The sequence below is a fragment of the Streptomyces sp. NPDC087844 genome, from assembly GCF_044742785.1.
In the GTDB taxonomy this organism is placed as follows: Bacteria; Actinomycetota; Actinomycetes; order Streptomycetales; family Streptomycetaceae; genus Streptomyces.
This window is the reverse complement of sequence record NZ_JBIUVD010000003.1, coordinates 349,891-580,576: the sequence shown is the minus strand read 5'-3', so window position 1 is coordinate 580,576 and position 230,686 is coordinate 349,891. Positions and strand designations below refer to the sequence as shown.

Annotated in this window: 197 protein-coding genes, 2 pseudogenes and 2 riboswitches (2 of these 201 running past the window's edge); of the genes and pseudogenes, 110 read left to right on the top strand and 89 right to left on the bottom strand. The window is 70.7% G+C overall.

Translation table 11 applies throughout. The features are described from left to right. Together npdG and ACIOKD_RS09445 are read left to right on the top strand one after the other, a co-directional pair. Positions 1–95 carry the final stretch of an NADPH-dependent F420 reductase gene (npdG, locus tag ACIOKD_RS09450; protein WP_402080460.1) on the top strand. The gene continues 622 nt to the left of window position 1, outside the view, so 95 of the gene's 717 nt are visible here — the last part of the coding sequence; the start codon falls outside the window, past its left edge; the stop codon is at positions 93–95. Positions 96–285: 190 nt separating this feature from the next. Beyond that, positions 286–480 carry a hypothetical protein gene (locus tag ACIOKD_RS09445; RefSeq protein WP_398288100.1) on the top strand — a complete coding sequence of 65 codons (195 nt, stop codon included), beginning with the start codon at positions 286–288 and terminating at the stop codon, positions 478–480. A gap of 12 nt (positions 481–492) precedes the next feature. On the opposite strand, the gene ACIOKD_RS09440 is transcribed toward ACIOKD_RS09445, so the two are convergent. Further along, positions 493–1,293, bottom strand: a complete 801-nt coding sequence (locus tag ACIOKD_RS09440) for a site-2 protease family protein (protein WP_402080458.1) — start codon at positions 1,291–1,293, stop codon at positions 493–495. A 192-nt stretch (positions 1,294–1,485) separates the two neighbouring features. Between ACIOKD_RS09440 and ACIOKD_RS09435 the strand changes: the two genes are divergently transcribed. Further along, on the top strand, positions 1,486–5,010 hold the full coding sequence (locus tag ACIOKD_RS09435; RefSeq protein ID WP_402080456.1) for an AfsR/SARP family transcriptional regulator: 3,525 nt from the start codon (positions 1,486–1,488) through the stop codon (positions 5,008–5,010). A gap of 10 nt (positions 5,011–5,020) precedes the next feature. On the opposite strand, the gene ACIOKD_RS09430 is transcribed toward ACIOKD_RS09435, so the two are convergent. From ACIOKD_RS09430 to panB, 3 genes are all read right to left on the bottom strand, one after another. Next, the gene (locus ACIOKD_RS09430; protein ID WP_402080453.1) at positions 5,021–5,851 is read right to left on the bottom strand and encodes an ABC transporter permease; all 831 of its coding nucleotides are present in this window, start codon (positions 5,849–5,851) and stop codon (positions 5,021–5,023) included. Next, positions 5,848–6,912, bottom strand: coding sequence for an ATP-binding cassette domain-containing protein (locus ACIOKD_RS09425; protein WP_402080450.1), 1,065 nt, complete (start codon positions 6,910–6,912; stop codon positions 5,848–5,850). Before ACIOKD_RS09425 ends, ACIOKD_RS09430 begins: the two co-directional genes overlap by 4 nt. Before the next feature lie 471 nt (positions 6,913–7,383). Beyond that, on the bottom strand, positions 7,384–8,250 hold the full coding sequence (gene panB, locus ACIOKD_RS09420; protein WP_398288095.1) for a 3-methyl-2-oxobutanoate hydroxymethyltransferase: 867 nt from the start codon (positions 8,248–8,250) through the stop codon (positions 7,384–7,386). A gap of 214 nt (positions 8,251–8,464) precedes the next feature. Here panB and ACIOKD_RS09415 point away from each other — a divergent pair, with 214 nt between their 5' ends. The 4 genes from ACIOKD_RS09415 to ACIOKD_RS09400 all read left to right on the top strand — a co-directional run bounded on the left by ACIOKD_RS09415 (position 8,465) and on the right by ACIOKD_RS09400 (position 13,434). Continuing rightward, the gene (locus tag ACIOKD_RS09415; RefSeq protein WP_402080447.1) at positions 8,465–10,039 is read left to right on the top strand and encodes an MFS transporter; all 1,575 of its coding nucleotides are present in this window, start codon (positions 8,465–8,467) and stop codon (positions 10,037–10,039) included. A 187-nt stretch (positions 10,040–10,226) separates the two neighbouring features. Beyond that, complete coding sequence (locus ACIOKD_RS09410; protein ID WP_402080444.1) at positions 10,227–10,856, top strand: TetR/AcrR family transcriptional regulator; 630 nt, start codon at positions 10,227–10,229, stop codon at positions 10,854–10,856. Positions 10,857–11,087: 231 nt separating this feature from the next. Beyond that, complete coding sequence (locus ACIOKD_RS09405; RefSeq protein ID WP_402080442.1) at positions 11,088–12,125, top strand: endonuclease/exonuclease/phosphatase family protein; 1,038 nt, start codon at positions 11,088–11,090, stop codon at positions 12,123–12,125. An 88-nt stretch (positions 12,126–12,213) separates the two neighbouring features. Further along, on the top strand, positions 12,214–13,434 hold the full coding sequence (locus ACIOKD_RS09400; RefSeq protein ID WP_402080440.1) for an MFS transporter: 1,221 nt from the start codon (positions 12,214–12,216) through the stop codon (positions 13,432–13,434). A gap of 211 nt (positions 13,435–13,645) precedes the next feature. On the opposite strand, the gene ACIOKD_RS09395 is transcribed toward ACIOKD_RS09400, so the two are convergent. Beyond that, entirely contained in the window at positions 13,646–15,400 is a 1,755-nt protein-coding gene (locus ACIOKD_RS09395) for an NAD+ synthase (RefSeq protein WP_402080437.1), read from the bottom strand. 202 nt (positions 15,401–15,602) lie between these two features. Here ACIOKD_RS09395 and ACIOKD_RS09390 point away from each other — a divergent pair, with 202 nt between their 5' ends. Together ACIOKD_RS09390 and ACIOKD_RS09385 are read left to right on the top strand one after the other, a co-directional pair. Next, positions 15,603–16,286, top strand: a complete 684-nt coding sequence (locus ACIOKD_RS09390) for a DUF998 domain-containing protein (protein WP_402080434.1) — start codon at positions 15,603–15,605, stop codon at positions 16,284–16,286. After that, positions 16,283–17,248: an alpha/beta fold hydrolase gene (locus ACIOKD_RS09385; RefSeq protein WP_402080432.1), complete on the top strand. Its 966-nt coding sequence runs from the start codon at positions 16,283–16,285 to the stop codon at positions 17,246–17,248. The genes ACIOKD_RS09390 and ACIOKD_RS09385 overlap by 4 nt, the downstream gene beginning before the upstream one ends. A 67-nt stretch (positions 17,249–17,315) precedes the next feature. On the opposite strand, the gene ACIOKD_RS09380 is transcribed toward ACIOKD_RS09385, so the two are convergent. Both ACIOKD_RS09380 and ACIOKD_RS09375 read right to left on the bottom strand, forming a co-directional pair. Then, positions 17,316–17,939, bottom strand: coding sequence for a DUF305 domain-containing protein (locus tag ACIOKD_RS09380; protein WP_402080429.1), 624 nt, complete (start codon positions 17,937–17,939; stop codon positions 17,316–17,318). 5 nt (positions 17,940–17,944) lie between these two features. Next, a complete protein-coding gene (locus ACIOKD_RS09375; RefSeq protein WP_402080427.1) occupies positions 17,945–18,613 on the bottom strand; it encodes a DUF3105 domain-containing protein in 669 nt (222 codons plus the stop codon). Between the two features lie 383 nt (positions 18,614–18,996). On the opposite strand from ACIOKD_RS09375, the gene ACIOKD_RS09370 reads away from it, so the two are divergent. From ACIOKD_RS09370 to ACIOKD_RS09360, 3 genes are all read left to right on the top strand, one after another. Continuing rightward, the gene (locus ACIOKD_RS09370; RefSeq protein WP_402080424.1) at positions 18,997–20,358 is read left to right on the top strand and encodes a glutamine synthetase family protein; all 1,362 of its coding nucleotides are present in this window, start codon (positions 18,997–18,999) and stop codon (positions 20,356–20,358) included. 182 nt (positions 20,359–20,540) lie between these two features. Next, positions 20,541–21,014: a carboxymuconolactone decarboxylase family protein gene (locus ACIOKD_RS09365; protein ID WP_402080421.1), complete on the top strand. Its 474-nt coding sequence runs from the start codon at positions 20,541–20,543 to the stop codon at positions 21,012–21,014. Positions 21,015–21,046: 32 nt separating this feature from the next. Beyond that, positions 21,047–22,003, top strand: coding sequence for an RNA polymerase sigma-70 factor (locus tag ACIOKD_RS09360; RefSeq protein ID WP_402080418.1), 957 nt, complete (start codon positions 21,047–21,049; stop codon positions 22,001–22,003). A 28-nt stretch (positions 22,004–22,031) separates the two neighbouring features. Here ACIOKD_RS09360 and ACIOKD_RS09355 read toward each other — a convergent pair whose 3' ends face one another. After that, complete coding sequence (locus ACIOKD_RS09355) at positions 22,032–22,538, bottom strand: ATP-binding protein (RefSeq protein WP_402080416.1); 507 nt, start codon at positions 22,536–22,538, stop codon at positions 22,032–22,034. A gap of 156 nt (positions 22,539–22,694) precedes the next feature. Here ACIOKD_RS09355 and ACIOKD_RS09350 point away from each other — a divergent pair, with 156 nt between their 5' ends. Then, positions 22,695–23,555: a Scr1 family TA system antitoxin-like transcriptional regulator gene (locus ACIOKD_RS09350; RefSeq protein ID WP_402080414.1), complete on the top strand. Its 861-nt coding sequence runs from the start codon at positions 22,695–22,697 to the stop codon at positions 23,553–23,555. Beyond that, complete coding sequence (locus tag ACIOKD_RS09345; RefSeq protein ID WP_402080412.1) at positions 23,552–23,797, top strand: DUF397 domain-containing protein; 246 nt, start codon at positions 23,552–23,554, stop codon at positions 23,795–23,797. The genes ACIOKD_RS09350 and ACIOKD_RS09345 overlap by 4 nt, the downstream gene beginning before the upstream one ends. 46 nt (positions 23,798–23,843) lie before the next feature. Here the strand turns inward: ACIOKD_RS09345 and ACIOKD_RS09340 are convergent, their stop codons facing one another. After that, positions 23,844–24,290, bottom strand: a complete 447-nt coding sequence (locus ACIOKD_RS09340; protein WP_402080410.1) for a VOC family protein — start codon at positions 24,288–24,290, stop codon at positions 23,844–23,846. Positions 24,291–24,703: 413 nt separating this feature from the next. On the opposite strand from ACIOKD_RS09340, the gene ACIOKD_RS09335 reads away from it, so the two are divergent. Further along, positions 24,704–27,712 (top strand): bifunctional [glutamine synthetase] adenylyltransferase/[glutamine synthetase]-adenylyl-L-tyrosine phosphorylase, encoded by a 3,009-nt coding sequence (locus tag ACIOKD_RS09335; RefSeq protein ID WP_402080705.1) that lies wholly within the window; start codon positions 24,704–24,706, stop codon positions 27,710–27,712. 33 nt (positions 27,713–27,745) lie between these two features. Here the strand turns inward: ACIOKD_RS09335 and ACIOKD_RS09330 are convergent, their stop codons facing one another. Together ACIOKD_RS09330 and ACIOKD_RS09325 are read right to left on the bottom strand one after the other, a co-directional pair. Continuing rightward, positions 27,746–28,609 (bottom strand): phosphatase PAP2 family protein, encoded by an 864-nt coding sequence (locus ACIOKD_RS09330; RefSeq protein ID WP_402080407.1) that lies wholly within the window; start codon positions 28,607–28,609, stop codon positions 27,746–27,748. A gap of 142 nt (positions 28,610–28,751) precedes the next feature. Further along, entirely contained in the window at positions 28,752–29,786 is a 1,035-nt protein-coding gene (locus ACIOKD_RS09325; RefSeq protein WP_402080405.1) for a LacI family DNA-binding transcriptional regulator, read from the bottom strand. Positions 29,787–30,283: 497 nt separating this feature from the next. On the opposite strand from ACIOKD_RS09325, the gene ACIOKD_RS09320 reads away from it, so the two are divergent. The 8 genes from ACIOKD_RS09320 to ACIOKD_RS09285 all read left to right on the top strand — a co-directional run bounded on the left by ACIOKD_RS09320 (position 30,284) and on the right by ACIOKD_RS09285 (position 44,597). Further along, positions 30,284–31,558, top strand: coding sequence for an extracellular solute-binding protein (locus tag ACIOKD_RS09320; RefSeq protein ID WP_402080403.1), 1,275 nt, complete (start codon positions 30,284–30,286; stop codon positions 31,556–31,558). Between the two features lie 153 nt (positions 31,559–31,711). Beyond that, positions 31,712–32,716 carry a carbohydrate ABC transporter permease gene (locus ACIOKD_RS09315; protein WP_402080401.1) on the top strand — a complete coding sequence of 335 codons (1,005 nt, stop codon included), beginning with the start codon at positions 31,712–31,714 and terminating at the stop codon, positions 32,714–32,716. A 13-nt stretch (positions 32,717–32,729) separates the two neighbouring features. Then, positions 32,730–33,611: a sugar ABC transporter permease gene (locus ACIOKD_RS09310; RefSeq protein ID WP_402080398.1), complete on the top strand. Its 882-nt coding sequence runs from the start codon at positions 32,730–32,732 to the stop codon at positions 33,609–33,611. A 64-nt stretch (positions 33,612–33,675) separates the two neighbouring features. Then, positions 33,676–35,361: a glycoside hydrolase family 13 protein gene (locus ACIOKD_RS09305; protein ID WP_402080395.1), complete on the top strand. Its 1,686-nt coding sequence runs from the start codon at positions 33,676–33,678 to the stop codon at positions 35,359–35,361. A 158-nt stretch (positions 35,362–35,519) separates the two neighbouring features. Then, the gene (locus tag ACIOKD_RS09300) at positions 35,520–36,902 is read left to right on the top strand and encodes an alpha-amylase family protein (RefSeq protein WP_402080392.1); all 1,383 of its coding nucleotides are present in this window, start codon (positions 35,520–35,522) and stop codon (positions 36,900–36,902) included. A gap of 220 nt (positions 36,903–37,122) precedes the next feature. Continuing rightward, on the top strand, positions 37,123–42,522 hold the full coding sequence (gene pulA / locus ACIOKD_RS09295) for a pullulanase-type alpha-1,6-glucosidase (RefSeq protein ID WP_402080389.1): 5,400 nt from the start codon (positions 37,123–37,125) through the stop codon (positions 42,520–42,522). A gap of 70 nt (positions 42,523–42,592) precedes the next feature. Then, positions 42,593–44,212, top strand: a complete 1,620-nt coding sequence (locus ACIOKD_RS09290; RefSeq protein WP_402080386.1) for a SpoIIE family protein phosphatase — start codon at positions 42,593–42,595, stop codon at positions 44,210–44,212. Positions 44,213–44,240: 28 nt separating this feature from the next. Beyond that, positions 44,241–44,597 (top strand): 5-carboxymethyl-2-hydroxymuconate Delta-isomerase, encoded by a 357-nt coding sequence (locus ACIOKD_RS09285; RefSeq protein ID WP_402080384.1) that lies wholly within the window; start codon positions 44,241–44,243, stop codon positions 44,595–44,597. 122 nt (positions 44,598–44,719) lie between these two features. On the opposite strand, the gene ACIOKD_RS09280 is transcribed toward ACIOKD_RS09285, so the two are convergent. The 3 genes from ACIOKD_RS09280 to ACIOKD_RS09270 all read right to left on the bottom strand — a co-directional run bounded on the left by ACIOKD_RS09280 (position 44,720) and on the right by ACIOKD_RS09270 (position 48,002). Then, positions 44,720–45,409: a TetR/AcrR family transcriptional regulator gene (locus ACIOKD_RS09280; RefSeq protein WP_402080381.1), complete on the bottom strand. Its 690-nt coding sequence runs from the start codon at positions 45,407–45,409 to the stop codon at positions 44,720–44,722. Between the two features lie 86 nt (positions 45,410–45,495). After that, entirely contained in the window at positions 45,496–47,451 is a 1,956-nt protein-coding gene (locus tag ACIOKD_RS09275) for a hypothetical protein (protein WP_402080378.1), read from the bottom strand. A gap of 74 nt (positions 47,452–47,525) precedes the next feature. Beyond that, a complete protein-coding gene (locus tag ACIOKD_RS09270) occupies positions 47,526–48,002 on the bottom strand; it encodes a tetratricopeptide repeat protein (protein ID WP_402080702.1) in 477 nt (158 codons plus the stop codon). A gap of 321 nt (positions 48,003–48,323) precedes the next feature. Here ACIOKD_RS09270 and ACIOKD_RS09265 point away from each other — a divergent pair, with 321 nt between their 5' ends. Beyond that, complete coding sequence (locus ACIOKD_RS09265; protein WP_402080374.1) at positions 48,324–48,779, top strand: hypothetical protein; 456 nt, start codon at positions 48,324–48,326, stop codon at positions 48,777–48,779. A 124-nt stretch (positions 48,780–48,903) separates the two neighbouring features. On the opposite strand, the gene ACIOKD_RS09260 is transcribed toward ACIOKD_RS09265, so the two are convergent. The 8 genes from ACIOKD_RS09260 to ACIOKD_RS09225 all read right to left on the bottom strand — a co-directional run bounded on the left by ACIOKD_RS09260 (position 48,904) and on the right by ACIOKD_RS09225 (position 57,550). Then, positions 48,904–50,457 carry a DUF1996 domain-containing protein gene (locus ACIOKD_RS09260; protein ID WP_402080371.1) on the bottom strand — a complete coding sequence of 518 codons (1,554 nt, stop codon included), beginning with the start codon at positions 50,455–50,457 and terminating at the stop codon, positions 48,904–48,906. Positions 50,458–50,727: 270 nt separating this feature from the next. Beyond that, positions 50,728–51,381 carry a LuxR C-terminal-related transcriptional regulator gene (locus tag ACIOKD_RS09255; RefSeq protein WP_402080368.1) on the bottom strand — a complete coding sequence of 218 codons (654 nt, stop codon included), beginning with the start codon at positions 51,379–51,381 and terminating at the stop codon, positions 50,728–50,730. Continuing rightward, positions 51,366–52,676, bottom strand: a complete 1,311-nt coding sequence (locus tag ACIOKD_RS09250) for a sensor histidine kinase (protein WP_402080365.1) — start codon at positions 52,674–52,676, stop codon at positions 51,366–51,368. The genes ACIOKD_RS09255 and ACIOKD_RS09250 overlap by 16 nt, the downstream gene beginning before the upstream one ends. 87 nt (positions 52,677–52,763) lie before the next feature. Then, the gene (locus ACIOKD_RS09245; protein ID WP_402080362.1) at positions 52,764–53,810 is read right to left on the bottom strand and encodes an NAD-dependent epimerase/dehydratase family protein; all 1,047 of its coding nucleotides are present in this window, start codon (positions 53,808–53,810) and stop codon (positions 52,764–52,766) included. Between the two features lie 78 nt (positions 53,811–53,888). Next, complete coding sequence (locus ACIOKD_RS09240) at positions 53,889–54,515, bottom strand: winged helix-turn-helix domain-containing protein (RefSeq protein ID WP_402080359.1); 627 nt, start codon at positions 54,513–54,515, stop codon at positions 53,889–53,891. A 427-nt stretch (positions 54,516–54,942) separates the two neighbouring features. Continuing rightward, a complete protein-coding gene (gene glnII, locus ACIOKD_RS09235; protein WP_402080356.1) occupies positions 54,943–55,971 on the bottom strand; it encodes a glutamine synthetase in 1,029 nt (342 codons plus the stop codon). 334 nt (positions 55,972–56,305) lie between these two features. Then, complete coding sequence (locus tag ACIOKD_RS09230) at positions 56,306–57,007, bottom strand: hypothetical protein (RefSeq protein ID WP_402080353.1); 702 nt, start codon at positions 57,005–57,007, stop codon at positions 56,306–56,308. A gap of 177 nt (positions 57,008–57,184) precedes the next feature. Further along, positions 57,185–57,550 (bottom strand): arsenate reductase family protein, encoded by a 366-nt coding sequence (locus tag ACIOKD_RS09225; RefSeq protein ID WP_402080351.1) that lies wholly within the window; start codon positions 57,548–57,550, stop codon positions 57,185–57,187. A gap of 165 nt (positions 57,551–57,715) precedes the next feature. On the opposite strand from ACIOKD_RS09225, the gene ACIOKD_RS09220 reads away from it, so the two are divergent. Next, positions 57,716–58,024, top strand: a complete 309-nt coding sequence (locus tag ACIOKD_RS09220; protein ID WP_402080348.1) for a hypothetical protein — start codon at positions 57,716–57,718, stop codon at positions 58,022–58,024. Between the two features lie 66 nt (positions 58,025–58,090). Here ACIOKD_RS09220 and ACIOKD_RS09215 read toward each other — a convergent pair. Next, a pseudogene (locus ACIOKD_RS09215) lies at positions 58,091–58,297 on the bottom strand (winged helix DNA-binding domain-containing protein); the annotation flags it as partial. Between the two features lie 278 nt (positions 58,298–58,575). Between ACIOKD_RS09215 and ACIOKD_RS09210 the strand changes: the two are divergent. After that, on the top strand, positions 58,576–58,857 hold the full coding sequence (locus ACIOKD_RS09210) for a hypothetical protein (protein WP_402080346.1): 282 nt from the start codon (positions 58,576–58,578) through the stop codon (positions 58,855–58,857). A gap of 124 nt (positions 58,858–58,981) precedes the next feature. On the opposite strand, the gene glnA is transcribed toward ACIOKD_RS09210, so the two are convergent. After that, positions 58,982–60,391: a type I glutamate--ammonia ligase gene (gene glnA, locus ACIOKD_RS09205; RefSeq protein WP_402080343.1), complete on the bottom strand. Its 1,410-nt coding sequence runs from the start codon at positions 60,389–60,391 to the stop codon at positions 58,982–58,984. A gap of 199 nt (positions 60,392–60,590) precedes the next feature. Here glnA and ACIOKD_RS09200 point away from each other — a divergent pair, with 199 nt between their 5' ends. Continuing rightward, entirely contained in the window at positions 60,591–61,058 is a 468-nt protein-coding gene (locus tag ACIOKD_RS09200) for an RDD family protein (protein ID WP_402080340.1), read from the top strand. 122 nt (positions 61,059–61,180) lie between these two features. Here the strand turns inward: ACIOKD_RS09200 and ACIOKD_RS09195 are convergent, their stop codons facing one another. From ACIOKD_RS09195 to lipB, 4 genes are all read right to left on the bottom strand, one after another. After that, entirely contained in the window at positions 61,181–61,879 is a 699-nt protein-coding gene (locus ACIOKD_RS09195; protein WP_402080337.1) for a DUF4191 domain-containing protein, read from the bottom strand. Positions 61,880–61,982: 103 nt separating this feature from the next. Further along, positions 61,983–62,183 (bottom strand): hypothetical protein, encoded by a 201-nt coding sequence (locus tag ACIOKD_RS09190; RefSeq protein ID WP_402080334.1) that lies wholly within the window; start codon positions 62,181–62,183, stop codon positions 61,983–61,985. A 289-nt stretch (positions 62,184–62,472) separates the two neighbouring features. Next, positions 62,473–63,438 (bottom strand): lipoyl synthase, encoded by a 966-nt coding sequence (gene lipA / locus ACIOKD_RS09185; RefSeq protein WP_398288041.1) that lies wholly within the window; start codon positions 63,436–63,438, stop codon positions 62,473–62,475. A gap of 375 nt (positions 63,439–63,813) precedes the next feature. Then, positions 63,814–64,611 carry a lipoyl(octanoyl) transferase LipB gene (gene lipB / locus ACIOKD_RS09180; protein ID WP_402080330.1) on the bottom strand — a complete coding sequence of 266 codons (798 nt, stop codon included), beginning with the start codon at positions 64,609–64,611 and terminating at the stop codon, positions 63,814–63,816. A 287-nt stretch (positions 64,612–64,898) separates the two neighbouring features. Here lipB and ACIOKD_RS09175 point away from each other — a divergent pair, with 287 nt between their 5' ends. Next, on the top strand, positions 64,899–66,380 hold the full coding sequence (locus tag ACIOKD_RS09175) for a regulator (protein WP_402080328.1): 1,482 nt from the start codon (positions 64,899–64,901) through the stop codon (positions 66,378–66,380). A 510-nt stretch (positions 66,381–66,890) separates the two neighbouring features. Here the strand turns inward: ACIOKD_RS09175 and ACIOKD_RS09170 are convergent. Together ACIOKD_RS09170 and ACIOKD_RS09165 are read right to left on the bottom strand one after the other, a co-directional pair. Next, complete coding sequence (locus ACIOKD_RS09170) at positions 66,891–68,264, bottom strand: NAD(P)/FAD-dependent oxidoreductase (protein ID WP_402080326.1); 1,374 nt, start codon at positions 68,262–68,264, stop codon at positions 66,891–66,893. 227 nt (positions 68,265–68,491) lie between these two features. Next, on the bottom strand, positions 68,492–69,391 hold the full coding sequence (locus tag ACIOKD_RS09165; protein WP_402080324.1) for a TIGR01777 family oxidoreductase: 900 nt from the start codon (positions 69,389–69,391) through the stop codon (positions 68,492–68,494). A 95-nt stretch (positions 69,392–69,486) separates the two neighbouring features. Between ACIOKD_RS09165 and ACIOKD_RS09160 the strand changes: the two genes are divergently transcribed. Next, entirely contained in the window at positions 69,487–69,975 is a 489-nt protein-coding gene (locus ACIOKD_RS09160; RefSeq protein WP_402080322.1) for a GNAT family N-acetyltransferase, read from the top strand. A gap of 34 nt (positions 69,976–70,009) precedes the next feature. Here the strand turns inward: ACIOKD_RS09160 and ACIOKD_RS09155 are convergent, their stop codons facing one another. Then, complete coding sequence (locus tag ACIOKD_RS09155) at positions 70,010–71,194, bottom strand: MarP family serine protease (RefSeq protein WP_402080320.1); 1,185 nt, start codon at positions 71,192–71,194, stop codon at positions 70,010–70,012. A gap of 277 nt (positions 71,195–71,471) precedes the next feature. Here ACIOKD_RS09155 and ACIOKD_RS09150 point away from each other — a divergent pair, with 277 nt between their 5' ends. Then, positions 71,472–72,233, top strand: coding sequence for a peptidoglycan recognition protein (locus tag ACIOKD_RS09150; protein WP_402080318.1), 762 nt, complete (start codon positions 71,472–71,474; stop codon positions 72,231–72,233). Between the two features lie 179 nt (positions 72,234–72,412). Beyond that, positions 72,413–72,733 (top strand): hypothetical protein, encoded by a 321-nt coding sequence (locus tag ACIOKD_RS09145; RefSeq protein ID WP_402080316.1) that lies wholly within the window; start codon positions 72,413–72,415, stop codon positions 72,731–72,733. On the opposite strand, the gene ACIOKD_RS09140 is transcribed toward ACIOKD_RS09145, so the two are convergent. Further along, positions 72,683–73,201, bottom strand: a complete 519-nt coding sequence (locus tag ACIOKD_RS09140) for a DUF4240 domain-containing protein (RefSeq protein ID WP_402080700.1) — start codon at positions 73,199–73,201, stop codon at positions 72,683–72,685. The genes ACIOKD_RS09145 and ACIOKD_RS09140 overlap by 51 nt on opposite strands. Before the next feature lie 133 nt (positions 73,202–73,334). On the opposite strand from ACIOKD_RS09140, the gene ACIOKD_RS09135 reads away from it, so the two are divergent. Beyond that, on the top strand, positions 73,335–74,312 hold the full coding sequence (locus tag ACIOKD_RS09135; protein WP_402080314.1) for an SDR family oxidoreductase: 978 nt from the start codon (positions 73,335–73,337) through the stop codon (positions 74,310–74,312). Positions 74,313–74,339: 27 nt separating this feature from the next. Here the strand turns inward: ACIOKD_RS09135 and ACIOKD_RS09130 are convergent, their stop codons facing one another. From ACIOKD_RS09130 to cobT, 9 genes are all read right to left on the bottom strand, one after another. Continuing rightward, on the bottom strand, positions 74,340–75,416 hold the full coding sequence (locus ACIOKD_RS09130; RefSeq protein ID WP_402080312.1) for a helix-turn-helix transcriptional regulator: 1,077 nt from the start codon (positions 75,414–75,416) through the stop codon (positions 74,340–74,342). Between the two features lie 523 nt (positions 75,417–75,939). After that, positions 75,940–78,654, bottom strand: coding sequence for a pyruvate dehydrogenase (acetyl-transferring), homodimeric type (gene aceE / locus ACIOKD_RS09125; protein WP_402080310.1), 2,715 nt, complete (start codon positions 78,652–78,654; stop codon positions 75,940–75,942). 399 nt (positions 78,655–79,053) lie between these two features. After that, a complete protein-coding gene (locus tag ACIOKD_RS09120; protein ID WP_402080308.1) occupies positions 79,054–79,695 on the bottom strand; it encodes a GntR family transcriptional regulator in 642 nt (213 codons plus the stop codon). A 481-nt stretch (positions 79,696–80,176) separates the two neighbouring features. Then, on the bottom strand, positions 80,177–82,015 hold the full coding sequence (sucB, locus tag ACIOKD_RS09115; RefSeq protein ID WP_402080306.1) for a 2-oxoglutarate dehydrogenase, E2 component, dihydrolipoamide succinyltransferase: 1,839 nt from the start codon (positions 82,013–82,015) through the stop codon (positions 80,177–80,179). A gap of 67 nt (positions 82,016–82,082) precedes the next feature. Then, on the bottom strand, positions 82,083–83,471 hold the full coding sequence (gene lpdA / locus ACIOKD_RS09110) for a dihydrolipoyl dehydrogenase (protein ID WP_107018272.1): 1,389 nt from the start codon (positions 83,469–83,471) through the stop codon (positions 82,083–82,085). Positions 83,472–83,769: 298 nt separating this feature from the next. Next, a complete protein-coding gene (locus ACIOKD_RS09105) occupies positions 83,770–85,311 on the bottom strand; it encodes a leucyl aminopeptidase (protein ID WP_402080303.1) in 1,542 nt (513 codons plus the stop codon). Positions 85,312–85,585: 274 nt separating this feature from the next. After that, entirely contained in the window at positions 85,586–86,407 is an 822-nt protein-coding gene (locus tag ACIOKD_RS09100) for an adenosylcobinamide-GDP ribazoletransferase (RefSeq protein ID WP_402080698.1), read from the bottom strand. Between the two features lie 699 nt (positions 86,408–87,106). After that, positions 87,107–89,047: a phosphatidylglycerol lysyltransferase domain-containing protein gene (locus ACIOKD_RS09095; RefSeq protein WP_402080301.1), complete on the bottom strand. Its 1,941-nt coding sequence runs from the start codon at positions 89,045–89,047 to the stop codon at positions 87,107–87,109. Positions 89,048–89,257: 210 nt separating this feature from the next. Then, entirely contained in the window at positions 89,258–90,370 is a 1,113-nt protein-coding gene (cobT, locus tag ACIOKD_RS09090) for a nicotinate-nucleotide--dimethylbenzimidazole phosphoribosyltransferase (protein ID WP_402080299.1), read from the bottom strand. Between the two features lie 211 nt (positions 90,371–90,581). Between cobT and ACIOKD_RS09085 the strand changes: the two genes are divergently transcribed. Beyond that, positions 90,582–91,754 (top strand): class I SAM-dependent methyltransferase, encoded by a 1,173-nt coding sequence (locus ACIOKD_RS09085; RefSeq protein WP_402080297.1) that lies wholly within the window; start codon positions 90,582–90,584, stop codon positions 91,752–91,754. A 46-nt stretch (positions 91,755–91,800) separates the two neighbouring features. Here the strand turns inward: ACIOKD_RS09085 and ACIOKD_RS09080 are convergent, their stop codons facing one another. After that, entirely contained in the window at positions 91,801–93,000 is a 1,200-nt protein-coding gene (locus ACIOKD_RS09080; RefSeq protein WP_402080295.1) for a bifunctional adenosylcobinamide kinase/adenosylcobinamide-phosphate guanylyltransferase, read from the bottom strand. A gap of 248 nt (positions 93,001–93,248) precedes the next feature. On the opposite strand from ACIOKD_RS09080, the gene ACIOKD_RS09075 reads away from it, so the two are divergent. After that, a complete protein-coding gene (locus ACIOKD_RS09075; protein WP_402080292.1) occupies positions 93,249–93,461 on the top strand; it encodes a hypothetical protein in 213 nt (70 codons plus the stop codon). 159 nt (positions 93,462–93,620) lie between these two features. Here ACIOKD_RS09075 and ACIOKD_RS09070 read toward each other — a convergent pair whose 3' ends face one another. Then, complete coding sequence (locus ACIOKD_RS09070; RefSeq protein WP_402080290.1) at positions 93,621–94,322, bottom strand: class I SAM-dependent methyltransferase; 702 nt, start codon at positions 94,320–94,322, stop codon at positions 93,621–93,623. An 83-nt stretch (positions 94,323–94,405) separates the two neighbouring features. After that, positions 94,406–95,032, bottom strand: a complete 627-nt coding sequence (locus tag ACIOKD_RS09065; RefSeq protein ID WP_402080288.1) for a DUF3043 domain-containing protein — start codon at positions 95,030–95,032, stop codon at positions 94,406–94,408. Positions 95,033–95,331: 299 nt separating this feature from the next. On the opposite strand from ACIOKD_RS09065, the gene ACIOKD_RS09060 reads away from it, so the two are divergent. The 5 genes from ACIOKD_RS09060 to ACIOKD_RS09040 all read left to right on the top strand — a co-directional run bounded on the left by ACIOKD_RS09060 (position 95,332) and on the right by ACIOKD_RS09040 (position 102,042). Beyond that, entirely contained in the window at positions 95,332–96,141 is an 810-nt protein-coding gene (locus ACIOKD_RS09060; protein WP_402080286.1) for a PspA/IM30 family protein, read from the top strand. A gap of 34 nt (positions 96,142–96,175) precedes the next feature. Continuing rightward, on the top strand, positions 96,176–96,454 hold the full coding sequence (locus tag ACIOKD_RS09055; protein WP_402080283.1) for a hypothetical protein: 279 nt from the start codon (positions 96,176–96,178) through the stop codon (positions 96,452–96,454). 282 nt (positions 96,455–96,736) lie between these two features. Beyond that, a complete protein-coding gene (locus ACIOKD_RS09050) occupies positions 96,737–98,050 on the top strand; it encodes a sensor histidine kinase (protein ID WP_402080280.1) in 1,314 nt (437 codons plus the stop codon). Next, positions 98,047–98,724, top strand: a complete 678-nt coding sequence (locus ACIOKD_RS09045; RefSeq protein ID WP_402080278.1) for a response regulator — start codon at positions 98,047–98,049, stop codon at positions 98,722–98,724. Before ACIOKD_RS09050 ends, ACIOKD_RS09045 begins: the two co-directional genes overlap by 4 nt. A 219-nt stretch (positions 98,725–98,943) precedes the next feature. Further along, positions 98,944–102,042 carry an efflux RND transporter permease subunit gene (locus ACIOKD_RS09040; RefSeq protein WP_402080275.1) on the top strand — a complete coding sequence of 1,033 codons (3,099 nt, stop codon included), beginning with the start codon at positions 98,944–98,946 and terminating at the stop codon, positions 102,040–102,042. Positions 102,043–102,117: 75 nt separating this feature from the next. Here ACIOKD_RS09040 and ACIOKD_RS09035 read toward each other — a convergent pair whose 3' ends face one another. Then, positions 102,118–102,321, bottom strand: coding sequence for a DUF397 domain-containing protein (locus ACIOKD_RS09035; protein ID WP_402080272.1), 204 nt, complete (start codon positions 102,319–102,321; stop codon positions 102,118–102,120). Then, a complete protein-coding gene (locus ACIOKD_RS09030) occupies positions 102,300–103,145 on the bottom strand; it encodes a helix-turn-helix domain-containing protein (RefSeq protein WP_402080270.1) in 846 nt (281 codons plus the stop codon). Before ACIOKD_RS09030 ends, ACIOKD_RS09035 begins: the two co-directional genes overlap by 22 nt. A gap of 158 nt (positions 103,146–103,303) precedes the next feature. On the opposite strand from ACIOKD_RS09030, the gene ACIOKD_RS09025 reads away from it, so the two are divergent. After that, positions 103,304–103,609 carry a hypothetical protein gene (locus ACIOKD_RS09025; protein ID WP_402080267.1) on the top strand — a complete coding sequence of 102 codons (306 nt, stop codon included), beginning with the start codon at positions 103,304–103,306 and terminating at the stop codon, positions 103,607–103,609. A 5-nt stretch (positions 103,610–103,614) separates the two neighbouring features. Here ACIOKD_RS09025 and ACIOKD_RS09020 read toward each other — a convergent pair whose 3' ends face one another. After that, entirely contained in the window at positions 103,615–103,803 is a 189-nt protein-coding gene (locus ACIOKD_RS09020) for a hypothetical protein (protein ID WP_402080265.1), read from the bottom strand. An 897-nt stretch (positions 103,804–104,700) separates the two neighbouring features. Here ACIOKD_RS09020 and ACIOKD_RS09015 point away from each other — a divergent pair. Then, complete coding sequence (locus tag ACIOKD_RS09015; RefSeq protein WP_402080263.1) at positions 104,701–105,243, top strand: hypothetical protein; 543 nt, start codon at positions 104,701–104,703, stop codon at positions 105,241–105,243. Between the two features lie 517 nt (positions 105,244–105,760). On the opposite strand, the gene ACIOKD_RS09010 is transcribed toward ACIOKD_RS09015, so the two are convergent. From ACIOKD_RS09010 to nadA, 3 genes are all read right to left on the bottom strand, one after another. Continuing rightward, positions 105,761–106,654 carry a hypothetical protein gene (locus ACIOKD_RS09010; RefSeq protein WP_402080261.1) on the bottom strand — a complete coding sequence of 298 codons (894 nt, stop codon included), beginning with the start codon at positions 106,652–106,654 and terminating at the stop codon, positions 105,761–105,763. A 326-nt stretch (positions 106,655–106,980) separates the two neighbouring features. Continuing rightward, positions 106,981–107,628, bottom strand: a complete 648-nt coding sequence (locus ACIOKD_RS09005) for an esterase/lipase family protein (protein WP_402080259.1) — start codon at positions 107,626–107,628, stop codon at positions 106,981–106,983. Positions 107,629–107,850: 222 nt separating this feature from the next. Next, positions 107,851–109,035: a quinolinate synthase NadA gene (nadA, locus tag ACIOKD_RS09000; protein WP_402080256.1), complete on the bottom strand. Its 1,185-nt coding sequence runs from the start codon at positions 109,033–109,035 to the stop codon at positions 107,851–107,853. Between the two features lie 339 nt (positions 109,036–109,374). On the opposite strand from nadA, the gene ACIOKD_RS08995 reads away from it, so the two are divergent. Beyond that, positions 109,375–109,731 (top strand): HesB/IscA family protein, encoded by a 357-nt coding sequence (locus tag ACIOKD_RS08995; RefSeq protein WP_398288012.1) that lies wholly within the window; start codon positions 109,375–109,377, stop codon positions 109,729–109,731. 150 nt (positions 109,732–109,881) lie between these two features. Here the strand turns inward: ACIOKD_RS08995 and ACIOKD_RS08990 are convergent, their stop codons facing one another. Together ACIOKD_RS08990 and ACIOKD_RS08985 are read right to left on the bottom strand one after the other, a co-directional pair. Next, a complete protein-coding gene (locus tag ACIOKD_RS08990) occupies positions 109,882–111,456 on the bottom strand; it encodes a hypothetical protein (protein ID WP_402080252.1) in 1,575 nt (524 codons plus the stop codon). A gap of 181 nt (positions 111,457–111,637) precedes the next feature. Further along, positions 111,638–111,883 (bottom strand): hypothetical protein, encoded by a 246-nt coding sequence (locus tag ACIOKD_RS08985; RefSeq protein WP_402080250.1) that lies wholly within the window; start codon positions 111,881–111,883, stop codon positions 111,638–111,640. A gap of 171 nt (positions 111,884–112,054) precedes the next feature. On the opposite strand from ACIOKD_RS08985, the gene ACIOKD_RS08980 reads away from it, so the two are divergent. After that, the gene (locus tag ACIOKD_RS08980; RefSeq protein WP_402080247.1) at positions 112,055–113,029 is read left to right on the top strand and encodes a carbohydrate kinase family protein; all 975 of its coding nucleotides are present in this window, start codon (positions 112,055–112,057) and stop codon (positions 113,027–113,029) included. A 239-nt stretch (positions 113,030–113,268) separates the two neighbouring features. On the opposite strand, the gene ACIOKD_RS08975 is transcribed toward ACIOKD_RS08980, so the two are convergent. Next, positions 113,269–114,663, bottom strand: coding sequence for a cysteine desulfurase/sulfurtransferase TusA family protein (locus ACIOKD_RS08975; RefSeq protein ID WP_402080244.1), 1,395 nt, complete (start codon positions 114,661–114,663; stop codon positions 113,269–113,271). A gap of 528 nt (positions 114,664–115,191) precedes the next feature. Between ACIOKD_RS08975 and coxB the strand changes: the two genes are divergently transcribed. The 4 genes from coxB to ACIOKD_RS08955 all read left to right on the top strand — a co-directional run bounded on the left by coxB (position 115,192) and on the right by ACIOKD_RS08955 (position 119,705). Next, positions 115,192–116,151 carry a cytochrome c oxidase subunit II gene (gene coxB / locus ACIOKD_RS08970; RefSeq protein ID WP_402080241.1) on the top strand — a complete coding sequence of 320 codons (960 nt, stop codon included), beginning with the start codon at positions 115,192–115,194 and terminating at the stop codon, positions 116,149–116,151. Next, positions 116,148–117,881 (top strand): cytochrome c oxidase subunit I, encoded by a 1,734-nt coding sequence (gene ctaD / locus ACIOKD_RS08965; RefSeq protein WP_402080238.1) that lies wholly within the window; start codon positions 116,148–116,150, stop codon positions 117,879–117,881. Before coxB ends, ctaD begins: the two co-directional genes overlap by 4 nt. Then, positions 117,878–118,276 carry a cytochrome c oxidase subunit 4 gene (locus ACIOKD_RS08960; RefSeq protein ID WP_402080235.1) on the top strand — a complete coding sequence of 133 codons (399 nt, stop codon included), beginning with the start codon at positions 117,878–117,880 and terminating at the stop codon, positions 118,274–118,276. The genes ctaD and ACIOKD_RS08960 overlap by 4 nt, the downstream gene beginning before the upstream one ends. A 130-nt stretch (positions 118,277–118,406) precedes the next feature. Next, entirely contained in the window at positions 118,407–119,705 is a 1,299-nt protein-coding gene (locus tag ACIOKD_RS08955) for an Ig-like domain-containing protein (protein WP_402080233.1), read from the top strand. Positions 119,706–119,889: 184 nt separating this feature from the next. Here the strand turns inward: ACIOKD_RS08955 and ACIOKD_RS08950 are convergent, their stop codons facing one another. Next, positions 119,890–120,291: a hypothetical protein gene (locus ACIOKD_RS08950; RefSeq protein WP_402080231.1), complete on the bottom strand. Its 402-nt coding sequence runs from the start codon at positions 120,289–120,291 to the stop codon at positions 119,890–119,892. 210 nt (positions 120,292–120,501) lie between these two features. On the opposite strand from ACIOKD_RS08950, the gene ACIOKD_RS08945 reads away from it, so the two are divergent. From ACIOKD_RS08945 to ACIOKD_RS08920, 6 genes are all read left to right on the top strand, one after another. Beyond that, complete coding sequence (locus ACIOKD_RS08945; RefSeq protein ID WP_107017430.1) at positions 120,502–121,122, top strand: heme-copper oxidase subunit III; 621 nt, start codon at positions 120,502–120,504, stop codon at positions 121,120–121,122. Between the two features lie 65 nt (positions 121,123–121,187). Continuing rightward, positions 121,188–121,997 carry a c-type cytochrome gene (locus ACIOKD_RS08940; RefSeq protein WP_402080228.1) on the top strand — a complete coding sequence of 270 codons (810 nt, stop codon included), beginning with the start codon at positions 121,188–121,190 and terminating at the stop codon, positions 121,995–121,997. Next, positions 121,994–123,061 carry a Rieske 2Fe-2S domain-containing protein gene (locus ACIOKD_RS08935; RefSeq protein ID WP_402080225.1) on the top strand — a complete coding sequence of 356 codons (1,068 nt, stop codon included), beginning with the start codon at positions 121,994–121,996 and terminating at the stop codon, positions 123,059–123,061. Before ACIOKD_RS08940 ends, ACIOKD_RS08935 begins: the two co-directional genes overlap by 4 nt. Beyond that, positions 123,058–124,716, top strand: a complete 1,659-nt coding sequence (locus ACIOKD_RS08930) for a cytochrome bc complex cytochrome b subunit (RefSeq protein WP_402080222.1) — start codon at positions 123,058–123,060, stop codon at positions 124,714–124,716. The genes ACIOKD_RS08935 and ACIOKD_RS08930 overlap by 4 nt, the downstream gene beginning before the upstream one ends. Before the next feature lie 130 nt (positions 124,717–124,846). Beyond that, positions 124,847–125,911 (top strand): anthranilate phosphoribosyltransferase, encoded by a 1,065-nt coding sequence (trpD, locus tag ACIOKD_RS08925; protein ID WP_402080219.1) that lies wholly within the window; start codon positions 124,847–124,849, stop codon positions 125,909–125,911. A 229-nt stretch (positions 125,912–126,140) separates the two neighbouring features. Further along, a riboswitch (SAM riboswitch) is annotated at positions 126,141–126,257 on the top strand. A gap of 180 nt (positions 126,258–126,437) precedes the next feature. Beyond that, positions 126,438–127,811: an aminotransferase class V-fold PLP-dependent enzyme gene (locus tag ACIOKD_RS08920; RefSeq protein ID WP_402080217.1), complete on the top strand. Its 1,374-nt coding sequence runs from the start codon at positions 126,438–126,440 to the stop codon at positions 127,809–127,811. 23 nt (positions 127,812–127,834) lie between these two features. On the opposite strand, the gene ACIOKD_RS08915 is transcribed toward ACIOKD_RS08920, so the two are convergent. Further along, a complete protein-coding gene (locus ACIOKD_RS08915) occupies positions 127,835–128,116 on the bottom strand; it encodes an Lrp/AsnC family transcriptional regulator (protein ID WP_107017436.1) in 282 nt (93 codons plus the stop codon). Next, on the bottom strand, positions 128,113–128,862 hold the full coding sequence (locus ACIOKD_RS08910) for a rhomboid family intramembrane serine protease (RefSeq protein ID WP_402080214.1): 750 nt from the start codon (positions 128,860–128,862) through the stop codon (positions 128,113–128,115). The genes ACIOKD_RS08915 and ACIOKD_RS08910 overlap by 4 nt, the downstream gene beginning before the upstream one ends. A 157-nt stretch (positions 128,863–129,019) precedes the next feature. Between ACIOKD_RS08910 and ACIOKD_RS08905 the strand changes: the two genes are divergently transcribed. The 6 genes from ACIOKD_RS08905 (at position 129,020) to ACIOKD_RS08880 (ending at position 134,973) form a co-directional block, all read left to right on the top strand. Continuing rightward, a complete protein-coding gene (locus ACIOKD_RS08905) occupies positions 129,020–129,259 on the top strand; it encodes a hypothetical protein (RefSeq protein WP_402080211.1) in 240 nt (79 codons plus the stop codon). A 35-nt stretch (positions 129,260–129,294) separates the two neighbouring features. After that, complete coding sequence (locus ACIOKD_RS08900) at positions 129,295–130,644, top strand: NYN domain-containing protein (RefSeq protein WP_402080208.1); 1,350 nt, start codon at positions 129,295–129,297, stop codon at positions 130,642–130,644. Between the two features lie 353 nt (positions 130,645–130,997). After that, positions 130,998–132,029, top strand: coding sequence for a C40 family peptidase (locus ACIOKD_RS08895; protein WP_402080205.1), 1,032 nt, complete (start codon positions 130,998–131,000; stop codon positions 132,027–132,029). 226 nt (positions 132,030–132,255) lie between these two features. Further along, positions 132,256–133,266: an NlpC/P60 family protein gene (locus tag ACIOKD_RS08890; RefSeq protein ID WP_402080203.1), complete on the top strand. Its 1,011-nt coding sequence runs from the start codon at positions 132,256–132,258 to the stop codon at positions 133,264–133,266. Positions 133,267–133,309: 43 nt separating this feature from the next. Further along, complete coding sequence (locus ACIOKD_RS08885) at positions 133,310–134,590, top strand: hypothetical protein (protein ID WP_402080201.1); 1,281 nt, start codon at positions 133,310–133,312, stop codon at positions 134,588–134,590. Positions 134,591–134,700: 110 nt separating this feature from the next. Next, the gene (locus ACIOKD_RS08880; protein WP_402080199.1) at positions 134,701–134,973 is read left to right on the top strand and encodes a DUF3253 domain-containing protein; all 273 of its coding nucleotides are present in this window, start codon (positions 134,701–134,703) and stop codon (positions 134,971–134,973) included. A 104-nt stretch (positions 134,974–135,077) separates the two neighbouring features. Here the strand turns inward: ACIOKD_RS08880 and ACIOKD_RS08875 are convergent, their stop codons facing one another. Continuing rightward, positions 135,078–136,034: a LysR family transcriptional regulator gene (locus ACIOKD_RS08875; RefSeq protein ID WP_402080197.1), complete on the bottom strand. Its 957-nt coding sequence runs from the start codon at positions 136,032–136,034 to the stop codon at positions 135,078–135,080. A gap of 164 nt (positions 136,035–136,198) precedes the next feature. Here ACIOKD_RS08875 and ACIOKD_RS08870 point away from each other — a divergent pair, with 164 nt between their 5' ends. Next, entirely contained in the window at positions 136,199–136,822 is a 624-nt protein-coding gene (locus ACIOKD_RS08870; protein WP_402080194.1) for an NAD(P)-dependent oxidoreductase, read from the top strand. Positions 136,823–136,891: 69 nt separating this feature from the next. Here the strand turns inward: ACIOKD_RS08870 and ACIOKD_RS08865 are convergent, their stop codons facing one another. Continuing rightward, positions 136,892–138,133 (bottom strand): glycosyltransferase 87 family protein, encoded by a 1,242-nt coding sequence (locus ACIOKD_RS08865; protein WP_402080191.1) that lies wholly within the window; start codon positions 138,131–138,133, stop codon positions 136,892–136,894. Positions 138,134–138,290: 157 nt separating this feature from the next. On the opposite strand from ACIOKD_RS08865, the gene ACIOKD_RS08860 reads away from it, so the two are divergent. Then, positions 138,291–139,433, top strand: a complete 1,143-nt coding sequence (locus ACIOKD_RS08860) for a glycosyltransferase family 4 protein (RefSeq protein WP_402080696.1) — start codon at positions 138,291–138,293, stop codon at positions 139,431–139,433. A 341-nt stretch (positions 139,434–139,774) separates the two neighbouring features. Here ACIOKD_RS08860 and ACIOKD_RS08855 read toward each other — a convergent pair whose 3' ends face one another. Then, positions 139,775–141,571, bottom strand: coding sequence for an AMP-dependent synthetase/ligase (locus ACIOKD_RS08855; RefSeq protein ID WP_402080189.1), 1,797 nt, complete (start codon positions 141,569–141,571; stop codon positions 139,775–139,777). A 297-nt stretch (positions 141,572–141,868) separates the two neighbouring features. Between ACIOKD_RS08855 and ACIOKD_RS08850 the strand changes: the two genes are divergently transcribed. The 6 genes and pseudogenes from ACIOKD_RS08850 to ACIOKD_RS08825 all read left to right on the top strand — a co-directional run bounded on the left by ACIOKD_RS08850 (position 141,869) and on the right by ACIOKD_RS08825 (position 147,306). Next, positions 141,869–142,717 carry a metallophosphoesterase gene (locus ACIOKD_RS08850; RefSeq protein ID WP_402080187.1) on the top strand — a complete coding sequence of 283 codons (849 nt, stop codon included), beginning with the start codon at positions 141,869–141,871 and terminating at the stop codon, positions 142,715–142,717. Between the two features lie 162 nt (positions 142,718–142,879). Continuing rightward, a pseudogene (locus ACIOKD_RS08845) lies at positions 142,880–143,314 on the top strand (SRPBCC family protein); the annotation flags it as partial. Positions 143,315–143,447: 133 nt separating this feature from the next. Next, positions 143,448–144,707: an ArsA family ATPase gene (locus ACIOKD_RS08840; RefSeq protein ID WP_402080184.1), complete on the top strand. Its 1,260-nt coding sequence runs from the start codon at positions 143,448–143,450 to the stop codon at positions 144,705–144,707. Positions 144,708–144,765: 58 nt separating this feature from the next. Further along, positions 144,766–145,290, top strand: a complete 525-nt coding sequence (locus tag ACIOKD_RS08835; RefSeq protein WP_402080181.1) for a DUF5304 domain-containing protein — start codon at positions 144,766–144,768, stop codon at positions 145,288–145,290. Positions 145,291–145,343: 53 nt separating this feature from the next. After that, positions 145,344–146,297, top strand: a complete 954-nt coding sequence (locus ACIOKD_RS08830) for an ROK family glucokinase (protein ID WP_402080178.1) — start codon at positions 145,344–145,346, stop codon at positions 146,295–146,297. A 232-nt stretch (positions 146,298–146,529) separates the two neighbouring features. Next, a complete protein-coding gene (locus ACIOKD_RS08825) occupies positions 146,530–147,306 on the top strand; it encodes an endonuclease/exonuclease/phosphatase family protein (protein WP_402080175.1) in 777 nt (258 codons plus the stop codon). A gap of 34 nt (positions 147,307–147,340) precedes the next feature. On the opposite strand, the gene ACIOKD_RS08820 is transcribed toward ACIOKD_RS08825, so the two are convergent. Next, a complete protein-coding gene (locus ACIOKD_RS08820; RefSeq protein ID WP_402080173.1) occupies positions 147,341–148,033 on the bottom strand; it encodes a hypothetical protein in 693 nt (230 codons plus the stop codon). Then, complete coding sequence (locus ACIOKD_RS08815; protein WP_402080170.1) at positions 148,026–148,835, bottom strand: alpha/beta hydrolase; 810 nt, start codon at positions 148,833–148,835, stop codon at positions 148,026–148,028. The genes ACIOKD_RS08820 and ACIOKD_RS08815 overlap by 8 nt, the downstream gene beginning before the upstream one ends. Before the next feature lie 173 nt (positions 148,836–149,008). Between ACIOKD_RS08815 and ACIOKD_RS08810 the strand changes: the two genes are divergently transcribed. From ACIOKD_RS08810 to ACIOKD_RS08795, 4 genes are all read left to right on the top strand, one after another. Continuing rightward, complete coding sequence (locus ACIOKD_RS08810) at positions 149,009–149,812, top strand: lysophospholipid acyltransferase family protein (protein WP_402080168.1); 804 nt, start codon at positions 149,009–149,011, stop codon at positions 149,810–149,812. 38 nt (positions 149,813–149,850) lie between these two features. Continuing rightward, positions 149,851–151,104, top strand: a complete 1,254-nt coding sequence (gene macS / locus ACIOKD_RS08805) for a MacS family sensor histidine kinase (RefSeq protein ID WP_402080165.1) — start codon at positions 149,851–149,853, stop codon at positions 151,102–151,104. 74 nt (positions 151,105–151,178) lie between these two features. Then, on the top strand, positions 151,179–151,826 hold the full coding sequence (locus tag ACIOKD_RS08800; RefSeq protein WP_402080694.1) for a response regulator: 648 nt from the start codon (positions 151,179–151,181) through the stop codon (positions 151,824–151,826). Positions 151,827–151,969: 143 nt separating this feature from the next. Beyond that, positions 151,970–152,998 carry a 6-phosphofructokinase gene (locus ACIOKD_RS08795; protein WP_402080162.1) on the top strand — a complete coding sequence of 343 codons (1,029 nt, stop codon included), beginning with the start codon at positions 151,970–151,972 and terminating at the stop codon, positions 152,996–152,998. A gap of 84 nt (positions 152,999–153,082) precedes the next feature. Here the strand turns inward: ACIOKD_RS08795 and ACIOKD_RS08790 are convergent, their stop codons facing one another. After that, positions 153,083–154,960 carry an anthranilate synthase family protein gene (locus ACIOKD_RS08790; RefSeq protein ID WP_402080160.1) on the bottom strand — a complete coding sequence of 626 codons (1,878 nt, stop codon included), beginning with the start codon at positions 154,958–154,960 and terminating at the stop codon, positions 153,083–153,085. Positions 154,961–155,094: 134 nt separating this feature from the next. After that, a complete protein-coding gene (locus ACIOKD_RS08785) occupies positions 155,095–155,157 on the bottom strand; it encodes a trp operon leader peptide (RefSeq protein WP_152776879.1) in 63 nt (20 codons plus the stop codon). Positions 155,158–155,297: 140 nt separating this feature from the next. On the opposite strand from ACIOKD_RS08785, the gene ACIOKD_RS08780 reads away from it, so the two are divergent. Together ACIOKD_RS08780 and ACIOKD_RS08775 are read left to right on the top strand one after the other, a co-directional pair. After that, positions 155,298–156,650 (top strand): class II 3-deoxy-7-phosphoheptulonate synthase, encoded by a 1,353-nt coding sequence (locus tag ACIOKD_RS08780; RefSeq protein ID WP_402080158.1) that lies wholly within the window; start codon positions 155,298–155,300, stop codon positions 156,648–156,650. Between the two features lie 171 nt (positions 156,651–156,821). Further along, entirely contained in the window at positions 156,822–157,067 is a 246-nt protein-coding gene (locus ACIOKD_RS08775) for a bacterioferritin-associated ferredoxin (protein ID WP_402080156.1), read from the top strand. A gap of 93 nt (positions 157,068–157,160) precedes the next feature. Here the strand turns inward: ACIOKD_RS08775 and bfr are convergent, their stop codons facing one another. After that, complete coding sequence (gene bfr / locus ACIOKD_RS08770; protein ID WP_402080154.1) at positions 157,161–157,640, bottom strand: bacterioferritin; 480 nt, start codon at positions 157,638–157,640, stop codon at positions 157,161–157,163. 182 nt (positions 157,641–157,822) lie between these two features. Here bfr and ACIOKD_RS08765 point away from each other — a divergent pair, with 182 nt between their 5' ends. Then, complete coding sequence (locus tag ACIOKD_RS08765; RefSeq protein ID WP_402080151.1) at positions 157,823–158,455, top strand: sulfite oxidase-like oxidoreductase; 633 nt, start codon at positions 157,823–157,825, stop codon at positions 158,453–158,455. 72 nt (positions 158,456–158,527) lie between these two features. On the opposite strand, the gene ACIOKD_RS08760 is transcribed toward ACIOKD_RS08765, so the two are convergent. From ACIOKD_RS08760 to thiO, 6 genes are all read right to left on the bottom strand, one after another. Continuing rightward, complete coding sequence (locus ACIOKD_RS08760) at positions 158,528–158,986, bottom strand: DUF4396 domain-containing protein (protein ID WP_402080148.1); 459 nt, start codon at positions 158,984–158,986, stop codon at positions 158,528–158,530. A gap of 130 nt (positions 158,987–159,116) precedes the next feature. Next, positions 159,117–159,986: a deoxyribonuclease IV gene (locus ACIOKD_RS08755; RefSeq protein ID WP_402080146.1), complete on the bottom strand. Its 870-nt coding sequence runs from the start codon at positions 159,984–159,986 to the stop codon at positions 159,117–159,119. Positions 159,987–160,111: 125 nt separating this feature from the next. Then, positions 160,112–162,034: a Stk1 family PASTA domain-containing Ser/Thr kinase gene (gene pknB / locus ACIOKD_RS08750; protein WP_402080143.1), complete on the bottom strand. Its 1,923-nt coding sequence runs from the start codon at positions 162,032–162,034 to the stop codon at positions 160,112–160,114. Between the two features lie 213 nt (positions 162,035–162,247). Next, complete coding sequence (locus ACIOKD_RS08745; RefSeq protein WP_402080141.1) at positions 162,248–163,042, bottom strand: thiazole synthase; 795 nt, start codon at positions 163,040–163,042, stop codon at positions 162,248–162,250. A 3-nt stretch (positions 163,043–163,045) separates the two neighbouring features. Continuing rightward, entirely contained in the window at positions 163,046–163,252 is a 207-nt protein-coding gene (gene thiS, locus ACIOKD_RS08740; RefSeq protein ID WP_387326554.1) for a sulfur carrier protein ThiS, read from the bottom strand. Next, entirely contained in the window at positions 163,249–164,505 is a 1,257-nt protein-coding gene (thiO, locus tag ACIOKD_RS08735) for a glycine oxidase ThiO (protein WP_402080138.1), read from the bottom strand. Before thiO ends, thiS begins: the two co-directional genes overlap by 4 nt. Beyond that, positions 164,503–164,616: riboswitch (TPP riboswitch) on the bottom strand. It overlaps the preceding gene by 3 nt. Positions 164,617–164,668: 52 nt before the next feature. Here thiO and ACIOKD_RS08730 point away from each other — a divergent pair. The 6 genes from ACIOKD_RS08730 (at position 164,669) to ACIOKD_RS08705 (ending at position 169,791) form a co-directional block, all read left to right on the top strand. Further along, positions 164,669–165,013, top strand: a complete 345-nt coding sequence (locus tag ACIOKD_RS08730; RefSeq protein WP_402080135.1) for a hypothetical protein — start codon at positions 164,669–164,671, stop codon at positions 165,011–165,013. Positions 165,014–165,092: 79 nt separating this feature from the next. Continuing rightward, positions 165,093–166,322: an NAD(P)/FAD-dependent oxidoreductase gene (locus ACIOKD_RS08725; protein ID WP_402080133.1), complete on the top strand. Its 1,230-nt coding sequence runs from the start codon at positions 165,093–165,095 to the stop codon at positions 166,320–166,322. Positions 166,323–166,469: 147 nt separating this feature from the next. Beyond that, positions 166,470–166,841, top strand: a complete 372-nt coding sequence (locus ACIOKD_RS08720) for an Rv2175c family DNA-binding protein (RefSeq protein ID WP_402080130.1) — start codon at positions 166,470–166,472, stop codon at positions 166,839–166,841. A gap of 125 nt (positions 166,842–166,966) precedes the next feature. Then, the gene (gene thiE / locus ACIOKD_RS08715) at positions 166,967–167,617 is read left to right on the top strand and encodes a thiamine phosphate synthase (RefSeq protein ID WP_402080127.1); all 651 of its coding nucleotides are present in this window, start codon (positions 166,967–166,969) and stop codon (positions 167,615–167,617) included. A gap of 170 nt (positions 167,618–167,787) precedes the next feature. Continuing rightward, positions 167,788–168,711, top strand: coding sequence for a methylenetetrahydrofolate reductase [NAD(P)H] (gene metF, locus ACIOKD_RS08710; protein ID WP_402080125.1), 924 nt, complete (start codon positions 167,788–167,790; stop codon positions 168,709–168,711). 57 nt (positions 168,712–168,768) lie between these two features. Next, positions 168,769–169,791 (top strand): hypothetical protein, encoded by a 1,023-nt coding sequence (locus ACIOKD_RS08705; RefSeq protein WP_402080122.1) that lies wholly within the window; start codon positions 168,769–168,771, stop codon positions 169,789–169,791. Between the two features lie 66 nt (positions 169,792–169,857). Here ACIOKD_RS08705 and ACIOKD_RS08700 read toward each other — a convergent pair whose 3' ends face one another. From ACIOKD_RS08700 to ACIOKD_RS08680, 5 genes are all read right to left on the bottom strand, one after another. Further along, positions 169,858–171,396, bottom strand: a complete 1,539-nt coding sequence (locus ACIOKD_RS08700) for a phytoene desaturase family protein (protein WP_402080120.1) — start codon at positions 171,394–171,396, stop codon at positions 169,858–169,860. Positions 171,397–171,456: 60 nt separating this feature from the next. Next, complete coding sequence (locus ACIOKD_RS08695) at positions 171,457–172,074, bottom strand: DUF4126 domain-containing protein (RefSeq protein WP_402080117.1); 618 nt, start codon at positions 172,072–172,074, stop codon at positions 171,457–171,459. A 439-nt stretch (positions 172,075–172,513) separates the two neighbouring features. After that, positions 172,514–173,155 carry a TetR/AcrR family transcriptional regulator gene (locus tag ACIOKD_RS08690; RefSeq protein ID WP_402080115.1) on the bottom strand — a complete coding sequence of 214 codons (642 nt, stop codon included), beginning with the start codon at positions 173,153–173,155 and terminating at the stop codon, positions 172,514–172,516. Positions 173,156–173,166: 11 nt separating this feature from the next. Continuing rightward, positions 173,167–175,266 carry a YhgE/Pip family protein gene (locus tag ACIOKD_RS08685; protein ID WP_402080113.1) on the bottom strand — a complete coding sequence of 700 codons (2,100 nt, stop codon included), beginning with the start codon at positions 175,264–175,266 and terminating at the stop codon, positions 173,167–173,169. Continuing rightward, positions 175,238–176,059 carry an ATP-binding cassette domain-containing protein gene (locus ACIOKD_RS08680; protein ID WP_402080110.1) on the bottom strand — a complete coding sequence of 274 codons (822 nt, stop codon included), beginning with the start codon at positions 176,057–176,059 and terminating at the stop codon, positions 175,238–175,240. Before ACIOKD_RS08680 ends, ACIOKD_RS08685 begins: the two co-directional genes overlap by 29 nt. A 187-nt stretch (positions 176,060–176,246) precedes the next feature. Here ACIOKD_RS08680 and ACIOKD_RS08675 point away from each other — a divergent pair, with 187 nt between their 5' ends. The 3 genes from ACIOKD_RS08675 (at position 176,247) to ACIOKD_RS08665 (ending at position 179,129) form a co-directional block, all read left to right on the top strand. Then, a complete protein-coding gene (locus tag ACIOKD_RS08675) occupies positions 176,247–176,843 on the top strand; it encodes an SAV_6107 family HEPN domain-containing protein (RefSeq protein WP_402080108.1) in 597 nt (198 codons plus the stop codon). A gap of 779 nt (positions 176,844–177,622) precedes the next feature. Then, positions 177,623–178,450 (top strand): class I SAM-dependent methyltransferase, encoded by an 828-nt coding sequence (locus ACIOKD_RS08670; RefSeq protein WP_402080105.1) that lies wholly within the window; start codon positions 177,623–177,625, stop codon positions 178,448–178,450. 274 nt (positions 178,451–178,724) lie between these two features. After that, positions 178,725–179,129 carry a DUF3040 domain-containing protein gene (locus ACIOKD_RS08665; protein ID WP_189779038.1) on the top strand — a complete coding sequence of 135 codons (405 nt, stop codon included), beginning with the start codon at positions 178,725–178,727 and terminating at the stop codon, positions 179,127–179,129. 458 nt (positions 179,130–179,587) lie between these two features. Here the strand turns inward: ACIOKD_RS08665 and ACIOKD_RS08660 are convergent, their stop codons facing one another. The 4 genes from ACIOKD_RS08660 to ACIOKD_RS08645 all read right to left on the bottom strand — a co-directional run bounded on the left by ACIOKD_RS08660 (position 179,588) and on the right by ACIOKD_RS08645 (position 185,225). Beyond that, complete coding sequence (locus ACIOKD_RS08660) at positions 179,588–182,086, bottom strand: DUF3488 and DUF4129 domain-containing transglutaminase family protein (RefSeq protein WP_402080101.1); 2,499 nt, start codon at positions 182,084–182,086, stop codon at positions 179,588–179,590. Further along, positions 182,083–183,435, bottom strand: coding sequence for a DUF58 domain-containing protein (locus ACIOKD_RS08655; RefSeq protein WP_402080098.1), 1,353 nt, complete (start codon positions 183,433–183,435; stop codon positions 182,083–182,085). Before ACIOKD_RS08655 ends, ACIOKD_RS08660 begins: the two co-directional genes overlap by 4 nt. Continuing rightward, positions 183,435–184,472 (bottom strand): AAA family ATPase, encoded by a 1,038-nt coding sequence (locus tag ACIOKD_RS08650; RefSeq protein ID WP_402080095.1) that lies wholly within the window; start codon positions 184,470–184,472, stop codon positions 183,435–183,437. The genes ACIOKD_RS08655 and ACIOKD_RS08650 overlap by 1 nt, the downstream gene beginning before the upstream one ends. Positions 184,473–184,676: 204 nt before the next feature. Beyond that, on the bottom strand, positions 184,677–185,225 hold the full coding sequence (locus ACIOKD_RS08645; RefSeq protein ID WP_402080093.1) for a beta-class carbonic anhydrase: 549 nt from the start codon (positions 185,223–185,225) through the stop codon (positions 184,677–184,679). Between the two features lie 462 nt (positions 185,226–185,687). Between ACIOKD_RS08645 and rsmH the strand changes: the two genes are divergently transcribed. The 16 genes from rsmH to ACIOKD_RS08565 all read left to right on the top strand — a co-directional run bounded on the left by rsmH (position 185,688) and on the right by ACIOKD_RS08565 (position 203,825). Continuing rightward, the gene (gene rsmH, locus ACIOKD_RS08640) at positions 185,688–186,689 is read left to right on the top strand and encodes a 16S rRNA (cytosine(1402)-N(4))-methyltransferase RsmH (RefSeq protein WP_402080090.1); all 1,002 of its coding nucleotides are present in this window, start codon (positions 185,688–185,690) and stop codon (positions 186,687–186,689) included. 96 nt (positions 186,690–186,785) lie between these two features. Continuing rightward, positions 186,786–187,325, top strand: a complete 540-nt coding sequence (locus tag ACIOKD_RS08635) for a septum formation initiator family protein (RefSeq protein WP_402080088.1) — start codon at positions 186,786–186,788, stop codon at positions 187,323–187,325. A 5-nt stretch (positions 187,326–187,330) separates the two neighbouring features. After that, positions 187,331–189,298, top strand: a complete 1,968-nt coding sequence (locus ACIOKD_RS08630) for a peptidoglycan D,D-transpeptidase FtsI family protein (protein WP_402080085.1) — start codon at positions 187,331–187,333, stop codon at positions 189,296–189,298. A gap of 148 nt (positions 189,299–189,446) precedes the next feature. Continuing rightward, the gene (locus ACIOKD_RS08625) at positions 189,447–191,123 is read left to right on the top strand and encodes a UDP-N-acetylmuramoyl-L-alanyl-D-glutamate--2,6-diaminopimelate ligase (RefSeq protein WP_402080083.1); all 1,677 of its coding nucleotides are present in this window, start codon (positions 189,447–189,449) and stop codon (positions 191,121–191,123) included. 4 nt (positions 191,124–191,127) lie between these two features. Then, complete coding sequence (murF, locus tag ACIOKD_RS08620; protein ID WP_402080080.1) at positions 191,128–192,531, top strand: UDP-N-acetylmuramoyl-tripeptide--D-alanyl-D-alanine ligase; 1,404 nt, start codon at positions 191,128–191,130, stop codon at positions 192,529–192,531. Further along, positions 192,528–193,601: a phospho-N-acetylmuramoyl-pentapeptide-transferase gene (gene mraY, locus ACIOKD_RS08615; protein WP_307541337.1), complete on the top strand. Its 1,074-nt coding sequence runs from the start codon at positions 192,528–192,530 to the stop codon at positions 193,599–193,601. Before murF ends, mraY begins: the two co-directional genes overlap by 4 nt. Continuing rightward, positions 193,583–195,040, top strand: coding sequence for a UDP-N-acetylmuramoyl-L-alanine--D-glutamate ligase (gene murD / locus ACIOKD_RS08610; protein ID WP_402080078.1), 1,458 nt, complete (start codon positions 193,583–193,585; stop codon positions 195,038–195,040). The genes mraY and murD overlap by 19 nt, the downstream gene beginning before the upstream one ends. 162 nt (positions 195,041–195,202) lie before the next feature. Beyond that, a complete protein-coding gene (gene ftsW, locus ACIOKD_RS08605) occupies positions 195,203–196,561 on the top strand; it encodes a putative lipid II flippase FtsW (protein ID WP_402080076.1) in 1,359 nt (452 codons plus the stop codon). Between the two features lie 6 nt (positions 196,562–196,567). Further along, entirely contained in the window at positions 196,568–197,656 is a 1,089-nt protein-coding gene (gene murG / locus ACIOKD_RS08600; RefSeq protein WP_402080074.1) for an undecaprenyldiphospho-muramoylpentapeptide beta-N-acetylglucosaminyltransferase, read from the top strand. Between the two features lie 23 nt (positions 197,657–197,679). After that, positions 197,680–198,483 (top strand): cell division protein FtsQ/DivIB, encoded by an 804-nt coding sequence (locus tag ACIOKD_RS08595; RefSeq protein ID WP_402080072.1) that lies wholly within the window; start codon positions 197,680–197,682, stop codon positions 198,481–198,483. Positions 198,484–198,758: 275 nt separating this feature from the next. Beyond that, positions 198,759–199,955, top strand: a complete 1,197-nt coding sequence (gene ftsZ / locus ACIOKD_RS08590) for a cell division protein FtsZ (RefSeq protein ID WP_107017489.1) — start codon at positions 198,759–198,761, stop codon at positions 199,953–199,955. Between the two features lie 26 nt (positions 199,956–199,981). Beyond that, positions 199,982–200,689, top strand: a complete 708-nt coding sequence (pgeF, locus tag ACIOKD_RS08585; protein ID WP_402080691.1) for a peptidoglycan editing factor PgeF — start codon at positions 199,982–199,984, stop codon at positions 200,687–200,689. A 6-nt stretch (positions 200,690–200,695) separates the two neighbouring features. Then, positions 200,696–201,430 (top strand): YggS family pyridoxal phosphate-dependent enzyme, encoded by a 735-nt coding sequence (locus tag ACIOKD_RS08580; protein WP_402080069.1) that lies wholly within the window; start codon positions 200,696–200,698, stop codon positions 201,428–201,430. Positions 201,431–201,557: 127 nt separating this feature from the next. Continuing rightward, the gene (sepF, locus tag ACIOKD_RS08575; RefSeq protein ID WP_387327388.1) at positions 201,558–202,199 is read left to right on the top strand and encodes a cell division protein SepF; all 642 of its coding nucleotides are present in this window, start codon (positions 201,558–201,560) and stop codon (positions 202,197–202,199) included. A gap of 50 nt (positions 202,200–202,249) precedes the next feature. Then, complete coding sequence (locus ACIOKD_RS08570) at positions 202,250–202,534, top strand: YggT family protein (protein WP_107017493.1); 285 nt, start codon at positions 202,250–202,252, stop codon at positions 202,532–202,534. Between the two features lie 55 nt (positions 202,535–202,589). After that, on the top strand, positions 202,590–203,825 hold the full coding sequence (locus ACIOKD_RS08565; RefSeq protein ID WP_402080066.1) for a DivIVA domain-containing protein: 1,236 nt from the start codon (positions 202,590–202,592) through the stop codon (positions 203,823–203,825). Between the two features lie 182 nt (positions 203,826–204,007). On the opposite strand, the gene ileS is transcribed toward ACIOKD_RS08565, so the two are convergent. Next, complete coding sequence (ileS, locus tag ACIOKD_RS08560; protein WP_402080064.1) at positions 204,008–207,181, bottom strand: isoleucine--tRNA ligase; 3,174 nt, start codon at positions 207,179–207,181, stop codon at positions 204,008–204,010. A gap of 611 nt (positions 207,182–207,792) precedes the next feature. Between ileS and ACIOKD_RS08555 the strand changes: the two genes are divergently transcribed. The 5 genes from ACIOKD_RS08555 to ACIOKD_RS08535 all read left to right on the top strand — a co-directional run bounded on the left by ACIOKD_RS08555 (position 207,793) and on the right by ACIOKD_RS08535 (position 212,833). Next, a complete protein-coding gene (locus tag ACIOKD_RS08555; protein WP_402080061.1) occupies positions 207,793–208,815 on the top strand; it encodes a TraR/DksA C4-type zinc finger protein in 1,023 nt (340 codons plus the stop codon). A gap of 114 nt (positions 208,816–208,929) precedes the next feature. Continuing rightward, entirely contained in the window at positions 208,930–209,535 is a 606-nt protein-coding gene (gene lspA, locus ACIOKD_RS08550) for a signal peptidase II (protein WP_402080059.1), read from the top strand. An 81-nt stretch (positions 209,536–209,616) separates the two neighbouring features. Next, the gene (locus ACIOKD_RS08545; protein WP_402080056.1) at positions 209,617–210,561 is read left to right on the top strand and encodes an RluA family pseudouridine synthase; all 945 of its coding nucleotides are present in this window, start codon (positions 209,617–209,619) and stop codon (positions 210,559–210,561) included. Further along, positions 210,558–211,040 (top strand): GNAT family N-acetyltransferase, encoded by a 483-nt coding sequence (locus ACIOKD_RS08540; RefSeq protein ID WP_402080054.1) that lies wholly within the window; start codon positions 210,558–210,560, stop codon positions 211,038–211,040. Before ACIOKD_RS08545 ends, ACIOKD_RS08540 begins: the two co-directional genes overlap by 4 nt. A gap of 206 nt (positions 211,041–211,246) precedes the next feature. Next, positions 211,247–212,833: a Na+/H+ antiporter gene (locus tag ACIOKD_RS08535; RefSeq protein ID WP_402080051.1), complete on the top strand. Its 1,587-nt coding sequence runs from the start codon at positions 211,247–211,249 to the stop codon at positions 212,831–212,833. 236 nt (positions 212,834–213,069) lie between these two features. On the opposite strand, the gene ACIOKD_RS08530 is transcribed toward ACIOKD_RS08535, so the two are convergent. Then, on the bottom strand, positions 213,070–214,200 hold the full coding sequence (locus ACIOKD_RS08530; protein WP_402080048.1) for a mechanosensitive ion channel family protein: 1,131 nt from the start codon (positions 214,198–214,200) through the stop codon (positions 213,070–213,072). Positions 214,201–214,297: 97 nt separating this feature from the next. Here ACIOKD_RS08530 and ACIOKD_RS08525 point away from each other — a divergent pair, with 97 nt between their 5' ends. Beyond that, positions 214,298–214,867, top strand: a complete 570-nt coding sequence (locus ACIOKD_RS08525) for a dienelactone hydrolase family protein (protein WP_402080046.1) — start codon at positions 214,298–214,300, stop codon at positions 214,865–214,867. A gap of 56 nt (positions 214,868–214,923) precedes the next feature. On the opposite strand, the gene ACIOKD_RS08520 is transcribed toward ACIOKD_RS08525, so the two are convergent. From ACIOKD_RS08520 to ACIOKD_RS08505, 4 genes are all read right to left on the bottom strand, one after another. Beyond that, on the bottom strand, positions 214,924–216,582 hold the full coding sequence (locus tag ACIOKD_RS08520) for an alkaline phosphatase D family protein (RefSeq protein WP_402080043.1): 1,659 nt from the start codon (positions 216,580–216,582) through the stop codon (positions 214,924–214,926). A 96-nt stretch (positions 216,583–216,678) separates the two neighbouring features. Continuing rightward, entirely contained in the window at positions 216,679–217,479 is an 801-nt protein-coding gene (locus ACIOKD_RS08515; RefSeq protein WP_402080041.1) for a DsbA family protein, read from the bottom strand. 42 nt (positions 217,480–217,521) lie between these two features. Next, positions 217,522–218,208: a hypothetical protein gene (locus ACIOKD_RS08510; RefSeq protein ID WP_402080039.1), complete on the bottom strand. Its 687-nt coding sequence runs from the start codon at positions 218,206–218,208 to the stop codon at positions 217,522–217,524. Positions 218,209–218,303: 95 nt separating this feature from the next. After that, entirely contained in the window at positions 218,304–219,632 is a 1,329-nt protein-coding gene (locus ACIOKD_RS08505; RefSeq protein ID WP_402080037.1) for a DUF2252 domain-containing protein, read from the bottom strand. A gap of 260 nt (positions 219,633–219,892) precedes the next feature. Between ACIOKD_RS08505 and dnaE the strand changes: the two genes are divergently transcribed. After that, positions 219,893–223,438: a DNA polymerase III subunit alpha gene (gene dnaE / locus ACIOKD_RS08500; RefSeq protein WP_402080035.1), complete on the top strand. Its 3,546-nt coding sequence runs from the start codon at positions 219,893–219,895 to the stop codon at positions 223,436–223,438. Between the two features lie 153 nt (positions 223,439–223,591). On the opposite strand, the gene ACIOKD_RS08495 is transcribed toward dnaE, so the two are convergent. After that, on the bottom strand, positions 223,592–223,771 hold the full coding sequence (locus tag ACIOKD_RS08495) for a hypothetical protein (protein ID WP_189769960.1): 180 nt from the start codon (positions 223,769–223,771) through the stop codon (positions 223,592–223,594). Between the two features lie 232 nt (positions 223,772–224,003). Between ACIOKD_RS08495 and ACIOKD_RS08490 the strand changes: the two genes are divergently transcribed. The 4 genes from ACIOKD_RS08490 to ACIOKD_RS08475 all read left to right on the top strand — a co-directional run bounded on the left by ACIOKD_RS08490 (position 224,004) and on the right by ACIOKD_RS08475 (position 228,375). Next, positions 224,004–225,275, top strand: coding sequence for an NYN domain-containing protein (locus tag ACIOKD_RS08490; protein ID WP_402080032.1), 1,272 nt, complete (start codon positions 224,004–224,006; stop codon positions 225,273–225,275). A 404-nt stretch (positions 225,276–225,679) separates the two neighbouring features. Beyond that, entirely contained in the window at positions 225,680–226,711 is a 1,032-nt protein-coding gene (locus ACIOKD_RS08485) for an ABC transporter ATP-binding protein (RefSeq protein ID WP_402080030.1), read from the top strand. Between the two features lie 130 nt (positions 226,712–226,841). Further along, positions 226,842–227,693, top strand: coding sequence for an ABC transporter permease (locus ACIOKD_RS08480; RefSeq protein WP_402080028.1), 852 nt, complete (start codon positions 226,842–226,844; stop codon positions 227,691–227,693). A 34-nt stretch (positions 227,694–227,727) separates the two neighbouring features. After that, a complete protein-coding gene (locus ACIOKD_RS08475) occupies positions 227,728–228,375 on the top strand; it encodes an AAA family ATPase (protein WP_402080026.1) in 648 nt (215 codons plus the stop codon). Between the two features lie 237 nt (positions 228,376–228,612). Here ACIOKD_RS08475 and ybaK read toward each other — a convergent pair whose 3' ends face one another. The 3 genes in view from ybaK to ACIOKD_RS08460 are tightly spaced (at most 11 nt apart) and all read right to left on the bottom strand, a layout consistent with a single transcriptional unit that may run on beyond the window. Next, positions 228,613–229,116 carry a Cys-tRNA(Pro) deacylase gene (gene ybaK / locus ACIOKD_RS08470; RefSeq protein WP_402080024.1) on the bottom strand — a complete coding sequence of 168 codons (504 nt, stop codon included), beginning with the start codon at positions 229,114–229,116 and terminating at the stop codon, positions 228,613–228,615. Between the two features lie 11 nt (positions 229,117–229,127). Continuing rightward, on the bottom strand, positions 229,128–229,868 hold the full coding sequence (locus ACIOKD_RS08465; protein WP_402080022.1) for an LON peptidase substrate-binding domain-containing protein: 741 nt from the start codon (positions 229,866–229,868) through the stop codon (positions 229,128–229,130). A gap of 11 nt (positions 229,869–229,879) precedes the next feature. Beyond that, positions 229,880–230,686: the 3' portion of a hypothetical protein gene (locus tag ACIOKD_RS08460; protein WP_402080020.1), read on the bottom strand. 237 nt of this gene lie beyond the right edge of the window; 807 of the gene's 1,044 nt are visible here — the last part of the coding sequence; its start codon lies off the right edge, out of view; the stop codon is at positions 229,880–229,882.

Below are 230,686 nucleotides of genomic sequence, written 5' to 3'. Positions count from 1 at the left end.
AAGTGGAGTCGCTGGTGGCGAACCTGATCTCGGTGAACCGCCGGTACAAGGCCCACGCGGGCCTGCGCCTCACCGACCTCCAGGACGGCCGCTGACCTCCGGGACGGCCGCTGACCTCCGGGACGGCCGCTGACCTCCGGGACGGCTGCTGACCTCCGGGACGGCCGGGCCGCGGGACCGCGTACGGGCGCGTTCCGGACGTGGGGGACACTGGAGCCGAGCAGTGTCCCCCTCCGGAGACCGGTCCCGCCGGGCTCCCGGAGTTCCCCGACAGGAGCAGACCCCATGTCCCGACTTGCCCTCTACGCCCTCGTCGTCTGCGTCCTCGCGACGGCGGCGGCGGTCGTCTCCTTCGTCCAGGGCAGCTGGCTCGGGATCGTGTGGGTGTTGCTCGCGGGCCTGTCGTCCAACATGACCTGGTACTACCTGCGCCGGGACCGGATGCGGCGCAGGGCGTCGGCGTCCTCCGTCACCGGCTGACGCGGCGGCCCGTCACTGGCCGACCGAGCAGTACTGGTCGGTCTCCGTCCAGAACCGGTAGAGGTTCTGCCCGCAGTACGTGCGGATCTCGTCGATGTCCAGCGTCCGCAGCAGCGCGTCGATCGCGTCGAAGAACTGGTTGTTCACCGCCGGGATCCACAGGATCGCGAAGACGAAGAGCAGGCCGAAGGGCGCGTACGGCTCCACCTGCCGGCGGATCTTGTGCGACAGCCAGGGCTCGATGACGCCGTAGCCGTCCAGGCCGGGGATCGGCAGGAAGTTCAGCAGCGCGGCCGTGACCTGCAGAAGCGCCAGGAACGCTAGGGCGAACTGGAAGTCGGCCGGTACGCCGTCCAGCGCGTCCAGCCAGAACGGGGCGGTGCAGACCACCGCGAACAGCACGTTCGTCAGCGGGCCCGCCGCCGAGATCAGGCTGTGCCTCCAGCGGCCCCGGATGCGGCTCCGCTCGATGAAGACCGCGCCACCCGGCAGACCGATGCCGCCCATGATGACGAAGAGGACCGGCAGCACGATGCTGAGCAGCGCGTGCGTGTACTTCAGCGGGTTCAGGGTCAGATAGCCCTTCGCGCCGATCGAGATGTCGCCGCTGTGCAGGGCGGTGCGCGCGTGCGCGTACTCGTGCAGACAGAGCGAGACGATCCACGCGGCCGTCACGAACAGGAAGACGGCGATGCCGGGCTGCTCGGCGAAGCCCGTCCAGGTGGCCCAGCCGGTCACCGCCGCGACGGCCACGATCCCGAGGAACACGGGGCTGATCCGGCCGTCACTGTGCCGGGTGGTGGCGGTGGTCATGGGGTGGGGCTCCCTGGAATGTTCGAACGGGCTGGGCGTGCCGGGTAGACCGTACCGGTGGTGTGGGGGGAACGTCCTAAGGAGGGTCGTAGGTTCCTGCGGCCCTTCACTCGCGTCCTCGGTCCGTTTTCGACCCTCCCCGGTTCATGCCGGTCCAAAATCCGGGGCGGGCCCGGGGCGCAGACAGGGACAATGGTCCGCGTGCGCTATCGCATCCTCGGCACCACCCAGGCACTCCGTCCCGACGGCACCCTCGTTCCGGTCGGCGGGGCGCGGCTGCGCGCCCTGCTGACGGTGCTCGCCCTGCGTCCCGGCCGGACCGTGTCCGTGTCCGTGCTGGTCGACGAGGTCTGGGGCGCCGACCCCCCGGCGGACGCCCCGGGCGCGCTGCAGGCCCTGGTGGGCCGGTTGCGCAGGGCGCTGGGCGCGGAAGCGATCGGCTCCGACGAGGGCGGCTACCGGCTGCGCGCGGCGGCCGACGACGTCGACCTGCACCGGTTCGAACGGCTCGCGGGCGAAGGTTCCCGCGCTTTGGCCGACGGCGACCCCGGCAAGGCGGCCGTCATCCTGGACGACGCCCTCGTCCTCTGGCAGGGTCCGGCCCTCGCCGACCTCCCGGACGGTACGGCCGAGTCGTCGCGCTGGGAGACCCGCCGGCTCGACGCCCGGCGCGTCCGTCTCGGGGCCGCCCTCGCTCTCGGCCACGCCGAACAGTCCCTGCCCGACCTCACCGCCCTCTGCGACACCCACCCCCTGGACGAACCCCTCCAGGTGCTGCGCCTGCGGGCCCTGCGCGACGCGGGCCGCGCGGCGGAGGCCCTGGCCGCCTACGAGTCCGTACGCCGCCTGCTGGCCGACCGCCTGGGCACGGACCCGGGCCCGGAACTGCGCTCCCTGCACACGGAACTCCTGACCGGCACCCCGGCCGGCCAAGGCCCAGGCACGCCCCGCGACGGCCACCACGCCGAGAACCACCACGCCGAGAACCACCACGCCGAGAACCACCACGCCGAGAACCACCACGGCGGGAACCACCGGGGCGAGAACCACCGGGGCGGTGGCACCGGTTCGGCCTTGTACGGCGACGGCTCCGAGTCAGACCGGTACGGAGGCGGCCCCGGTGTGGCGCCGGACCGTCGGGACGCCCGGCCCGTCCCGCGTGAGCGGCCCGTGCCGCCCGGGAATCTGCGGGCCCGGCTCACCTCCTTCGTCGGGCGGGACACCGATCTCGCCGCCATCCGCGGGGACCTCGCCGGGGCGCGGCTCGTCACGCTGCTCGGGCCGGGCGGCGCCGGGAAGACACGGCTGTCGCAGGAGGCGGCGGAGAGCGTCGCCCAGGACCTGCCCGACGGGGTGTGGCTGGCCGAACTCGCGCCCGTCGACGACCCTGCGGCCGTCCCCGAGGCCGTGCTCACCGCGGTCGGCGCGCGGGAGACCGTGCTGCGCGGCGCCGGGGCCGAGGAGATGCGCGTCGTCACCGACCGGCACGACGACCCGCTCCTGCGGCTCACCGAGCACTGCGCCAAACGCCGCATGCTGATAGTCCTCGACAACTGCGAACACGTCGTGGACGCCGCGGCCCGCCTCGTCGAGCAACTGCTCGAACGCTGCCCCGGACTGACCGTACTGGCCACGAGCCGCGAACCCCTCGGCGTACCGGGGGAGTTGCTGCGGCCCGTCGAGCCGCTGCCCGAGCCGTACGCGCTGAGGCTGCTCGCCGACCGGGGCGCCGCGGCCCGGCCCGGTTTCCGGATCGAGGACGATCCGGAGGCCGCCGCCGAGATCTGCCGGCGCCTGGACGGACTGCCGCTCGCCATCGAACTCGCCGCCGCCCGGCTGCGGATGCTCACCCCGCGCCAGATCGCCGACCGTCTCGACAACCGCTTCCGCCTGCTCACCTCCGGCAGCCGTACGGTCCTGCCGCGCCAGCAGACCCTGCGGGCCGTCGTCGACTGGTCCTGGGACCTGCTGGACGAGGACGAACGCGATGTGCTGCGGCGGCTGTCCGTCTTCGCCGGCGGCTGCGACCTGGCCGCCGCCGAGGCGGTCTGCGGGCCCGCCGCGCTGGAGGCGCTCGGCTCGCTCGTCGACAAGTCCCTCGTGGTGGCCGCCCCGTCGGGCAAGGGTTCCGGGGAGGGGGCAGCGACAAGCACGGGTCCGGGTGAGGGCGGGATGCGCTACCGGCTCCTGGAGACCGTCGCAGAGTACGCCGGACAGCGGCTCGACGCGTGCGGCGAGCGCCCCGCGACCGAGCGCGCCCACCTCACGTACTACCGCGAACTCGCCCGCACCACCGACCCGTTGCTGCGCGGCCCCGGCCAACGCGAGGCCATCGAACTGTTCCAGCTCGAAAGCGAGAACACGCGCGCCGCACTGCAGCGCGCCGTCGCCGCGAACGACGAGCAGGAGGCGCTCTGCCTCGTCCTCTCCCTCGCCTGGTACTGGCAGATCCGCGACCTGCGCCTGATCACCCGCAACTGGACGCGGGAGGTCATGGCGATGGGCCCCGACCCGTTCGCACCGCCCACCGAGCGAGCCGTCCCGCTGTACGAGTCCTGCATCGCCGACCCGCCACCCATGGGTCCTGACATCCTCGTCGAGGCCAGGCGAGGCGTCCATCTCCTCCATCTCGCCTGTATGGACCTGGAGTTGGACACCTGGCAGACACCGCAGGCGGAGGCCAAGCTGCGCGCCGTCACCGAGGCCTACGAGCCCGGCCTCCCGCAGGTCTGCCGCAACCCCGGCTACCTCTGGTTCTTCGCCGTGCTGCTGACCGGCGACATGGACCGGCTGCGCAGGGTCATCGACGCGAGCGTCGAGACCTGCCGGCGACTCGGCACCCGCTGGGAGCTGGCCGTCGCCCTGCAGATGCGCGCCAACATGCTCGCCAACCGCGCCGACTGGGCGGGCGACGCGGCCCGTGACGCCGACGAGTCGCTGGACCTCTTCGTCGGCCTCGAAGACGCCTGGGGCGCCGCCGAGGCGCTCTCCGCGCGGGGCGAGGCCCATGAGCGCAGGGGCGAGTACCAACTCGCCGCGACGGACTACGAGACGGCCATCGCCCACGCCGAACTTCTGGGCGCCCGCGCCCAGATGGCCATCCTCAGTACCCGCCTGGGCAGCGTGCTCATCGACGCGGGCGAGACCGGGCGGGGCGAGCGGCTGCTGCGCGAGGTCCTGGAACAGGGCGACGGAGCGCACAACGAAGCCATGCCCGGGGCCCGGCTCTTCCTCGCGATGTGGCTCGGCCGCACCGGCCGCGTCGCCGAGGCCCGAGCGCAGATGGAACGGCTGTGGGAGGACTTCCGTGCCGTCCGGTTCGTGGTCTTCGACGGGTTCGTCATGGGCGTGGAGGCCTGGCTGGACTCCCAGGACGGCCTGTACGACGAGGCGGTGGTGAAGGTGCGGGAAGCCCTGGAGCGGGCCAAGGACCCGCTGACCCAGATGATCGCGCCGCACATGTTCTCGGTGCATCTGGCCACCGCGTCCATCGCGCTCGCCGGGGCCGAGGGCGGCCGGCGCGCCGAGGACGCCGCCCGGTGTCTCGGCGCCGGCGACGCGCTCCTTCCGCCCGGACACTTCAGGGCCGTCGTGGAGCACGAGATCAGGGCACAGGCCGAGGCGGCGACGCGCGGGGTCCTCGACGACCGGGCGTACGAAACCGCGTACGCGCAGGGCGGCGGCCTCTCCTTCGAGGAGGCCGCCGCCCTGGTCTGAAACGAGACGGTCAGGTCTTGGTGCGGTACTTGTGGATGGCGACCGGGGCCATCACCACGGTGATGACGAGCGACCAGAGCAGCGTGATCATGACGTCGTGGGCGATCGGCCGACCGCCGTTCATCAGACCCCGGGCCGCGTCCGCGAGGGACGACAGCGGGTTGTAGTCGGTGAACGTCTGCAGCCAGCCCGGCATGGTGGACGGCGGCGAGAAGATCGAAGAACCGAACTGCAGGGGCATCAGCACGAGGAAACCCATTCCCTGGATGGCCTGGGCGTTCTTCATCACCACGCCCATGGTCAGAAAGATCCACATGATGGAGGAACCGAAGACCAGGGCCAGACCGATGGCGGCGAACAGACCGGGGACGTTCGACACGGACAGGCCGAGGAGGAAACCGACCCCGAGCAGAATCGCCGTGGCGAGCAGCAGGCGGCCGATCTCCACGGCGATCTTGGCGATCAGGACCGAGGCGCGGGAGATCGGCAGGGACCGGAAGCGGTCCATCACGCCCGTCTGGAAGTCCTGGTTGAAGCCGGTGCCCACACCCATGGCGATGTTCATGCCCATCATCGCCATCAGGCCCGGGACGACGTAGTTGACGTACTCGTCCTGGTTGCCCTTGCCGGCGATCGCGCCGCCGAAGACGAACACGAAGAGCAGCGTGAAGACGATCGGCATCAGGATGACGTCGAACATCGACTCCGGGTCCTGGCGGATCCACAGCACGTTGCGGCGGACCAGGGCGCTGATGTGCCGCAGATGGGCGCGTATGCCGACGTGCGGATCGTCGTCGGTGCCGAGCGCCGCGGGCGCGTCGATGACGGTGGCGGCGCTCATACGGCGGCCTCCTCGTAGGACTCGTGGGAGCGGTCGGCCGGGGTGTCCCGCGGGTCGCTCGGATCGGTCGGTTCGGTGGCCCGGTGGCCGGTGAGGGAGAGGAACACCTCGTCCAGGCTGGGCAGTTCGGTGCTGAGGCCGGCCAGGGTGATGCCCCGGGCGGTGAGCGCGCCGATCACGGCGGTCAGCTGCTCGTCGCTGAGGATCGGGACGAGGACCGTGCCGGTGGTGATGTCCACCGTGGCGCTGCCCGGGCCCGTGAGGCCGAACTCGTCGAGGGCCGCGGCCGTGGGGCGCAGCTCCAGCGGGTCGGCCGGGCGGATGCGCAGGGTGCGGCCGCCGACCTTCGCCTTCAGCTCGTCGATGCCGCCGTTGGCGATGACCCTGCCGCGGTCGATGACCGTGAGCTCGTTGGCGAGCTGCTCGGCCTCCTCCATGTACTGCGTGGTGAGCAGGACGGTGACACCGTCCCCCACCATCCGCCTGACCTCGCCCCACACCTCTTTACGCGTACGGGGGTCCAGGCCGGTCGTCGGCTCGTCCAGGAAGAGGACGGTCGGGCTGCCGATCATGGACGCGGCGAGGTCGAGGCGTCGCCGCATGCCGCCGGAGTACGTGCTCGCCGGGCGCTTGCCCGCTTCGGTGAGCGAGAAGCGCTCAAGGAGTTCGTCCGCGCGGGTGCGGGCGTCCTTGCGGGTCAGGTCGAGGAGCCGGCCGATCAGATAGAGGTTCTCGCGGCCGGAGAGCTTCTCGTCCACGGAGGCGTACTGGCCGGTGAGGCCTATGACCCGGCGCAGCCGGCGGGGCTGGCGCACGACGTCGAAGCCGGCGACCGTGGCCCGGCCGGAGTCGGGTATGAGGAGGGTGGAGAGGATGCGTACGAGGGTCGTCTTGCCGGCGCCGTTCGGGCCGAGCACGCCGCGGACCGTGCCCTCGCGCACGTCCAGGTCCACGCCGTCCAGTGCTTTGGTCTCGCCGTAGTGCTTGACCAGTCCCCGCACGCTGACGGCGTCGGGGCGTCCGTCGCCGTCCTGCCGGGGCTCGTTGTCGATTCGCGTCATGCCACCCAAGCTCCCACCCCCCACCGACAAACCACCGACATCCCACCGACAGGCTCCCCGGGGACACCGTCCAGTCCGCAACCCCGGTGGGGGCGGGCCGCGCGGTTCCCCGCGCCCCTGGAGACGAAAAGACTGCGCCGTTCCCCGCGCCCCTGGGGACGAAAAGACTGCGCCGTTCCCCGCGCCCCTGGGGACGAAAAGACTGCGCCGTTCCCCGCGCCCCTTAAAGCGAACAGATTGCGCCGTTCCCCGCGCCCCCTGGCACCTGGCACCTGGCACCGAGGGGGCTTGGGGGCGCGGGGAACTGCGCAATGGGGGTTCGGGGGCGGAGCCCCCATGTGGTGACGGGACGGGTAGGGGCGGCGGGGGCGAGAAAATCCGGCAGCCCGCCGACGGGGGAAATCGGCGGGCTGCCTCCGTGCCGCAGTGGACCAGTGGATCAGTGGACCAACGGGTCAGTGGACCAGCGGGTCAGTGGACGGAGTGCTCCTCCTGAGGGAACGTTCCGCCGACAACATCGTCGGCGAACGCCTTCGCCGCATCCCCCATGACCTGCCGCAAATCCGCATACTGCTTGACGAACCGCGGCATCTTGCCCCCCGTGAGCCCCAGCATGTCGGTCCACACAAGAACCTGCGCGTCGGTCTCGGCCCCGGCCCCGATCCCGACCGTCGGAATGTGCAGCACCCGCGTCACCTCGGCGGCCAGCTCCGCCGGCACAAGCTCCAGCACGACAGCGAACGCCCCCGCGTCCTGCACGGCCTTGGCGTCGCGCAGCAACTGCTGAGCGGCTTCCTCACCGCGCCCCTGCACCCGGTACCCCATGGAGTTCACGGACTGCGGAGTGAGCCCGATGTGCGCCATCACCGGAATCCCCGACTCCACGAGCAGCTCGATCTGCGCGTGCGAACGCTCGCCGCCCTCCAGCTTCACGGCCCCGACCCCGGCCTCCTTCACCAGCCGGGTGGCCGACCGCAGCGCCTGCACCGGTCCCTCCTGGTACGACCCGAACGGCAGGTCGCCCACGATGAGGGCGCGCGAGGTGCCCCGTACGACGGCGGCCGACAGCATGGTCATCTCGTCGAGGGTGACGGGCACGGTGGTCTCGTAGCCCAGGTGACAGTTGCCCGCCGAGTCGCCGACGAGCATGACCGGGATGCCGGCCTCGTCGAAGACGGACGCGGTCATCGCGTCGTACGCGGTGAGCATCGGCCACTTCTCGCCGCGCTCCTTGGCCACCGTGATGTCGCGGACAGTGATACGGCGTGTGCCCTTGCCTCCGTACAGCGCCCTGTTGCTGCTGTCGGTGGTGTTCTGGGCAGCCGAGAACTGCGTCATTGCAACGGCTCCTTCAGTCATCTCGAAGCGCCCTGACGGCGTCCCCGGATCCCCTCCATGGTGGCACCTCGTGCCACCGAACGGCTAGAGGGGTCACCGTGGCCCTCGTCTCCGCTTCACCAGGTTCCAAGCCCGTCTGAAAAGCTCGTAAGGTCTCGGTAAAGGATTCCGATACGAGACGGTCTCGTATCGAATATCCTCTAGCCTTTTCAGCATGACTACCCCTGCCGACACCGCGCCCCGGATACCGGAGGCCGTGCACCGACGACGTTGGGCGATCCTCGGCGTCCTGATGCTGAGCCTGCTGATCGTCGTTCTCGACAACTCGATCCTGAACGTGGCGATCAAGACCATCTCGACGCCCGCCCCGACCGGCCTGGGAGCCACCCAGAGCGAGCTGGAGTGGGCCATCAACTCCTACACCCTCGTCTTCGCCGGCCTGCTGTTCTCCGCCGGCATCCTCGGTGACCGGCTCGGCCGCAAGAAGGTGCTGCTCGGCGGCCTCCTCGTCTTCGGGATCGGCTCGGCGCTCGCCGCCTCCTCCGGGTCCCCGGTCGAGCTCATCTCGTTCCGCGCGGTGATGGGCCTCGGCGCCGCCTTCGTGATGCCGGCCACCCTCGCGGTCCTGATGAACGTCTTCGAGCGCGACGAGCAGCCGAAGGCGATCGGCATCTGGGCGGGCGGCGTCGGCCTGGCCATCGCCATCGGCCCGATCACCGGAGGCGTCCTGCTCGACCACTTCTGGTGGGGATCCGTCTTCCTGATCAACGTACCGATCGTGATCGTGGCACTCGGCCTGATGGTCTGGCTCGTCCCCGACTCCCGCGACCCGAAGCCCGGCCGCATCGACCCGGTGGGCGTGCTGCTGTCCGTCGTCGGACTCGTCCTGCTGGTGTACGGCATCATCAAGGGCGGTCAGCTCGCCGACTTCACGGACGCCAAGGTCCTCGCGACCATCGGCGCCGGACTCGTCGTACTCGTCGGCTTCGTCGTCCACGAGAAGCGCAGCGACCATCCGTCGATCGACATCGACTACTTCAGGAACAAGGTCTTCTCCGCGGCCATCTCCGCCATAGCGCTGGTGTTCTTCGCGCTGATGGGGGTCACCTTCTTCGCCGTCTTCTACACCCAGAGCGTGCGCGGCTACTCGCCCCTGCAGACCGGTCTGCTGATGCTGCCGCTGGCCGTCGCGCAGCTCGTCTTCGCGCCGCGTGCCCGGCTGGTCGTGGACCGGTTCGGCAACCGGGCCACCACGACCGCCGGCATGCTCACCATCGCCGCCATGCTCGCCGCGTTCGCCGCGCTGGAGGCGGACACGCCGATCTGGATCCTGGAGGTCATCTTCTTCCTGATGGGCGCGGGAATGGCGCACATCATGACGCCGACCAGCGTCGTGATCATGCAGGCCCTGCCCCGCGAGAAGGCGGGTTCGGCCTCCGCGCTCAGCAACACCTTCCGCCAGGTCGGCGGCGCCCTGGGCATCGCCGTACTCGGCTCGGTCCTCTCCGCCGCGTACCGCTCGGGCATCGAGGGCAAGCTGCCCCCGGCCGCCCGGCACGAGGCGGGCGAGTCCATCGAGGCGACCCTGGGCTTCGCGGCGAAGCTCGGCCCCAAGGGCGACGCCCTGATCGGCCCGGCCAACGACGCCTTCCTGCACGCGATGCACGTCACGGCCCTGTGCGGCGCGGGAGTCGCCGTGGTGGGCGCGGTGGTCGTCTACCTGTTCCTGCCCGGCCGCACCCCGGCCCAGGCGGACAAGGAGACGGACCTGGCAAGCGCCGATCACTGAAGCGCCCGTAAGGGGCGCGGGGAACCGCGCGGCCGGCCACGGAGCACCCGCACCCGAGTCACAACCGTTCGTCGGCCAGGGACAATCGACCCGAACGGCGAACGGCGAACGGCGAACGGCGAACGGCGAACGGCGACCCGACGGCGCGGCGCCAGGACAGCAGCATCCGAGAGAGCGGAGCGATCACGTGGGCGGCGCGGAGCGGGCGGCGGGCACGACAGGGCGGGGCGGGCCCGCCAGAGGCCGCCCCCGCAGCGAGGCGGTGGAGCGCTCGATCATCGAGGGCGTCATGCGCCTGCTGGAAGAGGGCGTTCCGCTCGCGGAGATCTCCATAGAGCGGGTCGCGCGCATCGCCGGGGTGGGCAAGGCCACCATCTACCGGCGCTGGAGCGGCCGCGAGGAGCTCTTCTGCGACGTGCTGCGCACCGCCGAACCGCCCGACCCGCGGCTGCCCGGCACGTCCATGCGCGACGACCTGATCGTCATACTCGAATCGCTGCGGCGGCGCGGTCTGGTCACGCGTTCGTCGGCGATCATGCACAACGTCTACGCGCAGATGAAGAGCAGCCCCAAGCTGTGGAAGGTCTACCACGCGGCCGTCATCGAACCGCGCCGGCTGATGACGCTCGACGTCCTGCGGCGCGGCCAGGCGAACGGCGAGTTCCGCGCGGACATCGACGTCGAACTGGCCAACGACCTCTTCGTGGGCCCCATGCTTCTCCGCGCGGTCATCCGCCCGGACGCGAGCCTTGAGGAGGGACTGTCCGAACGAATCGTCGACACGGTCCTTGCGGGACTGGGCCCCGCCGCTCGCTGAGCTCCGCGAGTTCCGCCCCCTCAACACCGGTACAGGCGTTGAACGCCGGTACCGGCAATGTGCGCGTTCCGTCACAGACCACTCCACCTGGCTCCCCGCCGGAACTCGCCGCGCCCCCTCGGTCGTCCTTGTGCCCGTACGGCCGCCGTGCGGCGGCGGGAAGGATCGCGATCATCCCCTAGGGTCTTAGGGCGCGGGGACGATCTGAACGGCAGTTGGTGAGGCGACGGTATGGCGCAGGCGTACATGACGGAGACGGGCAGCGGCGGCCAGGGATCCGACCGCAGAGGACCCCGGCTTCGCCGCCTGCTGACTTCGCTCCGTACCGACCGGGGCATCTGGCGGCGGGGGATCGTCCTGGCCGCGTTCGCCCTCGTACTCGCCCTGGTGATGGCCCTGCACGCGCAGATCCCGAACAGGATCGGCAACCTGGGCAGCCTCCTGGAGACCTTCCTGCCTTGGCTGGGGCTGGCCGTCCCGGTGCTGCTCGCCCTCGCGCTGTTCCGCAGGTCCGCGACCGCGCTGATCGCGGTGCTGCTGCCCGCCGTCATCTGGGTCAACCTCTTCGGCGGGCTGCTCGTCGACAGGACGGGCTCCGGCGGGGACCTCACCGTCGCCACGCACAACGTCAACGCGGACAACCCGGACCCGGAGGGCACGGCCCGTGACGTGGCCGCCTCCGGCGCGGACGTGGTGGCCCTGGAGGAGCTGACCACCTCGGCGGTCCCGGTCTACGAGCAGGCCCTCGCCTCGACGTACAAGTACCACTCCGTGCAGGGCACGGTCGGCCTGTGGAGCAAGTACCCGCTGAGCAAGGCCGCCCCCGTCGACATCAAGCTCGGCTGGACCCGCGCGATGCGGGCGACCGTCACCGCGCCCGAGGGCCGGCTCGCGGTGTACGTGGCGCACCTGCCCTCCGTACGGGTGAAAATGGAGGCCGGTTTCACCGCGCGGCAGCGCGACAAGAGCGCCGACGCGCTCGGCGAGGCCATCGGCGACGAGAAGCTGCCGGACATCGCCCTCCTCGGCGACCTGAACGGCACGATGAACGACCGCGCACTGAACGGCGTCACCTCGCAGATGCGCTCCGCGCAGGGCGCGGCGGGCAGCGGCTTCGGGTTCAGCTGGCCGGCGTCGTTCCCGATGGCGCGCATCGACCAGATCATGGTCAAGGGCGTCGAGCCGGTCACCTCCTGGACCCTCCCGGAGACGGGGAGTGACCATCTTCCGATCGCCGCCCGCGTGAAGCTGTCGGCAACCGCCTCGTAACCTCTGGGAATACTGGGGCTGGGACGCTTTGTTCCGTAGATGAACTTAATCTGTACGGAACACCGCTCTCCCTTTTGAAAGGTCCCTCATGCCCCTGGCCCTGCTCGCCCTCGCCGTGGGCGCCTTCGGCATCGGCACCACCGAGTTCGTGATGATGGGGCTGCTGCCCGACGTCGCGGACGACCTGGGCATCTCGATCCCCACCGCGGGCCACCTCGTCTCGGCGTACGCGATCGGCGTCGTCGTCGGCGCCCCGCTGCTCGCGGCGGTCACCGCGCGCATGGCCCGCCGCAAGGTCCTGATCGGGCTGATGGTGCTGTTCGTCGTGGGCAACACGCTCTCGGCGTTCGCGCCCGACAACACCTCACTGCTCGCGGCCCGCTTCCTGAGCGGCCTGCCCCACGGCGCCTTCTTCGGTGTGGGCGCCGTCGTCGCCACCGGCATGGTGAGCGCCGAGCGCAAGGCCCGCGCGGTCTCCCTCATGTTCCTCGGCCTGACCGTCGCGAACATCGCCGGTGTCCCCGCCGCGACCCTCATCGGCCAGCAACTCGGGTGGCGCGCCACCTTCCTCGCCGTCAGCGTGATCGGCCTGGCGGCCATCGCCTCCCTGGCGCTGCTCCTGCCCCGCACCACCGAACACGACCTGGCCGCCACCGGACTGCGCGGCGAACTGGCGGCGCTCAAGTCGCTGCCGGTCTGGCTGGCCCTCGGCACGACCGTCGCGGGCTTCGGCGCGCTCTTCTCGGCGTACAGCTACATCACGCCGATGCTGACGGACTCCGCCGGGTACGCCGACTCCAGCGTGACCCTGCTGCTCGCGCTGTTCGGCGTGGGCGCGACGGCGGGCAACCTGCTCGGCGGCCGTCTGGCGGACCGCTCGATGCGCGGCACCCTGTTCGGTGGCCTCGTCTCCCTGGTGGCTGTCCTGGCCCTGTTCCCGGTCATGATGGGCACGGCATGGAGTGCGCCTCTCGCGGTGGTCCTGCTCGGCGCCGCGGCGTTCACGACCAGCTCCCCGCTCCTCCTCATGGTCATGGAGAAGGCGTCCTCGGCCCCCTCCCTCGCCTCCTCCGCCAACCAGGCGGCCTTCAACCTCGCGAACGCCGGTGGCGCCTGGATCGGCGGCCTCGCCCTCGCGGCGGGTTACGGCGTCACGTCCCCGGCCCTCGCGGGCGCGGCCCTGGCGGTTCTGGGCCTGGCGGTAGCGGCCGTGGCCTACGCCGTCGACCGGAGCCGCGGCACGACCGACTCGGGCCGCGTGGTGGCGACCCACACACCGCAACACGCGAAGACCCCCGCCCACCACTGAGGGGCGGGCCGGAACACCCCTAAAAGATTGCGCAGTTCCCCGCGCCCCTGATGGGGCGCAGCCCCTCTTGGGGGCGCGGGGAACGGCGCAATCTTTTGTCTTTAAGGGGCGCGGGGAACTGCGCGACAAGCCCCCACCGGGCCCGCACGCGAACGACGAGCCCGCCGCCAGGCAAAAAAAAGGGCGCCCAGTAAAAAGGGCGCCCCTTCCCTCAAACGCTCTCGCGCCAGAGACTCGTGATCGGCAACCGCCGGTCCTTACCGAACCCCTTCGCCGAGATCTTCGTGCCCGGCGGATACTGCCGCCGCTTGTACTCCGCCGTATCGACCATCCGCAGCGTCTTGGTGACCACCTCGGGGTCGAACCCCGCCGCCACGATCGCGTCGGCCCCCGTGTCGCGGTCGACGTACAGCTCCAGAATCGCGTCCAGGACGGGATAGTCCGGCAACGAGTCCGTGTCGACCTGCCCCGGCCGCAGCTCGGCGCTCGGCGGCTTGGAGATGGAGTTCTCCGGGATCGGCGGGGTCTGCCCCCGCTCGATCGCAGCCCGGTTGCGCCACTCGGCGAGCCGGAAGATCGACGTCTTGTAGACGTCCTTGATCGGCCCGTACGCGCCCACCGAGTCGCCGTACAGCGTCGAATACCCCACCGCCAGCTCGGACTTGTTGCCCGGCGCCAGCACGATGTGCCCCTCCTGGTTGGAGAGGGCCATCAGCATGGTGCCGCGCAGCCGCGACTGGAGGTTCTCCTCGGCCAGCCCGGTGAGGCCGAGCGACCCCATGTACGCGTCGAACATCGGCTCGATCGCCACGGTCCGGAAGTTGAGCCCGGTGCGCCGCGCCAGCTCGGCCGCGTCTCCCTTGGAGTGCTCCGAGGAGTACTTGGACGGCATCGACACGCCGTACACGTTCTGCGCGCCGAGCGCGTCGCAGGCGATCGCGGCGACGAGGGCGGAGTCGATCCCGCCCGAGAGCCCGATCAGCACGGAGCGGAAACCGTTCTTCGCGGTGTACGCCCGCAGTCCCACCACGAGTGCGGAGTACACCTCCTCGTCGGCGTCGAGGCGCTCGGCGTACCCGCCGGAGAGTTCCGCCTCGTACGGCGGCAGCGGCTCGTCGGAGATGACGAGGTGATCGATGCGCAGCCCGTCGTCCACGACCCCGGAGGGCGCTTCGGGGGCAGCGGCGGGCAGATCCAGATCGAGGACGACACACCCCTCGGAGAACTGGGGCGCCCGCGCGACGACCTCGCCGTGCCGGTCGACGACGATCGAGTCGCCGTCGAAGACCAGCTCGTCCTGGCCGCCGATCATGGCCAGGTACGCGGTCGTGCAGCCGGCCTCCTGCGCGCGCTTGCGCACGAGGTCGAGCCGGGTGTCGTCCTTGTCGCGCTCGTACGGCGAGGCGTTGATCGACACCAGCAGGCCCGCCCCGGCGGAACGGGTCGCCGGGACCCGGCCGCCGTCCTGCCAGAGGTCCTCGCAGATGGCGAGCGCGACGTCGATGCCGTGCACCCGTACGACCGGCAGGGTGTCACCGGGCACGAAGTAGCGGAACTCGTCGAAGACGCCGTAGTTCGGCAGGTGGTGCTTGGCGAAGGTGAGCACCACCTCGCCGCGGTGCAGCACCGCTGCCGCGTTCCGCGGGGCGCCGGCCGGCTGCCCGTACCTGGGCTGGGCCTTCTCGGAACGGTCGAGGTAGCCGACGACGACCGGCAGTTCCCCGAACCCCTCCTCGGCGAGCCGCGCGGCGAGAGCGTGGAGGGCCGCGCGGGACGCCTCCACGAAGGACGACCGCAGGGCCAGGTCCTCGACGGGATACCCGGTCAGCACCATCTCGGGGAACGCCACGAGGTGCGCTCCCTGCTCGGCGGAGTGCCGGGTCCAGCGGACGACCGCCTCGGCGTTCCCGGCGAGATCGCCGACGGTCGAGTCGATCTGATTCAGAGCGAGACGTAGTTGAGGCACGCGCCCATTGTAATCGTCAGAGAGACGTTATGGGGTGGCCGCCCCGCCCCGCGCCCCTGATGGGGCGCAGCCCCTCTTGGGGGCGCGGGGAACGGCGCAATCTTCTGTCTTTGAGGGGCGCGGGGAACTGCGCGCTCAGCCCCCACCGGGCCCGCACCCGCGAACATGCGGAACCAACCCCCCGCCCCGATCATGGGCGTCAATGATCACACCCCGCCCGGCCGCAGCAGCCACCCTCCTGGCCCTGGCCGCCCTCACCTACTCCGCATGGACGATGGAGGCCCTCCTGCCGACCTCCCTCCCCCCGGCCCACACCTACGTGAGTGAACTCGCCGCGACCGACCAGCCGTACACCACCCTCTTCCGCACAGCGGACCTGCTCGCGGGCACGCTGGTGTGCGCCGCAGCCGCGACCCTGTCGGCCCGCCGCACGCCACCGACCGCCCGAGCCGCCCTCTTCCTCTTCGGCGCGGCCACCGCGGTGGACTCCCGCCTCCCGCTCAGCTGCACGCCCACCACCGACCCGAATTGCGCCGCGAGGGAGACCGCGGCCCTCGTGCCATGGACCCACTCCGCGCACACGGTGAGCAGCACGGTCGCCCTGTGCGGCATCCTCGTCGCCATGGTGACCCTCACCCGCACAACCCGCACAGCACCCAGTTACGCGGGCCCCACCCTCGTGGTGCTCGAACTGGCCGCCACCGCTTGGACGCTGGTCGCGATCGCCGCCCTGGAGTCGGGCCACGACGGCTGGGGTGTCGGCATCGCCCAGCGCCTCCAGGTCGGCGTCATCGCGATCTGGCTGGGCGCACTGGCGGTCTCCCTCCTCCACGCCCCTGAGCCGGCCGCCGCCGGCCCCCTCCGCGATGCGGACGCCCGCCCATGACCTTCGTCCGCATCGACGGGATCCCGCACCACATCCGTGTCGACGGCCCCGGAACGGGAACCGGAGCCGCCCCCGGCACCGGCCCCGTCTGCCTGCTCAGCGCCGGCCTGGGCATGTCCTGGTTCGACTGGGATCCCGTGGTGCCGCTCCTCGCCCCGTACCGCACGGTCGTCCGCTTCGACCGGCCGGGACTCGGACTCAGCGCCCCCGCGCCCGCGCGCGCGTGGCCCACGCTCACCGGCGAGGCGCGGCGCATCACGCGCGTGCTCGACGCGGCCGGCGTCCACACGCCCGTCACCGTGGTCGGGCACTCGCTCGCCGGTTTCCACTGCGAGGTCTTCGCACGGCTGTACCCGGAGCGGACGGCCGGGCTCGTGCTGGTCGACTCCAGCGTCGAGGAGGACCCACGCCCGAGCCGCGCCCCCGCCCTGCGGAACGCCGCCACGCGCGCGTGCGGCACGCTACTGGCGGGAGCGGGCCTCCCACGGGCACTCGGCCCCCTCCTGCGGCGTACCGCGATCCGGGCTGGACGCCGCCCCATCGGCCGCAGCGACCCGGCCCCGTACGACCTCGTCCGGCGCTCCTACTCCACCAGCCGCTTCCTGCGGGCCGCCCTCGCCGAGAACGCGACCTACCGGGACCAGGCAGTCGACCTCGAAAGCCTTCGGGAGCGGCCCCTGCCGGACGTACCCGTCACCGTCCTCGCCGCCCACGCCCACGCCGTCGGTGACGGCTCGCGACGCTGGCTCGACCGCCAGGAACGCCTCGCCCAGCGCCTGGGCGGCACCTTCCGCGTCTCGACCCCCGCCGGTCACCTCGTGATGCTCGACCGCCCCCAGGACGTGGCGGCGGCGATCCTGAACCAACGCAACGAACAGAATGAACTGAACGAGCCGAACGAACCGATGCGCCCGTCCCCCGCACCAGAGCCGAGGAGCCGCCGCGGCTCAGGGATTCCCTGAGCCGGCGGCGGTACGAGGTCACGCGGCCCGGCGCGGGCGACCCTGCCCCTGTCAGTTCAGCTGTCAGTCAGTTCAGCGGCTTCGCGCCACGCTGCTGCAACAGGTCCGAGATCAGCTTCATCTCCGACTCCTGGGCCCGCACCATGCCCTGCGCGAGCCGCCGCTCCACGCCGACCCGGCACCGCTCCACACAGCCCTTGGCCATGTGCACGCCGCCCACATGGTGGGCGTACATGAGCTGCAGATAGCGCACCTCGGCCGCCTTGCCGCTCAGCTCGCGCAGCGCGTCCATCTCGGTGTTGGTCGCCATGCCCGGCATCAGCGCGCCGTCCTCGCCGGCCCCCATGCCGGCCATGCCCATCCACTCCATGGGCTCGTCGGCGGACACCTTGGGCAGCTCCCACAGGTCCAGCCAGCCGAGCATCATGCCGCGCTGGTTGGCCTGGGTCTGCGCGATGTCGTACGCGAGGCGGCGCACCTCCTCGTCGTCGGTGAGGTCGCGCACGATGTACGACATCTCGACGGCCTGCTGGTGGTGCACGGACATGTCACGGGCGAAGCCCGCGTCCGCCGAGTCCGCCGCGGGCGGCCTCATCCCGGAGTCGTCACCGTCGGCGACCGCGTACGTGATCGCCCCGGCCGCCACGAGGACGGCCGCGGCGGCACCCGTGACCCAGCCGGCGGACTTCATCTTCCTCACTTCGAGAGGCCGTTGGTGCAGGCGGCGCCAGGCTCGGGCGTCTGCTTGCCCTGGACGTACGTCTCGAAGAACGTGCCGACGTCCGGGTCGCTCGCACCCTTCACCGTCCGCTGGTGACCCCACGCGGAGAGCATGACCGGGTCCTTCTGGTCCTCGACAGGGCTCATCAGCGAGTACGGAGTCTTCTTGACCTTCTCGGCGAGCGCCTTCACATCGGCGTCGGACGCCTTGCTGTTGTACGTCACCCAGACGGCGCCGTGCTCCAGCGAGTGCACGGCGTTCTCGTTCTTGATCGCCGCTTCGTAGACGTCGCCGTTGCAGTTCATCCAGACCTGGTCGTGGTCACCGCCGACCGGGGGCTCCATCGGATACTTCACGTCCTTGGTGACGTGGTTCTGCGTGAGCTTGGTGCTCCACTTCCTCACACCGTCCTTGCCCGTGACGAACTTCCCCGACGCCGACTTCGAGTCGCTCGCCGCGCTGTCCTTGTCATCGGACTGCGACTTGATCAGGAACGCGCCGCCGGCGACGAGACCGGTGACGACGAGCACGCTGGCGGTGATCGTGAGGACCCGGTTGCGGCGCTCGCGGGACTGCTCGGCGCGCCGCATCTCCTCTATCCGCGCTTTGCGCGACGTGGACTCTGTCTTCTTGGCGGAACCCATGGGGTGGTCCTTCTGAGGGAAAGGGGCAGTGAAGTGGTCTGCTGATGGTAGTGGGGGAGGAGGGGTTCCAGGCGGGGAGCCCAGGGGATTGGCCGAATGGGCCGGGCCGCGCGGGACGCGAGTCAGGGGGAGTGTCGGTGAGTGTGGGGAGGGTGACGGAGAGACGCCGGTGGTCGGGCATTTCATGTGCGCCGCTCAGCGGGCAAGATGGGCGTCGGTGCAGTACACCTGCCGTGTGGCGAGGCGTTCGGGCGTAGGCCGGCCGGACGATCGGGGCCCGCAACGCGCGTGAAATGCTGATGTGGTGTGATGCGCAGGTGCCCGACCGCCTCCCTGGGACGGGAGCAGGCGGCCTGACCAGCAAGATTGGGTGGAAGCGGAAGATGGACAAGCAGCAGGAGTTCGTGCTCCGTACGTTGGAAGAGCGCGACATCCGTTTCGTACGCCTGTGGTTCACGGACGTGCTGGGCTTCCTCAAGTCCGTGGCCGTGGCCCCGGCGGAGCTGGAACAGGCCTTCGACGAGGGCATCGGCTTCGACGGATCGGCCATCGAGGGCTTCGCCCGCGTCTACGAGTCCGACATGATCGCAAAGCCCGACCCGTCGACCTTCCAGGTCCTGCCGTGGCGGGCCGAGGCCCCCGGCACCGCCCGGATGTTCTGCGACATCCTGATGCCGGACGGCTCGCCGTCCTTCGCGGACCCGCGGTACGTGCTGAAGCGGGCCCTGGCCAAGGCCTCCGACCTGGGCTTCACGTTCTACACGCACCCGGAGATCGAGTTCTTCCTGCTGAAGGACAAGCCGACGGACGGCTCACGCCCGACCCCGGCCGACAACTCCGGCTACTTCGACCACACCCCGCACAACGTCGGCATGGACTTCCGCCGCCAGGCGATCACCATGCTGGAGTCGATGGGCATCTCGGTCGAGTTCTCGCACCACGAAGGCGCGCCGGGCCAGCAGGAGATCGACCTGCGGTACGCGGACGCGCTCTCCACGGCCGACAACATCATGACGTTCCGCCTGGTCATGAAGCAGGTGGCGCTGGAGCAGAACATCCAGGCGACGTTCATGCCGAAGCCGTTCAGTGAGCACCCGGGTTCGGGCATGCACACGCACCTCTCGCTCTTCGAGGGCGACCGCAACGCGTTCTACGAGTCGGGCTCCGAGTACCAGCTCTCGAAGGTCGGCCGCTCCTTCATCGCGGGCCTGCTGAAGCACTCGGCGGAGATCGCCGCGATCACCAACCAGTGGGTCAACTCGTACAAGCGCATCTGGGGCGGCTCCGAGCGCACCGCGGGCGCCGGCGGCGAGGCCCCCTCGTACATCTGCTGGGGTCACAACAACCGCTCGGCCCTGGTCCGCGTGCCGATGTACAAGCCCGGCAAGACGGGTTCGGCGCGGGTGGAGGTGCGCTCCCTCGACTCGGGCGCGAACCCCTACCTGGCGTACGCGGTCCTGCTGGCCGCCGGCCTCAAGGGCATCGAGGAGGGCTACGAGCTGCCGCCGGGCGCCGACGACGACGTCTGGGCCCTCTCCGACGCGGAGCGCCGCGCGATGGGCATCGAGCCCCTGCCCCAGAACCTGGGCGAGTCCCTGACGCTGATGGAGCGCAGCGAGCTGGTGGCCGAGACGCTCGGCGAGCACGTCTTCGACTTCTTCCTGCGCAACAAGCGCCAGGAGTGGGAGGAGTACCGCTCCGAGGTGACGGCGTTCGAGCTGCGGAAGAACTTGCCGGTGCTGTAAGGGCGGGCGGGCGGTTGGGTCGCGGGGGCGGCCGGCTGCTTGAACCCTGTGGGGCCGACGGTCGTGGACCGTCGGCCCCAGCGGTTCTTCCGGGAGGCGTGGGTCACATGGGTGCGTGTCACAGGGCGTCGGGCTGTCTCGTCTCAGGGGTGTAGGCACCGACGACCCCTGAGGAGTACGCGATGGACGCGCGACTGAACTACTTCACCAGCCCGATGGCCGGCACGGCTCTCAAGCACTTCATGTCGGTGGGCAAGGTGCTCAAGGAGTCGTCGCTGCCGGCCGTGACGCAGGAGCTGGTGGCCTTGCGGGTCAGTCAGATCAACGGGTGTGCCGCCTGCCTCGACATGCACACCAAGGAGGCCGCCGCCGCGGGGGAGAGCCAGGTGCGGCTCAACCTGGTGGGGGCCTGGCGGGAGGCCACCGTCTTCACCGAGGCCGAGCGCGTCGCGCTGGAGCTGGCCGAGCAGGGGACCCGGGTCGCGGACGCGGCCGACGGGGTCAGCGACGAGGTCTGGGCGCGTGCCGGCCGGCACTACGACGAGGAGCAGCTCACCGCCCTGGTGATCCTGGTGTCCTTCATGAACACGGCGAACCGGCTGAACATCATCGCCCGGCAGCCCGCCGGTGACTACAAGGTCGGCCAGTTCCACTGACCGTGAACGGGGAACCGAGAAGGGGAGTCGGCGTGAGCAAGGTCGAGGAGTTCGAGGCGCTGCGGCCACTGCTGTTCTCGATCGCCTATCGCATGCTCGGCAGCGTGAGTGAGGCCGAGGACGCGGTCCAGGAGACCTGGCTGCGCTTCGACGGCTCGGCGACCCGGCCCACGTCCACCAAGGCCTTCCTGTCCACCACGGTGACGCGGATCTCGATCGACGTACTGCGCTCCGCACGGGCGAGGCGCGAGGAGTACGTCGGTCCGTGGTTCCCCGAACCGCTGCTCACCGACCCCTACCAGGATCCGGCTCGCTCGGCGGAACTTGCCGACTCGGTGTCGATGGCCGCGCTGCTGCTCCTGGAACGGCTCAGCCCGCTGGAGCGGTCCGTGTTCGTGCTGCGCGAGGTGTTCGGCTTCGGCTTCGACGAGGTCGCCGCGGCGGTGGGGCGGTCGGAGGCGGCCTGCCGGCAGCTGCAGGTACGGGCGCGGCGGCACATGCGGGCCGGACAGCCACGGTTCGAAGCGGACCGCCAGGAGCGGGAGGAGTTGGCGGCGCGGTTCTTCGACGCCCTGCGGGAAGGCGATGTCGGCGGTCTGCGGGACCTGCTCGCCGCCGACGTGTCGATGGTCGGGGACGGTGGCGGCAAGGCCCCGCAGCTGGCCCGGGCCGTCGTCGGCGCGGAGAACGTGGCCCGGCTGCTCGCCTCCGTCTTTCCCCGGATGGCCCGTATCGATGTGACCTTCGAGCCGCACGAGGTCAACGGCCGGCCCGGAGCGGTCTTCCGCGACCGGGACGGCAAGGTGCTCCACATCCTGGCCCTGGAAATGCTCGACGGGAGTGTTCACACCATCCGCTCGGTGATCAACCCCGACAAGCTCGGCCACCTCGGACCGGTCGCCGACGCGTGGGCCGTCGACCGCGAGGTGAGGTCGGCAATCCCTGCTGATCCGTCAGCGAACGCGAAGAGGAGACGTCGCGCTTTGTAGGCGAGAACGGTCTTACTGCGGTCGGGTCTCAGGGTTCTTCTCGATGCGGCAGCGTCAGTTCGGCGCGTACCGTTTTGCCGGTCGGTGCCCGGTCCAGGACCTCCCAGCGGTCGGCCAGTGCCTCGACGAGCAGCAGCCCGCGGCCTCCGACGGCCGAGGCGGCCGGGGCGGTGAGAGCCCCGGGGCGGGGCGGACAGCGATCGCCCCGCATGTCGGTGACGTCGATACGGAGGAGACGCGTCGGCCCCCTGTCCTTTCTCGGGGCGGGGCCCGGGAACGCCGGCTCGCCGCACAGCGTGAGCGCGAGTTCGAAGTCGCGTCCCGTCACGCGGCCGTGCGTGACGGCGTTCGCCGCCAACTCCGCGACGAGCAGCGCGGCGTTGTCGGAGGCGACGGAGCCGTACGGGATGTCCCAGCGGTGCAGCCGGTACAGCGCGAGCTGCCGTGCGAGGCGGGCGCCCAGCGGAGTGGAGCTGAACCGCTGGGTGAACATACGTACGGTAACCGGGGTTCGGTGGGGGACGGTCGGTGTCATGGCCCCAATCTGTGCGGACCCAGGCTCAGTTCACCAGGTCAGCCACCCGTACGCGGGCCCGGCGTACGGGTTCACGGGATGGACAGTATGGGTAACCCTGCGTGACCATGGAGGGGTTGGCGGGGTTGGTGGGTGCGGGTGAACGGAGGAACTGGCATGGCGGACGGTACGGGTGGAGGGGGCGCCCCTCTTGGCTGTGGTGGTGGCGGTGAGCCGGAGGTGTCCGACAGCCTCAAGACGTTCGGCGAGGTGGTCAAGGCCTTTCGGAAGCGGGCCCGCCTCACGCAGGAGGAGTTCGCGCCCAGAGTGCGGTACTCGGTGCCGACGGTTGCCTCCATCGAGCAGGGCCGCCGCTTCCCGCCCGCGGGCTTCGTGGAGCGCGCGGAGGAGGTGCTCGATGCGTTCGGGGCGTTGCGGGGGGCTGCTCGGCATCTGTCGCGGCAACCCGGGCTGGCCAGTTGGTTCCGGCAGTGGGCCCGGCTGGAGGAGGAGGCTGTCAGTCTCTACACGTACGAGTGCCGTCTGATTCCGGGGCTGTTGCAGACCGAGGCGTATGCGCGCACGCTGTTCGTGAACCAACTGCCTCCCTTGGGCGATGACCAGATCGAGGCCCAGTGGGCGGCACGGGCGGAACGCCAACGGCTGCTGCGGGAGAGGCCGAACACGGCGTTCAGCTTCATCCTGGAGGAGCACCTGTTCCTTCGGCGGACGGGTGGGGCGGAGGTGACGCGCGGGTTGATCGACCATGTGCTGGAGCTGGCTGAGCTGCGGAATATTGAGGTGCAGGTGATGCCTCAGGTGCAGGAGAACCATGCTGGCCTGCACGGCTCCATGCAGTTGCTGGAGACCCCGGAGCATAGGTGGCTCGGTTACTGCGAGGGGCAAGAGACCGGGCAGTTCATTCCAGATCCCAAGGTGGTCAGCACGCTTCAAATGCGCTATGCCAGGATGCGCTCACAGGCCTTCTCATTGAGCGACTCTCGGGCCTTATTGCAGCGGATGCGAGGAGCGGTATGAGCGCCACAGAGTTGAACTGGTTCAAGAGCAGTTACAGCAGCAGCGGATCCGGCGACTGTGTCGAGGTCGCCCTGTCCTGGCACAAGTCCAGCTACAGCAGCGGCTCGGGAGACGACTGCGTAGAGATAGCCGCCTGCCCCGACACCGTCCACGTACGCGACTCCAAGGTGCAGGCGGGCCCTCAGCTCGCTGTCTCGCCGCACACCTGGGCCAGCTTCCTGACGTACGCCACCCGCAGCTGACGCCGACCCGGGCGCACTGACGGACGCAGGCGCCCGGGCCGTCGGACTACTGCTGCTCCGCCGGGTTCGCCAAGTCCGACAGCAGTTTGTGCAAGGGCTTCGCCGCCCGCTCGCGGTACTCCTGGATCGCCCAGCCGTTGCCGTCCGGGTCGGTGAAGTGCATGAACGTGCCGCCGTCCTGGGGGGCGTACGCGACGGGCTCGGTCAGCTCCAGGCCTCGCGCGGTCAGCTCCTCGTACGCGGCCTTGGCGTCCGCGACGACCAGCTGCATGCCGTGGTACGTGCCCGGCTGCGGGGTCCCCGAGGGGATCGGCACCCCCTTGGTGAGCGCGATCGAACAGCCGGAACCGGGGGGTGTCAGCTGGACCACGCGCGAGCCCGGCATCACCTCCGCGTCGAGGTCGACGTGAAAGCCCACCTTGTCCTCGTAGAAGGCCTTCGCCCGGTCGATGTCGGTGACCGGCAGGATGATCACTTCAAGGGCCATGTCCATAAAACGACTCCTTCGTCGCATGTCGTATGTCGCGCGTAACAGGTCGGTCCGTCTGTGTGCTCAGGCTTCCTAGATTAGTGAGGCTCTTCGAGCATGGAGGGGTGAACGAACAATGGCGCGCACCCTCCTCACCGTCGGCCTCGACCTGGCACTCCCGCCGGCCGTGCGGTCCCAGCACCGGCGCTCGATCGAGGACGGGTACGGCGGCGACAACTGACCCGCATCATCGACGGTATCCGCGCACCGCGCTGACCGGACGAAAGGCTCACGCGGGGCCGACGCACACATGCCCGGCCGTCCAGGCGCTTCCCCCGGGCCTCTGCGGTTACTCTCGGAGTCGTACGACCTTGATCGCGTGCGTGACATCGAGTGGGTGCGTGTGAGGGGACATCGCGGGGATGACGGAGGCCGGGATGACGGTGCCGGGGCGCAGGAGCAGTACCTTCTCTCGGCTGCTGCGGCACGGTTTCACCGATCCGTCGGCCGCCGAGCGGCTGCTCGTCGGCCCGCAGCTCGCGGCCGTGACGAACGATCCGGTGCTGCTGGACGCCCTCGGCGCCACCGCCGACCCGGATCTGGCACTGCTCGGGCTCGTCCGGATCGTCGAGGCGCAGGCGAACGACGCGGGGCGGCGCGAACTCCTCGACACGCTGATCGCGGCCAAACCGCTGCGCGACCGGCTGCTCGGGGTGCTCGGCGCCTCCGACGCGCTCGGCGACCATCTCGCGCGCCACCCGCTCGACTGGCGGGCCCTCGTCACGTACGAGGCACAGGACCTGCATCCCGGCGTCGCGGATTTCGAGCGCGGGCTCGCCGAGGCGGACGACCCCGTGTCGCTGCGGGTGGCCTACCGGCGGTGCCTGCTGTCCATCGCCGCCCGTGACGTGTGCGGGACCACCGATGTCACCCAGGCGGCAGCCGAGCTCGCCGACCTCGCGACCGCCACATTGCGGGCCGCGCTGTCCATCGCCCAGGCCGCCGCGCCCGAGGACGCCGGGATGTGCCGGCTGGCCGTGATCGCGATGGGCAAGTGCGGCGGCCATGAGCTGAACTACGTGTCCGACGTCGACGTCATCTTCGTCGGGGAGCCCGCCGAGGGAACCGACGGAGCCGACGAGGACAAGGCGATGCGGGCCGCCACCCGGCTCGCGGCCCATCTGATGCGAATCTGCTCGGAGACCACCGTCGAGGGATCCATCTGGCCCGTCGACGCCAATCTGCGGCCCGAGGGACGCAACGGACCGCTCGTGCGTACGCTCAGCAGCCACCTCGCCTACTACCAGCGCTGGGCCAAGACCTGGGAGTTCCAGGCCCTGCTGAAGGCCCGCGCCGTCGCGGGGGACGTCGAACTGGGCCAGGAGTACGTCTCCACGCTGGCCCCTCTCGTCTGGCAGGTCGCCGAGCGGGAGAACTTCGTCACCGATGTGCAGAAGATGCGGCGGCGGGTCGTCGAGAACATCCCGCCCGCCGAGATCGAGCGGGAGCTGAAGCTCGGCCCCGGTGGCCTGCGGGACGTCGAATTCGCCGTACAGATGCTGCAGTTGGTGCACGGGCGGGTCGACACGTCACTGCGCAGCGGAACCACCCTCGACGCCCTGAAGGCCCTGGCCGCGGGCGGGTACGTGGGACGCGTCGACGCCGTGCAGTTCGACGAGGCCTACCGGTTCCTGCGGTCCATGGAGCACCGCATACAGCTCTTCCGGCTGCGGCGCACCCACCTCGTGCCCGAGAGTGAGGCCGATCTGCGGCGTCTCGGGCGCTCGCTCGGGCTCCGGACAGATCCCGTCACCACACTGAACCGTGAGTGGAAGCGGCACGCCGGTGTGGTGCGGCGGCTGCACGAGAAGCTCTTCTACCGGCCGCTGCTCGACGCCGTCGCCCAACTCGCGCCCGGCGAGACCCGGTTGAGCCCGGTAGCGGCGAGGGAGCGGCTGGTCGCCCTCGGGTACGCGGACCCGGCCGCGGCGCTGCGCCACCTGGAGGCGCTGGCCTCCGGCGTCTCCCGCAAGGCGGCCATCCAACGCACCCTGCTGCCCGTTCTGTTGGGCTGGTTCGCCGACTCCGCCGACCCCGACGCGGGGCTGCTCAACTTCCGCAAGGTCTCGGACGCACTCGGCAAGACCCCCTGGTATCTACGGCTGTTGCGGGACGAGGGCGCCGCCGCCGAGAACCTGGCGCGGGTGCTGTCCGCCGGACGGCTCGCCCCCGACCTGCTGATGCGGGCGCCCGAAGCCGTGGCCCTGCTCGGCAACGGGTCCAGCGGCGGGCTCGTGCCCCGTACCCGCGCCCACCTGGAGCAGGAGATCCTCTCCGCGGTGGGCCGGGCCGGCAAGGGAGAGGCCGCGGTCACCGCGGCACGTGGCGTACGGCGGCGGGAGCTCTTCCGTACGGCCGCCATCGACATCGTCAGCTCCTACGGCACCGAGGAGACGCCGGCCAACGCCGACCAGGGCGCGCTCGTCGACCTGGTCGGAGGCGCCATCTCGGACCTCACGGCGGCCACCCTCGCCGGCACCCTGCGGGCCGTCGTCCGCGACGGCTGGGGCGAGACGCTGCCCACCCGCTTCGCCGTCATCGGCATGGGCCGCTTCGGCGGCCACGAACTGGGCTACGGGTCCGACGCGGACGTGCTCTTCGTGCACGAGCCCCGGGAGGGCGTGCGCGAGGAGGAGGCCGCCCGGGCCGCCGGCGCCGTCGTCTCCGAGATGCGCAGACTGCTGCAGATCTCCAGCGCCGACCCGCCGCTGCTCATCGACGCCGACCTGCGTCCCGAGGGCAAGTCCGGGCCGCTCGTACGGACGTTGAAGTCGTACGAGGCCTACTACCGCCGCTGGTCGCTGGTGTGGGAGTCGCAGGCGTTGCTGCGGGCCGAAGTCGTGGCGGGGGACGAGGAGTTGGGGCGCCGGTTCCTCGACCTCGCCGATCCGCTGCGGTATCCGGCGGAAGGGCTCGGGGAGGACGCCGTACGGGAGATCCGGCGGCTCAAGGCCCGGATGGAGACCGAGCGGATGCCCCGCGGGGCGGACCCCACTCTGCACACCAAGCTGGGACGGGGCGGGCTGTCCGACGTGGAGTGGACCGTGCAGTTGCTGCAGCTGCGGCACGGGTGTGCGGAGCCGGGATTGCGGACGACCCGTACGCGGAAGGCGCTGGCCGCTGCCTGTGCGGCCGACCTGATCTCCGGTGAGGACGCGGCGACACTGGATGAGGCGTGGGTGTTGGCCACCCGGGTGCGGAATGCCGTGATGTTGGTGCGGGGGCGGGCGGGGGACACGTTCCCGTCGGACGGGCGGGAGCTGGCGGCGGTGGGGCGTTACCTGGGCTATGGCCCCGGGCATGTGGGTGACATGCTCGATGACTATCGGCGTACTACGCGGCGGGCGCGGGCGGTGGTGGACGAGCTGTTCTACGGGGCGCAGTGACACCCACGGACTCCCCTCGCCCCCGCCACCTGATCAAGGTTCGGTCTTGGCGGCCCCGGCCCCCGGCGGGACCTCCCGTGGAAGCGCGTGCGGCAGCGACCCGTACCAGAGCATCGCCACCAGGTACCCGAACGCCAGGCACGCCATACCGCCCACCGCGTCCAGCCAGAAGTGGTTGGCCGTGGCGACGATGACCACCAGGGTCGCCACGGGGTAGAGCAGGCCCAGGACGCGGACCCAGGGCACCGAGGCCAGGGCGAAGATCGTGAGGCCGCACCACAGGGACCAGCCGATGTGCATGGACGGCATCGCGGCGTACTGGTTCGACATGCTCTTCAGGTCGCCGGAGGCCATCGAGCCCCAGGTCTGGTGGACCACGACCGTGTCGATGAAGTCGCTGCCGTGCATCAGGCGCGGCGGGGCCAGCGGATACAGGTAGTAGCCGACCAGGGCCACACCCGTGGTGGCGAAGACGACCGTGCGGGTGGCCGCGTACCGCCCCGGGTGGCTGCGGTAGAGCCACACCAGGACGCCGATGGTCACCACGAAGTGCAGGGTCGCGTAGTAGTAGTTCATGCCGACGATCAGCCAAGTCACCGAGTTCACGGCGTGGTTGACCGATTCCTCCACGGCGATGCCGAGGTGGTGCTCCATTCTCCAGAGCCAGTCGGCGTTCTCCAGCGCCTGGGTCCGCTGCTCCGGAACGGCGTTGCGGATCAGGGAGTACGTCCAGTAACTCACTCCGATGAGCAGGATCTCGAACCAGAGCCTGGGGCGGCGGGGCGTACGCGGCCTTCGCAGGAGACGGTGTCCCGCGCTGCCGTGCGCCTCGTCCGCGACGGGCTGTGGAGGGGCCTGCTCCTGGCCTTCCAGTGTCGTCACGGTGCTCTCACCCATAGGGACAGAGTCTGCCAGATGAGCCTTTCCCGACCGATCATCCCTTGGGTGGGTCCTGGTCGCACGTTCTACACCCGAAGTAGGCGGAGCACTACTTCCCGCGTACGACGACGCCCAGGCCTGACACCCCTACGTGGTACCCCTAGGCGCGGTTGCGGTCCCCGGGGGACGATGCCGTCGAACCCCGGACCACCAGCTCGGGCATGAACACGAACTCGCTGTGGGGCGCCGGGGTCCCGCCGATCTCCTCCAGCAGCGTACGCACCGCGGCCTGGCCCATCGCCGGGACCGGTTTGCGGACCGTGGTCAGGGGCGGGTCCGTGAACGCGATCAGCGGGGAGTCGTCGAAGCCGACGACGGAGATGTCGTCCGGGACCTCAAGGCCGCGCTGCCGGGCCGTGCGTATGGCACCCAGTGCCATCATGTCGCTCGCGCAGACGATCGCCGTGCAGTCGCGGTCGATGAGCGCCGCCGTGGCGGCCTGTCCGCCCTCCAGCGTGTACAGCGAGTGCTGGACCAGGCGCTCCTCGATGTCGGCCGTGGCCAGGCCCAGCAGGTCCTGCATCGTGCGGACGAAGCCCTCGATCTTGCGCTGCACCGGCACGAACCGCTTGGGCCCGAGTGCGAGGCCGATCCGGGTGTGCCCGAGCGAGACGAGGTGGGTGACCGCCAGGGCCATCGCCGCCCGGTCGTCCGGCGAGATGAAAGGTGCCTGCACCTTCGGTGAGAAACCGTCGATGAGGACGAACGGCACCCCCCGCCCGCGCAGTTGCTCGTAGCGCTGCATGTCCGCGGAGGTGTCCGCGTGCAGTCCGGAGACGAAGATGATGCCGGCGACCCCCCGGTCGACCAGCATCTCGGTCAGTTCGTCCTCGGTGGAGCCGCCCGGGGTCTGTGTCGCGAGAACCGGCGTGTAGCCCTGCCGGGTCAGCGCCTGGCCGATGACCTGGGCCAGGGCCGGGAATATCGGGTTCTCCAGCTCCGGGGTTATCAGCCCGACGAGCCCCGCGCTGCGCTGGCGCAGCCGTACGGGCCGCTCGTAGCCGAGCACGTCGAGCGCGGCCAGTACGGACTGGCGGGTGGTGGCGGCGACGCCCGGCTTCCCGTTCAGGACCCGGCTGACGGTCGCTTCGCTCACCCCCGCCTGCGCTGCGATGTCGGCAAGCCGTGTGGTCACGGGATTGGACTGTACCGGCCGGGGATCGCGTTGCCCACTGAACGAACGCCGTGCACGGGCACTCGGACGGCCCGCTCCGGGCTGCTGCGTCATCGCGTTCCCTCGTGATTCTGGTCGGCAGTGTCGTGGCGGGGTGGTCGTCGTCCGCCGCGTGCGCCCGTGCGGATGGGGTGTTTCCTGCAAGGCGCCGAGCGCCGATGATCCTCGTGACGGACGAGTATGGCAAGAGCTTGCAGAGTCTTGCACGGTGACGCCGCACCCCACGAATGCCTCTGTGGCAAGGCATCACGGCAGCTCGGGACGGTTCCGAAGAGGTCACGGCGGGGTAACTGTCGGCGGTCCTTGCACTTTTTTGCTGCAAGGTCTTTCGCGCCGCTTACATCGCTGTTACGTTCACGTCGCCCGACGGCGGCAACGGTGCGGTCGGCGAGTCGGCGGGGACGGCGGACGGGGCCGCTCCCTCGAAGCACACGGGCTTTCACCCTCAAGGAGAACTCATGCGGCGTGGCATAGCGGCCACCGCACTGGTGGCGTCCCTCGCCCTCACGGCGACGGCCTGCGGATCGGACAGCGACGACAGTGGCAAGGCGGACGGCCCGGTCACCCTCACGTGGTGGGACACGTCCAACGCCACCAACGAGGCACCGACGTACAAGGCCCTCGTGCAGGAATTCGAGAAGGCCAACCCGGACATCAAGGTCAAGTACGTCAACGTGCCCTTCGACCAGGCGCAGAACAAGTTCGACACCGCCGCCGGTTCCAAGGGCGCCCCGGACATCCTGCGCTCCGAGGTCGGCTGGACCCCCGCGTTCGCCAAGAAGGGCTTCTTCCTGCCGCTCGACGGCACCGAGGCCCTCGCGGACAAGGACAAGTTCCAGGCCAGCCTGATCGAGCAGGCCACGTACGAGGGCAAGACGTACGGTGTGCCGCTGGTCACCGACACCCTCGCGCTGGTCTACAACAAGGAACTTTTCGCGAAGGCCGGCATCGACGCGGCGCCCACCACCTGGGCCGACCTCAAGACGGACGCCGGAACGGTCAAGAAGAAGACGGGCGTCGACGGCTACTGGGGCTCCACCCAGGCCTACTACGCGCAGTCGTTCCTCCACGGCGAGGGCACCGACACGGTCGACGCCGACGCCAAGAAGATCACCGTCAACTCGCCCGAGGCGGTCAAGGGCTACAAGACCTGGCAGGGCCTGTTCGCCGGCAAGGGCCTGCACAAGGCCGACACCACCGCCGACGCGTACGCCCACATCCAGGACGCCTTCGTCAACGGCAAGGTCGCCTCGATCATCCAGGGCCCGTGGGAGATCACGAACTTCTACAAGGGCTCGGCCTTCAAGGACAAGGGCAACCTCGGTATCGCCGCCGTCCCGGCCGGCTCCAGCGGCAAGGCGGGCGCCCCGACAGGCGGCCACAACCTCTCCGTGTACGCGGGCTCGGACAAGGCCCACCAGAAGGCCTCGCTCACGTTCCTGAAGTTCATGACCTCGGCGAAGTCCCAGGAGACCATCGCCCTCAAGAACTCCACGCTGCCGACCCGCGAGGACGCCTACACCACCGAGGTCAAGTCCGACCCGGGGATCGCCGGCTACCAGAGCGTGCTCGCCTCCGCCCAGCCGCGCCCGGCGCTGCCCGAGTACAGCTCTCTGTGGGGTCCGCTCGACACCGAGCTGCCGAAGATCGCCGGTGGCAAGGAGTCCCTCGACAAGGGCCTGAGCAACGCGGAGACCGCCATCGCCAAGCTGGTCCCGGACTTCAGCAAGTGACACCGGGTGGCCGTCGGATCCGTCCCCCGTCCTCGTGCGGGACGCGGGACGGATCCGACGGCCACCGGCCACGCCCACGACCGGCCCACAGGCACAGGCCCGCAGACCCGGCGGCCTGCTGATCAGCCCTGATTTTCCAGAAGGTGTCGAACCATGACAGTCGTCATCGACCGCGCGACCGGCAAGCGCCGCGGTGACCGGGCGCCACGCCCCGGCCCGCTCCAGCGCATGAAGCGCTCGTACCAGAAGTACTGGTACGCGTACGCGATGACCGCCCCGGTGGTCGTCGTACTCGGTGTGCTGGTGCTCTATCCGCTGGTGCGCGGCATCTACCTGACGTTCACCGACGCCACCAGTCTCAACTCGGCCCGCACGATCGGCGTCAACCACATCGACGCCACGTACGAGTTCATCGGCCTGGACAACTACGCCGACATCCTGTGGGGCCCCACCGCGTACGACCGGTTCTGGTCGCACTTCATCTGGACGATCGTGTGGACGGCGCTGTGCGTGCTGCTCCACTACGTCATCGGACTCGGGCTCGCGCTGCTGCTCAACCAGAAGCTGAAGGGCCGGACCTTCTACCGGCTCGTCCTCGTCCTGCCGTGGGCCGTGCCCACCTTCGTCACCGTCTTCGGCTGGCGGTTCATGCTCGCCGACGGCGGCATCATCAACTCCGTGCTCGACGCGGTGCATCTGCCCTCGCCGCTCTGGCTTGAGGACACCTTCTGGCAGCGGACCGCCGCGATCATGGTCAACACCTGGTGCGGTGTGCCGTTCATGATGGTCTCGCTGCTCGGCGGACTGCAGTCCATCGACCCGGTCCTGTACGAGGCCGCCGAGATGGACGGTGCCAATGCCTGGCAGCGCTTCCGGAACGTGACCCTGCCGGGCCTGCAGTCGGTCAGCTCCACCGTCGTACTGCTGGGCATCATCTGGACGTTCAACCAGTTCGCCATCATCTTCCTGCTCTTCGGCGACACCGCGCCGGACGCGCAGATCCTCGTCACCTGGGCCTACCAACTGGGCTTCGGGCAACAGCCCCGCGACTACGCGCAGTCCGCCGCGTACGGCGTCCTGCTGCTGTCCATCCTGATCGTCTTCACCTCCGTCTACCGCCGCTGGCTGGCCCGCAATGAGCAGCAGCTCGCGATCTGAGGCAGGAGCCCCCATGAGCACCACGACCGTCAAGACCCCCGCCCCGGCCGGCAAGGGGCCGCGGCGCGGCGAGCGCAGTCGCGCCGGGGCCCTGACCTCGCACGGCATTCTCAGCGTCGCCTGCCTGATAGCCCTGTTCCCGATCGCCTGGCTGGTCTATCTGTCGCTCGGCCCGGACAAGGACGACTATCTGCACCCCGGGGGCATCCTCGGCAAGATGACGTTCGACAACTACACGTTCGTGTTGCGGCACACGCCGTTCTTCGACTGGCTGTGGAGCACGCTCGTCGTGTCGCTCGGCACGACCGTCATCGGCGTCCTGGTCGCCGCCACCACCGGCTACGCGGTCTCGCGCATGCGCTTCCCCGGCTACCGGAAGTTCATGTGGGTGCTCCTGGTGACCCAGATGTTCCCGGTCGCGGTACTGATGGTCCCGATGTACGAGATCCTCAGCGAACTCCAGCTGATCGACAACTACTTCGGCCTGATCCTCGTCTACTGCTCGACCGCCGTGCCGTACTGCGCGTGGCTGCTCAAGGGGTACTTCGACACCATCCCCTTCGAGATCGACGAAGCGGGACGCGTCGACGGGCTCTCGCCCTTCGGTACGTTCTTCCGGCTGATCCTGCCGCTCGCCAAGCCGGGGCTCGCCGTCGCCGCGTTCTACAGCTTCATCACCGCGTTCGGTGAGGTCGCGTTCGCCTCGACGTTCATGCTGTCCGACACGAAGTACACGTTCGCGGTCGGGCTGCAGAGCTTTGTCAGTGAGCATGACGCTCAGCGCAATCTGATGGCCGCGACGGCTGTGCTGGTGGCCATCCCCGTGTCCGCGTTCTTCTACCTTGTGCAGAAGAACCTGGTCACCGGGTTGACCGCGGGCGGCACGAAGGGGTGACCCCTGACGGGGCGCCCCCGTGACTGAATCCGACCGTGTGACTCCGTTACGTACCAAGGAAGTTATGAGCCAGCAGCACTCCGCCGACCCGGCGCCGAACTCCGCTCTCGTGACCGTCGCCGACCGCCGCGACTGGTGGCGCGACGCGGTGATCTACCAGGTCTATCCGCGCAGCTTCGCCGACAGCAACGGCGACGGCATGGGCGACCTGGAGGGCGTACGTTCCCGACTCCCGTATCTGCGCGACCTCGGCGTCGACGCCGTGTGGCTCAGCCCCTTCTACGCCTCGCCGCAGGCCGACGCGGGCTACGACGTGGCGGACTACCGGGCCGTCGACCCCATGTTCGGCAATCTGCTCGACGCCGACGCGCTGATCCGCGACGCCCATGAACTGGGCCTGAGGATCATCGTCGACCTCGTCCCCAACCACTCATCCGACCAGCACGAGTGGTTCAAGCGGGCCCTCGCGGAAGGGCCGGGCTCGCCTTCCCGGGAGCGCTACCACTTCCGCGCCGGGCAGGGCGAGAACGGTGAACTGCCGCCCAACGACTGGGAGTCCATCTTCGGCGGCCCCGCCTGGACCCGGGTCACCGAGCCGGACGGCACCCCGGGCGAGTGGTACCTCCACCTCTTCGCGCCCGAGCAGCCCGACTTCGACTGGGACCACCCGGCGGTCGGCGACGAGTTCCGCTCGGTCCTGCGGTTCTGGCTCGACATGGGCGTCGACGGCTTCCGGATCGACGTGGCCCACGGCCTTATGAAGGCGGAAGGGCTCCCGGACCTTGGATCCCATGAACAGGTAAAGCTTCTGGGTAACGATGTCATGCCGTTCTTCGATCAGGACGGTGTGCACGAGATCTACCGCCAGTGGCGGCTCGTATTGGACGAGTACTCGGACGACCGCATCTTCGTCGCCGAGGCGTGGACGCCGACCATCGAGCGCACCGCCAACTACGTGCGCCCCGACGAACTGCACCAGGCCTTCAACTTCCAGTATCTGAGCACTCATTGGAACGCCGGGGAGCTGCGCGTCTGCATCGACCGCACCCTCGACGCCATGCGTCCGGTGGGCGCCCCGGCCACCTGGGTGCTGTCCAACCACGACGTGACCCGGCACGCCACCCGGTTCGCCAACGCGGCCGGGCTCGGCACCCAGATCCGTCTCGCGGGGGACCGCGAACTCGGCCTGCGCCGGGCCCGCGCGGCCACCTTGCTGATGCTCGCGCTGCCCGGGTCCGCGTACCTGTACCAGGGCGAGGAGCTGGGCCTGCCGGACGTCGTCGACCTGCCGGACGAGGTCAGGCAGGACCCCGCGTACTTCCGGGGCGCCGGCCAGGACGGGTTCCGTGACGGCTGCCGGGTGCCGATCCCGTGGGACCGCGAGGGTTCCTCCTACGGCTTCGGCGGCGGGGGCAGCTGGCTCCCGCAGCCCGCCGGGTGGGGCGAACTGAGCGTCGAGGCGCAGACCGGGGTGGCCGGCTCGACCCTTGAGCTGTACCGGTCCGCGCTCGCCGCGCGCAGTGAGCAGGCCGACCTCGGCGCGGGCGACCGTGTCGAGTGGCTGAAGGCGCCCGAGGGCGTCCTGGCCTTCCGCCGCGGGGCGTTCGTGTGCACCGCCAACACCGGCGGAGAGGCGGCGACCGTCCGCGCGTACGGGCGGGTGCTGCTCGCGAGCGGTGAGGTGACCGTCACGGACGACGGCGAGGCGAAGGTGCCCGCCGACGTCACCGTGTGGTGGATCGCCGACTGACCGTCCACCCACCGTCACCGACTGACCCTTCCTGCAAGAATTTTCAGGAATTTTCAGAAGCCCGTCTTCCGCTTTGGGAGGCGGGCTTCTACGATCTGCGGCACCGCACGGCTGTTGAATTTTGCAGCAAGAACCTTCAACGGAGAAGGGACCCCCACATGGCCAAGAGAGCTCTGTCCTGCGCGCTCGCCCTGGCGGCCGCCGCGTTCGCCGTCCCCGCGAGCACCGCCGGTACCGCCCACGCCTCCCCACCGGGCACCAAGGACGTCACCGCCGTCCTCTTCGAGTGGAACTTCGCCTCCGTGGCCAAGGAGTGCACCAACCGGCTGGGCCCGGCCGGTTACGGATACGTCCAGGTCTCCCCGCCCGCCGAGCACATACAGGGCTCGCAGTGGTGGACCTCGTACCAGCCCGTCAGCTACAAGATCGCCGGGCGCCTCGGTGACCGTACGGCCTTCCAGAACATGGTCAGCACCTGTCACTCGGCCGGTGTGAAGGTCGTCGCGGACACGGTGATCAACCACATGTCGGCGGGCAGCGGCACCGGTACCGGCGGCTCGTCGTACACCAAGTACAACTACCCGGGCCTGTACTCCTCGCCCGACTTCGACAACTGCACCTCGCAGATCAGCAACTACCAGGACCGCGGGAACGTCCAGAACTGCGAACTCGTCGGACTCGCCGACCTGGACACCGGCGAGGAGTACGTCCGCTCCGCCATCGCCAAGTACCTGAACGACCTGCTCTCGCTCGGCGTCGACGGCTTCCGCGTCGACGCGGCCAAGCACATACCGGCCGCCGACCTCGCGAACATCAAGGGCCGGCTGAGCAACACGTCCGCGTACTGGAAGCAGGAGGCCATCTACGGGGCCGGTGAGGCGGTCCAGCCGACCGAGTACACCGGCACCGGGGACGTCCAGGAGTTCCGTTACGCGTTCGACCTCAAGCGCGTCTTCAACAACGAGAACCTCGCCTACCTGAAGAACTACGGGGAGGGCTGGGGCTACATGAGCAGCGGTGTCTCGGGGGTCTTCGTGGACAACCACGACACCGAGCGCAACGGGTCGACGCTCAGCTACAAGGACAACGCGAACTACACCCTCGCCAACGTGTTCATGCTGGCGTATCCGTACGGGGCGCCCGACATCAACTCCGGGTACGAGTTCTCGTCCACGGACGCCGGACCGCCCAACGGCGGCTCTGTCAACTCCTGTTGGCAGGACGGGTGGAAGTGCCAGCACGCCTGGACGGAGATCCAGTCGATGGTCGCCTTCCGCAACGCCGTCCGGGGTGAGTCGGTCACCAACTGGTGGGACAACGGGGGTGACGCGATCGCCTTCGGCCGCGGCGGGAAGGGCTTCGTGGCGATCAACCACGAGTCGTCCTCGCTGACCCGCACGTATGCGACGTCGCTGGCGGCGGGCACGTACTGCGATGTGCAGGCGGGCACGACGGTGACGGTGAACGGCTCGGGCCAGCTGACGGCAACGCTCGCCGCGAACACCGCGCTGGCGGTCCACACCGCCAAGCCCACCTGCTGACCCACCTGCGGGCCGGTGGAAGCCGCTCGCGCCGTTCCCCGCCCCCCACCCAGGGGCGCGGGGAACGGCGCAGTCCTTTGTCTCTGTCCTTGGGGGCGCGGGGAACTGCGCAGTCTTGCGGGCCGTCACTGAAACCTCTTTCCAGTGCTTGCAAGGCTCTTGCAGAAAGCGTTTCGGCGGGGATAGCGTCACGCCGATCCCACCGCAAGGAGTCAGGCCTGTGATACCGAGACGAACCGCGGCCATCGCCGCAGCCGCCCTCGCCGCCGCGCTCGTCCAGCCCCTCGCCGCCCGCGCGGCAGCCCCGCCCGCACCCCCGTCGGACGCGGCCCTGGCGAAGACGCCCGCCCGGAACGACCTCACCCGCGAGCAGTTCTACTTCGTCCTGCCGGACCGGTTCGCCAACGGCGACACCGCGAACGACAAGGGCGGCCTCACGGGCTCCCGGCTCGACACCGGCTACGACCCCACCGACAAGGGTTTCTACCAGGGCGGCGACCTCAAGGGCCTGACGAAGAAGCTCGACTACATCAAGGACCTCGGCACCACCGCCATCTGGCTGGCGCCGATCTTCAAGAACCAGCCCGTACAGGGCACGGGCAAGGACGCCTCGGCCGGCTACCACGGCTACTGGATCACCGACTTCACGCAGGTCGACCCGCACTTCGGTACGAACGCCGACCTGGAGCGGCTGATCGACAAGGCCCACGGCAAGGGCATGAAGGTCTTCTTCGACGTCATCACCAACCACACGGCCGACGTCGTCGACTACGAGGAGAAGTCCTACTCCTATCTCTCCCAGGGCGCCTTCCCGTATCTGACGAAGGACGGCGAGCCCTTCGACGACGCCGACCACGCGGACGGGGAGCCGGAGTTCCCCGCTGTCGACGGCGACTCCTTCCCGCGCACGCCCGTCGTGGCCCCCGCGAAGAAGAACACCAAAGTGCCCTCCTGGCTCAACGACCCGTCGATGTACCACAACCGCGGCGACTCGACCTTCGCCGGTGAGAGCTCCGAGCAGGGTGACTTCTCCGGGCTCGACGACCTGTGGACCGAGCGTCCCGAGGTCGTGACCGGTATGGAGAAGATCTACCAGCGGTGGGTGCGGGACTTCGACATCGACGGTTTCCGGATCGACACCGTGAAGCACGTCGACATGGAGTTCTGGACCCAGTGGGCCACCGCCCTGGACGCGTACGCCTCGAAGCACGGCCGTGACGACTTCTTCATGTTCGGCGAGGTCTACTCGGCGGACACGTCGATCACCTCCCCGTACGTCACCGAGGGCCGCCTCGACTCCACGCTGGACTTCCCCTTCCAGGACGCGGCACGGGCGTACGCCTCCCAGGGCGGCAGCGCGCAGCGGCTGGCCTCGGTCTTCGGGGACGACTACAAGTACACGACGGACAAGGCCAACGCGTACGAGCAGGTCACCTTCCTCGGCAACCACGACATGGGCCGCATCGGCACGTTCCTCAAGCAGGACAACCCCGGCGCGTCCGACGCCGAGCTGGTGAAGAAGGACAAGCTGGCGAACGAGCTGATGTTCCTCGGCCGCGGCAACCCCGTCGTCTACTACGGCGACGAGCAGGGCTTCACGGGCGCGGGCGGCGACAAGGACGCCCGCCAGACCATGTTCGCGTCGAGGACCGCCGACTACCTGGACGACGACAGGCTCGGCACCGACCGCACGCACGCCGAGGACGCGTACGACACGAGCGCGCCCCTGTACCGGCAGATCGCCGCCCTCGCGAAGCTCCGCAAGGACAACCCGGCCCTCGCGGACGGCGTACAGACCGAGCGGTACGCGGCCGACGGCGCCGGCGTCTACGCCTTCTCCCGCACCGACGTGAAGACCGGGGTCGAGTACGTCGTCGCCGTGAACAACGCGGGTGAGGCGAAGAGCGCCACCTTCGCGACCGGGTCGGCGGGCACGACCCTCCGTGGGATCCACGGCACCGACGCCGAGCTGAGGAGCGACTCCGACCGGAAGGTCACCGTCACCGTGCCGGCCGGCTCCTCGGTCGTGTTCAAGGCGGCGGCCCGGCCCGCCGCGCCCGCCACCAAGCCGACCGTCACCCTGAAGGCCCCCGCCACCGGCGCCACCGGCACCGTCGAGATCGCCGCCGACGTCGACGGGGGACAGCTCAACCGGGTCGTCTTCGCCGCACAGGTGGGTGCGGGGAAGTGGCGGACGCTCGGTTCCGCCGACCATGCCCCGTACACGGTCACCCAGGTCGTCGGCGAGGACGTGCCGGCCAGAACCGCCCTGCGGTACAAGGCCGTTGTCGTCGACTCGGCCGGGCGCACCGCGAATGCGACGGCCGCCTCCACCACCGGCACCCCGCCCGCCGAGGAGGTGCCGACCGCGTCCTCGCGCGAGGACGCGATCGTCCACTACAAGCGGGCCGACGGGGACTACACCGACTGGCGGCTGTACGCCTGGGGCGACATCGCCGAGGGGGAGGAGACCACGTGGCCGGCGGGTCATGACTTCGTCGGCCGGGACGCCTACGGGGCCTTCGCCCACGTCAAGCTCAAGCCGGGTGCCTCGGCCGTGAACTTCCTCGTCATCGACAAGGACGGCAACAAGGACGTCTCCGCCGACCGCACGATCGACGTCGCGAAGACGGGCGAGGTCTGGGTCGAGCAGGGCAAGGAGGCCGTACGGACCGAGAAGCCGGCCGCCGACTATCCGGCACCGGACAAGACCAAGGCGGTCCTGCACTACCACCGGGCCGACGGGAACTACGACGGCTGGGGCCTGCACACCTGGACCGGCGCCGCGAACCCCACGGACTGGTCGAAGCCCCTGGAGCCGGTGCGGACCGACCCGTACGGCGCCGTCTACGAGGTGCCGCTCGCCGAGGGAGCCACCAGCCTCAGCTACATCCTCCACAAGGGCGACGAGAAGGACCTCCCCACCGACCAGTCGCTCGACCTCACGGCGAGCGGCCACGAGGTGTGGCTGCTGGGCGGCCGGGAGAAGTACCTCCTGCCGCAGCCCGCGGGCAGCGCCGCCGCACTCGACCTGACCACCTCCAAGGCGGTCTGGATCGACCGGAACACGGTCGTCTGGAACGGCGACGAGACCGCCGCGTCGACCCAGTTGCCGTACTCCCGCAACGGGAGCATCAAGGCCGAGGACTCCACGCTGACCAGCACCGACGAGCGGTGGCTGCGGCTGGGTAAGACCTCGCTCACCGACGCCCAGAAGGCCGCCTTCCCGCACCTGAAGGACTACACGGCCTGGTCCGTCGACCCGCGCGACCGCGACCGGGTGCGCGAGGCCCTGCGCGGGCAACTGGTCGCCTCGCAGCGCGCCGCCAACGGAGCCGTGCTCGCGGCGACGGGCGTGCAGATCGCGGGCGTGCTCGACGACGCGTACGGGACGGCCGCGACGAAGGCGGATCTCGGTCCGACGTTCCGTAACGGGCGGCCCACGCTGGCGCTCTGGGCGCCGACCGCCCAGCGGGTCTCGCTGGAGATCGGCGGCGGCACCGTTCCCATGAAGCGGGACTCCGCCTCCGGGGTCTGGTCCGTCACGGGGCCGGGTTCCTGGAAGAACAAGCCCTACCGGTACGTCGTGCAGGTGTGGGCGCCCAGCGTCCGCCGGATCGTCACCAACAAGGTCACCGACCCCTACTCTGTCGCCCTCACCGCGGACTCCGGGCGCAGCCTCGTCGTGGACCTGGACGACAAGTCCCTGGCTCCGAGCGGCTGGTCGGCCCTCAAGAAGCCCAGAGCCGTGCCGCTGAAGGACGCGCAGATCCAGGAACTGCACATACGGGACTTCTCCGTCGGTGACGGATCCGTCCCGGCGAAGGACAAGGGCACCTACCGCGCCTTCGCCGACAAGGACAGCGCGGGCTCCGAGCACCTCAGGAAGCTCGCGGAGTCCGGGACCTCGTACGTCCATCTCCTGCCCGCCTTCGACATCGCCACGATTCCGGAGAAGAAGGCGGACCAAACGGTCCCCGACTGTGATCTCGCCTCCTACGCGGCCGACTCCGACAAGCAGCAGGAGTGCGTGGCGAAGAGCGCCGCGAAGGACGCGTACAACTGGGGCTACGACCCGTACCACTACACGGTGCCGGAGGGCTCGTACGCCAGTGATCCCGACGGGACGCGCCGCACGGTCGAGTACCGGCAGATGGTGAAGTCGCTCAACGAGGACGGTCTGCGGGTCGTCATGGACGTGGTCTACAACCACACGCCCGCCAGCGGTCAGGCCGACACGAGTGTGCTCGACAAGGTGGTCCCCGGCTACTACCAGCGTCTTCTCGCCGACGGCGGGGTCGCCACCTCCACCTGCTGCGCCAACACGGCACCCGAGAACGCCATGATGGGCAAACTGGTCGTCGACTCGATCGTCACCTGGGCCAGGGAGTACAAGGTCGACGGGTTCCGCTTCGACCTGATGGGCCACCACCCGAAGGCCAACATCCTCGCGGTCAGGAAGGCCCTCGACGCGCTCACCCCCGCCAGGGACGGCGTCGACGGCAAGAAGATCGTCCTCTACGGCGAGGGCTGGAACTTCGGTGAGGTCGCGGACGACGCCCGGTTCGTCCAGGCCACCCAGAAGAACATGGCCGGGACCGGTATCGCCACCTTCTCCGACCGGGCCCGCGACGCCGTGCGCGGCGGTGGCCCCTTCGATGAGGACCCCGGCGTCCAGGGCTTCGCGTCCGGCCTCTACACCGATCCCAACTCCAGCGGTGGAAACGGCACTTCCGCCGAGCAGAAGGCACGCCTCCTGCACTACCAGGACCTGATCAAGGTGGGGCTGTCCGGCAACCTCGCCGACTACACCTTCACCGACACCGCGGGCAAGCCGGTCAAGGGCTCCGAGGTCGACTACAACGGGGCACCCGCCGGATACGCGGACGCGCCCGGCGACGCCCTCGCGTACGTGGACGCCCACGACAACGAGTCCCTGTTCGACGCGCTCGCCTTCAAGCTGCCCAAGGGCACCTCGGCGGCCGAGCGCGCACGGATGCAGGTCCTCGCGATGGCCACGGCCACCCTGTCGCAGGGGCCCGCGCTCTCCCAGGCGGGCACCGACCTGCTGCGGTCCAAGTCCCTGGACCGCAACTCGTACGACAGTGGGGACTGGTTCAACGCCATCCACTGGGAGTGCCGCGACGGCGGTGGTGCCGGCAGCGGCAACGGATTCGGGCGGGGGCTGCCGCCGGCCGCCGACAACGAGGCCAAGTGGTCCTACGCCAAGCCCCTGCTGACGTCCGTCGAGGTGGGCTGCCCGCAGATCGAGGGCGCGTCCGCCGCGTACCGGGATCTGCTGCGCATCCGTACGAGTGAAGCCGACTTCGGGCTCGGCACCGCCGGACAGGTGCAGTCGAAGCTGTCCTTCCCGCTGTCCGGCGAGGACGAGACACCCGGAGTGATCACGATGGAACTCGGCGACCTCGTCGTCGTCCTCAACGCGACCCCTGGGAAACAGGAGCAGAAGGTGGCGGATGTGAAGGGCACGGGGTACGCGCTGCACCCCGTGCAGGCCGGGGGCGGGGACACCGTCGTCAAGTCCGCGTCCTACGCGGCGGACTCGGGCACGTTCACCGTCCCCGCACGGACCGTGGCGGTGTTCTCCCGGACCTCCTGACAGGGCACTACATTGGTGGGGCGGCCCTGGGACCCCGGGCCGCCCCACCGGCGTGTCCAAGGGCTGGCAGATGGACGTCCACGGCAAGCGAACAGACGCGACCGTACTGCTCGTGGACGACACGGCGGCAGGCCGGTACGCCATGGGTGCCCTGCTGCGCCGGGCCGGACACCAGGTCGTCCCGGCCGCCACCGGCAACGAGGCACTCGTGGAACTCGACGCACGGCTGCGCAGGGGAACACTCCCCGACGTGGCCCTCGTCGACGTGGACCTCTCCGACATGAACGGCTTCGAACTCTGCCGCAGGATCAAGGCCCGCCCGCACATGGCAGGCCTGCCCGTCGTGCACTTCTCGGCCTCCGCCGTGAGCCCGAGCGACCGGTGCCGGGGTCTTGAGGCGGGCGGGGAGGCGTATCTGGCGGTGCCGGCCGAGCCCGAGGAGATCGACGCGGTGGTCCGGGCCGCGGTGCGCTCCGCGCGGCTGCGGGCCGACGACCAGGCACTGGCCCGGCGGCTGACGCTGCTGTCGGAGGCGATCGTCACCATCCAGGCGGCGCGCAACCTCCAGGAGCTCGCCGAGGCCGCCGCCAACGGCACCGCGCGGCTCACCGGTGGCCCCGCCGCCGTCTTCTTCCTCGGCCCGGACGACGAGCTGTACCGCGCCCTCTCCCGGGACCGCACCTCGCTCGCGCTGCCCGACGAGAGTGCCCACCGGGCCGTGGCCGGACTGCTCCGGCGGCTCACCCGCGGACAGTCCGGGGTGCAGATCACCACGGTGCCCGCGCCGCTGTGGCCCGCCGGGTTCTTCCGGCCCGGCGTGCAGCACGACGCCCGGCTGGCGCTGATCCTCACACAGGAGGGCAAGGCCTCGGTGTGCCTGGCCACGCCCACCCGCGGGGTGCGCAGGCTGAACCCGGAGGAGGAGACCCTGGTGGCCCGGCTCGCCCAGGCCACGGCGTACGCCGCGGAGCCGCTGCTCATGTACCAGGTCGAACGGCACGTCGCCCTCACGCTCCAGCACAGCTTCCTGCCCCAGCCGCACCGGCTCCCCGAACTGCCGGGCATCGACGTCGCGGTCCGCTACGTGCCCGCCTCGCAGCAGACCGAGATCGGCGGCGACTTCTACGCGGCACTGCGCACCGACGGCGGGGTGCTCGCCGCGGTGGGCGACGTCGTCGGACACTCGCTGGACGCGGCCACCGTCATGGTCGAGATCCGGCACGCGCTGCGCGCCTACTGCGTCGAGGAGAGCGACCCGGCCGTACTGGCCGAGCGCCTCGACCGGATGCTGCGGTACTACCACCCCGGGATCACCACCACGGTCTGCCTGGCCCTGATCGACCCCGCCACCGGGCGCACCCGCATCGCGAACGCGGGCCACATCCCGCCGCTGATCATCCGGGACACCGGTACGGCCGACTACGTGAAGGCAGCCGGGCCGCTGCTCGGAGTGGGGCTGCCCCATCCGGCGCCGACCGAGCTGTTCCTCGAAGCGGGCGACCGGCTCCTGATGGTGACGGACGGGCTGATCGAGACCCGGGGTACGGATCTGGCGGCCTCCATGGAACACCTCCGCGCGGCCGCTGTCGGTGCGCTGCCCGGTCTGGACGCCCTGTGCGACACGCTCCTGGACTGCTTCGGCCATGACCGGGAGGACGACATCGCGCTGCTCGCCCTGAGGCTAGGGTGAGGGTTGCCAACCCCGAACAGGAGTGCCCATGCCGCAGATCACCGTCGACTACTCCGCGTCGCTCGGCGACGCCCTCGACCGGCAGGGGTTCGCTGTCGCCCTGCACGCCATGGTGGTGGAGACGGCCGCCGCGAAGATCGAGGCGTGCAAGTCCCGGTTCCGGGTCGTGGACGACATCGTCGTGGGCGCCGACGCGGCGGGGCACGCGCTGGTGCATGTCGGGCTGGCGCTGCTGCCGGGGCGCTCCGCCGAGGTGAAGTCGGCGTTGACGTCGCGGACGTTGGAGCTTGTACGGGCGCATGTGAAGCCGGTCGACGGGGTGGTGCTGCACGCCTCCGCGGAGGTCCGTGACCTGGAGCCGTCGTACCAGAAGTCCGTGGCCTGACGTCCGGGAGCCCGGGGCACAGCCCAGAAGATCGCGCCGTTCCCCGCGCCCCAAGAGATTGCGCAGTTCCCCGCGCCCCTAGCCGGGGCGCGGGGAACTGCGCGAACGGCCTGGGACAGGGATCAGCCGGCCAGGGCCACCAAACGCGTCACCAGGTCCGCGAACGGGCTGACGGTCGGCTCCTGGGCGAGGGCGCCCCGAAGGATCGCCGCCATCTCCGGATCCGACGCGGCGCTCACCGCCGCCAGCGCCGCGAAGTCGTGCACCAGCTGAACCTCCAGCTCCCCACGCGGAATCCGGCGACCGTCCAGCCAGATCAGAGCGGTCGCCTCCGCCAGCGAGATCCAGGACCGTACGACGAGTTCCAGCCGGGCCGGCGGCCGCTCCACCCGCAGATGCGACAGGATCTGCACATACGCCGCCTGCCGCACCCCGTCGACCAGCGCGTTCGTCGTGGTGGACCCGACCGGGGGACCACCCCGCATCAATGCCGAGAAACCGGGCCCGTGCTCGTCGACGAAGTCGAAGAACCGCCGCATCACGCGCAGCAGCCGAGCCCCCAGCGGACCTTCCCGCGGTTCGACGAAACGTTCCGCCAGATCGACCGAGGCACGCTGCAACGCGGCCTCGTACAGGCTGAGTTTGCCCGGGAAGTAGTGGTAGACCAGCGGCCGTGAGATGCCCGCGGCGGAGGCTATCTCGTCGATGGACACGTCGTCCGGTGAGCGCCGGCTGAACAGGTCGAGGGCGACGCCGATCAACTGCTGCCGTCGTTCCTCGACGCCCATTCTGCGACGCACCCCGGTAGTCATCTGAACACCTTACCGATCGAACCGATCGGCACCGGCCTCGAACGGGCCGGTGCCGGGGGCCGGTGCCAGTCGGTACCCGGGGCCTTTCAACGGAGCCCGCTGATCTCCCTCCCGCTGCTCAGCGTGCCCTCCAACTCGGCCCGCGCGCCCTGTTCGGCCCGCACGGCGAGGAGATTGCTCCGCGCCACCCCGCTGACACCGCCCGTCGCACGGATCGACGCCGTGTCCTTGCCGCCGGCCGCGAGGAGGTACCAGTCGCCCTTGACGGACTTCCACAGCACACCCGCCAGGACATGGGGGTCCTTCGAGCCGCACGCGGACGCGTTCTCCGCCTTCGCCGCGACCGCCCCGTACCGCTGCCCCGGCGCGTGGAACTGGGCGAGCACCCGGGGGCCCCCGCCGCGCCAGGTGTCCGCGCGGGTGCACAGCCACCGCGCGGTGCCGCTCCCGTCGGGGAGGGGCTGACGGGCGTAACTCCAGGAGTTCACCGAGCGCACGCCCTGGCCGCGGGCGTCCGCGAGGGAGCAGGCCAGCGGAGACCAGTCCGCCGCGGAGGCGTCACCGGGCCGCCCGGGACGGCCCGAGGTGAGCCGGGCGGGCGTCAGCTCCCCGAGGTCGGTCGACATGCGGGTCCCGGTCCGGTCCGTCAGCTCAAGGACGTTCCAGGAACGGCACGCGCCGGTCTGCAGGGCCGGACTCGCGAACGGCTCGGTCACCCCGTCCGCCGAGCGCGCCAGCGGCGTCGTACCGGCGGGGGCGGCCGGGGACTTCAGGAGGTCCCGCACGGTGGCGGTACGCACCCAGGGCGCCGTCAGATAGCGGACGTTGCCGTCGGCGCGGCCCAGGACCACCGCGTCGGCGTCGGCTCCCGAGGCGCCGTCGACCCGGGCGAAGTCGAGGGCGGCGCCCCGGGTGCCGCCGTCCTTCGCCTCGGCGTACCGCGCGATCCGCAGTCCGTCGTACAGCACCACCACCCGGCTCTGGTCGACCTCGCCCGCGTACAGCAGTTGCGGCGGTCCCGGCGGGGCGCCCGAGGGGGTGCCCGGGGTCGCCGAGACCTGTACGGTCTCGCCGGGCCGTGCCCATACGGCGAGCGCGCGGCGCAGCAGGCCCTTGTCGCCGGTGAGCGCGCCGCGCGCGGGCCACACGGAGAAGTCGGTGCGCGCGGACGACTCCCACGCTCCCGCCGGGACCAGCGTGAGCTTCCCGGGGTCCAGGGCGGCCCTGGCCGCCGGGTTCTGCGCGTACGGGGGAGCGGCGGCGCCCTCGGGACCCCAGCCGTCACCGGGCATGCCGAGGAGCGCCCCGCACACGGCCACCGCGGCGGCCGCGGCGATCGCCGCCTTGACGTGCTGGCGGCGGCGCATCAGATCGGTGGGCCGGGCCTGTAGCGAGCACGGGTCGAACTCGGGGGAGGTCAGCAGCGTGTCGGCGCCCTCGGCCGCGCCCACCGCGTCCGCCTCGGCGAGGGCGGCGGCCGGGTCCCCCTCGCCGGCCGAGGCCAGCATCCCGCGTACGTCCGCGTCGGCCATCCGCTCCAGACCGCGCAGGACGAAGGCGGCGCGGGCCGGGGCGGACAGGGCCGACAGCCGCTGGTCCAGGGCGAGTTCGTCGGCTCCGCCCGAGCGCGGGAAGAGCCGCAGGCCCCACACCTGCGGGAGCAGCGGCGGCAGTTGGGCCCGGGTGGGCCAGGCCCGGAAGGTCAGTGGCCGGCCCGCCTCCAGCGCCGTCCGCAGGACGCGCAGCCGCAGGTACGCGTACCCGGGGTCGCCGTCATGGCCCTCGGCGGCGGTCTTCTGGGCCGGGAGCACGGAGGCGTCGCCGGAGGCCCGGCCGCGCGGCAGGGTGCGCTGGGTGAGCGCGTGCGCGGTGAGCACCCGGCGGTTGCGGCCGAGGCTCGGCGGCAGCACCAGATAGGCGAGCCGGACGAGCCGCGGGTAGTGCTCGACGAGCGCGGCCTCGGCCTGCTCGATGTCGACCACCGGCCCGGGGGCGGCGGCTGATGCGGGGCGGGGGCGCGGGGCGACATCCTGTGACTGCACGTTCAGCAGAACGAGCGAATCGGTGGATGGTCACCTGGACCGCTCCGACACCACCGGAACTTCGCGGCCGCGACCTACGCGTCCGGCTCCACGAGCAGGCGCGCGTAGTTCGCCATGGACCGCTGGTAGCGCGGCAGATGAGGGGCCAGGGCACCCAGGACGAGGGAGAGGCCTTCGCGCTCACGGCCCAGGCTCGCCAGGCACAGGGCGAGAGTCGCCCGTACGGCGTCGTCCAACTCGTCCGACACGCCGACGAGTTCGGGCGAGAGGAGCTTGACACCCTCTTCCGGCCGGCCGAGGTTCCGCAGCGAGCTGGACAGCTGGATCTTCGCGCGCCGGCCCCGGTAGCCGTCGAGGCCGAGCGCCAGGGCCTCCCGGTACAGCGGGACGGCGTTGTCCGAGTGGCCCGTCGAGTCCCAGGCGCACGCGCGCTCGAAGGGCGCGGCAGGGCTGTCGGCGGGCAACTCGGCGACGAGCGCGTCGATCAGCGCCCGGAAGTCCGCCGCGTCCGTCTCCGGATCGGCCTCGAAGCCGGCCCAGGCGGCGGCCACCCGCTCGTCCCAGTCCGCCGCGCCGCCGGCCTCGTCGCCGGCCGTGCGGTCCGCTGCCCTGTTCGTCGCGCTGTCCTCTGTCGTCACGAGCACACCCTCGCACACGTGCGCCAATCAAAAGCAACGCTTCTGTGGCGCAGGTCACTGTCACGTGCGCCGTGGTGCCTGTATGACGGAAGCGGTCACTCGTGCCGTCGTCGGTTGAGCGCGGAGCGTGCGGGAGCCGTATCGAAGACCGGGGCCCCTGTGAGGGCTTTCGGAGGCGTGGGCGCACGGCCCCGGCGAGTCTGTCGCCGGAATGGACCCGGAGGTACGGACGTAATGAGTTGTACGGGCAAGAGGCTCGCGGTCGGCACGGCCGGGGCGGTCGTGGCACTCCTGGCGGTGACCGGCTGCGGCTCCGACGGCGGCGACGAGAAGAAGGTTCCCGAGACCGCGACCGGGAGTCTGGAGCACATCGCGAGCGAGGCGGGCTGCAAGCCGAACATGCAGACGGACGCGGACACGATCCGGCAGGCCATCTGCAAGAGCTCCGGCAAGAAGTACGTCCTCGCGACGTTCGCCACCGACCGCGGTCAGGCCGAGTGGCTGACCGGGGCGAAGGACTACGGCGGCTACTACCTCGTGGGCCGCAAGTGGGTCGCCGTCGGGGAGAAGAAGACGGTCACGGCACTGCGCGGCCGGCTCGGCGGGACCATGGAGGAAGGCTCCGAGCACATGAACCCGGGCGGCAGCCACAACAGCGGCACGCACAGCGGCGGCAGCCACGACGGCTGACACGACGGTCGACACCGCCGCATGTCCGCGGATCGGCCACGAGGGGTCAGGGCAAGAGGAAGCCGGCGGTGGGAATTCCCACCGCCGGCTTCCTCTTGCTCAACGTTCAGGTGCCACGTAAGGACTACGTGCAGTTCTGGCCGCTGTTGATGCAGTCCACAAGCTCGTTCATCTCGTTCTCGTCGAAGAAGTTGATGAAGTCGTTGTGGTCGGTGATCGGCTTGTGCAGCTGGTCCGGGAAGGAGTCCACCGCGAAAGCGTTGGTGATCTGGTCACCCTCGATCTGCGGGGCAGCCACGTCGTAGACGAGACGGACCTGCAGCTGGGGGATGGCCTGGAAACCGTTGCCGCAGGTGCCGTCCGCCTGGACGAAGGACACGTGAGTGCGGTGGTTGGCGCTGTCGATGTTCTGGCCGTCCCAGCAGCTCTGGAAGTTGGACGTGCGCACCACGGAGCTGCCCTCGGGGCAGATCGGGAACTTGTCCGTCAGCTGGCGGTCCTCGAAGCCGGTGCAGCTCCAGTTCGTGTTGGCGTTGTTGAGGCCGTTGACGAAGGCCTTGGCATCACCGGTGATGATGCGCAGGGCCGTCGGCATCGCGACGACATCGCTCTTCTTGTTGCCCACGAACTTCAGCTGAGCTTCGCTGGCCTGCTGGATCGTGCCGACGTTGCCGTCCTGACCGCCACCGGCGGCGTCCGCGTCGATGTCGTCCTTGCCGTCCTGCACACGCAGTACCGGCCAGAAGTACGAGGACTTGTCGGCCTCGTTCTGGCAGGTGGTCTCCGCCGCGGCCAGGTCCTCGTCGCTCGCGAAAGCGTCGTTGGACTGGTTGCCGACGTAGTCGTGCTGGTGCTGGGCGCCGTTGCTGACACCCGGAGCGACGATCACGTTGTCCGAGTTGCGGAGCTCGTTCTCATTGGTGCCGCAGCTCGTGGTGAAGGTGCCGGTGGAACCGGTGTCCCCGTTCGCGGGAAGCCCGTTCGCGCCCACACCCTTCGGGCCGCCGTTCGGCTGGACCTGGGTGATGTCCTGGAAGTCGGCTGCCACGGGCCCGTTTTCGGCCTGACCGCCGTTACCGCCGTCTCCACCCTGGCCGCCGCCGTTGCCGGCCTGGCCGCCATTGCCTGCCTGGCCACCGTTACCTGCCTGGCCACCGTTGTTACCTGCCTGGCCGCCGTTGTTGCCCTGGCCCCCGCCGGCGGGCGTCTCGGCAGGCACACCCTGACAGTTCGCGAGCTTGCCGCCTCCTCTCGGACCCTTGCCGCCCGCGCGCTTGATGTTGTTGCTGATCCTGTCGATCGTGGCAACACGCTTGGACTTCAGGGGGCTGAGGATGGCGTTGTTGACGTAGCCGGGGTCCCCCGCCTGGGCCTGTCGAGTGTCGGCGAGGCGCTTATAGGCCTCCGTGACCTGCTGGTCGAGTTTTGCCAGCTCCTTGTCGACGCCGGCACGGGCGCGCTTGGGCACGGAGGTCAGCTTCTGGCCGACGTCCGGGCATTTGATCGTGGCCACCGAGGCGGCGGTCGTCTGCGCGTTCTTCGTCGAGTTCTTGCTCTCGCCCGCCGAAGCGTAGATGTTGGCCGCGAGCAGACCGCCGCCACCCAGCGCGAGAGCCGCCGATGCGGCTATCGCCCGGTTGGCGAGCGTGGAGCGGCGTTTTCTGTTCGTGCGTCCCATGGAACTCCCTCTGGCTTCCTTGCGGGGGCATTGAGGCGCCCGGCAGGAGGTGAAGCGGCTCCGTCCAATACGGAGGAGGTTCCTGGGGCGTTCAGAGGCCTCAGAAATTGATGGGAGTTCCGTGGCGCAATCCTGCCGCAAGGGGCCCAGAAGCCCCTGAAACAACGGCAGTTGAGCGGAGAATGTTGAATATCATTCAGCGGAGATGAACGGGGATGAAACTTGGGAACGCTTCCGGCCGGTCCTCGCCCTCCTTGCTTATGAACCCTTTCACCGGCCCTGGTCCAAATAGGCGAGAACGGCCAGGACGCGACGGTTGTCGTCGTCCGAGACGTCCAGGCCGAGCTTCTGGAAGATGTTGGACGTGTGCTTGGCGATCGCCCGCTCCGTGACCACGAGTTGGCCCGCGATCGCCGCATTCGACCTGCCCTGCGCCATCAGTTCCAAAACCTCCAGCTCGCGAGGTGTCAGCCGCCCCAGCGGCCGGCCGTCGCCCTGGCGCCGCGACAGCAACTGCTGGATGACCTGCGGGTCCATCGCCGTGCCGCCCGCGGCCACCCGGCGCACCGCGTCGATGAACTGCTCGGCGTCGAACACCCGGTCCTTCAGCAGGTATCCGACCCCGCCGATCCCGTCGGCGAGCAGCTCACGCGCGTACAACTGCTCGACGTGCTGGGACAGGACGAGGACCGGCAGCCCGGGTCTGGCCCGGCGGGCCGCCAGCGCGCACTGCAGGCCCTCGTCCGTGTGCGAGGGCGGCAGCCGTACGTCGACCACGGCGACATCCGGCTCCAACTCCGCGAGCGCCCGGGTCAGTTCGGGCCCGCTCCCGACGGCGGCGGCGATCTCGAAGTCGAACGCCTCCAGCATCCGGACCAGACCGTCGCGCAGCAGGAACAGGTCTTCGGCTAGGACAACTCGCAAGGGATCTCCATGGTCACCATGGTGGGACCGCCCGCGGGACTGCTGACGGCCAGGACGCCGTCGAATGTACCGAGTCGCCGTTCGACTCCGGAGAGTCCCGAACCCCCGCCGATCGCGGCGCCGCCCCCGCCGTCGTCGATGACGGAGATCCGCAGCATGCCGCCGTGCTCCGGGGTGTGGTGCAGGTCGACCCAGACGCGCTCGGCGCCCGAGTGCTTGACCGCGTTGGTGAGGACCTCGCTGACGGCGAAGTACGCCGCCGACTCCACCGGTGCCCCGAGGCGGCCGGGCAGGTCCACGTCGACCTCCGTGGCGAGGGGCATCCGCAGCGCCAACGCCCGTACGGCGTCCCCGAGTCCGCGTTCGGCGAGTACGGGGGGATGGATGCCGCGTACGAGGTCCCGGAGTTCGGTGAGGGCCTCGGCGGAGGACCGGCGGGCCTGCGCCACCAACTGTCTGGCCTTCGCCGGGTCCTTCTCGATCAGGGCCTCGATCGTGCCGAGGTCCATGCCCATCGCGACCAGCCGGGCCTGGGCCCCGTCGTGCAGATCCCGCTCGATACGGCGCAGTTCGGCCGCTGAGGTGTCGACGGCGTCGCGACGCGTCTGCGTGAGGACGCGGACCCGCTGGGCGAGTTCGCCCTGCCCGGACGCCAGGACGGAGCGGGTCAGCAGGAAGTGGACGCGCAGCAGGAAGGGGATCGTATACACACCGAGGACGAGCAGGGCGGCGCCCAGGGCTCCCGCGGCGAGGGCGCTGAGCTGCCCGCCGACCGGCACGAATCCGTACCACCAGCCGACGTGGCTGCCGTCGGTGAAGACCCGCCACAGCCCGGCGGCCAGCACGAACCCCTCGAAGGGGTAGAGGAGCAGCGCCGCGGGCAGCACCGCGGTGACGACGCCCGCGGTCATGTCCACCGGCAGCCACAGGAGGTCCCGCCGGACGGCCGGATCGCCGAGCAGATGGAAACACCGCCCCCAGGGATTTGCGTCCTTGGGGACCGGCCGGTACGCGGGCGGGATCCGCACCCCGCCCCACCGGGCCGCCAGCAGCCGCCGCCGGTCGGCGAAGCCGCGTACGGCGGCCAGTACCCAGGGCGTCGTGACGATGCCGATGCCCACCGGCACGAGCACGATCGACACGGCGGAGAGCACGAAGAGGACGATCGACCCGGCCGCCGCCACGACGGCCAGCAGCAGGGCCCGCACTCCGTCGAGGGCGGCGGTACGCACCCGCCCGCCCGCCGTGTCCTTCCCGCGATCCCCTTGATCCCCGCGATCCCCGTTGGTGTCCATGCCCTCAGTCTCGCCCAACCCGCCGCCGTGGGCAGGGGGCCGAGCCACCGGGACGGGGGTGGTGCCAGCACCACCCCCGTCCCGGTCTCAGCCACGCAGGAGCTTCTCCTCCACGGCGGGATCGAGTCCGACCACGGGACGGTCGGGGCGTCGGGGCGGGACACCGCCGATGTCCTGGAGCCAGTCCCAGGTGTCGGCCACCGTCTCGGAGACGGGGCGGCAGCGGAGCCCGGCCCGTACCGCCTTCGACACGTCGACGCGGTGCAGCATGTCGTGCAGCTCGGAGTCCGGCGGCACCCACACGGGCAACTGCGTCCAGGGCTCGACACCGGCCGCCAGGATCATCTCCGGCTCGGTCCACCGCAGTTCGGCCCGCCCGCCCGTCACCCGCGCGCAGGCGTCGAGCAACGTCCGCGTGGTCGCGTGCCCCGAAGGACTGATGAGGTTGTACGCCCCACTCGCCCCACTCGCCCCACTCGCCCCGCCCTCCACGCCGCTGCCGCCCTCCACGGCCGCCAGGGTCCACTCGGCGAGGTCGCGGACGTCGATGTACTGGAGCGGCAGTTCACGGGGGCCGGGCGCGAGCACGGGCCCGCCGCGGGCCGCACGGGTGAGCCACCACGGCAGCCGGCCGATGTTCTCGTACGGGCCGAGGATCAGACCGGCCCGTACCAGCAGCGCCCGCTCCTCGCCGAAGGCGTCGAGCACGGCCAGCTCGCCACCGCGCTTGTCGCGCGCGTAGTCGGTCTGTCCGGCGTCGGGGGAGGCGCCCTCGACCAGCGGGCCGCTCTCGTCGTAACCGGCCGGCTGCGGCCACGCGTACACGGAGCAGCTCGACACGTACACGTACCGCCGGACGCGGTCCTTCAAGAGCCGCGCGGAGTCCCGGACCACGCGGGGAGCGCCCGACCAGGTGTCGACCACGAGGTCCCATGTGCCGCCGGGCCCCTGTGCGTCCTCGGCGAGGGCCGCGAGCCCGTCGGGCGCGGTGCGGTCGCCGTGCAGGGAACGTACGCCCGCGGGCGGGTCGTGCAGGCCGCGGTGGAAGACGGTCACGTCCCAGCCGCGCCCCAGCGCCGCCTCCACGACGGCCCGCCCCACGAACTCCGTACCACCCAGCATCAGAAGTCTCATGAAGGGGACTCTGCCCCGGTCAGCCGTGCGGCGGAACGGAGTTCTGCCCACAGGCAAACCGTCCCGCCGCCGGGTGCATCAGCTTCCCGTGGCGGGTGCGTACTTGTAGCCGACGCGCCGCACGGTCCTGATGGTGTCCCGGTGCTCCACGCCGAGCTTGCGGCGCAGGCGGGCGATGTGGACGTCGACGGTCCGGCCGTCGCCCACGTGTCCGTAGCCCCACACCGTGGTGACCAACTGGTCGCGGGTGTGCACCCGGTGCGGATGCGCCACCAGGTGCGCGAGCAGCTCGAACTCCAGGTACGTGAGGTCGAGCGGGCGCCCGTCGACCGCGGCGGTGCGCTGGACGGTGTCGACCCGCACGGGGAAGTCGTGACCGGTTTCGCCGGTCACGCCGGACCTCTCGGATGCCGCCGCCACTGCCTCCGTCCCCGGCGCCGTCTCCGGCACCGCGACCGGCAGGAGGGAGGGCTGGTCGGCGGGTACGAGGACCAGGTACCCGATCATCGGCGGGTGGCCCGGCAGCGCGGGCAGGGTGTGCGGGGGAGCGGGCAGCCAGGTGGCGCCCGGCGGCAGGAAGTCGGTGACGTCGACCACCTCGTCCCGGTCGACGGCACGCAGTCGATGGCGTGCGGAGCCGGTGGAAGGGGCCGGGGCCGGGGAGGTGGCGGTGGCCACGGAGGAGAAGGAGCGGGTGTTCGCCATGAGAGGTCAGCTCTTTTCGCGCGAGAGGTCGTCGAGGACGTACGTCGTGCGCGCTGGCCGAAGGCCGGTGTACGGCTTTAGAGGGCCCGCGCGTTCGTCACGCGACAACACACCCGGTCGAAGTCGTGGTGCTGACGGGAAGGCCAGAAGGGCTCAAGGTCGTGACGACCCGTAGCGATGCACTCCTGGAAGTTGGCCATGCCTCCATTGAAGCAGACACAGCCCCGCAACATCAGCCTCCTCTCACTGTCCGGACACCCACGATCGCCGGAGCGCCCGCACACGGGCCGCCCCCGAGGGGCGCGGGGAACGGCGCGAACGGCCCCCACCGGCCAGCACGCCCCCCCACAACCCCCATGCCCCCGTGAGCGGACGCGAAAGGGCGCCCACCACGCAGGTGAGCGCCCCCTCAAGCAGAACGGCCGGTTCAGACCTGCCCAGCCTTCTCCAGCGCGGAACAGCACGTGTCGACGATCAGCCGAGTCACCACATACGGGTCGACGTTCGCGTTCGGACGGCGGTCCTCGATGTACCCCTTGCCGTCCTTCTCGACCTGCCAGGGGATACGGACCGACGCACCACGGTTGGACACACCGTACGAGTACTCGTTCCACGGCGCCGTCTCGTGCAGACCTGTCAGCCGGTCGTCGATGCCCGCGCCGTAGTTCTTGACGTGGTCGAGCGGCTTCGAGCCCTCGCCCAGCGACTCGCACGCGGTGATGATCGCCTCGTACCCCTCGCGCATCGCCTTCGTGGAGAAGTTGGTGTGCGCACCGGCGCCGTTCCAGTCGCCCTTCACCGGCTTCGGGTCCAGCGTCGCGGAGACGTCGAAGTCCTCGGCGGTGCGGTAGAGCAGCCAGCGGGCCACCCACAGCTGGTCGGAGACCTCCAGCGGGGAGACCGGACCGACCTGGAACTCCCACTGGCCGGGCATGACCTCGGCGTTGATGCCGGAGATGGCGAGACCGGCCTTGAGGCAGTTGTCCAGGTGGGCCTCGACGATGTCACGGCCGAAGATCTCGTCGGAGCCGACGCCGCAGTAGTAGCCGCCCTGCGCGGCGGGGAAGCCGCCCACGGGGAAGCCGAGCGGACGCTCGCCCTTGAAGAAGGTGTACTCCTGCTCGATGCCGAAGATCGACTCCTGAGCGGCGAACTTCTCCGCGACCTCGCTGAGCGCGGCACGGGTGTTGGACTCGTGCGGCGTCATGTCGATGTTGAGGACCTCGCACATGACGAGGACGTCGTCACCGCCGCGGATCGGGTCCGGGTAGGTCGCGACCGGCTTGAGCACGCGGTCCGAGGCGTGGCCCTCGGCCTGGTTCGTGGAGGACCCGTCGAAGCCCCAGATCGGCAGCTCCGCACCCTTCGCGTCGTCGGCCAGTATCTTCGTCTTCGAACGGAGCTTGGCCGTCGGCTCGGTGCCGTCGATCCAGATGTACTCAGCCTTGAAGGTCACGGGCCACATCCTTCGGGGTGGGTCTCTAAGCGCAGTGCGGGAGCTGCGGCGCTGCGGCACTGGGGCGCCGCGGAGGATGCCCGAAGCCTGTCAACAGGCGGTTTCCCGATCATTGCCCGGATGTGAACCCCGTGTTACCTGACGCCTCTGTGGTGCGGGTCACCCACGGAGAGCACCCCCGACTCGTATGCGATGGGTTTCGGACAGGTGGCGGCACGGGCCGCCACCCGGCGCGAAACAGAGCGGGCGGGACAGAGCGGGCGAACAGAGCGGCCGAAGAGCCTGCGGCGGCGCGGGGCCAGTGCGGGCGAACAGAGCGGTCCGGTGGGGCCCGTCAGCCCACCTTCTCGATGAGGGCCTTGCGGATCAGGAACTTGCCGGGCTCGCGGACCTGCTCGAACGCCTCGTTGTTCAGGAGCGCGCAGCTGCCGGAGACCGAGGTGACCTCCACGGTCGTGGACTTGTTGTTGTCCAGGTTCGTGACCTTGAGCTTCGTACCGGCGGGGAACTGGTTGCTGGACGCGGCGGGCGCGCCCGCCTCACCGGAGAGGGTGACCGTGGACCCGTTGCAGACCTGCTCGCCGACCGCGGCGTCGTCACCTCCGGCGGCGGGGGCGGACGCGTCCTGCGACGGCTGCCCGGCGGGGGCGGACGCGGCGGGCGGCGCCTCGGTCCCTGCCCCCGTACCGGCTCCGGCCCCTTCACCCACGTTGGCGTCGGACTCGCCGACCGTGCACCCGGAGGCCTCCTGCTGCACCTTGATCTGGGCGATGACGGCTTCGCGGTTGGCGATCCGCGCATCGGACTGGGCGTCCGGGGCGGTGCGCTGTCCCTCGATGAACTTCTCGTTGTTGCCGAGGGCGGTGGCCAGTCCGTCGCACACCACGGAGGACTTCGTGGAGGGCTGCGCGGAGTTCGTGGCCGGTGTCGCGTTCGACGTGGCGGCCAGGGCGAAGGCCCCGCCTCCGGCCACCGCGGCGGCGCTCACCAGCAGGGCGATCTTCTTCTTCGTCCCGAGAGTTCTTCTGCGCGACATCAACGGCTCCTGTCCCCGGCCGCCCCTGGCGGCGGCCGTTCGCCGTTATGTACGAGATACCGAACAGGCTTGCTCAGTCGTTGACACGAGTCACTTGAGTAACGTGGATCACATGGCAGTTGAGCCCTGGGCTGTCGGGGCCGTCAGGGCTGTCGGTGGCTGCGAGGATCGGGATCGTCAGGACCGCCGGTCCAGGGCGTCCCGCACCGCCTCGTCCGTCCGCGCGACGACGGCGGTCCCGTCCTCCGCGGTGATGATGGGCCGCTGGATGAGCCGGGGATGCCCGGCCAGCGCCGTGACCCACCGCTCCCGCGAACCGGCGTCACGGGCCCACTCCTTCAGCCCCAGCTCCTTCGCCTCGGCCTCCTGGGTCCGGGTGATGTCCCAGGGCTCAAGACCGAGCCGCTCCAGGACCTCCCGGATCTCGGCCTCGCTCGGCACGTCCTCCAGATACCGCCTGACCGTGTACTCGGCCCCCTCCGCGTCCAGCAGGCCGATGGCGCCGCGGCACTTCGAACAGGCCGGATTGATCCAGATCTCCATGCCGCACAAGGTACGTGAGAACCCCGTGCCACTCACGTGTCACGCCACCCCCAAAGTGCCTGTGGCCAGGGGCGATTGTCAGTGGGCGGCAGTAGAATAGAAGCAGTGTTCGAGGGTGCCGCCGGAGACGCCGACCGGCGCCCTGACCGCGACAGGAGGATGCCTGTGCCCGCTGCCGCACTGAGTCCGCTGCCCACCCAGTCCACAGCCAGGAGGGCGGTCCAACTCGACCTGCCCTACCAGCCCGTCGAGAAACGCCCGCTGCCACCGGGGCGCCCGCGTGAGTGGTACGTCACGCACAACCGCCGCCTCAAGGCGATGCGGCTGGCCATCGCCCTCCTCGACTCCGGCGTCTACGTACCCAGGCAAGCCCACAACGACACGATCCGCACCACGGCCGCACTCATAGGCGTACACCCCCCGTCGGACACGACCTGCCACATGGTGCGGGCGCTGATGAGGTACGCCCGCTGAGCCCACGCCCGTAGCGCCGCCCGCGTCCCGGGCGGCGCGTCGGCGCGCGGACCTGGTTCCTCGGCGTCAGGCGGACGCCAACTCCCGCTCCAGCGGTGTCCGGAAGCGAGGGGTGACCCGGGTCGGCCCCATCCACGACCGCAGCCGGTCGGCCTCCGTCTCGATCGCGTCCGAGGCCTCGGCCCCCGAACCCCCGCCGTCCGCGTTCCCGCCGTCCGCGTTCCTGGTGTCCAGCAGTCGCCAGGCGATCTCGCCGTCGGGGCGCTGGGCCCAGCGGGAGCCGGGGCGGGGGCGAGGAGCGCGGTGGCCCCGGACGCAGATTTACTCACTCCGGAGCACCCTCATTGCTCCCCTCTGTGACGTTTTCGCTTGACCCCGGGCTGTTTTGTGACTGCTCGTAAGCGGACCCGGCCGTTATTCGTTTCCGTCGGACAGGGATCGCCCGGCATCCTGAGGACTACTCTCGACGTCACCGACGGCCCGGCGCCCGGTGGGGCACCGCGTCGGACAGCTCAAGGTCCCACCATCACCCACGCACAAGGAGACCCGCCATGGGTACCTTGATCATTCTGGCGATCCTGGTCCTGCTAGTCCTGGGCATCAACAGCCCCGTCTGGTGGCTCGCCGCAGCCGCCCTGATCTATCTCTACGTCCGCCACGTCCGAGTGGACCAGAGTGCCCCCGGCTCGTCGCCGGGCGGCGGTTCGAGTTCGGGTTCGAGCTCCGCGACCCGGATGGACAGCGACTACCACTCGTACCGCCGGCGCCGCGACCGCATGGCCAGGTGGGAACGCCGCTACCGCCGCGAACGCCCGTGGAACGTCAAGAAGTGACGAAGCCCCGCCTTCGCCCGAGGGGCGATGGCGGGGCTCCGATCAAGCCGCGAGGCTCTGTGTGTCGACGGCGCCGAGCGATACCGGTCGGCGACGGCCGGACACCGGGCGGACACCGGATCGATCACACGTCGTAGTACAGCTCGAACTCGTGCGGGTGCGGACGCAGCTGCAGCGGGGCGATCTCGTTCGTGCGCTTGAAGTCGATCCACGTCTCGATCAGGTCGGACGTGAAGACGTCGCCGGCGAGCAGGAACTCGTGGTCGGCCTCAAGGCGGTCGAGGACGGCCGGGAGCGAGGTCGGGACCTGCGCCACGCCCGCGTGCTCCTCGGGCGCCAGCTCGTAGAGGTCCTTGTCGATCGGCTCGGCCGGCTCGATCTTGTTCTTGATGCCGTCGAGGCCCGCGAGCAGCAGCGCCGAGAAGGCGAGGTACGGGTTGCCGGAGGAGTCGGGCGCGCGGAACTCGACGCGCTTGGCCTTCGGGTTCGAGCCGGTGATCGGGATACGCATGGCCGCGGAGCGGTTGCGCTGCGAGTACACCAGGTTGACCGGGGCCTCGAAGCCGGGGACCAGGCGGTGGTACGAGTTCACCGTCGGGTTGGTGAAGGCCAGCAGCGACGGGGCGTGCTTGAGGATGCCGCCGATGTAGAAGCGGGCGGTGTCCGACAGGCCCGCGTAGCCGGCCTCGTCGTAGAACAGCGGGTCGCCGTTCGCCCACAGCGACGAGTGGATGTGCATGCCCGAGCCGTTGTCACCGAAGATCGGCTTCGGCATGAAGGTCGCGGTCTTGCCGTTGCGCCAGGCCACGTTCTTCACGATGTACTTGAAGAGCTGGAGGTCGTCGGCCGCGGCGAGCAGCGTGTTGAACTTGTAGTTGATCTCGGCCTGGCCGGCGGTGCCCACCTCGTGGTGCTGACGCTCGACCTGGAGGCCGGACTTGGCCAGCTCCAGGGAGATCTCGGCACGCAGGTCGGCGAAGTGGTCGACCGGCGGGGTCGGGAAGTAGCCGCCCTTGTAACGGACCTTGTAACCGCGGTTGTTCTCGACCGCACCGGTGTTCCAGGCACCGGCCTCGGAGTCGATGTGGTAGAACGCCTCGTTCGCCTTGGTGTCGAAGCGCACGCTGTCGAACACGTAGAACTCGGCCTCGGGGCCGAAGAACGCGGTGTCGGCGATACCGGTCGACGCGAGGTACGCCTCGGCCTTCTTCGCCACGTTGCGCGGGTCACGGGAGTACTGCTCACCCGTGATCGGGTCGTGGATGAAGAAGTTGATGTTGACCGTCTTGTCGCGGCGGAAGGAGTCGACGCGCGCGGTGGACAGGTCGGCGCGGAGCGCCATGTCGGACTCGTGGATGGCCTGGAAGCCGCGGATGGAGGAGCCGTCGAAGGCCAGTTCCTCGGTCGGGTCGAAGGCCTCTGCCGGAATCGTGAAGTGCTGCATCACACCCGGCAGGTCGCAGAAGCGGACGTCGACGAACTTGACGTCCTCGTCCTTGATGAACTTCTTGGCCTCGTCGGCGTTCTGGAACATCCAGCTCCTCCTACTCCCGCTCACTTCGGACCGGGGTGGTAGTTCGTTCGTGCGGCCAGTGCGGTGGCACACGCTGAGCCCGACCTTAAGGACGGGTGATTTCTCCAGCGTGACCCATTTGTTTCACCCAAGTTAACCGGACGAGCTCCGGTGTACCCCACCTGTCCGCATGGCAAAACGGTCGCAGTACCGTGGACGGGTGGACAACAGGCAAGCAATCGGATCGTGGCTGTCCGGGCCCCGCGCGGCCGCGGAGGACGCCGGTGCCGACTTCGGATACCGCGGAGAGCAGCTGGGCCTGCCCGAGTCGGGCCCCGGCTCCATCGCGCGCCCCGGCAGGCGCCTGGGCGCCCTCGCCGTCGACTGGGGCCTGTGCACCTTGATCGCATACGGCCTGATCACCGACGGCTACGGCCAGGCGACCGGTAACTGGGCGCTGCTCATCTTCTTCGTGGCGAGCGTGCTGACCGTGGGCACCCTCGGCTTCACACCCGGCAAGCGGCTGTTCGGCCTGCGGGTCCTCGCCCTGCGGACCGGCACGGTCAACCCGCTGAGCGCTCTCCTGCGCACGGTCCTGCTGTGCCTCGCGCTCCCGGCCCTGATCTGGGACCGCGACGGACGCGGGCTGCACGACCGCCTGGCCCGCACGGTCGAGGTCAGGATCTGACCCACCGCTGGTGCGGACATGAAGAAGGCGCGGGCATGAGGAGGCGCGGGCATGAGAAAGAGGCGCCCCGGAACCGTCGGTGATTCCGGAACGCCCCGTTCCAGTGGAGCTCAGGTGCGGCGCTAGCGCATCTTCCCGCCGCGTGGCATCCGCATTCCCTTGGGCATCGGGCCCTTGGGGAGCGGCATGTTGCTCATCAGGTCGCCGAGGGCGCGCAGCCGGTCGTTGGTCGCGGTGACCTGCGGGCCGGTCAGTACGCGCGGCAGCTTCACCATCGTCGTACGGAGCTTCTTCAGCTCGACCTGGCCCTCGCCCGTGCCGACGAGGATGTCGTGCACCGGCACGTCCGCGACGATGCGGGCCATCTTCTTCTTCTCGGCGGCCAGCAGGCTCTTCACCCGGTTCGGGTTGCCCTCGGCCACCAGCACGATGCCGGCCTTGCCCACGGCCCGGTGGACCACGTCCTGGCTGCGGTTCATCGCCACGGCCGGGGTCGTCGTCCAGCCGCGCCCGACATTGTCGAGCACCGCCGCCGCCGCGCCCGGCTGGCCCTCCATCTGGCCGAAGGCCGCCCGCTCGGCCCGGCGCCCGAAGACGATCGCCGACGCGAGGAAGGCGAGCAGGAGGCCGAGAATGCCGAGATAGATCGGGTAACCGATCCAGAAGCCGATCGCGAGGAAGACACCAAGGGTGACGATTCCGACAGCCGCGAGTACAAGACCGATCTTTTTGTCGGCCTTGCGGGTCATCTTGTAAGTCAGAGCGATCTGCTTGAGTCGCCCGGGGTTCGCAGCGTCCGCTGCGGGTTCCTTCCTCGCCATGCCGTGAAGTCTACGTGTCGGGGGAAGCGCCGACGACGGCGGTGCCGGGTCGGCCGTCGTCACGGGGCCCGAAGTGACCCGCGTACGTGCACGCGTCCTCGTTTCAGAGGCGGGTGACGAAGGACTGCTCCACGACACGCTGTGTCTCGACGCGGTCCTTGGCGCGGCGACGGTCCTCCAGGACGGACGTCCAGGCGTTGCGACGGGCGGTGCGCTGGCCACTGCTCAGGAGCAGGGTCTCGACGGCACGGAGTGCATCGGTGAACGACGGAATCGCTGTGGCGCGTACGGGCGCGGCCTGCATGATGGGGGTCCCCCCTCGGGACGGCGGCTCTGGCTAAGGCTCTACGGGGTGTAGGACCAGCGTCACTGAATGGTGTTACCAGGGCGTGACCGACCGGTCAAACGCCGATGAAGCCTTGATGCGCGGGCCTGAAACCTGGACGCGGCCCTGATGTGGCCCCCATCTGCGGGGACGCTCAGGACCGCGTCGTACAGGCCATTACTGGTGAGTAGCCACTTGTGCGCAGATTCACACGATCAGCTGGCACCGCGTGCCACCCGGCGGTGTGACCGATGGAGGCCGATACGGCTCAGACGGCCTGCGAGGCGACGTACGAACCGCGCTTCTCGATGGCCATCTGGTAGAGGCGGCCGGCCCGGTACGAGGAGCGGACCAGCGGGCCCGACATGACTCCGGAGAAGCCGATCTGGTCGGCCTCCTCCTTCAGCTCCACGAACTCGTGCGGCTTCACCCAGCGCTCGACGGGGTGGTGGCGCACGGAGGGCCGCAGGTACTGCGTGATGGTGACCAGCTCGCAGCCCGCCTCATGGAGCTGGCGCAGGGCCTCGCTGACCTCTTCGCGGGTCTCGCCCATGCCGAGGATCAGGTTCGACTTCGTGACCAGGCCGTAGTCGCGTGCCTCGGTGATGACCTTCAGTGAACGCTCGTACCGGAAGCCCGGCCGGATGCGCTTGAAGATGCGGGGGACCGTCTCCACGTTGTGGGCGAAGACCTCCGGGCGGGAGGAGAAGACCTCGGCGAGCTGGGCCGGCTCGGCGTTGAAGTCCGGGGCGAGCAGCTCGACCTTGGTCCGGCCCTCGGCGCGGTCCGCGGTCTGCTGGTGGATCTGGCGGACCGTCTCCGCGTACAGCCAGGCGCCGCCGTCGTCGAGGTCGTCGCGGGCGACGCCGGTGATGGTCGCGTAGTTGAGGTCCATGGTGACCACGGACTCGCCCACGCGGCGGGGCTCGTCGCGGTCCAGCGCCTCGGGCTTGCCCGTGTCGATCTGGCAGAAGTCGCAGCGCCTCGTGCACTGGTCGCCGCCGATGAGGAACGTGGCCTCGCGGTCTTCCCAGCACTCGTAGATGTTCGGACAGCCCGCCTCCTGGCAGACCGTGTGCAGGCCCTCGCTCTTCACGAGGTTCTGCATCTTGGTGTATTCGGGACCCATTTTCGCCCGGGTCTTGATCCACTCGGGCTTGCGCTCGATGGGGGTCTGGGCGTTCCGGACCTCCAGGCGCAGCATCTTGCGTCCGTCGGGTGCGACTGCGGACACATCGGCTCCCTGTAGCTTCGATTCTTCGGCGTACACCAGGGTACGCCCGTTCGGTGCTCGGCCCCCGAGGTGGGCAACCTTCGGGACGGGGGGTGCATTCCCGGGGGCGTTTGTTTTCGCCCCCGCCGCCCCTACCCGCCCCTACCCGTCCCGTCCACTGCATGGGGGCTGCGCCCCCTCACCCCCGCCTATCGCGCTGCGCGCTCGTCCTCAAACGCCGGACGGGCTGAAAGACATCCGCCGGTCCGGCGACATCTCAGCCCGTCCGGCGTTTGAGGACCGGGGGTTCGGGGGCGGAGCCCCCGAGTACGTGACGTGACGTGACGTGACGTGACGTGACGGGAAGGGTGGGGGCGGCGGGGGCGAGAAAAGCCCCTACACCCCCGCCCCCTCAACCGCCCGAGGCAAGAGCTCCGCGTTCCCCAGGACGTCCGACAGGTGCCGCTCGGCCACCGGCAGCACCTCCGGGATGCCGAGGTCCCGCCCCAACTCGTGCGCCAGCGACGTAACCCCCGCATCCCGGATCCCACAAGGAATGATCTTGTCGAAGCTGGACACGTCGGGGTTCACGTTCAGGGCGAAGCCGTGCATGGTGACCCCCTTGGCCACCCGGATCCCCATGGCGCAGATCTTGCGGTCCTCACGCCGCTGCCCGGCGTTGGAGGGCGCGTACTCGGGCCCGTTCAGCCGCGGGTCGAACTCGTCGTCCGTCAGCCGGGGATCGAAGTCGAGGGAGAGCCCGCCGAGCGCCGGCCGCCGGTCCACCGGATCGCCGAGGACCCAGACGCCGGCCCGGCCCTCCACCCGGCTGGTCTCGACGCCGAACTCCGCGCAGACGCGGATCATCGCGTCCTCAAGGCGCCGGAGATGGGCGACGACGTCCACCGGCCGCGGCAGCTTCTGGATCGGGTAGCCGACCAGTTGCCCCGGACCGTGCCAGGTGATCTTCCCGCCCCGGTCCACGTCGATGACGGGCGTGCCGTCCAGGGGCCGCTCGTTGTCCGCCGTGCGCCGGCCGGCCGTGTAGACCGCCGGGTGCTCAAGGAGCAGACAGGTGTCGGGGATCTCGTCCTGGAAGCGGGCCGTGTGGACACGGCGCTGCTCGTCCCAGGCTTCCTGGTACTCGACGGCGTCCGCACCGAAACCCATGCGGACGAACCGCAGCTCACTCACGGCAAGCGCCTCCCTTGCAAGAGTTCGTGGGGCCCGTGAACGGTCCCGTAAGGCTCGTAACGCCCCAAGCCACTGTACGTCCGGTCGGTGCGCGTCAGCTCTGCGGGCAATCCTCACACGATCGGATGAATGAGTGTCGAAGTGTGCGATCGGTCGCTTACAGACCGCTACATTCGCGCCGTTCACGAGGCTAATAAGGGCTGCTCAAGGCATGGCGGCCGACCTCGCCCGCGCCTGCCCGCGCAGGCCCCCAGCCCCAGCCCGGAAGGCAGGAGTTCGCACCGCAGATGACGGAACGACCCGCGCAGCGCACCCCCAACCGTCAGCTCGCCGCACTTATCGCAGAAGCGGGGTTCTCCAACGCGGGGCTCGCCCGTCGAGTGGACCAGCTCGGCCTCGAACACGGTCTCGATCTGAGATACGACAAGACATCGGTGACCCGCTGGCTGCGAGGACAGCAGCCACGGGGCACCACACCGGCCCTGATCGCCGAGGTGTTCACCCGCCGCCTCGGCCGCCGGCTCAGCGCACAGGACCTCGGACTCGACGCCTGCGCACCCGTCTACGCGGGTCTTGAGTTCGCCGCCACACCGGAGGAGGCCGTCGACATCGTCGGCGGGCTCTGGCGCAAGGACTCGGGAAGTCATGCCGAGCTGCGCAAGATCGCGTTCACCCCGGCGGGGCTCGTCGTGCCCAGCAGGGACTGGCTGATCGGCCGGGCCGACGACCGGGTGAGCCGCGGCGACCCCGGTGCCGCGCGCATCCCCGTACAGGGTGGTCGACCGGTTTCCGTCAAGCCGCTGGCCGTGCCGGAACAGGTCAGGCCGCCGTTCCGGCAGCGTGCGGGGACGGAGCGCGGGCCCGGGCAGCGGGTGACCGCGGGGGACATCGCGGCCCTGCGCTCGGTCGGTGAGCTCTTCCGCACACTTGACAACGCGTACGGCGGAGGGCACGCCCGGCAGGCCCTCGTGCGGTACCTGGAGCATGAACTGGAGCCGATGCTCCGCGGCACGTACGGCGAGCAGACGGGGCGCCGGCTGTTCGCCGCGGCGGCCGATCTGACCCGGCTGGCGGGCTGGACCTCGTACGACATCGCCGCGCACGGGCTCGCGCAGCGGTACTTCGTGCAGGCGCTGCGGCTTTCGCAGGCGGCCGCGGACCGGGCGTACGGCTCGTACGTGCTCGTGACGATGAGCAGGCAGGCCGTCTATCTCGGGCACGGGCGGGAGGCGGTGCAACTGGCCCGGGTCGCGCAGCAGGGCGTGGGTTCGTCCGCGCCGCCCGTCGTCCAGGCGCTGCTGTACGCGGTGGAGGCGCGGGGGCACGGGGTGCTCGGCGAGGTGCGGGCGGCCACGGCCTCGCTCGTGCGCGCCGAGCGGGCCCTGGAGATCGCCCGGCCGGGGGACGAAGTCCCTTACTGGGCGCGGTTCTTCGACGAGGCGCAACTCGCGGACGAGTTCGGGCACTGCCACCGGGATCTGCAGCAGTACCGGGCGGCGGCCCAGCATGCCGAGCGGTCGCTGCAGTTGCGCTCGCCCGGATACGCGCGCAGCCGGCTCTTCTGCCGGGTGGTCCTCGCCTCGGCGCGGCTCGGGCTCGGAGAGCTGGACCAGGCGTGCCAGTTGGGGGCGGAGGCGGCTGCGCAGGCGTCCGAGATGCGGTCGGTCCGGGCGCTGGAGTATGTGCGGGACTTCGAGCGGCGGTTGGAGCCGTATCGGGATGCCGCGCCGGTACGGGGGTATCGCGACAAGGTCGCGGCTCTCGGCTGAGCCCGGGGAGGGCGCGCTTCGGCTGCGGGCTTGCTGCGACCGGTCGCGCCGTTCCCCGCGCCCCGTCGACGACAACCGATGCGCCGTTCCCCGCGCCCCTTTCGGGGCCGGGTGCGGCGGGTCGTTCCGGCTGCGGGCCGGCCGTGGCTGCTCGCGCCGTTCCCCGCGCCCCCAAAAAAGGACACCTGCTCGCGCTGTTCCCCGCGCCCCTGCAAGACAAAAGATGGCGCTGTTCCCCGCGCCCCTGACAGGGCAAAAGGTTGCGCTGTTCCCCGCGCCCCTGCAAGACATAAAGACTGCGCTGTTCCCCGCGCCCCTGCAAGACAACAGATTGCGCCGTTCCCCGCGTCCCTGACAGGGCGCGGGGAACCGGCCGGGGGAGTGGAGGTCCTGCCCCGCGTCGGGACCTCCACTCCGGCTTGGCGGGGGGCCTGCGTTCAGGGGCGCGGGGAACTGCGCGACCAGCCACCACGGGCCCGCAGCCGACCTTCGACCGCCCCCCGGGAGGGGCTAAGCCGCCGTGGAGGCCGGTAACGGGGCAACCACCGGCGCCGTCGCGGGGACGCCCAGGTCCTTCAGGAGCGCCCTCGCCGCCCGCCGCCCCGAGCGCAGCGCGCCCTGGACCGTGCTGGTGTCGCGGTGGTCGCCGCAGACGTACAGGCCCGCCAGCAGGCGCACCGGACGGCGCAGGTCGTGCGGCGGCGGCATCGCCGGGACGGCGTCGGGCGTGTGGCGGACCGCCAGCAGCTCCCAGCGGTGCGTGGCGGTGCCGTAGAGGGCGGACAGGTGCGCGCGTACCGTGCGGTCGGTGTCCGCGGGCGGTGCGCCCAGGACCGTCGACGAGACCAGGGCGCGGCCCGCGGGCGCGCGGGACGGGTCGACCTGACTGATGACCGCCGTATGGGCCACCGGCCCCCGGCGGTCCGCGTCCAGGAGCAGTGCCGCGTCCGTCATGGGCGGCTCGTCCGCCGTGTGGTGCACCACCGTCACCGGGTGGCACGGCGGCACCCGCAGACCGGGCAGCAGCTCCGCCGCGGCACGGGCGCCGGTCGCCACCAGGACGGCCCGGCAACGGAGTTCACCGTGTTCGGCCGTCGTCACGGATGTGGTCGAGACGGCGGTGGCCCGCACTCCGGTACGGACCGTCCCCGGCGGCAGGGCCCCGGCGAGCAGCTCCGGCAGGGTGTCGGCACCGCCCTCGGGCAGGCACAGCCGCCCGGAGGCGAAGGCCCGGAGCGCGAGGTCGGCGCACCGGCTGGACGTCGTCAGATCCGGATCGCAGAGCAGCGCCGCCAGGAGGGGGCGCAGAAAACCCTCGACCGTACGGGCCGGCATGCCGCGTGCCGCGAGCGCCCGTCCGGCGGGCCGCTCGGGCCGGGCCAGCAGCCGCTCCACGGGGACCGTCGCGATCCGGCCGAGGGCCGCGGCCAGCCGGGCCTGGTCGAGGGCGCCGCCGAGCGGGGGGTACGCCCGCGACACGGGCGCGGCGGCGGCCGGGGGCAGCTGCCTGAGCCTGCGAGGGGGGCTCACAAAGGCGCGCGCCGCGTCGAGTGCGCCCCTTGCGCCCCCGGCGCTCGCGGGCTCACCCGCCCGGTGCACACGCCCCTCGGCGTGGACGAGGACACCGGCGGCGAACGGGCGCAGGACGAGGGAGCCCAGGCCCGGCGTCAGCCGCAGTTCGGGGTACGACGTGGAGAGGAGCCGTCCGACGCGGTCGAGACGGAAACCGTCGATCTTCTCCGTCGCCATACGGCCGCCCACCTGAGGGGCGGCTTCCAGGACGACGGTCGACACACCTGCGCTGTTCAGCCGTTGGGCGGCCGAGAGTCCCGCGACCCCGGCCCCCACGATGACGACGTCCGCCTGGCAAGCGGGCTCAAGCACGTGCCCCTCCTAGAGGTCGCGCGGCTGCTTGGAGGCGTCCCGCCCCCAACGGGCATCCGGAATACCCGACTTCGGGACGAGAGTAGGGCCGCGACCGGCCGGAGGAACTCGCGCATGAACAGGGCACGGTCGCACGCCGGTCGCATGTGGTCAGGAGCACGGCGCGCGAACCATGCCCGCGGCGACCCGGCCTGCGCCGACCACCCGTCACGGCCGCCGCCGTACCCCTATGCCTGGGCCGCCCGAACGGCCTCCTCGATGCCGGGGAACGCGAAAGTGAAGCCCGACTCCAGCAACCGGGTGGGAAGGACGCGTTGGCTGCCCAGCACCTCCTGGGCCATCTCGCCGAGCACCGCCTTCAGGACGGGCGCGGGCACCGGGAACAGTGTGGGCCGGTGCAGGACGCGCCCCATGGCGGCCGTGATCTCGGCGTTGGTGAGCGGCTCGGGAGCCGTCAGGTTGAAGGGCCCGGACAGCGACTCGGAATCGATCAGGAACCGCAGCGCGGCCACGTGGTCGTGCAGCGCGATATAGCTCCAGTACTGCCGCCCGTCCCCCATCCGCCCGCCGAGCCCCGCCTTGAACAGCGGGAACAGCCGCCCCCAGGCACCACCCTTCGAGGCCACCACCAGTCCGGTGCGGGCGAAGACGGTCCGTACGCCCGCCTCCCGCGCGGGCGCCGCCGCCGCCTCCCACTCCACGCACAGTGAGGGCAGGAACCCGTCCCCGGGGGGCGCGCTCTCGTCCACGGCCCGCGTGCCGGTGTCCCCGTAGAAGCCCATGGCGCTGCCGTTCAGGAAGACCTTCGGCGGCCGGTCGAGGGAGGCGGCGGCCTCCGCGAGCGTGGCGGTGCCGAGGAGCCGGCTGTCGCGGATCGTCCGCTTGTAGGCGTCCGACCAGCGGCGGTCGGCGATCCCGGCGCCCGCGAGGTTCACCACGGCGTCGCAGCCGGACAGGCCCACCGCGTCCACGTAACTCCGCTCGGGGTCCCATTCGACCTCGTCGTCCGCCCGGGGCGTACGGCGTACCAGCCGCACCACCTCGTGCCCGTCGGCGGTCAGTGAGCGCACCAGGGCCGTACCGATGAGACCGGACGCGCCGGCCACGGCGATTCGCGAAGCTTCCATGACCCCATCCTGCGTCAATCACCCCGGGAGCACCGCGCCGAGGGTGCCCGCGGCCGGGGGGCGGCGCCCGGCGCGCCGGCTCTACAGTGACGGGCATGTCCGAGCCGTACATACGCACCGCGCTGCCCGGGGACGAAGAGGCGCTGGGCCGTCTCGACCGCGCGGTCTGGTCCTACCAGCACGCGGTCAGGCCCCGGGAAGAGCCGCCGTACGAGCCGTTCTTCAACGACCGCTTCGGGCCCCGCGACCACCTGGTCGCCGAACTGGGCGGGCGGCTCGTCGGCTACGTACGGCTCGGATTCCCGACCCCGCTCGCGTCCAACTCCCACGTACGGCAGATCCAGGGCCTCGCCGTCGCCGACGAGGCCCGCGGCAAGGGAGTGGGCCGGGCGCTGATCCGTGCCGTCGTCGAGGAGGCCCGCCGCCAGGGCGCACGCCGGATCACTCTGCGCGTCCTGGGCCACAACACGCCCGCGCGCAGGCTGTACGAGTCGGAGGGCTTCGTGGTCGAGGGGATCCAGCCGGACGAGTTCCGGCTGGGCGGCGTGTACGTGGACGACGTCCTCATGGGCCGCAGGATCTGACCCCTGGGCAGCGGCCCTCGGCCGGGGACGCGGCTCAGGACGTCACCAGGTCTCCCGTGTCCACCGGCGACGACGCCTTCGCCGCGCGCGCCGCGTCCTCCGCGACCTCGTCGGCCGTCAGCACGTAACCCGTCTCGGCGTCGCTCGTGGAGCGTGCGAAGACGACGCCGAAGACCTTGCCGTCGGTGGTCAGCAGGGGGCCGCCCGAGTTGCCGGGGCGGACCGTGGAGCGGATCGAGTAGATCTCGCGGGTGACCAGGTCGGAGCCGTAGATGTTCCGGCCCTGGGCATCGATCTTGTTCGCGACCGTGGCCGCCTGGAGGTCGAGGCCGCCGTCCTGCGGGTAGCCCGCCACCACCGCCGCGTCACCGCGCGCCGCACTCGTGTCGAACGACAGCACGGGGGCCTTGAGCCCCGGCACGTCGAGCACGGCCACGTCCTTCTGCGGGTCGAAGAGGACGACCTTCGCCTCGTACGCCCGGCCCGTGCCGCCCACCCGCACGGTCGGGTCGTCGATGCCCGCCACCACGTGGGCGTTGGTCATCACGTGCTCCGAGGCGAACACGAAGCCGCTGCCCTCGCGGCCCTGGGTGCCGACGGCGCCCTCGACCTTCACCGTGGAGCGCTGCGCGGCCCGCGTGGCGGCCGGGGTGACGCTGTCCCCGGAGGGCTCGGCGACCTCGGCCGTCGGCTCGTTCTCGAAGGGGTTGAAGACCTGCGGGAAACCGGCCTCCGTGAGCGCCGAGGTGGCGCGGGAGAACCAGGCCGGAGTCGTCTCCGGCATCGTGTCCTGCACCGCGCCGAGCAGCGCGGAGCCCCGGATCGAGGAGGTGACGACGGGCGAGGCGGACGCGCCGAGGACGCTCGCGGCCACCCATGCCACGAGCAGCACGGAGACCGTGTTCGCCGCGGCGCCGCCCACTCCGTCGACCACGCGCAGGGAACCCCGGTCCAGCTCACGGCGCAGCTTCAGCGCCAGCCGCCCCGCCAGTTCGTGGCCGACCGCGGCGGGCAGCAGCACGGTGAGCACCGCCGTGACCGTCGCGGCCGTGGTCCCCGCCTCCACCAGGTCCATCACCCAGGGCAGCACCCAGACGCCGATGGCGGCACCGCCCACGAAGCCGGCCAGCGAGACACAGCCCGCGACCAGTCCGCGCCGGTAGCCGGACGCCGCGTAGCCGAGAATGACCAGCAACAGCAGGATGTCGAGCAGGTCCACGGAGCTCCCTTTCTCTTGGGCCCCTTAGTACGCGCCGGGCGGGCCCGGTGATCAGGTACGCGCGTGGGGAACCGGCCGGCACACGTGCGTGGACCTGTAGAAACGTCCCGGACCGGGGCGTTGGTTCCACCGGGTGGCACACCACACATCGCGGACCCTCCCGGTGTCCCGGAGAGTGGGTCGCATGTGCGCCCACCGGAGCCCGCCCCCGCGACCCTCCCGGGGCGTGCCGCGCGGAGTGCGCGCCCGGCGGGAGCGCGGAGCGCGAGCGCCCCTCATGCGCCGCGTACCCCGCCGGATGCGCATCGCGCTCACCTGCTTCCCCGGTTTCGCGGTCGTCGCCGGGTTGGTGCTGTGCGCGGCGGGGATCGACCGGACGGCGGGCGGCGCCGAACGTTCCGTCACGGCCAGGGCCGCAGTCGGCCACCAGGCCCCGAAGCCGCGCATCGTGCCCAGGGAACGCTGGCTGGGCGACGCGTCCGTCACCCAGGCACCCACCCGGTACGCCGGCCGGGTGTCCGCCGTCTTCGTGCACCACACCGACTCGCCCAACGGCTACGACTGCGCCGACGCGCCCCGCATCATCCAGTACCTGTACACGGGGCAGGCCGGAGTCCGGCACTGGGACGACATCGGCTACAACTTCCTCGTCGACCGCTGCGGCACCGTCTACGAGGGCAGGGCGGGCGGCACCGGGCGGGCCGTCGTCGGCGCCCACACCCAGGGCTTCAACGTGGGCACCACGGGCATCGCCGCACTCGGTACGTTCACCGCGGGCGTGCCCGTTCCCAAGGCGATGACCGACGCCATCGCGGCCGTCGCCGCCTGGAAACTGGGGCTCTCGGGCATCGACCCGCGGGCCCCCGTACGGCTCGTGTCCACCAACAGCCTGAGCAAGTACCGGGCGGGCACCCGGGGCACCTTCACCGCGGTCTCCGGCCACACCGACGGCTACTGGACCGCGTGCCCGGGCGCCGCGCTCATGGCCCGCCTGCCCGCGATCAGACAGCACGCGGCGCGGTTGCAGGGGCGTCACTGAGCGTTCCGCCGAGAGGTGGGCGTCGTGGTGCACCTGCGGGTCCGTCGTGGCCGGTCGCGCGGTTCCTCGCGCCCCTGCAGGACGCCACCCCGCCTCACAGGTACGCCACAGCGGGCTCACGGAACACCCCGAGCCACGCCTTCTAGCGTCGGGGCACGCACTGACCGGAGGCGGGGATCATGAGCAGTCGCACGAGCACGAGCAGTAGCAGTGGCAGTAGCACGAGCACGAGCAGTCGCAGGAGCACGGACAGCGGCAGTGGGCGGCAGGCCCAGCTCGTTTCTCTGTGGGCGCGGGTCGCCCGCAGCCCCTGGACCGTCGCCTGTGTGGTGGCCGCGGTCGTGGTGGGCCCCTCCGCCGCCACCGCGTCCGCCCTGGACCGCGCCAACGCGGCGCCCCCGCACAGTGCCCCGAAGGACGGCTCGGCGCCGGCCGGTGCCTCGCGGGCGTCAGTCCGCGAAGCGGTCCCACAGACGCGGCAGGCGTTCCTCAAGGAGTGAGGGGTTCTCCAGGTCGAACGGGGTGCCCAGGGGCTCGGGAGGGGCCGGCGGGATGCCCAGGTCGGGGGCGACCGCGCCGGTGAGCTGCTCGTACGCCTCGTCCGCCGCGTAGCCCAGTTCCTCGGCGTCCCCGTCGACCTCGTCGTCGAAGTCCCCGAGGAGGTCGGCCAGTTTGTCCGGGTCGTGCACGGCACCCTCGTACGTCTCCCGGCCCTGGCCGATCAGCCAGCAGCGGAAGAAGTCGAAGGCGTCGTCACCGGCCCCGTCGAGCAGGATCCAGGCGGCGCCCCACAGGTCCCAGGTGTACGCGCGGTTGTAGCGGGCCTCGAAGTGACGGGCGAAGTCGAGGACCATGTCGGGGTCCAGTTGGAGCAGCCGCTCGACGAGCAGGTCGGCCTGCTCCTCGGGGTCGCCCTCGGCGGCCTCGCGGGTCGCGTCCACCAGCTCCCAGAACTCCGTCTCGTCCATCACGGGACAAGCATCGGGCCTGGACCCGGCCCGCGCACCCGGGGACAGGCGGATCGTTATGCGCGCACATGCCCGCGGAAAGCTCGCGGAAAGCCCGACAGCAGGTGTCGGCATTCGGCGGGATGCTCGGCGTATGGAGAGAGCAGAGCGAGCAGTACAGGGGAACACGGGACCGCTCCACGGAAGGATCGCGCTGGTCGCGGGCGCCACCCGCGGCGCCGGACGGGCCATGGCGGTCGAGCTGGGGCGCGCGGGGGCCACGGTGTACGTGACGGGACGCACGACCCGCGATCAGGTCAGCGAGGTCGGCAGGACCACCGAGACGATCGAGGGGACGGCCGAACTGGTCGACGCGGCCGCCCGCGCCGCAGGTGTCGCGGGCCGGGGCATCGCCGTACCCACGGACCACCTGGAACCGGAACAGGTACGCGCCCTGGTCGAGCGCATCGACCACGAGCAGGGCCGCCTCGACATCCTCGTCAACGACATCTGGGGCGGCGACGTCCACCTCGACTTCACGGCGGACAAACAGCCCGACATGTGGGACATGGATCTCGGCAAGGGGCTGCGGATCATGCGCCTGGGCATCGAGTCGCACCTCGTCACCAGCCACATCGCGGCGCCCCTGCTCATCCGCAACCCCGGCGGACTGCTCGTCGAGGTCACGGACGGCACCGAGGAGTACAACCGGCGCTACCGCAAGCCGTTGTTCTACGACCTGGCCAAGACGGCCCCGATCCGGATGGCGTACGGGCTCGGGGAGGAGCTGAAGGAGTACGGCTGTACGGCGGTCTGCGTCACCCCGGGCTGGCTGCGCTCGGAGGCCATGCTCGACACCGCGTTCAAGGTCACCGAGGAGAACTGGCGGGACGCCTGCGAGCACGTACCGCACTTCGCGATCTCCGAGTCGCCCACGTACATCGGGCGGGCCCTGGTCGCCCTGGCCGCCGACCCGGACGTGGCCCGCTGGAACGGGCAGTCGCTGTCCAGCGGCGGTCTGGCCCAGGAGTACGGCTTCACGGACGTCGACGGCTCGGCGCCCGACGCGTGGCGCTACCTGCTGGAGGTGGAGTCGCAGGGCAGGCCGGCGGACGTGACGGGCTACCGCTAGGTCCTGTCGGTCCCTCGTCAGTCCCTGTCAGTCCCTGTCAGCCCGGGTCGCCGTGTCGGTGTAGTACGCGGCGATCCGGGCCGCGGCGTCGGAGAAACGTTTCCTTAGTTCGGCCGGTTCCAGCACCTCCGCCTCCGGACCGAGGGAGAGGATCTGGGTGTACGCGACGTCGTACGACTCGACGGGCAGCGTGAGCGTCACCCGGCCCTCGCCGTCGGGCGGGCCCGCCGCGTCCAGTGCCTCCTGCGCCGAGAGTGGGTCCACGGTGTGCCTCAGCCGGCGCGCGCCCGCCTCGGTGAGGCGCACCACGATGGCCGCCCGCAGGATCGAGCGGGCGAACTGCTCGGCCTGGTCCGCCCAGAAGCGGGGCAGGTCGAAGGTCTCGTCGCGCTCGAAGCGGTCGCCCGCCGGTTCGGCGGAGGTGAACCGGTCGATGCGGTAGACCCGGAAGGAGGCGGGCTCCGGACGCGGTTCCGGACGACTCGGCTCCGGACGACTCAGGTCCGGTCCTGGCTGCGGTTCTGGCTCCGGTTCCGGCTCGATCACCCTGGCGCACACGTACCAGACACCCGCCTTGAGGACGAGCCCGTAGGGCTCCAGTTCGCGCTCCAGCTCCGTCTCCTCGCGCCGGTAGCGTGCGGTGATCCGGCGGTCGTCCCAGACCGCCTCCGCGATCGCCGGCAGCAGTTCGGGGGTCTTCGGCTCGGCGAACCACCCGGGGGCGTCCAGATGGAAGCGCTGGGCCGCGGTGCGGGAGGCGTCCTTGAGGGAGGGCAGCAGGGCGGCGGACACCTTCAGGAGGGCGGCGGAGGAGGCGTCCTGAAGGCCCATCTCGCGCAGGGCGCCCGGTACGCCGGAGAGGAACAGGGCCTCGGCCTCGCTGCGGGCGAGGCCTGTCAGCCGGGTCCGGTAGCCGCCGACGAGCCGGTATCCGCCGGTGCGGCCGCGGTCGGCGTACACCGGGACGCCGGCCTCCGACAGCGCTTGCGCGTCCCGCGTGATCGTCCGCTCGGACACTTCCAGCTCGCGCGCCAGCTCGGCGGCGGTCATGGAGGGCCGGGACTGCAGGAGCAGCACCATCTTGATGAGCCGGGCAGCGCGCATGGGTCCCATGATGCCGGTGGCTCCGCCGGTCGAGCGGGCGGGGTCGCCTGCGGCGGGCCTGGCGGTGGGTTGTGCGGTGGGTTGTGCGGTGGGGGTGCGAGGTCGAGTGCGGCCCCGTCGTGGCCGTTCGCGCGGTTCCCCACGCCCCTGCGGAGTCGGGTCAGTGGTCTGGTGCGGCCCCGTCGTGGCTGGCCGCGCGGTTCCCCGCGCCCCTAAAGGCGAAAGACGAAAGAACAGGGGCGCAGCCCCGTCTTTCAGGGGCGCGGGGAACCGCGCGGCCAGCCGCACACGACCCGCAGCAGACGACCCGGCTCGCCTTCTGGGGGCGGGCGAGGAACTGCGCGGCCCCCCGCAGGCTGCGAACCGGCCGCGGGGGGTGGGGGCGCAGCCCCCAGGAGCCCAGGAGCCCAGGAGCTCAGGAGCTCAGGAGCTCAGGAGCTCAGGAGCTCAGGAGCTCAGGAGCCCAGGAGCCCTTGAGCCCCAGGAGCCCAGAGGGCTCAAGGGGCTCAAGGGTCCAGGAGACCTACAGGCCATACCTCGCGCGCGCTTCCTTCACCGCGGACGCGGGCACCTCGCCCCGCCGCGCGAGCTGCGCGAGCGCCGCGACGACGATCGACTGCGCGTCGACGCCGAAGTGGCGACGCGCCGCCGCCCGGGTGTCGGAGAGCCCGAACCCGTCCGCGCCCAGCGACGAGTAGTCCTGCTCGACCCACTGCGCGATCTGGTCCGGCACCTGCCGCATGTAGTCGGAGACCGCGAGCACGGGCCCCTCGGCACCCTGCAGCGCCTGCCGGAGGAACGGCACCCGCTCCTCACCGCGCAGCAGCGCGGCGTCGGCCTCCAGCGCGTCCCGCCGCAGCTCCGTCCAGGACGTGGCGGACCAGACGTCCGCGGCCACACCCCACTCCTCGGCGAGCAGCTTCTGCGCCTCCAGGACCCAGTGGATCGCCGTGCCGGAGCCCAGCAGCTGGATACGCGCGGCGTTGGCGGCGTTCACCTGGACGCCCGCCGACTCCGCCGTGTTGAAGCGGTAGAGCCCCTTGACGATGCCCTCGTCGATGCCGAGACCGGACGGCTTCGCGGGCTGCGGGATCGGCTCGTTGTAGACGGTGAGGTAGTAGAAGACGTTCTGGTCCTCGCCGGGCGCCGCCTCGCCGTACATCCGGCGTAGACCGTCCTTGACGATCGTGGCGACCTCGTACGCGAACGCCGGGTCGTACGACATCGCGGCCGGGTTCGTCGCCGCGATGACCGGGGAGTGGCCGTCCGCGTGCTGCAGGCCCTCGCCCGTCAGCGTCGTACGGCCGGCCGTGGCACCGACCAGGAAGCCGCGGCCCAGCTGGTCGCCGAGCTGCCACATCTGGTCGGCCGTGCGCTGCCAGCCGAACATCGAGTAGAAGATGTAGAACGGGATCATCGTCTCGCCGTGCGTGCTGTACGCGGTGGACGCGGCGATGAAGTCCGCCATGGAGCCGGCCTCGGTGATCCCCTCGTTGAGGATCTGGCCGTCCTTGGCCTCCTTGTAGTACATCAGCTGGTCACGGTCGACCGGCTCGTACGTCTGGCCCTTGGGGGAGTAGATCCCGAGCGACGGGAAGAGGCTCTCCATGCCGAAGGTGCGCGCCTCGTCGGGGACGATCGGCACCCAGCGCTTCCCGGACGTCTTGTCGCGGACCAGGTCCTTGACCAGGCGTACGAAGGCCATGGTCGTCGCGACGTTCTGCGAGCCGGAGCCCTTGTCGAAGGCCGCGAAGGCCTTGTCGGCGGGGGCGGGAAGGGGCACGAGCGGCTGCGTACGGCGGGCCGGGGCCGGGCCGCCGAGGGCCGCGCGGCGCTCCTGGAGGTAGCGGACCTCGGGGGAGTCGGCGCCGGGGTGGCCGTAGGGGACCACGCCGTCGACGAAGTCGCTGTCCTTGATGGGCAGCTCCAGCAGGTCGCGCATCTGCTTGAACTCGTCCGTGGACAGCTTCTTCATCTGGTGGTTGGCGTTCTTCGACGCGAAGCCCGTACCCAGGGTGTGACCCTTGACCGTCTGGGCCAGGATGACCGTCGGAGCGCCCTTGTGCTCGACGGCGGCCTTGTACGCGGCGTACACCTTGCGCGCCTCGTGACCACCGCGGGAGAGGTGGAAACACTCCAGGATCTTGTCGTCGCTCAGCAGCTTCGCCAGCTCGACGAGTGCCGGGTCCGAGCCGAAGAAGTCCTGGCGGATGTAGGCGGCGTCGCGCGTCTGGTACGTCTGCACCTGCGCGTCCGGGACCTGACGCAGACGGCGGACGAGGGCGCCGGTGGTGTCGAGCCGGAACAGCTCGTCCCAGGCGTTGCCCCACAGCGACTTGATGACGTTCCAGCCTGCGCCGCGGAACTGGGCCTCCAGCTCCTGCACGATCTTGAAGTTCGCGCGGACCGGACCGTCGAGGCGCTGCAGGTTGCAGTTGATGACGAAGGTCAGGTTGTCGAGACCCTCGCGGGAGGCCAGTGCGAGTGCCGCCGTCGACTCGGGCTCGTCCATCTCGCCGTCACCGAGGAACGCCCACACGTGGGACGCCGAGACGTCCTTGATGCCGCGGTTGGTGAGATAGCGGTTGAAGCGGGCCTGGTAGATCGCGGAGAGCGGGCCGAGGCCCATCGACACCGTCGGGAACTCCCACAGCCAGGGCAGGCGCCGCGGGTGCGGGTATGACGGGAGGCCGTTGCCGCCCGCCTCCTGGCGGAAGTTGTCGAGGTGCGCCTCGGTCAGACGGCCGTCGAGGAAGGCGCGGGCGTAGATGCCGGGGGAGGCGTGGCCCTGGAGGTAGAGCTGGTCGCCGGACCCGGGAGCCTCCTGGGATTCCTTGCCCTTGAAGAAGTGGTTGAAGCCGGTCTCGTAGAGCCAGGCCGCGGAGGCGAAGGTGGCGATGTGGCCGCCGACGCCGTGTTTCGCGCCGCGGGACACCATCGCGGCCGCGTTCCAGCGGTTCCACGCGGTGATCCGCTGCTCCATCGCCTCGTCGCCGTCCACGGTGGGCTCGGCGGCGGTCGGGATGGTGTTGACGTAGTCGGTCTCAAGCAGCTTGGGCAGCGCGAGACCGTTGCCCTCGGCGCGCTCCAGCGTGCGCCGCATGAGGTACGCGGCACGGTGCGGCCCGGCCGCCTTGGTGACGGCGTCGAGGGAGGCCTGCCATTCGGCGGTCTCCTCGGGGTCGCGGTCCGGGAGCTGGTCGAGCTCGCTCGGCTGGATTGCGGTGGGGTCGGTCATAGCGCCGCCTTCCGGATGCGGAGGGGGTTCCCTCGTCGGCAAGGGGTGTGTCGGGGGGATGCCCTTGGTCTTTGGCAGGACAGGGCGGCGGGCTCTGGTGGGAGCCCGCCGACGACTCTAACTCGCTGATCGATGATCGATCAAAGGGTTGAAGGGCAAAACCTCTTGATCACGAGAAAGTAGGCACGCGGTGCCTTCGCCATGGGCACGGGGTGCCTTGTTTTCGCAGGTGAGACGTGCTGTCGGCGGTCCGCCGGGGTACGTATGAGCGGGGTGGCGCTCCGCTGGTCGCGATCACGGTCACGGCTACGGTCACGGTCGTGCTAGCGGTCGTGCTCGTGCTCGTGCGCGCGGTCGGTCGAGGTCGAGGTCGAGGTCGCGGTCGCGGTCGCGGCGAGATTACGCCGCGGGTTCGTCGCCCGTCCTCGGGGCGCACCCCAGCACATGCGCCTTCACCAGTTCCGCGATCAGCGGGTCCCGGCGCCGGAACGCCTCCACCAGGGCCTCGTGCTCCTCCGCGTACGACTGCTGGACCGTGCCCAGCCAGCGGATCGACAGGGCTGTGAAGACCTCGATGCCCAGGCCCTCCCAGGTGTGCAGCAGCACGGAGTTGCCCGCGGCGCGCACGAGCTCGCGGTGGAAGGCCACCGTGTGGCGGACCTGGCCCGTGCCGTCGGCCCTGCGGTCCGCCTCGTACAGGGCGGTGACGTGCGGCTCCAGGGTCGAGCAGTCGGCCGCGAGGCGTTCGGCGGCCAGTTCGGCCGCGATGGCCTCCAAGCCGGCCCGGACGGGGTAGCTCTCCTCCAGGTCGGCCGCGGTCAGATTGCGTACGCGTACGCCCTTGTTCGGGGCCGACTCGATCAGCCGCAGGGACTCCAGCTCGCGCAGGGCCTCCCGTACGGGGGTCTGGCTGACCTCCAGCTCCGTGGCGATCCGGCGCTCCACGATCCGCTCGCCCGGCTTCCAGCGCCCGCTGACGATCCCCTCCACGATGTGCTCGCGGATCTGCTCGCGGAGCGAGTGGACGACGGGGGCGGTCATGGGGGCTCCTTCGTTTTGACCTTTAGACAATAAGGCCGCGCGTCAGTGGGGGAGGGGTGTGCGGGGTGCTTTGACGCAGGTGAGATGAGCCACGGCGCTCCGCTGGGGGCGGCCGGCGGGGGGTGTTGGCGCAGTTTCCTCGCGCCCCCGAAGGGCGGGCCGCGCCCCAGCTCGCTCAGTTGGCAGGTGCGGCTGTGCGGGGTGGGCCGCGCAGTTCCCCGCGCCCCTCGGAAGCGGGGCTGCGCCCCGGCTTCCGTCTTGAGGGGCGCGGGGAACCGCGCGAACGGCTCCACCGACCCGCGCCCACCCCACACACCCGCTGAGGCACAGTCCCGCCTCCAGGGGCGCGGGGAACCGCGCAACGGCCTCCACCGGCCCGCTGCACGTGCTCTACCGGTGCGTCGGCAACGCGAAGGTGCCCCCGTCCGGCGAACCGGTCGGGGGCACCTCGTCGTGCGTTGCGGCGGCGGTGGCGCGAAACCTACAGGCCGAGTTCGACCTCGAACTCGCCCGCCTCAAGGATCGCCTTGACCGCCGTCAGGTAGCGCGCGGCGTCGGCACCGTCCACCAGCCGGTGGTCGTACGAGAGCGTCAGGTACGTCATGTCGCGCACACCGATCACCGTGCCCTCGTCCGTCTCGATGACGGCCGGACGCTTGACCGTCGCACCGATGCCCAGGATCGCGACCTGGTTCGGCGGCACGATGATCGTGTCGAAGAGCGCACCGCGCGATCCGGTGTTGCTGATCGTGAAGGTCGCGCCGGACAGCTCGTCCGGAGTGATCTTGTTCGCCCGGACCTTGCCCGCCAGTTCGGCGGTGGCCTTGGCGATACCGGCGATGTTCAGGTCGCCCGCGTGCTTGATGACCGGGGTCATCAGGCCCTTCTCGGAGTCCACCGCGATACCGATGCTCTCGGTGTCGAAGTAGGTGATCGTGCCCTCGTCGACGTTGATCCGGGCGTTGACGGCCGGGTGGGCCTTCAGCGCCTGGGCCGCCGCCTTCACGAAGAACGGCATCGGGGAGAGCTTGACGCCCTCACGGGCCGCGAAGGAGTCCTTCGCCTGCGCGCGGAGCTTCATCAGCCGGGTGATGTCGACCTCGACGACCGAGGACAGCTGGGCCTGCTCGTGCAGGGCCTTCACCATGTTGTCGCCGATGACCTTGCGGATGCGGGGCATCTTCACGGTCTGGCCGCGCAGCGGAGAGGCCTCCAGCGTCGGCGCCTTCTTGCCGGCGCTCGGCGCCGTCGCGGCAGCGGCCGGAGCCGGCTTCGCGGCGGCGGCCTTCGCGGCGGCGGCGGCGGCGATGACGTCCTGCTTGCGGATACGGCCGCCGACGCCGGTGCCCTTGACGGTGGACAGGTCGACGCTGTTCTCGGCGGCGAGCTTGCGCACCAGCGGGGTCACGTACGCGCCGTCGTCACCGGAGGTCGCGGCGGGCGCCGCGGCCGGGGTGACGGGAGCGGGAGCCGGTACCGGCGCGGCCGGAGCCGGGTCGGGGGCCGGGGTCGTCTGCTGCTGCGGAGCGGGAGCCGAGGGCGCCTGCGGAGCCGGAGCGGCGGGAGCGGCCGGGGCAGGAGCCGGAGCCGCAGGGGCCGCCGGAGCCGGAGCCGGTGCCGGAGCAGCGGCGGCGGGCTCCGGAGCCGGGGCGGCCGGAGCGGGAGCCGCGGCCGGAGCCGCGCCGGGAGCGCCGATGACGGCCAGCTTCGCGCCGACCTCGGCGGTCTCGTCCTCGCCGACCACGATTTCGAGCAGCACACCGGAGGTGGGCGCCGGAATCTCGGTGTCGACCTTGTCCGTGGAGACCTCAAGCAGCGGCTCGTCGGCCTCGACCGACTCGCCGACCTCCTTGAGCCAGCGGGTGACGGTGCCCTCGGTGACCGACTCGCCCAGTGCCGGAAGCACCACGTCGGTGCCCTCGGCACTGCCGCCGCCGGAAGCGGCCTCGGCGGTCGGGGCCGGCGCCGGAGCGGCGGCCTCGGTGGACGGAGTGGCCTGCGGGGCCGGCTCCGGAGCGGGCTCGGGAGCCGGAGCGGCCTCGGGCTCGGCGGCCGGGGCTGACTCGGCGGCGGGTGCGCCCGAGCCGTCGTCGATGACGGCCAGCTCGGCGCCGACCTCGACGGTCTCGTCCTCGGCGACCTTGATGGAGGCGAGCACACCGGCGGCAGGGGAGGGGATCTCGGTGTCGACCTTGTCGGTGGACACCTCAAGCAGCGGCTCGTCGGCCTCGACGCGCTCGCCCTCGGCCTTCAGCCAGCGGGTGACAGTGCCCTCGGTGACGCTCTCGCCGAGCGCCGGAAGGGTTACGGAAACCGCCATGGTTTCGGTTGCTCCTTACGAATTGCGGAAGTCTGTGTCGTCGCGTCGTGAGTTGACCCGGGGTCGGTCAGTCGTGCGAGTGCAGCGGCTTGCCCGCCAGCGCGAGGTGGGCCTCGCCCATGGCCTCGTTCTGCGTCGGGTGAGCGTGGATGAGCTGCGCCACCTCGGCGGGCAGCGCCTCCCAGTTGTAGATCAGCTGGGCTTCGCCCACCTGCTCGCCCATGCGGTCGCCGACCATGTGGACGCCGACCACGGCACCGTCCTTGACCTGGACGAGCTTGATCTCGCCCGCGGTCTTGAGGATCTTGCTCTTGCCGTTGCCCGCGAGGTTGTACTTCAGAGCGACGACCTTGTCCGCACCGTAGATCTCCTTGGCCTTGGCCTCGGTGATGCCCACGGAGGCGACCTCGGGGTGGCAGTACGTCACCCGGGGCACGCCGTCGTAGTCGATCGGGACGGTCTTGAGACCGGCCAGACGCTCCGCGACCAGGATGCCCTCGGCGAAGCCGACGTGCGCGAGCTGGAGCGTCGGGACCAGGTCGCCCACGGCCGAGATGGTCGGCACGTTGGTGCGCATGTACTCGTCGACCAGGACGTAACCGCGGTCCGTCGCGACGCCCTGCTCCTCGTAGCCGAGACCGGCGGAGACCGGGCCGCGGCCGATGGCGACCAGGAGGATCTCCGCCTCGAAGGTCTTGCCGTCGGCGAGGGTCACGCGGACGCCGTCCTGCGTGTACTCGGCCTTGTCGAAGAACGTGCCGAGGTTGAACTTGATGCCGCGCTTGCGGAACGCGCGCTCAAGAAGCTTGGAGCTGTTCTCGTCCTCGACCGGGACGAGGTGCTTGAGACCCTCGATCACGGTGACGTCGGTGCCGAAGGACTTCCACGCCGAGGCGAACTCGACGCCGATGACACCGCCGCCCAGCACGATCGCGGACTGCGGTACGCGGTCCAGCGTCAGCGCGTGGTCCGAGGAGATGATGCGGTTGCCGTCGATGTCCAGGCCCGGCAGCGACTTCGGTACGGAGCCGGTCGCCAGGAGCACGTGACGGCCCTCCACGCGCCGCCCGCCGACGTCCACGGAGGTGGCGGACGACAGACGTCCCTCACCCTCGATGTACGTCACCTTGCGGGAGGCCACGAGGCCCTGCAGGCCCTTGTACAGGCCGCTGATCACGTCGTCCTTGTACTTGTGGACGGCCGCGATGTCGATGCCCTCGAAGGTGGCCTTGACACCGAACTGCTCGCTCTCGCGTGCCTGGTCGGCGATCTCGCCGGCGTGCAGCAGGGCCTTCGTGGGAATGCAGCCGTTGTGCAGGCAGGTGCCGCCGAGCTTGTTCTTCTCGATCAGGGCGACGTCCAGGCCCAACTGCGCTCCGCGCAGGGCCGCGGCGTAGCCGCCGCTACCACCGCCGAGGATCACTAGGTCGAAAACGGTGCTGGCGTCGTTCGCCACGTCACGTCCTCCATGCATGTGCGCCGGCGCCGGTCTTCAGTGACCGGGCGGCGGCTGGTGTGGCCGCTCTTTCTTCGGCCCTGAGGTGGGCCCTGTCCTGCCGAGAGCCCATCTTCGCACTTGTCGCCGCCGACCGGGACGCCGGGCTGTGCTGTGAGACGTCTGATCGATCACACGAGCCCCCTTGAAGGGCGCGGGCCTGTATCGATCTGCGGCTCCGCCAGGTGGGCGCGCCCGGCCCCCACGGGCCCGCACCCGTACGACGTACGACGTGCGGGCCCGAGCCATCGGGCGGGCGTCAGCCCAGATCCCCCGCAGCGGTCAGCTCGGCAAGCCGCACCAACGTACGCACGGCGGACCCCGTACCACCCTTGGGCGTATAACCGAACGGCCCCTGCTCGTTGAAGGCGGGCCCGGCGATGTCGAGGTGCGCCCACGTGATGCCCTCGCCCACGAACTCCTGCAGGAAGAGCCCGGCCACCAGACCGCCGCCGTACCGCTCGCCCATGTTGGCGATGTCGGCGGTCGGGGAGTCCATCCCCTTCTTCAGGTGGTCCGGCAGCGGCATCGGCCACGCGGCCTCGCCGACCTCCTCGGCGGCCTCGTGCACCGCGGAGCGGAACGCGTCGTCGTTCGCCATGATCCCGAACGTACGGTTGCCCAGCGCCAGCATCATCGCGCCGGTCAGCGTCGCCACGTCGACGATCGCGTCGGGCTTCTCCTCGGACGCCTTGGCGAGCGCGTCGGCGAGCACGAGCCGGCCCTCGGCGTCGGTGTTGAGGACCTCGACGGTCTTGCCGCTGTACATGCGCAGCACGTCGCCCGGACGGGTGGCGGAGCCGGACGGCATGTTCTCGGCCAGCGCGAGCCAGCCGGTCACGTTGACCTCAAGGCCCAGACGCGCGGCGGCGACCACGGCCGCGAAGACCGCGGCCGCACCGCTCATGTCGCACTTCATCGTCTCGTTGTGCCCGGCGGGCTTGAGCGAGATGCCGCCCGAGTCGTACGTGATGCCCTTGCCGATGAAGGCGAGGTGCTTCTTCGCCTTGGAGGAGGTGTACGAGAGCTTCACCAGCCGGGGCGCGGACGCGGAACCGGCGCCGACGCCGAGGATGCCGCCGTACCCGCCCTTGGCGAGAGCCTTCTCGTCGAGCACCTGCACCTTGATGCCGTGCTCCTTGGCCGCGGCCTGCGCGACGGCCGCGAAGGCCTCCGGGTTCAGGTCGTTCGGCGGCATGTTGATGAGGTCGCGGGCGCGGTTCAGCTCCTCGGACACGGCCGTGGCGCGCTCGATCGCCGCCTTGAACGCCTTGTCGCGGGTCTTGCCGCCGAGCAAGGTGGCCTCGGCGAGCGGGGCCTTGCCGTTCTTGGAGCCGTTCCCGTCCTTGGCGGCCTCCTTGTACGTGTCGAAGGCGTACGAGCCCAGCAGCACGCCCTCGCCGACGGCGCCCGCGTCGGCGGCGTCCGAGACCGGCAGGGCGAACGCGGCCTTCTTGGTGCTGGCCAGCGCGCGGGCGGCGACGCCGGCGGCGCGGCGCAGCGTCTCCGCGGAGAAGGAGCCGTCCTTCTCCGGGAGGGCGCCGAGGCCGACCGCCACGACGAGCGGTGCCTTGAAGCCGGAAGGTGCCGGCAGCTTCGTCACCTCGCCCTCGCCGCCCGAGGCGCCGAGGGTCTCCAGAACGCCGGCGAGCCTGCCGTCGTACGCCTTGTCCACGGCTTCGGCGCCCGGTGCGACCACCAGGTCCCCGGACTTGGACCCGGTGACCTTGGCGACACCGACGACGATCGCGTCGGTGCGCAGACCGGGCGCCGCGGCGGTGCTGAGAGTGAGAGCAGTCACGGTGGTGAAATCTCGCTTCCGTTGAGTTCTGTGGCCGGCGGGGGTGAGGTCGGCCGGGGCGTTCGGATTCCCGACCACGAGCCTACGCGCGCCGCCGCGTTTAGCTCCTACCCGTCTAGAGGGCCAGCCCTCGAACCCCGGTCCGCGAATCTTCAGCCCGTCCGGCGTTTGAGGACGAGCGCGCAGCGCGACAGGGGGGTCTGGGGGCGCAGCCCTCAGGGTCGGGACGGGAAGGGGCGGCGGGGGCGAAGAACTCCCGCCGCCGGAACGGGTCCTAGGCGAAGAGACAGAACGCGACCAGCGCGACGGTCACCGCCGTCTCCTCAAGCGCGCCGAAGACATCACCGGTCACACCCCCGAACCGCCGCGCGCAGTGCCGCAGCAGACCCTCGGCGGCGGCGCAGCCGAGCACGACGGCCAGGACGGATCCGAGCACGCCGTACGTCCCGAGAAGCGCGCCCGCGCCGGCCGCCGCGACCGTCACGACGAGGGCCGTGAGGATGGCGGCCCGCATGGGCACCGCGCCCGCCACCGCCGCCCCCAGCCCTTCGGGCCGAGCGGCCGGCACGCCCGCACGCGCGGCCAGGGTGAGGGCGAGACGACCGACGGTCGCGGACACGACGGCGGCGAGAACGCCCCGGCTCCACGAGTCCCCGTACGCCTGGGCGAGCGCCGCCACCTGCGCGAGCAGGACGAACAGCAGGGTGATGACCCCGAACGGGCCGATGTCCGACTGCTTCATGACGCGCAGCGCGTCCTCGGCGGGCTTGCCGCTGCCGAGGCCGTCGGCGGTGTCGGCGAGGCCGTCGAGGTGGAGGCCGCGGGTCAGGACGGCGGGCACGGCGGCGCTCGCGACGGCCGCGAGGAGCGGGCCCGCCCCGAGTACCAGCAGGAGGAGGCCGGTCCCGGCGGCGAGAACACCCACCGCGAGACCGGCGACGGGCGCGATCGACATCCCGGTGCGCGCGGCCCCGCGGTCCCAGCGCCGCACGGTCACGGGGAACACGGTCAGCGTGCCGAAGGCGAAGCGGAGCCCGTCGGTCCAGGACGCCGCGGGCGTCTCGGGCGTCTCGGGTGCGGGGCCGGGCGACGGGATCGGCGGGGGCGTGGACACCGGCGCAGATTACCGGTCGTCGCCCGCGGAACGACCGCTGGACGACCACGGGACGCGCACGGCAGTCGCGGCTAATGTGCATATATGGGGCATTGGTGGACACGGAACATCATCGAACCGGGAAAGCTGCCGCTGCTGCTGGCGCTGGCCTCCTTCGTCCTGACCTTCGTGATCACCCGGACCGTGGTCCGGCTCATCCGGGCGGGCAAGGGCCCGTTCGGCAACGTGAAGGCGGGCGGTCTGCACATCCACCACGTCGTCCCCGGGGTCGTGCTGACCGTCATCGGCGGCTTCGGCGCGGTGGGCAGCGACCGGCACGGCTTCGGCTCGGCCGTGTTCGCCGTGGTGTTCGGCATGGGCGCGGGTCTGGTGCTCGACGAGTTCGCGCTGATCCTGCACCTCGACGACGTCTACTGGAGCGAGGAGGGCCGCAAGAGCGTCGAGGTCGTGGTGGTCACGGCGGCGCTGGTCGGCCTGATGCTCAGCGGCTTCCTGCCGTTCGGCGTCAACGACCTCACCGAGGACGAGTTGCAGGACCGCGCCGGTGCCGTCGTGAGCATCGGGCTGAACTTCCTCGTCGCACTGCTGGCGCTGAGCAAGGGCAAGACCCGGATGGCCATCTTCGGGGTGATCGTCCCGCTCGTCGCCCTGGTCGGCGCGATCCGTCTCGCCCGCCCCACGTCACTCTGGGCCAGACGCTTCTACCGGCGACGGCCGCGTGCCCGCGCCAGAGCCCGTCTGCGGGCCTACCACCACGATCGCCGCTGGGCGGGGCCGCGCCGCAGATTCCAGGACCTGATCGGCGGCAGACCCGACCCGGACCCCGTACGCTCCCTGCCCGGACGCCCCTGATGCGTGCTTCGACCCGCTCGCTCGCGCAGGCGAATCCAGTCGCTTGCGGTGCAGCCACTTCGGCAGGCCCGGCGCCTCCAGGAAACCCTCCGCGCGGGCGGCGGCGAGGCCGATGCGCGGCAGGTCGGCGCTCTTCTCGAAGAGCAGGAACCGAGGCTCCCAGACGGGCCGGTACTTGGCGTTGGCGCGGTACAGCGACTCGATCTGCCACCAGCGCGAGAAGAAGCTGAGCAGTGAGCGCCACAGCCGCAGCACCGGCCCCGCGCCGAGGCGCGCACCGCGTTCGAAGACGGAACGGAACATGGCGAAGTTGAGCGATACCTGCGTGATCCCGATCTCGGGAGCCCGCTGGAGGAGCTGGATCACCATGAACTCCATGAGCCCGTTCTCGGAGTCCCGGTCCCGCCGCATCAGATCCAGGGAGAGCCCACGGGGCCCCCAGGGCACGAAGGACAGCACCGCCCGCAACTCGCCTTCCGCGTTCCCCTCCGCACTGCCGCCGTCCCGGCATTCGAGCATCACGCACCGGCCGTCGCCCGGGTCCCCGAGCCGCCCCAGCGCCATGCTGAAGCCGCGCTCGGTCGCCCCGTCCCGCCAGTCGTCCGCGCGGGCGAGGAGGTACGCCATCTCGTCGGCCGGGATGTCCTCGTGCCGCCGGACCCGTACCCGGTAGCCGGCGCGCCGCACGCGGTTGTAGGCCTGGCGGACGGTCCGCATGGCCCGCCCGTCGAGGGTGAACTCGGCGGTTTCGACGATGGCCTCGTCACCGAGCTCCAGCGCGTCGAGACCGTGCCGGGCGTAGACGGTCCCGGCCTCCTCGCCCGCGCCCATCACGGCGGGGATCCAGCCGTGGGCGCGGGCCTCGGAGAGCCAGGGTTCGATGGCGCCGGGCCACGCCTCGGAATCGCCGATGGGGTCGCCGGAGGCCAGCGAGACACCGCCGACGACGCGGTAGGCGACGGCGGCCTTGCCGGTCGGCGACCACACGACGCTCTTCTCGCGGCGCAGCGCGAAGTAGCCGAGGGAGTCCCGGTCGCCGTGCCGGTCGAGCAGGGTCCGCAGCCGTTCCTCGTCGTCCGCGGTGAGCGGGTCGACGACGCGGCGGGAGCGGAAGGCCGCGTGGAGGACGGCGAGGACGAGCAGGGTGCTGAGTACGTTGACGGCGACGTTCACCCAGTTGGGAGTGGTGATCCCGGGGAAGCGGGAGTCGTCGGCGGCGACGGAGATGAGTCGCAGGGTGCCGTAGCGCCAGCGGTCGGTGAAGGTCGACAGGTGCGCGTCGTGGGCGTGGTTCGTGACGGTCACCAGGAGTGCGGCCAGCAGGGAGCAGACCAGGAGGCCGCCGACGCCCACGATCGCGGCGAGCCTGGGGTTCGAGCGGTCGCCCTTCGCGTAGAACGCGGGGCGGCCGATGAGCAGAGAGGCCACGAAGGCCGCCGTCAGGGCGAGGGAGATCCAGTTCTGCGGGTACCGGCGGACCTCCGGGAAGGCCATGGCGAAGGCGAACAGCAGCAGGAACGCTCCGCTCAGGGCCAGGTTGAGGATCCAGGCGGCTCGCTTGCGCCTTCGCATCGTGATCGCCAGGAACATGGTGAACACGCCTGACGCGAAGCCGGCGGTCAGCAGGTACGGGGTGAAGTAGTCCTCCGTGTTGTGGCGCCGCACGTCCTGGCCGAGGGAGACCCATACGGCGCTGAGGAAGTTGAGGAACGCGACGATGCGGAGGTACCACACGGCGAATGTCGCGGCGGTGGATCGGGCGCTTCCCATGAAAGTGGATCATATGGGGCACCCTTGCCGCTGACCCGCCACCCGGGCGGGACGGCTCGCACGCGGAATGCGTCTGCGGCCCGGCGCGGTCCGTTCGGCTTTCATGGGGCGCGGGGAACGGCGCAGTCTTTCAGGTCTTGAAGGGGCGCGGGGAACGGCGCGAACGGCCCCACCGGGCCCGCACCCGAAGCACCGGGCCGCCCTCACCCCCTACTGCTCGACCCCCACGCCCTCGGACTCCCCGGAGTCCCCGGAGTCCCCGGAGTCCCCGGAGTCCGCAGAGGTCAAAGGCAACTCCGCCGCAAGCGCCGCAGCAGCCTGCACCAAAGGCAACGCGAGCAACGCCCCCGCCCCCTCCCCGACCGTCACCCCGTGCGAAAGCAGCGGTTCGAGCGCCATCCGGTCGAACGCCTTCGCCTGCGCCGGCTCCCCACTGCTCTGCCCGGCCAGCCACCAGTCCGGCGCCCGGAAGGCGACCCGCTGTCCGACCAGCGCACAGGCCGCGGACACGACCCCGTCGAGAATCACGGGCGTCTTGCGCACGGCACTCTGCAGCAGGAACCCGGTGATCGCCGCGAGATCCGCCCCGCCCACCGTCGCGAGCAACTGCAACTGGTCCCCGAGAACGGGACGAGCGCGACGCAACGCGTCGCGAACCGCCGCGCACTTGCGCATCCAGGCGAGGTCGTCGATCGCCCGCCCCCCGCGCCCGGTCACCACCGACGCGTCGGTCCCGCACAGCGCCGCCACCAGCACGGCCGCCGCGGTCGTCCCCCCGACACTCACATCCCCCAGCACGACGAGGTCGGTCCCTGAGTCGGCCTCCTCGTCCGCGACGGCGACCCCCGCACGGAACGCGGCCTCCGCCTCCTCCAGGGACAGCGCGTCCTCCACGTCGATCCGCCCGGACCCACGCCGCACCCGATGCCGTACGACCTCGTCGGGCAGGCTCTCGGGCTCGCAGTCGAGTGCCATGTCCACCACCCGCACGGGCACCCCGAGCCGCCGGGCGAGTACCGACACGGGGCTGGCGCCGTCCAGCACGGAGCGCACCAAGTCGTCCGCGCTCCCGGCGGACCGCGCCGAGACCCCGAGGCCGGCGACCCCGTGGTCGCCCGCGAACAGCACCACACGCGGACGCTCGATCGCCCGCACCGGCACCGCCGACTGCGCGGCGGCCAGCCACTCACCGAGTTCGTCCAGGCGTCCGAGGGACCCGGGCGGCACGACCTGCCGCTCCCGGCGCGCCTCGGCGTCACGGCGTACGCCGCCGTCGGGGCGCTCGATCAGATCGGTGAAGTCGTCGAGATTAAGCGAGCTCATTCGCCGAACAGTACCGGCAGTGATCCGGCCGGGATCCTGACGGGCGGTCAGTGGCCGGCAGGTGGCCCGCACGGAGCGGGCACGCCGAAGACCGCAATCCGATGTGTGCCGGTTTGCAGTGGATTGTCATACCGGTTTGTATCAGCTGTTAGCGGCTCATATCAGCCTCTACAGGGTCACACCCCGTCGGACCGGCAGGAGCAGACAGACGATGCCCCCCACACCCCGCACACCCGTCACACCCCCGACCCCGGCCACACCTCCCACACCTCGCACACCCGTCACGTCCTCCGCTCAGCAGTCCGTCGCCCAGCGCCGCGCCGTGTACCTGGGAGAACTGGCCCAGGGCACCGATCACTTCCACGAACCGCGCAGACCCGACTGCCCCTGGTGCGGTTCGGAGCGGCTGCGTACCCGGCTGCGTACCCCCGACCTGCTCCAGCACAAGCCCGGCACCTTCGTCGTCGACGAGTGCGAGGACTGCGCCCACGCCTTCCAGAACCCCCGCCTGACCACCGAGGGCCTCGCCTTCTACTACCGCGACTTCTACGAGAACCAGGACCGCGGCGAAGAACACCAGGACCACGAGGGCTTCGCCGAGCGGACCCTGCGTTCCCGGGCCGGCCGTCGGCGCCACGAGGCCGCTGCCCGCGCGATGCTCCCCTTCCCGGAGCCCGAGAGCTGGCTGGACGTCGGCACGGGACACGGCCACTTCCCTGCGGCGGCCAAGGAGTTGTTCACGTACACGTCCTTCGACGGACTCGACCCCACCTCGCGCGTCGACAAGGCCCGGGCCGCGGGCCGGGTCGAGGAGGCGCACCGCGGCCGGCTGCCCGACCTGGTCGGCCGGCTGCGCGCCCGCTACGACGTGGTCAGCATGTTCCACCACCTGGAACACAGCCCCGACCCCCGCGAGGAACTGCGCGCCGCGCTCGCCGTGCTGCGCCCCGGCGGGCACCTGCTCGTCGAAGTCCCGGACCCGGACTGCGCGTTCGGCGCGCTGCTCGGCAAGTGGTGGGTGTCGTACTGCCAGCCGCAGCACCTCCACCTCATGCCGCTGCGCAACCTGCTCGACGAGCTGGACGCACTGGGCTGCTCGGTCGTCTCCACCGACCGACGCGAACCGCACGTCCCTTACGACCTGACCGGCGCCCTGGCGCTGGCGATCGGCAACCGGCTGCCGGGCGGCGACGAGCCCTGGCGCCCCGCCCCGCCGACCGACCTCCAGCGCACCCTCCGTACGGCCCTGACCCGGGCCACCGCCCCGCTGCTCGCCTCCGCCTTCGTACTGGACCACGCCCTGGCCCCGCTCCTGCGCCGCACCCGCTTCTCGAACGCGTACCGGATCATCGCCCGCAAGAACCCGCGCGCGACCTCCCTCTGACGGGTTCTGATGTGCTCCGACGGGCTCCGACGGGCTCCGACGGGCCTCAGCCCTTCAAGGCGACCGCCTGGCCCGCCACCACCAGCAGCACGTGTTCGCACTCGGTCGCGAACGCCGCGTTGAGGCGGCCCAGTTCGTCGCGGTAGCGGCGGCCCGAGGGGGTGGCGGGGACGATCCCGGAGCCGACCTCGTTGGAGACGGCGACCACCGTGCGGCGCGACTCGCGGACGGCGGCCGTCAGCTCCTCGACGCGCGCCCGCAGCACGCGCTCGCCGCCACCGGCCCACTCGGCGTCGTCCCACGCGTTCGCGGAGTCCATCGCGTCGGTCAGCCACAGGGACAGACAGTCGATGAGCAGCGCGGACCCGTCCTGCTTGAGGAGGGGTACGAGGTCACAGGTCTCGGCGGTACGCCAGGAGCCGGGGCGCCGCTCGCGATGCGCGTGCACCCGGGCCGCCCACTCCCCGTCCCCGTTGCGCGCGCCGCCCGTCGCCACGTACAGCACGTCCGGGAAGGCCTCAAGGCGTCGCTCCGCCTCCACCGACTTGCCCGACCGGGCCCCGCCGAGGACCAGCGTCCGGCGCGGTACGTCGGGCACGTCCTCGTACACCCCGACGGTCAGCGTCCTGCCGTCCGGGACCGTCCTGGCCCCCGCCGCCGCGAGACGCCGCCGCAGCTCCGGGCCCGGCGGCACGTCGTGGTCCAGATGCACCGCGATCACGTCTGTGGCGGGCCCCACCGCACCCACCAGCCGCAGCCGGGCCAGCGCGTCCGGCCGCCCGACGACATCACCGACCACCATGTCGTACGTCTCGGTCGTCTCGTCCAGGCCCGCGGGCGCCGCGCCCGGCGGCAGATAGAGCAGCCGCTGCCCGTCCGGGCCCGTGACCGCGTACCCGGTGCCCGGCGCGTCCATCGACAGCGCCCGTACCCGATGGCCCGTCAGCAGCGTCAGTTGCCGGCCGTCCGGCACGCGCCCCGGTTGCGGCAGTCCCGCCGGAACCTCCACGGCGGGTCCGTCGTGCGGGTGGGACAGCAGGACCTGCCGCACCCCGCTCAGCGAATGCCCGGCCCGGGCCGCCGCGAAGGCCGCCCCGGGTGTCAGGTCCAGCAACAGCGTCCCGTCCACCAGCAGGGCGGTGGCCGCGCGGGCGTCCGCACCGAGCGCCACCGCGCAGACGGCGCACGAACAATCGGGCCTGGGCAGCCCCAGGGGCCCGCCGGTACCAAGCAGAGTCACTTCCACGGGGCGATTTTCCCGTGTCGGCGCGACTCGTGCCCGTCAGGGGGTGCACAAGGGCGCATGTCGTCCGGGGCGCGGGCGAGCGCGGGCGCGGAGCGCGCACACCCACCACCGGCACCCCATAGTTCTCGACTGGTTCTCGACCTGCACTTTTGAACACCGGACGAGCGACGGAGCGCCTAGGCTGACGACGAGAGCCCGATCTTGCTCGGTACTTTCCCGGTACTCATGGGAACTTTTGGGAGGCTGACATGGCGGCATGGACGTGGCGGTTCGAGAAGGCCGACGGGACGGAAGTCCAGCCCGCGGTCCAGCCCGAGGAGTTCACCACCCAGGGCGACGCGGAGTCCTGGCTGGGCGAGAACTGGAAGGAGCTGGCCGAGGGGGGAGCGGACCAGGTCCGGATCTTCGAGGACGCCGCGGAGGTCTACGGCCCGATGAGCCTGCACGCCGAGGCGTCCTGACCTCGTAGACCGGTACGAGTCGTCGTAGATCGGTACGAGTTCTCGTGGTCCGTACGTGGTCCGTACGAGTAGGGCCGCGGCCGTACGAACCGGCCGCGGCCCTACTCGCTGTCCGGCCATGAACCCGGCCGCCGACCGCGCAGCAGATGACAGGGGGCTTCAGCCCCGTACGCCGCACAGGTGCAGCAGCGCCGCCACCCGGCGGTAGGGGTCGGTCCGGCCGGCCCGCTCCTCGGCGGCCAGCAGGGCGTCCACGTCGTCCGGCACCGCCGCGTCGTCGGCGGCCGTGTCCGTGAAGACCCGCACCCCGTACCAGGCGTGCAGCGGCGCGCCGATCCCGGCGAGGGTGCCGGTGAGGGTGTCGAGCCCGTCGGCGCGGACGGCCAGCCCGAGCCGGTTGGTGTACGTGCTGGTGTCGAAGGCGGTCAGCGTCCCCGCCCAGTCGCCGGCCAGCCCGGGCCGCATGGCCAGCGCGTCGGCGTTGCGCACCAGCAGCGACAGCAGGCCGCCGGGGGCCAGCATCCGGGCGAGCCCCGCGAGCAGCGCGTCGGGCTCCTCGACGTACATCAGTACGCCGTGGCACAGCACCACGTCGAAGCTGCCGGGCAGGAAGTGGACGCCGGTGTCGCGCCCGTCGCTCTCGACGATCCTGACCCGGCCGCGGATGCCCTCCGGCTCGGCGGCGAGGGCCTGACGCGCCACGGAGATCATGGTGGAGTCCTGCTCGACGCCGGTCACCTGGTGTCCGGCCCGGGCCAGCCGCAGGGCCTGCGTGCCCTGGCCCATGCCCACGTCGAGCACGCGCAGCCGCTGCCCGACAGGGAAGCGCCCGGCTATCTGCTCGTCGAGCTGCCGGGCCATCAGCTCCTGCCGTACGACATCACGCAGAGCGCCCAGCTTGCTCAGCCAGGCATCCGCCGCGCCTCCCGAGAAGGGTGCCGCGCTCAGGGCCGCTCTCCGCGCTTGACCTGCGGCTTCGGCAGCCGGAGGCGACGCATCTGGAGGCTGCGCATCAGCGCGTACGCGACGGCGCCGCGCCTGGGCTCGTCCGGGAAGCGCGCGGCCAGCTGCTTCTTCAGGCGGATCGCGATGCCGACGGAGTCGAGCACGATCAGCACGATCACGAAGAGCCACATCAGCAGCGCGACGTTCTGCAGCTGAGCGATCCGGACCATGCTCAGCACGAGGATGACCACGGCGAGCGGCAGGAAGAACTCGGCGATGCAGAACCGCGAGTCGATGAAGTCACGCGCGAGCTTGCGCACCGGGCCCTTGTCACGCGCGGGCAGATAACGCTCGTCACCACTGGCCAGCGCCTGGCGCTGCTTCTCCATGTGGGCGCGGCGCTCGTCGCGCTGCCGCTTGGAGGCCTCCTTGCGCGACGTCGGCGTACTGGCCACGCTGCGGCGCTGGGACTGGGCCTCACTGCGCTTGGGAGTGGGCCTGCCCTTGGGGGCCTGCGGGTCACGGATCTGAGGGGAGTCGGTCACCGACGCCTTGTCGGCGTGGGCCTTCTCGTCTTTGGCGCGGCTACGGAACACAAAACCCAAGGGTAAGGGGTGCGGAGGCATGGACGTCAGCCGAGTGGGGAACGATCCGGCAACACCGGTCGTCTGTAGGGGGACAGGAGGCCTGAAATGGGGTGGTGGCGTGCGGTTGCGCGTGCCGACCCCGGGACGAGTCCGGAGCCGACCCGGAACGAACCCTGGGGAACATCTACTCCCTACGCCGGAGCAAGATCGTCGTCAGTCGTCCTTGGGGATGAGCGCATCCGTCCCCGAACAGTGCGGTAATGGATGCAGGGCCCGTACTGTGGGTTCTGTTGCAGTCGCTGGAGCCGGAGTCCGTCAGAAGGGGGCGCGCGAAGCCCATGAGCGGTGTCATGAAGCGTATGGGGATGATCTTCCGCGCGAAGGCGAACAAGGCCCTTGACCGGGCCGAGGACCCGCGCGAAACCCTCGACTACTCGTATCAGAAACAGCTGGAACTGCTGCAGAAGGTGCGCCGTGGCGTCGCCGACGTGGCGACCTCCCGCAAGCGCCTGGAGCTGCAGCTGAACCAGCTGCAGGGCCAGTCCTCCAAGCTGGAGGACCAGGGCCGCAAGGCGCTCGCGCTCGGCCGTGAGGACCTCGCCCGGGAGGCGCTGTCCCGCCGGGCCGCTCTCCAGCAGCAGGTGACCGACCTGGAGACGCAGCACCAGACCCTGCAGGGCGAGGAGGAGAAGCTCACCCTCGCCGCGCAGCGGCTCCAGGCCAAGGTCGACGCCTTCCGCACCAAGAAGGAGACGATCAAGGCGACGTACACGGCCGCTCAGGCGCAGACCCGGATCGGCGAGGCCTTCTCCGGCATCTCCGAGGAGATGGGCGACGTCGGGATGGCCATCCAGCGGGCCGAGGACAAGACCGCGCAGCTCCAGGCGCGGGCCGGCGCCATCGACGAGCTGCTCGCCTCGGGCGCCCTCGACGACCACTCAGGGCTCGCCAAGGACGACATCCAGAGCGAGCTTGACCGGCTGTCGGGTGGCACGGACGTCGAGCTCGAACTGCAGCGCATGAAGGCCGAGCTGGCCGGGGGTTCCTCGTCCCAGCAGGCGATCGAGGGCGGTCAGGGGCAGACTCAGTCCCAGCAGAAGCCGCAGCAGCCGCAGTCGCAGGACACCCCGCGCTTCGACAAGCAGTAGTCGCCGGGGGACGTCCCACGCCGAGGAGGGCGTCATGATCGTACGGATCATGGGGGAGGGACAGGTGAGGCTGGACGATGGCCACCTCGCCGACCTGAACGAGCTGGACGACGAGCTCTTCGCGGAGACGCGGTCCGGGGACGAGGAGGGCTTCCGGCGGACGCTGGGAGCGCTGCTCGACGCGGTGCGCCGGCTTGGAGCTCCGCTCCCCGACGACTCCCTCGAACCCTCCGAGCTCATCCTCCCGTCCCCGGACGCGACGCTGTCGGAGGTCAGGGCGATGCTGCGCGACGACGGCCTGCTCCCCAACTGAGCCCCCGTCCCGCCACCACCTGGGCGCTCCCGCGCATCGGCCCCCCTCCAGGGGCGCGGGGAACGGCGCACCCGGCCCCGTCCGACCCGCACACGTGACTCCCCGTCTGCCTCACCCCCTAGGGGCGCGGGGAACGGCGCACTCAGCCCCGTCCGACCCGCACACGCGACTCCCCGTCCGCCCCACCAACCCCCCAGGGGCGCGGGGAACGGCGCACCCAGCCCCCTCCAACCCGCAGCCGCGACTCCCCACCCCCGCCGGCGGCCCGTACGCTCGATGACCGTGAGCACTCTGACGCGCGCAAGGGACTGGCTGCGGTCCCACCCCCTGGTGGCCGACGGCACCCTCGCGGCCGCGGTCCTCGCGTGCATGCTGGCCGGCTCGTTCGCGGAGCCGAACGGCCGGCACGGCGGCACGATGTGGGGCACCCCCGCCCCCGACCCCCTCGGCCTCACCCTCATGCTCCTGGCCGCGACCACCCTGATCCTCCGCCGCAGGTACCCGATCTGGGTCCTCGCCGCGACCGGCGCCCTGTCCGTCGTGGAGTTCGTGACCGGCGACCCCCGCGCCCCCGTCGCGATGTCCGCCGTCGTCGCCCTCTACACCGTCGCCGCCGCGACCGACCGCCCCACCACCTGGCGCGTGGGCCTGCTCACCATGACGGTCCTGACGGGCTTCGCCATGCTCGCGGGACCTCTGCCCTGGTACACCCAGGAGAATCTGGGAATCTTCGCCTGGACCGGCATGGCCGCCGCCGCGGGCGACGCGGTCCGCAGCCGCCGCGCCTTCGTGCACGCCATCAGAGAGCGCGCCGAGCGAGCCGAACGCACCCGCGAGGAGGAGGCCCGCCGCCGGGTCGCGGAGGAACGCCTGCGCATCGCCCGCGATCTGCACGACGTCGTCGCCCACCACATCGCCCTGGTCAACGTGCAGGCCGGAGTCGCCGCGCACGTCATGGACAAACGCCCCGACCAGGCGAAGGAGGCCCTCGCCCACGTCCGCGAGGCCAGCCGCTCCGCGCTCAACGAACTCCGCGCCACGGTCGGCCTGCTGCGACAGTCGGGCGACCCCGAGGCCCCCACCGAGCCGGCCCCGGGCCTGCACCGCCTGGAAGAGCTCGTCGGCACCTTCCGAAGCGCGGGCCTGCCCGTCGAAGTGGCCCGCACCGACCAGGGCACGGCCCTGCCCGCCGCCGTCGACCTGGCCGCGTACCGCGTCATCCAGGAAGCCCTCACCAATGTGCGCAAGCACGCGGGCCAGGAGGCGAACGCCGAGGTCAGCGTCGTACGGGTGGGACCGAACGTGGAGATCACCGTCCTGGACAACGGCCCCGGTGACGACGCGGCCGCCCGCCTGGAGGAGAACGGCGGCCACGGACTGCTCGGCATGCGCGAGCGGGTCACCGCGCTCGGCGGGACCTGCAGCGCGGGACCCCGATACGGCGGCGGCTTCCGGGTGCATGCGATCCTGCCGGTCAAGAGCCGGGCCGGAGCCACCGCGTCCACGACCACCGCCTCCACGACCACCGCGTCCACGACCACCGCGTCCACGACCACCGCGTCCACGACCGAGGCAGCCAAGGGGAACCCCGTATGACGATCCGTGTCCTGCTCGCCGACGACCAGGCACTGCTGCGCAGCGCCTTTCGCGTCCTGGTCGACTCGGAGCCCGACATGGAGGTCGTCGGAGAGGCCTCGGACGGCGCGGAGGCGGTACGCCTCGCCCGCGAGGAACGGGCCGACGTCGTGCTGATGGACATCCGCATGCCCGGCACGGACGGGCTGGCCGCGACCCGGCTCATCAGCGCCGACCCCGGCCTCGCCCACGTGCGCGTCGTCATGCTGACGACCTTCGAGGTCGACGAGTACGTGGTGCAGTCGCTGCGGGCCGGCGCCTCCGGCTTCCTCGGCAAGGGCTCGGAGCCGGAGGAACTGCTCAACGCCATCCGCGTCGCGGCGGCCGGCGACGCCCTGCTGTCGCCCGTCGCCACCAAGGGACTGATCGCGAAGTTCCTCGCGCAGGGCGGCGACGACGACCGCGATCCCGCCCGCGCCGAACGCCTCGAAGCACTTACCGTCCGCGAGCGCGAAGTCCTCGTCCAGGTCGGTGGCGGACACTCCAACGACGAGATCGCCGAACGTCTGGAAGTCAGTCCGCTCACCGTGAAGACGCACGTCAACCGGGCCATGGCCAAGCTGGGAGCCCGCGACCGGGCCCAACTCGTGGTGATCGCCTACGAGTCCGGACTGGTACGCCCAAGGGTGGAGTGAGCTCCACCCGTACATACTGCGGGCGCGGTATGCGCCGTATAAGTAAACGGGACCTGGGGGCGAGGGGAGTGCCCCGCCGATGGCTCAGAGTGATAGACGGACGCTCACATGAGCCCATCGCGCCGCTCCCCACACAGGCAACAGCCTCAAGACACACAGGCAACAGCCTCAAGACACACAGGCAACAGCCTCAAGCAACAGAAGAGAGACCCGTCACCCATGTCCTGGCTGTCCCGCTTCAGCCTCGCCCAGCGTGCCCTCATCGGGCTGATGTCGATCATCGCGCTCGTCTTCGGCGCGATAGCGATCCCGCAACTCAAGCAGCAGCTGCTGCCCACCATCGAACTGCCCATGGTGTCGGTGCTGGCGCCGTACCAGGGCGCGTCCCCCGACGTGGTCGAGAAGCAGGTCGTCGAGCCCATCGAGGACAACCTCGAAGCGGTCGACGGGATCTCCGGCGTCACCTCCACGGCCAGCGAGGGCAACGCCCTGATCATGGCCTCCTTCGACTACGGCAACGACTCCGCCCGGATCGTCGCCGACGTCCAGCAGGCCGTGAACCGCGCCCGCGTCCAGCTCCCGGACGACGTGGACCCGCAGGTGGTCGCCGGTTCGACCGACGACATCCCGACCGTGGTCCTCGCCGTCACCTCCAGCAAGGACCAGCAGGCCCTCTCGGACCAGCTGGACCGTACGGTCGTCCCCGCGCTGAAGGACATCGACGGCGTCGCCCAGGTCACGGTCGACGGCGTACGGGACCTTGAGGTCGCGGTCACGCCCGACGACGCGAAGCTCGCGAAGGCGGGGCTGACCACGGCCGCGCTCGGCCAGGCCCTGCAGGCGGGCGGCGCGACCGTACCGGCCGGTTCCTTCGACGAGGACGGCAGCAACCGCACCGTCCAGGTCGGCGGCGGCTTCACCTCGCTGCAGCAGATCGAGGACCTGATGGTCACCGGCGAGGGCGGCAAGAAGCCCGTACGCCTGGCGACCGTCGCCACCGTCGCGGAGAAGCCCGCCAGGACGGAGTCGATCACCCGCACCGACGGCAGGCCCAGCCTCGCCGTCTCCGTCACCATGGACCACGACGGCAGCGCGGTCGCGGTCTCCGACGCGGTCCAGGACAAGCTGGCGGGCCTGCGCAAGGACCTCGGCTCAGGCGCCACCCTGACGGTCGTCAGCGACCAGGGCCCCGCCGTCTCCAAGTCCATCAAGGGCCTGACCACCGAAGGAGCGCTCGGACTGCTCTTCGCGGTCCTGGTCATCCTCGTCTTCCTGGCGTCGGTCCGCTCGACGCTGGTCACCGCGGTCTCGATCCCGATGTCCGTCGTCCTCGCACTGATCGTGCTCTGGGTCCGCGACGAATCGCTCAACATCCTCACCCTGGGCGCCCTGACCATCGCCATCGGCCGGGTCGTGGACGACTCGATCGTGGTCCTGGAGAACATCAAGCGGCACCTCGGCTACGGCGAGGAGCGCCAGGAGGCGATCCTCAAGGCGGTACGCGAGGTCGCGGGAGCGGTCACCTCCTCGACCCTCACCACGGTCGCGGTCTTCCTGCCCATCGGCCTGACCGGCGGCATGGTCGGCGAGCTGTTCGGCTCGTTCTCCCTCACGGTCACGGCGGCCCTGCTGGCCTCGCTGCTCGTATCGCTGACGGTCGTCCCCGTCCTCTCGTACTGGTTCCTGCGCGCCCCCAAGGACGTGCGCGGAGCCGAGCCGGAGGAGGCGCGCCGCAAGGCCGAGGAGAAGGAGGCCCGCAGCCGCCTCCAGCGCTTCTACGTGCCCGTGCTGCGCTTCGCCACCCGCCGCCGCCTCACCAGTGTGGCGATCGCGGTGGTCGTACTCATCGGCACGTTCGGTATGACACCCCTGCTGAAGACGAACTTCTTCGACGCGGGCGACCAGGAGGTCCTCACCGTCAAGCAGGAGCTGAAGCCCGGCACCAGCCTGGCGGCGACCGACGCCCAGGCGAAGAAGGTCGAGGGGATGCTCGCCGACGTCAAGGGCGTCGAGGACTACCAGGTCACGATCGGCTCCTCCGGCTTCATGGCCGCGTTCGGCGGGGGCACGGACACCAACCAGGCCTCGTACACCGTCAAGGTCGCCGACTCGGCCTCCTTCGACGACGTCCAGGACAGCATCGAGGAGGGGCTCGGCAAGCTCTCCGGGATCGGTACGACGACGGTCGCGGCCGGTGACGGGTTCGGCAGCCAGGACCTGAGCGTCGTGGTGAAGTCCGCCGACGGCGAGGTGCTGCGCGAGGCCGCGGAGAAGGTCCGCGACGAGGTCGCGAAGCTGGACGACGTCACCGACGTCACCAGCGACCTCGCCCAGTCGGTGCCGCGCATCTCGGTCAAGGCCAACGACAAGGCGGCGGCTGCCGGGTTCAACGACACCACGCTCGGCGCGGCCGTCGGCCAGGCCGTACGTGGTACCACCAGCGGCAAGGCGATCCTGGACGACACCGAGCGGGACGTCGTCATCAAGTCGGCGAAGCCGGCCGAGACGTTGGCCGAGCTGAAGAGCCTCAAGCTCGGCGCGGTGAAGCTCGGCGACATCGCGACGGTGAAGCTGGTCGACGGGCCGGTCTCGATGACCCGTATCGACGGTCAGCGCGCGGCCACCATCACGGCCAAGCCGACGGGCGACAACACGGGCGCGGTAAGCAACGAGCTCACCACGAAGCTCGACAAGCTCAAGCTGCCGGCCGGTGCCACGGCCTCCATCGGCGGGGTGTCCGAGGACCAGGACGACGCGTTCGCGTCCCTCGCCCTCGCAATGCTCGCGGCGATAGCGATCGTGTTCATGCTGCTGGTGGCGACCTTCCGGTCGCTGATCCAGCCGCTGATCCTGCTCGTCTCGATCCCGTTCGCGGCGACGGGCGCGATCGGTCTGCTGATCATCACCGGCACTCCGATGGGTGTCCCGTCGATGATCGGCATGCTGATGCTCATCGGCATCGTCGTCACCAACGCGATCGTGCTGATCGACCTGATCAACCAGTACCGCAAGCAGGGGTACGGGGTCGTGGAGGCCGTGGTGGAAGGCGGCAGGCACCGCCTCCGCCCGATCCTCATGACGGCCCTGGCGACCATCTTCGCCCTGCTGCCGATGGCCCTGGGCATCACCGGCGAGGGTGGCTTCATAGCCCAGCCGCTCGCGGTGGTCGTGATCGGCGGCCTGATCACGTCGACACTGCTCACCCTGCTGCTCGTACCGACGCTCTACGCGATGGTGGAACTCCGCAAGGAGCGCCGCGCGACGAAGAAGTCCGCGAAGCGGGAGGCTGCCGCCGAGCGGGAGCCGGCGGGCGTCTGAGCAACTGGCAGGTGACCGTGCCCCCGTACGACGTGCTTCGTACGGGGGCACGGTCGTGTCCGCGTTCCCTCGCCTTCAGAGAGACGTCTTCAGGGAGTTGACGAACTCGGCCCAGGCGGCGGCTGGGACGACGAGTATGGGGCCGTGGGGGTTCTTGCTGTCGCGTACGGGGACGAGGTGGGGGCAGTCCTCGGCGATCTCGACACATTCACCCCCATTGGTGTTGCTGTAACTGCTCCTGCGCCAGCGGGCAGTGCTCAGCTCGGCGGGGTGTCGCATGGCTGGTGGTCCTCCATTGCCTTCCGGATCAGCTTCACCGACTCAGGCAGCGTGAGAGCGTTGGCGCGCAGCACCTCGTACTGGCGCCGCCACTTCTTCGCCGCATCCGGGTCCTCGTAGAGGTGACCGGCCTGGATGCCTTCTTCGTAGGCCATCGTGGAGCCGTTGGGGAGAGTCAGCAGAGTCAGCGCGCTGCCCATCAACGAGTGCGGACCCGCGCTGAACGGCATGACCTGAACCTTACTGTCCGGAGTATCCGCTTGGTCGAGCAGCGAAGCCAGCTGCTCGTACATGCAGGCCGGGCCGCCGACTTGGCGGCCAAGCACCGACTCGTCGATGATCGCCCAGCGCAGCGGCGGTGAGTCCGAGCGCTGCCTTTCCTGCCGGGCCATCCTGGCCGTGACGCGCTCCTCGACCTGTTCCGCGCTCAGGTCTTCCTGGCAGCGCAGCAACGCCCGTGCGTAGGCCTTGGTCTGCAGCAGGCCAGGCAGTGCCTGTGCCCCGTACTGTTCGATGGATTCCGCTGTCCCCTCAAAGTCCATGTAGCGGCGGTACTGGTCGGGATGGGCCTCCCGCCTGGCCAGTTGGTACAGCCCATGGAAGTGCTTGTCCGTCCCGAACGCCGCGTCGAGACGCGGCGGCAGGTCGGGCGGAGGCATCAACTCCGCCGTCTCGACGCGCGCGAGCGTGCTCTTGCTGGAGTTCACGATGCCCGCGAGCTGTACGAGTGACAGACCCGCGTCCTCGCGGTGGCGGCGTTGCTCGGAGCCGAAGTAGTGGCGGGCGGACAGGTACGGAGTCAGGGCCTGCGGCTTGAACGTCATTGGGCTCACCTCTCTGTTGTCTCTGTTGTCCCGTTCGCGACGATGGGACAGGGCACCCCTGTCGAGGTCGCATGCCACACGGTGACGATGGAGGCGCACAAAGTAACTATCGGTGTTCAGGCCCGCCACAGGGGCTGTTTCGGAGGGAGTGACGCAAGATGATGCGCGATGGAATGGGTGCCCGACTGCGGTTGCTCCCGTGGACCACTCCGGAGGGCGCCCCGTGCTACCTCAGCACGGACGACTCCGGCAGCCGCCTGTCCCGTATGGCCGACGAGTTGGAGGCGGATCTGCTCGACTCGGCCGAGTTCGTCCTGACGCAGGCGAAGCCGCTGCTCGCCGAAAGGGGAGTGGGGGGACCGGGAGTTGCGCTTCACGGGGTGCGTCTGGCGGAGGCGCTGGGGGACGCGCTGCGGATCGCCGCGAGCCGGGGCGCGCGGTTGCCGCAGGAAACGCGGGAATGAGTCCGTCAGGGCGAGGGCGGGCGGAACCGTGGCTTGCGTAAGCGGGCGACGGTCTCGTACCGCCGGGGCTTGACCGGCTGTCCCGGCGGCAGCGCCCGTACCTCCGGGCCGATCAGGAAGTGTGCCTCGGGGAGCCGGTCGACAGCGGAGTGGAGGAGGGGCGGGTCCACACAGTCGGAGGGACCCAGCATCATGCAGGCGGTCGGTGGCCAACCACCCCCGCACATACGGATCGACCACGCTCCAGTCCCCAACGGTCGCCTGCTGCCTGAGCAGATCCACGACCGCCCGCAGCACCACGACCCCGGCAGCCGAGCCCTCAAGCCCTTCACGCCTCCTCAGATGTGACACGAACTCCCGGTGGTACAACCGATACACGGCCTGGGAACCCCCGCCGTCCTCGCCGATGTAACGGCCGTGCGCGGACAGCACCCAGTCCACGTCGCTCTCGTCATAGAGGGCATCGGCGGTGCGGCCCCCCAGCGCCGAAGCCACCGCCTCCCGAACCCCTCCGGCGGGCATGCCCCGGCCGGCCGGCCACGCAAGTGCCGTGAGCAGGTCCCGGGCCGCTGAGGGGAGTTCGCTCCCGTCGTCGCGTACCCGCGTCAAACCGGACCGCAGGTCCTCCTCGAAGGCGGCCTAGACGGAGTCGGGCAGTGCGGCGAGGAACCGTTGACTGAACCGACTAGATCATTTTCGCAGGTCAGACGCCCTTTCTGCTAGCTTCCCTGGATGCTTGAACGTGATCCCGAGAGGGAGTTGGCGAGCTTCGTGCTGCCCGAGACCGGACAGCTGGCGGAGGCGGGAGATGAATGGAGGCCCGTTGTCCTCCTGGACGCGGACGAGGTCGAGATCCAAAGACCTTGCAGCGGCTGGAGACTCTCCCGGGGGCCACCTGGCAGCAGCGCTGGAACGCCAGTCCCGCGAGCACGCGTCCTGGCAACGACTGGGCCTGGTTGGCACCCGAGTGGATCGGAACGGCTGCTGGCCCCTCGCAACGGCAGGCATTGTTGGGAGGGCTGCTGAGTCTGATCTGCGCAGACGTTGTCGGGCCCGCCCTCCCCTGGCTGCTGTTACGGACCTCGGCCAACATGACGAGCCTGCGGATCGGGCTCATCCCTGCCCGTGATCCGGAATTATTCGCCCAGCTTGAAGCGATGGTCGAATCTGCCACGTGGTCCTCCAAGGTCGGGCGTGATGCCCTGCACTCGCTGGTCAAGACCGTGTCCGCCCGGGGCGGCACCGTGGCGGACATCACCGTCGGCGACGCCGTGGAGTATCTCGCCGCACTCAAAGCAGCGAACGCCAAAACTCCGGGCAACACCCTCTTCTGCGCCTGGCTGCGAGAGTTGGGGACGCTGCCTGCAGAAGCACCCAGCTCGTTGCACTACCTGGCGAACACCAGTGGGCAGGTGTCGGTGGAGCAGCGCGTCGACCGGTTCGGCGTCCGCTGCCGCCCAGTCAGAGATCTCTTGGTGGACTACCTCAAAGAGCGGCAGCTAGGTCTCGACTACACGTCCCTGAACAACTTGTCCCGGCACCTGGCCAGCAACCTCTGGGGCGACCTGGAACAACAGGGCGGGAAGCCCTTCCACTTCCGGCGTGCCGAATGGACGCCGATTCCAACGGGGTAGCTGCACAGACGCGAAAGTGCCCACTCTCAGGGTGCGGCGACCGAGGTAGACGCCCTCGCAACTGCACTGTACGTGCGGATCGATGACCTCTTGAAGCCTCACAGGATCGCGCTGCTGAGCTTCGTCTCCGAGGGCCCGATGGCTGCGCACCATCACGACATTCGACACCAGCGACTCACCCACCGAACTCGACTACTCCGACACCGCACCCGCCGCCTACACCTACAACGGCGACGGCACACGCCACACCATCAGCGACGCCATCGGCACCCTCGACTACTACGAGACCGGCTGCCTGGGGGAGCATCATCAAACAAGGCCAGACCTCGGGTTTCGCCTACACCCACGACGACGCCCGCCACCTCTCCAGCCGGCACCTACCCGAGCGGCCTCGGAGCTGTTCGCCACCCTGATCCTGACGCGGGCCACCTCGGCTCCGTACGTACGGACGCGCCCGCGCTGCCGGCGTTTGGACACCGACATGGGAACGGGCCGCCCCGAGGTAGGCATCGGGTGGTCAGGGCAGGAGGTTGCGGCCGGCGTCGTAGAGATATTGCGCGAGACTGTCGGTGGCGTGCCGTTCGAGGGTCCCCACCAGCCTTTCCAGGGCCCGTCGCACACCGCCCGGTTCAGGGGCCTGGCTGGTGCTCTCCGCTTCGAGCGAGGAGGCGTCGAGGGCGATCTGGTCACGGAGTTCATCGGTGGTGCCGACCCGGGGTGCGGCCGCGAGGACCTGGCGGGCGAAGTCCGCGAACTGGGAGGGATCGAAGCCGAAGGTGTTGTTCTGCGTGTTGCCAGAGCCGACCTGGGCCGTGCCTCCGTGCATATTGGTGGTGTACGTCGGGTGGTGGCCGTTCTGCATAAGGTAGTCCTTTACGGAAAGTGAACTGCCGGCGCACTGGATTCCCACCTGAGTAAGCGTCAGGAGGGCTTGCAGCGGATGTTGTGCGTCCCCTTCATGGAGTGTGGCGAGACCCTGTTCCGCCAAGTAGGCCGCCGCTGTGCGCACTTCGGCGAGGGTGAGAGGGGAGCCGTACATGAACGACTGGGGCATGGTGAGAAACGCTTCCAGGACGACCGTGGGGCTGTAGGACGCCCGGAAGGCCGTGGACACCAGGCCGTCGCGGGCGTGCTGCTGGCGCCCGTCGGTGTCGCGTCGCAGGTGTAGGAGCCGCTGCGCCTCCAGTTCACCGGCGTACGTGAGGCGGTACAAGTGGCCCTTGCCGAACGCGAAGACCCGTTTCAGCTGGTCCCGGCGGACCAACTCGTGCAGGTCGGTGCGGAGTTTGAAGCGGGCGCTGCGTCTCCATTCCTCGGGGAAGTCGTCCGGACTGACCGGATCGCCCTGCCCCTGCCTGCTGCGCTCGTACATCCAGACGAGTAAGTAGGCGTCCGCCCCGGATTCCCTCATGGGCCGATGCTACGGCTCCTCATGCCCGTGCCGACCGCAGTTCGCGGGACCCGCGACGACGGTGAGGAGGCCGAGATGAGGCCGCGGCGCGGGGTCGGGTGCTGACGGGGTCGCAGGTCCCACCGTCGTCACCGTAGGAGTCCCAGTCCCTCTCCAGCACCAGCATCAGCCCCGTCACCGCCGCCTCGGCCGCGTTCCGCGCACTCACCCGTACACGATGCGCCCCAGGGCCCAGCCCGGCAGGCGAGGCCGCGTACTTGCCGTCGCCCAGGTTGCGCATTGTCCGCTCCGAGCCGCCCTCCGCGCGCACGGCGACAGCCAGTTCGTCATGGCCGGCCGCCGCCCGCGGTACCGAGACCTCGACCTTGCACACCTCGCCCTCGACCATCACATCCGGCACCCGGACACCGAGCGGTGTCGCACCGTCCTCCGGCCCCCGGTGCACCGGTGTCTCCGGCGTGACCGGGGGCGCCCGCCAGGCACGCGTAGTCCGGCGTCAGCTGGTGCAGGGACGGCAGGCTCCGGGCGAAGGCCGTGAGGTCGAGGGAGGCAGGACCGAACCCGGGGCGGTGGCCGTCGACCAGGGAGAGCAGCGCGTCCAGCGAGCCCCGGTACGGCGTGCCCAGAGTGACGACTCGGCGGTTGACCTCGGCACCGCCGCCCCGCTCGACGTACTGCCGGGTCACCAGCACGCCCATGGAGTGACACACGAAGACGACCCGGGCCGCGCCCCGCTCCGGCGCCGACGCGCGCCACCGCCCCAGTTCCTCGTAGACCCGTTCCGCGAGGCGCTCGGCGTTGTAGCGGCAGGAGAGCCGCCAGTCGTACGCGAAGCCGACCAGGTTCACCGGCGTACGCGGATCATCACCCGGCAGCCGCCGACGCAGGGTGAAGTGCCGCTCCAGCCAGTCCAGCAGCCCGCTGTAGCCGTCGATCAGCGGGGAGACTCCGGGCAGGGCGTGGAGGTCTGGCATCAGCCCGGCCGGTCGTACCCCGTCGCCCGGGTGGCCGTCCCTCAGGTTCGCCGGCAGAGCGAGCCCTTCGATGGACTTCCCGAAGGTCCTGATCCCACGTAACAGAGCCTTGCCCGAGATCGTCGACCCGACTGCGCTGTGTTGCCATGCCGTAGACAAAGTACGACGCGTAAGGGGCGCCCCTCTGGCCGAAGGGCGCCCCTTACATACGTGCGGAACCGGTTACGGCAGCGCAAGCATCCGTTCCAGCGCCAGCTTCGCGAACTGCTCCGTCTCGCTGTCGACCTCGATGCGGTTGACGAGGTTGCCCTCCGCCAGGGACTCCAGCGTCCAGACCAGGTGGGGGAGGTCGATGCGGTTCATGGTCGAGCAGAAGCAGACCGTCTTGTCGAGGAAGACGACCTCCTTGCCCTCGGGCGCGAACCGGTTCGCCAGGCGGCGGACCAGGTTCAGCTCCGTGCCGATGGCCCACTTGGAGCCGGCCGGGGCCGCCTCCAGCGCCTTGATGATGTACTCCGTGGAGCCCACGTAGTCCGCGGCGCTCACGACCTCGTGCTTGCACTCCGGGTGCACGAGCACGTTCACGCCGGGTATCCGGGCGCGGACGTCCTCCACCGACTCCACCGAGAAGCGGCCGTGCACCGAGCAGTGCCCGCGCCACAGGATCATCTTCGCGTTGCGCAGCTGCTCGGCGGTCAGGCCGCCGTTCGGCTTGTGCGGGTTGTAGAGGACGCAGTCGTCCAGCGACATCCCGAGGTCGCGTACGGCCGTGTTGCGGCCCAGGTGCTGGTCGGGCAGGAACAGCACCTTCTCGCCCTGCTCGAACGCCCAGTCCAGCGCCTTCTTGGCATTGGACGACGTGCAGATCGTGCCGCCGTGCTTGCCCGTGAACGCCTTGATGTCCGCGGAGGAGTTCATGTACGAGACGGGTACGACCTGCTCGGCCACCCCGGCCTCGGTCAGCACGTCCCAGCACTCGGCGACCTGCTCGGCGGTGGCCATGTCGGCCATGGAGCATCCGGCGGCCAGGTCGGGCAGGACGACCTTCTGGTCGTCGGAGGTCAGGATGTCCGCCGACTCGGCCATGAAGTGCACACCGCAGAACACGATGTACTCGGCCTCGGGGCGCGCCGCGGCGTCCCTGGCGAGCTTGAAGGAGTCGCCCGTGACATCCGCGAACTGGATGACCTCGTCGCGCTGGTAGTGGTGACCGAGTACGAACACCTTGCTGCCGAGCTTCTCCTTCGCGGCGCGGGCGCGCTCCACCAGATTCGGGTCGGACGGCGAGGGCAGGTCACCGGGACACTCGACGCCGCGCTCGCTCCGCGGGTCGGCCTCCCGGCCGAGCAGCAGCAGGGCGAGGGGCGTCGGCTGTACGTCGAGTTCCTGGGTCTGGGCGGTGGTCACGACACACACCCTTTCTGTTCTGCGGCTCACTTGGACCGTCCGACTGGAGCGATCAAGCAGGACACGCCTTTTCGTCTAAATGACGCTATCTATCATATCCGCTTCATGTCACGTTGACGATGCCCATAGCGTCCATGTGACGTGAATCCCGTGGAGGTGGCCGTGAGGCCACCGACAGCTGTTCCGCGAGGTTGTCCACAGGTCGTTTTCCGCTTCGGGGCGGGTGTGCGAGCATGAAGAGAGAAGACAAAGACTCGACGCCCGGCCCGGAATGAATCCGCGGCCCCGCCGGTTGGAACCGTCGGCAAGCAGTCTCCGTACAACCCGGGAGAGAAGCAGATGTCCGTATCGGACGAGACCACCACCGTGAGCGACGGCATCCTCCTGTCGGACGCCGCCGCGGCCAAGGTCAAGGGCCTGCTGGAGCAGGAGGGCCGCGACGATCTGGCGCTGCGCGTCGCCGTCCAGCCCGGCGGCTGCTCCGGCCTGCGATACCAGCTCTTCTTCGACGAGCGCTCCCTCGACGGCGACGTCGTCAAGGACTTCGGTGGTGTGAAGGTCGTCACCGACCGAATGAGCTCTCCGTACCTGGGCGGCGCCTCCATCGACTTCGTGGACACCATCGAGAAGCAGGGCTTCACGATCGACAACCCCAACGCGTCGGGGTCCTGCGCCTGCGGCGACTCGTTCAGCTAGTAGGCCGTGGTCATGGCCCCGTAAGCCGTGGCGACAGCGAAAGGCGGCGCCCCCTCCAACGGGGCGCCGCCTTTCGCGTTCTCGTACCGACCGGCCATGGTCTGCCCGGTGCTGCCCGGTGCTGCCCGGTGCTGCCCGGCTGACCGGCCGTCATCCGGTCGGGTCGGGCAAGTCCTTCTCCTGGGGCACGGCCTTGCCGTCCGAGCCGACCACCTTCCGGTCCCCGAGCGGCTTGTCGAGGTCGATCTTCTCGTGGAAGACCTTGGCGATCAGGATGCAGACCTTGCCCTTTTCCGGTTTGTCGGTCACCCGGACCGTCACCGTGCCGCCGCTCTCGTCCGCCGAGGCCGAGTAGTCGCTGCACACACCGCCGGTGAAGCGCACGGTCAGCTCCTTGCCGTCCGCGCTGTACCCCTCGACCCGGACGCCCCGGGCCGAGGGCGCCGCGCTCGTCCCGCCGCCGGATTCGCTCGTGCGCGGACTCGGCCGGCCGGTCGGGCCGACGCTCGGATCGGCTTCCGGAGGCCGCGGAGCCGTCAGATACTTCGGGTCGACCGCAGGATGGGTGACCGTGAAACTGTCGTCGGCACCCGAGGGCCGTACCTCGAAGAGCCAGGACGGCACCAGCGCCTGCCGGCCGTCCACGAAGTGCGCGGCGAGACCGAACACGGCGTCCTCCACGACGACCGGATCGGACTTCGGCGCCGTGCTCGACGCCTCACACGGCGTCTCGTCCCTGTCCTTCAGCGGTACGGGGCTCGCGCAGCCGCCGATGCCCACGCGCCCGTCACCCGCCCCGGACCCGTTCAGCAGGCCGAGCGTCCTCTCGGCGCTGATGACGGGGTACGTGTCCGTCTTCACCGGTACCTTCAAGTGGCCGCTGCCGCCCACCACCTGGCCGTCCGGGCCGATCTGCACGCCGGTCGTCCAGCCGTAGGTCGGCAGCCCGCCCACCTTCGGCTCCGCGTTCACCACGCGCACGGCGTCCATCAGCTGACCGGCGTCGAGCTTCGCGTCGTCCTGGCCGACCGCCTTGAGGACCGGCGCCGCGGCCTTCTTCGCGGCGGCAGCGCCGACCGGGTCCACGTCGGCGCCCTTTGCGCTCTCGCTCCCGCCCGCGCTCCCGCTCTCGCTCCCGTCCGCGCTCCGGTTGGCGCACGTGGTGGTGCTCTTGCAGTTGTCGGTGCCGGGTGCGAAGCGGCTGAACGTCCAGCTGCCGGGTGCCTGCCTGCCCACCCGCAGACCGGACCCGAAACCGTCCTTCGTGGCTCCGACCTTCCAGGCGTCACCCTCCGCCTTCGGCGTGCCCTCCACTCCCAGCGCCTTGGCGAGTTTCGCCACCTCGGCCGCCGTGACCGTGCCCTTCGTCCGGTGGACGGCCGCGGAGGAGGGGCCGTCCGGCAGCTCGCCCCCGGCGCGGTAGGTCACGCCGTTCGGGTCGGGCTCACCGGGCGCGATGCCACCCGTACCGGCGGTGCCGCTCGCACCGCTCTCCGTGTAGCCGTCGAGGGCGAGCAGCGGCGGAGTCCCGTCGCCGCGCGGCGTACCGGAACTGTCCTTGCCTCCGGAGCCGCCGGTCGCGGTGGCGGCGAAGTACGCCCCGCCGCCTCCGACGAGGAGCACGGCGGCCGACGCCATGGCGACGGCCACCGGCGAACGCCGTCGGCGCGGCTGGTCCTCGTCGGCGGCTTCGGCCGCTTCGTTGTCGGGTCGCTCGGTGTCCACCGCATTGCTCCTTCTGCCACGCCGTCGTCGAGCGGGGTCGTATCCTGCCTCCCCTTTACGGGGGACAGCGATGGGACGCGGCGGGGGAGCGTGCGGTTCCCTTCAGGGGGAGCGGGTTCGAGATCGGCGCGCTCGGTGGGGCCGGGTCGGCTCGGCGGGCCTTGAGGGGCTCCGGAGGCGATCAGTCGCCGTAGTCGGACATGCCGTCCAGCAGGCGGGCGGAGGCCGGCGGCACGGTCACGCCGTGGATGAGTGCCGGGGACACCGGGCGGGCAGTGATCCGAGCGGGGGCCTCCCAGTGCGGGACCATCCGCGCGCAGTCGCCCCGCAGCTCCGCGAGACCGCCTTCGAGGCCTTTGGCGGCGTCGAGGGCGTCAAGGGCTTCGAGACCGAGCGGAGCGTCGCCATGGATCCTGATGTTCGTCATAACGGAACCGTATGCACCGGAAGCCGGACGGAAAAGCCCTACTATCGGGTAGTTCTGCCTGCTCCGAAGTCGGGACCTCCCGCGGACTCCAGCGGGACCCCACCGCCGTCCGAACGCCGACCCGATAGCGTGAACTGTCAATCCCCCTCCTCGCAGGAGTGTGTCCTAGCCGTGCGTATCGCTGTCTCGGGCTCCATCGCCACCGACCACCTCATGACCTTCCCCGGCCGCTTCGCCGACCAACTGGTCGCGGATCAGCTGCACACGGTCTCCCTCTCCTTCCTGGTCGACAATCTGGACGTACGCCGGGGCGGCGTGGGCGCGAACATCGCCTTCGGTATGGGCCAGCTCGGCTCGTCGCCCATCCTGGTCGGGGCCGCGGGCTCCGACTTCGACGAGTACCGGGCCTGGCTGGACCGGCACGGCGTCGACACCGAGTCCGTCCGGATCTCCGAGGTGCTGCACACCGCGCGCTTCGTCTGCACCACGGACGCCGACCACAACCAGATCGGCTCCTTCTACACGGGGGCCATGAGCGAGGCCCGCCTCATCGAGCTCAAGAAGGTCGCCGACCGGGTGGGCGGGCTCGACCTCGTCCTCATCGGCGCGGACGACCCCGAAGGGATGCTCCGGCACACGGAGGAGTGCCGGACGCGCTCGATCCCGTTCGCCGCGGACTTCTCCCAGCAGATCGCGCGGATGGACGGCGACGAGATCCGGCTGCTCCTGGACGGGGCGACGTTCCTCTTCTCGAACGAGTACGAGAAGGGGCTCATCGAGTCCAAGACCGGCTGGACCGACGCCGAGATCCTCTCCCGGGTCGGTCACCGGGTGACGACCCTCGGGGCGCGCGGGGTGCGCATCGAGGCCGTCGGCGCGGACCCGATCGAGGTCGGTGTTCCGGAGGAGACGGCGAAGGTCGACCCGACGGGGGTCGGGGACGCCTTCCGGGCGGGGTTCCTGTCGGGGCTGGCGTGGGGTGTCGGCCACGAGCGGGCGGCGCAGGTCGGGTGCATGCTGGCGACGCTGGTCATCGAGACCAAGGGGACGCAGGAGTATCAGCTGCGGCGGTCGCACTTCATCGACCGGTTCACGAAGGCGTACGGGCACGGTGCCGCGGCGGAGGTTCAGGGGCATCTGGCCTAGGGCCGCCGCGGTGGGTTCGGGGTGCTCGGCCCGTCTTGTTCGCCTGCGGGCGCGTGGGGGCCGGCCGCGCAGTTTTCCGCGCCCCGGTGAAGGCTCGGGGACGGGGCGCAGCCCCTTCCCGAGGGGCGCGGGGAACGGCGCGGGTGACCACGACGTGGCCGCGGTCGCCGACGGGCCGCGCCACCCCCGCTCGGCAGCGCCTGCACGACGGCGGACGTGGCGCCCGAGCGCGGGGGTGCCTAAACGGCCACGCGGCGGACCACGTACGCCGTACCCCGGTCCGCCGGTTCCTCGCCCACGTACTCCTGCCCCCGCATCTCGCACCACGCCGGAATGTCCAGCCGGGCGGCCTCGTCGTCCGACAGGACGCGGACGGTGCCGCCGAGGGGGACCCCGGTGATCACCTTAGCAAGTTCGATCACGGGGATCGGGCAGCGTCTGCCGAGGGCGTCCACGACGAGCGCGTCCGGAGCGCCGGAGGGCGACACCGTGGCGGCGGACGCCGTCGGAGCGCCCAGCTTCTCGCGGACCGCGGCGACCGTGCGGGGCAGGACGGACAGGAAACGGTCCACCTCCTCCGCCGGAGTGCCCAGCGGCAACGACACCCGCACGTTGCCCTCGCTCAGCACACCCATCGCCTTCAGCACGTGGCTGGGCGTCAGCGTGCTGCTCGTGCAGGACGATCCGGACGAGACCGAGAACCCTGCACGGTCCAGCTCGTGCAGCAGTGTCTCCCCGTCGACATAGAGACAGGAGAAGGTCAGGAGATGGGGGAGCCGTGTGACCGGGTCACCCACCACCTCCACGTCCGGGACCAGTTCGGGCACCCGCGCGCGGATCCGGTCCGTCAGCTCCCGCAGCCGGACCGACTCGGCGGCGGCCTCGGCCCGTACGGCCCGCAGGGAGGCCGCCGCGGCGACGACGGCCGGGATGTTCTCGAAGCCAGGAGAGCGCCCCGACTCCCTCTCGTCGGCGGGGCCTTGAGGCGCGTACCGCACTCCCTTGCGCACGGCGAGCACTCCGACACCCGCGGGCCCGCCCCACTTGTGGGCGCTGCCCGTCAGCAGTGACCAGCCGCCCTCGACCGGCCCCCAGGCCAGCGACTGCGCCGCGTCCACCAGCAGCGGTACGCCCGCCGCGCGGCACGCCTCGGCGACCGCGGCCACCGGCTGGCGCGTACCCACCTCGTGGTTGGCGGACTGGAGGCAGGCGAGCGCGGTGTCGGGGCGCAGGGCGTCCGCGTACGCGTCGGGGGAGACCGCACCCGTGCGCAGAACGGGCACTTCGGACACCGTTCCGCCGTCGTGGCGGTGTGCTTCCGCCGAATGGAGTACCGACGAATGTTCGACCGCGGACACGATCAGGTGGCGTCCGACGCGGTGCCGCCCGGCGAGCGCGCCGGCGATGCCCGTGTGCACGGCGCGGGTGCCGGACGTCGTGAACACCAGCTCGTCCGGCCGGCAGCCGATCGCCTCGGCGGCGGTTTCGCGGGCGGCGTCCAGGAGCATCCTGGCGCGCCTGCCCTCGCGGTAGAGGCGGGCGGGGTCCGCCCAGCCTTCGTCGAGCGAGGCGTGCAGGGCCTGGCGGGCCACGGGGTGGAGGGGGGCGGACGATGCGGCGTCGAAGTAGGACACGGCGTTCACGCTATGCCGTTGCCCTCGGCGGGCGTACCCGGGGTGGGTTCGTCGGCTGCGGGCCGGTGGGGGCCGAGCGCGCAGTTCCCCGCGCCCCTGAGGGGTGCAGGGCTGCGGCGCCGGCCCTCTGTCCCATCCCCCGCGCCCTCGAAGGGAGTAAGGCGAGAGACCGCGTCGTTCCCCGCGCCCCCAGAAGAACCGGGGTCGGGGCGCACCCCCTCCCCAGGGGGCGGGGGACGGCGCGACCAAGCCCTCGCCGGCCCCCACCGGCCCGCAGTCGTCGGCGGACCGCCCCGCCCCGGAAGGCGCACACACCCGAACGCCCCGTCACATGACTCGCAGAGCCCCGTATTCCACCCCTTCGGGGTGAGTGGCGGCGCGTTGGGGACCCTCCCCGCGCGACCCCAAAAAGCGTCCAGTAGGGTTTGGTCCGCATAAACATCCAAACCCCTGCCCGACGCAGGGCGGCGACCGACCAGCGAGAAGGCCGCAGCCAACCGCGCGGGCGAGACTCTCGGAAGGCGCTACGTGAGTCCCTACGGCTCCGACCGCTCGCCGCGGCGCCCGATGCGGCGGAAGCTGCTGCAGGCACTGACTGCGGGTCTGGTCCTGGCGACCGCGACCGGTTGCACATACAAGGACTTCCCCCGCCTTGGTATGCCCACCCCGACCACGGAAGAGGCTCCCCGGATCCTCTCCCTGTGGCAGGGCTCGTGGGCCGCAGCACTCGCCACGGGCGTGCTGGTCTGGGGCCTGATCCTGTGGAGCGCGTTCTTCCACCGGCGCAGCCGCACCAAGGTCGAAGTTCCCCCGCAGACCCGGTACAACATGCCCATCGAGGCGCTGTACACGGTGGTCCCCCTCATCATCGTCTCCGTGCTGTTCTACTTCACAGCCCGGGACGAGTCGAAGATCCTCAGCCTCGACAAGAAGCCCGACGTCACGGTCAACGTCGTCGGCTTCCAGTGGAGCTGGGGCTTCAACTACATCGAGAGCGTCGACGGCGCGACCGGTGACGCGAAGACCGACAAGAACCTGGACGCGATCCCGCAGCGGTTCAAGGACGACTTCCCGGCGAACGCCGGCGGTGTCTACGACGTCGGTACGCCCAAGTCGGAGAACCCGCAGACCGGAAACCCCGGTCCGACCCTCTGGCTCCCCAAGGGCAAGACGGTCCGCTTCGTCCTCACCTCGCGTGACGTCATCCACTCCTTCTGGGTGGTGCCGTTCCTCATGAAGCAGGACGTCATCCCGGGCCACACCAACTCCTTCCAGGTGACCCCCAACAAGGAGGGCACCTTCATGGGCAAGTGCGCCGAGCTCTGCGGCGTCGACCACTCCCGGATGCTCTTCAACGTGAAGGTCGTCTCTCCCGAGCGCTACGAGGCCCACCTCAAGGAGCTCGCCGAGAAGGGCCAGACCGGCTACGTCCCGGCCGGTATCGAGCAGACGGACCACGAGAAGGATCGGGAGACGAACGTACTGTGAGCATCCTCAACGAACCTCAGGGTGCCGCTGAGACCGAGCACTACCAGAACGAGGTGCCGGTCCGGCGCAAGCAGCCGGGCAACGTCGTGGTCAAGTGGCTCACCACCACGGACCACAAGACGATCGGTACGATGTACCTGATCACGTCGTTCGCGTTCTTCTGCATCGGTGGCGTCATGGCGCTGCTGATGCGCGCCGAACTGGCCCGTCCCGGCACGCAGCTCGTGTCGAACGAGCAGTTCAACCAGGCGTTCACGATGCACGGCACGATCATGCTGCTGATGTTCGCGACGCCGCTGTTCGCCGGCTTCACGAACTGGATCATGCCGCTGCAGATCGGTGCGCCGGACGTGGCGTTCCCGCGGCTGAACATGTTCGCCTACTGGCTGTACCTGTTCGGCTCGCTCATCGCGGTCGGTGGCTTCCTCACCCCGCAGGGCGCGGCCGACTTCGGCTGGTTCGCCTACAGCCCGCTGTCGGACGCGGTCCGCTCGCCGGGCATCGGCGCCGACATGTGGATCATGGGTCTGGCCTTCTCCGGCTTCGGCACCATCCTCGGCGCGGTCAACTTCATCACCACCATCATCTGCATGCGCGCACCCGGCATGACGATGTTCCGTATGCCGATCTTCGTGTGGAACGTGCTGCTCACCGCGGTTCTGGTGCTGCTGGCCTTCCCCGTGCTCGCCGCCGCGCTGTTCGCGCTGGAGGCGGATCGGAAGTTCGGCGCACACATCTTCGACTCGGCCAACGGCGGAGCGCTGCTGTGGCAGCACCTCTTCTGGTTCTTCGGCCATCCAGAGGTGTACATCATCGCGTTGCCGTTCTTCGGCATCATCAGTGAGGTCATCCCGGTCTTCTCCCGCAAGCCGATGTTCGGCTACATGGGCCTGATCGGCGCGACCATCGCCATCGCGGGTCTGTCCGTGACGGTGTGGGCGCACCACATGTACGTCACCGGCGGTGTGCTCCTGCCGTTCTTCTCCTTCATGACGTTCCTCATCGCCGTACCGACGGGCGTGAAGTTCTTCAACTGGATCGGCACCATGTGGAAGGGGTCACTGAGTTTCGAGACCCCGATGCTGTGGGCCACCGGCTTCCTGATCACCTTCACCTTCGGTGGTCTGACCGGTGTCATCCTGGCCTCGCCGCCGATGGACTTCCATGTCTCGGACTCGTACTTCGTGGTGGCGCACTTCCACTACGTGGTGTTCGGCACGGTCGTGTTCGCGATGTTCTCCGGCTTCCACTTCTGGTGGCCGAAGTTCACCGGCAAGATGCTCGACGAACGCCTCGGCAAGATCACCTTCTGGACGCTGTTCATCGGCTTCCACGGAACCTTCCTCGTCCAGCACTGGCTGGGCGCCGAGGGCATGCCGCGTCGTTACGCGGACTACCTCGCGGCCGACGGCTTCACCGCGCTGAACACCATCTCGACGATCAGCTCGTTCGTACTGGGCCTGTCGATGCTGCCCTTCCTCTACAACGTGTGGAAGACGGCCAAGTACGGCAAGAAGGTCGAGGTCGACGACCCGTGGGGTTACGGCCGTTCGCTGGAGTGGGCGACGTCCTGCCCGCCGCCGCGGCACAACTTCCTCACGCTGCCGCGGATCCGTTCCGAATCCCCGGCGTTCGACCTGCACCACCCCGAGATCGCCGCTCTCGACCAGTTGGAGAACGCCGGTCACGGTGAGAAGGCCCTCGCCGGCGGCAAGGAGGCGGGCAAGTGAAGGTCCAGGGCAAGATGTTCATCTGGCTCGCCGTCTTCATCCTCGTCATGGCGATCGTCTATGGCGTGTGGTCGAAGGAGCCGGCCGGTACCACGGCGCTCTTCCTGGGCTTCGGCCTGAGCGTCATGATCGGCTACTACCTGTGGTTCACGGCCCGGCGGGTCGACACGGGCGCACAGGACGACAAGGAGGCCGACGTCGCGGACGACGCCGGTGAGGTCGGTTTCTTCAGCCCGCACAGCTGGCAGCCGCTCTCGCTCGGTATCGGCGGCGCGCTCGCCTTCCTGGGCGTCGTCTTCGGCTGGTGGCTGCTCTTCTTCTCGGCCCCGATCATCATGATCGGCCTGTGGGGCTGGGTCTTCGAGTACTACCGCGGAGAGAACCAGAATCAGTAACACGCGCTGAGCGCACGGAAGCCCGGACACTCCGTCAGGAGGTCCGGGCTTCCCCCTTTCGCCACGCGTCCCGTCCCCCGCACGGCCCAATAGGCGCGCCGCGACCGACCGCGCTTCCTACGCTCGGGACATGAGCCACTCAGCTTCCTCCAGGAGCGCCGACGCCGGCCCGGCGCGCCCGCGGAACCGTACCGCCGTCGGTTGCACGGCACTGATGGTCGCCATAGGCGCGGGCGTCACGGCCTGCGGCTCCGGCGGCCATCCGCTCTCGGCCGAGCCGTACGACGCGGCGAAGGACCTCTCCTTCAGCGCCGCCGTGAGCGACGGGAAGAAGGCCGACCCGGACAAGCCCCTGGAGATCACCGCCAAGGACTCCGGCGGCCGGATCACCGACGTGACGGCCACGGACGCCGCAGGACGGTACGTGGCGGGCGAACTGACGGCCGACGGAGGCCGGTGGCACAGCACCTCGCCGCTGGCCGCAGGCGCCCACTACACGGTGCGGGTGAGCACCGAGGACGACGACGGCGCGCCCGGGCGCAGGGTCGTCGACTTCGAGACCAGCGTCCCGAGGACCAAGAAGCGGCTCGACGTGACGTTCGGGCCCGACAGGGGCACGTACGGCGTGGGCCAGCCCGTCACCGCCGAACTCAGCGCCCCGGTCAAGGACAAGGCGGCGCGCGCCGTCGTCGAGCGGGCCCTCAAGGTGCAGTCGCAGCCCGCGGTCGAGGGCGCCTGGCACTGGGTGGACGACAAGGAACTGCACTACCGCCCCAAGGAGTACTGGCCCGCCCAGGCAACCGTGCGGGCCCACAGCAACCTCGCGGGCATCAAGGTGGCCGAGCGCCTCTGGGGCGGCGTGGCCAAGCCTCTGACGCTCACCACGGGCGATCGTCTGGAGGCCGTGACGGACGCCGCGGCGCACTCGATGACGGTCTACCGCAACGGCGAGGCGATCAAGACGATCCCGGTCACCACCGGCAAGCCGGGCTTCGACACCCGCAACGGCGTCAAAGTGGTGCTGGGCAAGGAGTACTTCGTACGGATGCGCGGCACCAGCATCGGTATCGCCGAGGGCACCGCGGACTCCTACGACCTGCCCGTCTACTACGCCACCAGGGTCACCTGGAGCGGCGAGTACGTGCACGCCGCGCCCTGGTCGGCCGGCTCCCAGGGGGCCGCCAACGTCAGCCACGGCTGCACCGGCATGAGCACCGCCAACGCCGAGTGGTTCTTCGAGACCGTCCGCGCCGGCGACCTCGTCAAGGTCGTCAACTCGTACGGCGACATGATGGACCCGTTCGGCAACGGCTTCGGTGACTGGAACCTCACCTGGAAGAACTGGCGCAAGGGCAGCGCCCTGGTGGCGGACACCACAGAGGGCTCCGCCCCTCATGACCGCCCGAGACTGCGCCCGGAGCCCGCATAGGGCGGCCCCGAAGGGGCCCGCCTTTCAGGGGTGCGGGGAACGGCGCGGTCTCTTGTCTTGAGGGGCGCGGGGAACGGCGCGGTCTTTCAGGGGCGCGGGGCTGTGACATGTGCGACTCCGCCGCGTGGGCGGGACCAGCCACACACGGCCCGCACGCCCTCAACCCACGCCACCCCAACGGCGCCTAGGCGCTCAGCGCACGCCTACTGCGGAGCAGCCCCGCGAGGGCAGCGGCGAACTCCACAGGCTCGACCGGCAGGGTCACGGCCGCCTCGGCCCGACTCCACGTGGCGAGCCAGGCGTCCTGCGGCCGCCCGATCAGCAACAGCACCGGAGGACAGTTGAAGATCTCGTCCTTGATCTGCCGGCAGATCCCCATCCCGCCCGCGGGAACGGCCTCGCCGTCCAGCACGCACACGTCGATCCCGCCGCGGTCGAGCTCCTTGATCACCGCCGCGGGGGTGGCGCACTCGATGAACTCCACCTGGGGGACGTCGGTCGCGGGCCTGCGCCCCGTCGCGAGCCGCACCTGTTCGCGGGTGTTGGAGTCGTCGCTGTAGACCAGCACCGTTGCGGTCGGCTGCATTCTTCCTCCGGGACGTCAGCGTCGTAGAGACAGAGAGAGACAGGTACAGAGAGAGGTACGGACAGGGTCCGATGCGCGGATGCTACTCCCTCGATCACGTCGTCAACACCGGTTCGGACAGGGCTTCGATGGGCCATATGGGCTGGACACACCCCACAGACACCCCGAACGGCACCCCCCGAGGTGAGGGCGGGATAAGCGACCGACATAATGTCGGTCGTGGCGACAGCAACGACAGTAGATACCGGGCACGCGCACCCGTCGGTCAATCGGCCGAACCTCACCAGCGTCGGAACCATCATCTGGCTGAGTTCCGAGCTGATGTTCTTCGCGGCCCTCTTCGCGATGTACTTCACCCTCCGATCGGTGACCGGTCCCGACCACTGGAAGGAAATGGCGTCCGCCCTGAACTTCCCGTTCTCGGCGACCAACACCACGATCCTGGTGCTCTCCTCTCTCACCTGCCAGCTCGGCGTGTTCGCGGCCGAGCGCGGGGATGTGAAGAAGCTCCGGATGTGGTTCATCGTCACCTTCGTGATGGGTGCGATCTTCATCGGCGGCCAGGTGTACGAGTACACCGAGCTGGTCAAGCACGAGGGCCTGTCGCTCTCGTCCGACCCGTACGGCTCGGTGTTCTACCTGACCACCGGCTTCCACGGCCTGCACGTGACGGGTGGTCTCATCGCCTTCCTGCTGGTCCTCGGGCGCACTTACGCGGCCCGCAGGTTCACGCACGAGCAGGCGACCGCCGCCATCGTCGTGTCCTACTACTGGCACTTCGTCGATGTCGTCTGGATCGGCCTTTTCGCCACGATCTACATGATCAAGTAGCCGGGCCAGTTCCCGCGTACATTCCAGAAGCATCGACGCTGAAGATCCTGACACCGGGGTAATCCGTGAAAAAGCTCTCCGCACGACGACGCCACCCGCTGGCGGCGGTCGTCGTCCTACTCCTCGCGCTGGCGGCCACCGGGGGGCTGTACACCGCGTTCGCGCCCGCGGACAAGGCACAGGCCGATACAGCCGCCCAGTCCCTCGCCATCGACGAGGGCAAGAAGCTCTACGCCGTCGGCTGCGCCAGCTGCCACGGCACCGGCGGTGAGGGCTCGACCGACGGTCCCAGCCTGGTCGGCGTGGGCGCCGCGGCCGTCGACTTCCAGGTCGGCACCGGCCGCATGCCCGCCCAGCAGCCGGGCGCGCAGGTTCCGAAGAAGAAGGTCATCTACTCGCAGGCGGAGATCGACCAGCTCGCGGCGTTCGTCGCCTCGCTGGGCGCCGGTCCGAACGTGCCGACCGAGGAGCAGTACAACCCCGAGGGCGCGGACATCGCCGAGGGCGGGGAGCTGTTCCGTACCAACTGCGCGCAGTGCCACAACTTCACCGGCAAGGGCGGCGCGCTGACGAACGGCAAGTACGCCCCGACGCTGGAGGATGTCGACCCGAAGCACCTCTACGAGGCCATGCAGACCGGCCCGCAGAACATGCCGTCCTTCCCCGACACCACGCTGACGGAGAAGAACAAGAAGGACATCATCGCGTACCTCGACGCGGTCAACAGCGACGACTCGGAGAGCCCCGGTGGACTGGAGCTGGGCGGCCTCGGGCCGGTCAGTGAAGGCCTCTTCGGCTGGATCTTCGGTCTCGGCGGTCTGATCGCCGTAGCCGTGTGGGTCGCCGCCCGGACCGCAAAGGCCAAGAAGTCATGAGTAGCCAAGACATCCCAGAAGAGAACCTGCCCGCCGAGCGGGCCGCCGACGAGCACGCGCACGGCGACGTGAGCGTGCCGGACGAGAAGCATCCGTTCGCGGATCCCGGTCTGCCGCCGCACGAGCACCGCATCCAGGACATCGACGAGCGGGCCGCCAAGCGGTCCGAGCGCACGGTCGCCCTGCTGTTCACGCTCTCGATGCTGGCCACGGTCGGTTTCATCGCGTCCTTCGTGACGATCCCGGCCGACCGGATCGTCTACATCTTCCCGCTCGGTCACATCAGCGGTCTGAACTTCGCCCTGGGCATGACGCTCGGCCTGGCGCTGTTCTGCATCGGCGCGGGCGCGGTCCACTGGGCCCGCACCCTGATGTCCGACGAGGAGATGGCCGACGAGCGGCACCCCGTCGCGGCGGAGCCCGAGGTCAAGGCCAAGGTGCTGGCCGACTTCAAGCAGGGCGCGAAGGAATCCGCGCTCGGCCGCCGCAAGCTCATCCGCAACACGATGTTCGGCGCGCTGACCCTGTTCCCGCTGTCCGGCATCGTCCTGCTGCGCGACCTCGGTCCGCTGCCGGAGGACAAGCTGCGGCACACGCTGTGGTCCAAGGGCAAGCTGCTCGTCAACGTGAACACCGACGAGCCGCTGCGTCCCTCCGACGTCGCCGTGGGCTCGCTCACCTTCGCCAAGCCCGAGGGCCTGGAGGAGCACGACCACGACTTCCAGACCGAGATCGCCAAGGCCGCCCTGATGATCGTCCGGCTCCAGCCGGAGAACATCAAGGACAAGCAGGAACTTGAGTGGTCCCACGAGGGCATCGTGGCGTACTCGAAGATCTGCACCCACGTCGGTTGCCCGATCTCCCTGTACGAGCAGCAGACGCACCACGTCCTCTGCCCGTGCCACCAGTCCACCTTCGACCTCTCCGACGGTGCCCGAGTGATCTTCGGCCCGGCCGGTCACGCCCTTCCGCAGCTGCGTATCGGTGTGAACGACGAGGGCTATCTTGAGGCGCACGGCGACTTCGAAGAGCCCGTCGGTCCTGCCTTCTGGGAGCGCGGATGAGCACTACGACCACCCCGAACCCCTCGGGCGCCGGCGCGCCGGGACGTTCGCGAGAGAAGGCACCGGCCGGCGAGAGGGTCGCCGACTGGGCCGACGGCCGGCTGGGGATCTACTCCCTGGCCAAGGCCAACATGCGCAAGATCTTCCCGGACCACTGGTCCTTCATGCTGGGCGAGATCTGCCTCTACAGCTTCCTGATCATCATCCTCACGGGTGTGTATCTGACGCTGTTCTTCCACCCCTCGATGAACGAGATCGAGTACCACGGAAGCTATGTCCCGCTCCAGGGACAGCTGATGTCGGAGGCGTTCGCCTCCACGGTGGAGATCAGCTTCGACGTCCGCGGCGGTCTGCTCATCCGGCAGATCCACCACTGGGCGGCGATCGTCTTCCTGGCCGGCATGTTCGTGCACATGATGCGCGTCTTCTTCACCGGCGCGTTCCGCAAGCCGCGTGAGATCAACTGGCTGTTCGGCTTCCTGCTGTTCGTCCTGGGCATGTTCACCGGGTTCACCGGTTACTCGCTCCCGGACGACCTGCTCTCCGGCACCGGTGTCCGCTTCACCCAGGGCGCCATCCTGTCGATGCCGATCGTCGGCACGTACATCTCGATGTTCCTGTTCGGCGGGGAGTTCCCGGGCGGCGACTTCGTCGCGCGGTTCTACTCGATCCACATCCTGCTGCTGCCCGGCATCATGCTGGGGCTCGTGGTCGGCCACCTGATCCTGGTCTTCTACCACAAGCACACCCAGTTCGCGGGCCCAGGAAAGACCAACAAGAACGTCGTCGGCATGCCGCTGCTGCCGGTCTACATGGCCAAGGCCGGAGGCTTCTTCTTCCTGGTCTTCGGGTTCATCGCCATGCTGGCCGCGGTCGCGTCCATCAACCCGATCTGGGTGCTCGGGCCCTACCGGCCGGACCAGGTGTCCACGGGCGCCCAGCCCGACTGGTACATGGGCTTCGCCGAGGGTCTGATCCGCGCCATGCCGGGCTGGGAGATCAACTTCTGGGGTCACACACTGGTCCTCGGTGTGCTCATCCCGCTGGTTGTCTTCGGACTCTTCCTGGCAATCATCGCGCTCTACCCGTTCATCGAGTCCTGGGTCACCGGGGACAAGCGCGAGCACCACATCCTGGACCGCCCGCGCAACGCCCCGACCCGTACGGCCTTCGGTGTCGCCTGGGTCACCGCGTACATGATCATGCTGATCGGTGGTGGCAACGACATCGTCGCGACCCACTTCCATCTGTCGATCAACGCGGTCACCTGGTTCGTCCGGATCGGGTTCTTCCTCGGACCGGTGCTCGCGTTCATCGCCACCAAGCGGATCTGCCTCGGCCTCCAGCGCCGGGACAGGGACAAGGTGCTGCACGGCCGCGAGTCGGGCATCATCAAGCGCCTGCCGCACGGTGAGTTCGTCGAGGTGCACGAGCCGCTCAGCCAGGAGGCCATGCACACCCTCACGGCGCACGAGCAGTACCAGCCGGCCGAGATCGGCGCGACGGTCGACGAGAACGGTGTCGAGCGCAAGGTGAAGGGCCCGCAGAAGCTCCGCGCCAAGCTCAGCACCGCCTACTTCGGTGAGGACGGCCAGATCCCGAAGCCGACCGCCGAGGAGTACAAGGAGATCACCAGCGGCCACGGCCACCACTGATCACCAGCTGTTCGCCACGGCAGGAGCCCCGTCCATTGCATGGACGGGGCTCTTTGCCGTCCCGGGGGCTGGATAGGGTGGACCCGTCCTTGACCCCGCACGTCCACGAACACGAACCCAGGAGCGGCAGATGAGTGCTGTGACCCCCGCTGGAGGCGACTTCGCGGCGGGCCGTTCCTGGCCCGTCCTCCTGAACGGTCTGCTGGACGGCCGCGACCTGAGCGCCGACGACACGGCCTGGGCGATGGACCTGATCATGCGGGGCGAGGCGACCGACGCGCAGATCGCCGGGTTCGCGGTGGCCCTGCGGGCCAAGGGCGAGACCGTCGAGGAGATCTCCGGCATGGTGCGCACGATGTACGCGCACGCCAACGTGATCGAGGTGCCCGGCGACACCGTCGACATCGTCGGCACCGGCGGGGACGGGGCGAAGACCGTCAACATCTCGACGATGTCGGCCGTCGTCATCGCCGGTACGGGTGCCAAGGTCGTCAAGCACGGAAACCGCGCCGCGTCCTCCGCGTCCGGCGCCTCGGACGTCCTCGAAAAGCTCGGCGTCAACCTGGAGCTGACCCCGCGACGGGTGGCCGAGGTGGCCGAGGAGGCCGGGATCACCTTCTGTTTCGCGGTGAAGTTCCATCCGGCGCTGCGGCACGTGGCGGCGGCGCGCGGGCAACTGGGCATCCGCACCACCTTCAACTTCCTCGGCCCGCTCACCAACCCGGCCCGGGTGAAGGCCCAGGCGGTCGGGGTCGCGCACGCGCCGATGGCGCCCATCGTGGCCGGGGTCCTCGCCGAGCGCGGCAACTCCTCGCTGGTCTTCCGCGGCGACGACGGCCTCGACGAGCTGACCACCACGGCCACGTCCCGGGTGTGGGTCGTCCGGGACGGCAAGGTGCGCGAGGAGGCCTTCGACCCGCGGGACGTGGGGATCGAACTGGTGCCTGTGGAGGCGCTGCGGGGGGCTGACGCGTCGTACAACGCGGATGTCGCGCGACGGCTGCTGGGGGGTGAGCGGGGGCCCGTGCGGGACGCCGTGCTGCTGAACTCGGCGGCGGCGCTGGTGGCGCTCGCGCCGGGCTCCGGTTCGCTCGCTGAGCAGATCCGGGCGGGGATGGCTCGGGCCGCGGAGGCGATTGATTCCGGGGCGGCGCTTCGGACGCTGGAGCGGTGGGTTGCTGCGACCCACCGGTAGCCGGTCGGGTGCGGGCCGGTGGGGGCGGGCCCACAAGATTGCGCCGTTCCCCGCGCCCCTAAAAGCCAAAAGATTGCGCAGTTCCCCGCGCCCCCGGATATCCGGGGGCGCGGGGAACTGCGCGACGGGGGTCGGGGGCGGAGCCCCCAGGTGGTGGCCGGCGCCTGCCGCGTCCCGGTATCCGGACGGCGGTGTTGCGGTCACATCATCGTGTGGCAAGATGCTGGCAGGTCATGAGTGACAGTCAACAGGCCCCGGCCGACTGTCCGGCAACCCTCCGTCCGTGGCGGGGTGCCCCGGGTGAAGACCAGGTCGTAGGCAGTGAGGTCTACGGCAAGCGCGGACCCCTCACCGCTCGCTGGAGCGGACACACCAGGGGTCCTGGTCGTTCGAGGGAGCCTTTCATGAGCAAGCGAATGCGATAGGGCGCCGAGCCCCACTTCCGCGTACCCCTTTCCTCTTCACTTTCCTGTGCCGAGCCCTGTCCGCCCGCACAGTGACTTCGCCTGCCTCATGGGAGCTCGCCATGTCCGTCTCCACCGCTGCCGCCGACCTGTCCGCCCGCTGTGACACCGCCGGATCCCTGCCCGTGCTGGGACGGGACGTCACCGTTCCGCTCGTGACCGGCGGCGAGGTCACCTACGCCGCTCTCGACTACGCCGCCAGCGCCCCCGCCCTTCAGCGGGTCTGGGACGACGTGGCCGCGTACGCCCCGTACTACGGCAGCGTGCACCGCGGGGCCGGGTACCTGTCCCAGCTCTCCACGGACCTGTTCGAGAACGCCCGCAGGACCGTGGGCGAGTTCCTCGACTGCCGCGACGACGACGAGGTCGTCTTCACCCGGTCCACCACCGACTCGCTCAACCTCCTCGCCGCCGCCCTGCCCGCCGGCTGCCAGGTCTTCGTCTTCGAGACCGAGCACCACGCCTCGCTGCTGCCGTGGCAGGACGCCCGCGTCACCTACCTCAACGCCCCGCACACCCCGGGCGAGGCCGTCGCGACGCTGGAGCGGGCCCTCGCCGGACGCGACCCGCACGGTCCGGCCCTCGTGTGCGTCACGGGCGCCTCGAACGTCACCGGCGAACTGTGGCCCGTACGGGAACTGGCCGCCGCCGCTCACGCGCACGGCGCCCGGATCGTGCTCGACGCTGCCCAGCTCGCGCCCCACCACCCCGTGTCCGTGCAGGAGTTGGACGTGGACTGGGTCGCCTTCTCCGGCCACAAGCTGTACGCGCCGTTCGGCTCGGGCGTGCTCGCGGGACGCTTCGACTGGCTGCGCGAGGCCGACCCGTACCTGGCCGGGGGAGGTGCCTCGCGGAAGGTGTCACGGCGTACGGACGGCGGCGTCGACGTGGAGTGGCACGAGAGCGCCGCACGGCACGAGGCCGGGTCGCCCAACGTCATCGGCGCCTACTCCATCGCCTCCGCCTGCAAGGCCCTCACCGAGGCCGGCTTCGACACGCTCGTCGCCCGTGAGCAGCAGCTCGTGACCACCGTCCGGCAGGGTCTCGCCGAGGTGCCCGAGGTCCGGGTGCTCTCGCTCTTCGGTGACGACGCTCCGCGCGTCGGCGTCATCTCGTTCGTCGTCGAGGGCTGGAACAGCTCGCACTTCGCCGCCGCGCTCTCCGCCGAGTACGGCATCGGCGTCCGCGACGGGCTCTTCTGCGCCCACCCGCTGGTCCGTACGCTCCTCGGCAGCGACCCGCAGTCCCAGGGCGAGTGCGGCGCCCCCGAGGCCACCCCCGGCGAGAAGTCCCTGAACGCCATCCGCGTCAGCTTCGGCGTCGGCACCCCCGACGAGCACGTGACCCGCTTCGTGGGAGCGGTCAGGGAACTCGTGGCGAACGGCGCCAGCTGGAACTACCGCACGGAGAACGGCCGCTGCGTCCCGGCGGCGTAGGGGATGGGCCCGTCAGAAGCCCCCTAGTTGTCGCCGCCGATGGCGAACGCCGCCTCCAGGTCGTGCTGCGAGTACGTCCGGAACGCCACATGCGTATCCGTCCCCTCGACCCCCGGAATCTTGCTGATCATGCCGGGAATGACATCCGCCAGATCGTCATGGGCCTTCACCCGGACCATGGCGATCAAGTCGTACGTCCCGGTCACGGAGAACACCTCGCTGACGCTGTCCAGCGCCGCGATCGACTCGGCGATCTCGGGAATCCGGTCCACGCTGGTCTTGATGAGCACGATCGCGGTGATCACGGCTGGTTTTCTCCCTCGGTGGCCGGCGCTGGGGATTTCACTCTAGCCGGACGCCCGTACCGCACCCACGCGTAGAGGAACCCGGCGGAGAAGCCCAGCAGGTGCGCCAGGTAGGCGACCCCGGGGCCCTGCGACGCGCGCCCCGCGGCCAGCCACTGCAGGGACACCCAGAACGGCAGCACCACCCACGCGGGGAACCGCAGCGGAAGGAAGAAGAGGAACGGGAAGAGACTGGTCACCCGGGCTTTGGGGAACAGGTACAGAAACGCGCCGAGGACCGCGGAGATCGCCCCCGACGCGCCGACGAGGGTCTGCGCCGAGTCGGCGTGGGCGCCCGCGTAGCCCAGCAGGGCGAGGTAGCCGCAGCCGAGGTAGAAGAGGGCGAACCCGACGTGGCCCATCCTCTCCTCGGCCATCGCCCCGAAGACGTAGAGGAAGAGCATGTTCCCCAGCAGATGCAGCCAGCTGCCGTGCACGAAGAGCGCGGTGGCCGGGGTGCCGAGAGCCCGCAGCGTCCCCTGGAACAGTTCGACGGGCACCACGCCCCACCGTTCGAAATAGGCCCGCTGCGCGGAGAGAAGCTCGTCACCGGTGCCGTACGAGGGACTGAGCCCCGAGGCCGGACCGATCACGAAGAGCGCGCAGCACAGGGCCATCAGTCCGTAGGTCACCGGAGCGGGGTGGCTCCGGATCGCCCTGACCGTTCTGACCGTCCTGTTGCCGGGTGCACCCCAGTTGCCGAGCATGAACAGAGCATGACGTAACGGGACCGAACCGCACAGAGCGCCTCGCCGCTCCCGGTGGACGGGCGTCGAGTACCCGCCAGGCCGTAGGGTTACGAGCCACACGCTCCGGGGAATCCGGTGCGTCACGAGGACTTACGGAAAGAGAGCGACTGCCACGATGACGGTTCCCCTCCCGACGGCCGAGACCCGGTGGCGCTGCACGCTCTGCGGCAACCTCACGCGATTCGATGTGACCCGTTCGTCGAAGGTCGTCGAGTACGTACATCTGGACCTGGCCGGGGAACCCGAGGTCGAGGAGCGCAACGTGGTCAGTGAGACCATCGAGTCCGTGCGCTGCCGCTGGTGCAACGCGGTGGATCAGGTGGAACTGGTGGACAGGCCGGGCGCCCGCTCCTGACAGGAGCCGGCCCCGCACGGACGATGGGGTGAAGGATGGTGGAGACCACAGGCGGTGAGCCGGACGACGGCGACGCCGAAGTGCTCGACCGTCCGCTGCCCGACGGGGTGCGCCGCAGGGTCGTACAGATCGTGTCGGACGGGTTCGGCGGGCTGACCGTGGCCGAACTGCCCACACAGCTGAGGCAGTACGCCCGGTTCGCCCCCAATCGTCGTGCCAAGTTCGCGGGGACCGCGATGGCGGCGGCCATGGAGACCGATCCGATTTTCAGACAGCGCATCGCCGAGAAGCTCAGAGACGCGCAGCCCGAGCTGGCAGGCGCTCTCGACTCCGGCTCGCCGCCCCCGGCCGCGGACCCGCTGGACGTGGCGGCCGCGGCCTATGTGCTGCGCCCCACGGGCTGGGTCAAGCTGGTGACCGCTGCCGGTGAGGAGGCCCTGCGGGCGGACGCCGAGCGTGCCGACGACGAGAGCCGCATCGAGCTGGAGCGGCTGCGCGAGGAGCTCGCCGAGGCCCGCGGGCAGACCCGGACCGAGACGGAGCGGCTGCGCACCGAACTCGACGCGGCGAAGAAGGAGGCGGAATCGCTTCACCGCAAGCTGCGCGGGGCTTTCAGCGACGTCAAACGGGGTGAGGCGGCCCTGCGCAAGCTGCGCGGTGAGATGGAGGCCGTGCGGGGCGAGGGGCAGGCCCAGGTGTCCGCCGCCGAGAGCGAGAGCCGGCGGCTGAAGCAGCGGCTCGGTGAGGTCGAGGGCTCCCTGGAGGCCACCCGCCGCGCGGCGCGCGAGGGGCGCAGCGTCGAGGACATGCGCGTGAGGCTGCTCCTCGACACCGTGCTCGAAGCCACTCAGGGGCTGCGGCGCGAACTCGCCCTGCCGCCGGTGTCGGTGCGGCCGGCGGAGACCGTGGACGCGGTCGAACCGGGGCGGATGACACCGAAGGACATCGCGGCCCGGGCGCTGTCCGACAGCGATCCCGCCGTCCTCGACCAGCTGCTCGCGCTGCCGCAGGCGCATCTGGTCGTCGACGGGTACAACGTCACCAAGACCGGCTATCCGCAGATGCCGCTGGAGAAGCAGCGGCTGCGACTGCTCGGTCAGCTCTCGCAGCTCGCCGCGCAGACCGGCGCCGAGGTCACCTGTGTCTTCGACGGGGCCGAGCTGGCCGCCCCGGTGCTGCTCGCTCCGCCGCGCGGGGTGCGGGTGCTGTTCTCCAAGCCGGGTGTCACCGCGGACGAGTTGATCCGTCAGCTGGTGCGGGCCGAACCGCCGGGACGGCCCGTCATCGTCGTCTCCACGGACCGCGAGGTGGCCGACGGCGTGGCGAGCGCGGGCGCCCGGCCGGTGGCCTCCGCGGTGCTGCTCAAGCGGCTTTCGAGGGGTTGAGACGCGCCCGTCGTGGGCATCCTCGCGGCTTCGGTGATCCGCGATCGTCGTTCTGTCCCGTACGCCCCATAGGTCTCGGAAGCGACAAGAGCAACACATGGCCGTCTTGCCCGACTTGGCGAAACCTTCACGCGACGTAGCGTCAAGATGGCATTACTGCGCGTGAGTTGATGGCAAAGAATGCGCTCGGTGACCGAGATTTTTCCGGGGAGGATTTGAACTGATCACAGGTGGTCACTAGGGTCAGGCGTCGAACCTCCGCTCGGGTGATCACTCATTGGGAGTGACGGTGGAGGGGCACCGCCAACCGGCGTCTTCGGTGGGCGGCTGAGGTAATGAAGGAGCTCGCCTCCGTGGCGTCCCACCGTCGACCGAAGCAGCCGAGCCGCACCCGGGTGACCGTGCTCACCACCGCCGCCGCTGCCGCCGTTGCTCTCAGCTCGCAGGCTGCCAACGCCGCGCCCAGCGAGAAGCCAAGCAAGGGCGAGGTCAAGGCCAAGGTCGACGCGCTCTACGAAGAGTCGGCGCTGGCCACGGACAGGGCCAACGGCGCTGAGGAGAAGCAGGAGAAGCTGGAGAAGGAGATCGACACTCTCCAGGACCAGGTCGCCCGCGGCCAGGACGATCTCAACTCCATGCGTGACGGCCTCGGTCTGATGGCCAGCTCCCAGTACCGCACGGGCGCCGTCGACCCCTCCGTCCAGCTGTTCCTCTCCTCGGACCCGGACGACTACCTCGACAAGGCGTCCGCCATCGACCAGTTGAGCACTCAGCAGGTCGAGGCGCTGAAGAAGGTCCAGGACAAGCAGCGGGTCCTCGCCCAGCAGCGCCAGGAAGCGGCCGGCAAGCTCAAGGAGCTCTCCGACACCCGCAAGACCCTGGGGCAGAAGAAGAAGGAAGTCCAGGAGAAGCTCGCCAAGGCGCGCCAGCTCCTCAACACCCTGACGGCCGCGGAGCAGGCGGCCATCAAGACCGCCGACACGCGCGCCAGCCGCGACGCCGGTGACCGCGTCGAACTCGGCGACGAGGCGCCCGCCTCCGACCGCGGTGCCGCGGCGCTCGCCGCCGCGAAGACCCAGATGGGCAAGCCGTACGTGTCCGGTGGCAGCGGCCCCAACTCCTACGACTGCTCCGGTCTGACGCAGTGGGCGTACAACCAGGCCGGTCAGTCCATAACCCGGACCACCTACACGCAGCAGAACGACGGCGTGAAGATCGGCCGCAGCGCCCTCAAGCCCGGCGACCTGGTCTTTTTCAACAACCTCGCGCACGTCGGCCTGTACGCCGGCAACGGCGTTGTCCTGCACGCGCCGAAGCCCGGCACCGTCGTCCGGCTTGAGTCGATGAGCACGATCGGCTCCTTCCAGTTCGGTGTCCGCGTCTGATCCGAGCGCCTCAGGGTTTTCCTGAAGGCCGGTCGCCACGCCGCCCGAACGGGCGAATTCCGGTGACCCCCGCTGACCCCACGCCCCGCCCATGACCTGCGTCTGAGGCGGGGCGTCGCGTTGTGTACACGTATGGCTCTTTGGTCACCGTGTAGTCGCGCGACTACTGTCTGGCGCGTTTCCCCCAACTCCGGGGGTCCGTCAGCGGAAGGGAGTGCGGCTTCCTGTGGGGTCCCATCGCCGCCTTGCACCGTCCGGCTTCGACCGGGGCGCCCGAGGCGCCACCCTGTGTGTACTGACCGTCGCGGCCTCGGCCCTCGGCGTCCTGCCGGCCGGCGCCGCGCCGCGCGACGACAACCGCGCGGAGGTGGAGCGCCTGTACGAGGAGGCGGAGCACGCCACCGAGTCGTACAACAAGGCCGACGAGCGCGCCGACCTCCTGCACGACGAGGTGGACAAGGCGCGGGACCGGATCGCCAGACAGCAGGACCGCATCAACACCATGCGGGACGCGCTCGGTTCGCTCGCCGGGGCCCAGTACCGCTCCGGCGGCCTCGATCCCTCGCTGGCGCTGATGTTCTCCGACGACCCCGACGAGTACCTGGACAAGGCCGCGGCGCTCGACCGGATCAGCGCCCGCCAGGCAGGGGAGCTCAGGAAACTCCAGACGGCCATGCGCGACCTCGCCCAGGAACGTGCGAGGACGACCGGCAAGCTCGCCGAACTGGACAGGAGCCGCGAGGCCGTCGCCCGGCACAAACGCACCGTCGAGCGGAAGCTGTCCAAGGCGCGGCAGCTGCTCAACTCGATGCCGGACGCCGACCGCGCCGCCTACGACCGGACGTCCCGCTCCGGCCGGACCCCCGACCTCAGCGGCGCCGTTCCGTCCTCGGGGCGCGCTGCCGCCGCCGTCGCCGCGGCCCGCTCCGCGGTCGGCCGCCCGTACATCTGGGGGGCCAACGGGCCCTCCGGCTTCGACTGTTCGGGCCTCACCCAGTGGTCGTACGCGCAGGCCGGTGTCGGTCTGCCGCGCACCTCGCAGGCCCAGGCGCACGCCGGGCGGCAGGTGCCGCTCTCGCAGGCGCAGCCCGGTGACATCGTCACCTACCGGGACGACGCCAGCCATGTCGGGATGTACGTGGGCGACGGCCAGGTGGTCCACGCGCCCTACCCGGGCGCCCCGGTGCGCTACGACCCGGTGGGCATGATGCCCGTCTCGGCCGTGACGCGCCCCTGACGCGCCCCTCACTGCACGGCACGCGCGCCGTACGATCAGGATCGTGGCTGGTCGTGGACGTGCGCCGAAGAGGATCGTGGGGCTGTTGCTGGCGGGCCTGACGGGTCTGGCGGGTCTGACGGGTCTTGTCGGCTGCGGCGGGTCCGCCGGGACCGACGCCGCGTCCGCCGATGTCCGGCAGGTACTGGACCGGCGGGCGGCGGCGGTGCGTGACGGCAGCGAGAAGGCCTACGTGGCGACGGCGCCGCCCGGCTCCGTCGCCGCCGCCGAACGGGCCGAGGCGCGCACCGGGTTCAGGAACCTGCGGGCGGTCCCGCTGAGCGACTACGCGTACCGCGTGACCGGCTTCCACCGCTCCGGCGACCGCGCCACGGCAGACGCGGAGCTGCGCTACCGCTTGGACGGCTACGACAGGGCGCCCGTCGTCACCGCCCGCACGCTGAGCCTCACCCGCACCGAGGGGCGCTGGTACGTGAGTGATGACCGGCCCGCAGGTGACGCGAGCCCACAACTGTGGGAGCAGGGGCCCGTGGTGGCCGTACGCGGCGAGCACAGCCTCGTCCTGGGGGTCGGGCAGTCCCGCGGCACGCTGAGCCGTTACGCGGGCCTTGCCGACCGCGCGGTGCCCGCGGTACGGGAGGCGTGGGGGGAGGAGTGGCCGGGGCAGGTCGTCGTCCTCGTACCGAAGTCGCTGGCGGGCATGGCGGAGCTGCTGGGGGCGCCCGCGTCCGGGTACCGGGGGATCGCGGCGGTCACCACGGGCGAGGTGAGCGAAGCGACATGGGGGTCCCCCCAACCGGAGGCCGTGGGAGGTTCCGGGCAGGCGCCCGCCGACCGGATCATCGTGAACCCGGACGCGTACGGAGTGCTGGGATCCTTCGGCCGGCAGGTCGTGCTCACGCACGAGACGACCCATGTCGCGACCCGCGCCTCGACTTCGGCGGCGACCCCGCTGTGGCTGTCGGAGGGGTACGCGGACTGGGTCGGCTATCGGGGCACCGGCCGTACGGCGGCACAGGTCGCGCCCGAGCTGACGCGCGCGGTGCTGGACGGACGCGTGCCGGACGCGCTGCCCGAGGACGGGGACTTCGGGTTCGGCGGGGACGCGGGGAAGCTGGCGCGGGCGTACGAGAGCGGGTGGTCGACCTGCCGGATGATCGCCGAGCGGTGGGGCGAGGTACGGCTGGGGGAGTTCTACCGGGCCGTGGGGGCGCACGAGAAGCGTGCGGGCGCGGTGGAGGCGGGGCTGCGGCAGGTCCTGGACACCTCGCCGGAGGAATTCACGCGGCTGTGGCAGGGGTATCTGCGGGACCGGCTCGCGTGACGGGCGGGGGCCTGTCTGCCGCTCGTTTCGGGCTCTCTTCCTGGGCGCTCGTCCTGGGCACTCGCCCGGTCGCGATGGCCGGGCGGAGCGCCCGGTGCGACCCTGGCCGAGTGACGGACAGCGAACGGCGGGCCGACCGGCAGCTGGAGCGAGCCATCCTGGAGCTGCTGGAGCGCCGTGCCCCGACCGCGACGATCTGCCCCTCCGACGCCGCGCGGGCGGTCTGCACGGGCGACGACGACGGCTGGCGCGCACTCATGGAACCCGCCCGCCGCGCGGCCCGGCGGCTGGTCGAGGCCGGCGAGGTGGAGATCACCCAGGCCGGCCGGGTCGTCGAGCCGGCGAAGGCCCGCGGCCCGATCCGGATCCGCCGCGTCCGCTGAGGTGCCTTGGTGCTGTGGCGCTGTGGCGCTGTGGTGCTGTGGTGCCGTGGTGCTGAGATGCCGTGGTGCCGTGGTGCGGCCGGTTCGGCGGGTGAGGGTGGTCGTCACCGGTCGGGACGCACGTCGTCGGTGGCGGCGCACGCGTGGTGCAGGGCGGTACGGGCATGCCGGCGCAGCCAGGTGTGGGCGGGGTCGTTGTCGTAGCGCTGGTGCCAGGCCAGGTGGACGGGGACGTCGGGCATGGGCAGTGGCAGCGGCCGGACGCACAGGCCCAGGCCGTCCAGGAGAGGGCGGCTGATCAGACGGGGCACCGCGGCGACCAGGTCGTGATGGCGGACGAACTGAAGGGCCGTCGCGGCGGTGGGAGCGGCTGCCACGACCTGACGGCTCAGGCCCCGGGCCTCCAGCACGTCGTCGATGGGGTCGCGCAGCCGTCCCCGGCGGGAGACGGTGATGTGCTCGGCGCTCACGTAGTCCTCCAGGCCGAGCGGGCCGCCATCGCTGCCATCGCCGCCGTCGCGGCCGTCGCACAGGGGGTGGGCGGGGCGCAGGGCGAGGACCAGGCGGTCGTGGCCCACGACCTCGTGACGGATCTCGGGCGAGGACGGCTCGCCGGCGCCGGCTTCGAGGTCGATGTCCCCCCGGCGCGGGTCATGGGTGTCGGTACTGGCTTCCGCCAGGAAACGCAGCCGCACTCCGGGTGCCTCGGCGCGCAGGGAGCGGAGCAGGTGCGGGCCGGCCGCGGCGGCCAGGGCGTCGTGCCATTTCAGGATGAAGGTCCGCTCCAGGGCCGTCAGGTCGACCTCCGTGTCGGGGGACAGGACCGTCCGGGCCTGCTGGACCAGCTCGTGCACGGTGGCGCGCAGGGCGAGGGCGCGGGGCGTGGGCGTCATGGTGCGGCCGGTGCGCACGAGGATCTCGTCGCCGGTGGCCCGGCGGATCCGGCCGAGGGTGCGGCTCATCGCGGGAGCTGAGACGTGCAGGCGGGCGGCGGCGTCCGTCACGCTGCCCTCTTCCAGCAGGGCGTCGAGCGCGGTCAGCAGATTCAGATCCAGTTGCATGTGAGTAAATCCAGTCGTAATCAGATTGCATTTGAAGTTAATGATGCCTGGTTCTAACGTCGAAGGCGAGCGGTCGAGGCCGCTTCCAGCCTTTTTCCCCCCGCTGTCCGCTGTCGGGCTGTCGTCGTGCTGTTGTCGTGCTGTTGTCGTGACTGGAGATTCTCGTGAAGATCGCTGTTCTTGGTTCCACCGGACAGACCGGCCGACTGGTGGTGGCCCGCGCCCTGGAGCGCGGGCACGAGGTCCTGGCCCTGGCCCGTCGGCCGGAACAGGTCCGGGTACCGGCCTCGGCGAACCTGCGGGTGGTCCGGGCGGACGTGACCGAACCCGGCAGTGTCGCCGCCGCTGTCAAGGGCGCCGACGTCGTGGTGAGCGGCCTCGGCGTCACCAGGAAGCAGGACCCCGCGGTCCTCTCCGACGGCGCCCGCCAGATCGCCTCGTCGGCACCCCGCGTCATCTGGCTCACCTCGCTGGGCATGGGGGCCACCCAGGGAGCGCTCGGCGCCTTCAACGGCGCTCTCCTCAAGCGCGTCCTGCGCCATGAGTGGGACGCGAAGGACGCCGCCGACCGTGCCGTCCGGAACGCGGGCGGGACCACCGTCCATGCCGGGCCGCTGACCGACGGGCCCTACCGGGGCAACGGACACCTCGTACGCGCCGAGGGGTTCGCACCGCGCATGATCCCGCCCCGGGCGCCGCGCGCGGGGATCGCCGCCCTCATGGTCGCGGAGGCGGAGACACCGCGGTTCGCCGACGCGGCAGGTATCGCGCTCTTCGAGAACCGCTGAGCGGCGCACCGCTGCCCGTGCTTCGCTCTTTCCGTGACGGTGACCGTGACCGTGACCGTGACGGTGGCGTCAGGAGGTCAGTGATTCCTCGTCGGCGGGCGTCGCCCGACTGGGCACCGGGGCCGGGTCCGCGTACGACACGGTGTCGCGCCACAGGAGCACACCCGCCGTGACGGTCGCGGCGACCAGCAGGCCGTTGCGGACCACGAGCAGTTCGATGCCGAGGTCGGTGCTGGCGACGACGTCCGCGAAGAAGATCGGGAACTCCAGGACGGTGAAGAGGCACGCCACCAGCACCATCACCGCCGGCCACCCCATCCGGCTGCCGCGGAAGACCAGGCACACGGCGGCCAGACCGACGAGCCACACCAGGTACTGCGGGCTGATGACCCTGCTCGTCGTGGTGAACAGCAGTACCGCCATGAACGCGGCGTCGGCGGCCGTGTGCACCAGGAACCGGGTCGCGCACAGCCGCCACAGGAGGAGCCAGCCGAAGGCGAGCCCGGTCAGCATCAGCGCCACCGTGCTCACCACGTCGACGTACGGGCCCAGGAACTCCACCGAGCCGTAGTTGAGCAGGACCTGGCCCTCCCAGCCGTGGTGCCGGGCGATGTGGAAGACCAGCGAGCCCAGGGACTCGACCTCGGTCCCGCGGTCGCGCTGGAAGGTCAGGAACGCGAACGCGCCCGGCATCGACACGACGAACACCGACGCGATGGCCGCCGCAGCCGCCGCGGCCGCGCCCCAGGCCTTGCGACCGGTCGTCCCCACGAGCAGCAGCAGCGGCCACACCTTCAGCATCGCGCCGAGCGCGGCCAGGACGCCCAGCACCTTCGGGTGCCGGACGCCCGCGAGGAGCGCGGCCACGGCGACGGCGGTCACCATGACGTCGTAGCGCGAGTACACGGTCGGCCCGAGCAGGGGTACGCCGATCACCCACACCCAGACGCCGCGCACCGACACCGACCTGCCGGGGCGCAGGCCCGCGTACAGGAGCAGGCCGAAGGCGATCAGGTCGGCGGCGAAGGCGAGGACGAAGAACGCCTGCGTGTAGGCGAGGAAGGGCAGGAGCGCGGGGGAGAGGATCGCGAGCGCGGCGGCCGGCGGGTACTGCCAGGTGACGTCGTCCAGGGGGAAGGTGCCGGTGCGCAGGACCTCGTACCAGTTCTGGTAGGTCACCGAGACGTCGCTCGTGACGTCCGGGCCGGGGAAGACGAACACCTTGAAGACGAAGAGCAGGAGCAGCAGTCTGCTCAGGCCCCAGGCCGCCGGCAGTACGTACGGGAACCTCGGCCCCCTGGCTCCCGCCATGCCCACCTGCCCCTTGTTCTGTACGGATCCGCCGTGCCGCTCCGCCGCCGCGCTGTGCGGTCATGATCCCCCGCGCGGCTGTGCGAGAGCCGTACGCGCGGCCGGGCCGAGCTGTGAGGTACGGGGTTCGGTACTGTCGACGGCGATGCGCGAGACCATGCACAAGACCCTGATCGTGACCAACGACTTTCCGCCGAGACCGGGCGGTATCCAGGCCTTCCTGCACAACATGGCGTTGCGCCTGGACCCCGAACGGCTCGTCGTCTACGCCTCCACGTGGAAGCGGGGCCGGGAAGGTGCCGAGGCCACAGCCGCCTTCGACGCCGAACAGCCCTTCGTCATCGTACGCGACCGAACAACCATGCTGTTGCCCACTCCGAGGGTCTCCCGGCGGGCCGTCGGGCTGCTGCGGGAGCACGGCTGCACCTCGGTGTGGTTCGGTGCGGCGGCGCCGCTCGGGCTGCTCGCGCCCGCGTTGCGGAAGGCGGGCGCGGAGCGTCTGGTGGCCACCACGCACGGGCATGAGGCTGGGTGGGCGCAACTGCCCGCGGCGCGCCAACTCCTGCGTGGGATCGGCGAGTCGACGGACGCGATCACGTATCTCGGTGAGTACACCCGGTCCCGGATCGCCGCCGCGCTGACGCCCGAGGCGGCCGGTCGGATGGTGCGGCTTCCTCCCGGGGTCGACGAGAAGACGTTCCACCCCGGGTCGGGAGGGGACGCCGTCCGGGCGCGCCTCGGCCTCACCGACCGGCCGGTCGTGGTCTGCGTCTCGCGTCTCGTCCCGCGCAAGGGGCAGGACACGTTGATCCTCGCGATGCCGCGGATCCTGGCGAGCGAGCCGGAGGCCGTGCTGCTGATCGTGGGCGGGGGGCCGTACGAGAAGGACCTGCGCCGACTCGCGTACGAGACCGGTGTCGTCGACTCCGTCCGCTTCACCGGGGCGGTGCCCTGGTCCGAACTCCCGGCCCACTACGGGGCGGGTGACGTCTTCGCCATGCCGTGCCGGACGCGGCGCGGGGGGCTGGACGTGGAGGGGCTCGGCATCGTCTACCTGGAGGCTTCCGCGACGGGCCTTCCCGTGGTCGCGGGCGACTCCGGGGGTGCGCCGGACGCCGTGCTCGACGGGGAGACGGGGTGGGTCGTCCGAGGTGGCTCCGCCGAGGACGCCGCCGACCGGATCGTCACGCTCCTCGCCGATCCGGAACTGCGGAGGCGGATGGGGGAGCGGGGGCGGGAGTGGGTCGAGGAGCGGTGGCGCTGGGACTTGCTGGCGGAGGGGTTGCGGGGGTTGCTCTGAGGCCGACGGGGGTGCGGGTCGCTGCTGTGGGGCGGCTGCGGGCCGGCGGGGCCCAAAAGACTGCGCAGTTCCCCGCGCCCCTGAAAGCGCGGCTCGCGGGATGGCGTGTGCGGGTTGTGGTGGGCTGGCGGCGCAGTTCGCCGCGCCCCTGAAAGCGCGGCTCGCGCTTGCTCTTCGTCTGCGGGTCGGCGGGGGCCCGTATAGATTGCGCAGTTCCCCGCGCCCCTTGCCTTTAGGGGCGCGGGGAACTGCGCGGGCAACCCGCATCGGCCCGCACACGTCATCCCGCGACCAGCGGCACCCTGAATGGCGCGCTTCCGCCGCACGGCGAACAGGCGCCCTCAGCCCTGATAGATCGCTTCGATCTCGGTCGCGTAATCCTTCGCCACCACGTTGCGCTTCAGTTTCAGGGACGGGGTCAAGTGCCCCGAGTCCTCCGTGAACTGGTGCGACAGCACACGGAACTTCCGTACCGACTCCGCCTTCGACACCGCCGCGTTGCCGTCGTCCACCGCGCTCTGGACCGCCGCGAGCAGATCCGGGTCGAGCGCCAGCGAAGCCGCGGTCGAGCCGGCGGGCTTCCCGTGGTCCTCGGCCCACCGCTCCAGGAACTCCTCGTCGATGGTGACCAGCGCGCCCACGAACGGCCGCCCGTCACCCACCACCATGCACTCGGCGACCAGCGCGTGCGCCCGGATCCGGTCCTCGATCACGGCCGGAGCGACGTTCTTGCCGCCCGCCGTGACGATGATCTCCTTCTTGCGGCCGGTGATGCGCAGGTACCCGTCCTCGTCGAGCGTGCCGATGTCACCGGTGTGGAACCAGCCGTCGGCCAGCGCCTCCTCGGTCGCGCCCTCGTTGTTCCAGTACCCCTTGAACAGGTGCTCGCCGTGCAGCAGCACCTCACCGTCGTCGGCGATACGGACCACCGAGCCCGGCAGCGGCTGCCCGACCGTGCCGATCTTCTGCCGGTCCCACGGGTTGAAGGCGGTGGCCGCACAGGACTCGGTCAGCCCGTACCCCTCCAGGACCGTGAAGCCGATACCGCGGAAGAAGTGGCCCAGGCGCTCACCCAGCGGTGCGCCGCCCGAGATCGCGTACTCGCCCTTGCCGCCGAGCACCGCCCGCAGCTTGCTGTAGACGAGTTTGTCGAACGTCCTGTGTTTGATCCGCAGACCGATCGAGGGGCCGGCCGGGGTGTCCAGCGCGCGGCTGTACGCGATCGCCGTGTCCGCCGCCTTGTCGAAGATCTTGCCCTTGCCGTCCGCCTGCGCCTTGGCCCGCGCCGAGTTGTAGACCTTCTCGAAGACGCGCGGCACCCCGAGGATCAGCGTCGGCCGGAACGAGGCCAGTTCGTCCGTGAGGTTCTTGATGTCCGGGACCAGGCCCAGTTTGATCGGCGCCATCATCGGAGCCACCTGCACGAGCCGCCCGAAGACGTGCGCGAGCGGCAGGAAGAGGAGCACCGAGCACTCGCCGGTACGGAACAGCGGCCGCAGCCGCTCCACGATGTTGCCGCACTCCGCGAAGAAACTGCGGTGGGTCAGCACGCAGCCCTTGGGACGTCCGGTCGTACCGCTGGTGTAGACGATCGTCGCCGGGTCGTCGGCCTTGGCGAGCGAGCCGCGCTCCTCGACCGCGGTGTCCGAGACGTCCTTGCCGGCGCGGACGAGCTCGTCGACCCCGCCGCCCTCGATCTGCCAGAGGTGCTTGAGGTGCGGCAGCCGGTCGCGCACCGACTCGACGGCGGCGGCGTGCGCGTCGAGCTCCACGACGATCGCGATCGCTCCCGAGTCGCCGAGGATCCACTGCACCTGCTCCGGGGAGCTGGTCTCGTACACCGGCACGGTGACGGCGCCCGCGCTCCAGATGGCGAAGTCGAGCAGCGTCCACTCGTAGCGCGTGCGGGACATCAGGGCGACGCGGTCGCCGGGCTGGACACCCGAGGCGATCAGGCCCTTCGCGGCGGCCCGCACCTCGGCGAGGAAGACGGTGGCCGTGACATCCGTCCAGGTACCGCCGATCTTGCGGGCGATGACCGCGACGTCGGGATGCTGCGCGGCGTTTCTGCGGACGATGTCGGTCAGATTGCCGTCCGCAGGGACCTCGTACAAAGCCGGAAGGCTGAACTCGCGCAAGACTGCTGCTCCTCATAGGGCGCCGACGCCACGACCTCGTGTGATGCGACGGAGCGGTCCAAGGCTCGGGCAAGGTGCTCCGGGAGTCGGTTGTTGAAACCCTGAGCACGACTGGACTGGCCGGACGTTACCCGCCGGTAGTGCCTCTACGACAGGGGGGTCAGGCGAGATGTTCCCCGCGTCACACGTGTTGGGGTTCCTTGGCGCAGACTAGTCCAACCCGTTACTGACCGGGTAGTAACCGCAGGTCCGCCCGCGTCTGAACACGTTTGCTCCACAGGCTTACCCTTGATCGCCATGGCAGGTACACAAGGCGGCGACGGCGGCGGCGGACGCAAGACCCCGAGAACACCACCGAAGACACCCCCGAGGACACCCTCAAGGACACGGATCCACGTCGTGAGCGACGTGCACGGCAACGTCCGTGACCTGGTCAGGGCCGGTGAGGGCGCGGACGCCCTGATCTGTCTGGGCGACCTCGTCCTCTTCATCGACTACGCCGACCACTCCCGCGGCATCTTCCCGGACCTCTTCGGCGCCGAGAACACGGACCGCATCGTCGAGCTCCGCACCGCCCGCCGGTACGAGGAGGCGCGGGCCCTCGGTGCCCGGCTGTGGGCGGGCGTCGACCGCGGCCCCGCCATCGAGAAGGCCGTACGGAAGCAGTACGCCGAACTCTTCGCGGCGTTCCCCACCCCGACGTACGCCACCTACGGCAACGTCGACATCCCGTCCCTGTGGCCGGAGTACGCCGCACCCGGCACCACCGTGCTCGACGGACAGCGCGTCGAGATCGGCGGCCGGGTCTTCGGCTTCGTCGGCGGCGGACTGCGTACCCCCATGCGGACGCCGTACGAGATCAGCGACGAGGAGTACGCGGCGAAGATCGAGGCCGTCGGGGAGGTCGACGTGCTCTGCACCCACATCCCGCCCGAGGTGCCCGAGCTCGTCTACGACACGGTGGCGCGGCGCTTCGAGCGGGGCAGCCGGGCGCTGCTGGCCGCGATCCGGCGCACCAGGCCGCGCTACTCGCTCTTCGGGCACGTCCACCAGCCGCTCGCCCGGCGGATGCGGGTCGGCGCCACGGAGTGCGTGAACGTGGGTCACTTCGCCGGGACGGGGAAGCCGTGGGCCCTGGAGTGGTGAGGGCCGCCGGGGCCACCGGCGGTCGCGGGGCCGGGGACGGCGGGCCCTCCACAGCGCGGTAGCGTTCACGCTGCGCACACAGGTAGAAAGCGTTCGTACTCCGCAGAACCTGCGTGCCTGCAGAACCCCCCTGTCCGGACCGCATCTGGAGGAGCCACAGCGATGGCGGAACACACCAGTTCGAGTATCACGATCGAGGCGGCACCGGCCGATGTCATGGCGGTCATCGCCGACTTCGCCCGCTACCCCGACTGGACGGGCGAGGTGAAGGAGGCGCAGGTGCTCGCGACGGACGAGAAGGGCCGTGCGGAGCAGGTGCGCCTCGTCATGGACGCCGGCGCCATCAAGGACGACCAGACCCTGGGCTACACCTGGACCGGCGACCACGAGGTCTCCTGGACCCTGGTCAAGTCCCAGATGCTCCGCTCGCTGGACGGCTCGTACATCCTCAGGCCGGCCGGCCTGAGCGCCACCGAGGTCACCTACCGGCTCACCGTCGACGTCAAGATCCCGATGCTCGGCATGATCAAGCGCAAGGCGGAGAAGGTCATCATCGATCGCGCGCTGGCGGGCCTGAAGAAGCGCGTCGAGTCGGGCGACGCCGGTAGGGAAGCCGCCAAGGAAGCGGAGTCGAAGAAAGCGGAGTCGGGGGACGCCGACAAGAAGGCGGGGCCGGGCGACAAGTAGCGGCCCGTCGCAGGCGCCGCCGCACCACGTACCGTTCACCTCCATGCGCACCATCCTGATCACCGGCCCCGGCGGCTCCGGCCGCACCACCGTCGCCGCGGCCACCGCTTGGGAGGCCGCCCGCCGGGGCACCCGCACCCTGGTGCTCTCCGCGGACCGCGCCGACACCCTCGGTGCCGCCCTCGGCGCCCCCACCGGCTCCGCGCCCGCCGAGACCGCCCCCGGGCTCACCGCCTGGCGGCCGGACGCGGGCGAACGGTTCCGGGCGGACCTCCTGGCCCTCCAGGAACAGGCCTCCACCGCCCTCGACCTGCTGGGCTCGGCCCGCCTGGACGCCGAGGAACTCACCCCCCTGCCCGGTGCCGAGGAACTCGCCCTGCTCCGCGCCCTGCGCGACGCGGCCGCCGCGGACACCTTCGACCTACTGGTCGTCGACCTGCCGCCGGCCCCCCAGGCACTCGCCCTGCTGGCCCTCCCGGAACAACTGCGCCGCTACCTGCGCCGCCTGCTGCCCGCGGAACGCCAGGCGGCCCGCGCCCTGCGCCCCGTCCTCGGCCGCCTGGCCGGCATCCCCATGCCGACGGAGCGGCTGTACGAGGCGGCGGCCCGCTGGGACGCCGAACTGGCCGCGGTCCAGCTGGCCGTCGAGGACCCGGCCACGACGGTACGGCTGGTCGCCGAACCGGGGCCCGCGGGCGCCGACGCCGTACGGTCGGCCGTCACCGGATTCGCCCTGCGCGGGCTGCGCACCGACGCCCTGATCGCCAACCGCGTCCTGCCCGACGCGTCCCCCGACACCTGGCTGGCCGCCCTCGCCGCCCAGCAGCGCAAGTCCCTCGACGGATGGCGTGACGAGTGGGGCTCCGCCGGGACGTCCTCCGCCGGGACGTCCTCCGCCGGGACGTCCTCCGGCGGGACGCGCTCAGCCGGGACGTGCGAGGTGCACGAGGTCCCCCACCTCGGCCGCGACCCGCGTGGCGCCGAGGACCTGGCCCTGCTCCCGGTGCCCCTCTCCGTGACCGCTCGGGGTGGCGCTTCCGGGCCGCTCGCCTGGCCCGTCGTCGACCGGCTCGCCGATGACGGCGTGCTCGTCTGGCACATCCCGCTGCCCGGCGCGATACGCGAGGAGCTCGACCTCGTACGCCGCGGGGACGAACTCGTCGTCACCGTCGGGCAGTTCCGCCGGATCGTCGCGCTCCCGTCCGCCCTGCGCCGCTGCGCGGTCGACGGAGCCTCCCTGCGCGAGGGCGAACTGCGTGTCCGGTTCGCGCCCGACCCGGATCTGTGGCCACGGACACGGTGAACGGCCTACCCCGGTCGGGTAACGTCGAGAGACACAGAGCCGATGCTTGGAGTCCGCCATGAGCGATGAGCGCCCCACGTCCGACGCGGGGGAGGACGCGCTCGACCCGGTGCACGACGGCACGGTGCACGGCGAGGAGCGCGACGAGGTCCGGACGACCGACGACGACGCCTGGGCGAACGCGTGCGCCGAGGACCTCGCCGCAGAGAAGGCCCGCCGCCGCACCCAGTACGGCCAGCCGCCCGGCTCGGCCGCCGAGGAACTGCGCAAACTCCTCGACGCCGTCGCCGACAAGCTGTCCGGACTGCAGTCGCCCCTGCTCGGCGCGGTCGCGGGCGGCGCCGCCCAGCAGATGGTGAACCAGGTCGTGCAGCAGGCCAAGGCCGCCGTCGAGCCCGTCATCGAGCGCAACCCCGACGTGTTCGACCACCTGGCGAGCGCCGGCTCCGAGCTGCTCGCCGCGTACCGCTCCGCCGTCGAGGCGCAGGAACGGCGCTGGACAGCCCGTGACACCGCCGCGCGCCCCCGGGACGAGGGCACAGGCAAGGGCACCGGCAGCGGTGAACACATCGACCTCGACTGAAGTCGCTCGGGTACGGTTGGCCATAGCGGGGCTCGACCGAAACTGAGGGATTCATGGGACTCACCATCGGCGTCGACATCGGCGGCACGAAGATCGCGGCCGGGGTGGTCGACGAGGAAGGCAACATCCTCTCGACCTTCAAGGTGCCGACTCCCACGACGCCGCAGGCGATCGTGGACGCGATCGCCGCGGCCGTCGAAGGTGCCAGGGCCGGGCACGAGATCGTCGGCGTGGGCATCGGTGCCGCCGGATACGTCAACCGGCAGCGCGACACGGTCTATTTCGCGCCGAACATCGACTGGCGGCAGGAGCCCCTGAAGGAAGCGGTGGAGGCCCGGGTGGGCCTGCCGGTCGTGGTCGAGAACGACGCGAACGCGGCGGCCTGGGGCGAGTACAAGTTCGGCGCGGGCAAGGGGCACCGCAACGTCATCTGCATCACGCTGGGCACCGGCCTGGGCGGCGGCATCATCATCGGCAACAAGCTGCGCCGCGGGCACTTCGGGGTCGCCGCGGAGTTCGGCCACATCCGGATGGTCCCGGACGGGCTGCTGTGCGGCTGCGGCTCCCAGGGCTGCTGGGAGCAGTACGCGTCCGGTCGCGCGCTCGTCCGGTACGCGAAGCAGCGGGCCAACGCGACGCCCGAGAACGCGGACATCCTGCTGTCGCTGGGGGACGGCTCGCCCGACGGCATCGAGGGCAAGCACATCTCGATGGCCGCGCGGCAGGGTGATCCGGTGGCGGTGGACTCCTACCGGGAGCTGGCCCGCTGGGCCGGTGCCGGGCTCGCCGACCTGGCCTCTCTCTTCGACCCCTCCGCGTTCATCGTCGGCGGGGGCCTTTCGGACGAGGGTGAGCTTGTCCTCGACCCGATCCGCAAGTCGTACAAGCGGTGGCTGGTGGGCGGGAACTGGCGTCCCGTCGCCGACGTGATCGCCGCGCAGCTGGGGAACAAGGCGGGGCTGGTGGGAGCGGCGGACCTGGCCCGCGAGCCCGACCCGATCATGTAGTGACCGCGCGTCCCTGCCGGGGGCGCGGGGACGTACGTCGTCTGCGCCCCGGTGGGGGTGGCCCGCGGGGTTCCCCGCGCCCCTGCCTTTCACTTTTGGCGCGCGGGGAACTGTGTGCTCAGCCCCCAACGGGGCGCAGACTCTTCTGGGGGCGCGGGGAACTGCGCGACAAGCCCCGCCGGGGTGCGGGTGAACGACAAACTGGCACTCTCCACCCGATATCTTGATCCGTATGTCGACCACCCCGACAGCCACCCCGCTGCCCGGTTCCCGGACGGAGTCCGACGGCTCGGCCGTCATCCGGGTCCTCAGCTACAACATCCGGTCCATGCGGGACGACACCACCGCACTCGCACGAGTGATCGCCGCCTGCGAACCGGACCTGGTCCTCCTCCAGGAAGCCCCCCGCTTCTTCCGCTGGCGCAAGAAGCTGGCCCGCCTGGCAGCGGCCTCGGGCCAGGTCGTCCTCTCCGGCGGAGCCACCGCCTCCGGCCCCGCCCTCCTCTGCTCCCTGCGCGCCACGGTCGAACGCACCGAGGACGTGCTCCTCCCGCTCACCCCCGGCCTGCACCGACGCGGCTTCGCGACCGCAGTCGTACGGTTCGGCGGGGCAGACGGCCCCCGCGTCGGCGTGCTGAGCTGCCACCTCTCCCTCCAGAAGGACGAGCGCCGCAAGCAGGGCGCCATGCTCCTGGACAGCCTCGCCGCCCTGGACACCCCGCACGCCGTCGTGGGCGGAGACCTCAACGAGCGCCCGAACGGCCGGACGTTCAAGCGCCTCGCGGCAGCGCTCCAGGACGGCTGGGCGGTGGCGCCCTGGGGCGGGGAGCACACCTCCACGCCCGGTGACCCCCATCAGCGCATCGACGCGCTCTTCGCCACGGCGGGCGTGCGGATCCTGGGCTGCGGTGTACCCCTGGACCAGCCCGGAGTGACCGAGGCGGACCTGAGGGCCGCCACGGACCACCTGCCGGTCCTGGCGGCCCTCAGAATTCCGGCCGCCCGATGACGCCGGGTGTCAGGCCGACGTCCGGCGTCAGGCTTCAGACCACCGCTCCGCGCCCCGGGTCGTCCTCGTCCTCCTCGTCGCCGCGCATCCGCCCCACCAGCGTGGCGAACCCGCCGAGGAAGCCGCCGATGCCCAGCGTGGCGAGGTACCACGTCATCTCCCACCCGAGCAGCACCGCGAGAAGCAGCAGCACCGGGCCGCCGATCACGGCCAGCCAGGCGAACTTGGCCGTGGCGTCCGCGGCGGGCAGCGGAGGCGGCTCGGGCGGCACGAAGTGGCCCTCGTCGTCCTGGTCGAAGTCCTCCTCGGCCGGTTCGGGCGCCGTGTAGTCACGCGGGCCGGCTACACCGGGCGCGAACGCGACCGAACTGCCGAGCGGCTTCCCCGCGCCGGGCTCGTCCTTCGGGCCTGCCTTCGCATCAGCGTCCGAGTCGGCCTCCGGATCCGTGCTGTCCGTACCGCCCTGCTCGCTTTTGGCGCCCTTGGGCGTCGCGGAGCTCTTGCCGCCGGAGTCGCCCACGCCACCGGCGTCGTTCGTCTCGGGCTCCAGGAGCGCCAGGTCCTCCACGGACTTGAAGGGCTTGGCGCCGGGCGGGTCCGGCGGTTCGTCGCCGTATCCGGCCACGATCGCCTCCCACGCCGCCGTCTCGTCGAACGACGGGCCCTGTTCCCCGCCGGGCGGTGCGTCCTTCTCGTCGGGCTCGCGGTCCGCGTCGTGCTCAGCCACCAGTGGCCGTCCCTTCCTGCTGACTCGCCTGACCCGCGCCGGCCTCCTTGCCGGCACCGGGTGCGAGCCGGGAGACGAAGGCGAAGCTCTCCTCGAAGATCCGGTCCGCGTCGTGGTCCAACGTCGCGACGTGGTAGCTCTGTTCCAGAAGTATCTCCGTGACATCCACGGACGACACCCGGCTGAGGATGCGGGCCGAGTCGGCGGGCGGCACGACATGGTCCTGCGGGCTGTGCAGGAGCAGCATCGGCTGGGTCACCTGCGGCAGTTCGCCGTCGACCAGCCGGTAGAAGTCGCGCATCGAGTGGGCCGCGTGCAGGGGCACCTTGTCGTAGCCGATCTCGATGCCGCCGTCCTTGGCGATGTCGCTGGTGATGCCGGGCACCGTCCTGACGAAGTGACGGATCACCGGCAGTGCGTACGCCTTGAGGCCGTGCACCTTGTTCGCCGGGTTGACGACCACTGTGCCGCTGACCTCGTCGCCGTGCTTGGCGGCGAGCCGCAGGGTGAGCGCGCCGCCCATGGAGAGGCCGAAGACGAAGACCTGGGAGCAGCGCTCGCGCAGGGCGCGCAGCTCGCGGTCCACCTCCGCGTACCAGTCCTGCCAGCCCGTGAGCTGCATGTCCTCCCAGCGCGTGCCGTGCCCGGGCAGCAGCGGCAGCGAGACGGTGAGACCGCGCTCGGCGAGATACTCCGCCCAGGGGCGCAGCGACTGCGGGGAACCGGTGAAGCCGTGGCAGAGGAGGACCCCGACCTTTCCCCCCTCGTGGTGGAACGGCTCAGCTCCGGGAAGGACCGGCACCTTCGGTCTCCTGTTCGTTCAAGGGCGACGCGACGATCACCCCGAAGCTTCGAGGCGTACTTCACCGTACGCGACGGCACTGACACCGACCAGGGCCGTCGGGCCCATTGACGGTGCTCCGGGTTAAGGTCTGATCGACAGACACGGGAGGCACTCGGGTGATCTACGGCGCAATGAAGTTTTCCATCGGAGGGCCGCTGAAGCTCGCCTTCAGGCCCTGGGTGGAAGGCCTCGGGAACATCCCCGCCGAGGGTCCGGCCATCCTGGCGAGCAACCACCTGTCGTTCTCGGACTCGTTCTTCCTCCCCGCGGTCCTCGACCGCAAGGTCACCTTCATCGCGAAGGCGGAGTACTTCACCACGCCCGGCGTCAAGGGCAGGATGACCGCCGCCTTCTTCAAGGGCGTCGGCCAGCTGCCGGTGGACCGTTCCGGCGGACGCGGCGCGGGCGAGGCCGCGGTCAGGAGCGGTGTCGACGTCATCGAGCGCGGGGAGCTCTTCGGCATCTACCCGGAGGGCACGCGGTCGCCCGACGGCCGCCTCTACCGTGGCAAGCAGGGCGGACTCGCGCGCGTGGCGCTGGCCACCGGGGCACCCGTCATCCCGGTCGCCATGATCGACACCGAGAAGATCCAGCCGCCCGGCAAGGTGATGCCCAAGCTGATGCGCCCGGGCATCCGCATCGGCGAACCGCTGGACTTCTGCCGCTACAGCGGCATGGAGCACGACCGTTTCGTCCTGCGCGCGGTGACCGACGAGGTCATGTACGAAATCATGAAGCTCTCCGGACAGGAGTACGTCGACATCTACGCGACGGCCGCCAAGCGGCAGATCGTGGAGGCGGCGAAGGCACAGAAGCAGGCGCACAAGGAAGCCCAGAAGGAAGCCCTGAAGGAAGCCGACCGGGCGTCGCGCCGGGCGGCGGACCAGGGGCAGGTCGGCCAGGAGCGGGCCGACAAGGAGCAGACCGGCTCGTAGACCTGGACGCGGCCGCGGGGGATGGGGTAGTGGGGGACATGGCCAAGCGCGAGAGAGTCATGAGGATGTCGGTCGAGCAGCCGCTGTGGCGCGCGCTCACGGGGTACCGCGTCCTGACGCTGTTCTACGCGATCGGTCTCTTCGTCGCGAGGAACGACGAGTTCATCCGCCCCGAAGTGGCCATCGGATACTACGTACTGCTCTCCGCCTGGACCTTCGCCACCCTGCCCAAGGTGGCGAACGCGCAGAGCTGCACCAAGCCCTTCCTCGCGGCCGATCTGACCGTCGCCCTCACCGGCATCCTGCTCACCCCGGTCGCGGACGCCCACGAGCGGATCGTGGCGGGCGGCCCGACCCTCCCGTCGATATGGACCGCGGGCGCGGTGCTGGCGTTCGCGATCAAGGGCGGTTGGCGCTGGGCGGCCTTCGCCTCGGCGCTCGTCGGCGTCGCCAACGTCGTACAGCGCGGCGCGCTCAGCGAGGACACCCTCCACAACGTGCTGCTGGTCTGGGTCGCCTCGATCGCCATCGGATACGTCGTCGAGGTCGCCCGGGCCTCCGAGCGCACCCTGGCCCGCGCCCTGGAGATCGAGGCGGCGACGCGCGAACGCGAGCGGCTCGCCCGTGACATCCACGACGGCGTCCTCCAGGTGCTCGCCATGGTGCAGCGGCGCGGTTCCGCGCTCGGCGGGGAGGCCGCGGACCTGGGTCGCCTCGCAGGCGAGCAGGAGGTGGCGCTGCGCACCCTGGTCTCCGGCGGACTCGTACCCGTCTCACGGGTGTCGGAGGACGAGACCGAGGGTGCCGTCGTGCGCGCGGTGGACGAGCCGGACCCCCGGGGCGACTCCGTCCCCTGCGATCTGCGCCCGCTGCTCGCCGCGTACGCCACCGCCAAGGTGACGTTCTCGGAGCCGGGCACCCCGGTGCCGCTCCCGGCCGGTGCCGCGAGGGAACTGGCCGCGGCGGTCGGTGCCGCCCTGGACAACGTCCGCCGTCACGCGGGCGAGGACGCCCGGGCCTGGATATTGGTCGAGGACGAGCCGGACGAGGTGATCGTGACCGTACGGGACGACGGCCCCGGCATCCCCGAGGGACGGCTCGCCCAGGCCGAGGGCGAGGGGCGCCTCGGGGTGGCCCTGTCGATCCGGGGACGGCTGCACGAGATCGGGGGCACCGCCCAGCTGATCTCGGTGCCGGGCCAGGGCACGGAAGTGGAACTGAAGGTACCGAAGCAGGCGCCGAAGGCCCCGAAGGGGTCCGAGGGCACACGGGGGAAGGCGGAAAAGGCATGACCGAGGGACAGGGGCAGGGACGACGACCGGGGCAGGGACCCGGGCAGGGAGAGGGAGGGGACCCGATCAGGGTCATGGTGGTCGACGACCACCCCATGTGGCGCGACGCGGTCGCCCGCGACCTGGCCGAGTCCGGGTTCGACGTGGTCGCGACCGCGGGCGACGGCGAGCAGGCGGTGCGCCGGGCCCAGGCCGTCGGGCCCGACGTCCTCGTGCTGGACCTGAACCTGCCCGCCAAGCCCGGTGTGCAGGTCTGCAAGGAACTTGTCGGCCTCAACCCCGCCCTGCGCGTCCTGGTCCTGTCCGCGAGCGGCGAGCACGCCGACGTCCTGGAGGCGGTCAAGTCGGGCGCCACCGGCTACCTGATCAAGTCGGCCTCCACGGAGGAGCTGACCGACGCGGTGCGCCGCACGGCCGTCGGCGATCCCGTCTTCACCCCGGGCCTGGCGGGCCTGGTCCTCGGCGAGTACCGCAGACTCGCCTCCGACCCGGGTCCCGCCACGGGCGGCGACGAGCCGAGAGCCCCGCAGCTCACCGACCGCGAGACCGAGGTACTGCGCCTGGTGGCCAAGGGCCTGAGCTACAAGCAGATCGCCGAGCGCCTGGTGATCTCCCACCGCACCGTGCAGAACCACGTCCAGAACACCCTGGGCAAGCTCCAGTTGCACAACCGCGTGGAGTTGGTGCGCTATGCCATAGAGCGGGGCCTCGACGACGTGTAAACCCACCGATACACACCAACGAGTGATGGCAGGTGATCAACTCCCGCACATTGCACCGGAATTGACCTTCCGCCCCCTCCTGGAGTGACCTGGATCACTATTAGCGTGAGTCCCGTCAGCCAACCATGGCGAAGGGACTTTCCATGCGGGTCGGAGTACTGACCGGAGGCGGCGACTGCCCCGGGCTCAACGCCGTCATCCGGGGCATCGTCCGCAAGGGCGTGCAGGAGTACGGCTATGACTTCACCGGCTTTCGGGACGGCTGGAGGGGTCCGCTGGAAGGCGACTTCGTCCGGCTCGACATTCCCGCCGTGCGGGGCATCCTGCCTCGCGGCGGCACCATCCTCGGCTCCTCGCGCACCAACCCCCTCAAGGCCGAGAACGGCATCCGCCGGATCAAGGAGAACCTCGCCAAGTGCGAGGTGGACGCTTTGATCGCGATCGGCGGAGAGGACACCCTCGGTGTCGCCGCGCGCCTCACCGACGAGTACGGGGTGCCCGTCGTCGGTGTACCGAAGACCATCGACAACGATCTGTCCGCCACCGACTACACCTTCGGTTTCGACACCGCCGTCGGTATCGCGACCGAGGCGATCGACCGCCTGCACACCACCGCCGAGTCGCACATGCGCGTGCTGGTGTGCGAGGTGATGGGCCGGCACGCGGGCTGGATCGCGCTCCACTCGGGCCTCGCGGGCGGCGCGAACGTCATCCTCATCCCGGAACAGCGCTTCGACGTCGACCAGGTCTGCGCCTGGGTGACCTCGCGTTTCAAGGCCTCGTACGCGCCGATCGTGGTCGTCGCCGAGGGTGCGATGCCCAAGGACGGCGACATGGTCCTCAAGGACGGCACGCTGGACTCCTTCGGGCATGTGCGGCTGTCGGGTGTGGGGGAGTGGCTGTCCAAGGAGATCGAGCGGCGCACGGGGAAGGAGGCGCGGACGACCGTGCTCGGGCATGTGCAGCGGGGTGGTACTCCGAGTGCGTTCGACCGGTGGCTGGCCACGCGGTTCGGGCTGCACGCGATCGAAGCCGTCCGGGACGGTGACTTCGGCAAGATGGTCGCGCTGCAGGGGACCGACATCGTGCGTGTGCCGATCGCGGAGGCGACGGCCCGGCTGAAGACGGTCGACCCCCGCCTGTACGAAGAGGTCGGAGTCTTCTTCGGCTGACCCCGCGACCGGGTTCTCTTCGCCCCCGCCGCGCGGTTCCCCGCGCCCCTGAGTACCCAGGGGCGCGGGGAACTGCGCACTCTTTCAGCGGGGCCCGGGGGTGCCCGCCCTCGCCCACACCCGCCCCACCAACTCCCGTACGACGTCCGCGCCGCGCAGGGTCAGCACCGACTCGGGGTGGAACTGCACCCCGGCGAAGCCCGGCCCGCGCAGCGCGTGCACCTCCTGGCCCCGGCTGCGGGCGACCTCCACGCCATGGGCTCCCAGTTCGAGCGCGGCCTCGTCGTCGCAGCGCGCCACGAAGCTGTTGTAGAAACCGACGGTCTCCGTCCGCCCGAACAGATCGATGTCCGTCTGGGCACCCTGGTACGGGATCTCCTTGCGCACGATCTCCAGGCCCAGTTCCGCCGCGATCAGCTCGTGGCCCAGGCACACACCCAGGACGCCGTGCCGGTGCCCGCGCAGCACCTCCGCGGTGAGGCCGCGCAGGAAGGCCATCTTCGGGTCCGCGAGGTCGGACGGGTCGCCCGGACCGGGGCCCAGCACCAGCGGCCCCTCGTGCGCCAGGACGGCCTCCCTCAGCCCTGCCTCGTCGTACCTCCGTACGGTCACCGTCAGCCCGGACGAACGCAGCAGATGCGCGAGCATCGCCGTGAAGGTGTCCTCCCCGTCCACGACGAGCGCGTCGCCCGACAGTTCGGCGGACGGCTCCTGCATCCGCAGCCAGAACGGCGCCAGCGAGGCCCGCCGCCCGTCGAGCGCGGCCCGCACCCGCGGATCGTCCGCGAGGTTCACCCGCGCCTCGTCCCCGCCCGGCCGCCCGGGGCGTACGCCGAGGGCGGCCAGTACGCCCGCCGCCTTCGCGTGCGTCTCCGCGACCTCGCCCGCCGGATCCGACCCGCGGACGAGCGTCGCGCCGACCGGTACGCGCAGCCGGCCGCCGCCGTCGATGTCGGCGGTCCGGATGAGGATGGGGGAGTCGAGGGTCTGGGCGCCGCCCGAGTCGCGCCCGATGAGGGCGAGGGCCCCGGCGTAGTAGCCGCGTCCGCCGACCTCGTGCCGCTCGATCACCCGGCACGCGTTCTGCACCGGTGAGCCGGTGACGGTCGCGGCGAACATGGTCTCCTTCAGCACCTCGCGCACGTCGAGCGACGACCTGCCCCGCAGCTCGTACTCCGTGTGCGCGAGGTGGGCCATCTCCTTCAGACGCGGCCCGATCACGACCCCGCCCATGTCGCCGACCGTGCACATCATCTTGAGCTCCTCGTCGACGACCATCGAGAGCTCCTCGATCTCCTTGCCGTCGGCCAGGAAGTCCAGCAGGTCCTCGGGCGTCGGCCCTTCGGCGGGATAGCGGTACGTCCCGCTGATCGGGTTCATCACGACGGTCCCGCCGGACATCCGCACATGCACCTCGGGACTCGCCCCGACCAGTGTCCGCTCCCCGGTGTGGACCACGAACGTCCAGTACGCCCCCCGCTCACCCACGAGCAGCCGCCGGAAGAGCGCCAGCGCGTCGGCCCGCCCGAACCCCGGGATCTCCCCCTCGTACGTCCGCCGGATGACGAAGTTCGCACCCTCGCCCCGCCCGATCTCCTCGCGCAGCACCCGCCCGACGATCTCCGCGTACTCCTCGTCCGCGACATCGAAGCCGCCGTCCTCGACCCGCACGTCGTGCGCGGGCAACTCCGCCAGGGCCTGTTCCAGGGAGAACTCGTATGTCTCCTCCGGGACGAGCACCGACAGAGGGGTGCCGTCGTCGTGGACGTCGAAGCCGCGCTCGCGGATCTGGCGGTACGGGACGAGGGCGAGGCCCTCGGGGAGGTCGGCCAGCCGGTCGTGCTCGGTGACGGGGCCGAGCAGCAGCTCGACGGCGTCGCCCCGCCCGTCGTGATGGCCCGGCGTGCGGCGGCGCAGCAGGGCGAACGGGCGGGGATCGTCCAGCAGATCGGGCAGGTTCATGGGTCCTGTTCCTTCTCGGCGTCTCGGCGTCTCGGTGGATGAGGTGGGCGAGAGGTCGTGAGGAACGGTCCCGGTCGCGAAAACACCGAAGGCCGCCCCTCGGGCGGCCTTCGCGAAGTCTTGCGTACGCGCAGTCAGTGGGCCGCCGGGTGAGCGGTCCACCACCAGTTCTGGTTCTGGGTCGGGTGCGCGAACATGCGCCGCACCCTACCCCACGTCGGGTCCGCCGCGGGATCTGTCGGACGGGGGCCGGTTCCGCCGCGTCGATCGAGCGCGATCCGTCTCAATTGATGAGCATGGGGAGGGATGCCCGACACGACCCCGTAATGTTGGCGCCGTGACCGTGAACGCTAAGTCCAGCGCGAGCGCTGGCAACACCTGGCGAGACCTGCCCGCGGCGCAGCAGCCCGAGTACCCGGATGCCGAGGCTCTGCGCGAAGTGATCGCGGACCTTGAGTCGTATCCGCCGCTCGTCTTCGCCGGCGAGTGCGACCAGCTGCGCGCCCGGTTGGGAGCAGTCGCCAAGGGCGAGGCGTTCCTTCTCCAGGGCGGCGACTGCGCCGAGGCCTTCGACGCCGTGTCCGCCGACCACATCCGCAACAAGCTCAAGACCCTGCTCCAGATGGGTGCCGTCCTCACGTACGCGGCGTCCGTGCCGGTCGTGAAGGTCGGCCGGATCGCCGGCCAGTACTCCAAGCCGCGCTCCAAGAACACCGAGACCCGCGGCGGCGTGACCCTGCCGACGTACCGCGGCGACTCGGTCAACGGCTTCGACTTCGACGAGAAGGCCCGGATCCCGGACCCCGAGCGGCTGAAGCGGATGTACAACGCCTCAGCGTCCACGCTCAACCTGGTCCGCGCCTTCACCACCGGCGGCTACGCCGACCTGCGCCAGGTGCACGCCTGGAACCAGGACTTCGTGCGGACCTCGCCGTCCGGCCAGCGCTACGAGCAGCTGGCGCGCGAGATCGACCAGGCGCTGCACTTCATGAACGCCTGCGGGGCCGACCCCGAGGAGTTCAAGACCGTCGAGTTCTACGCCTCCCACGAGGCGCTGCTCCTCGACTACGAGTCGGCGCTGACCAGGGTCGACTCCCGCACCGGGCACCTGTACGACGTCTCAGGCCACATGGTGTGGATCGGTGAGCGCACCCGGCAGCTGGACGGCGCGCACATCGAGTTCGCCTCGAAGATCCGCAACCCGATCGGGATCAAGCTGGGCCCGACGACCACGGCCGAGGACGCGCTGCAGTACATCGAGCGGCTCGACCCGGACCGCGAGCCGGGCCGACTGACCTTCATCGTCCGGATGGGCGCCGACAAGGTCCGCGACAAGCTGCCCGAGCTGGTCGAGAAGGTCACCGCCTCGGGCGCGACCGTCGCCTGGATCACCGACCCGATGCACGGCAACACCTACGAGGCGGCCTCCGGTCACAAGACCCGCCGCTTCGACGACGTGCTCGACGAGGTCAAGGGCTTCTTCGAGGTCCACAAGGGGCTCGGCACCCATCCGGGCGGTATCCACGTCGAGCTCACCGGTGACGACGTCACCGAGTGCGTGGGCGGCGGCGACGAGATCTTCGTCGACGACCTGCACCAGCGCTACGAGACGGCCTGCGACCCCCGTCTGAACCGCAGCCAGTCACTCGACCTGGCGTTTCTCGTGGCGGAGATGTACCGGGCCCAGTAGCAGATCAGCAGCCGTTTCGGCTGTTACAGGCACGCATATTGGGGCGCGGATCACATACGATCCGCGCCCCGTCGCACTTTTGCGGCCCAGACTCGACGGGTAAGGTTAGGTTAGCCTCACCGATCTTCGGGACGGCACGACCTATCGAATCCCGTCGGGAGGTGGAACCGCGTGTTCGTCTGCAACTGTTTCGGAGTGACCGAGGCGCAGGTGAAGAAGCACGCGGCGGACGGCGCCTGCACCCCCCGGCAGATAGCGTCCGCCTGCAAGGCGGGCACCGACTGCGGGTCCTGCGTCCGGCGCATCCAGGCGCTGCTGGGCCGCGGTGCCCTCCCCGGCCGGGATTCGGTCAAGCAGGACATACCGGCACTGGCGGAAGCGGGGCGCCGGGAAGAGCGGCTGAACGAGGCGGCCTGAGACCTGGCCCGTCCGGCCAGGACTTCTCCGGCTCCGACTTCTCCCGCTCCGACTTCTCCGGCTCCGACTTCTCCCGCTCCGGCTCTCCTGGCTCTAGCTGTCCGGCTGCTCGATGAGCTGCGCGATGTAGAGCGCCTCGCCGAGCTTCTCCACGAGTTCCAGCTGGGTGTCCAGATAGTCGATGTGGTGCTCCTCGTCCGCGAGGATCGACTCGAAGATGTTCGCGGACGTGACATCGCCCTTGGCCCGCATCACGTCGATACCGCGCCTGAGCCGGTCGATCGCCTCGACCTCGACCTGGCGGTCCGCCTGGAACATCTCGGTGACCGTCTGTCCGACCCGGACGTGGAAGAGCCGCTGGTAGTTCGGCAGGCCGTCCAGGAAGAGGATGCGGTCGGTCAGCAGCTCCGCGTGCTTCATCTCGTCGAAGGACTCGTGCCGCGTGTACTTCGCCAGCTTCGTCCAGCCGAAGTTCTCCTGCATCTTCGCGTGCAGGAAGTACTGGTTGATCGCGGTGAGCTCGGCGGTCAGCTGCTCGTTGAGGAATTCGAGAACCTCGGGGTCGCCCTGCATCGCGAAGGCTCCTTCCAGGCGGGGGAACTGGTGGGTTGCGCCGCATGATTGCACCGGTGTTGAAGATCGTCCAGTAAGTGCATGCTTAGTAAGTAAGTGCAGGCTTAGTCCAATTTGTCGTGCTTGACCGAGTGGGTACGGACCTGGTCATGTCCACTCCCCGGGTCTGTCAGGATGGAGTCATGGGTCAGCCGGTGGGTCGTGCATCTGGAGAAGCAGCGCAGTCGGAGCTTCCGCCGGGGCAGCGACTGCAGCGGGGCTGGCCGGTCACGCACTACGGGCCCGTACCCAAGTTCCGTCCCGAGCGCTGGGAATTCAGGATCTTCGGCGCCACCGCCGACAGCGAGAAGTACTGCTGGACCCACGACGAGTTCACCGCACTGCCGTACGCGACGGTCGTGGCCGATCTGCACTGCGTCACGAAGTTCAGCATGGTCGGTGCGGAGTGGGGTGGCGTGCCGACCCGGACGATCCTGGAGATCGCCCCGCCGGCGTCCGGCGTCACCCATGTCATGGTCTGGGCGGAGTACGGCTTCAGTTCGAATCTGCGCCTCGACGACTTCGCGTCCGAGCGTTCGATCTTCGCCACCCACAAGGACGGTGAACTGCTCACCGCGGAGCACGGCTTCCCGCTGCGTCTCGTCGTGCCGCAGCTGTACGCCTGGAAGGGCCCCAAGTGGGTGCGCGGCGTGGAGTACATGACCGCCGACCGCCGCGGTTTCTGGGAGGAGCGCGGCTATCACAACGTCGGCGACCCCTGGCGTGAGCAGCGCTACTCCTACCAGGAGGAGCCCGGGGACGGCCCCGAGCTCTGACCGTTCCGAGTGCCGCCCCGAGCTCTGACCGTCCCGAGTTCAGACCGTCCCGAGATCTGCTGTTCTCGCTGTTCAGTGGTGGTACTGGTGCACCACGGCGTGGCCCTTGCCGCGACCGATCGTCCACTTGTTGACCGGCGTCGTGACCACGAACGCGGCGGCCAGCGCGATCGCCAGCACCCACCAGAACAGCGCGTCCCCGAGTCCGGCGTCCATCGCGCCCGGCCAGACGACGATCACGCCGTTGTCGATCAGCTCCATCACCGCGATGGAGAGCGTGTCCGCGGCGAACGCGACCCGGATCGCGGTCCTGAGGTCGACGCCCGCCTTCAGTACGCCGCGCAGTGTGAGCGCGTAACCGAAGAAGAAGGCCAGGGTGATCGCCAGTACGAGCGTGGGCACGGAACCCCAGCCGAGCGCGGTGCCGATCACCATGCCGAGCACCTCGCCGATGGCGCACCCGGTCAGGCAGTGCAGCGTGGCCCGGACGGCCGTGGACCAGCTTGCGTGCGGGTGTCCGTCGTGCTGCATCAGAGCCCCCGACGTTGAGTGACGGTTCCTGTTCAAGGGTCGGAACCATATACCCCCCAGGGGTATTCCCTCAAGGGGGCCCACCGCCGTGGGAGTGGCGGTTGCCGGAGCCCGGGTGGGGTCTGTTCGCTCAGCCGTCCCTGAGCTTCTTCAGGCGCTCCACGTCCGCCGCGTGCCCCTCCTTGCCGCCGGGCGTCTCGATGATCAGCGGTACGCCCTCGGTGGCGGGGTGTGTCATCAGGGCGCGGAACGGGTCCTCGCCGATGTGACCGGCGCCGATGTTCTCGTGGCGGTCCTTGTGGGCGCCGGCCACGTCCTTGGAGTCGTTGGCGTGGATCAGCTTCAGGCGGCCCTCGCCGACCGTGTCCACCAGCAGATCGAGGGTCTGGTGCATCCCGCTGGGCCCGGTGAGGTCGTGGCCCGCGGCGAAGATGTGGCACGTGTCCAGGCAGACACCCAGCTTGGGATGGGCGTCGAGCGCCTCGAAGTACGGCCCGAAGTCCCAGGTCCGTGAGCAGAGCGAGGCGCCCTGACCGGCGGTCGACTCCAGCAGCAGGAACGGGTCGTCGTCGTGGGTCAGCTCGTCCAGCAGCGGCAGCAGGTACTCACGTACCTGCCGGAGCGCGACCGGGCGCTCCCGGCCGCCGGTCGCCGAGCCCGTGTGCACGACCACGCCGAGCGCCCCGATCGCCCGCCCTCTGCGCAGTGAGTGCCGCAGCGACTCCACCGACTTCTCCACGGTCGCCTCGGTGTGCGAACCGAAGTTGATCAGGTAGGGCGCGTGGACGTACGCGGGGATGGACTCCGCGGCGCAGGCGGTACGGAACTGCTCGTCCTGGGCCGGGTTCCCAGGTGGTGTCGCCCAGCCACGCGGGTTGGCGACGAAGACCTGGACGGTCTCGGCGGCTACCTCACGCGCGTACGAGAGGCCTACGGAGGCAAGACCTCCGGCGACGGGGACATGGCCGCCGACAGGGTTGCGGGACTGCTGAGTGCTCACCCTCCAAGGGTGTCACGCGGTCCCGGCCGCCCTGTCGGCGGCCATGTCCCCACAAGTCCGACGAACCTCGCTCATCGGCCCAGTGGCCGAGCGCCCTCGACGGCGCTGCTCGGCGCACCGGCTGCTCAGCGGATCTCGATGGTGATCTTCGACCCCTTGGGCGCCTTCTCGCCGCCCTCGGTCGACTGGCTCTCCACCGTGTCGCCGAAGAGTCCCAGCAGCCCGCGGTCCTCCTCGACCTCGAAACCGGCCTCTTCCAGTTCCTGCTTCGCGTCGTCGACGCTGTCGCCCACGACGTCCGGCACCTCGACCATCGGCGGGCCCTTGGACACCGTCAGCTTGACGGTGTCGCCCTGGGCCACCTGCTTGTCGGGATCGGGCGACTGCTCGGCGACCTGGCCGGCCTCGTAGTCGGAGGTGATCCGCCCGGAGGTGACCTCGACCGTCAGACCCGCGTCCTCCAGCTCCTGCCTGGCGTCGTCCAGGTCGTCGCCGAGCACGTTGGGCACCTCCACCGGGCTGCCCTTGCTGACGACCAGCGCGATCGCCGAACCGCCGCGGCGCTCGGTGCCCGCCCCCGGCTTTGTGCCGATCACATAGCCCGCGGTGACGTCTTCATGGAAGGACTTGGTGACCATGCCCGCGGCGAGGCCTTCCTTCTTCAGCCGCTCCTTGGCCTTGTCGAGCGTGTAGCCCTTGAGGTCCGGCACCCGCACGGTGTGGGGGCCCTTGGAGATCGTCAGGGTCACGGAGCCGTTGTCGCGGATCCGGGTGGTCGGCTCCGGGTCCGTGCTGACGACCCTGCCGATCTTGACCGTGTCGCTGTACGCCTTGGTGGTCCGCACGCCGAGGCCGGCGTCCTCGATGCTCTTCCTGGCCTGCGCCTCCGTCTTGTCGAGCACCGCGGGGACCTCGGTGAACTGGCCGGAGTTGATGTACCAGACCCCCGCGCCGACGCCGAGGACCAGCAGCACCGCGGCGACGATCGCGAGCACACCCCGGCGAGGTGCCGTCGTGCGGACGCGCCGCGGCGGCTCGGGCGGCGGGGACGGCAGGAAGCTCGTGCGGTGGAGCTCCGCGTCGTCCTCGTTCACCGGGAGCAGCCGGGGCACCGACAGCGAGCGCGGGATCACGCTCGTACGGTTGTCGGCGCCCGGGCGGTCCGTGGCGACGGCGCCCGGCGGCACGGCGTCCAGCTGGTCGTCGCTCAGGGCGCTGCGCGCGTCCAGGGTCTGTGCGAGCAGCGCCACCGCGTCGTACGGGCGGATCTCGGGGTTGCGCGCGGTCGCCGAGGTGACCAGCTCGTCGAGTTCGTGGGCGAGGCCCGGCACGAGCGCCGACGGCGGGGGCACGTCCTCGTGGAGGTGCTTGTAGAGCACCGCCGCGGGTGAGTCGCCCGAGTGCGGCCGGTCGCCGGTCAGCATCTCGAAGAGGAGGATGCCGCACGCGTACACGTCCACACGGGGGTCGGCCGTGCCGTGTTCTATCTGCTCCGGCGCGAGATACGACACCGTGCCCAGGATGGCGCCCGTCGTGTGGGTGACCGTGTCCACGGCCCGTACGAGCCCGAAGTCCGCCACCTTCACCCGGCCGTCGTCCCCTATCAGGACGTTCTCCGGCTTCATGTCGCGGTGCACGAACCCGGCACGGTGCGCGGCGCCGAGCGCGGCGAGGACCGGCTCCAGGATGTCCAGCGCGGCCCGCGGCTGGAGCGCCCCGCGCTCGCGCAGTACGTCGCGAAGGGTGCATCCGGCCACGTACTCCATCGCCAGATAGACGTAACTGCCGTCGGTGCCCTGGTCGAAGACCTGCACCACGTTCGGGTGGGCGAGCCTGGCCACCGACTTGGCCTCGCGGATGAAACGGTCGACGAACGAGGCGTCGGCCGCCAGGGTCGGGTGCATCACCTTGAGCGCGAGCACCCGGTCGAGGCGGGTGTCCACGGCCCGGTAGACCGTGGCCATCCCGCCGACCGCGATGCGGGCGTCGACGCGATACCGACCGTCGAGCACATGCCCGACCAAGGGGTCTTGAAGGGTCGTATCCACGCAGGTGAGTGTACGAGCCACCACTGACGGAGCCGCCCGTGCGGGCGATTCCGGGGCGGTACTGAAGCCGAGCTGTGACGCATCTCGCACGCCGGCCGACCGGCTACGGCTTACACGTTCGGGACGGATTCGGACGCGCGTTCCGGCCAGAACTCGGAGAAAGCAGCGAGGCGGGAGGAGGTGTGAGGCGGCATGAGGAAGTGCGCGAGAACCTCAGAAAGCGGGGCGTTCCGGATCGAGTCGCGCGATGCCCTCCGACGTGGACGAGGCCTCCGCGAAGTGGCGGCGCGGAATGCGCCCCGCCCGGTACGCGAGGCGCCCGGCCTCGACCGCGTGCCGCATGCCCTCGGCCATGAGGACCGGCTCCTGCGCCCGGGTCACCGCCGAGGCGAGCATCACACCGGCGCACCCCAGCTCCATGGCGAGCGCCGCGTCCGACGCCGTGCCGGCTCCCGCGTCCAGAATGACCGGTACGCACGCGTGCTCCACGATCAGCTGGAAGTTGTGCGGGTTGCGGATCCCGAGCCCCGACCCGATGGGCGACCCGAGCGGCATGATCGCGGCGCAGCCCACGTCCTCCAGCTTCCGTGCGAGGACCGGGTCGTCGTTCGTGTACGGCAGGACCGTGAAGCCGTCGTCGACGAGGGTCTCGGCGGCGTCGAGCAGCTCGATCGGATCGGGCAGCAGTGTGCGCTCGTCGGCGATGACCTCCAGTTTGACGACGTCCGTGCCGAGCGCCTCGCGCGCGAGGCGGGCCGTCAGGACGGCCTCCCCGGCGGTGAAACAGCCCGCGGTGTTGGGCAGTACGCGGATGCCCAGCCGGTCGAGCACGGAGAGGACCGAGCCATGGGACCCGGGGCTCACGCGCCGCATGGCGACCGTCGTCAGCTCCGTGCCGGACGCGACGAGCGAGCGCTCCAGGACGTCGAGGCTGGGGGCACCGCCGGTGCCCATGATCAGACGGGACGCGTAGGACGTACCGCCGAGGACGAAGGGGTCGTCGGCCATGGGTCAGCCTCCTTGGACGGCGGTGAGTACTTCGACGCGGTCGCCCTCGCGCAGGAGGGTCGTCGGCCACTGCGTGCGCGGGACGACGGTCTCGTTGAGGGCGGCGGCGACCCCGGAGGGGGCCGCGCAGAGAGCGGTCACGAGGGTGTCGAGAGCGGTGTCGGCGGCGAGTTCCCGCCGCTCCCCGTTGACGAGGACGGTCACGCTCATGCGGGCTGCTCCGTGCGTGCGACGGCGTCGAACCGCCGGGGAGTGAACGGGCGGGCCTCCTCCGGGAGCTCGCCGGTGGTCAGGGCGTGCGCCAGGGCATCGCCGGTGACCGGGGTGAGCAGCACCCCGTTGCGGTGGTGGCCGGTCGCCAGGAGCAGCCCGGGGAGTTCGGTCGGGCCGAGCAGGGGCGCGTTGTCGGGGGAGCCCGGGCGCAGTCCGGCGCGCGTCTCGGTGAGCGGCAGCTCGGTGATGCCGGGAACGAGTTCGTGGGCGTCCCGCAGCAGCTCGTACACGCCGCCCGCCGTCACCGTGGTGTCCCAGCCCAGCTCCTCGCTGGTCGCGCCGACGACCAGCTCGCCGCTCTCGCGCGGCACGAGGTAGACGTGGCTGCCGCGGACCATGGCGCGCACGGTCCGGCTCAGGAAGGGCGCGTTCCGGCCGCGGAGCGCCGAGGCCCGCTCCGGCATGGCCAGCCGCAGCACCTGCCCCTTCACGGGCCGCACCGGCGGCAGTACGTCCTCGGGCACACCCGCGAGACGTCCGCTGAGGCTGCCCGCGGCGAGGACCACCTGCCCCGCGGACAGCTCCGTGCCGCCCGTCGTGACAACTCCGGCCGCGCGGTCCCGTACGACGGTCAGCCGCTCGGCCCACGTCCGGTGGAAGACCACTCCGGCCCGTTCACAGGCCGTGACCAGAGCCGCGGCGAGGCGCCGCGGGTCGATCTGGTGGTCGCCGTCCACCCGCAGTCCGCCGCGCACCCCGGGCGCGAGCATCGGCTCCAGGCGGCGGCACTCGCGGCCGCTCAGCCACTCCGACTCCAGGCCCGAGCGGCTCTGCAGGGCGTGCAGTTCCCGCAGGTGGGCGCGGTCGTCGGCGTCGAGTGCGACGGTCAGCGTGCCGCACCTGCGGTATCCGAGGTCCTGGCCGGTCGCCTCGGTCAGCTCCGCGACGAAGTCCGGATAACGGTGCGCCGAGGCCAGGTTGAGGCCCAGCAGGGTCTCCTCGCCGTAGTGCAGCTCCGTGACGGCGGCCAGCATCCCGGCCGCGACCTGCGCGGCGCCACCGCCGGGCTCGGGATCCACCAGCGCGGTCGTCAACCCGTGCCGCGCGGCCCGCCAGGCGGTGACCAGGCCGATGATTCCGCCTCCGACGACCAGAACGTCGGAGGTAGGGCCATCGACGCCGTGACCATCGACGCCGTGACCATCGGCGGCCAGGACGTGGGGTGAAGGTGCTTGTGGTGTACGCGACATGGGCGTCCAGCCCCTCCCTTCGCCGGCATGACCCGGATCAGGTTCGTACGGTCGGAGGCCGTCCCAGCCTCCCTCTCAGCCCGGTACGTCCGGGCTCCCGCGAGTGCTTTACGTTGGCCACCCTAGCTCTTCGCCTCGCACCTCAGTAAGGGAGCCTCACGGCATGGCCCGCTCGCTCGACGGACTCGTTCTCGCCCCCGTGGCCGACCAGGCACCGGGGCAGGTGGGTACGCGCACCCGGTTCTCGTACCACGAGCGGGACGGCGCGGTCTGGGCCGAGTACGCGGGCGGCGACGTCGTGCGCGGCCACCTCGTGGGCACCCGCGAGGGCGACCGGCTCGACTTCCGGTACGTACAGCTGAAGACGGACGGAACCACCTCGTCCGGGCACTGTGTGTCCCAGGTCGCCGAGACCCCCGACGGCCGGGTGCGGCTGGCGGAGACCTGGGAGTGGGAGTCCCAGGAGGGCAGCGGGACGAGTGTGGTCGAAGAGGTCACCAGGAGCTGACGCCGTGCCGGAGGCTGTGCGACAGCTCATCGACCGTGCCCCTGACCGACGATCTCACCGATCTGTCTATGGTGACCGGGTGAGCGAGCTGACACAGGAAACGGGCCCGGCGGCGCGCGTACGCGTCGTGATCGTCGGTGCGGGCATGGCCGGCGTGCAGACCGCCGTCGCCCTGCGGGAACAGGGCTTTCCCGGCAGCGTGACCCTGATCGGCGCGGAACCCCACCGGCCGTACGACCGCCCGCCGCTCTCCAAGGCCGTACTGCTCGGCAAGGCCGAGGGATCCGCCTTCGACGTCGACTTCGAGAACCTCGACGTGGAACTGCGCCTGGGTCTGGAAGTCACCGGCGTCCGCCCGGCCTCCCGCGAGCTCGACACGGCCCAGGGACGCGTCCCGTACGACGTCCTGGTCGTCGCCACGGGGGCGGAACCCGTCCGGCTGCCGGGCACCGAGGGCGTACCCGGTGTCCATCTGCTGCGCACCCTCGACGACGCCGAGCGGCTGCGCCCCGTCCTCGCCGGGCAGCACGACATCGTGGTGGTGGGCGCGGGGTGGATCGGCGCGGAGTTCGCCACGGCGGCGCGTGAGGCGGGGTGCGCGGTGACCGTCGTCGAAGCCGCCGACCGGCCGCTCGTGGGCGCGCTGCCGGCCGAGGTGGCCGCGCCCATGGCCGCCTGGTACGCGGACAGCGGGGCGTCGCTGCGCACCCACGCGCGCGTGGAGCGCGTCGAGCCCGGCGCGGTGGTGCTGGACGACGGTTCGCGGCTGCCTGCGGGCGCCGTCGTGGTCGGTGTCGGGGCACGGCCGGCCACGTCCTGGCTGGCCGGTTCGGGGATCGAACTCGGCGCCCACCGGGAGATCGTCGCGGACGACCATCTGCGCACCTCCCTCCCGGACGTGTACGCGGTCGGCGACTGCGCCTCGTTCCCGTCGGGGCGCTACGGCGAGCGCCTGCTGATCCACCACTGGGACAACGCGCTCCAGGGCCCGCGCACGGTCGCGGCGAACATCGTGGGGGAGACGCCGGCGCCGTACGACCCGGTGCCGTACTTCTGGTCGGAGCAGTTCGGCCGCTTCGTGCAGTACGCGGGGCACCACGGGGCCGCCGACGCCCTGCTCCGGCGGGGGGATCCGGCGGGGCCCTCCTGGTCGGTGTGCTGGCTCCGCGAGGGCCGCCTGGTCGCGGTCCTGGCGGTGGGGCGCCCCCGGGACCTGGCGCAGGGCCGCCGGCTGATCGAGTCGGGCACCCGAATGGACCCCGCCCTGCTGACGGACCCGACCCGCCCCTTGAAGGGGGCCGCGCTCTAGCGCGCCGCGCTTCCGCGGGGAGGTGTTTCGTCGTCTGCGACCAGCCACAGACGGCCCGTACCGGCGAACGGCCTGGTGTGTGCCCGGTCACGGTGGAGCGGGCCGCCCGGGTACCGGGTGTCAGTGGGAGATGGCAGGCTTGTCCTCGTGACCGAGATTGACGCAAAGATCGATGCTCTCGTCCCCGCCTGGCTCACCCTCCCCGACATCGCCGAACAGTTCGGCGTCGAGGTGACGCGCGTCCGGCAGCTGGTCAGGGAAGGCCAGCTGATCGCCGTACGACGTGGTGAGAACCGCGCGCTGCACGTCCCCGCCGCTTTCATCGACGTGGACGAACAGAAGGTCGTCAAGGGCCTCGCAGGCACCCTGACGCTCCTGCGGGACGACGGCTACAACGACGAAGAGATGCTGGAGTGGCTCTTCACCCCCGACGAGAGCCTGCCCGGCACCCCCGCGCAGGCTCTGAGTGAGAATCGCGGCACGGAGGTGAAGCGCCGCGCCCAGGCGCTCGCCGTCTGACCCGAGCACGACGCAGATCCGCATCGCCGCACGGCGTACGGGCCGCGGGCCGCGAACTGTGAAGACAGGAGTGGGCCCGCGGCCCGTACGCCACCGACACCAGACACCACACGGGGGACCCACGCATGCCCGAACCCACCGCACGCGCGCAGCTCGCCGACGCCCGGGTCTACCTCTGCACGGACGCCCGCAGGCGCCAGGGAGACCTTCCCGCCTTCCTGGACGCGGTCCTCGCGGGCGGCGTGGACATCGTGCAGCTGCGCGACAAGGGCATGGAGGCGGCCGAGGAACTCGACCACCTCGCGGTCCTCGCGGACGCCTGCCGCCGGCACGGCAAGCTCCTCGCGGTGAACGACCGGGCCGACGTCGCCCACGCCGCCGGAGCCGACGTCCTGCACCTCGGCCAGGGAGACCTCCCCGTCCCCGCGGCCCGGGCGATCCTCGGTGACGAGGTCCTGATAGGCCGCTCCACGCACGCCGGACCGGAGGCCTCGGCCGCCGCCGTCCAGGACGGCGTGGACTACTTCTGCACAGGCCCCTGCTGGCCGACCCCCACCAAGCCGGGCCGCCACGCGCCGGGCCTCGACCTGGTCCGGCACACGGCCGCGCTCGCCACGGACCGCCCCTGGTTCGCCATCGGCGGCATCGACCTCGGCAATCTCGACGAGGTGCTCGAAGCGGGTGCCCGCCGGGTCGTCGTCGTACGGGCGATCACCGAGGCCGACGACCCGGGCTCGGCGGCGGCGGAGTTCGCCAAGCGGCTCCGGGCGGCGTGAACCGCGAGCGCCGGACAGAGCAGCACGGAGCGGGACAGGGCAGAACAGATACGTGCCGATCCGGGATCGGTCGAGCGCCGGTTGTCCGAGGAGTGGACAACAAGTCGGCAAATCGGGCAAAGTTCCCGCATCCGGTTGGGGGACTGCCTGCCCCTGGCTAACCTGCGGGTATGGCCCTCGGATCTGCTTCCACCAGGACTGACCGCGCACGCACCGTGCGCGACATGCTCGCGACCGGAAAGACGACCTTCTCGTTCGAGTTCTGGGCGCCGAAGACCGAAAAGGGCGAGCGGAACCTGTGGAACGCGCTGCGCAGGGTCGAGGCGGTCGCCCCCAGCTTCGTCTCGGTGACCTACGGCGCCGGCGGCACCACCCGCGCCGGCACGGTCAAGGCGACCGAGCAGATCGTCTCCGACACGACGCTCACCCCGGTCGCCCACCTCACCGCGGTCGACCACTCCATCGCGGAACTGCGCAACATCATCGGCCAGTACGCGGACGCCGGGATCCGGAACATGCTCGCCGTGCGCGGCGACCCGCCCGGCGACCCCATGGCCGACTGGGTGGCGCACCCCCAGGGCCTCACCTACGCGGCCGAACTGGTCCAGCTCATCAAGGAGTCCGGCGACTTCTGCGTGGGTGTCGCGGCCTTCCCCGAGATGCATCCGAGGTCCGCGGACTGGGACGCGGACGTGGCGAACTTCGTCGACAAGTGCCGGGCCGGCGCCGACTACGCGATCACGCAGATGTTCTTCCGGCCGGACGCCTACCTGAGGCTGCGTGACCGGGTCGAGGCGGCGGGCTGCGATACTCCGGTCATCCCCGAGGTCATGCCGGTGACGAGCGTGAAGATGCTGGAGCGACTGCCGCAACTCAGCAACGCCTCGTTCCCGGACGCCCTGAAAGAGCGGATCCTCACAGCCAAAGACGATCCGGCGGCTGTACGCTCCATTGGCATCGAGTTCGCCACGGAGTTCTGCGCGGGGCTGCTGGCCGAGGGAGTCCCCGGACTGCATTTCATTACGTTGAACAACTCCACCGCGACGCTGGAAATCTACGAGAACCTGGGCCTGCATCATCCACAGCAGGCCTAGACCGGTCGCATCGTGATACGACACACTGCGTAGCGGCCATCTGGGAGAGGGGCGTACATGGGCTGGACGGTCCTCTACATAGCATTCGGCATCGTCGCGCTGTGGCTGCTCGGCGAGGTCCTGCTGCAGTACAAGGCGCGGCTGCGCTGGCGGCTGCTGGCCTTCGGCGGCTTCCTCGGGGTGGTCATCGGTGTCCTGATCCCGTCGGTGGTGGTCATCGGTCTGGGTGCTGCCGCCTTCGCCGTCGGGCAGACGTACGTCACGCTGTCGTTCCGCAGTGGCTTCGCGGCCGGCTGGGCCGTCGCCGGACGGCCGGGCGTCACCAAGCGCCGCCGCGGCGAACCCGAGCGCCAGGAACCGACCCTGGAGGTCACGGACCTCCAGGCCGCGCAGAGCGGAACGTATCCGCAAAACGACTTCGGCCGCAGCGAGAGCTTCGGCGGGGACGACGCCTTCGGACGCGAGGAGTCGGTCTTCGGGCAGCGCCCCGCGAACGCCGCCGAGTCCACCGCCGTCTACGAGCCGCAGCCGCTGCCCGACGACACCGGCCAGTACGGCGTCTACAGCGAAGCCGCCTACGCGGCGGCCGCCGACGCCGCGTACGCCGCCTCCGCGCAGGCACAGGCGCAGGGCGGTCAGGCGGACCAGGGCCAGGACCAGGGCCAGTCCCAGGATCAGTTCGCCCAGAACTACGGCTACGACGGCTACTCGGGCTACGACCAGCAGCAGTACGGCTACGACACCGGACAGCAGCAGCAGTACGCCGCCTACTCCGACCCGTACGTCGGCTCGCAGTCCTACGACGCTGCCTCCTACGGCCAGTCCTACGACAGCTCGCAGCAGCAGTACGGACAGCAAGGGCAGCAGGGACAGCAGGGACAGCAGGGTTACGAACAGGAGCAGTACGCCGCGGGTGCCTACGGCGGCGGCGAGAACACTCCGCCCGGCGGCGTCTGGGTGCCGCAGCAGCGGACCACCGAGGACCCGTCCGGAGGCGAACTCCCGCCGGAGCAGCCGTATCCGTACGAGGGCAACGGTCAGCAGCAGGGCGGGTACGACGAGCAGCAGTACCGGTACTGACGGGGGTACCGGTACCGGTACCCCCGTCAGTACCGGCGCGGTCTCACCCGGGGATCGCCCTCACCGTCACTGCGAACCCCTGAAGTCAGGCCCCTCCACGATCAGTCCGGCGACCAGCGACCCCGACATACCGGCGTGCGGAAGCCCGCCGCCCGGGTGCGCCCAGCCGCCGACCGCGAACAGGCCCGGTATACGGGTGGCATTGCCCGGCCGCAGGCGTGTGCCGCCCGCGCCGGCCAGCGCGGGCGCGGGCACCCCGCCGCCCGCGGCCCCGGTCTCCCGCTCCGTGTGCAGGGGCGTCCGCACCTCGCGCCACAGCACGCGCCCGCGCAGCTCCGGCACGGCCCGCTCCGCGGCGGCGACCATGCGATCCGCGAAGGCGTCGGCGGCGCCGGCCGCCGCCCAGTCGTGGCGCGCGAGGGACGGCACCGTCGCCGTGAGCACCACGGACTCGTGGGCGTCGTCCGGGCGCAGCAACGGATCGTCGGGACGGTCCACCCACACCGTGGGCCGCGGCGCCGCCGCACCCGCCTCGAAGATGTGGTCCAGCTCCTCGGCCCGGTCCGCGGTGTGCACGACCGTGCGATGCGCGGCGCCCGCCTCGCGCGGGCCGCGCAGGGCGAGACAGACCACGGCCTTGCCGCAGGACGGGGAGGCGGAGGGGGACGGGGACGGGGACGCGGGATGCGGCCCGGGTGCCTCGCCCGCGTACAGATCGTCGCGGCCCGTCAGGCCTTTCAGCAGCTCCGGCGGGCCGCCCACCACGAAGTCCGCGTCGGTGACGGTCCCGTCGCGCAGCTCCACGCCGGTCGCCCGGCCGTCCTTCTCGGTGACCGCGACGACCTCGGCCCCGAAGACGAACTCCACCCGCCTGGCCACGCACCGCTCGTGCACGGCCCGCGCCAGCTCGCGGATCCCGCCGCGCACGTACCACGCGCCGAAGGCGTGCTCCATGTACGGCAGGACGGCCGCGCTCGCCGGGACCGCGCCCGGGTCGAGGCCGTACGCCAGCGCGTAGCTCTCCAGGAGGGCGGTGAGGCGGGGGTCGCCCAGCTCCCAGGCACCGACCTCCGAGAGCCGGGTCGCCGTACGCGTGCGCAGCAGGCGCCGCTGCCGCAGCGCAGGGTAGGGCTCGCGCTCGCCCAGCACCTGCCAGTCGGGCCACAGCGGCTCCTCCAGGAGCGGCCTGCGCGTCCGGTCCCAGGCCTCGCGAGCCCGGACCAGGAAGTCGCCCCAGCGCTCACCCGCGCCCGCGCCCAGCGCCCCGTCCAGGGCCGAGACGACCCCCGCGCGCGAGGCGTTGGGCAGCGAGACCTCCGTGCCGTCGGCGAAGACGTGCCGTGCCGCCGGGTCGACCTGGACCAGGTCGACGCAGGCCTCCAGAGGCTCCTTGCCGGTCTTGACGAACAGATCGCGGTAGACCGCGGGCAGCTGGAGCAGCCCGGGGCCCGTGTCGAAGGCGAACCCGTCGCGCACGAAGCGGCCCACCGCTCCGCCGTACGTCGCCGCCCGCTCGTACACCGTCACCCGGTGGCCCGCGACGGCCAGCCGGGCAGCGGCCGCCATCGCGCCCATCCCGGCGCCGATCACCACAATCCGTGCCATGCCAGGGACCTTATCGGCCGCCACTGACAACGGGCCCGCGGCCCCGGGCGCCCGCCGGGGTCAGCCGGGTGGTGGCGGCCCGAGCCGGTCCACGAGCCGTTTCTCCTCCCGGCGCTGGGCCCGGCGCCGCAGGAACCGTCTGATCCGTGAGACCAGGAAGTAGAGCACCAGCAGACCGGCCAGCAGCAGGACACCCGCGATGATGGCCGCGGCCTCGGGATTGAACATCGCGAAGGTCAGGATCCCGGCGACTCCGAGATCCTCCGCGGTGCTCATCACGACGTTGCTGAACGGCTCCGGCGAGGTGTTGATCGCCATCCGCGTGCCGGCCTTGACGGTGTGGCTGGCCAGGGCGGAGGAGCCGCCGATCGCCCCGGCCGCCAGCTCGGACAGCGAACCGCTCTGCCCGGCGAGCAGCGCCGCGACGACGGCTCCCGACACCGGGCGGATCACGGTGTGCACGGTGTCCCACACCGAGTCCACGTACGGGATCTTGTCGGCGACGGCCTCGCAGACGAACAGGACGCCGGCCACGACGAGGACTTCGGGGCGCTGCAGCGACTCGGGGACCTCGTCGGTCAGTCCGGTCGCGCCGAAGAGGCCGAGGAGCAGCACCACCGCGTACGCGTTGACACCGCTGGCCCAGCCGCTGGTGAACACCAGGGGGAGTACGGACACGGACGCGATCGTAACCAGTCGGCAAGGGCGTGTCCTGGGCACGTGTGCGCAGTGCTGAGTACACGTACTCAGGGCGTGAGTTGAGTACGCGCGCGGATGGGTTCCCACCTGCGCGGACGAGAGAGTGGAGGCACGGAAAGGGGCGCGGCTCCGGTACCGCCGACACGGGGCGGCGGAACGGGCGGCGCCCTCTACCGCTCCTTCCGCCGATCACTCGGCGGAAGCGAGGCACGGGGGGTCCCGAGGGAGACCGGAACGGGGAACCGTCGGGGGCCACTGGGGGATGTGCGGGGGGACGCACGGGGGAGCACAGGAGGGGCGCCGGTCCGGCGTGGCCCGCGGGGGACGCGGCCACTTCGGACCGGCGTTCACCTGTGCCCGCTGTGTCTGTTGTGCCCGCTGTGCCTGCTGTGTTCGTCGTGCCTCTGTGTCACCTGTGTCACTTGTGTCCGAGGCGCTCGCCGCCGACCCTCCCCTGAAGCAGCAGGGACAGCGCCGCGTGGACGTCGTCCAGGGACCGCTGCGGCTGGAACGCCTGCCAGTCCAGGGCTGCCACCAGCACCATGCCGACCAGCGCGGCCGCCGTCAGCGGGGTGTCGATCTCATCACTCAGCTCGCCGTTCGCGATCCCGTCGCGCAGGACGTCCTCGACGACCGCGACGGCCTGCTGCCTGACCACCATCAGCGTGGACTGCCAGGCGCGGTTGGTGCGCCACAACTCCGCCACGTACAGCTGGGTGAAGGCCGGGTAGCGGCCGATGAAGACGAGGCCCGCCCGGATCATCGCGTCCAGCGCGTCGACCCGGCTGCCGCCGTCCTCGTCGGTCTTCTCGACCGCCTCCCGCAGCGAGGCGGTGAGCAGTCCCACCCCGTGCCGGAGCAGCTCTTCGAAGAGGACGGACTTGCTCGCGAAGTTGTAGTAGACCGTGCCCTTCGCCACTCCGGCACGCTCGGCGATCTCGTCCACGGTGGTGGCGGAGAAGCCCTGCTCGGCGATGAGGGTCACCGCCGCCTCGTAGAGCTTCTGCCGGGTCGCCTGCCGCCGGCCGCCGCCGCTGTCCACCGTCCTGCTGCTTTCCATGGCCCTGATTGTCACAGGCTCAGCTCCGGATGAAGTCGGTCGAGGGTCCACACCTGCCGGCGTCGCGCGGACACCGCGGTGAGCGCGAGGGCGCCCAGGGTGAAGGCGGTGAGGACGGCGCACGCCTGCCAGACCGGCCCCAGGCCGCCGCCCGTGATGAGTCTCCTCAGGGCGTCGACGACGTAACTCATCGGCATGAAGGGGTGGATCGCGTTGAAGAAACCGGGGCTGGTCTGCACGGGATACGTGCCGCCGGCCGAGGTCAGCTGGAGCATCAGGAGCGCGAGGACGAGGATCCGGCCGGCCGCTCCGAAGCGGGCGTTGAGCCACTGCACGATCGCCGAGAAACAGGCCGTCACCAGGAAGAGGAAGGCCACTGTCCCGGCCGCCCGCACCGCCTCCAGGCCGATGGCCCAGTGCAGTACGGACATCAGCGCGACCGTCTGCAGTACTCCCAGAGCGGCCACCGGCAGCCAGCCCGCCAGCGCGATCCGCCAGGCGGGGGCGCCCGCGGCGAGCGCGCGCCGGTTGAGCGGCGGAATCAGCATGTAGGCGACCATCGCGCCCACCCACAAGGAGAGCGGAATGAAGTACGGGGCGAAACCGGTGCCGTAGTTGGGCGCCTTGTGCAGGTCCTTCGAAGCGAGCTGTACGGGGTCGGCCATGACCCCGGTGCGCTGATCGCGGTCCTTCTTATCGTAGTCCGGGATCTTTCCCGCGCCGTCGTGCAGCCCGCCGGCGAGCTTCCCCGAGCCGTCGACGAGCTTGTACATGCCCCCTTCTAGGTCGTTCGCGCCCGTCCCGAGCCTGCCGATCCCGCTGTCGAGGTCGGTGGCGCCCTTCTTGGCCGTGCCGAGCCCTGTGTGCAGGGTTTCGGCCCCCTTGGCGACCTTCCCGGCCCCCTTGTTGAGCTCGTTGATCTTCGAGACGGCCGTGGCGAGGTCCTCGGACAGGTGCGGTGAGCGGTCGGCCAGCGCCCGCGCCTGCTTCTCCAGGGTGGCCAGATGCTTGTCCAGCGACTTAAGGTCGCCGTCCTGGCCGGTCACCAGCGTGTCGACGCCGTCGGCGACCCTCGCCACGTCCGCCGCCGCGTCCTTGGCCTTCTTCAGGTCCGGGCAGGCGGCGTCGGGCAGTGGCAGGTCCTGGTCCTCGCAGCGCGCCGTGTAGACGCCGTTCAGCGTGTCGGAGGCGGTGCGCGCGCTCTTGGCGGCGGCAGGGGCCGTCCTCGCCAGCGTGTCGAGGTTGCCGCGGATGACCGAGGCGGAGTCCGCGACGAGTCGGGCGGTGTCGCCGATCTCCTTCTCGTTGCCCTTCAGGAAGGGCCCCACCTTGTCCGCGACGCCGTTCACCTTGTCCGCGAGGGTCTGCGTGCCCTCCGAGACCTGCCGCGAGCCGTCCTCCAGGTCACCCGCTCCCGTGTCGAGCTTCTTCAGCCCGGCGGAGAGCTTGCCGCTGCCCTTCTCGGCGTCCGAGAGGCCGTCCGCGAGGTCCTTCGAGCCCTTCTTCGCCTTCCCGATGCCACCGGAGAGGCTGTCGGCCCCCTCGGCGGCCTTCTCGGTCTTCCCGTGGATGTCGGAGAACGAGACGTAGATCTTGTCGAGGAACGACCGTGACGCCTTGGTCGAGGCGGCCGTGCGCACCTCGCTGAAGACCGTCCGCGAGATCTGCCCGACGATGTAGTTGTTCGCGTCGTTCGTGCGCACCTGGAGGGCGCCCGTCTCCGGGGAGTCCCCCGAACTGGAGGCGATCCTCCTGCTGAAGTCGGACGGCATGGTCAGCGACAGGTAGTAATCGCCGTTCTCGACCCCCTCGCGGGCCTCCGAGGCGCTCACCTCGTGCCACTCGAAGGTGTCGCTCTCATGCAGGCCCTTGGTGATCTCGTCGCCCAGCACGACCTTCTTGTCGGCCCTGTCGGCGGCGGTGGCTCCCCGGTCGTCGTTCACCAGCGCCACGGGGATGCGGTCGAGACGGCCGTACGGGTCCCAGAACGACCACAGGTAGAGGGCGCCGTACAGCAGGGGCAGCAGCAGGAGCGCGGCCAGCGCCGCGCGCGGGAGCCTGCCCCTGCCGAAGCGCCTGAGCTCAAGCGCGGCCAGTTTCGGCGAGCGCATCCGCCGTCTCCTTGTCGTGGTCGTCGGGCTGGTCCTGGTTCCGGTCCTGGTTCCGGTCGTGGGCCCGGTCGTGGGCCGGTGTGCCGGCGGATCCTGTGGACACCACGACCGCGCCCTCGGGGGCCTCGCTGCACACCGCCACGACCGTGGTCCCGGCCTCGGTCAGGGAGCGCAGCAGCGCCCAGACCTCGGTCCGTTCGGCATCCGAGAGTTTCAGGTCGATGTCGTCGATCCCGAGCAGCCGAGGGCGGCCGATCAGGGCGAGGGCCACGGACAGCCGCAGCGCCTCCAGGCGCTCCAGGTCACGCACGGCGGTCCTGGAGCCCTTGGGCAGTGCCTCCCGGTCGAGACCGGCGGCGGCCAGCGCGCTGTCGACCCGCAGCCGGACCTCCGCCAGCCGCTCCTGACGCGGTCGCAGCAGTCCGCGTACGGGGCCGCCGAACCGCCGCTGGAGCAGTGCGCGCTCCCGGAGGTGCTCGGCGACGGACAGGGCGGGCTCCAGGTCGGTGACGCCGGGCACATGGGCCGGCGCGCTGAACCGGCGGACCGCCGCCATCTGCTTCGGCAGCTCGTAGCGACCCACTCTCGCGTGTCCCTCGGTGGGCCTCATCCGCCCGGTGAGTGCCAGCAACAGGCACGTACGGCCCGAGCCCGAGGGTCCTTCGACCGCGATCAGCGAGCCGGGATCAGCCTCGATGTCCACGCCGCGGAACGCCCAGCCGCGGGGTCCCTTGAGCCCGAAGTCCTCGGCCGTGACGCCGAGTCCGTGCGGACCGTCCACAACTTCCCCCACTCTCCGGATCCTTCAACCGGTTGAACCGCAAAGTTTTTGAACTGACTGGTCAGTGCAAAAACTACTCCGAACCTATGAGCGAAGCAAAAGTGCAGGTCAGAACGGATTGTCAGTGGCATACCGCACGATAGGCGCATACGGCATCTCCCGTTGGGGTGTGCCGTCACACGACGACAGGAGGTTCGTCATGGCCAGCTCTTCCGCAGCCGCCGCCCGTCGGCGCCGCGCCACCGGCCCTGCCCCCTCACTGACCGGACCGGCGAGCGATGTGCACCCCGTGCTCCGCCGTGCCACGGCCCCGCCCGCCGCCCTCGATCTGCTCGCCCAGGCCCGCGCCGGACTCGACGAGGCGGCCCTGCTGGAAATGCCGAACGACCGGTACGCGACGGCGCACCTGGCCGCCCTGCGCACCGCCGCGGCCGTACTCGCCGCCCGCGGCCGGCCCGAGAGCACCGAGAGGCGCCGGGCCAAGATCCGGAGCGCTTGGGAAGTGCTGCCCGAGATAGCGCCCGAACTCGCCGAGTGGAGCGTGCTGTTCGCCTCGGGAGCCCGCCGCCGTGCCCGCGCGGAGGCCGGCATCCAGGGCGCCGCCAGCATCCGGGACGCCGACGACCTGCTGCGTGACGTGGCGATGTTCCTCCGCCTCGTCGAGCGCATGCTGGTTCTCCAGCCGGTCCTGCCCCAGCCACGGCACGAAGGCGGCCGGGGCGGAGGCCAGGCCTCCCAGGGGGCACGGATCGCGCCGGACCCCCGGGACGTGCAGGACGTCCCGGACGCGGGCTGATAACGATGCCGGACCCGGCCGCCGGACCCGGCCGCCGGACCCGGCCGCCGGACCCGGCCGCCGGACCCGGCCGCCGGACCCGGACGCCGGACCCGGACGCGGACCTGGACCTGGACCCGGACCTTCACCCGGACCTGGACCTGGACCCGGACCCGGCCGCCGGACGCGGACCCGGACCCGGACCTGGACCTGGACCCGGACCCGGACTGGCCCTGCACCCGGACGCGGACCTGGCCCTGGACCCGGGTCTGGCCGTGGGCTGCGGCTCCGGCCCGGCGAGCGGGCCGACGGCGGTGTGGGGCCGACGGCGGCGCGGGGACGAAGACGGCGCGGGAACGATCGCGGTCCACCCGGCGGTCGCACCGCCTGCCTGCCTGCCTGCCTGCCTGCCTGCCCGCCTGCCCGCCTGCCCGCCTGCCCGGCTGCCCGGACGTCCGCCTGGACGACCGTCTGGACGGCCGCCCGGAACGTGCCCGGACGCGTCCCCGGAACGTGCCCGGACGCGTCCCCGGAACGTGCCCGGACGACCGTCTGGACGACCGTCTGGACGACCGTCTGGACGTCTGCCCGGATGTCCGCCGGACGGCCGCCCGGATGTCCGTCCGGCGGTCACGGCCGGTGAGGGGCCGGGCGTCCGGCGCGCGAGACGGGGGGTTGGGCAGCGGGCGTGAGGCAATAAGGTTGGGACGCCTGAATCTCCCCGGCGCCGGACACGGCGGGGGAGGTATGCCCATCGCTCCGCCGCACCGAGGCGGTGCCGCGCCGAGGAGTCAACTGCCGTGTCGGACCCGATGCGCCCGCCCGTCTCCCACCGCCGCCCTCAACCGGCGTCGCCGCGCTCCGGCCCGTCCAGCCCCCGCGCCTCTCTGCGTACCGCCGTGGTCTGGGACGTTCTGAAGGACGCCCTCGACCGTCGGGTCAAGGCCACGGGCCGGGAGTCGCTGGACGTGCTCGACACGGGAGGCGGCAGCGGCAACTTCGCGGTGCCCGTGGCCCGACTCGGCCACCGCGTCACCGTCGTGGACCCCAGCCCGAACGCGCTGTTCGCGCTGGAGCGCCGGGCCGCCGAGGCCGACGTCGCCGACCGCGTCCAGGGGGTCCAGGGCGACGCGCACGGCCTCTTCGACGTCGTCGAGCGCGGTGGCTACGACGCGGTGCTGTGCCACGGAGTCCTTGAGTACATGGACGACCCCGCCGAGGGCCTGCGCAACGCCGTCGGCGCGCTGCGCCCCGAGGGCGTCCTCAGCCTGCTCGCCGCCGGACTGGGCGGCGCCGTGCTCGCGCGGGCCCTCGCCGGACACTTCACGGAGGCCCGCCAGGCCCTGAGTGACCCGGACGGCCGGTGGGGCGAGGGTGATCCCGTTCCGCACCGCTTCACGGCCGAGCAGCTGACCGCTCTGGTCGAGGGCGCGGGCCTGGACGTCGGTGCGGTGCACGGCGTGCGGGTCTTCGCGGACCTGGTCCCCGGGGTCCTCGTGGACACCGAGCCGGGCGCCCTGGACGCCCTGCTGAAACTGGAGACCGCGGCCGCCGAACTCGCCGCCTTCCACTCCGTTGCCACGCAGCTTCATGTGCTCGGTGAGACGCGGGAGTCGGCCGAGGGGTGAGTCACCACCCGCGTCGCACCGCTGATCAGGGGCGCGACAGCAGATGGAGTACGCCACAGGCCCCCCGATCGGACGCTCGGAGCCGTATGATCGGGGGAGACCGTCCGGCATGACGGGCCGGTCGCTGGGGAATCTACGCCTCAGCGGATCGGAAAGCCATGGCGGGTTCCGGTTGGCGAATTGGCGCAGAGGGGCGGGTTTCACGGGGGCGATTCCCTGCCTATCCTGAAGGGACCCCCCGTCGCCCCGGCGACTGCACGATGAGGAGGACGCCGTGCCGCTCTCGGAGCACGAGCAGCGAATGCTCGAGCAGATGGAGCGAGCGCTGTACGCCGAAGATCCCAAGTTCGCGACAGCGCTTGAGGGAAGCGGGCTGCGTACGTACACCCGGCGACGGGTCTACCAGGCGGTCGCCGGCTTCCTCGTAGGTATCGCGCTCCTCATGGCCGGAATGGTCGCACAGCAGATCTGGGTCAGCGTGGTGGGTTTTCTCGTCATGCTGGGCTGCGCGGTGCTCGCCGTCACCGGTTGGCGCAAGGCCCCCAAGCCGGGTGAACAGCCCGCGGCGGGTGCGCCAGGTGCTCCGCAGGCCCGTCGTCAGGGTCGGCAGCGGCGCTCCATGATGGACCGCATCGAACAGCGCTGGCAGCGGCGCCGTGACGAGCAGGGCGGCCAGTAGCCCACCGGGTTCCGGCCGAACAGACGCACGCAAGAAGGGGTGACCACCGTCGAGGTGGCCGCCCCTTCAGCGTGCCTGCCCTCGGTGTGCCCGGCCGCCACGAGTTCGGCCGCCACGAGCGGCCGCCGCGGCGAGTGAGGCCGCCCCGGCGTGACGGCCGGCGTGACCTGCCCCGAGGTGAGCTGCGCCCGGCGGGAGCCGCGGCCGGCCGGAGTGCCGTTCACGTGACGGCCGCCCAGCGCGAGGACCGCCGTGAGTCGCGACCGCCGTGAGTCGCGACCGGCGTGAGGGCCGAGCAGCGCGGGAGGCCGACCGGGTCTCGCCTGACGTGCGCGCCGCTCGGCGTGAGTCCGTACAGCGCGCCAAGGCCCCCGGCGTGAAGCCGAGACCGCGATGAGGGGGCGCCAACCCGGACACGGTCGGCGCCCCCTCATCGCGGTCTCGGCTCGGCAGCCGGATCAGCCTCCGGTGCCGCCCTGTCCTGACGGGCGCCGGACCAGGGCCGTCCAGCGGGCCGCGGCACGGTACTTCAGCGCGTACCACCTCTCGGAGGCCGCCCACACCACCCGGACGGACGAGCGCGGCGCGAGCAGTGCGCGCAGGCGCGTACCGCGGCCGGCGGTGGCTCGCAGGCCCTGGGTCATCCGGCGGACATCGGCGCCCAGCCCCGGGGCCGGCCGGGGGCTCGGCGCGTACAGGACCTGCTCCACCGCGTCGGCGATCCGGTGGACGGAGGCCGCGGCCTCCGGCTCCAGATGCCCGACGCGGACGATCCTCGCCGCCGCCTTGCGCGGGGTCTGCGACTCGTCGGGAGGGATACCGAAGTCCCACGCCGTGTCACTGACCTCCTGCCAGGCCTCCAGCGCGACGGCCGTGGTGCGCGCCTCGGTCAGGCCGTGCGATTCGAGCCGGAGGTCCCGTGCTGTGTCGCCGCCGGCGTCCTGCCCGGCCGCCGACGCGGCGCCCCCGCCGTCCGCCGTGGACCAGCGGTGCGAACCGAGCCGCACCGACCGGGTCCGTATCCGCCACAGCATCGGCAGCAGCGGCAGGGTGCCCACGGCGAGCCCGCCCGCGAGCCAGAGGAGCAGGGACAGCCACCACGGCGGATCGTCGTTCGTCGTGCCGAACGCCGCCTGCGGGGACTCACCGGCGCAGGGCTGCTCCAGCTTCTTCTCGGCCGCCGTGCAGTCCTCGCTGCCCGACGGGGCGGCGGAGGGTGCCGTGGACGAGGAACGCGACGGCGCGTCCGGGTCGGGGACCGTCGCGCCGGGCGTGTCCGCGCGGGTGTACTCGGGGACCGAGCCCCGGTTCGGTGTCGGCTCGAAGCGGGTCCAGCCCACGCCCTCGAAGTACAGCTCGGGCCAGGCGTGCGCGTCCCGCAGCCCCACCGACATCGTGCCGTCCGACTTGGGCGAACCAGGCGTGAAGCCCACCGCGACCCGGGCCGGTATGCCCAGCGTGCGGGCCATGGAGGCCATCGCGAAGGAGAAGTGGACGCAGAAGCCCTCCTTGTCCCTGAGGAAGCGCGCTATGGCCTGGGACCCGCTGCCGACCTTGACCTCCGTGTCGTACGTGAAGCCACCCTCCAGGGCGAACCAGTCCTGCAGCTTCACCGCGCGCTCGTAGTCGTTGGCCGAGTCCGCCGTGATCCGCCGTGCCGTCGCGGCCACCACCGGCGGCAGCGAGTTCGGCACCTTGGTGAACTCGCGCTTCAGTACCTCCGGCGCCTCGGGCGCGTTCGCTAGCTGATCCGCGGTCGGCTGCACGATCAGGCTCTTGACCGTGTACTCCTGACCGCGGGTCGTCTGGCCGTGATCGCCGACGAGCGTGCGACCCACGGGCTCGAACCGCCACTTGCCGTTGATCCCCACCTGGCTGGCCGGATAGGGCAGCGGCAGCCAGTCCTGCGCGTACCAGTCGGCCGCCGAGATCCTCGTCTGCACCTCGGTGCGCTGGACGTCGTCACTGAGACCGGGCGGGGTCGGGAAGGACCCCGGCACGTCCTCGACATGGCGCTTGGCCGGCTTCCACGCCGTGCCGTCGAACTCGTCGAGCGAGACGATCCGCAGATAGAGGTTCTGCGTCTCCTCGGAGTTGGTGCGGTAGGACATGACCTCGCGGTCCTCGTCCACGTTCAGGCTGTCGCTCAGCGAGACCAGCGGGTTCACCGCGGAGATCGTGTTGCCCCCGCCGGAACCCGCGGCGACGCCCGTGCGAGCGGCGTCCAGCAGCCCGCCGTCGAGCGCGGGCAGGGCGAGCGGAACCACCAGTGCGACACCGAGCGCGACGGCGCCGATGCGCCGTCCCGTACGGACCGGTGCGGTCGCGCCGCCCGAGGGATCTCCGCCCGGTGCGCGGGGCCCGCCGCCGAAGACCCGCCCCCACTGCGAGAGCCGGTCCCGTCCCTCGGCCAGCAGCAGCACCAGATATCCGGTGGCCGCCAGCAGGAACCAGATCCATCCCGCGCCGCCGTCCGCGAGGCCCGCGGCGACGGAGTACAGCGCGAGCAGCGGCAGTCCGGCGGGGGCGGCGCTGCGGAACGTCACCGCGAGCGCGTCCACCGCGAGTCCGATCACCACGACCCCGCCGACCATCATCAGACGGATGCCGTCGGAGAGCGGCGCCGGGATCGAGTACCGGCTGACGTCGTCCGCACCCGCCTGCAGCAGCTCACCGAAGTAGCGGAAGACATCGGGGCCGGGCAGCAGCCCGGCGACGGCCTGCTCCCGGGCGAACGACAGCGTCAGCAGCATCAGGGTCACCAACGCCTGCACCGCGATCGTCACCGGCCGTGCGAGCGGCACCCGCCGGGCCGCCGCGCCCACCCCGGTCTGCACCGCGACCAGGAACGCCGCCTGGAGGAACCAGATCGCCGGATCGACCAGCGGCAGCAGGGCGCAGGACGCCATCAGGGTCGCCGCCGCGGCGCACAGGGCCAGTCGCGCGCGCCCGCTCATGAGCCACCGCCTCCTGCCGTGCTGCCCGTGGACGCGACGCCGCTGCGCTGTCGGTCCGCCTCCCGCCACAGGTCGGCCAGGCCGATGCCCGGCGGGACGGCCACAGCGGTCCAGCCCGCCTCACGCAGCATCCGAAGCCGCTCCTCGCCCTGTTCGTCGGGGGCGCCCCGCACCCATGCCCCGCTGTCCAGCAGGAAGGCGATCGCCCCGCCGCTGCGCTGGCGCATCCTGGCGAGCACCGACGCCTGCTCCTCGTCCAGGTCGCCGAGGAAGGCCACCAGCAGTCCTTCGTTGCCACCGCGCAGCACTTCGTACGCCCGGGACAGGTCCGTACCGTCGGAGTGGTCGATCACCGCGAGGGTGTCCATCATCAGCCCCGCCGCGTCCGCGGACTCCTGGCTGGCCCCGGCGAACCCGTCGGCGCCCTCGCCGGGCACCGAGGTGCCGGTGTCGGTCAACAGGCGCACGGAGAAGCCCCGTTCGAGCATGTGCACCAGCGTCGACGCGGTGCCCGAGACGGCCCACTCGAAGGCCGAGTCGGGGCCCGCGCCGTCGAAGGCGATGCCCCGGGTGTCGAGGAGTACCGTGCAGCGGGAGCGCTGCGGCTGCTCCTCGCGGCGCACCATCAGCTCGCCGTACCTGGCGGTCAGCCGCCAGTGGACCCTGCGCAGGTCGTCGCCGTAGCGGTATCCGCGCGGGATCACGTCGTCCTCGCCGGCCAGCGCGAGCGAGCGCTGCCGCCCGTCGCCGTACCCCTTCGCCTCACCGGTCAGCCGGACCGGCGGCAGGGGCTCCACGCGCGGCACGACGGTGAGGGTGTCGTACGTGGAGAAGGAGCGGGTCAGCTCGCACATGCCGAAGGGGTCGCTGAGCCGCAGTTGCAACGGGCCCAGCGGATAGCGCCCGCGCAGGTCCGAACGCACGCGGTACGACACCTCGCGCCGGCCGACCGCCTCGACCCGGTCCAGCACGAACCGGGGCCGTGGCCCCAGCACGTACGGCACCCGGTCCTGGAGCATCAGCAGCCCGGTGGGCAGCCGCGAGACGTTGTCCATCCGCAGATGGACACGTGCCTCGGAGCCCGCCGGCACCCGCGCCGGGGAGAGCCGGCGGCTGCCCGCGACCCGGTAGCGCGTGCGGTACAGCACGGCCGTGCAGACCAGCGGCAGTACGGCGAGCAGCAGCCCGACCCGGAGCAGATCGCTCTGCCCCAGGACGTACGCGCAGATGGCGGCCGCGATGCCGGCGGCCAGGAACGACCGGCCGCGCGTGGTGAGCCCGGCGAGAGCCGTGCGCATCCCGCCCTGGTCCTCCTCGGCCGACGCCGCGGGCATCCCCCCGCCTGTCATCACAGCCTCCGCGGCGGCTGCTGGCCGAAGGCGGACGTGCCCCGGCCCATCGCCGGGCCGCCCGGTGCCTGGGGCGCCGCGGGCACGGCTGTGCGCTGGAGGATCTCCAGGACGACCTGCTCGGCCGTACGACGGTTCAACTGGGCCTGGGCGGTGGGCAGCAGCCGGTGTGCAAGGACCGCCACGGCGAGAGCCTGCACGTCGTCCGGCAGCGCGTAGTCCCGGCCGCTGAGAGCGGCGGAAGCCTTCGCGGCGCGCAGCAGATGCAGCGTCGCGCGCGGCGAGGCGCCGAGTCTCAGGTCCGGGTGGCTGCGCGTGGCGCCGACCAGGTCGACCGCGTACCGGCGCACCGGGTCGGCGACGTGGACCGTGCGGACCGCGTCGATGAGCTTGAGGATCTCGTGCGCGTGCGCCACCGGCTGCAGGTCGTCCAGCGGGGAGGCCCCGCCGTGGATGTCGAGCATCTGCAACTCGGCCTCCGGGCTGGGATAGCCGATGGAGACCCGGGCCATGAAACGGTCCCGCTGCGCCTCCGGCAGCGGGTAGGTGCCCTCCATCTCGACCGGGTTCTGCGTGGCCACCACCATGAAGGGGCTGGGCAGCTCGTAGGTGTGCCCGTCGATGGTGACCTGGCGCTCCTCCATGGACTCCAGGAGTGCCGACTGGGTCTTGGGCGACGCGCGGTTGATCTCGTCGCCGATCACGATCTGCGCGAAGATCGCCCCCGGTTTGAACTCGAACTCCCTGCGCTGCTGATCCCAGATGGACACCCCTGTGATGTCCGAGGGCAGCAGGTCGGGCGTGAACTGAATACGTCGCACCGAGCAGTCGATGGACCGCGCCAATGCCTTGGCCAGCATGGTCTTGCCGACGCCGGGGACATCCTCGATGAGCAGATGCCCCTCGGCGAGCAGTACGGTCAGCGAAAGCCGTACGACCTCAGGCTTGCCCTCGATCACTTCCTCCACCGAACTGCGGACTCTGTCCACAGTGGCGGTCAGATCTGTAAGGCTCGCTCGATCGTCATAGGTCGTCACCCGGCCCTCCTCGGCCCGTTCTTTCTCCGGGCCGACACGCTGCGATGCGGACCGGCCCACCCCGAACACGGACGCCACGCGTGAAAAGTTCCGCGTGACGCCACACACGCATTCTTGTTGCCGTTACCGGTTCGTGTCATCCGCCTGTGGATAACTGGCCGTGATATGTCGGGTCTTGTGCTTTATGGCCGGGTCCACCTGGCGTCAGGTGGGGTCTATCTCACTCAGGAGGCCCGTCTTCACGTCGAACACGAAACCACGTACGTCGTCGGAGTGCAGAAGGAACGGGGAGGTCCGCACGCGCTGCATCGACTGCCGTACGTCCTGTTCGACGTCGCGGAACGCCTCGACCGCCCACGCCGGGCGCTGGCCGACCTCCATCTCCAGGTCGTGGCGGAACTCCTCGGTGAGGGACTCCAGGCCGCAGCCGGTGTGATGGATGAGCACGACGCTGCGGGTACCGAGCGCGCGCTGGCTGATGGTCAGCGAGCGGATCACGTCGTCGGTGACGACGCCGCCCGCGTTGCGGATGGTGTGACAGTCGCCGAGCTCAAGGCCGAGCGCGTCGTGCAGGTCGAGACGGGCGTCCATGCAGGCCACGACCGCTACGCGCAGGACCGGCCGGGCGTCCATGCCCGGGTCGGCGAACGCGGCGGCGTACCGCTCGTTGGCCTCGACCAGGCGGTCCGTGACGGTGCCGGGACGGGCCATGGCGCCCTCGGGCTCGGTGGGAACGGAACGGAAAGTCGTCATACCTAAGACGGTAAGGCGCACGTGCCGTTCGGGCCCGCTGTGAGAGGGGACAAAGAACATCAATGAGCGTTGTTGTGAGGTAACCCACAAGGGTGGACCGAGTGCACCCGTTCGGGTGGAAAACACCTGGTTTTTGCTTGATCGCGGGTGAGAGTCGCGACGCGCAGGCCGGTTCATTGACCGCGAGACACCGTGGACTAAAGTGACGCGAAGCGGGAGGCGAGCTGTCCTCCCTGCTGGACTGCTAACCCCCGGAGGCCCCGGCGACCTGCCGGGATCTCCCCGCGTGCGCGGCGCGTACGTACGGCTCGGCCTCCTCCCGCTCCCGGTCGGCTGACGCTTCCGGCGCCGGCCGGCCTTCCCCTCGACAAGCCGAGGGGCATCTCCCCGTGACGGCTGCGGGCGCGGGCGGGGACCCGGCGGTGCGTACCGGCCGCGCGGACCTGAGAGGGCCCAGATTCAATGGGGCGCGAAGCGCATTCAAACAAGGGCGGTGGCGGGCGACGGGAGGGACAGAGTCGACATGTCCCGGTAATGCTCCAGCGGTGCCTGGACATGCTGGCCCCCGCGCTGGAGGCACCGGGAGCCGTGGTCGTCGACTGCACCCTCGGCCTCGGCGGTCACAGCGAGGCCCTGCTCAGCCGCTTCCCCGAGGCCCGCCTGATCGCCCTCGACCGCGACAAGGAGGCGCTGCGCCTGTCCGGAGAACGGCTCGCGCCCTTCGGCGACCGGGCCGAGCTGGTGCACGCCGTCTACGACGAACTCCCCGACGTGCTCGACCGCCTGGGCCTCGCGAGCGTCCAGGGCGTCCTCTTCGACCTGGGCGTCTCCTCCATGCAGCTCGACGACGCGGACCGCGGCTTCGCCTACGCCCAGGACGCGCCGCTCGACATGCGCATGGACCAGACGACCGGCATCAGCGCGGCCGAGGTCCTCAACACCTACCCGCCCGGCGAACTGGTACGGATCCTGCGGGCGTACGGCGAGGAGAAGCAGGCCAAGCGGATCGTGTCCGCGGTCGTCCGCGAGCGGGACAAGGAGCCGTTCACCGACAGCGCGCGGCTCGTCGAACTGATCCGCGACTCCCTGCCGCAGGCGGCCAAGCGCACCGGCGGCAACCCCGCCAAGCGCACGTTCCAGGCGCTGCGCATCGAGGTCAACGGCGAACTCACCGTCCTGCAGAGGGCGATCCCCGCCGCCGTGAAGGCGCTCGCCGTCGAAGGCAGGATCGCCGTGCTCTCGTACCACTCGCTGGAGGACCGGCTGGTGAAGCAGGTGTTCGCGGCGGGCGCCGCCAACACCGCGCCGCCCGGACTGCCGGTCGTCCCCGAGCGCTACCAGCCCCGGCTCAAGCTGCTCACGCGCGGTGCCGAACTCCCCACCGAGGAAGAGGTCGCGGAGAACCGGCGGGCCGCTCCCGCGCGGCTGCGCGGGGCGCAGCGCATCAGGGAGGACGCCGAGTGACGCAAGGGTGTGTGAGTTGGACAACCGAACTCACCGGGCACAGGGGCCGGAAACCCGGACCCACCGGCCAGGAACCCGAACTCACCTGGAGGGTGAGTGAATAGGAAACCCGAACTGAGGGGGAGAGCGGCCCGGCTCGCGCGGCTCTTCCCGACCGGCTCAGGACAGGCGGCCCGTACGCCCTTCGTCCTCCTGGTCGTGCTGCTGCTCGGGGGCGGTCTCATCGGACTCCTGGTGCTGAACTCCGCGCTCAGTGAAGGCTCGTTCCAGCTCGACGACCTCCAGAAGGACACCAAGAGCCTCACCGACGAGGAACAGGCGCTCCAGCGTGACGTGGACGCCTACTCCGCCCCCGACGCCCTCCAGCGCCGCGCCCGCGAGCTCGGCATGGTGCCCGGCGGCGATCCGGCCTTCCTCGACCCCGACGGCACCGTCCGCGGTGTACCCAGCCCGGCCGCCGAGCAGTCGTCCGTGTACGTGCCCGTGATCCGCCCGCCCGAGGCGCCGGCCCCCGAAGCGGCCGAGACGTCCCCGGAACCCGGCCCGACGTCCACCGGGCCGCTCACCGGGGCGCCGGAGCCGGCCACGGAGACCGCCGCGCAGCCCACGCCGACCTCTACGATTCCCGGCAGGTGACGGAAGTGTCCGACAGGGAACCCCCGCGCCGCAGGGTGCCCGCGCCCGCCCGGTCCGCGCAGCCCGCCCGCCCCGCCAAACCCGGCAGCCAGCGCCGCCCCGGGCCGGGCGCCCGTCCCGCACGCCGTCCCGCGCCGCCCCGCACCAAGGCGCCGCGCGTCATCCGGCTGGGCAGCCCCCGTCCGCGGCTGCGCCTGGTCAGCCTCGCCCTGGCCCTCGTACTGATCGCCTTCTTCGTGCGGCTTCTCCAGGTGCAGGCGGTCGACGCGAGCGAATACACCGCCAAGGCCGAGAAGAACCGGTACCTCAGCCGCACCCTGGCCGCCGCGCGCGGCGGGATCACCGACCGCAACGGCGTCGACCTGGCGATCAGCGTGGACGCGAACGACATCACCGCCGACCCCACGCTCTTCACGAGGAAGGCGACGGAGATCGGCGACGCGCCCGAGCAGGCCGCCGCCCTGCTCGGCCCGATCCTCGGCAAGGACACCGACGAACTCGCCGACAAGCTCCGGACGAAGAAGACCCGGTACGTCGTGCTCGCCCGCCGCCAGACCCCCGAGGTCTGGACGCAGATCAAGGACCTCAAGAGCACCCTCGCCGAGAAGGCCGGCGAAGGCGGTCCCGCGAACATCCTGGCGGGCGTCCTCCAGGAGCCCAGCAGCAAGCGGGTCTACCCGAACGGCGACCTCGGCGCCGGGATACTGGGCTGGGTCAACGCCGACGGCAAGGGCGGCGGCGGCATCGAGCAGCAGCTCAACGGAGACCTGTCCGGCAAGGACGGCGAGATCCGCTACGCCCAGTCCGGCGGACGGCAGGTACCGACCGCCGGTTCCACCGAGAAGCCCGCGGTGGCCGGCTCCGAGGTGGAGCTGACGATCGACCGCGACATCCAGTGGGCCGCGCAGCACGCCATCGCCGAGCAGGTCGAGAAGTCCGACGCGGACCGCGGCTACGTCGTGGTGCAGGACAACAGGACCGGCGAGATCCTCGCTATGGCCAACTCGCCCGGCTTCGACCCGAACGACCTGTCGAAGGCCGACGGGGGAGCCCTGCACAACTGGAGCCTGGAGGACGCCTACGAGCCCGGCTCCACCGCCAAGGTGATGTCGATGGCCGCCGTCCTGGAGGAGGGCGCCGCCACCCCCGCCACGCACGTCACCGTGCCCAACCGGCTGCACCGCGGCGACCGGCTCTTCAAGGACGACATCGACCACCCGACCTGGTACCTCACGCTCAACGGAGTCCTCGCCAAGTCCAGCAACATCGGCACCATCCTGGCGACCGGGCAGCTCGGCGGGACCCAGCAGGAGGCCAACCAGATCCTCCACTCGTATCTGCGCAAGTTCGGCATCGGCGGATACACCGGCCTGGACTTCCCCGGCGAGACGAAGGGCATCCTCGCCCCCGCCGACCAGTGGTCGACCTCCCAGCAGTACACGATCCCCTTCGGCCAGGGCGTGTCCGTCAACGCGATGCAGGCGGCCTCCGTCTACTCGACGATCGCCAACGGCGGCGTACGCGTGGAACCGACACTCGTCCGCGGCACCAAGGGGGCCGACGGACAGTTCACCCCCGCCGCCAAGGCCAAGAAGACCAGGGTCGTCAGCGAGAAGACCGCGAAGACCCTGGCGCACATGCTGGAGTCCGTCGTGGACGACGAGGAGGGCACCGGCGCCAAGGCGCGTATCCCCGGCTACCGCGTGGCGGGCAAGACCGGCACGGCCAACCGTGTGGATCCGGCCACCGGCCGCTACCGCGGCTACACCTCGTCCTTCGCGGGATTCGCGCCCGCCGACAAGCCCCGCGTCACCGTGTACTGCGCCATCCAGAACGCCACCAAGGGCAGCTACTTCGGCGGCCAGATCTGCGGACCCGTCTACAAGGAGGTCCTGGAATTCGCACTGAAGACCCTCCAGGTACCGCCTACCGGGGACACGGCCGACAGACTCCCCGTCACCTTCACACCCTGACCCTTCACACCCTGACCCTTCACGCCATGACCCTTCACGCCATGACCCTTCACGCCCCGACCGAAATCGGCCACGCCTTCGTCGTCACCCACCGGCACCCGCCGGAACACCCCGTGCACCGCCCGGAACACCGACCAGGAACATGCTCGTGACAACGATCACTCCCGACCCCGGCAGCGACGGCTCGCCGCCCGCCCCGCCACGCCCCTCGCTTCGCTCCGGCGGGGGTGTGCCCGGTACGCTCACCGCCGTGCCACACGCCGATCAGTCCCAAACCACCCAGAAGGGCGTCCCTGTGACATATCCGGGGCCGCCGCGACCGGTTCAGAACCCCGCCACACCCCTCGCGGAGCTCGCCGGTCAGCTGGGTGCGGACCACCCAGAGAGCGCCGCGGGCGCCGCCGGGGTCACGGGCATCACCCATGACTCCCGCGCCGTCCGTCCGGGCGACGTCTACGCCGCGCTGCCCGGCGCCCGGATGCACGGCGCCGACTTCGTGACGCAGGCCGCGGGCCTCGGCGCCGTCGCCGTGCTGACCGACCCGACGGGAGCCGACCGCGCCCGGGCCACCGGCCTGCCGGTCCTCGTCGTGGACGACCCGCGCGGCACGATGGGCGAGCTGGCCGCCTCGATCTACGGCCACCCTGGCCCCGACCTGCTGCAGATCGGCATCACCGGCACGTCCGGCAAGACCACCACGGCGTACCTCGTCGAGGGCGGCCTCAAGGGCGTCCGCAGTACCGGGCTGATCGGCACCGTGGAGATGCGCATCGGCGAGGAGCGCATCAAGTCGGAGCGCACCACCCCCGAGGCCACCGACCTCCAGGCGCTGTTCGCGGTCATGCGCGAGCGCGGCGTCGAGGCGGTCGTCATGGAGGTCTCCAGCCACGCCCTGGTCCTCGGCCGGGTCGACGGCTGCGTCTTCGACATCGCGGTCTTCAACAACCTCAGCCCGGAACACATGGAGTTCCACTCCGGCATGGAGGACTACTTCCAGGCCAAGGCGCGGTTGTTCACGCCGGAGCGCAGCAGGCTCGGCGTGGTGAACCTCGACGACGAATACGGCCGCAGGCTCGTCAAGGAGGCCGGCGTCCCCGTGGTGACGTTCTCCGCGGAAGGGCATCCCGACGCCGACTGGCGCGCCGAGGACGTCCGGGTCGGCCCGATGGACTCGGTCTTCGTCGCGGTCGGTCCCAAGGGCGAACGGATCACCGCCAAGTCGCCGCTCGCGGGCACCTTCAACGTGGCCAACACGCTCGCCGCGATCGTCGCCCTCGCCGCCGCCGGTATCGACCCGCAGACCGCCGCCGACGGCATCGCCGCCGTACCGGGCGTGCCCGGCCGCCTGGAGCGCGTGGACGCCGGACAGCCCTACCTCGCGGTCGTCGACTACGCGCACAAGACGGACGCCGTCGAATCCGTCCTGAAGGCGCTGCGCAAGGTCACCGACGGCAAACTGCACATCGTCCTCGGCTGCGGCGGCGACCGGGACAAGACGAAGCGGAGGCCGATGGGCGCCGCCGCGGTCCGGCTCTCCGACACCGCCACGCTGACCGCGGACAACCCCCGCGGTGAGGACCCCCTCGCCATCCTCGCCACGATGCTCGCGGGCGCCGCCGAGGTGCCGGCGCACGAGCGCGGAGAGGTCCAGGTCTTCGAGGACCGGGCCGCCGCCATCGCCGCGGCCGTCGCCCGCGCACAGCCGGGCGACACCGTGCTGATCGCGGGCAAGGGCCATGAGCAGGGCCAGGACATCGCCGGGGTGATCCGTCCCTTCGACGACCGCCAGGTGCTCCGCGCAGCTATCCAGAAGACCCAGGGATGAACTTGTGATCGCCCTCTCTCTCGCCGAGATCGCCTCAGTCGTCGGCGGGCAGACCCACGACATACCGGATACGTCGGTCCAGGTCACCGGACAGGTCGTCAGGGACTCCAGGGAAGTGGAGCCCGGCAGTCTCTTCGTCGCCTTCGTGGGCGAGCGCGTGGACGGCCACGACTTCGCCGCGGACGTCGTGGAGGCGGGCGCGGTGGCCGTCCTGGCCTCCCGGCCCGTCGGAGTGCCCGCGATCGTCGTGGACGACGTCCTGTTGGCGCTGGGCGCCCTCGCACGCCACGTCGTGGCACGGCTCGGCGCGACGCTCGTGGCCCTCACCGGCTCCGCGGGCAAGACCAGCACCAAGGACCTGATCGCCCAGGTGCTGCGCACCAAGGCGCCGACGGTCTTCACACCCGGCTCGCTCAACAACGAGATCGGGCTGCCGCTCACCGCGCTCGGCGCCACCGAGGAAACCCGTTTCCTCGTCCTGGAGATGGGCGCCCGCGGGATCGGCCACATCCGCTACCTCGCGGATCTGACGCCCCCGAGGATCGGCCTCGTCCTCAACGTCGGCACCGCCCACATCGGCGAGTTCGGCGGCCGCGAGCAGATCGCCCAGGCCAAGGGTGAGCTGGTGGAGGGTCTTCCGGAGGACGGAACCGCCGTCCTGAACGCCGACGACCCCCTCGTACGGGCCATGGCCTCGCGGACGAAAGCACGCGTGCTCCTCTTCGGAGAGTCCGGCGAAGCGGACGTACGGGCCGAGAACGTACGGCTCACCGGGAACGGACAGCCCTCGTTCAGGCTTCACACACCCACCGGGTGCAGCGAAGTGACCATGCGCCTGTACGGTGAGCACCACGTGTCGAACGCGCTCGCCGCCGCCGCCGTCGCCCATGAGCTGGGCATGTCCGCAGACGAGATCGCCACCGCGCTCTCCGAGGCGGGCTCCCTCTCCCGTTGGCGGATGGAGGTCACCGAGCGCCCGGACGGCGTGACGGTCGTCAACGACGCCTACAACGCGAACCCCGAGTCCATGCGAGCCGCCCTGCGGGCGCTCGCGGCCATGGGCAAGGGGCGGCGGACCTGGGCGGTGCTCGGTCAGATGGCCGAGCTCGGGGACGAGGCGCTCGCCGAGCACGACGCGGTCGGACGGCTCGCCGTCCGGCTCAACGTCAGCAAGCTCGTCGCGGTCGGGGGCAGGGAAGCGTCCTGGCTGCAACTGGGCGCATATAACGAGGGTTCGTGGGGTGAGGAGTCGGTGCACGTGTCCGACGCACAGTCGGCGGTCGACCTGTTGCGCAGTCAGCTGCGCCCGGGAGACGTCGTACTCGTGAAGGCGTCCCGGTCGGTCGGTCTCGAACGGGTCGCGCAGGCGCTCGTCGAGGGCACCGAGGGTGAGGTCGCCGTCCGATGATGAATCAGATCCTGTTCGCGGGAGTCATCGGTCTCTTCCTGACCCTGATCGGCACTCCGTTGCTGATCAAGCTGCTGGCCCGCAAGGGCTACGGCCAGTACATCCGCGACGACGGCCCGCGCGAGCACCATGCCAAGCGCGGTACGCCGACCATGGGTGGTATCGCCTTCATCCTGGCCACGCTGCTGGCGTACTTCCTCAGCAAGGTGATCACGGGGAAGCCGCCGACGTTCTCGGGACTGCTGGTGCTCGGCCTGATGACAGGCATGGGCGTGGTCGGTTTCCTGGACGACTACATCAAGATCGTCAAGCGGCGTTCGCTCGGTCTGCGGGCCAAGGCGAAGATGGCCGGCCAGCTGATCGTCGGCATCGCCTTCGCGGTCCTCGCGCTGCAGTTCGCGGACAACCGCAACAACACCCCGGCCTCCACCAGGCTCTCCTTCGTGCAGGACTTCGGCTGGTCCATCGGCCCGGTGCTGTTCGTGGTCTGGGCGCTGTTCATGATCCTCGCGATGTCGAACGGCGTGAACCTGACGGACGGTCTGGACGGCCTGGCCACCGGCGCCGCAACCATGGTGTTCGGCGCCTACACGTTCATCGGCGTCTGGCAGTTCCAGGAGTCCTGCGCCAACGCGCAGACCCTCACCAACCCGGGCGCCTGCTACGAGGTACGAGATCCACTGGACCTCGCGGTCGTCGCCGCCGCCCTCATGGGCTCCTGCTTCGGCTTCCTGTGGTGGAACACCTCGCCCGCCAAGATCTTCATGGGTGACACCGGCTCGCTGGCCCTCGGCGGCGCACTCGCCGGCCTCGCGATCTGCTCCCGCACGGAGATTCTGGTCGCCCTGCTCGGCGGCCTCTTCGTCCTCATCACCATGTCGGTGGTCATCCAGGTCGGCTCCTTCAAGCTGACCGGCAAACGCGTCTTCCGCATGGCGCCGCTCCAGCACCACTTCGAACTCAAGGGGTGGTCCGAAGTCCTTGTGGTGGTCCGCTTCTGGATCATCCAGGGCATGTGCGTCATCGTCGGACTCGGCCTCTTCTACGCGGGATGGGCAGCCAAGAAGTGACCACCGCTTCCGCCTGGCAGGGCATGAACATCACCGTCGCCGGTCTCGGCGTGAGCGGCATCAGCGCCGCCCGCGCCCTGGCCGGCCTCGGCGCGTCGGTCACGGTCGTCGACGGGGGCGACTCCCCGGCGCACCGGGAGCGGGCCGTCCCCCTCGAACAGCAGGGCATCGCGGTACGACTCGCGGACGCCGACACGCTGCCCGAGGGCACCGACCTGGTGGTCACCTCTCCCGGCTGGAAGCCCGGCAGCCCTCTCTTCCTGGCCGCCGTGGAGGCGGGCGTGGACGTCGTGGGCGACGTCGAGATCGCCTGGCGCCTGCGCGGTCACGACGGCCGCAGGGCCACCCCCTGGCTGGCCGTCACCGGCACCAACGGCAAGACCACCACGACCCGGATGCTCGCCTCGATCCTGACCGCCGCGGGCCTGCGTACGGCCGCGGTGGGCAACATCGGTACGCCGATCGTCGACGTGGTGCTGGGCGACGACGACGCGTACGCCGATCTCGACGTGCTCGCCGTCGAGCTGTCCAGCTATCAGCTGCACTGGGCGCCCTCCCTGCGCGCCCACTCCGCGGCCGTCCTGAACCTCGCCCCCGACCACCTCGACTGGCACGGCTCCATGGAGGCGTACGCCGCCGACAAGGGCCGCGTCTACGAGGGCAATCAGGTGGCATGCGTCTACAACGTGGCCGACAGGGCCACCGAGGGCCTGGTGCGCGCGGCGGACGTCGAGGAGGGCTGCCGGGCCGTCGGCTTCACGCTCGGCGCCCCAGGTCCCTCCCAACTCGGCGTCGTGGACGGCATCCTGGTCGACCGCGCCTTCGTCGAGGACCGGCACAAGCAGGCCCAGGAACTCGCGGAGATCGCGGACGTCGACCCGCCCGCCCCGCACAACATCGCCAACGCCCTCGCGGCGGCGGCCCTGGCCCGCGCCTTCGGAGTGCCCCCCAAGGCCGTCAGGGACGGCCTGAGGGCCTTCCGTCCCGACGCCCACCGCATCGAGCACGTGGCCGATGTGGACGGCGTCGCCTACGTCGACGACTCCAAGGCCACCAACACGCATGCCGCGGAAGCCTCGTTGGCCGCGTACGAGTCGATCGTGTGGATCGCGGGCGGCCTCGCCAAGGGCGCGACCTTCGACGAACTCGTCGTCCGGTCGGTGAAGCGGCTGCGGGGCGTCGTGCTCTTCGGCGCGGACCGGGCGCTCATCCGTGAAGCCCTCGCGCGACACGCGCCCGAAGTACCGGTGGTCGACCTCGACCGGACCGACACTGGTGCGATGCCCGCGGCGGTCCAGGAGGCGGCACGACTCGCCCGCGCCGGCGACACGGTGCTCCTGGCACCGGCCTGCGCTTCCATGGACATGTTCGCCAACTACAACCAGCGCGGTGACATGTTCGCGGAAGCGGTCCGCGAACTCGGCGCCGCGGGCGCCTGACGGCAGGCCCCTGGGCCGGCCCGGGCGCCCGGGATCCTTGGGAGCTACACGTGACGCCATCGTGTTCGGTGGACCGAAAGCCCTCTGCCGGTGGCACCGCGCCGTGCGGCCCCGCCCGCCGTCCCGCGGCCACGCGCCCTCCCGCCCCGAGGGGAGCCCGTCGTGCCCACTAGCCGTACAGGGCGTCCTCCCGTCCAGCGGGCCCCCCGGCGGCCCTCCACCCCCCGCCCCCCGCGCGACAACCCCGTAGGCCGCCTGTACGCCCGCGCACGCCGTGCCTGGGACCGGCCGCTGACGGCGTACTACCTGATCCTCGGCGGCAGCCTGCTGATCACCGTGCTCGGTCTGGTGATGGTGTACTCCGCCTCCCAGATCACCGCGCTCCAGCTGTCGCTGCCGGGAAGCTACTTCTTCCGCAAGCAGTTCCTCGCGGCCGTGCTCGGCGGGCTCTTGATGCTGGCCGCCTCCCGGATGCCGTCCAAGCTGCACCGGGCGCTGGCGTACCCGATGCTGGCGGGCTCGGTCTTCCTGATGATCCTCGTCCAGGTGCCGGGGATAGGAGTCGCGGTCAACGGCAACCAGAACTGGATCTCGGTCGGCGGCCCCTTCCAGCTCCAGCCCAGCGAGTTCGCCAAGCTCGCCCTCGTCCTGTGGGGGGCCGACCTGCTCGCCCGCAAACAGGACAAGCGGCTGCTGACCCAGTGGAAGCACATGCTGGTGCCGCTGGTACCCGTGGCCTTCATGCTGCTCGGGCTGATCATGCTCGGCGGCGACATGGGCACGGCGATCATCCTCACCGCGATCCTCTTCGGCCTGCTGTGGCTCGCGGGGGCGCCGACCCGGCTCTTCGGAGGCGTACTCGCCATCGCGCTGACCCTCGGCTTCATCCTCATCAGGACCAGCCCCAACCGCATGGCCCGCCTCGCCTGTCTCGGCGCCACCGAACCGGGCCCCGGCGACTCCTGCTGGCAGGCCGTGCACGGCATCTACGCCCTCGCCTCCGGCGGCCTCTTCGGCTCCGGCCTCGGGGCGAGTGTGGAGAAATGGGGTCAACTCCCCGAGGCCCACACCGACTTCATCTTCGCCATCACAGGTGAGGAACTCGGTCTGGCGGGCACTCTGTCGGTACTCGCGCTCTTCGCGGCCCTAGGCTATGCGGGTATCCGCGTGGCCGGACGCACGGAGGACCCCTTCGTGAGGTACGCCGCGGGTGGCGTGACCACCTGGATCACGGCTCAGGCCGTGATCAACATCGGTGCGGTGCTCGGTCTGCTGCCGATCGCCGGAGTCCCGCTCCCGCTGTTCTCCTACGGGGGTTCCGCCCTGTTGCCGACCATGTTCGCCATCGGGCTCCTGATCGCCTTCGCGCGTGAGGATCCCGCTGCGCGGACGGCACTCGCGATGCGGCAACCCCGCTTTGGCAGAAAGCGGGCCGCGGTGAGAGGCTCCGCAGTCCGGGGGCCTCGGAAGTGGAACACGATGCGACGGCGCGCCTCGGCGCGTTCGTCCGGAGAGCGGTGAATTTCGGTGCATGTCGTACTCGCCGGCGGGGGGACCGCCGGACACATCGAGCCCGCGCTCGCCCTCGCGGACGCCCTGCGCAGGCAGGACCCGACCGTGGGAATCACGGCCCTGGGCACGGAGCGCGGACTTGAGACCCGACTCGTACCAGAACGGGGCTACGAACTCGGGCTGATCCCCGCGGTACCGCTGCCGCGCAAGCCCACCCCCGAGCTGATCACCGTCCCCGGACGGCTGCGCGGCACGATCAAGGCGGCCGAGCAGATCCTGGAGCGCGTCAAGGCGGACGCCGTCGTCGGCTTCGGCGGCTATGTCGCCCTGCCCGGCTATCTCGCGGCCAAGCGCCTCGGCGTGCCGATCGTCGTCCATGAGGCCAACGCCCGGCCGGGACTCGCCAACAAGATCGGTTCCCGGTACGCGGCCCAGGTCGCCGTCTCCACTCCGGACAGCAAGCTGCGGGGCGCCCGCTACATCGGCATCCCGCTGCGCCGCTCCATCGCCACGCTGGACCGGGCCGCCGTGCGCCCCGAGGCCCGCGCCGCGTTCGGGCTCGACCCCTCCCTGCCGACGCTGCTGGTCTCCGGCGGCTCGCAGGGCGCCCGCCGCCTCAACCAGGTGATCGAGCAGACCGCCCCGTACCTCCAGCAGGCCGGCATCCAGATCCTGCACGCGGTCGGCCCGAAGAACGAACTGCCGCAGGTCCACCAGATGCCGGGGATGCCCCCTTACATCCCGGTACCGTACGTGGACCGGATGGACCTCGCGTACGCGGCGGCCGACATGATGCTCTGCCGTGCGGGTGCGATGACCGTCGCCGAACTCTCCGCCGTCGGGCTGCCCGCCGTCTACGTCCCGCTGCCCATCGGCAACGGCGAACAGCGGCTGAACGCCCAGCCGGTGGTCAAGGCCGGCGGCGGACTGCTGGTCGACGACGCGGAACTGACGCCGCAGTGGATCCAGGGCAATGTCCTGCCCGTGCTCGCCGATCCGCACCGGCTGTTCGAGATGTCCCGCGCGGCCTCCGAGTTCGGCCGCAGGGACGCCGACGACCTGCTCGTCGGGATGGTGTACGAGGCGATCGCGTCACGCCGCTAGCGCGTGGCAGAAGGCAGGGGAGCGTGGCCGGACCGACCACCGCCGAACGCGGCGAACGGCAAGCCCGACAGGATCCGGACTCCGGCCCGCCCCGGCAGCCTCTCCTCAAGAGGCTGAAGAGGCTGTCGAAGCCTCGTACGCTCATTGTTGTGATGGTCTGTCTGGCCCTGCTCGCCGCGGGCGGGGTCTGGGTCCTCTACGGCTCGCAGTGGACGCGCGTGGAGCGGGTATCGGCCACCGGGACGCGGGTCCTGACGGCCGGACAGGTCGTCGAGGCGGCCGGTGTCCCGGTCGGATCGCCGTTGATCTCAGTCGACACCGATGTGATCGAGGCAAGACTGCTCCGGAAATTGCCCCGAATCGACTCGGTTGACGTCGTCCGTTCGTGGCCCCACGGAATCGGGCTGAAAGTAACTGAGCGTAGGCCGGTCCTGATTGTCGAAAAGGGCGGAAAGTTCGTCGAAGTGGACGTCGAGGGTGTGCGATATGCCACGGTTTCACGTGCCCCGCAGGACGTTCCGGTACTGGAATTGACGGCGTCACACTCCGCGGGCCTGCGCCGCTTCGGCACCGGCCGGCTGGTGCGCGAGGCGGTGCTCGTGGCCGGTTCCCTTCCGGCCGCGGTCGCCCGCGCCACCCAGGTCGTCAAGGTCCGTTCGTACGACTCCATCACGCTGGAGTTGAGCGGCGACCGCACCGTCGACTGGGGCAGTGGTGAGAAGGGCCGCGCCAAGGCGCATACGCTCATCGCTCTCATGAAAGCCGCTCCCGAGGCGGGACACTTCGACGTAAGTGTTCCCACCGCCCCTGCGTCATCAGGGAGTTGACGCACATCTGCGCAGGCCAGCACCCTGGTTGGGCAGCGACATGGCTGATCACATAGGGTGAAAAGAAAAACGGGAGGTTCGGCGTGTTCGTTGAACGTGCGCCACTTGTCGACTTAGTGTCCTGTTCGGAAGAGTCCAAGGAACAGACACACTGGTAACCCTAAACTTCAGCGTTAGGGTTCGGGTCGGCGTTCGGACCGTCCCATTCGGCATCAGTCGTCGGATCGCGACCGTGCGAGGCGACGACACGTAACTCGAGGCGAGAGGCCTTCGACGTGGCAGCACCGCAGAACTACCTCGCAGTCATCAAAGTCATCGGTGTCGGCGGCGGTGGTGTCAATGCCATCAACCGGATGATCGAGGTCGGTCTCAAGGGCGTCGAGTTCATCGCCATCAACACGGACGCCCAGGCGCTGTTGATGAGCGACGCCGACGTCAAACTCGACGTCGGCCGAGAACTCACCCGCGGACTCGGCGCCGGAGCCAACCCGGCCGTCGGCCGCAAGGCGGCGGAGGACCACCGCGAGGAGATCGAGGAGGTCCTCAAGGGGGCCGACATGGTCTTCGTGACGGCCGGCGAGGGTGGTGGCACCGGCACCGGCGGCGCGCCGGTGGTGGCCAACATCGCCCGCTCGCTCGGCGCACTCACCATCGGCGTGGTCACCCGCCCCTTCACCTTCGAGGGCCGGCGCCGCGCCAACCAGGCCGAGGACGGCATCGCGGAACTCCGCGAAGAGGTCGACACCCTCATCGTCATCCCGAACGACCGGCTGCTGTCCATCTCGGACCGCCAGGTCTCGGTCCTCGACGCGTTCAAGTCGGCGGACCAGGTCCTGCTCTCCGGTGTTCAGGGCATCACCGACCTCATCACCACACCCGGTCTGATCAACCTCGACTTCGCCGACGTCAAGTCCGTGATGTCCGAGGCCGGTTCGGCCCTCATGGGGATCGGCTCGGCCCGCGGCGACGACCGCGCGGTGGCGGCTGCCGAGATGGCGATCTCCTCGCCGCTCCTGGAGGCCTCCATCGACGGTGCCCGGGGCGTACTGCTCTCGATCTCCGGCGGTTCGGACCTCGGCCTGTTCGAGATCAACGAGGCCGCCCAGCTGGTGAGCGAGGCCGCGCACCCCGAGGCCAACATCATCTTCGGCGCGGTCATCGACGACGCGCTCGGCGACGAGGTACGGGTCACCGTCATCGCGGCCGGCTTCGACGGCGGGCAGCCCCCGTCCAAGCGGGACACCGTGCTCGGCTCGTCCTCCGCCAAGCGCGACGAGCCCGCCCCGGTACGGGCGGGCGACAGCCGTCCGTCCTTCGGCTCGCTCGGCAGTGTCACGCCCAAGGAGGCGCCGGAGCCCGCGCCGGAGCCGGCGAGCAACGAACTGCCGCCCGTCTCCCCGCCGGTCCCGCCGTCGCGGACCTACTCCGACAGCGCGGCCGAGGAGCTGGACGTGCCGGACTTCCTCAAGTGATAGGACGGCGCTCCTCGGTGAGCACCGTGAGCGGCGCGCACTTCGCCTTCACCGACCGGTGGGGCGGGGTGAGCGCCGTTCCGTACGAAGAGCTCAATCTCGGCGGGGCGGTCGGCGACGACTTCGGATCCGTACGGACCAATCGTGAACTGGCGGCCAAGTCGCTCGGTCTCGACCCGGCGCGGGTCGTCTGGATGAACCAGGTCCACGGACCCGACGTGGCCGTGGTCGACGAGCCCTGGGGCGAGCGCCCGGTGCCGGAGGTCGACGCCGTCGTCACCGCCCGCCGGGGCCTCGCCCTCGCCGTGCTCACCGCGGACTGCACCCCCGTGCTGCTCGCGGACCCCGTCGCCGGGGTCGTGGCGGCCGCCCACGCGGGACGGCCGGGCATGGTCGCCGGGGTCGTACCCGCCGCGGTCGAGGCCATGGTGGGACTCGGCGCCGAAGCGGCCCGGATCGTCGCCCGCACCGGCCCCGCCGTCTGCGGCCGGTGCTACGAGGTGCCGGACGCGATGCGGGCCGAGGTCGCGGCCGTCGAGCCCGCGGCGTACACCGAGACCACGTGGGGTACGCCGGCGGTCGACGTGACGGCCGGGGTGCACGCACAGCTGGAGCGGCTCGGGGTGCGCGACCGGGAGCAGTCGCCGGTCTGCACGATCGAGTCGGACGACCATTTCTCGTACCGTCGGGACGGCATCACCGGCCGGCTCGCGGGCTATGTGTGGCTGGACTGATCGGGCATGACGGACCGCAGGACCGAACTCGCCGGGAATCTGGCGGACGTGGAGGAGCGTATCGCCGCCGCCTGTGCGGCGGCCGGACGCAAGCGTGAAGAGGTGACCCTGATCGTGGTCACCAAGACCTACCCCGCCGAGGATGTGCGGATCCTGTCGGAACTCGGTGTGCGGCACGTCGCCGAGAACCGTGACCAGGACGCGGCGCCCAAGGCCGCGGCCTGTTCTGATCTGCCCCTTTCCTGGCACTTCGTGGGCCAGTTGCAGACCAACAAGGTGCGTTCCGTGGTTGGTTACGCCGATGTCGTGCAGTCGGTCGACCGGGCCAGGCTCGTCACCGCCCTGTCCAAGGAAGCGGTGCGGACGGAACGCGAGGTGGGCTGCCTCATCCAGGTTGCGCTCGACGCGGAGCAGTCCGCGACGGGAAAGGGTGGACTGGGGGAGCGCGGTGGTGTAGGGGTCGAAGGTGTCGGGGAGTTGGGCGAACTCGTCGCCCGTGCCCCGGGGCTGAGACTCGACGGACTGATGACCGTCGCTCCGCTCACCGGCCCGTACGCGGGGCGTGAACAGGCGGCGTTCGAGCGCCTGATGGATTTGTCGACTGACCTGCGCCGCGTCCATCCGGCTGCGAACATGGTCTCGGCAGGGATGAGTGCGGACCTCGAACACGCGGTGACGGCCGGAGCGACACATGTACGCGTCGGCACCGCGGTACTCGGCGTCCGCCCCAGGCTCGGGTAACGTCGCCAAGAAGTCGGACCACAGCAGAAAATATGGTCATTACCGCCGCTGGCGGGCAGACGACCTCGTGGATCGCGGGCGCTTGGCAACAGTCAGCCGATCCACCACAGAGCGGAGGACTCAGAGCATGGCCGGCGCGATGCGCAAGATGGCGGTCTACCTCGGCCTCGTGGAGGACGATGGGTACGACGGCAGGGGCTTCGACCCCGATGACGACTTCGAGCCCGAGCTTGATCCGGAGCCCGAGCGGGACCGCCGACGGCATGAGCCGTCGCATCAATCGCACCAGCCACACCAGTCCCAAAGGGATGAACCGGTACGAGTGGTGCATCCACCGGTGCAGCGCGAGCCCGTGTCCCATTCCGCTTCGCTGGGCGCGGAATCCGGTCGCCCGGCCCGCATCGCCCCCGTGGCATCCATCACACAAGAACGTCAAAGCCTGGAGAAGAACGCACCGGTGATCATGCCCAAGGTCGTGTCGGAACGAGAGCCGTACAGGATCACCACGCTGCACCCCCGGACCTACAACGAGGCCCGTACCATCGGGGAACACTTCCGTGAGGGCACCCCGGTGATCATGAATCTGACCGAGATGGATGACACGGACGCGAAGCGACTTGTCGACTTTGCGGCCGGTTTGGTGTTTGGTCTCCACGGGAGCATCGAGCGGGTGACGCAGAAGGTGTTCCTGTTGTCGCCTGCTAACGTCGATGTCACGGCGGAGGACAAGGCTCGCATCGCAGAGGGCGGGTTCTTCAACCAGAGCTGAGACGCAGGACCGGAGCAGCAGGAAAACAGGGGAGAGGGACGCACGGAATCATGAGCGTGGTCGGGCAGGTTCTCTACGTCGTGCTGATGTGTTTCCTCATCGTGCTGATCTTCCGGTTGGTCATGGACTACGTGTTCCAGTTCGCCCGCTCATGGCAACCCGGCAAGGCGATGGTGGTCGTCCTTGAGGCGACCTACACTGTCACTGATCCACCGCTCAAGCTTCTGCGGCGGTTCATTCCGCCGCTACGTCTCGGGGGCGTGGCGCTCGACCTGTCCTTCTTCGTACTGATGATCATCGTCTACATCCTGATCTCCGTTGTGAGCCGGCTGTGAACGATACGGTCTTGCCGAACGCCGACGATGCCGACGACTACGTTGAGGTGAAGAGATGCCGTTGACCCCCGAGGACGTGCGGAACAAGCAGTTCACGACCGTCCGCCTCCGAGAAGGCTATGACGAGGACGAGGTCGATGCCTTCCTCGATGAGGTCGAAGCCGAACTGACCCGCCTGCTCCGCGAGAACGAAGACCTGCGCGCCAAGCTGGCCGCCGCCACACGCGCCGCCGCGCAGAACCAGCAACAGGGCATGCGCAAGCCGCCCGAACAGCAGGATCCGCAGCAACAGCAGGGTCCGCCGCAGGGCATGCGCGGCGGTCCGGGCGCTCCCGTACCCGCCGGCATATCGGGCCCGCCGCAGCAGCAGATGGGTGGCCCCATGGGTGGCCCGCCCCAGCTGCCGAGCGGCGCACCGCAGCTGCCCGCGGGCCCCAGCGCCCAGGGTGGTCAGCAGGGTCCCGGCCAGATGGGCCAGGGCGGCCCCATGGGTCAGGGCCAGATGGGCCAGGGCCCCATGGGTCAGGGTCCGATGGGCCAGGGCCCCATGGGTCAGGGCCAGATGGGCCAGGGCGGCCCCATGCAGGGTCAGATGCAGCAGCAGATGCCCCAGCAGATGGGCGGCCCGATGGGCGGTCCCATGGGTGGTCCGATGGGCGGGCACGGCCCGCAGATGGGACAGCCCGGTCAGGGCCCCGGTGGCGACAGCGCCGCCCGAGTGCTCTCGCTGGCCCAGCAGACCGCCGACCAGGCGATCGCCGAGGCCCGTTCCGAGGCCAACAAGATCGTCGGTGAGGCCCGCAGCCGCGCCGAGGGTCTGGAGCGCGACGCCCGTGCCAAGGCCGACGCCCTGGAGCGGGACGCGCAGGAGAAGCACCGCGTCGCGATGGGCTCCTTGGAGTCCGCCCGCGCCACGCTGGAGCGCAAGGTCGAGGACCTGCGAGGCTTCGAGCGCGAGTACCGTACGCGTCTGAAGTCCTACCTGGAGTCGCAGCTGCGTCAGCTGGAGACCCAGGCCGACGACTCGCTGGCTCCGCCGCGTACCCCGGCGACCGCCTCGCTTCCGTCGTCGCCGAGCCCGTCCATGGCTCCGGCCGGGGCGAGCGCGCCGTCCTACGGTGGCAACCCGATGGGCGGCCCCGGTCCCGGTGCGCAGTCCTACGGTGGCCAGCAGCAGATGTCGCCGGCCATGACCCAGCCGATGGCGCCGGTCCGGCCGCAGGGGCCCTCGCCCATGCAGCAGGCGCCTTCGCCGATGCGTGGCTTCCTGATCGACGAGGACGACAACTGACGGCCTCCCGCACGCCGTAGGCGTCGGCAGCGTTCAGGGCGGAGCCCCCGGATATCCGGGGGCTCCGCCCTTTTCTGCCGTCTTTTTTCTGCGTCCGGGGGGAGGCGGCGAAGGCCCCGGTCCACCAGAGGTTCTGGTGGACCGGGGCCTTCGCGGTGCTCGGGGTGGGGGTGGGGGTGGGGTTATGCCTTGCGGAGGCGGAACACCAGGGACAGCGGTTCGTCCGTGAACGGGGTGCCGTACGTGTCGTCCGCCTCTCCCTGGGCGAAGGCCGTCGCCAACACCTCGTCCGAGATCAGGGCGGAGTGCTCGGTGAGCGCCGCGATGACCTTCGGGTCCGTGGACGTCCAGCGCAGGGCGATCCGGTCGGCCACGTCGAGGCCGCTGTTCTTGCGGGCCTCCTGGATCAGACGGATGGCGTCCCGGGCCAGGCCGGCCTGCCGCAGCTCCTCCGTCAGCTCCAGGTCGAGCGCGACCGTGGCACCGGAGTCCGAGGCGACGGACCAGCCCTCGCGCGGGGTCTCCGTGATGATGACCTCGTCCGGAGCGAGCGTGACGGTCTCGCCGTCGACCTCCACCGACGCCGTGCCCTCGCGCAGGGCCAGGGACAGTGCCGCGGCGTCGGCCTCGGCGACGGCCTTCGCCACCGCCTGGACGCCCTTGCCGAACCGCTTGCCGAGCGCCCGGAAGTTCGCCTTCGCCGTCGTGTCGACCAGCGAACCGCCCACCTCGGACAGCGACGCGAGCGAGCTCACGTTCAGCTCCTCGGTGATCTGCGCGTGCAGCTCACGGTCGAGGGAGCCGAAGCCGGTCGCCGCGACCAGCGCGCGGGACAGCGGCTGGCGGGTCTTGACACCCGACTCCGCGCGCGTGGCACGGCCCAGCTCCACGAGACGGCGTACGAGCACCATCTGCTTCGACAGCTCCGGGTCGATGACGGACAGGTCCGCCTCCGGCCAGGTCGACAGGTGCACGGACTCCGGGGCGTCGGCGGACACCGGCACCACGAGGTCCTGCCAGACCCGCTCGGTGATGAACGGGGTCAGCGGGGCCATCAGCCGCGTGACCGTCTCGACGACCTCGTGGAGGGTGCGCAGCGCCGCCTTGTCGCCCTGCCAGAAGCGGCGACGGGAACGGCGTACGTACCAGTTCGACAGGTCGTCGACGAAGGCCGAGAGCAGCTTGCCGGCCCGCTGGGTGTCGTAGGACTCCAGAGCCTGCGTCACCTGGTCGGTGAGCGCGTGGAGTTCGGACAGGAGCCAGCGGTCGAGGACCGGGCGGTCCGCCGGGGCCGGGTCGGCCCCGCTGGGCGCCCAGCCCGCCGTGCGCGCGTACAGGGCCTGGAAGGCGACCGTGTTCCAGTACGTGAGGAGCGTCTTGCGGACGACCTCCTGGATGGTGCCGTGGCCGACGCGGCGGGCCGCCCAGGGGGAGCCGCCGGCCGCCATGAACCACCGCACGGCGTCCGCGCCGTGCTGGTCCATCAGCGGGATCGGCTGCAGGATGTTGCCCAGGTGCTTGGACATCTTGCGGCCGTCCTCGGCGAGGATGTGGCCGAGGCAGACCACGTTCTCGTAACTGGACCTGTCGAAGACCAGCGTGCCGATGGCCATCAGCGTGTAGAACCACCCACGCGTCTGGTCGATGGCCTCCGAGATGAACTGCGCCGGGTAGCGGCGCTCGAAGAGTTCCTTGTTCTTGTACGGGTAGCCCCACTGCGCGAACGGCATCGAACCCGAGTCGTACCAGGCGTCGATGACCTCCGGCACGCGCGTGGCCGTCTTCTCGCGCCCGGTCTTCTCGCACTGGGGGCAGGCGAAGGTGACCTCGTCGATGAACGGGCGGTGCGGGTCCAGCCCCGACTGGTCGGTGCCGGTCAGCTCGGTCAGCTCCGCGCGGGAGCCGACGACGGTGAGGTGGTCGTCCTCGCAGCGCCAGATCGGCAGCGGGGTGCCCCAGTAGCGGTTGCGGGACAGGGCCCAGTCGATGTTGTTGTTCAGCCAGTCCCCGTAGCGGCCGTTCTTGACCGAGTCCGGGAACCAGTTGGTCTTCTCGTTCTCCTGGAGGAGCCGGTCCTTGATCGCCGTGGTGCGGACGTACCAGGACGGCTGCGCGTAGTAGAGGAGCGCGGTGTGGCAGCGCCAGCAGTGCGGGTAGCTGTGCTCGTACGGGATGTGCTTGAAGAGCAGCCCGCGGTTCTGGAGGTCCTCCGTGAGCTTTTCGTCGGCCTTCTTGAAGAAGACACCGCCCACGAGGGGGACGTCCTCCTCGAAGGTGCCGTCGGGGCGCACGGGGTTCACGACCGGCAGCCCGTACTCGCGGCAGACCAAGAGGTCGTCCGCGCCGAAGGCGGGGGACTGGTGGACCAGACCCGTACCGTCCTCGGTCGTCACATACTCCGCGTTGACCACGTAGTGGGCGGGCTCGTCCTTCGGAAACTCGACGAGCTCGAAGGGACGCTGATACGTCCAGCGCTCCATCTCGGCGCCCGTGAAGGACTGTCCGGTGGTCTTCCAGCCCTCGCCGAGGGCCTTTCCGACGAGCGGCTCGGCGACGACGAGCTTCTCCCGGCCGTCCGTCGCGACCACGTACGTCACGTCGGGGTGCGCGGCGACCGCCGTGTTGGACACCAGGGTCCACGGGGTCGTCGTCCACACCAGGAGCGCGGCCTCGCCCGCGAGCGGACCGGAGGTGAGCGGGAAACGGACGAACACCGAGGGGTCGACGACCGTCTCGTAGCCCTGCGCCAGCTCGTGGTCGGACAGGCCCGTGCCACAGCGCGGGCACCAGGGGGCGACGCGGTGGTCCTGGGTCAGCAGACCCTTGTTGAAGATCTCCTTGAGCGACCACCAGACGGAGTCGATGTACTCCGGGTCCATCGTCCGGTACGGGTCGTTCAGGTCGGTCCAGTAGCCCATGCGGGTCGTGAGCTCTTCGAACGCGTCGGTGTGGCGGGTCACGGACTCACGGCACCTGGTGTTGAACTCGGCGATGCCGTACGCCTCGATGTCCTTCTTGCCGTTGAAGCCCAGCTCCTTCTCGACCGCCAGCTCCACCGGGAGGCCGTGGCAGTCCCACCCGGCCTTGCGGCCCACGTGGTAGCCGCGCATGGTGCGGAAGCGCGGGAAGACGTCCTTGAAGACACGGGCCTCGATGTGGTGGGCGCCCGGCATGCCGTTGGCCGTGGGCGGGCCTTCGTAGAACACCCACTCCGGGCGGCCCTCGGACTGCTCCAGGGTCTTGGCGAAGATCTTCTGCTCGCTCCAGAAGTCGAGCACGGCGTGCTCAAGAGCGGGCAGGTCGATCTGGGCCGGCACCTGGCGGTACTGCGGCTGTGTACTCGGCTGCGTATCCAACGAACTTCCTCCGGCGGACTTCTGCCTTCCGTCCGGAGGGACGAGAGCTGGGCTGTCACCTGCGCCGTGTGCGGCGCGCTCCCGCGGTACCACCCTCCTTGGCCCTCCGCCGCTTTCCGCACGTCGGTGAGCCCCCTCATTGGGGTCGCGATACCGGTTCTACCGGCCGCTGCGGACTCGCTGCGGCTTTCTTCCGGCGGCTCCGGGGTGATCTTCGCGTCGCGCTCGCCCCCGGGCTCACACCGTCCCCGGGTCGCTCCTGGCCGCTTTACGCCGCTACTCGTCCCCATCCACGCTTCTCGCTGCGCCCAGTGTACGGCGCCGGGCCGACAACGGCCGACCGGTTCTGCCGGGCCCGCGGGAGAGGGGCGGCGCCGCGCGGAAGCGGTGGGCACTGACCCGAATGCCGAGGCGCCGGTGTTCACGTCCCGGGACGGCCGGCGCGGCGGATTACCCGGCGGGGAGCTGGGCACAACGCTTGCAGACCCGCCGCGCGGCGGGCGCGGGGCGGGCGGATCGGGCGGCGTGCCCCGTTGCCGCGGGACTCAAGTCGATTTATCGTCCCAGCACGATTCGCGTGCAAGGTCACAGAATGTGAAGGGGCCGCGGCCATGGTGGCGAAGAAGACCGCCGTACAGCAGTCGGCGTCCGGCAGATCCATGGGGGCGGCCGGTGACTCCGGGGCGGCTGCCGAGGGTGTCAGCGGCAGGAGGAGCGCCACCGGGAAGACCGCCGACGCGAGCAGAACTGCCTCCGGGACGAGCAGCGGGACGAGCAGCGGGACGGCCTCCACGGAGACGGTCCCTGCGAAAACGGCCCCTACGAAGAAGCCTCGTACGAAAACGGCCGCTACGAAGCCGGCTACCGCGAAGACGGTGGCCGCGAAGACGGCTTCGGCCAGGACGGGGGTCTCCGAGGAGATGGCGGTTTCTGCGAAGCAGGCCGTCGGGGGGACGGCACCCGCCAAGACCGCCGGTACACGGCCGGTCTCCGCGAAGGCGGGGAAGACGGCCGGGAAGTCCGCCGCGCCGGTGAAGCGGGCGCCCCGGAAGGCGGCCGCCGGGAAGGGCACACGCACGGCCAAGAAGGCGGTCGCTTCCGCGGCCGACGGAGCAGCGGCACAGGCCGCCGAGACGACGGGAGCCACGACGGTGGTTGCGAAGAAGACCTCTGGCACGGCCGCGGCGGCGGACAAGCCCACCGCGGTTCCCAAGGCGCGGGTGGCCGCGGCGGAACCCGGCGAGCTCGCGGTACGCCCCGGCGAGGATCCGTGGACGCCCCAGGAGGCCGCGGAGGCGCGCGAGGAGCTGCTCTCCGAATCCCTGCGGCTGCGGGCCGAGATCACGCACTCCGAGGAGTCCCTGGCGGGGCTGATGCGCGACTCCGGGGACGGGGCGGGCGACGACCAGGCGGACACCGGCACCAAGAACATCACGCGTGAGAGCGAGATGGCCCTCGCGGCCAACGCGCGGGAGATGCTGGAACAGACCGAGCGTGCCCTGGAGCGCCTGGACACGGGTACGTACGGGCTCTGTGAGAACTGCGGCAACGCCATCGGGAAAGCTCGTATGCAGGCCTTCCCGCGGGCCACGCTGTGCGTCGAGTGCAAGCAGAAACAGGAGCGCCGCTACTGACGTCCCGCTGATCGAACAACGATCCGCCCGGTGTGCCTCCTGGGCACCTGACCGCGGCGGACCGTGCCGTACCCTCGTGCTCAGTCAGGCACCTAGGTCGAGGGACTTACTCACGTGGCAGAGGCGGAGCGCATCATCGGTACGCCGGATACGCCGGATACCCCGGGCGCGGCGGGGGCCGAGCCGGAGCAGCCCGACAGCGGGGCGACCTCGGACGAGGTTGCGGCGCCGAGGGGCAGGCGCCGGATCGCCGTGCTCTTCACCGTCGCAGCCCTGGCGTACGCGCTGGACCTGATCAGCAAGCTGATCGTGGTCGCGAAGCTGGAGCACCACGAGCCGATCGAGATCGTCGGGGACTGGCTGAGGTTCGAGGCGATCCGCAACGCCGGGGCGGCCTTCGGTTTCGGCGAGGCCTTCACGATCATCTTCACGTTGATCGCCGCCGCCGTGATCGTGGTGATCGCCCGGCTCGCCCGCAAGCTCTACAGCCTGCCCTGGGCGATCGCGCTCGGTCTGCTGCTCGGCGGCGCGCTCGGCAACCTCACCGACCGGATCTTCCGTGCACCGGGTGTCCTGGAGGGCGCGGTCGTCGACTTCATCGCCCCCAAGCACTTCGCGGTCTTCAACCTCGCCGACTCCGCGATCGTCTGCGGCGGCATCCTCATCGTGCTGCTGTCCTTCCGGGGCCTGGACCCGGACGGCACCGTCCACAGGGACTGAGCAGGCCGCGGTACGGCCCGCGGGAGCCGGGCGCGCGGGCTGCCGTGAGCCGGCGTCTCACCCGTCCGGCATACTCGACGGGTGAGTACCGTTCCCGATATCCGTACCCTGCCCGTGCCCGACGGCCTGGAGGGCGAGCGTGTCGACGCCGCCATCTCCCGCATGTTCGGCTTCTCCCGTACGAAGGCCGCCGAGCTCGCCGCGGCGGGGAAGGTCACGGTCGACGGCTCGGTGGTCGGGAAGTCCGAGAGGGTGCACGGCGGCGCCTGGATGGAAGTCGAGATGCCACAGGCGGCCGCGCCCGTGCAGATCGTCGCCGAACCCGTCGAGGGCATGGAGATCGTGCACGACGACGACGACGTGGTCGTGATCGTCAAGCCGGTCGGTGTCGCCGCGCATCCCAGCCCCGGCTGGTCGGGCCCGACCGTGATCGGCGGCCTCGCCGCGGCCGGGTACCGGATCTCGACGTCGGGCGCCGCCGAGCGCCAGGGCATCGTGCACCGCCTCGACGTGGGCACCTCGGGCCTGATGGTGGTGGCCAAGTCGGAGTACGCGTACACGTCGCTCAAGCGCCAGTTCAAGGAGCGCACGGTCGACAAGCGCTACCACGCGCTCGTTCAGGGCCACCCCGACCCGACCAGCGGGACCATCGACGCGCCCATCGGCCGGCACCCGAACCACGACTACAAGTGGGCGGTCACGGCCGAGGGCAAGGACTCCGTGACCCACTACGACCTGATCGAGGCGTTCCGCTCGGCCTCACTGCTCGACATCAAGCTGGAGACCGGGCGTACGCACCAGATCCGCGTCCACATGTCGGCCCACCGGCACCCCTGCGTCGGCGACCTGACGTACGGCGCCGACCCGACGTTCGCCAAGCGGCTCGGGCTCACCCGGCAGTGGCTGCAGGCGGTACGGCTCGGATTCGAGCACCCCGGGGACGGGCAGTGGGTCGAGTTCGAGGCCGGCTACGCCGACGACCTGCAGCAGGCGCTGGACCGCGTGCGGGAGGAAAGCAACGCATGAGCCCGTCGTCGGGCCCGCCGCCCTACGTGGTGCGGGTCGCCGAGGATCTCGCCGACCGTGCGGCCTGCTTCGCGGTGCGCAAGGAGGTCTTCGTCGTCGAGCAGCAGGTCCCCGAGGACCTGGAGTACGACGCGTACGACGCCGGTGCCGTACATGTGGTCGCCGTGGGCGAGGACGGGCTGCCGCTCGGCGCGGGACGGCTGCTGCACGGCGAGGCGGCGGTCGCGAAGACCGGCGGCGTGGCCGGTGTCGGCTCGCTGGGGCGGCTCGCCGTCGTGCGGGCCGCACGGGGGCTGGGAGTCGGGGTCGCGCTGGTGCGGGGGATCGAGGACGCTGCACGCGCGCGTGGGCTGACGGCGGTCGACCTGCACGCGCAGACGCACGCGCTGGGGTTTTATGAGCGGTTGGGGTACGTGGCCTACGGGCCCGAGTTTCCCGATGCCGGGATTTCGCATCGGGCGATGCGGCGCTCTCTTTAGGCGTGCGTTCGGGTGCGTTCGGGTGGGCTCGGGTGGGCTCGGGTTGTTCTTCGGGTACCGGGCCGGTGAGGGCCGTGAGGGCTTGTCGCGCGGTTCTCCGCGCCCCTGAAGGGCGTCTCCTGGTGCGTCTGCGTGTGGAAACTGCGTGCGGTGGCACGCTTGGGGTCTGGCCTGTTTTCAATGTCTAGACCCCTGGAGCCCTGAACGTGGACCAGCTGGCCCTGTTGTTCGTGCTGTTGCTCGGGGCCGTCGTCAGCGTTCCGCTGGGGGACCGCTTCGGACTTCCCTCGCCGGTGCTGATGACCCTGCTCGGGATCGTGCTGGCCGTCCTCGACTTCGTACCGAACGTGGACATCCCGCCCGACCTGATCCTGCCCGCGCTGCTTCCGCCACTGCTCTACGCAGCCGTACGGCGCACCTCCTGGCGGCAGTTCACCGCCAACAAACGGCCGATCTTCCTGCTCGCCGTGGCCCTGGTGTTCGTCACCACCGCCGTGGTCGCCGCGGTCGCCCACTCGATCGTGCCCGGCCTGCCGATCGCCGCCGCCGTGGCGCTCGGCGCGCTGGTGGCGCCGCCCGACCCGGTCGCGGCGACCGCCGTCGCGGGACAGCTCGGCCTGCCGCGCCGCCTGGTGTCGATCCTGGAGGGCGAGGGTCTTTTCAACGACGTGACGGCCATCGTGCTCTACCACGTGGCCATCGCCGCCGCGATCAGCGGCTCCTTCTCGTTGCAGGGCGCGGCACTCGACTTCCTGCTGTCCGCCGTCGTCGCGGTCGCCGTGGGACTCGGGCTCGGCTGGGCCGCGAACCGGCTGATGGACTCCCTCGGGGACCCGACGCTGCAGATCAGTCTGACCCTGCTCGTGCCGTACGCCTCGTACGTGCTCGCGGAGGAGCTGCACGGGTCCGGAGTGCTGGCGGTGCTCACCACCGCGCTGTTCCTGGCGGAGTACGCCAACGACGCCGACGACGTCATGACGAGGCTGGCCGGGCACACCTTCTGGAACATCGTCGACACGCTGGTCACCGGAGTGGCCTTCGGGCTCATCGGACTGGAGCTGCACAACGCGATCCGCACGGCGTCGGGACGCTGGGGGGAGCTGCTCGGCTGGGCCGCCGCGATCGTGGGGGTCGTGGTGCTCGTACGCCTGGTGTGGCTGCTGCCCGCCACCTGGCTGACCAAGCGGCTGCACGCGAAGCGGGATCTCGACGAGGACATCCCGACGACCTGGCGGGAGACCGTCGTCATGTGGTGGGCCGGGATGCGCGGGGTGGCCTCCGTCGCGCTGGCGCTGGCCATTCCGCTGGAGATGGAGAACGGGGAGCCGTTCCCCAACCGCGACGAGATGATCTTCGTCGCGTTCGGGGTGATCATGGCCACGCTCGTGCTGCAGGGGCTGAGTCTGCCGTGGCTGGTGCGCAGGCTCGGTGTGCAGGCCGACACCGACCGGGAGAAGGAGTTCGAGAAGACGCTTGCCGTGCGGGCGGCCAAGGCGGCGAAGCTGCGGTTGCGGGAGCTGGGGGAGACGGAGGATCTGTCCGACGAACTCACCGAGCAGTTGCTGCGGCGGGCGTTCGACATCGGGTACCGGATCAGTCCCGACCTGGGGGAGGACGAGCGGCGGGAGGCGCATGAGCAGCGGGCTCGGCGGATCAGGCTGGTGCGGCGGATTCAGGGGGAGATGCTGTCCGCCGCTCGGCATGAGGTGTTGGCCGCGCGCAGTGAGCCGGGGGCGAATCCGGAGGTGGTCGACCGGGTTCTGCGGCATCTGGATGTGCGTAGTTTGAAGTAGGGGCTTGCGGGGGTTGGGGGCGGGTGCGGGTCCGGTGGGGGCTTGTCGCGCCGTTCCCCGCGCCCCTTTAAAGATTGCGCCGTTCCCCGCGCCCCCAGAAGACGAAAGATTGCGCCGTTCCCCGCGCCCCTGGAGGGCGAAAGATTGCGCAGTTCCCCGCGCCCCTGACAGGCAAAAGATTGCGCCGTTCCCCGCGTCCCTTGGTAGTGGGGGCGTGGGGAACTGCGTCGGGTGGGTCAGCCTCGGCCTGTGCGGGGAGGTTCTGTCGCTCGGCTTCGGGTCGACGTGCGGGGGCGGTGGGGTTCGGTGCCGTTCGGGTGCGGGATGGTGCCCCGGGGCAGGATCGCGTCGGCCGTGTTGACGCGGGGCAGGGCGTACGGGTGGTGGACGGTCAGCCAGCGCAGCATCTGTTCGCGGACGGTGACCCGGACCGTCCAGACGTCGTCCGCGTCCTTCGCGGTGACCAGCGCGCGTACCTCCATCGTGCTGGGTGTGGAGTCGGTCACGGCGAGGCCGTAGTCGCGGCCGTCCCAGGCGGAGCACTCGCGGAGGATGTCCCGGAGCTTGTTGCGCATCTCCTCGACGGGCGCGCTGTGGTCCAGGTGGAAGAAGACCGTCCCGGTCATCTGCACCCCGCCGCGGGACCAGTTCTCGAACGGCTGCGAGGTGAAGTACGAGACCGGCATCGTGAACCGGCGCTCGTCCCAGGTGCGTACGGTCAGGAAGGTGAGCGTGATCTCGTCGACCGTGCCCCACTCCCCGTTCACCACCACCGTGTCCCCGAGCCGCACCATGTCGCCGAAGGCGATCTGCAGTCCGGCGAACATGTTGGCGAGTGTGGACTGCGCGGCCACACCGGCGACGATGCCGAGGATGCCGGCCGAGGCGAGCAGCGAGGCGCCGGCCGCGCGCATCGCCGGGAACGTCAGCAGCATGGCGGCGACCGCCACCACACCGACGATCGCGGAGACGACACGCTGGATCAGCGTCACCTGCGTACGGACCCGGCGGACCCTGGCCGGATCGCGGTGGGCGTGCGCGTAACGGGAGTACGAGGACTCGACGATCGCCGTGGCGATCCGCACCATGAGCCAGGCGGTGGAACCGATGAGGACCAGGGTCAGGACCTGGCCGATCCCCGAGGAGTGCTCGGCCGCGATGTCCGCCTGGTCGTAGAGCCCTCTCAGCATCGCGGCGCACATGGCGAACTGCAGCGGAAGACGGCAGCGGCGCAGCAGGCCCCACAGCGGGACCTGGTGGTGGCGTTGATCGGCGCGTCGCAGCAGCAGGTCGACCAGCCAGCCGACGAGCAGCGTCACCACGAGCGAGCCGCCGATCACGATCAGCGGGCGAAGCACGTTCTCCATGCCTTCGACCGTAACCGGCCCACCGGGGTCACTAACCTGTGCCCCCGGTCATATCCGGGGTGACCGCGTTGTCAGTGGCGGCTGGCACCATGACCTCATGAACATCATGCTCTTCCATTCGACCTTCGGACTGCGGCCCGCGGTGCGGGACGCGGCGGACCGGCTGCGCGCCGCGGGACACGAGGTGTGGACGCCCGACCTCTTCGAAGGGCGCACCTTCGAGACCGTGGAGGAGGGCATGGCCTTCAAGGACGAGCTGGGCAAGGACGAGCTGCTCAAGCGCGCCATCCTGGCGGCGGCGCCCTACTCGGAGCGGGGGCTCGTGTATGCGGGGTTCTCGCTGGGCGCGGCGACCGCGCAGACCCTGGCACTCGGCGACGACAAGGCCCGCGGACTGCTGCTCCTGCACGGCACGTCCGACATCGCGGAGACCGCCTCGGTGGACGAGCTGCCGGTCCAGCTGCACGTCGCCGAGCCGGACGCCTTCGAGCCCGACGACTGGCTGACCGCCTGGTATCTGCAGATGGGCAAGGCGGGGGCCGACGTGGAGGTGTACAGATACGCGGGCGCCGGACACCTGTACACCGACCCCGGTCTCCCGGACTACGACGAGGAGGCCGCCGAGGCCACCTGGCGGGTGGCGCTCGGCTTCCTCGAAACCCTGTGACCGGCGACACCGTGTGACCGGCGGGATCCTGTAGCCGGCCGCGGGCACCGCCGGGCTCAGACCGGTTCGTACGTCCGCTCGACCTTCTGCGTGCCGCTGCGCGTGCGGTACGAACGGGCCCAGGACGCCGTCGCGTTCGTGCTCGTACGGTCGGAGAGGACGTAGTAGTCCATCTGCGCCCGCTCGGCGGTGAGGTCCAGCACGCCGTAGCCGTGGCGGTCGGTGTCGACCCAGTGGACATGCCGGTTGGCGGTCCGGATCACGGGTGACGCCAGGGCCGAGACCGTACCCTCGGGCACTTCGACGAGGTCGTCGAGGTTGTCGGAGGTCACCGAGGTGACGACGAACTCGGTGGCGGCGGAGGCCGACAGCGGATACGTACCGGCGTTGTACGGCACGTCGTTGGCCCAGGCCATATGGATGTCGCCGGTGAGGAAGACCGTGTTGCGGATCGCGTTGTCCCGCAGGTGCGCGAGGAGTTCGCGGCGGTCGTCGGTGTAACCGTCCCACTGGTCGGTGTTGAGGGCGAGGCCCTCCTCGGGCAGGCCGAGCAGTTCGGCGAGGGGCTTGAGGAGTTCGGCGGAGAGCGAGCCGATGGCGAAGGGGGCGATCATCACGGAGTTGCCGACCAGCCGCCAGCTGGTGTCGGAGGAACGCAGACCCGCCTTCAGCCAGTCGAGCTGGGCCCGGCCGGTGAGCGTACGGTCCGGGTCGTCCACGGTGCCGTCGCCGGCCTTCACCTGCTGCGAGCGGTACGAGCGCAGGTCGAGCAGGGAGAGGTCGGCGAGCCTGCCGAAGCGCAGCCGCCGGTAGGTGGTCCCCTCGACGGCGGGCCGCACCGGCATCCACTCGAAGTAGGCCTGCTTGGCGGCGGCCTGGCGGGCGGACCAGGCGCCCTCGGCGCCCTCGGTGTGGTTCTCGGCGCCGCCCGACCAGGTGTCGTCGGCGAACTCGTGGTCGTCCCAGATCGCGATGACGGGGGCTGCCGCGTGCAGGGACTGCAGGTCCGGGTCGGTCTTGTAACGGCCGTGCCGGGTGCGGTAGTCGGCGAGGGTGACGATCTCGTGCGCCGGGGCGTGCGGGCGTACGACGGTGCCCCGTGTCGCGTACTCGCCGGTGCCGTACTCGTAGATGTAGTCGCCGAGGTGCAGCCAGGCGTCCAGGTCGCCGCGCGCGGCCAGGTGCCGGTACGCAGAGAAGTATCCGGCCTCCCAGTTGGCGCAGGACACCACGCCGAAGCGCATCCCGGCCACGGCCGCGTCGTGGGCGGGGGCCGTGCGGGTGCGGGCGGCCGACGAGTCGGCGGAGCCGCTGGAGAAGCGGAACCAGTAGTCGGTGGCGGGCTTCAGGCCGCGGACGTCCGCCTTGACGGTGTGGTCGGAGGCGGCGGTCGCGGTGGTGGAGCCCTTCGCGACGATCGTCGTGAACGCCTTGTCCGCGGCCACCGTCCAGCCGACCTCGACGTCCGGGCCGAGCCCGGAGCCGGGGGCCGCCTCGGCGGTGGGGGTCACCCGGGTCCACAGAAGGATGCCGTCCGGCAGGGGATCGCCCGAGGCGACGCCGTGCAGGAACGCGGGAGCCTCGGCGGCGCGGGCCGGCAGCGCCGCGGCGAGCGGGGCCCCGAGCACGGCGGTGGCCGCGGCCGCCTTGACCACCGTGCGGCGGCTGAGGGCGGGGGAGTCGGGGTGGGAGTGGGATCTGATGCGACTGGTCACGGCCGGTCAGATTACTGATGGGTAGGGCTTTCCGTAAGGCGAAGGACGTGAAGGGCGGGCGAACGTGGAGAAGTTCGCCCGCCCCCAAGACATGCGTTACTTGGTGACACCCGCGTCCTTGAGAGCCTTCTGCCAGTCGGCGACCGTGCTCGGGTTCGTGATCACCTTGTCGTTGATCTTGATGGTCGGCGTCGAGTCGACACCCTTGGCGTCGTCGAACGTCTTGCTCATCTTCATCGCCCAGGCGTCGTACGTGCCCTTCTTGACGGCGTCCTGGAACTTCTTGTTGTCCTTCAGCGCGTCCACCGAGTTCGCCACCTTGATCAGGTAGCTGTCCTTGGCGAGGTCGTCGGTCGTCTCCTCGGGGTGGTACTTCGTGGAGTAGAGCGCGGTCTTGTACTCCAGGAAGGCTTCGGGGCTGACGTTCAGCGCGGCGCCGAGCGCGCTCACGCCGTTCTTCGAGCCCTCGCCGCCGAGGTTGCCGTCGAGGAAGGTGCCGAGGGTGAAGGAGAGCTTGTAGTCGCCGTCCGTCATGCCCTTGTTGACGGTCTCGCCGACCGTCTGCTCGAAGGAGGCACAGGCCGGGCAGCGCGGGTCCTCGTAGAGGTGGACCGTGTTGTCGGTCTTGGACTCGCCGATGACGACGGTCGAGCCGTTCTTGCCGCTGGTGTTGGCGGGGGCGACGACCTTCGCGTCCGCGGCGGCGTCCCACTTGGAGGGCTCGTTGTCCTGTACGACGGCGTAGCCGATGCCGCCGGCTATCGCGAGGACCGCGACGATCGAACCGGCGACGATGATCTGCCGCTTGGCCTTGTCGCGCTTGGCCTGCCGCTCGCGCTCGATGCGCAGCCGCTCACGGGCCGCCGACTTCGAGGCCTGGCTGTTCCGCTTGCTCATGATTTCTCCGTGGGTGTGACAGGTGTACGGGGACTGGTGTGCTCAGGCGGGAACGGCCGAGCACGGCGGTCCACGCCGTCCCATGGAGTGCACGAAGAGCCGCGTACGCGTGGCGGCGACCCGGTGGGTGGGCCGCGGCAGCCGGCGCACCGGAGTGAGATGCACGGTCACCGCGGCGACCGCGACCAGCAGCGGACGGAACGTGGCGGCGGCCATCGCGTCCAGGAGCTGGGCCAGGGCCCGCTCGCCGCGGCGCAGCCAGGCGGCGGCGAGGAGGCCGACACAGATGTGCGCGCCCAGCAGCAGCCAGGCGGCGCCCGGATCGGCCTGCGCGAGCAGGGCCGCGGCGGGGGTCGCCTCGCCGCCCGTCACCCGGGCCAGCGGGGTGCCGACCTCGCCGCCACCGCAGAGCACGTCGAGACCGACCGAGCGCAGGGGGCCCGCGACCGGGCCGCCCGCCTTGCCGTAACAGGCGTGCTGGCCCGCCGTGAACAGCGTGTCGGCGGCCAGCTCCAGCGGGATCAGCAGGGCGGCGATCCGCCCGAAGCCGCGCTCGCGGCCCGCCAGCGCGTACGCGACGACGAAGACGGCACAGCTGAGCGCGGCCACGCCGGCCAGCGGCAGGGGGACCCGGGACAGCAGCACGTGCGACGCGGTGCTGAGCGTCACGACCAGTGCCGTGAACAGCGCCGCGCGAACGGCTCTGAGCTGGGTCCCGGATATGTCCATGGTTCCGAAGAGTCTGTCACGTACTCCTGTAAGGGACCCCTAAAGGGTTCCTGTGGGTGGCCGCGGTCCGGCGGTCCCGGTCGGTGGGCGGGCGGTCACAGGCCCGGGATCCGTCCGTTGCGGAACAGGTCCACGAAGATCTGGTGGTCGGCGCGCGCACGGGCGCCGTACTCGTGCGCGAAGTCCACGAGGAGGTCGCCGAAGCTGTCCTCGTCGCCCGCGATCGCCGCGTCGATGGCGCGCTCGGTGGAGAACGGCACCAGCTCCGAGTGGCCGCTCTCGTCGTCCGCGGCCGCGTGCATGGTGGCGGTGGACCTGCCGAGGTCGGCGACGACCGCCGCGATCTCCTCCAGGTCGTCGATGTCACCCCAGTCCAGGTCCACCGCGTACGGCGAGACCTCGGCGACCAGCTGGCCCGCGCCGTCCAGCTCGGTCCAGCCCAGCCACGGGTCGGCGTGCGCCTGGAGGGCGCGCTGGGAGATCACCGTGCGGTGGCCCTCGTGCTGGAAGTACTCGCGGATCGAGGAGTCCGTGATGTGCCGCGAGACGGCCGGGGTCTGGGCCTGCTTGATGTAGATCACCACATCGTTCTCCAGGGCGTCGGTGGCACCCTCCAGAAGGATGTTGTACGAGGGCAGCCCGGCCGAGCCGATGCCGATGCCACGGCGGCCCACGACGTCCTTCACCCGGTACGAGTCCGGGCGGTCGAGGGACGACTCGGGCAGCGTCTCCAGATAGCCGTCGAAGGCGGCCAGGACCTTGTAGCGGGTGGCCGCGTCCAGCTCGATGGAGCCGCCGCCCGGCGCGAAGCGGCGCTCGAAGTCGCGGATCTCGGTCATCGAGTCGAGCAGCCCGAAGCGGGTCAGCGAGCGCGCGTCCCGCAGGGCGTCCAGCAGGGGCCCCTGGGCGGTGTCCAGCGTGAAGGGCGGCACCTCGTCGCTCTTGGCGCCCGTCGCCAGGGCGTGGATGCGCTCCCGGTAGGCCGCCGCGTACGTCCGCACCAGGGAGGTGATCTGCTCGTCGCTCAGCGCCTTCGCGTGGCCGATCAGGGCCACGGAGGCCGCGAGACGCTTGAGGTCCCAGGTGAACGGGCCGACGTACGCCTCGTCGAAGTCGTTCACGTTGAAGATCAGCCGGCCCTGGGCGTCCATGTACGTGCCGAAGTTCTCCGCGTGCAGGTCGCCGTGGATCCACACCCGGGAGGTGCGCTCGTCCAGGTACGGTCCGCCCCGCTTCTCCTGCTCCAGGTCGTGGTAGAAGAGCCCTGCCGTCCCGCGGTAGAACGCGAACGCCGAGGCCGCCATCTTCCGGAACTTCACACGGAAGGCGGCCGGATCGGCGGCCAGCAGCTCGCCGAAGGCGGTATTGAAGACGGCGAGGATCTCTTCGCCGCGCTGCTCGGCGCTGAGCTGCGGAACCGACATCGCTGGGTGCCTCCTGGTGCAGGTGATGCATGACGAGTGGAACGGAACACGGGGTCCGCCGGAGCGGTTGTCACCGTCATCCTCCAACGGACGGGGATACACGGGAGTGCCCGTTTCCCCTTCCTTGAAGGTACGTACGAAGGTACGGGGGAGGGAGCTCGGAGTGTCAGTGCTCCGGCATAGACTTCGTCGCTGTCCCCCAGACTGCCCGCAGCTCGCAGGGACCCCGTCGACGCCAGTTCTTCTTGGAGGCCGAAGCCGTGTCAAAGCCGCCGTTCACGCACCTGCACGTCCATACCCAGTACTCGCTGCTGGACGGTGCCGCGCGGCTCAAGGACATGTTCGACGCGTGCAACGAGATGGGCATGTCGCACATCGCGATGTCCGACCACGGCAACCTCCACGGGGCGTACGACTTCTTCCACACGGCCAAGAAGGCGGGCGTCACCCCGATCATCGGCATCGAGGCGTACGTCGCCCCCGAGTCGCGGCGCAACAAGCGGAAGATCAAGTGGGGCCAGCCGCACCAGAAGCGCGACGACGTGTCCGGTTCCGGTGGTTACACCCACAAGACGATCTGGGCGGCGAACCGGACGGGCCTGCACAACCTCTTCAAGCTCTCCTCGGACGCGTACGCGGAGGGCTGGCTGCAGAAGTGGCCCCGCATGGACAAGGAGACCATCTCCCAGTGGTCCGAGGGGCTGATCGCCTCCACGGGGTGCCCCTCCGGCGAGCTGCAGACCCGGCTGCGCCTCGGCCAGTTCGACGAGGCGGTCAAGGCGGCCTCCGAGTACCAGGACATCTTCGGCAAGGACCGGTACTTCCTGGAGCTGATGGACCACGGCATCGAGATCGAGAGCCGGGTCCGCGCGGACCTGCTGCGGGTCGGCAAGAAGCTGGGCATCCCGCCGCTGGTGACGAACGACTCGCACTACACGTACGCGCACGAGTCGGTCGCGCACGACGCGCTGCTGTGCATCCAGACCGGCAAGAACCTCTCCGACCCGGACCGCTTCCGCTTCGACGGCACCGGTTACTACCTGAAGTCGACGGACGAGATGTACGCCGTGGACTCCTCGGACGCCTGGCAGGAAGGGTGTGCGAACACCCTCCTGGTGGCCGAGCAGATCGACACGACCGGCATGTTCGAGGCGAAGAACCTCATGCCGAAGTTCGACATCCCCGAGGGCTTCACCGAGGTCACCTGGTTCCAGGAGGAGGTGCGCCGCGGCATGGAGCGCCGCTTCCCCGGCGGCGTCCCCGACGACCGCCAGAAGCAGGCCGAGTACGAGATGGACGTCATCATCCAGATGGGGTTCCCGGGGTACTTCCTCGTCGTCGCCGACTTCATCATGTGGGCCAAGAAGCAGGGCATCGCGGTCGGCCCCGGCCGAGGCTCCGCGGCCGGTTCGATCGTGTCGTACGCCATGGGCATCACCGACCTCGACCCGATCCCGCACGGTCTGATCTTCGAGCGGTTCCTCAACCCCGAGCGCGTCTCCATGCCCGACGTCGACATCGACTTCGACGAGCGCAGGCGCGTCGAGGTGATCAGGTACGTGACCGAGAAGTACGGCGCCGACAAGGTCGCCATGATCGGCACGTACGGCAAGATCAAGGCGAAGAACGCCATCAAGGACTCCGCGCGCGTGCTGGGCTATCCGTACGCGATGGGCGACCGGCTCACCAAGGCGATGCCCGCCGACGTCCTCGGCAAGGGCATCGACCTGAACGGCATCACCGACCCCAAGCACCCGCGCTACGGCGAGGCCGGCGAGATCCGCGGGATGTACGAGAACGAGCCGGACGTGAAGAAGGTCATCGACACCGCGAAGGGCGTCGAGGGCCTGGTCCGGCAGATGGGCGTGCACGCGGCCGGCGTGATCATGTCCAGCGAGCCCATCGTCGACCACGCGCCGCTCTGGACGCGCCACACCGACGGCGTCACGATCACGCAGTGGGACTACCCGCAGTGCGAGTCGCTCGGCCTGCTCAAGATGGACTTCCTGGGCCTGCGCAACCTCACGATCATGGACGACGCCATCAAGATGGTGAAGGCCAACAAGGGCATCGACCTGGAGATGCTCGCGCTCCCGCTGGACGACCCCCAGACCTTCGAACTGCTCTGCCGCGGTGACACCCTCGGTGTCTTCCAGTTCGACGGCGGCCCGATGCGCTCGCTGCTGCGCCAGATGCAGCCCGACAACTTCGAGGACATCTCCGCCGTCTCGGCCCTCTACCGGCCGGGCCCGATGGGCATGAACTCGCACATCAACTACGCGGAGCGCAAGAACAAGCGCCAGGAGATCACCCCGATCCACAAGGAGCTTGAGGAGCCGCTCGAAGAGGTCCTGGCGGTCACCTACGGCCTGATCGTCTACCAGGAGCAGGTCCAGAAGGCCGCCCAGATCATCGCCGGCTACTCGCTCGGCGAAGCCGACATCCTGCGCCGTGTGATGGGCAAGAAGAAGCCCGACGAGCTGGCGAAGAACTTCGTCCTCTTCCAGGAGGGCGCACAGAAGAACGGCTACAGCGCCGAGGCGATCCAGGCCCTGTGGGACGTGCTGGTCCCGTTCGCCGGATACGCGTTCAACAAGGCCCACTCGGCCGCGTACGGACTGGTCTCGTACTGGACCGGCTATCTGAAGGCGAACTACCCGGCCGAGTACATGGCCGCGCTGCTCACCTCGGTCAAGGACGACAAGGACAAGTCGGCGGTCTACCTCAACGAGTGCCGGCGCATGAAGATCAAGGTCCTGCCGCCGAACGTCAACGAGTCGGAGCAGAACTTCGCCGCGCAGGGCGACGACGTGATCCTCTTCGGCCTCTCGGCCGTCCGCAACGTCGGTACGAACGTCGTCGAGTCGATCATCCGCAGCCGCAAGGCCAAGGGGAAGTACAACTCGTTCCCCGACTACCTCGACAAGGTCGAGGCCGCCGCCTGCAACAAGCGCACCACGGAATCCCTCATCAAGGCCGGTGCCTTCGACACGATGGGGCACACCCGCAAGGGCCTCACCGCGCACTTCGAGCCGATGATCGACAACGTGGTCGCGGTGAAGAGGAAAGAGGCCGAGGGGCAGTTCGACCTCTTCGGCGGCATGGGCGAGGCGGACAACACCGAGCCCGGCTTCGGCCTCGACGTGGAGTTCACCACCGACGAGTGGGACAAGGCCTACCTCCTCGCCCAGGAGCGGGAGATGCTCGGCCTGTACGTCTCCGACCACCCGCTCTTCGGCCTGGAGCACGTGCTGTCCGACAAGGCCGACGCGGGCATCGCCCAGCTCACCGGCGGGGAGCACGGGGACGGCGCGGTCGTCACCATCGGCGGCATCATCTCCGGCCTCCAGCGCAAGATGACCAAGCAGGGCAACGCCTGGGCCATCGCCACCGTCGAGGACCTCGCCGGCTCCATCGAGTGCATGTTCTTCCCCGCGACCTACCAGCTGGTGTCGACCCAACTCGTCGAGGACGCCGTGGTGTTCGTCAAGGGCCGCCTCGACAAGCGCGAGGACGTGCCGCGGCTGGTCGCGATGGAACTGCAGGTCCCGGACCTGTCGAACGCGGGCACCAACGCGCCCGTGATCCTCACCATCCCGGCCCTGAAGATCACCCCGCCCATGGTCAGCAGGCTCGGCGAGATCCTCAGTCACCACCGGGGCGAGAGCGAGGTGCGGATCCGGCTCCAGGGCCCGAGCAGGACCACGGTCCTGCGGCTCGACCGGCACCGGGTGAAGGCCGACCCCGCGCTCTTCGGCGACCTGAAGGTGCTGCTGGGCCCGGCCTGCCTGGCGACAACCGGCTGACGGCTTTCCCGCATCACCGAACATCCGGGCATCCGAACATCCGGGTATCCGATTCTCCCGGCCTCCGGGTCTCCGGACCGGCGCGAGGGGCGCACCCGTGCACGGGTGCGCCCCTCGGCGTGTGCCTGGGCCGCGATGGCCCGTGCGCCCGGCTCAGTTGTGGCCGAAACGCTTCTGGTGCTTGCGGGCGACATCGGCCGGGCTGCCCTGGATCTGCGACACCGGCGACTGCTGCGCCTGTGCCGAGGACCGCTCGGACTGCTCCTGCGCACGCTCCGGCTGCGACGAGCGGTCCTGCTCGCCGCCCTGCTTACGGTTCTTGTTCTTGGCCATGACGCTGCCTCCTACGGGGGATCAGGGGGCCCAAGCCCCCTAGGGCCGGACTCAGACTCACATAGGCTGAGGAGTCGCGCATTTCGGAGAATTACCGTGCGTAATAAGGTCTGTGGGCGAGTGATACGCCGATCCGCCACGCCGAAGATCGAGTTCCGGCCGTTAACCTCCGCGTGGTCGGGCAGACTCGAAGGAAGCCCGAAGCAAACCTCCCGGAAAGAGGGTGGATCGCGTGGACCGCTGCATCGTCCTGGTGGACGCCGGTTATCTGCTCGGGGCCGCTGCCAGTCTCCTCGCCGGGGAACCCTCGCGATCCCGGATCACCGTTGACCACGCCGCCCTCATCCAGGGGCTGCGCGAGCGCGCCGAGTCCGAGACGGATCGGCCCCTGCTGCGCATCTACTGGTTCGACGGCGCCCCCGACCGCGTACCGCAGCCGGAGCACCGCAGACTGCGGGTGATGCCCCGGGTCACGGTGCGCCTCGGCGCGCTGACCCGCAGCGACGGGCGGTGGGCGCAGAAGGGCGTCGACGCCGCCATGCACGCCGAGCTCACGGAACTGGCGCGCAACCGTGCCTGCTCCGACGTCGTGCTCGTCACCGGCGACGGGGATCTGCTGCCCGGCATGATGGCCGCCAAGGAACACGGGGTCGCCGTGCACCTGTGGGCCGTACAGGCCGCGGACGGCGACTACAACCAGTCCGAGGACCTCGTCGCAGAGGCCGACGAGCGGCGGGTGCTCGACCGGATCTGGATCACCAAAGCCGTACGGGCCAAGGACCTCGGCGGGGTCTGCGCGCCGCCGCCCGTGCCGCGGCCCGAGATCGCCGCGATCCTCTCCGCGCCGCTGCCCGAGTCCGCGCTGGGGTCCGCCAATGAGCGGGCCGTGAGCGAACGGACCGTGGGGGAAAGGACCGTGGCGGAGGCCGAGCACACGCAGGCCGCGCCGGGCGAGAACGGCACGGAGGCGCGGGTGCCGGCCGCGAAGGGTGTTCCCACGCCGAAGGACCTGGCCGCGCTGCGGGCGCCCGGACCGCCCGGTGCGCCCGGCGGCCCGGCGGCGGCCCAGCATCCCGCGAACGCGACGCTGCGCTGGTCGTCCGACAAGGGGTGGGTGGACCGGCCCGGCACGGCCGCCGCCGCCGAGAACGCGGAGGCCGCGCTGCTGCCGACGCTCGCGCAGCTCACCTCGGCCGAGCAGCGGTGGGCCGACCGCGAGGAGGACATCACCACGGTGGGCGGTGATCCGTTCGAGGTCGGGCAGGTGTTCGCCCGGCGGTGGATGGAGCGGCTGGCCGACCAGGCGCAGCTGCCGAAGCTGTCCACGATGTATCCGCGGGTGCCGCACCGGATCGACGGGGAGCTGTTGCGGTATGCCGCGCGGTTCGGGCTGCTCGCGCACAAGGACGACCAGATCGACGAGCATGACCGGTATGCGATTCGGGCGGGGTTCTGGCGGGAGATCGACGCGCGGACCGCGGAGCATGCTGCCGCGGGGGAGTAGGTGGGGGTTGGCCTCCCGGCGGGCTTTGCCGGTGCGGGTGGGAGTGGTGCGGCGTCGGCCTGGGCGTTGTGTGTCGGCTGCGGGTCGGTGGGGACTTGTTGCGCAGTTCCCCGCGCCCCTGCGGGGGTGGGGCCTTGCGTGTCTCTGACGGCCATGGGGGACGGTCGCGGTTCCCGCGCTCCTGAGAGCTGGTGGGGGGCGGTCGCGTAGTTCTTCGCGCCCCTGACGGCTGGTGAGGGCTTGTTGCGTGGTTTCTCGCGCCTCTGACGGCTGGTGGGGGGTGGTGGGGGGCTTGTCGTGGGGTTTTTCGCGCCCCTGGGAGGCGCCCCCCAGCGCCTGTTCCGGGCGCGGTATGTCCGCCCCGCGCGTTGTTCGGGGGGCGGGACCCCGTAGTCTCGGGTCTCGTGAGTACGCGCACCGCACAGGCAGTCCGGGACGGGCACGGTGGGGATGTCGTGTGCGCGGTACGGGATCTCACCAAGACGTATCCGGCGGTGCGCGGCCGGCGCGGGCAACCCGCGACACCCGAGGTGCGGGCCACCGACGGAGTACGCATCGACATCCGGCAGGGCGAGATCTTCGGGCTGCTCGGACCGAACGGCGCGGGCAAGACCACCCTCGTACGCCAGCTGACCGGGCTGATGCGCCCCGACCGCGGCAGCGTCGAGATCCTCGGGCACGACATCGTGCGCCACCCCGAGCGGGCGTCGCGGATTCTCGCGTACCTCGGGCAGGAGTCCACCGCGCTCGACGAGCTGACCGTGTCGCTCGCCGCGGAGACGACCGGCCGGCTGCGCGGGCTGGACGTGCGCAGCGCGCGGGCCGAGCGGGACGCGGTCCTGGAGGAACTGGGGCTCACCGCGCTCGCCTCACGGCCCCTCAAGAAGCTCTCCGGCGGACAGCGGCGGCTCGCCTGCTTCGCCACCACCCTCGTCGGCGTACGGCCCTTCCTGGTTCTCGACGAGCCCACCACCGGCATGGACCCCGTCGCCCGCCGGGCCGTCTGGAGCGCCGTCGACCGGCGCCGGGCCGAGCAGGCCACCACGGTCCTCCTGGTCACCCACAACGTCATCGAGGCGGAGACCGTCCTCGACCGGGTCGCCGTCCTCGACCGGGGCCGTGTCATCGCCTGCGACACCCCCTCCGGGCTGAAGGAACAGGTCGCCGGCGAGGTGCGGCTCGAACTCGTCTGGCGCGAGCGCGCCCCGCTCGACGTGCCCGAGGTCGCGGCCCTGCGCGACCGCGCCGTAGAGTCGGGCCGTCGCTGGTCGCTGCGGCTCTCTCCCGAGGAGGCCCGCGCGGCCGTCGGGGCGGTCACCGGCGGCGCCGCCTTCGCGGCTCTGGACGACTTCACACTCGCCACGCCGAGCCTGGAGGACGTGTACCTGGCACTGGGCGGCAGCGCCGGGAGCGTACGGGGGTTGGTCAAGGCGTGAGCGTTCGGGCCGCCGCAGCCGTACGGAACAGGTGCGGACGGAACAGGTGCGGACACAGCAGGCACAGACGAGACAGGCACAGACGAGACAGGTACAGGACGACAGCCGAAGCGAACAGGAGCCGCTCGACGTGAGTGTCGTACCCGCCGAGGTCCTGCCCGGCGCAGCCCGTGTGGACGGGAGCCGGGGCGTGGACATCACGGACACCGAGGACGGTGCCCGTGCCGTGGCCCCGCTCGGGCCGCGCGCGCGGCTGTGGCCGGCGCTGGCCGCCGTCTACCGGGCACAGCTCTCCCGGGCCAGGGTGGCGCGGATCCCGCTGCTGTTCGTGGCGACCTTCCAGTCGATCGGGATCATGGTCCTGATGCGCGGGGTCGTGGACGGCGGCGGTGAGGCGCGGGCCGTGGTCGCCGGTTCGTCGGTCCTCGTGGTCGCGTTCGTCGCGCTCAACCTGCTCGCCCAGTACTTCGGCCAGCTGCGCGCCAGCGGCGGTCTCGACCACTACGCGACCCTGCCCGTGCCGCCCGCCGCCGTCGTGCTCGGGGCGGCCGCCGCGTACGCCTCCTTCACCGTGCCGGGGACGCTCGTGACCGCCGTCGTGGGCAGCGTCCTCTTCCAGCTGCCGATGACGCACCTGTGGATCCTCGTCGCCGTCATCCCGCTCGCGGGCGCGGCGCTCGCCGGGCTCGGCGCGGCGCTCGGACTGCTCGCGCCCCGCCCCGAACTGGCTACACTGCTCGGCCAGTTGGGCATGTCCGCCGCGCTGCTGCTCGGCGTGCTGCCACCGGACCGGCTGCCGACGTTCGTGCAGTGGGCGCGTGATCTGATGCCCTCCACCTACGGGGTCGAGGCGCTCGGGCTGACCTTCGGGCCGGACCCGGACTGGGGTCTCGTGCTGCTCGACCTCGCCGTGTGCGCGGGCGTCGGTGTCGCCTCGCTGGCCGTGGCGACCTGGGCCTACCGCCGGGCGGCCGTCCGGTGACGCGCCCGACAGGCGGGCCTGGCACGATGTCGGTGTGACCGCACCGCTGAACCCGCCTCCGCCGCCGCACCACCAGCCGCCGCACGACGCCTGGCAGGCGCCGCCCGCCGGGTACGGGCTCGGCCATGAGGAGGACGGTCCCGGAATGAAGAAAGAGCTGCGCGAGGCCGCGATCATCACGGTCGCGATGGCGGTCGGCGGGCTGCTGCTCGGCGTCCTGTGGTGGTGGCTGGCACCGCACGTGCCGCTCGTCTCGGACGACACCACCGTCTACCTCAAGGACACGGAGGGGGAGCAGGCCATCGGCGTGGACGGAACGTTCACTCTGCTGGCGCTCGCCCTCGGTCTGGTCAGCGCGCTGGCGGTGTTCCTGCTGCGTCGCCGGGGCGGAATCACGCTCGTCGTCGCCCTCACCGTCGGCGGCGTCCTCGGCTCCCTGGTCGCCTGGCGGCTCGGCGTCTGGCTCGGACCCACCCAGGACGTGGTCGCGCATGCCAAAGAGGCCGGCAAGGGCGTCACCTTCGACGCCCCGCTGGAACTCGGGGCCAAGGGCGCGCTGCTCGCCTGGTCCGTCTCGGCCCTACTGGTCCACCTGGGCCTGACAGCCCTCTTCGCCCCGAGAGACCCGGACCCCTTCGAGTCCCCGTACCACCCGCAGGCCCCGCAGGCCCCGCAGGCCTGACGGCGAGCGCCCCCAAGGGGCGCGGGGCACTGAGCGGCCGGCCACGACGCACCCGCGGCCGACCCACCGACCTACCCGTACAGCCCTCCCAGCGGAGCGCTCACGCCGGCCGGCGTCCGTGGTTCGCCCGACCCTTCCGGATACGCCACTTCCGCTTACGCGTCTTCTTCGACATGTCCTCGGTACTTAACCGAGAACCCGGCCCCCGTCGAGAGGCCGCGCACGCCCGTCGAGAGGTCAGCCCCGCCCGACGTCCGCCACCACCGCGCCGGTGAGCCGCGCGAGGTCGTCCGGAGCCAGTTCGACCTCCAGCCCCCGCCGCCCGGCGGAGACGCAGATCGTGGTGTGTCCGCGCGCGGACGCGTCCAGCACCGTACGGAGCCGCTTGCGCTGCCCGAGCGGCGAGATGCCCCCGCGGACGTACCCCGTGGTGCGTTCCGCGGCGGCCGGATCGGCCATCGCGGCCCGCTTGCCGCCCACCGCCGCCGCCAGCGCCTTCAGGTCGAGGGAGCCCGCCACGGGCACGACGGCGACCGTCAGGCCCCCGTCGACGTCCGCGACCAGCGTCTTGAAGACCCGGTCCGGGGACACGCCCATGGCCTCGGCGGCCTCCTCCCCGTACGAGGGGTGCGCCGGGTCGTGTGCGTAGGCGTGGACGGTGAACTCGACCCCGGCCGCGGCGAGCGCCACGGTCGCCGGTGTCCCGCCCGCCTGCTGCTGCTTTTTCGCCTTCTTGGCCAAGAAAGGATCCTTCAGTTGAGGCTCGTCGGCCCGCGCGTCAGCTCCGACGCGGGCAGCGAGGGCAGATTGCGGATGATCGCGGTCTCCGCCCGCAGCAGCGTCAGCTCCTCGCGCAGCCGGGACGCCGTGTCCGGGGCCTGGAGCAGCCGCTGTTTCGCCGGGACGTCCAGCATCGCCGCCGCCGCGACCAGGTACGAGACGACGGACGGCTCGTCCGGCAGATCGGCCCCGGTCGCGAGCGACCGCTCCCGCGCGCCCGCCAGCCGCTTCTGGTACTGCCGGAAGGCCCGCAGCACCCCTTCCGCCAGCGCCCCGGCCTCGTCGCCGGGCTCTTCCGGCAGTTCCTCCAGCTCGGCCGTCAGATAGGGCCCCGAGGCGTCCACGGAGGCCAGCCGTACCCGGGTCGTCCCGGTGGCCAGTACCTCGAAGCTGCCGTCGGCCCGCTCCCGGATGGTTGCCGCGTCGGCGATACAGCCCACCGCGTGGAAGGCCTTCAGCGGTTCGTCGCCGAAGCCGGCCGAGGGCCCGCGCTGCGGTACGGCCGTCTGGTCGGGCATACCGGGCGAGGTGGCCGCGACCTCGTGGCCGTCGCGGATGGCGACGACGGCGAACCGGCGCGGTTCGTCCTCGGCGGTCTTGAGCAGATCGCGCATCATCGCGCGATAACGCTCCTCGAAGATGTTCAGCGGCAGGACGAGCCCGGGAAACAGCACCGAGTTCAGGGGGAAGAGTGGGAGCCGGACGGTGGTCACGACGCGAAAGCCTAATGGTCACCGGAGGGCGTACGTCCGCCGTGCTCACTCCGTGGATGCGGAAGATCCCCGATCCGTGCCCTCAAGGGTCTGTCCGAGGCCACCTGGATCCGGATCCCGTCGCGCAGTTCGAGGAACTGGCCGAGCGGATCGTCCGAGATCCGGTCCCAGGGGAACGAGGTGGCGTACGGGCCGATCCGGCGCAGTTGCTCCAGCGCGTCCTCCCAGCGTTCCAGCCTGACCAGCACATACGTGAGGAGATTGCGGACCTCCGCGGGCCACGGGTCGGCGTCCTGGTACTCCGCGGAGAGGGCGATCGCCAGGTCGGCCGCCGAGTCGAGGCGCTCGCGGCCGACGGCGGCCCCGCCGCCCTCGGTCAGATAGGCGAAGGCCGCCCGCACGGGCAGCGCCTGGACCAGGGAGCCGGGCAGCGCGTCGTGGGCGGCGCGCTCGGCGAAGTCGAAGCACTCGCGGTGCGAGCCGTACCAGGCGGCGGACAGGTACTGCAGGGCGGCCACATGGCAGCCGTAGTGGTGCGGGGAGCGGCGGACGGCCTGCGCCCACAACTGCTCGAACTCGGTGTGCGGCGCGTTCGTGCCACGGGCGTGGTCCAGCGCGATCCGCCACGGTACGGGGTCGCGCGGGGCGCCCTCGGCTGCGACGGAGATCAGTGGTCCGACCTGGCGCAGCAGTTCGGCGCGGGCCGGTGACCGCCAGCTCCGGCACACCGCGAGCTCGGCCTTGACCAGGGCCGCGTCCGGGTCGTGCGGGGCGGCGGAGCGCCAGTCGTCGAACCACTCCCCGCGGGAGAGGGCGAA

What these genes read in the sequence shown, in the direction of transcription:
- ACIOKD_RS08790 (WP_402080160.1), bottom strand. Translation starts at nt 154,960, where the DNA reads ATGAACCTGCCCGATCTGCTGGACGATCCCCGCCCGTTCGCCCTGCTG.
- ACIOKD_RS08705 (WP_402080122.1), top strand. Translation starts at nt 168,769, where the DNA reads ATGGGCTGGACGGTCCTCTACATAGCATTCGGCATCGTCGCGCTGTGG.
- ACIOKD_RS08565 (WP_402080066.1), top strand. Translation starts at nt 202,590, where the DNA reads ATGCCGTTGACCCCCGAGGACGTGCGGAACAAGCAGTTCACGACCGTC.
- ACIOKD_RS08825 (WP_402080175.1), top strand. Translation starts at nt 146,530, where the DNA reads ATGTCGACCACCCCGACAGCCACCCCGCTGCCCGGTTCCCGGACGGAG.
- ACIOKD_RS08985 (WP_402080250.1), bottom strand. Translation starts at nt 111,883, where the DNA reads ATGACGAACATCAGGATCCATGGCGACGCTCCGCTCGGTCTCGAAGCC.
- ACIOKD_RS09320 (WP_402080403.1), top strand. Translation starts at nt 30,284, where the DNA reads ATGCGGCGTGGCATAGCGGCCACCGCACTGGTGGCGTCCCTCGCCCTC.
- ACIOKD_RS09280 (WP_402080381.1), bottom strand. Translation starts at nt 45,409, where the DNA reads ATGACTACCGGGGTGCGTCGCAGAATGGGCGTCGAGGAACGACGGCAG.
- ACIOKD_RS08850 (WP_402080187.1), top strand. Translation starts at nt 141,869, where the DNA reads ATGGCAGGTACACAAGGCGGCGACGGCGGCGGCGGACGCAAGACCCCG.
- ACIOKD_RS08875 (WP_402080197.1), bottom strand. Translation starts at nt 136,034, where the DNA reads ATGCAACTGGATCTGAATCTGCTGACCGCGCTCGACGCCCTGCTGGAA.
- macS (WP_402080165.1), top strand. Translation starts at nt 149,851, where the DNA reads ATGGCCAAGCGCGAGAGAGTCATGAGGATGTCGGTCGAGCAGCCGCTG.
- ACIOKD_RS08555 (WP_402080061.1), top strand. Translation starts at nt 207,793, where the DNA reads ATGGTGGCGAAGAAGACCGCCGTACAGCAGTCGGCGTCCGGCAGATCC.
- ACIOKD_RS08570 (WP_107017493.1), top strand. Translation starts at nt 202,250, where the DNA reads ATGAGCGTGGTCGGGCAGGTTCTCTACGTCGTGCTGATGTGTTTCCTC.
- ACIOKD_RS09315 (WP_402080401.1), top strand. Translation starts at nt 31,712, where the DNA reads ATGACAGTCGTCATCGACCGCGCGACCGGCAAGCGCCGCGGTGACCGG.
- metF (WP_402080125.1), top strand. Translation starts at nt 167,788, where the DNA reads ATGGCCCTCGGATCTGCTTCCACCAGGACTGACCGCGCACGCACCGTG.
- ACIOKD_RS08505 (WP_402080037.1), bottom strand. Translation starts at nt 219,632, where the DNA reads ATGTCGGTTCCGCAGCTCAGCGCCGAGCAGCGCGGCGAAGAGATCCTC.
- ACIOKD_RS09225 (WP_402080351.1), bottom strand. Translation starts at nt 57,550, where the DNA reads ATGGAGATCTGGATCAATCCGGCCTGTTCGAAGTGCCGCGGCGCCATC.
- ACIOKD_RS09405 (WP_402080442.1), top strand. Translation starts at nt 11,088, where the DNA reads ATGGCGCAGGCGTACATGACGGAGACGGGCAGCGGCGGCCAGGGATCC.
- ACIOKD_RS09025 (WP_402080267.1), top strand. Translation starts at nt 103,304, where the DNA reads ATGATGCGCGATGGAATGGGTGCCCGACTGCGGTTGCTCCCGTGGACC.
- ACIOKD_RS09060 (WP_402080286.1), top strand. Translation starts at nt 95,332, where the DNA reads ATGAGCGGTGTCATGAAGCGTATGGGGATGATCTTCCGCGCGAAGGCG.
- ACIOKD_RS08540 (WP_402080054.1), top strand. Translation starts at nt 210,558, where the DNA reads ATGAGCCCGTCGTCGGGCCCGCCGCCCTACGTGGTGCGGGTCGCCGAG.
- ACIOKD_RS08835 (WP_402080181.1), top strand. Translation starts at nt 144,766, where the DNA reads ATGAGCGATGAGCGCCCCACGTCCGACGCGGGGGAGGACGCGCTCGAC.
- ACIOKD_RS09230 (WP_402080353.1), bottom strand. Translation starts at nt 57,007, where the DNA reads ATGTCGCGCAGAAGAACTCTCGGGACGAAGAAGAAGATCGCCCTGCTG.
- murD (WP_402080078.1), top strand. Translation starts at nt 193,583, where the DNA reads ATGGGCAGCCAAGAAGTGACCACCGCTTCCGCCTGGCAGGGCATGAAC.
- sucB (WP_402080306.1), bottom strand. Translation starts at nt 82,015, where the DNA reads ATGGCGGTTTCCGTAACCCTTCCGGCGCTCGGCGAGAGCGTCACCGAG.
- ACIOKD_RS08690 (WP_402080115.1), bottom strand. Translation starts at nt 173,155, where the DNA reads ATGGAAAGCAGCAGGACGGTGGACAGCGGCGGCGGCCGGCGGCAGGCG.
- ACIOKD_RS09165 (WP_402080324.1), bottom strand. Translation starts at nt 69,391, where the DNA reads ATGGAAGCTTCGCGAATCGCCGTGGCCGGCGCGTCCGGTCTCATCGGT.
- cobT (WP_402080299.1), bottom strand. Translation starts at nt 90,370, where the DNA reads ATGAGCTCGCTTAATCTCGACGACTTCACCGATCTGATCGAGCGCCCC.
- ACIOKD_RS08860 (WP_402080696.1), top strand. Translation starts at nt 138,291, where the DNA reads ATGCACAAGACCCTGATCGTGACCAACGACTTTCCGCCGAGACCGGGC.
- ACIOKD_RS08935 (WP_402080225.1), top strand. Translation starts at nt 121,994, where the DNA reads ATGAGTAGCCAAGACATCCCAGAAGAGAACCTGCCCGCCGAGCGGGCC.
- thiO (WP_402080138.1), bottom strand. Translation starts at nt 164,505, where the DNA reads ATGTCGCGTACACCACAAGCACCTTCACCCCACGTCCTGGCCGCCGAT.
- ACIOKD_RS09340 (WP_402080410.1), bottom strand. Translation starts at nt 24,290, where the DNA reads ATGGACATGGCCCTTGAAGTGATCATCCTGCCGGTCACCGACATCGAC.
- ACIOKD_RS08865 (WP_402080191.1), bottom strand. Translation starts at nt 138,133, where the DNA reads ATGGCGGGAGCCAGGGGGCCGAGGTTCCCGTACGTACTGCCGGCGGCC.
- ACIOKD_RS09015 (WP_402080263.1), top strand. Translation starts at nt 104,701, where the DNA reads ATGACGAGCCTGCGGATCGGGCTCATCCCTGCCCGTGATCCGGAATTA.
- panB (WP_398288095.1), bottom strand. Translation starts at nt 8,250, where the DNA reads ATGACGCAGTTCTCGGCTGCCCAGAACACCACCGACAGCAGCAACAGG.
- ACIOKD_RS08840 (WP_402080184.1), top strand. Translation starts at nt 143,448, where the DNA reads ATGCGCACCATCCTGATCACCGGCCCCGGCGGCTCCGGCCGCACCACC.
- ACIOKD_RS09075 (WP_402080292.1), top strand. Translation starts at nt 93,249, where the DNA reads ATGGCGGCATGGACGTGGCGGTTCGAGAAGGCCGACGGGACGGAAGTC.
- ACIOKD_RS09435 (WP_402080456.1), top strand. Translation starts at nt 1,486, where the DNA reads ATGGTCCGCGTGCGCTATCGCATCCTCGGCACCACCCAGGCACTCCGT.
- ACIOKD_RS09130 (WP_402080312.1), bottom strand. Translation starts at nt 75,416, where the DNA reads ATGCGCGCTGCCCGGCTCATCAAGATGGTGCTGCTCCTGCAGTCCCGG.
- ACIOKD_RS08525 (WP_402080046.1), top strand. Translation starts at nt 214,298, where the DNA reads ATGAACATCATGCTCTTCCATTCGACCTTCGGACTGCGGCCCGCGGTG.
- ACIOKD_RS09055 (WP_402080283.1), top strand. Translation starts at nt 96,176, where the DNA reads ATGATCGTACGGATCATGGGGGAGGGACAGGTGAGGCTGGACGATGGC.
- ACIOKD_RS09045 (WP_402080278.1), top strand. Translation starts at nt 98,047, where the DNA reads ATGACGATCCGTGTCCTGCTCGCCGACGACCAGGCACTGCTGCGCAGC.
- ACIOKD_RS09390 (WP_402080434.1), top strand. Translation starts at nt 15,603, where the DNA reads ATGATCACACCCCGCCCGGCCGCAGCAGCCACCCTCCTGGCCCTGGCC.
- ACIOKD_RS09250 (WP_402080365.1), bottom strand. Translation starts at nt 52,676, where the DNA reads ATGGACACCAACGGGGATCGCGGGGATCAAGGGGATCGCGGGAAGGAC.
- ACIOKD_RS09160 (WP_402080322.1), top strand. Translation starts at nt 69,487, where the DNA reads ATGTCCGAGCCGTACATACGCACCGCGCTGCCCGGGGACGAAGAGGCG.
- ACIOKD_RS08765 (WP_402080151.1), top strand. Translation starts at nt 157,823, where the DNA reads ATGGGTCAGCCGGTGGGTCGTGCATCTGGAGAAGCAGCGCAGTCGGAG.
- ACIOKD_RS09145 (WP_402080316.1), top strand. Translation starts at nt 72,413, where the DNA reads ATGAGCAGTCGCACGAGCACGAGCAGTAGCAGTGGCAGTAGCACGAGC.
- ACIOKD_RS09350 (WP_402080414.1), top strand. Translation starts at nt 22,695, where the DNA reads ATGGCGGACGGTACGGGTGGAGGGGGCGCCCCTCTTGGCTGTGGTGGT.
- ACIOKD_RS08510 (WP_402080039.1), bottom strand. Translation starts at nt 218,208, where the DNA reads ATGGACATATCCGGGACCCAGCTCAGAGCCGTTCGCGCGGCGCTGTTC.
- ACIOKD_RS09190 (WP_402080334.1), bottom strand. Translation starts at nt 62,183, where the DNA reads ATGCAGGCCGCGCCCGTACGCGCCACAGCGATTCCGTCGTTCACCGAT.
- ACIOKD_RS09095 (WP_402080301.1), bottom strand. Translation starts at nt 89,047, where the DNA reads ATGGGAAGCGCCCGATCCACCGCCGCGACATTCGCCGTGTGGTACCTC.
- ACIOKD_RS08685 (WP_402080113.1), bottom strand. Translation starts at nt 175,266, where the DNA reads ATGCGCTCGCCGAAACTGGCCGCGCTTGAGCTCAGGCGCTTCGGCAGG.
- ACIOKD_RS09430 (WP_402080453.1), bottom strand. Translation starts at nt 5,851, where the DNA reads ATGAGCGCCGCCACCGTCATCGACGCGCCCGCGGCGCTCGGCACCGAC.
- ACIOKD_RS09425 (WP_402080450.1), bottom strand. Translation starts at nt 6,912, where the DNA reads ATGACGCGAATCGACAACGAGCCCCGGCAGGACGGCGACGGACGCCCC.
- ACIOKD_RS09330 (WP_402080407.1), bottom strand. Translation starts at nt 28,609, where the DNA reads ATGGGTGAGAGCACCGTGACGACACTGGAAGGCCAGGAGCAGGCCCCT.
- ACIOKD_RS08995 (WP_398288012.1), top strand. Translation starts at nt 109,375, where the DNA reads ATGTCCGTATCGGACGAGACCACCACCGTGAGCGACGGCATCCTCCTG.
- ACIOKD_RS08900 (WP_402080208.1), top strand. Translation starts at nt 129,295, where the DNA reads ATGGTGGAGACCACAGGCGGTGAGCCGGACGACGGCGACGCCGAAGTG.
- ACIOKD_RS09335 (WP_402080705.1), top strand. Translation starts at nt 24,704, where the DNA reads ATGACGGTGCCGGGGCGCAGGAGCAGTACCTTCTCTCGGCTGCTGCGG.
- ACIOKD_RS08810 (WP_402080168.1), top strand. Translation starts at nt 149,009, where the DNA reads ATGAAGTTTTCCATCGGAGGGCCGCTGAAGCTCGCCTTCAGGCCCTGG.
- ACIOKD_RS09300 (WP_402080392.1), top strand. Translation starts at nt 35,520, where the DNA reads ATGGCCAAGAGAGCTCTGTCCTGCGCGCTCGCCCTGGCGGCCGCCGCG.
- ACIOKD_RS09260 (WP_402080371.1), bottom strand. Translation starts at nt 50,457, where the DNA reads ATGGGACGCACGAACAGAAAACGCCGCTCCACGCTCGCCAACCGGGCG.
- ACIOKD_RS08655 (WP_402080098.1), bottom strand. Translation starts at nt 183,435, where the DNA reads ATGACAGGCGGGGGGATGCCCGCGGCGTCGGCCGAGGAGGACCAGGGC.
- ACIOKD_RS09195 (WP_402080337.1), bottom strand. Translation starts at nt 61,879, where the DNA reads ATGGCGAGGAAGGAACCCGCAGCGGACGCTGCGAACCCCGGGCGACTC.
- ACIOKD_RS09385 (WP_402080432.1), top strand. Translation starts at nt 16,283, where the DNA reads ATGACCTTCGTCCGCATCGACGGGATCCCGCACCACATCCGTGTCGAC.
- ACIOKD_RS09020 (WP_402080265.1), bottom strand. Translation starts at nt 103,803, where the DNA reads ATGATGCTGGGTCCCTCCGACTGTGTGGACCCGCCCCTCCTCCACTCC.
- ACIOKD_RS08910 (WP_402080214.1), bottom strand. Translation starts at nt 128,862, where the DNA reads ATGCTCGGCAACTGGGGTGCACCCGGCAACAGGACGGTCAGAACGGTC.
- ACIOKD_RS09240 (WP_402080359.1), bottom strand. Translation starts at nt 54,515, where the DNA reads ATGGCGAACACCCGCTCCTTCTCCTCCGTGGCCACCGCCACCTCCCCG.
- ACIOKD_RS09375 (WP_402080427.1), bottom strand. Translation starts at nt 18,613, where the DNA reads ATGGGTTCCGCCAAGAAGACAGAGTCCACGTCGCGCAAAGCGCGGATA.
- ACIOKD_RS09365 (WP_402080421.1), top strand. Translation starts at nt 20,541, where the DNA reads ATGGACGCGCGACTGAACTACTTCACCAGCCCGATGGCCGGCACGGCT.
- ACIOKD_RS08495 (WP_189769960.1), bottom strand. Translation starts at nt 223,771, where the DNA reads ATGGCCAAGAACAAGAACCGTAAGCAGGGCGGCGAGCAGGACCGCTCG.
- ACIOKD_RS09265 (WP_402080374.1), top strand. Translation starts at nt 48,324, where the DNA reads ATGAGTTGTACGGGCAAGAGGCTCGCGGTCGGCACGGCCGGGGCGGTC.
- ACIOKD_RS08950 (WP_402080231.1), bottom strand. Translation starts at nt 120,291, where the DNA reads ATGCAGCCGACCGCAACGGTGCTGGTCTACAGCGACGACTCCAACACC.
- ACIOKD_RS09285 (WP_402080384.1), top strand. Translation starts at nt 44,241, where the DNA reads ATGCCGCAGATCACCGTCGACTACTCCGCGTCGCTCGGCGACGCCCTC.
- ACIOKD_RS09380 (WP_402080429.1), bottom strand. Translation starts at nt 17,939, where the DNA reads ATGAAGTCCGCCGGCTGGGTCACGGGTGCCGCCGCGGCCGTCCTCGTG.
- ACIOKD_RS08580 (WP_402080069.1), top strand. Translation starts at nt 200,696, where the DNA reads ATGACGGACCGCAGGACCGAACTCGCCGGGAATCTGGCGGACGTGGAG.
- ACIOKD_RS09010 (WP_402080261.1), bottom strand. Translation starts at nt 106,654, where the DNA reads ATGAGGGAATCCGGGGCGGACGCCTACTTACTCGTCTGGATGTACGAG.
- ACIOKD_RS09290 (WP_402080386.1), top strand. Translation starts at nt 42,593, where the DNA reads ATGGACGTCCACGGCAAGCGAACAGACGCGACCGTACTGCTCGTGGAC.
- ACIOKD_RS09040 (WP_402080275.1), top strand. Translation starts at nt 98,944, where the DNA reads ATGTCCTGGCTGTCCCGCTTCAGCCTCGCCCAGCGTGCCCTCATCGGG.
- ACIOKD_RS08920 (WP_402080217.1), top strand. Translation starts at nt 126,438, where the DNA reads ATGTCCGTCTCCACCGCTGCCGCCGACCTGTCCGCCCGCTGTGACACC.
- ACIOKD_RS09245 (WP_402080362.1), bottom strand. Translation starts at nt 53,810, where the DNA reads ATGAGACTTCTGATGCTGGGTGGTACGGAGTTCGTGGGGCGGGCCGTC.
- glnA (WP_402080343.1), bottom strand. Translation starts at nt 60,391, where the DNA reads ATGTTCCAGAACGCCGACGAGGCCAAGAAGTTCATCAAGGACGAGGAC.
- ACIOKD_RS09305 (WP_402080395.1), top strand. Translation starts at nt 33,676, where the DNA reads ATGAGCCAGCAGCACTCCGCCGACCCGGCGCCGAACTCCGCTCTCGTG.
- ACIOKD_RS09400 (WP_402080440.1), top strand. Translation starts at nt 12,214, where the DNA reads ATGCCCCTGGCCCTGCTCGCCCTCGCCGTGGGCGCCTTCGGCATCGGC.
- ACIOKD_RS09120 (WP_402080308.1), bottom strand. Translation starts at nt 79,695, where the DNA reads ATGACCGCCCCCGTCGTCCACTCGCTCCGCGAGCAGATCCGCGAGCAC.
- ACIOKD_RS08760 (WP_402080148.1), bottom strand. Translation starts at nt 158,986, where the DNA reads ATGCAGCACGACGGACACCCGCACGCAAGCTGGTCCACGGCCGTCCGG.
- ACIOKD_RS09440 (WP_402080458.1), bottom strand. Translation starts at nt 1,293, where the DNA reads ATGACCACCGCCACCACCCGGCACAGTGACGGCCGGATCAGCCCCGTG.
- bfr (WP_402080154.1), bottom strand. Translation starts at nt 157,640, where the DNA reads ATGCAGGGCGACCCCGAGGTTCTCGAATTCCTCAACGAGCAGCTGACC.
- ACIOKD_RS09175 (WP_402080328.1), top strand. Translation starts at nt 64,899, where the DNA reads ATGACGGAACGACCCGCGCAGCGCACCCCCAACCGTCAGCTCGCCGCA.
- ACIOKD_RS08745 (WP_402080141.1), bottom strand. Translation starts at nt 163,042, where the DNA reads ATGGCCGACGACCCCTTCGTCCTCGGCGGTACGTCCTACGCGTCCCGT.
- ACIOKD_RS09150 (WP_402080318.1), top strand. Translation starts at nt 71,472, where the DNA reads ATGCGCCGCGTACCCCGCCGGATGCGCATCGCGCTCACCTGCTTCCCC.
- ACIOKD_RS09070 (WP_402080290.1), bottom strand. Translation starts at nt 94,322, where the DNA reads ATGGCCCGGCAGCTCGACGAGCAGATAGCCGGGCGCTTCCCTGTCGGG.
- ACIOKD_RS08675 (WP_402080108.1), top strand. Translation starts at nt 176,247, where the DNA reads ATGGCCAGCTCTTCCGCAGCCGCCGCCCGTCGGCGCCGCGCCACCGGC.
- ACIOKD_RS08930 (WP_402080222.1), top strand. Translation starts at nt 123,058, where the DNA reads ATGAGCACTACGACCACCCCGAACCCCTCGGGCGCCGGCGCGCCGGGA.
- ACIOKD_RS09310 (WP_402080398.1), top strand. Translation starts at nt 32,730, where the DNA reads ATGAGCACCACGACCGTCAAGACCCCCGCCCCGGCCGGCAAGGGGCCG.
- ACIOKD_RS08830 (WP_402080178.1), top strand. Translation starts at nt 145,344, where the DNA reads ATGGGACTCACCATCGGCGTCGACATCGGCGGCACGAAGATCGCGGCC.
- sepF (WP_387327388.1), top strand. Translation starts at nt 201,558, where the DNA reads ATGGCCGGCGCGATGCGCAAGATGGCGGTCTACCTCGGCCTCGTGGAG.
- trpD (WP_402080219.1), top strand. Translation starts at nt 124,847, where the DNA reads ATGAGTGCTGTGACCCCCGCTGGAGGCGACTTCGCGGCGGGCCGTTCC.
- ACIOKD_RS09035 (WP_402080272.1), bottom strand. Translation starts at nt 102,321, where the DNA reads ATGCGACACCCCGCCGAGCTGAGCACTGCCCGCTGGCGCAGGAGCAGT.
- ACIOKD_RS08700 (WP_402080120.1), bottom strand. Translation starts at nt 171,396, where the DNA reads ATGGCACGGATTGTGGTGATCGGCGCCGGGATGGGCGCGATGGCGGCC.
- ACIOKD_RS08515 (WP_402080041.1), bottom strand. Translation starts at nt 217,479, where the DNA reads ATGAGCAAGCGGAACAGCCAGGCCTCGAAGTCGGCGGCCCGTGAGCGG.
- ACIOKD_RS09005 (WP_402080259.1), bottom strand. Translation starts at nt 107,628, where the DNA reads ATGCCAGACCTCCACGCCCTGCCCGGAGTCTCCCCGCTGATCGACGGC.
- ACIOKD_RS09370 (WP_402080424.1), top strand. Translation starts at nt 18,997, where the DNA reads ATGGACAAGCAGCAGGAGTTCGTGCTCCGTACGTTGGAAGAGCGCGAC.
- ACIOKD_RS08955 (WP_402080233.1), top strand. Translation starts at nt 118,407, where the DNA reads ATGAGCCACTCAGCTTCCTCCAGGAGCGCCGACGCCGGCCCGGCGCGC.
- ACIOKD_RS09085 (WP_402080297.1), top strand. Translation starts at nt 90,582, where the DNA reads ATGCCCCCCACACCCCGCACACCCGTCACACCCCCGACCCCGGCCACA.
- ACIOKD_RS08795 (WP_402080162.1), top strand. Translation starts at nt 151,970, where the DNA reads ATGCGGGTCGGAGTACTGACCGGAGGCGGCGACTGCCCCGGGCTCAAC.
- ACIOKD_RS09135 (WP_402080314.1), top strand. Translation starts at nt 73,335, where the DNA reads ATGGAGAGAGCAGAGCGAGCAGTACAGGGGAACACGGGACCGCTCCAC.
- rsmH (WP_402080090.1), top strand. Translation starts at nt 185,688, where the DNA reads ATGGGGCGCGAAGCGCATTCAAACAAGGGCGGTGGCGGGCGACGGGAG.
- ACIOKD_RS09445 (WP_398288100.1), top strand. Translation starts at nt 286, where the DNA reads ATGTCCCGACTTGCCCTCTACGCCCTCGTCGTCTGCGTCCTCGCGACG.
- aceE (WP_402080310.1), bottom strand. Translation starts at nt 78,654, where the DNA reads ATGACCGACCCCACCGCAATCCAGCCGAGCGAGCTCGACCAGCTCCCG.
- ACIOKD_RS09030 (WP_402080270.1), bottom strand. Translation starts at nt 103,145, where the DNA reads ATGACGTTCAAGCCGCAGGCCCTGACTCCGTACCTGTCCGCCCGCCAC.
- ACIOKD_RS09415 (WP_402080447.1), top strand. Translation starts at nt 8,465, where the DNA reads ATGACTACCCCTGCCGACACCGCGCCCCGGATACCGGAGGCCGTGCAC.
- mraY (WP_307541337.1), top strand. Translation starts at nt 192,528, where the DNA reads ATGATGAATCAGATCCTGTTCGCGGGAGTCATCGGTCTCTTCCTGACC.
- ACIOKD_RS08905 (WP_402080211.1), top strand. Translation starts at nt 129,020, where the DNA reads ATGACGGTTCCCCTCCCGACGGCCGAGACCCGGTGGCGCTGCACGCTC.
- ACIOKD_RS09065 (WP_402080288.1), bottom strand. Translation starts at nt 95,032, where the DNA reads ATGCCTCCGCACCCCTTACCCTTGGGTTTTGTGTTCCGTAGCCGCGCC.
- thiE (WP_402080127.1), top strand. Translation starts at nt 166,967, where the DNA reads ATGCCCGAACCCACCGCACGCGCGCAGCTCGCCGACGCCCGGGTCTAC.
- ACIOKD_RS08730 (WP_402080135.1), top strand. Translation starts at nt 164,669, where the DNA reads ATGGCCCGCTCGCTCGACGGACTCGTTCTCGCCCCCGTGGCCGACCAG.
- ACIOKD_RS09345 (WP_402080412.1), top strand. Translation starts at nt 23,552, where the DNA reads ATGAGCGCCACAGAGTTGAACTGGTTCAAGAGCAGTTACAGCAGCAGC.
- ACIOKD_RS08530 (WP_402080048.1), bottom strand. Translation starts at nt 214,200, where the DNA reads ATGGAGAACGTGCTTCGCCCGCTGATCGTGATCGGCGGCTCGCTCGTG.
- ACIOKD_RS09210 (WP_402080346.1), top strand. Translation starts at nt 58,576, where the DNA reads ATGGGTACCTTGATCATTCTGGCGATCCTGGTCCTGCTAGTCCTGGGC.
- ACIOKD_RS09355 (WP_402080416.1), bottom strand. Translation starts at nt 22,538, where the DNA reads ATGACACCGACCGTCCCCCACCGAACCCCGGTTACCGTACGTATGTTC.
- ACIOKD_RS08645 (WP_402080093.1), bottom strand. Translation starts at nt 185,225, where the DNA reads ATGACGACTTTCCGTTCCGTTCCCACCGAGCCCGAGGGCGCCATGGCC.
- ACIOKD_RS08945 (WP_107017430.1), top strand. Translation starts at nt 120,502, where the DNA reads ATGTCGGTCGTGGCGACAGCAACGACAGTAGATACCGGGCACGCGCAC.
- ACIOKD_RS08660 (WP_402080101.1), bottom strand. Translation starts at nt 182,086, where the DNA reads ATGAGCGGGCGCGCGCGACTGGCCCTGTGCGCCGCGGCGGCGACCCTG.
- thiS (WP_387326554.1), bottom strand. Translation starts at nt 163,252, where the DNA reads ATGAGCGTGACCGTCCTCGTCAACGGGGAGCGGCGGGAACTCGCCGCC.
- ACIOKD_RS08800 (WP_402080694.1), top strand. Translation starts at nt 151,179, where the DNA reads ATGGTGGTCGACGACCACCCCATGTGGCGCGACGCGGTCGCCCGCGAC.
- ACIOKD_RS09140 (WP_402080700.1), bottom strand. Translation starts at nt 73,201, where the DNA reads ATGGACGAGACGGAGTTCTGGGAGCTGGTGGACGCGACCCGCGAGGCC.